Here is a 221619-nt window from a genome sequence, read left to right as displayed (position 1 = left end):
CCGTGCGCCTTCAGCCCCATTCGCTGCAGCGCTGGCTGGCGGGTCTCTGGCAGAGCCGCCGCATTCCGCTGGCGCTGATGCTGCTCACCCGTCAGCCGGTGCGTCTGGCTGTGGCCCTGGCCGGGATCAGCTTCGCCGGGATCCTGATGTTCATGCAGCTCGGATTTCGCGATGGCCTGTTCGATGCCAGCGTCACGATCCACCGGCTGTTTGATGCCGACCTGGTGTTGATCAGTCCCAGGTCGACCAGTTCCGTGAGCATGGCGGGCTTTCCAAAGCGACGCCTGGTGCAGGCCATGGCAGCCCCGGAAGTGGCAGGCATCACGCCGGTGCACTGGAATCTGCTGCTTTGGCGCAACCCTGAAACCAGGGGCACCCGCTCGATCCTCACCCTTGGGTTTGAACCGAACGATCCCCTGTTCACCGACCCCACGCTGGCGCCGAAGGCACGCCTGCTCACCCAGAAGGGTCGGGTGCTCTTCGATGAACAATCACGCCCGGAGTTCGGACCTGTGGCGCCTTGGTTCAAGGCTGGCCGCACGGTGGAGAGCGAGATCGCCGGTAAACGCGTGCGTGTGGCAGGCCTGGTGGGGCTGGGAACCTCCTTCGGCGCCGATGGCAACCTGCTCACCAGCTCAGAAACCTTCCTCGAGCTGCTGCCCAACACTCCCCCCGGCAGCATTGAAGTGGGCCTGATTCGCCTCAAACCGGGCAGTGATCCCGAGGCCGTGGCCCAGCGCCTCCAGGCTCAACTCCCCACCGACGTGAAGGTGCTCACGAAGCAGGGCTTCATTGATTTCGAGCAGAACTACTGGCGCACCAGCACCTCGATCGGCTTCATCTTCACCCTCGGTGCCGCCATGGGTTTTGTGGTGGGCTGCGTGATCGTGTATCAGGTGCTCTATTCGGATGTGAGTGATCACCTGCCGGAATACGCCACCTTGATGGCGATGGGCTACAAGCTTTTTAGCCTGTTGGGGGTGGTGGCCCGCGAAGGCTTGTTGCTGGCGGCGTTTGGCTATCTGCCGGCCTATGCCGCAGGCCAGGGCCTGTATTGGCTGGTGCGCAGCGCCACCCAACTGCCGGTGTACATGGACACCACCCGCGCCGTGACGGTGTTCACCATGATCCTGGTGATGTGCATGGCCTCCGCTGGCCTCGCCATGCGTCGCCTGGCGGACGCGGATCCTGCCGAGATCTTCTGAACACCATGGCTCAGACGGCTGCGATCGATCTTCACGACCTCTGCCATTGGTATGGCAGCGGTGACATGCGGCGCCAGGTGCTGCAGGGGGTGAACCTCCAGGTGGCCCCGGGTGAGGTGGTGTTGCTCACCGGGCCTTCCGGCTGCGGCAAAACCACGCTGCTCACCCTGGTGGGGGCCCTGCGCCAGGTGCAGCAGGGATCGGTGCGTGTGTTGGGTCAGGAGCTCAACGGAGCCGGCCGCCGCGAGCGGCAACTGCTGCGCCGCTCCATCGGGATGATCTTTCAGGGTCACAACCTGCTGCGTTGCCTCACGGCTGAGCAGAACGTGCAGATGGGCTCGGATCTGCTGCCTGCTCTGAGTTATCGCGCCCGCCGTGATCAGGCCCGTGAGTGGTTGCGCTCGGTCGGTCTTGGGGATGAGCTCAATAAATTGCCCCACGATTTGTCAGGCGGCCAGAAGCAACGGGTGGCGATTGCTCGTGCCCTGGCAGCGCATCCGCGGCTGCTGCTGGCGGATGAACCCACAGCCGCCCTGGATTCGAAAACCGGCCGTGAGGTGGTGGAACTGCTGCAGCGCCTGGCTCGGGAGCAGGGCTGTGCGGTGCTGATGGTCACCCACGATCCGCGCATCCTCGATATCGCTGATCGCCTGGTGCGCATGGAAGATGGTCAGCTCAGCGAGGCGGAACCTCCAAGATTGGTGACCAGCCACTGAACGTCATTCAGTAGTGTGGTGTTTACCCAAAAGTTCCAGCCGTCTCGATGGCCAAACGCCGCAACCTCAAGAAAGAAAAGCAGGAGCGCAACCGCGCCTACGCCCGCAAGTTCAAGAAGCGCAAGCTCCGCAACGACGGCCGCGGTGAAGGTGCTGGCAACGGCGTGACCGGAACAGCCAACAACGGTGGTGCGGCCGACTGATCGTCTGCCCTCCATGCCTCTGCTGGGGATCCCACGGGATCCCCTTTTTTGTCCCTGAGCCCATCGTCCTTCCGGTCTGCGCCACCCCCGCGCCATGTTTCTCAGCGTCGTCATCCCCACCTACAACCGGCTGCCGATCCTGGAGAAATGCCTGCGGGCCCTCGAGCAGCAGCGGCTCGAAGCGCCGATCAGCGCCTATGAGGTGGTGGTGGTCGACGACGGGTCGACCGACGACACCGTGGCTTGGCTGCTGCGCAACAGCGCTGAGTTTCCACACGTGCGCCTGGTGCAGCAGGACCATGGCGGCCCGGCCGAAGGACGAAACCGTGGGGTGGATCACGCCCGCGGCGATGTGATTGTGTTCATCGACAGTGACCTGGTGGTCACCGAAAGCTTCCTGATCAGCCACGCGCTCAAGTTGGAGCAGACCTGGCAGCAGCGTGGCGATCGGCTCTGCTTCACCTATGGCGCGGTGATCAACACCGCCAATTTCGATGAGCCCACGGCCGAACCCCACAAGCTCAGTGATCTCTCCTGGGCTTACTTCGCCACCGGCAATGTGGCGATTGATCGTGAGGTGCTGGAGCGCAGCGGGCTGTTTGACACCCGCTTCCGCCTCTATGGCTGGGAAGATCTCGAGCTCGGCGAGCGGTTGCGGCGGATGGGCGTGGTGCTGGTGCGCTGCCCTGAAGCGGTGGGATACCACTGGCATCCGCCCTTGAGCCTGGAGCAGGTGCCCCGCCTGATCGCCGTGGAGGGCGAGCGGGCCAAGATGGGCCTGGTGTTTTACCGGAAGCACCCCACGCGTCGGGTGCGCTTCATCATTCAGTTCACCCTGCTGCATCGGCTTCTGTGGGAGCTGCTCACCCTTGGGGGCCTGCTGAATGAGCGCAGCCTGCGGCCGATGCTGGCTTGGTTGATCCGCAGCGGGCGGCCCGGCCTCGCCATGGAGTTGCTGCGGCTCCCCCTGAATCGGATCGGTGTGCGTGCGCTCTACCGCGAAGCCAGGGCGGAAGGGCTGGCCTGAGGGAAGGGCCTCACTGCCATTTGGTAGGGTCGTCGGGTTCTTTCAAACCGCACACCTGCACGTTTCGGGTGACCCGCTCGCGGAGTCCCTGGCAGGTGGAGGCGAACCCGAAACCCTCAACTCATGGCTGTTGTCACTCTCGCCGAAATGATGGAGGCGGGTGCCCACTTTGGGCACCAAACCCGCCGCTGGAACCCCAAGATGTCGCGCTACATCTATTGCGCGCGCAATGGTGTTCACATCATCGACCTCGTGCAGACCGCTGTCTGCATGAACAACGCCTACAAGTGGGTGCGCAGTGCTGCACGCAGCGGCAAGCGCTTCCTGTTTGTGGGAACCAAGAAGCAAGCCTCCGAGGTGATTGCCATCGAGGCCACCCGTTGCGGCGCTGCTTACGTGAACCAGCGTTGGCTGGGCGGCATGCTCACCAACTGGACCACGATGCGCGCCCGCATCGATCGCCTCAAGGATCTGGAGCGCATGGAATCCTCCGGTGCCATCGCGATGCGCCCGAAGAAGGAAGCCGCTGTGCTGCGCCGTGAGCTTGAGCGCCTCCAGAAGTACCTGGGCGGCCTGAAGAACATGCGTCGTCTGCCCGACGTGGTGGTGCTGGTGGACCAGCGCCGTGAGACCAACGCTGTGCTCGAGGCCCGCAAGCTGGACATCCCCCTGGTGTCGATGCTCGACACCAACTGCGATCCGGATCTCTGCGACGTGCCCATCCCCTGCAACGACGACGCTGTGCGTTCGGTGCAACTGGTGCTCGGTCGTCTTGCCGATGCCATCAATGAAGGTCGCCACGGCGCTAACGACCAGCGCGGCGGTTACGACGACGAGGAAGGCTGAACACCAGCCCATCAGGCCTAAGAGCTGAGAAGCTCTCGCCTGATCACCTCACCCTTGCGGCGATGGAGCTTCCCTGAGGGGGAGCTCCTGCCTGTTTGAGCCCAGCATTTTTTCCCTCTTTCCACTTCAGATCCATGGCTGAGATCTCCGCCAAGCTCGTTAAAGAACTGCGCGACGTCACCGGCGCCGGCATGATGGACTGCAAGAAGGCGCTTGCAGAAACCAACGGCGACAAGGACAAGGCCGTTGAGTGGCTGCGCCAGAAGGGCATCGCTTCCGCCGAGAAGAAGTCGGGCCGTACCGCAGCTGAAGGTGCTATCGGCAGCTACATCCACACCGGCGCCCGCGTGGGTGTGCTGGTGGAAGTGAACTGCGAAACTGATTTCGTGGCCCGCGGCGAGATCTTCCAGGAGCTGATCCGTAACGTGGCGATGCAGATCGCCGCCTGCCCGAGCGTTGACTTCGTGAAGGTCGACGACATCCCTGCCGAAGTGGCTGAGCGCGAGAAGCAGATCGAAATGGGTCGCGACGACCTCGCCGGCAAGAAGGAGGAGATGAAGGAGAAGATCGTGGCGGGCCGGATCGGCAAGCGCCTCAAGGAGATGGCCCTGCTTGATCAGGCCTACATCAAGGACAGCACCATGACCGTTGAGGAGATGGTGAAGCAGGTGGCCGGCAAAGTGGGTGAAAACATCCAGGTGCGTCGCTTCGTGCGCTTCACCCTCGGCGAGGGCATCGAAGTGGAGAAGATGGACTTCGCGGCTGAAGTGGCTGCAATGCAGGCTGCCTGATGCGCGAAGAGGCCCAGCGCCAAATCAACCTCCTCCTGCAGCAGCAGGAGGAGCTGGCACCTGAGCTCTACCGCGATCTGGCCCTGTACCTACAGGTGCTTCGTGAAGGCCTGCTGCATGCCGTGCAGCAGGCCTGTTTTCATCTGGCCACCCAGGTGGTGCCAGAGCGCTACAACCAATTGCCCCCCGACCGTCGCCAGGCGTTTCAGCAACGGCTCCAGGAGCTGGTGCAGCGCACCAGCACGTTGCTCACCGTGGAGCAGGTGATGGGGCTGGCGGAGCAGCAGCGCCGGGAGCATCGCCGCCAACGGGCGCAGCAGCAGCGCGTGCTTGAAGCCTGCCTCAATGGTGAAGGTGGCGAGGCAGAACCAAGCTCCGAGGAGAGTTCGGCTCCGTTGCCTGCCGGCTCTGGTGAAGCCGCCACAGCTCAGGGTGCTTCGGTGCACCTGAGCCTCGATCTGCCGGTGTCGGCGGACCTGTTTGATCGGGGACTACCGGGATTACCCACGCCGCCTGCGGACCCTGAGCCCCCAACAGCGGCTTCGTCCGACCCTGAGCAGCCCACGGCTGATCAGCCCACTTCGGAGCAGGAGCTGTTGCAGTCGCTGTTTCAGATGGTGGCCGAGGGTTTGCAATTGGGCGCGTCTGAGGATCCATCGGAGCAAGCGCCGACTGCATCGGATGAGGCCACAACGCTCTTGGCAGCGCTGCCCGATCTCGATACCCGGGTGACCGCCTCCACCCTCCCGCGCGACCCCCTGTTGCAACTGCGCTGGTGGACCCATTTCGATCGCGCCCTGCGCCGCCGGCTACGAAACCTCTCCCATGCGGTGAATGTGGAGATGCTGCGGCTAGGGCTGGCCCAAGGCCTGTTGCCGATGAACTTGCTCGACGCGGTGCTGGATGGCCAGGTGGATGCCCTGCCAGCTCCCGCCAATTTGCTGCGCCTTCCGCTGCCCCTGGGTCAGGTGCTTGGACCGAATGCTCCCACCGAGGTGCTCACTCTGCTGCTGCGCAGCTCCGATCTGGAATATGAACAGCCCCGGCTTCGCACTTGCCGCAAGCGCCTCGAGCAGCGCCGCCGTGCATTGCGCACAATGGCCAAGCGCTACCGCAGTTGGCAGCGCCGCCTGAGCGCCCTTGAGGCTGAACACCAGTGGTTTCAGGACCATGCCCACAACCTGACTCCGGCGGCGGATCAGTCCTGAGCCTTCCAGCCTGGCTGCGGCCCCTCCAGCAGGGGTTGCAGCTGGAGGCCAATCGTGGCTTCGGCAACCTTCAGGGGCGGCGTGAGCCCTTTCAAGCCTTCCTCAGCCGCAGCTTGCGGGAGGCACCCGGGCCCTTGCCCCCCCATCAACAACAACTGCTGGAGCAATTGGCTCAGCAGTTTGAGACCTACACCGATCTCACGCAGGCCGGCAGGCAGTCGCTGGTGCGCCGTACCCGGCAGGCCCTGCATGAACTGCAGCGGGCCCATGAGCCGGTGCGGCCCGTTGCTCCCCCAAGGCTGCGCTTGGTGCCAGAGGCTGAGGCGCCTGCGGCATCGGGGCTCGCCAGCATTCGCCCCGACACCCCGCTCAGTGAGATCAAGGGGGTAGGACCGAAAAGTGCGACGCGGCTGGCGGCCCTCGATCTCTGGGTGGCGCGGGATTTGGTGCGCTACTACCCGCGCGATTACCTCGACTATTCCAACCTGGTGCGCATCGCGGCCCTCGAACCTGGACGCACCGCCACGATCGTGGCCACCGTGCGCCGCAGCCACAGTTTCACCAGCCCCCGCAACCCCAATCTTTCGATCCTGGAGTTGCAGCTGGCGGATATCACCGGTCGCATTCGCATCTCCAAGTTTTTTGCTGGCAAACGCTTCAGCTCGCCGGCCTGGCTGAAAGCGCAACAGCGGCAATACCCCACCGGCGCCACCGTTGCTGTGAGCGGTTTGGTGAAGGAAACCCCCTATGGCCCGGCGTTTCAAGATCCATTGATGGAGGTGCTGGCCAGCCCTCATGCGCCGGTGCAGAGCGAGCAGATCGGTCGCTTGTTGCCGGTGTACGGGCTCACGGAGGGCCTCAGCGCTGATCGCCTTCGGGCCTTGGTGCGGCCGTTGTTGGCGGCAGCGCAGGGTTGGCCCGATCCGCTACCGGCCTCGATTCAGCAGCAGGAGCAGTTGGTGAACCTCGGCACAGCCCTCACTCAGATTCACGCCCCCAGCGATCAGGCGTCTCTGGCCAAGGCCCGGCGCCGCTTGGTGTTCGATGAGTTTCTGTATCTGCAGCTGGGGCTGCTGCAGCGTCGCCGTCAGCTCACCAGCCGGCCGGCACCGGCGTTGAACAACCCCAGTGGCACGTTGTTGCCTGCGTTTCTGGAGCTGTTGCCGTTCCCGCTCACCGGAGCGCAACAACGGGTGCTGGCGGAAATTCGCGCTGACCTGGAGCGGCAGGAACCGATGGCCCGATTGGTGCAGGGCGATGTGGGCAGCGGCAAAACCGTGGTGGCCATCGCCGCCCTGCTCACCGCCATCGAAGCCGGTTGCCAGGGCGCCTTGATGGCCCCCACCGAGGTGTTGGCCGAGCAGCACTACCGCAAGCTCTGTGAGTGGCTTCCCCAGCTGCATGTGAGCTGCGCCCTGCTCACTGGCTCCACGCCAGCGCGGCGGCGCCGGGAACTGCTGGCGGATCTCGCCAATGGCACCCTCAAGATGCTGGTGGGCACCCACGCCCTCCTGGAAGACCCGGTTCAGTTCGCCCGCTTGGGCCTGGTGGTGGTGGATGAGCAGCACCGCTTCGGGGTGCATCAACGCAATCGCCTGCTGGATAAGGGCCTCCAGCCCCATCTGCTCACGATGACGGCCACGCCGATTCCACGCACCCTGGCGCTCTCGCTGCACGGTGATCTGGAGGTGAGTCAGATCGATGAGTTGCCCCCGGGCCGCACGCCGATTCGTACCGCTCTGTTATCTGCCGCCGAGCGTGAGCAGGCCTATCAACTGATTCGCGAGCAGGTGGCCCTGGGCCAGCGGGCCTATGTGGTGCTGCCGCTGGTGGAGGAATCGGAAAAACTGGATCTGCGCTCGGCAGTTGAGGTGCATCAGCAGCTCAGCGAGCAGATCTTTCCCGATCTGCAGGTGGGTTTGCTGCATGGCCGCATGGCCAGTGCCGACAAACAGGCCGCGATCGGTGCCTTCGCCGCGGGCGATACCCAGGTGCTGGTGAGCACCACGGTGGTGGAAGTGGGTGTGGATGTGCCGGAGGCCAGCGTGATGGTGATCGAACACGCTGATCGCTTTGGTTTAGCCCAGTTGCACCAGTTGCGTGGTCGTGTGGGGCGGGGTGCGGCAGCCTCGTTCTGTCAGCTGATCAATGACAGCCGGAACGCCCTCGCGCGTCAGCGCCTCGAGGTGCTGGTGCATTCCACCGATGGCTTCGAAATTGCCGAAATGGATCTGCGCCTGCGCGGGCCTGGACAAGTGCTCGGTACCCGCCAGAGCGGCCTGCCGGATTTAGCTCTGGCCAGCCTCACCGACGATGGCGATGTGCTCGAGCAGGCGCGCTTGGTGGCGCAGCAGATCATGGAGCGCGATCCCGGCCTCGAGGCCCATCCCTCCCTGGCCCAAGCCCTGGCAGAACAGCGGCAGCGCACGGCTGCCCCAGCCCGTTTGAACTGAACCGATGCGCCCTTGGAGCCCGATTCCGATTCATGAGTGCGGTGAGCCGTTGCTGCCGTTGCCCGCGGAGCTGCACCGCCTCGAGCCCCACCCCTATGCCCGTTTGGGGGCTCCCTATGGCGAGGGTGCTTCTCCATTTCGCCTGCGCCAGGGGGTGATCACGCGGCTGCTGGAGGCCCAGAGGCGGTTACAGCAGCACACCCCCGATTGCCGGCTGGCCATCTTTGATGCCTGGCGACCGATTGCGGTGCAGCGCTTCATGGTGGCCCATGCCACGGCGGAGGAATGCGCGGCGCGGGGGGTTGATCCCAGCCGTCCTAGCCCAGAGCTTCAGGCGGTGGAGCAGGAGGTGGGGCGCTTCTGGGCGCCACCCAGCGACAACCCGGCCACGCCGCCGCCCCATAGCACCGGTGCGGCGGTGGATCTCACCCTTGCTTCTCGTGACGGGGAGCCATGGGATCTGGGCTCTCCCATTGATGCCCTGGGCCCCGTCTCCCATCCCGAGCACTTCGCGGAACTGGCAAGGGATGCCAGCGATCCCACACGCCGACAGCAAGCGGCGCTCTTCCACGAGCGGCGTGCAACCCTGGCGGCGGTGATGCACCAGGCCGGATTCGCGCAGCACCCCAACGAGTGGTGGCATTTCAGCCACGGCGATCAGCTCTGGGCCTGGCGCACTGGCGTGCGCCAGGCCATCTACGGCCGATCAGGCGGTGGCAGCTAGGAGCGATTCCACCTGCTCGCGGCCGAGCTTGGCCACGTAATCGCCGAAGGAGCGGCGGCCGCCGGCTGCTTTCCAGCCCAGCAGCAACGGCTCGAGCGTGCTTTCGAGCTTCTCCAGCGGCATTTTTTCAACGTAGGGCTCGGCCAGACGCGTGAGGTTGGGCGTGCCACCCAGCCAAACCTGGTACTGGTTCACTCCGTCACCCACCAGCCCCAGTTCGGCCATGTAGGGCCGAGCGCAGCCATTGGGGCAGCCTGTCATCCGCACCAGCATGGGCTTTTCGATCTCCAGCCTGCGCAGCTGCGCATCAAGGCGATCGAGCACCTGGGGCAGGATTCGCTCAGCTTCCGTGACCGCGAGGCCGCACAACGGCAGAGCCGGGCAGGCGATGGCATGCCTTGCCAGCAGTGGCGGTGCCTCCGGTGTGGTGATGCCCATGGCCTCGAGAGCGGTGCGCACGCTGGCCCGCTGGGCTGTGCCGATGTTGCAGAGCAGGAGGTCTTGGTTCGGGGTGAGGCGCACCTCCAGTTGATAGGTCTCCACGAGCTCCCGCAGGCCGCGCTTCAGCTCACCGGCGAGTCGGCCGCACAGCAGCGGAATCCCCACAAACCATTTGCCGGTGCCTTGGCGATGCCAGCCCAGATAGTCCTGCAGTTTGGCCTTGGGCTCCAGGCGCATGCCTTTGATCGGATGCGCGAAGTACTTCGCCTTCAGTTCCTGCTTGAACCAGGCGATCCCTTGATCGTGAATCAGGTATTTCATCCGCGAATGGCGGCGGTTTTGCCGGTCGCCGTAGTCGCGTTGGAGGGCCAGGATCGCCTGAACCAGATCGAGCACATGCTCGGCGTCCACATAACCGAGCGCATCGGCCGTGCGGGCGAAGGTTTCTTCCTTGTTGTGGGTGCGGCCCATGCCGCCACCCACATACACGTTGCAACCCCGCAGCGCTCCATTGGCATCGGCAAAGGCCACCAAGCCGATGTCCTGGGTGAGCAGGTCCACGGAGTTGTCACCGGGCACCGTCACCGCGCACTTGAACTTGCGGGGTAAATAGGTGGTGCCGTAGAGCGGTTCCTCGGCATCGCCGCTGAACACGCCAGCGTCGTGCTGCCGCTCGCGCACCTTGTTCACCGCACGGGTGGGCTTGATGCGGTAGCTCAGTTCACCATCCACCCAGAGGTCGAGATACGCGCCTTCAGCAGCCACGGGACTGAGGGTGTCTGCAATGTCGTTGGCGAGCTGGCGGGCTGCCGGGTAGGCACCTTTGTCGAACGGTGCCGCCGGAGCCATCACATTGCGGTTGATATCGCCGCAGGCCGCGAGGGTGGAGCCCATGCCCCGCACGATCGTGCCGATCACCTCGCGCAGGTTGTGCTTGCGGATGCCATGCATCTGGAAGGCCTGGCGGGTGGTAACCCGCAGGGTTCCATTGCCAAGGCGATCGGCCAGATCGTCCATGGCGAGGAACAGCGAAGCCGGAATGCGGCCGGCGGGGCTGCGCAAGCGCAGCATCATCTGCCAATCGCGTTCTTGGCCTTTCTGGCGATTTTCGCGGTTGTCTTGTTGATAACTGCCGTGGAACTTCAGCAGTTGAACAGCGCCATCGCTGAAATTGGGTAGGTCGTTCTCGAGTTCGGCCGCCAAGGGGTCGCGCAGATAGGCGCTATCGGCCTTGAGCTGCTCGAATTTGCTGCGCTCGGCGCCGTTGGCAATGCAAGGCGAGAACGGGCGGCTGCCCTGCAGCTCAGAGCTGCGCTCTTCGGACCCTGCCGTCACGGTCACACGCTGCATCGAGATGGAGGTATGACCGTAGCGAAACGCCGTTCACCACTGAACAGACCTGGGGCTGAGCCTGAGCCCTTCAATACAGTGGGCGGCTGTTGTGGCCTGAACCTCGTGTCGACCTTTCTGCTGGAGATCGGGACCGAGGAACTGCCCGCCGATTTTGCCCGTCTCGCGTTGCCCCAGCTCGAGCAGATGGTGCGCCGTGACCTGAGCGAAGCCCGGTTGGGCCACGGTGCCATTCGCTGCACCAGTACGCCACGCCGCATCGCGCTGCAAGTGCACGACTTGCAATCCGCCGCACCTGATCTCGAGGAAGAGCGCAAAGGCCCGCCTGCCGCGCAGGCTTTCAAAGACGGCGTACCTACACCTGCCGCTGAAGGCTTTGCCAAGCGCTGCGGTATCGCCGCCGAGGCTCTCGAGGTTCGTGAAACCCCTAAAGGCCCTTTTGTGTTCGCCACCGTGCTCGAGCGGGGTCGCCCGGCACCTGAGCTGCTCAGCAGCTGGATCCCCCAATGGATCAGCAGCCTCCAGGGGCGCCGCTTCATGCGCTGGGGCTCCGGTGAGAGCCGCTTTTCCCGGCCGGTGCGTTGGCTGGTGGCGTTGCTGGATCGTGAGGTGGTGCCGGTTCGACTCGAGGGCAGTGACCCTGAGGTGGTGAGCGGCAACAGCAGCCGTAGCCACCGCCTCCACGGTGGTGCTGTCGCCATCAACAGTGCCTCCGCTTACGACGAGGCCTTGGCCGCAGCGGGCGTGCAGGTGGATCGCAGCCAACGGGCCGCCTGGATTCGCGACACGGTGGCCAAGGCCGCCGAATCACTCGAAGCCACCGCGGATCTGCCTAACGATCTGTTCGAGGAGCTCACCGATCTGGTGGAAGCGCCGCTGCTGATCGAAGGGAGCGTGGATGAGCACTACCTCGCCTTGCCGGCTGAGGTCCTGAGCACGGTGATGCGCGCGCACCAGCGCTATGTGCCGCTCTATCGCCGCGGTGCTGACCAGGATCCCCTGGCTCTCGATGCCCGCACCAGCCTGTTGCCGCGTTTTCTCTGCATCGGCAATGGCCTGCCTGAAGCCCTCGACACCGTGCGCCGCGGTAATGAACGGGTGCTCAAAGCCCGGCTGGCGGACGCCGAATTCTTTGTGAATGCCGATCGCGCCGTGCCGAGCATCGATCGGCGCGATCAGTTAGCCCGCGTGACCTTCGCCGCTGGCTTGGGCTCACTGCTGGATCGCGTCGAGCGGCTGGAGTGGATCACCGATGTTCTGCTCGAGCAGCTGGCGTTGCCTGAGGCCACGGCAGCCCACGCCCGTCATGCCGCTCACCTGTGCAAGCACGATCTCGTGAGCCAGATGGTGGGTGAATTCCCCGAGCTCCAGGGTGTGATGGGTGGCAAATACTTGTTGGCCGAAGGCGAGCCGCGCGAGGTAGCTCTCGCTGTTTTGGAGCACTACCTCCCCCGCGGTGCTGGCGATGATCTGCCCGCCTCGGATGCCGGTGCCGTGGTGGCGTTAGCTGAACGCCTTGAGCTTCTGCTGAGCATCTATGCCAAAGGCGAGCGCCCCAGCGGCTCTTCCGACCCCTATGCGCTGCGCCGCGCCGGCAACGGTGTGCTGCAGATCCTCTGGGCTAAAGGCTGGCGCCTGGATCTGCTGCAGCTCCTGCAGCGGGCCTGCGCTCACTGGGCTGTTCTGCTGCCTGACTTCAAGGTGGAAGCAGGTGCCTTGGCGGCTGATCTGGGCGATCTGCTGCGGCAGCGTGTTCAGAGCCTGCTGGAAGAGGTGGGTACGGATGCGGATCTGGTGCAGGCGGTCGCCGGCGACAGCGTGCCCCTCGAGCGGCTGCTCCGGGATCCCGCCGACGCTCGCGAGCGGGCAGATCTGTTGATGCAACTGCGGGCCAGCGGCGACCTGGCTGCTGTTCAGGCTGTGGTGACGCGTGCCGCGCGTTTGGCTGAGAAGGGCGACCTGTCCGCCACTGTGCTTTCTGCAGCCGGCGTTGTGAACGCAGCCCTGTTTGAGAAGAGCAGTGAAGCGGGCATGCTTCAGGTGATTGATCAGCTCGAGCCGGTGGCGACGGCCACTGGTGCTGATCGCTACAGCCAACTGGCTCAGGGCCTCATTGCAGGCACCGCTGCTCTGGCCGCCTTCTTTGATGGCGACCAGAGCGTGATGGTGATGGCCGACGATCCGGCGATTCGCACCAACCGCCTGAATCTCCTCGGTGTGCTGCGTAATCAGGCGTCGGTGCTGGCTGATTTCAGCCGCATCAGCGGCTGACGCGGCATCGGCGGATGCTGGCCACTAGGGTGTGGGTTGAGCAGGTGATTTGGCGCACCTGGTGATCAGGGCCAACATCCATCTTGCAAGCATCTCAGGTCAGGAAGCGCACCGACTTTTCGCTAGCGCCCTTTCGCCGTTCGGACAACCGTCTCGCGGTTTGGCAACTCCTCAGCACGCTGCTGCCAACGGCATTGCTGTGGGTATGTGTGCCTTGGGTCGTGCAGCCGCTGAGGCTCCAAAGCCTGCTCATCGTTCCGGTGCTGGCCTTGCTTGTGCTGTTTTCAGCGCGGTCCTTTTCGTTGATGCATGACTGCGGGCACGAGTCTTTATTCCACGGCAAGGCAGTTAACCGAGCTGTTGGTTTCCTGCTTGGTGTTGTCAATGCCATTCCGCAACATCCATGGTCGCGGGGTCATGCCTTTCATCATCTTCATAACGGCAATTGGGAACGCTACCGAGGCCCTTCTTCCTTGCTCACTGTTGAGCAATACCAACGGCTAACACCGCAGCAGAAGCAACGCTACGGATGGTCTCGTCATCCCTTCATGTTATTTCCGGGTGGTTTCTTTTATCTCGTTCTACGTCCACGCCTGCAGCTGTTGCTTGGCTTGGCTGAATGGGCTTCGGCTATGGCTGCCGCAATGCGCCGAGATGGCCCCAGTGCGCTCTTCGCTTTGGGTCGTCTCACCTTGGCGTTTGAGTCAAGCCACTGGTATACGAGCGGGGAATTCGTTGATTTGGCAGCAAACAATGCCTGCGTACTTGCTAGTTGGTGGTTGATGAGCCATTGGCTAGGGATTGGGTTGTTTTGGAGTTGCTACGCGATTGTGATGACTTGCTCCGCTGCAATTTTTATTTGCATCTTCTTTGTGCAGCACAATTTCCCAGGTTCGTATGCGCACCGCACGAATGACTGGAGCTATTTCAAGGGGGCTACCGAGGGAAGCAGTAACTTAATCCTTCCGCCCGTTCTCCACTGGTTTTCGGCTGATATCGCCTTCCACAGTATTCACCACCTTTGTGAGCGAATCCCGAATTACCGCTTGCGGGCATGTCATGAGGCCAATCAGCATCTGCTTGGTGATTGCACCTATCTGCGTCTGCAGGATTTGCCGAGATGTTTTAGTCTGATTCTCTGGGACAGCAACAAGCAGCAGCTTGTCTCGATGACTGAGGCTTAGGCATTTATCAGTCTTTTTCGCGCTGTATCAAGTCCCGTAGGTGCAATTTCAATAAAAAGCCGCCCCTCGCGGGACGGCTCTTGTGAATGAATCGCTTAGGCCTTCATCAGCCCTTGCCGGCCAAGACGGGTTCGCGCTCGTCGCTCGCTTCACCGGTTGCTTTCGCATCCTTGGCCTTGCCAACGCGAATGCCACCTTTGATGGTGCTCACGGCCAGCATGGCGTTCACTTCAGCTTCTTCACGCACGGCGCTCGGAACCGGCTTGTAGCCCTGAGGTGCCAGCGCATTGCCGCGCAGGACCGAGCCGAGGGTGAGCAGGGTGAGCTTGAGCTGCTGCCAGGGGTTCATCGCCACCACTCGCTTGTAGAGGTAGCTGTCGAAGGTGAGGCGCTGCACATCCTTGTCATCGCACATCTCCACGAAGGCTTCGCGGGCGGCGTCGTTGCGATAGAAGATGTTTTGCAGAATTTCAAGCACCTTGTAGGTGGCGCCGTACTGACGGTCCCACTTCTTCAGGTACTTCTTGAGGTCGGCCTCGCTGGGCACTTTTTTGCCGCCCTGGCTCGACTCCACGATCTGCTCGGCGCACATGCGACCGCTCTTCGCCGCGAAATAAATGCCTTCGCCGGAGCTCTTGGTCACATACCCCGCGGCATCGCCCACTAGGGCCATGCGGCCCACCACACGGCGCGGGCGCGGGTGCTCGGGGATCGGGTGGGCTTCCACCTTGATCACTTCACCGTTCACCAGGCGCTTCTTGGCGCGCTCGCGGATCCCTTCCTGCAGGCTCTTGATCAGGGCCTGGTTCTCCTGCATGGTGCCGGTACCCACGGCCACGTGGTCGTACTTGGGGAACACCCAGGCGTAGAAGTCGGGGGACACATCGGTGCCCACATACATCTCCGCCAGGCTCTCGTAGTACTTCATCTCCTCAGGCGGGAGCTTGATGCGCTCCTGGAAGGCGATGGCCACGTTGTAATCGCCGGCATCCATGGCTTTGGCCACGCGGCTGTTGGCGCCATCGGCGCCAATGATCAGATCCACCTCGAGGCTTTGGGTGGTGCCGGTGGCCTCGCCGTCGCTGTAATCGGAATAGGTGAGGGTGTAAGGACCCTGGCGGTTGGCACCGGTGTCGATCTTGGTGACCAGGCCGTTCACCAGGTGCGCACCCAACTCAGCGGCACGGTTGCGCAGGAACGCATCCATCACCTCACGCCGGCACATGCCGATGTATTCGTTGTCGTTCTCCAGATTGATGTCCACCTCACGGTTGGAGGGGGAAATCATCTTCATGTTGCGCACCTTCCGATCGATGATCGATTCGGGCAGGTCGAACTCAGCCACCATGCACAGCGGGATCGCCCCGCCACAGGGTTTGGCGTTATCCAGCTTGCGCTCGAAGATCCAGGTTTCGATGCCGGCCTTCGCCAGCACTTCAGCAGCACAGGAACCGCTCGGGCCGCCGCCCACCACCGCGACTCGCAACATCTTGAAACCCGCTCCGCCAGAAGGATGTTGGGTGGAAGCTAACACCGCTGAGCGGGCATCTGCTGGCGCTCCTGGGCCCCAGCCTTACCATCGGTCAACCCTGCTGCCATGGGAGTCGTCGCTTGCCCAGCGCCAGTCGGCAGTCCACAGCGCTGCGCAGCGCCAAGCGCCGCAGTACCGACGACATCCCCCTCGCACAGCGCACGATTTCGCCCGCGCTCCAGCGGCGCACCCCCTGGCGCGCAGCCCTCACCGCTGCCGGTGCTGCCTTGCTCGCTGCTGGAGCCCTGGCCGTGGTGTTTCCCCAACCCTTGCGGCGCTTGATCGCCCCGCCTCCGGTGCAAGGGTTGCCGGCACGGGTGGGATTGGATGGCCGGCTGCTCGGCCACTTTCCCTACAGCGAAGCTGCCGCAGGCGATCTGGTGGCGATTGCTCCCGGGGTGGAGCTTCATCGCGATGCCGCTGATGCCCTGGCTCGCTTGCTGGATGCCGCCGCGGCCGATGGCATTGATCTGCGGGTGCTGAGCGCCTATCGCTCCGTTGATCTGCAAAAGGAAATCTTTTTCGAGGTGAAGTCCGAGCGGAATCAGAGCGCCCTGGAGCGGGCTCAGGTGAGCGCCCCGCCTGGTTTTTCGGAACACAGCACCGGTTATGCCGTTGATTTGGGTGATGGCCGAGCGCCGGATACCAACCTCTCGGCTCGGTTTGAAAGCACTGCGGCCTTTGCCTGGCTGCAGGCCCATGCCAATCGTTATCACTTCACGCTCTCGTTCCCGGCTGGCAACGCCCAGGGCGTGAGTTACGAGCCCTGGCACTGGCGGTTTGAGGGCACAGCGGAGGCGTTGAAAACCTTCGAGGCCGCCCAGCGGCTCGGCCGTTAATGGCGCGCCTGCCTGAGCTACTCGCTCCCGCCGGTTGTTGGGAGTCGTTGAAGGCTGCCGTGGCCAATGGGGCCGATGCCGTTTATTTCGGCGTGGAGCAGTTCAACGCTCGTCTGCGTGCTGAAAACTTCCGCGTCGCCGATTTGCCGGAGGTGATGAATTGGCTGCACCGCCGCGGTGTGAAGGGATTCCTCACCGTGAACGTGTTGATCTTTCCCGCTGAACTGGAGCAGGCGGCCGAGCTGTTGCTGGCGGCGCAGGCGGCGCGGGTGGATGCCCTGATCGTGCAAGACGTCGGTCTGGCTTGGCTCGCTCAACAGATCACGCCTGAGCTGCCGATCCATGGCTCAACGCAAATGTCGATCACCAGTGCTGCCGGTGTGGCGATGGCGGCTGAGCTGGGCTGCACCCGTGTGGTGCTCGCCCGTGAGCTCAGCCTGCGCGATTTGCAACGCATCCAGCAGCAGCTCCAGCGCCGCGGACTGGCGATGCCGCTGGAGGTGTTTGTGCATGGGGCGCTCTGCGTGGCCTATTCGGGTCAGTGCCTCACTAGCGAGGCCCTCGGTCAGCGCAGCGCCAATCGCGGTGAATGTGCCCAGGCCTGCCGGCTTCCTTATCAATTGATCGTGGATGGCGAAGAGCGCGACCTCGGTGAGCAGCGCTATTTGATGTCACCGCAGGATCTGGCCGCCTGGGATCTGCTGCCTCAGCTCGCGGCCTGTGGCATCGCCAGCCTCAAGATCGAAGGACGACTCAAGGAATCCACCTACGTGGCGGCTGTCACCGATGCCTACCGCCAGGGCCTTGATCGCCTCGGGGCTGCGTCAACGGCAACGGAACCAGCAGCGGACACCAATGATCAGCTGCGCCGCCAGCTTGAGCTCAGTTTCTCCAGGGGCCTCAGCCACGGCTGGCTCGATGGGGTGAATCATCGTGAGCTGGTGCACGGCCGCTGGAGCAAAAAGCGAGGGCCGTGGCTGGGCCGTTTGCAGGCGGTGGAGCCTGATGGCCGCCTGCTGCTCCGCACCCGGCAGTCGCTCAAACCGGGCGATGGGGTGGTGTTGGAAGTGCCGAGCGCTGATCCCCTCCTGCCCCCCCGGGAAGTGGGTGGACGGTTGATGCAGGTCACGCCCCTGCCTCGCGGTCAGCTGGCGCTCAAGCTCGGCCCTGGCCGGGTGGATCTCCGTGGGTTGCAGCCGGGTAGTCCCTGCTGGCTCACGAGTGATCCTCAGCTGGAGCGCCAGCTGGAGCGCCTTGCAGCGGCTGACGTGCAGGAACAGCGCCATGGTCTGCACCTCAAGGTTTGGGGCCAGGCGGATCAACCCCTCACGCTGGAGGCGGCTTGCATTCCCGGTGTGCCGGGCGGTCCGTGGCGGGTGCTGTCGCAGCAGCCTCTGCAAGCGGCTCGCGGCGCCGGCCTCAACCCGGAACGCCTGGAGCAGCAGCTGGGCCGCTTGGGCGGAACCCCCTGGCAGTTGGCCTCGCTTGATGTCGACCTCAAAGGTGAGCTGTTTTTACCGGTGGCCCAGCTCAATGCGATGCGCCGTGCCCTCGTGGATGCGTTGGCCCAGGCCATGGCCGAGCGGGATGCAGCGCAGCCAAGCCGATCCCCGATTCCCGATGCCCAGGATCCGTTGCACCGGGTGATGGCCCAGGCCAGGGCTGGCGTGTCGCCTGCAGGCGCTGAAGCGGTTGAGCTGAGCGTGTTGGTGCGCAGCCTCGAGCAGCTCGAGGCCCTGCGCGACCAGCCGGTTCAACGCATGATCGTAGATCTCGAGCATCCCGCCCAATTGCGGGAGGCGGTGCGGAGCTACCGGGGCTGTTGGCCCGGCGGAATCTGGGCTGCGGGACCCCGCATCACAAGGCCTGACGAAGCCTGGACCCTGGAGCCGTTGCTGCGGGCGGAACCGGATGGCTTCCTGGTGCGCAATGCCGATCAGCTGGAGCGGCTGACGCCGGTGGCGCCCTGCGCGGGTGATTTTTCGTTGAATGTGGCCAACCCCCTCACGGCCCACTGGCTGCTTCAGCGATGGGGGCTGGAGTGGATCACCGCCAGCTACGACCTGGCCTTGGAGCAGCTGCTGGCGTTGGTGGAAGGAACCGCACCGGGCCGCGTGGAGATCACCCTGCACCAGCACATGCCGCTCTTTCATATGGAGCATTGCCTGTTCTGCGCCTTTCTCTCAGAGGGCCACGACCACACCGATTGCGGCCGGCCCTGTGAACAGCACACCGTGCTTCTGCGTGACCGCAGTGGTGCTGAGCATCCACTGCGCGCCGATCTCGGTTGCCGCAACACCCTCTTCAATGGCCGCGCCCAAACCGCAGCCGAAGCGATCCCGCAGTTTTTGGCGGCCGGGGTGCGGCGGCTACGACTGGAATTGCTCGATGATTCAGCTGCCGATACCCAGCGCCGGGTGGCGCTGTATCAGCAAGCCCTGGCCGGCGAGATCAGCGGCAAAACCGTTTGGCAACGGGAACAGCTCGATAGCCGCTTGGGCGTGACCCGTGGAACCCTGGCGGAGCGGCGCTAAGCAGGAGACTCAGGCGTCGGGCCCTGCGATAGATTTGCTTAACGCACCGTAGGGATTCTGCAGGCCACGCTGCAGGGGAGTCCAGAACCAATCGCTTTGCTTTAGGCCCGGCGATCGAGCTCAGGGGTTTCAGTCATCGTTCCCACGCCAACGCCTGCGGCGTGCGCCATTGAGATCACAACCAGCACCACCATTTATGAGCGGCGAGCATCCGGGAACACCGATCCGCAATATCGCAATCATTGCCCACGTTGACCACGGCAAAACCACCCTGGTGGATGCGCTGCTGGCTCAGTCGGGCATCTTCCGCGACAACGAGGCCGTCCCCACCTGCGTGATGGACTCCAACGATCTGGAGCGCGAGCGCGGCATCACCATCCTCTCCAAGAACACGGCGGTGGACTACGAGGGGATCCGGATCAACATCGTTGACACCCCCGGTCACGCCGACTTCGGCGGTGAGGTGGAGCGGGTGCTCGGCATGGTGGACGGCTGTCTGCTGATCGTGGACGCCAACGAGGGCCCGATGCCCCAGACCCGCTTCGTGCTGAAGAAGGCCCTAGAGAAGGGTCTGCGTCCGATCGTGTTCGTCAACAAGATCGACCGTGCCCGCGTCGATCCCGAGCAGGCCGTCGACAAGGTGCTCGATCTGTTCCTGGAGCTGGGCGCCGACGACGACCAGTGCGACTTCCCCTATCTGTTCGGCAGCGGCATGGGCGGTTACGCCAAGCCGGACATGAAGACCGACAGCGAGACCATGCGTCCGCTGTTTGACGCGATCCTGCGCCACGTTCCGCCGCCGGTGGGTGATCCCGAGAAGCCCCTGCAGCTGCAGGTGACCACCCTCGACTACAGCGATTTCCTTGGCCGGATCATGATCGGCCGCATCCACAACGGCACGATCCGCGCCAACCAGCCGGTGGCGCTGCTCCGCGACGACGGCAGCGTCAAGCGTGGCCGGATCAGCAAGCTGCTGGGCTTCCAGGGCCTGCAGCGGGTGGAGATCGAGGAGGCCCGAGCTGGCGACCTCGTGGCTGTGGCCGGCTTCGATGAAGTGAACATCGGCGAGACCATCGCCTGCCCGGATGAGCCCAAGGCTCTGCCGCTGATCAAGGTGGATGAGCCCACCCTGCAGATGACCTTCGTGGTCAACGATTCGCCCTTCGCCGGCAAAGAGGGCAAGTTCGTCACCAGCCGTCAGGTGCGCGACCGTCTGAACAAAGAGCTGCTCACCAACGTGGCGCTCCGCGTGGAAGACACCGATTCCCCCGACCGCTGGGCCGTGAGCGGCCGTGGTGAGCTGCACCTGGGCATCCTGATTGAAACGATGCGCCGTGAGGGCTACGAGTTCCAGGTGAGCCAGCCGCAGGTGATCTTCCGCACCATTGATGGCACCCCTTCGGAACCCTTCGAAACCCTGGTGCTGGATGTGCCCGAAGAAGCCGTGGGCGCCTGCATCGAGAAGCTCGGCATCCGCAAGGCTGAGATGCAGAACATGGAGAACACCAACGACGGCCGCACCCAGCTGGAGTTTGTGGTGCCCTCCCGCGGTCTGATCGGTTTCCGTGGCGAGTTCATCCGCGCCACCCGCGGTGAAGGGATCATGAGCCACTCCTTCCTCGATTACCGCCCGATGCAGGGCGAATTCGAGACCCGCCGCAACGGTGTGCTGATCGCCTTCGAAGAGGGCACTGCCACCTTCTATGCCCTGAAGAACGCCGAAGATCGCGGCCAGTTCTTCATTACCCCTGGCACCAAGGTGTACAAGGGCATGCTCGTGGGCGAGAACAACCGCCCTCAGGATCTCGAGATCAACGTCTGCAAAACCAAGCAGCTCACCAACATGCGCTCCGCCGGCGCTGAGGAACTCGACACCCTGCAGGCCCCGATGCAGATGACCCTCGAGCGGGCGCTCGAGTACATCGGCCCCGACGAGATGCTCGAGGTCACCCCCGAGTCGATCCGTCTGCGCAAACTGCCGGTGAAGAAGCCGGCCCGCCGTTGATCGGGCTCGTTTGAGCGACTCCCTCTCGGAAGAAGCCAGCCTGATGGTCGATCCCCGTTTCGGGGAGGCCGTCAGGCTTTTTAATGCCGGCGAGTGGTACGCCTGCCACGACGGCTTTGAGGAGCTCTGGCATGAAACCCAGGGCCCCTGCCGCAAGGTGCTGCAGGGGATCCTCCAGATCGCTGTGGCCCATCTGCATCTGGAACGGGGTAACCGGCGCGGAGCCACCGTGCTGTTGGGAGAAGGGTTGGGCCGTCTGCAGAACGCAGGGCCCGATCAACTGGGGCTGAACCTCGAACAGCTGCGGCAGCAGGCCCGGGCCCGTCTTCAGGCTCTGCAGCAGGATCAAGACCCCACGCCCCTGGCGATACCAAGGCTTGATGCCAATTGCGCAAATGCCTGATGGGCCGGGCGAACTGAGCGATACGATGACCGAAAGATCGCCAGAGGAGCGGGGTTTGGCCGCCGTGTGCAGCAGTCCCAGACACGCTTCCGCCCTGCTGGTTGCGCTGCTGTTGGGTACCGCAGGTGTGCCGCAGGTGGCAGCACAAACGCCTCCTGTTCAAGAAGCCTCCACGCCGGCGCTTGCGCCTGCCGCAGCGGAACCTGCCGCTGCTGCTTCACCTGCAGACGCGCAGCCCGCTCGGGTCAGCACCGGTTTGGTGACGATTGAATCGGATCAGCAGCGCGCCGATCAGCTCACCGGCGTGATCACGGCCACCGGCAATGTGCGCATCGTTTATCCCGACGAGCGCGTGGTGGCGACAGCCCGCCAGGCCCAGTACTTCAGCAAGGAAAACCGCGTGGTGCTGAGCGGGGATGTCGACATCGTTCAGGAGGGCGGCAACCTGATTCGGGCTGAGCGGGTTGTTTATCTGGTGGATGGTGAGCGGCTGATCGCGGTTCCCCCCAGCGGCCAACAGGTGTTTAGCCGGGTTCGCATTCAGCAGACTCCTCCACCCACTCCAGCAGCGCCCGCGGCCGCTCCGGCGACTCAGTCATGAGTTTGGTGTTGGATCACGTCGCCCTCACGATTGGAGGGCGGCCCCTGGTGAAGCAAGTGAGCCTCAACCTCAACCCTGGAGAGGTGGTGGGTTTGCTTGGACCGAACGGCGCCGGCAAAACCACCACGTTCAACTTGGTGACCGGCCTGCTGCGGCCCGATTCGGGAGCCGTGGTGATGGACGGGGAATCGGTTGCCGATCTGTCGATGCCCGAGCGGGCACGCCTGGGCATCGGCTATTTGCCCCAGGAAGCCAGCGTGTTTCGCAACCTCAGCGTGCGTGACAACCTGCTGCTGGCCCTGCAGGAAAGCGCCGCTCCACGTGGCCAGCGCAGCTTGCGGGTGGAGCAGTTGGTGGATGATTTCCATCTGCGCCCCTTCGTGGAGCGGCGTGGTTTTCAGTTGTCCGGCGGAGAACGGCGGCGCTGTGAGGTGGCCCGCGCCCTGGCGGTTGGCGAACAGGGCCCCCGCTATCTGTTACTTGATGAACCGTTTGCTGGGGTGGATCCCCTGGCTGTGGCGGATCTCCAGAGCCTGATTGCTCGCCTGCGCGATCGCGGCATGGGCATCCTGATCACCGATCACAACGTGCGCGAAACGTTGGCGATCACCGACCGCGCCTACATCCTTACGGAGGGGAGCATCCTCGCCAGTGGCCCATCCCGTGAGATGGCGAACGATCCGTTGGTGCGTCGTCACTACCTCGGGGAGGACTTTCGGCTGTGAGGACTCCGACGTTCCTGCGCCGCCCTGTGCAGCGCCTGCAGAGCCAATGGCAACGGGTGCCGCTGATGGATCGCTGGCTCTCTTCGGAGTTGCTGGGGCCTTTGCTGTTTGGCGTCGCCGCTTTCACCGCCGTTTCCCTTTCGGTGGGTGTGGTGTTCGAGCTGGTGCGCAAGGTGGCCGAAGCAGGCCTGCCGCCCTTGGTGGCGATGCAGGTGTTGGGGCTGCGCCTGCCCGGTTTCCTGGTGTTGTCGTTCCCCATGGCCACGCTGATGGCCACCTTGCTCGCCTTTAGCCGTCTCTCCAGTTCCAGCGAACTCACGGCCCTGCGCAGCATCGGGGTGCCCACGTGGCGGATGGTGGTGCCGGCGCTGGTGGTGGCAGCGCTGATGACCGTGCTCACCTTTGTGTTCAACGATGTGATCGTGCCCAGCGCCAACCTCGCTGCGGCCGACACCCTTGACGCCGCCTTGGGGCGCTCGGTGGCTGCAGAACGGGGCGACAACGTGGTGTATTCCCGCTATGCCCAGCTCACCAGCATCGATGAGAAGGGCCGTGAGCGCACCGGCAACGATCTGGCGCAGCTCTTCTATTCGCGGCGGTTCCGCGAAGGAAAGATGTACGAGGTCACGCTCCTGGACTTCACCAAGGCTGGTCACCAGCAGCTGCTGATCGCCAAAACGGGCATCTGGAACGATGCCCGCAGCATGTGGGAATTCCGTGCTGGCCGCATCGTGGATATTGACAGCGCCAATAACCGCACCACCTCGGCGGATTTCGATCGCTATTTCTATCCCTTCACCAAGGCGCCCCTTGATGTGGGCAAATTGCCCAGTGATGCCGCCCAGATGACGGTGGCTCAGGCCTGGCGGGCCGAGGCCCTGCTGGAGCAGGCCGGCGATCGCAAGGAAGCTCGGCGCCTGCGGGTGCGGATTCAGGAGAAGTTCGCCTTCCCTGCGATCTGCCTGGTCTTTGGCTTGATCGGCAGCAGCCTCGGGGTCCGCCCCAATGCCCGCACCAGCCGCAGCCAGGGCTTTGGCATCAGCGTGCTGCTGATTTTCGGCTACTACCTGATGTCATTCATTTTCAGTTCGCTGGGGATCAAAGGCACCCTTCTGCCTTTCTTCGCCGCCTGGATGCCTGTGTTCATCGGCCTGGGCGGTGGTCTTGTGTTGTTGAAACAAGCCAGTCGCTGACCCTGCTCTGCACGGCAGACTGGGCTCCACTCATTTGCATCGCTCCCCTTTTTCGTGACCGATCCGGTTTTGGCCCTTGGCCTCGGTGCCTTTGCCTTGCTGCTGCTGGCGCTTCCACTGGCCTTCTGGAGTGTGAGTGGCGGTGGCCAGGGCAGTCAGGCGGTGCGTTGGATGGTGGCGGCGGCCAACCTGGCCCTCACGGCCCAGCTGGTGCTGCGTTGGTGGCAGTCGGGGCATTTCCCGATCAGCAACCTCTACGAATCGCTCTGCTTCCTGGCCTGGGCCTGCACCCTCACCCAGCTGTTGGTGGAACGCAGCTATCCCTCGCCGATTGTGGCGGCTGCGGCCACGCCGATGGGCCTGGGGTGCGTCGCCTTCGCGAGCTTCGCACTACCGGATCAGCTGCAGCAGGCCGCTCCCCTGGTGCCCGCACTGCGCTCCAGCTGGTTGGTGATGCATGTGAGCGTGATCATGGTGAGCTACGCGGCGCTGCTGGTGGGCTCGCTGCTCTCGTTGGCGGTGCTGTTCACCGACCGCGGCCAGCAACTGGAGCTGCGCAGCAGTTCCATTGGTAGTGGTTCCTTCCGCCAGGCCAGCCTCGCCACCGAGGGTGGTGTGCCTGCTGGTCTTCAGCTCAGCAGCGCCACCATCTCCTTGAGCGAGCAGCTCGACAGCCTCAGCTACCGCACCATCACGGTGGGCTTCCTGCTCCTCTCGATTGGCATCGTGAGTGGGGCTGTTTGGGCCAATGAAGCCTGGGGGAGCTGGTGGAGCTGGGACCCCAAGGAAACCTGGGCTCTGATCTGTTGGCTGGTGTATGCCGCCTACCTTCACACCCGTTTGAGCCGCGGTTGGCAGGGGCGTCGCCCGGCGATGGTGGCGGTGGCAGGTCTGGTGGTGATCTGCGTTTGCTACATCGGCGTGAATCTGCTGGGCATCGGCCTGCACAGCTACGGCTGGTTCCTCAGCGCGTGAGTTGCCTGCTGCGTGCGCATCGTTGCCGTGTCCAGATGTTTTGCACGGTCTGCTCAAAGCTTGATTCCGTACAGGTTGTACAGATTCGGGCTTGTTCTCTTTCCCTTCTGCCTATGTCCTGTGAGCCGGAGCCCCGGCAGCGACAGGCAGTTCTCTAGCGCTCTTGTCGGTGCCCAAAAAAACGGGGCCTTCTGGCCCCGTGATTTTTCTGATTCGGCGGATGCCGCTGGCTGAGCGCAGCGCGTTAGCGAAGCTTGATCAGGCTGCTACGGCCACGGGGCGCTTGCTGTTGCGAATCCCGGTGATCGCATCGGCGTAGCTGGGCTGGTTGAACACGCCGGAGCCGCTCACGATGGCGTTGGCGCCAGCTTCGATCACCTTCCAGGCGTTTTCAGCTTTGATGCCGCCATCCACTTCGATCCAGGGATCAAGGCCCCGCTCATCGCACATGCGGCGCAGGTCGCGGATCTTCTGCACCTGGTTCTCGATGAAGCTCTGACCGCCGAAGCCGGGGTTCACGCTCATCACCAGCACCAGGTCACACAGCTCGAGGCAGTACTCGAGGGTGTCGATCGGGGTGCCGGGGTTCAGCACGGCGCCGGCCATCTTGCCCAGGTCTTTGATCTGAGCCAGGTTGCGGTGCAGATGGGTGCAGGCTTCCACTTGCACCGAAATGATGTCGGCGCCGGCCTTGGCGAAATCCGCCACGTATTTCTCGGGCTCCACGATCATCAGGTGCACATCCAGGGGCTTCTGGGTGACCGGACGCAGGGCCTCAACAATCAGGGGGCCGATGGTGATGTTGGGCACGAAGCGGCCGTCCATCACATCCACGTGAATCCAGTCGGCACCGGCCTGGTCCACAGCGCGCACATCGTCGCCGAGGCGGGAGAAGTCGGCCGAAAGAATCGACGGCGAGATCACCAGGGGTTTGGTGCTCATGGCAGCGCTGCTGGCAGGAAGAGGGCCGATTGTAGGAATGCACCTTCCAACACCCTTTTAAGGGTCGCCGGAACGGTTCGAAAGCGCCGTGGCAGCACTGATACAGTGAGCGGCGCTTCAAGCCTGAAAGGCCTTGGTGTTGCTGGCCGAACCGGCTGTTCACGCGGTTCCGGCGGTCACGATGCCAGGCACCTCCAGGTGTTGACCTCTCTTTCCCTTCGCTGCACCGCCTGTGGATCGCACCCTGATTCAAGAAATTCTCGAGGTTGTTGAGCAGGCAGGCATCGCTTCCGCCAAGCTCACCGGCATGGGCCTCAAGAACGAGGCTGACGCCGCCGCGGTGGAAGCCATGCGCGAGCGGATGTACAAGATCCAGATGCAGGGCCGCATCGTGATCGGTGAGGGCGAGCGCGATGAAGCGCCGATGCTCTACATCGGTGAAGAAGTGGGCAGCGGCACCGGCCCCGGCGTTGATTTCGCCGTGGATCCCTGCGAAGGCACCAACCTCTGCGCCAACAGCCAGCGCGGTTCGATGGCTGTGCTTGCGGCGTCCGACCGCGGCGGTCTGTTCAATGCGCCCGACTTCTACATGAAGAAGCTGGCCGCTCCCCCGGCTGCGAAGGGCAAGGTGGACATCCGCAAGTCGGCCACCGAGAACATCGAGATCCTCAGCCAGTGCCTCGGCATCCCCAAGGATGAGCTGGTGATCGTGGTGATGGACCGCGCCCGCCACAAGGATCTGATCAAGGAGATCCGCGCCACCGGCGCCCGCGTGCAGCCCATCTCTGATGGCGACGTGCAGGCCGCCATCGCCTGTGGTTTCGCAGGGACCGGCACCCACTGCCTGATGGGCATCGGCGCTGCTCCTGAAGGCGTGATCTCCGCCGCTGCCCTCCGCGCTCTGGGCGGTCACTTCCAGGGCCAGCTGGTGTATGACCCCGCCGTGGCTCAGACCTCCGAGTGGGAAGGTCTCACCAAGGAAGGCAACCTCGCCCGTCTGGCTGAGATGGGCATCAGCGATCCCGACCGCATCTATGAGGCCGACGAGCTGGCTTGCGGCGAAAACGTGGTGTTCGCGGCCACCGGCATTACCGACGGTCTGCTGTTTGACGGTGTGAAGTTCGAGAAGGACTGCACCCGCACCAGCTCCCTGGTGATCAGCACCCTGGACAACACCGCTCGTTTCACCACCACCGTGCACATCAAGGACGGCGCCCAGAGCATCGCTCTGCGCTGATCTGTCCCGCACAGGTTGGGGTGCTCTGAAACCTTCAGGGCACCCCGCCTTTGTGTTGGCACTCTGTTTCTGCCTTCCCTCGCACGCTTCGTTTCCGCTCCATGCACATCGCCGTCGTCGGCCTCAGTCACCGCACGGCCCCGGTGGAGATCCGGGAACGGCTCAGCATTGCCGAGCAGGCGATCGAGGATTCGCTGCAGCGTCTGCGCTCCAGCGACGACGTTCTAGAGGCCTCGATCCTCAGCACCTGCAACCGACTGGAGATCTACACGCTGCTGCGCCATCCCGAACAGGGCGTTTCGGCGGTTGGCAGCTTCTTAAGCGATCACTCGGGGCTAGAGCTCGATGAGCTCACCCCGCACCTGTTCACCTATCACCACGAAGAAGCCGTCGCCCACCTGATGCGGGTGGCCGCTGGACTGGACTCTCTGGTGCTGGGTGAGGGGCAGATCCTCTCCCAGGTGAAGAAGATGTATCGCCTGGGCCAGGAGCATCGCTCCATTGGGCCGATCCTCAATCGCCTGCTCAACCAGGCGGTGAGCACCGGCAAGCGGGTGCGCAGCGAAACCAACCTCGGTACCGGTGCTGTCTCGATCAGTTCGGCTGCTGTGGAACTGGCTCAGCTCAAGGTGGGCCAAGCCCGCGGCGTTGATGATCTGGTGCCCCTGGATCAAGAGCAGATCGCCGTGGTGGGTGCCGGCCGCATGGCACGGCTTCTGCTTCAGCACCTGCAGGCCAAGGGCGCCAAGGGCGTGGTGCTGCTGAATCGCACCGTTCAGCGCGCTGAAGCGATGGCCGCCGATTTCCCGGGGCTACCAGTGCAGTGCCGTCCCCTCGCTGATCTCGATCACTGCCTGAGCACTTGCTCGCTGGTGTTCACCAGCACCGGGGCCGATGAGCCGATCATCACCGTGGAGCGCCTCGAGAAGCTCAATCGCCGCTCTTCTCTGATGTTGGTGGACATTGGCGTTCCCCGCAACATCGCTGCTGGCGTTGGCGATCTGGGCGGCGTCGACTCCTATGACGTTGACGACCTGCAGGAAGTGGTGGCCCGCAACCAGGAAGCGCGCCGCGAGATTGCTGCAGAAGCCGAAGGGATGCTGCGCCAGGAGGGGCGCGATTTTCTCGATTGGTGGGATGGCCTGGAGGCCGTGCCGGTGGCCAACCGCCTGCGCACCCAGCTTGAGCTGATCCGTGAGCAGGAACTGCAGAAGGCCCTCAGCCGGATGGGTCCCGACCTGTCGGCCCGCGAGCGCAAGGTGGTGGAAGCGCTCACCAAGGGCATCATCAACAAGATCCTGCACACCCCGGTGACCAACCTGCGGGCACCCCAACCTCGTCCGCAGCGTCACCAGGCCATGAAGGTGCTCCAAGACCTGTTTGAGCTGCACGATAGCCAGGATTGAGCCCTGCTTCTGTGCTCCCGAAGACCTGCTGAGGCCGCGCTTGTGACGCGGCCTTTCCGTTTTCAGCCAATCTGCTCAGAAGGGTTCCGGTGAGGCCGTTGCTTCGCCTACCGTCTTGGCGCCCAAGGCACTAGGGATCAGGCATGAAGCGCGTTCTGGCGATCATTCTCGGCGGCGGAGCTGGCACGCGCCTCTATCCGCTCACCAAGATGCGCGCCAAGCCCGCCGTGCCGTTGGCGGGTAAATATCGCCTGATTGATATTCCGATCAGTAATTGCATCAACTCCGGCATCAACAAGATGTACGTGTTGACGCAGTTCAACAGCGCTTCGCTGAATCGTCACCTCACCCAGAGCTACAACCTCTCCTCCGGCTTTGGCCAGGGCTTCGTGGAGGTCCTTGCTGCTCAGCAGACCCCGGAGAGCCCCAGCTGGTTTGAGGGCACCGCCGATGCGGTTCGCAAATACCAGTGGCTGTTCCAGGAGTGGGACGTTGACCACTACTTGATCCTCTCCGGCGACCAGCTCTACCGGATGGACTACAGCACCTTCGTTGATCACCACATCGCCACAGGCGCTGACGTGAGCATTGGTGCATTGCCGGTGGACGCCGCCCAGGCCGAAGGCTTCGGGTTGATGCACACCAATGAGCACGGCCGCATCCGGGAATTCCGCGAAAAGCCCAAAGGTGAAGCGCTCAAGGAGATGTGGGTGGATACCTCCAAGCTCGGCCTCTCGGCTGATGAAGCGCTGAAGCGGCCTTACCTCGCCTCGATGGGCATCTATGTGTTCAGCCGCGAGACGCTGTTCGATCTCCTCGCGAAGAACCCCACCGCAACGGACTTCGGCAAGGAGATCATTCCTGAGGCCCTCAGCCGCGGCGACAACCTGCAGAGCTTCCTTTTCGATGACTACTGGGAGGACATCGGCACCATCGGTGCGTTCTACGAAGCCAACCTGGCGCTGACCGATCAGCCCAACCCGGCGTTCTCCTTCTACGACGAGCAGTTCCCGATCTACACCCGCCCTCGCTACTTGCCCCCGAGCAAGATGCTCGACGCGCAGGTGACCCAGTCGATCATCGGCGAGGGCTCGATGCTCAAGGCCTGCAGCATTCACCACTGCGTGCTCGGCGTGCGGACCCGGGTGGAAGACGAAGCCGTGCTTCAGGACACCCTGGTGATGGGCAGCGATTTCTTTGAATCCAGCGAAGAGCGAGCCGTGTTGCGTGAGCGCGGTGGAATCCCTCTGGGTGTGGGCCGGGGCACCACGGTGAAGCGCGCGATCCTCGACAAGAACGTGCGCATCGGCCGCGATGTGACGATCGTGAACAAGGACCGGGTGGAAGAAGCCGATCGCCCCGAGCTCGGCTTCTACATCCGCAACGGCATCGTGGTGGTGGTAAAGAACGCCACCATCGCCGACGGCACGGTGATCTAGACGCACGTTGCCAGTTGGCAACGATGGGGCTGCACCGAGCGTGCAGCCTCGCCACACTTGTGACAACTACTTCCAACCCTGCGATGGACAAGGCCCATTTCGGCCTGATTGGCCTTGGCGTGATGGGAGAGAACCTTGTGCTCAACGCTGAGCGCAACGGCTTCTCAAGCGTCGTCTACAACCGCACCTACGCCAAGACCGAGGAGTTCCTCAAGGGGCGCGGAGCTGGAAAACAGATCATCGGCGCCACGTCGCTCGAAGATTTCGTCGCCAAGCTGCAGCGTCCGCGCCGCATCTTGATGATGATCAAGGCCGGCGACCCGATCGACGCCATGATCGAGCAGATCTCTCCTCTGCTCGAGGAGGGTGATCTGCTGATTGACGGAGGTAACTCCCTCTACACCGACACCGAGCGCCGTGTGGCCACGCTGGAGAGCAAGAGCTTCGGCTACATCGGCATGGGTGTCTCCGGCGGCGCCAAGGGTGCCTTAGAGGGGCCGAGCATGATGCCGGGCGGCACCAAAGCCGCCTACGACGCGATCGAAAGCCTGGTGCGCAAGATGGCGGCCCAGGTCGACGACGGCCCCTGCGTCACCTACATCGGTCCTGGTGGTGCCGGCCACTTTGTTAAGACCGTGCACAACGGCATCGAATACGGGATCGAACAGATCCTCGCCGAGGCCTACGACCTGATGAAGCGCAGCGCCGGCATGAACGGCGACGCCATGGCCGACGTGCTCAAGCAATGGAACGCCACCGAGGAGTTGTCGTCATTCCTGGTGGAGATCACCGAGATCTGCCTGCGCACCAAGGATCCAGCCGATGGTGCTGATCTGGTGGAGAAGATCGTCGATGCGGCGGGCCAGAAAGGCACGGGCCTTTGGACCGTGGAGAGCGCCCTGCAGATGGGTGTGCCCGTTCCCACGATCTATGCCGCCCTCAATGCCCGCGTTCTCAGCTCGATGCGCAGCGAGCGCATGGCCGCTGATGGCCTGATTCAGGCACCGGCCTCTCGTGCCATCAACCTCGGCACTCCAGCCGATGCGATGGCACCGCTGATGGATGCCTGTGTGCTCGCCTGCATCGCCAGCTACGCCCAGGGCATGGCGCTGCTGCAGGAAGCCTCCAAGCTGCACAACTACAACCTCGACATGTCGGCCATCGGCCAGATCTGGAAAGGTGGCTGCATCATTCGCGCCCGGCTGTTGCAGCGCATCCAGAACGCCTACACCGCCAAGGCTGATCTCGCCAATTTGATGGTGGATCCCTGGTTCGCGGATCAAATCCAACGCCGCATCGCCGGCCTGCGCCAGGTGGTGGCTGGGGCTGCCGCTGCAGGAATCCCTGTTCCCTGCTTGAGCAGCTCGCTCGATTACATCGACAGCTACTTCACCGGTCGCCTGCCCCAGAACCTGGTTCAGGCGATGCGCGATTGCTTCGGCTCCCACACCTACGAGCGCGTCGATCAGCCCGGCACCTTCCACACCGAGTGGATGTGAGCCGATGACGGCCTCAGCGACCTACAAGCTGGAGGTGGCTGCGGATGCCACCCAGCTGGCACGTGTCTGCGCCGAGCGGATCGCCGCGTTACTCGACCTCGCCCTGGATGAGCGCGACCGCGCCCATGTGGCGCTCTCCGGCGGAACCACGCCGGCGGCTGCTTACCGCTTACTGAACCAGGAACATCTGCCCTGGAACCGGGTGGATGTGGTGCTCGGCGATGAACGCTGGGTGAGTGCCACAGATCCCGCGAGCAACGCCCGCATGTTGCGGGAAACGCTGCTCGCTGAGGGCGGCCCCGGTGCCCAGGCCCGCTTTCATCCTGTGCCCACGGAGCTCCCCACACCAGAGGCTTCGGTGGATGCCTTCGAGCGATACGTCCGCGATCTCTGCCCGGGAGATCCGCCTGTGTTTGATGTGATGCTGCTGGGCCTCGGCGACGATGGCCATACGGCTTCACTCTTCCCCGGCACCCCCGCCACCCAAGAGCGCACCCGTCTGGTGACGATCGGAGCTGGCAAAGGGATGGAGCGCATCAGCCTGACGGCACCGGTGCTCAGTGCGGCGCGTCAGGTGATGTTTCTGGTGAGCGGTGCTGGCAAGGGCGAGGCCCTGCGGCGCCTGCTTGATCCTGCGGAACAAGCGGAGCGCACACCCGCCAAGCTGGTGCAACCGCAGGCTCCCGTGTTGGTGCTCGCGGACGCCGAAGCGGCCCAAGCCCTGTCTGCCTGATCTCCTCGATGCTTGTTCCCCAGCCGATCGCCAGTGGTGATGGCTTTGCCGGCTGGCAGGCCCTGAACGACACGATCATGGGTGGCCGCAGCCAGGGGGCTGTGCAGACCACCAGCGAGGGGCTGTTGCTTCAGGCCTTTGTGGAGCCCGAAGGTGGTGGGTTCGTGAGCTGCCGTTCACCGGTGTTTGATCCGCCTCTGGATCTCTCCGCTTATGGAGCCCTCGAGCTCGCGGTTGATGGTGACGGCCGCCGCTACAAGCTCGCCATCGCTTGCCGCGATGGGTTGGCCGGTCTCACCGAGCTGATCCCTGGAGGCCTTCGCTGGGTCGCCGAATTTTCCACGCGTCCCAACGGCACTTCCGTTGTGGTGATTCCGTTCAATCGGCTCACCCCCAGCGTGCGTGCCACCCCGGTGGGTTTACCGGTGCGGTTTGATGCCGCAGGCGTCACGCGGCTGCAGATTCTCCATTCCAAATTCGGCGACATGGGCGGCCGTAACCCTGGATTCCGGCCTGGCGAGCTGCAGTTGTTGATCCGTTCCATCCGGGCTGTGGTGTGAGAGGCGAGCGCTGATGGATCTCTCCCCCTTTGATGCCGGCGAGCCAGTCGATCCCTTCGAGATCTTTCTCGTGGATCTGGCCAAGGCGGCCGATCTCTGCCTCAAGCCGTATCGCCATGCCCTGCGGTTCAGTGGCGAGGCTCCCACCACCATTGGTGAGTGCAGCGATTGCGCTTTATTGATCGAAGCGCGCGACTGCGACGGTGTGCGCGTGGAGCAGTGCGATCTGGAATTGGAGATCTACCGCAGCGGCGACGATCTCAACTTGATGCTCAGTCGCGTGCGCGACGAACAAGCCCCCATGCTCTGGCACGGGAGCCATCCAGTGTGGATGCATCCGGCTAGTGGCGAACGCTGCGAGCGGCCCGCCGATGGAGCGCCGCTGGAGGCGTTCTGCCGGCGGATACGTGCTTCGTTGATTTCTGTGGACATCTACTAGTATTTATAAGAGTGTGAGCCATCTTTTGGGTTCTATCCACAACTAGAGCGAAGTTTCTGGTCGATCGCGGATCGCTACCTGCCATGATGCAACCACCACCAGTCTTTATGCTCTTCTTGCATCGTCATATTTAAATTTACGGCTGTTGACTGCCAATTGCCTTTTGGACTTCCAGGGTTATCCGTTCGCTGATAATGCTTCGGTTGATCTTGTCTCGGAGCTGATCTGGTAACCCCTTGCTGAGTCCCAGGCTTTGTGGAAGCTTGAAACTTGCTTCACCGTCATCAAACGTTACCCTGCTTCTGTATATGGGTTTTCTTTCTATCTCTTTTGCGTGGTCTTCATCGATTAATCCATAATCGATCTCTCTGTTTGCAAGGGCATTGACGAGATCTTCCTCGCTGGAGAATCTGCGGAGATTTCCGAATGGCTCTTCCAGTGCGTCGCTGGTTGCGGTGAGCAGGCTAATTGCCGCACTTTCGTCAAATACTCCGATTCGGTCGCTTGTTGCGAACGTCGTTTCTTTTAAGGATGGAAGGGTTACGCGAGTTGATTCTTGATCGTTGATCAGACTTTTGGTCAGACTCGCGGTGAACAGCGTGATCACAATTGTGCGCATTAGGCCAATGGCCGTCCACATCACAACTGTTTTGGGCTTCTGGCCTAAGAGGTTCAAGCCCGTGCCGATCAGCACCATGCCTGTGTGCTGGAGAAATTCTCTCGAATTCCAGCGCTTACGTTCCAGTATCGGCTGTAGCGTGGCTGCTGTCAGTGCGAGTCCTATCAGTGCCGACAACGAGATCAGAAAGGCCTGATTGCGCGCTAACCAAGCTAAAAAGCTCAGTGGTCCTGCTGTTTTTCTCCGTTGCAGCAGCCTGAGCCCGCGCTCATTCATCGGTGCTGAGAAGTCAATCCGATCTGTTCGCTCTGGCGTCACCGTTAGGCAGGTGGCCAATACATCAATCTCTTGATTTGCCAGTTGGCGTATGCCCTCCCGCAACGATGGGATTGGCTTGATCTTTTGATCGATATCGAGGTCGGCGGACGCCTTGATCCAGAAGTCATAGGTCCAGCCGGACCAGCTCCCGCTTTCACGAAACGAGCAAGGTGCCAGTCCCACAGGCACGCCCACGGTGATGGGCTGCGCCCGCCCTGGGGCCGCCAAACCCAGGAGTATTAAACCCGCGACTGTTGGCAGAAACCGCTTTCTGTAGGCCAAGGGTTCAGCTCGGCACAGCGTTAATCATGGTTGGCGCTGAGTTCAGCCTGATCGGTGACGGCGCCCTTGCTGCTGGAGCTCACCAAACGGGCGTATTTGCCGAGCACACCGGTGCGGTAGCGGGGTTCGGGCCTGGTCCAGGCGGCGCGGCGCTTGGCCAACTCGGCCTCCTCCACGTTGAGCTGGATCAGCAGTTGGTTGGCATCCACCGTGATGCTGTCGCCCTCTTCCACCAGGCCGATCATGCCGCCCACGGCGGCTTCCGGTGCCACATGACCCACCACCAGACCGAAGGAGCCTCCGGAGAAGCGGCCATCGGTGATCAGCGCCACGGAATCCAGAAGGCCCTGGCCCACGATCGCGGCGGTGGGGCTGAGCATTTCACGCATGCCGGGGCCGCCAACGGGGCCTTCTTGGCGCACCACCACCACGTCGCCAGGGTTGATCTGCTTGTCGAGAATGGCGGCGAGGCAGGTTTCCTCGCTTTCAAACACGCGCGCGGGGCCGGTGATCACCGGGTTCTTCACACCGCTGATCTTGGCCACGGCGCCTTCTTCAGCGAGGTTGCCCTTGAGGATGGCCAGGTGGCCCTTGGCATAAAGCGGATTGCTCAGAGGGCGAATCACGTCTTGCCCAGCGGGGGGCACTGAGGGCACATCGGCGAGCACCTGCTTGAGGGTTTTGCCTTCGATCGTTTGGCAGTTGCCGTGGAGCAGGCCGGCATCCAGCAGGAGCTTCATCACCTGGGGGATGCCACCGGCCTGATGCAGGTCCACGGTCACGTAGCGGCCGCTGGGCTTGAGATCGCAGATCACAGGCACCCGCTGGCGAATGGTCTCGAAGTCATCGATCGAGAGGTCAACGCCGGCGGTGCGGGCCACGGCGAGCAGGTGCAGCACCGAGTTGGTGGAGCCCCCCACGGCCATGATCACGCTGATGGCGTTTTCAAAGGCCTCGCGGGTCATCAGGTCGCGGGGAAGGATGTTGGCCTTGATCGCCTCAGACAGCACCTCCGCGCTGCGGGCGGCGCTATCGGCTTTTTCGGGATCTTCGGCCGCCATCGTGGAGCTGTAGGGCAGGCTCAGGCCCATCGTTTCGAAGGCAGCACTCATCGTGTTGGCGGTGAACATGCCGCCGCAGCTGCCGGCGCCGGGGCAGGCGTTCTTTTCGATCGCGGTGAGCTCCTGCTCGTCGATCTTGCCGCCGCTGTACTGACCCACCGCCTCAAAGGCGCTCACCACCGTGAGATCGCAGGCGCCGAGCTTGCCCGGCTTGATCGTGCCCCCGTACACAAAGATCGAGGGGATGTTCATGCGGGCCATGGCGAGCATGGCGCCGGGCATGTTCTTGTCGCAGCCGCCGATGGCCAGCAGAGCATCCATGCTCTGGCCGTTGACGGCGGTTTCGATCGAATCGGCGATCACCTCACGGCTCACCAGGGAGTACTTCATCCCCTCGGTGCCCATCGAGATGCCATCACTCACCGTGATCGTGCCGAACATCTGGGGCATCGCGCCGGCCGCATGGGCGGCCTCCTCGGCGCGGCGGGCCAGGTCGTTCAGGCCCAGGTTGCACGGCGTGATCGTGCTGTAGCCGTTGGCGATGCCGATGATCGGCTTGCTGAAGTCGCCGTCACCGAAACCAACCGCCCGAAGCATGGCGCGGTTGGGGGAGCGCTGAATGCCCTGGGTGATCGCGGCGGAGCGAAGCATGGCTACGGCAGTGTCGTAGCAGCAACCTACCGAGCGGCCTGGCCAGAAACGGCTCAGCCCTGGGTGCTCATGCTCTCCAGCTGGCGGCGCACGTCTTCGATGGCCTGATTGAGCTCATGCACCTTGTCTTGCAGTTCGGTTTCTCGGAGGGGCCTCTGGCTGCTCTTGGGGTCCACGGCCTCGTCTTCTTTCCAGGAGAGGCGATTGATCCGCAGGCTGCGGGCCTGGCGATGCTGATCGCGGCGGCGCTCCGCTTCTGAGAGCAGCCACCACCCGAGGCCAGCTGCACCAATCAGGGCACCGGCCAGCAGGGTGCCCAGGGAGCCGGAACCGCTGTCTCGGTTGGCCATCGCGCCGTTGCCTAAATGCAGTGTGCTCAGCCTACGAACTTCGGCTAGCCCAGGCCATAGAGGCGTTGTTCCGCGTCACCGAAGCCCGGCAGGATCCGGCCGCTTTCATCGAGTTCCGCGTCGATGCAGGAGGTGTAGATGGTGAGGTCTTCGTAGCGCTCGCCCAGTTGCTTGAGGCCAGGGCTAGCGGTGAGAGCTGTGATCACTCTCAGTTGCACGCCGCTCACGCCTCGCTGCTCCAGGAGCTCGAGCACGCGTATTAAATCCTGGCCACCGGCCACTTGCGGGGCAAACACCAGAACCCCGGCTCGCGCTGGGATCGCCTCAGGCAGGGTGTTGCACCACAGTGCGGCTCCCTCGCCCTCGCTCACGCCCACATGGGCCACGGATGCACTGGGCACCACCGGCCGTGCTCCCTCCCAGAGCGACAGTCCGCCGCGAAGCAGAGGGATGGCCAACATCGGCACCGACCAATCCACCACCGTGCCCTCAGTGCTCGCCAGCGGCGTTTGCACCTGCACCCGTTGATAGGGAATCCAATCGCGCATCGCCTCGTAGGTGAGCCAACGCCCCAGTTCCGCCATGGCGGTGTTGAACAGCGCCTGCGGGGTTTCGCGATCGCGCAGCAGGGTGAGCCAGTGGCCGATTAGGGGATGGGGCGGCACCACCACTCGCAGGGTCTTGCTCATCGATCGCGCTGCGGCGGCTGCCTGCAATAACTTGGCTGCCCAACGTAGTGCTGCCGTGTTGCCGCTTCCACGCTTCCTGGCTGACGCGCTGCGGGCGGCATTTGTGCTGGTGCTCCCCCTGCTGTTGTGGTGCCAGAGCGCCGCTGCGATCACGGCGCCTGAATTGCGCGGGCAGCGCAGCGTTCAAGACCTCCAGCCCGACATGCATGGCCGGAACCTGCAGCAGCAGGAATTTCTCAAGGCCAACCTCGAAGGTTTTGATTTCAGCGAAAGCGACTTGCGCGGCGCCGTGTTCAACACCGCCAACCTGCAGGGCGCCAATTTGCATGCCGCAGACCTGGAAGACGCTGTGGCCTTCGCCAGCCGCTTTGACAACGCGGATCTCAGCGACGCGGTGCTTCGCAACGCGATGTTGATGAATAGCAAATTTGCGGGCTCGGTGATCGACGGCGCCGACTTCACTGATGCGGTGCTGGATCTGCCCCAACAAAAGGCGCTCTGCGAGCGAGCCGGCGGCACGAACGCACGCACGGGCGTGAACACTCGCGACAGCCTCAACTGCCGCTGATCACCCAACGAAAGCCCCACTTCACGGACCCACTACATTGATGGCGTCGGTTCTTCGGGGGATCAACCCGAAGAGGAAACGGGGAAAGACCGGTGTGAATCCGGCGCTGTCCCGCAGCTGTGATCGAGCCGGCTCCCTGGGTCTGGTTCGCAGTCAGAACGCCCGCCGGTTTTCGCTCCCTCAACCCTGACGCGGATCAGGTTCAGACATGTTTCACCGCCTCATGCCGGTTGCCGGCGCCCTGGCTCTTCTGGTGGCAGGGCCTGCCTTGGCTCACCATCCGATGGAGGGCATGCAGTTGGTGCCCAGTGCCTTCACCGGTTTGATCAGCGGTCTGGCCCACCCCCTGCTCGGCCCCGATCACCTGCTGTTTTTGGTGGCCCTCGCCCTGGTGGGTCTGCAGCGCTCCGGCCGCTGGATGATCACCCTGCTCGCCGTGGGGCTCGCAGGCAGTTCCCTGGGTCTGATCTGGCCCGGTTTGCCGGCGGCTGAGCTGTTGGTGTCGCTCACGTTGGTTGTGGAAGGCCTGGTGGTGCTGGGCCGCTTGCCCCAGGGCCTGCTGCTCCCGGCCTTTGCGCTGCATGGCTACGTGCTCAGCGGTTCTGTGATCGGTTGGGAGAGCACCCCCATCGCCACCTATCTCCTCGGCCTGTTGCTGAGCCAGGGAGCCCTGCTGCTGGCGCTGCTCAGCCTGCGAGGCGTTGCGCAACAGCTCAATGTTCAGACGCGCACTCTGCTGGCGGGAACCTTGATCGGCATCGGCGCCGCCTTCAGCTGGACCACTCTGGTCGCCTGAGATGCCTGCAACCCATCGGCGCTTGCCGGTCACCGTGGTGACGGGCTTTCTGGGCGCGGGTAAATCCACGCTGCTCCGCCAGCTGCTGCTGAACAGCGGATTGCGCCTCGCCGTTCTTGTCAACGAATTCGGCGAGGTGGGGATCGATGGCGATCTGATCCGCAGCTGCGGCTTCTGCCCGGAGGAGGAGCTCGATGGCCGCGTGGTGGAGCTCGCTAACGGCTGCCTTTGCTGCACGGTGCAGGACGAGTTTCTGCCCACGATGCAGGTGCTGCTGGAGCGCGCCGATCAACTCGATGGGATCGTTGTGGAAACCAGTGGTTTGGCCCTGCCGGTGCCGCTGGTGCAGGCCTTTGGTTGGCCTGAAATCCGCACCCGCACCCGTGTGAGCGGCGTGATCACGGTGGTGGATGGTGAGGCCCTTGCTGCCGGCAGCGTGGTGGGAGATCCCACGGCCCTCGAGGCGCAGCGCCTGGCCGATCCCAACCTCGATCACCTCAGCACCATCGAGGAGCTGTTTCACGATCAGCTGGATGCGGCTGATCTGGTGTTGGTGAGCCGCGCTGACCGGTTGCAGGCCGATCAAATCGAAGCGATTACGGCCCAGATCACAGCCCAGGCTCGCCCAGGGGTGTCGGTGCTGCCGATGCAACGCGGTGAGGTGCCGGCGGCGTTGTTGTTGGGGCTGGAGCGTGAAGACCATGGGGACCACGGCTCGCATGACCATGACGACCACGACCACGACCACGACCACCACGACCACAGCCATGTGGCGATGCAATCAGCGGTGATTCGGTTGGAGGGTGCCTTCGAGCGCAGCCAACTGGAGGCAGCTCTCGATGCGCAGATTCGATCGCAACAGCTGCTGCGCCTGAAGGGCCGTGCCTGGTTGCCCGGCAAGCGTCATCCCCTGCAGATCCAGGCCGTGGGTCCACGGATCGAATGTTGGTTTGACAGCCAGGCCCCGGCTGAGCGGCCTGCGGCGGATGGCCTCGAAGTGGTGGCGCTCGGGTTGTCGGTGGATGGTGCTGCCCTAAAGCAAGCCCTTCAGGCGTAACGCTGCGCCGGGGTGCTCAGTGGTTAATCCAGGGGGAAGTCGCCCTTGGTGCAGACCCCGTCCCAGCAGAGGGCCCGTTGGGCCGTCCACACCGGCTGCACTGTTTTCGTGATGCCCGCGGGATCGCGCAGGGTTATTTCACCGCGGCCATTGCTGCGGAACACCAGGGTCTGGGAGCCCACCTGCAGCCACCAGTGCTCACCCACCTGCTCAATCGTGAGGGTGCAGGGCTGCCACGGTCCCTGCGCGAGCTGGCACTCCACCGGCAGGCTCAGCTTGGGTTCGGCGTGGGCGGCTGTGAGTCCGAGCCAAGGCACGAGCAATCCCGCTGCCAACCAGCCTGGGCAGATGCGCTGGGTGAGGCGGCGATGCAGCACGGGCCGACCAGGCGGGAACTACCTCCACCGTGACCATGCACAAGGGGGTGTGGCAGTCGGCCTGCCAAGATTTAACAATCCTCGTGGAGCTCAGGTGCCGCTCTTCTCCGCTCGCGTGTTGGTGTCCCTCAGGCCGTCGGTGTTGGATCCCGCCGGAGAGGCCACTCGGGCTGCTGCAGCTCGCTTGGGCGTGGATGGCGTGAGCAAGCTGCGCATCGGTAAGGCCGTGGAGGTGGAGCTGGAGGCGCCGGATGCTCAGACCGCCCGCGCCCAGCTGGAGTTGCTGAGCGATCGCCTGCTGGCGAACCCGGTGATCGAGAACTGGACCCTCGAGCTCAAGGACGACCACAGCGCAGGAGCCTGACGATGAGCCTCGGTGTTGTGGTCTTCCCCGGTTCCAATTGCGACCGGGATGTGCAGTGGGCTGCCCAGGGGTGCCTGGGCATTCCCACGCGCTTCCTTTGGCATGAGGAGCGTGACCTGAGCGGGCTGGATGCGGTGGTGATCCCAGGCGGCTTCAGCTATGGCGATTACCTGCGTTGCGGGGCCATCGCTCGCTTTGCGCCGGTGCTGCAGGAAGTGGCAGCCTTCGCCGAGCGCGGCGGCCGGGTGCTGGGCATCTGCAATGGCTTTCAAGTGCTCACGGAAATGGGCCTGCTGCCTGGTGCACTGACGCGCAACCAAAAGCTCCACTTCCTCTGTGAGCCCACGGATCTGCGGGTGGAGCCCGGCCAGTGCGCATGTCTGCAGGGCTACAGCAGCGGCGAAGTGGTGAACTTCCCGATCGCCCACGGTGAGGGCCGCTACCAGGCCGATCCTGCACTGCTGCAGCAGTTGGAGGATGGGGGACAGGTGGTGCTGCGCTACTGCAGCAACCCCAACGGCTCGGTGGGTGATGTGGCGGGGCTCACCAATGCCAAGGGCAATGTGCTCGGGCTGATGCCCCACCCGGAGCGAGCTTGTGATCCCGCCACGGGCGGTGTGGATGGGCGTCGTCTGTTGGCCAGCCTGATCGGCTGAGCCTGGGATGCGGCGACGCCGGCTGCTGCAGGCGGGTCTTGCCCTGGCTGGTGGATCCCTGGCGAGCCGCTCCCTGTCTTGGGCCCGCAGCCCAGGATCGGCCGGCCCGTACCCCCCTGCCCTCCGGCCGGGTAGCCGCATTGCTGCCTTGGCACCGGGCACCTGGCTCGATCCCAACGATCCATGGCTGGATCAACTGAGTCGGCGCTGCACGGCCCAAGGCTGGGAGCTGGTGCGTTCACCGGCGCTCCAGCAGCGTTGGCGCTGGTTTGCCGGCTCTGATCGGCATCGCGACACCGCTTGGCGCAAGGCCTGGCTCGATCCACAGGTGGATGCCCTTTTTTATGTGGGGGCCGGCTGGGGCAGTGCCCGGGTGCTGGAGCAGGGCTGGGCAATTCCGCCTCAGTCCCGCTGGTGTGTGGGCTTCTCCGATTGCTCGGCCCTGTTGCTGGCCCAGTGGGCCGCGGGCAGTGCAGGAGGCATCCACGGCTGGTTTGGCGGTGAGGCGGCCCAATGGCAGCGGCTGGTGGATCTGTTGGAGCACCGCCCTGTGGCGCCGTTGCAGGGGGTGGGTGTGCAGGACGGTGTCGCCCAGGGGCCATTGGTGGTGAGCAATCTCACCATCGCCACCAGCCTGATTGGCACGCCTTGGTTGCCACCGCTCAAGGGCGCAATCCTTGTGCTGGAAGACACGGGCGAGGCGCCGTATCGGATCGATCGCCAGCTCACCCAGTGGCGCAGCAGTGGATTGCTGGAGGGTGTTGCGGGGATCGGCCTCGGGCGGTTCAGCTGGGCGGAAGACGATGTGCTGCCCGGTGATTTCTCGATGGACGAGATCCTTCTGGAGCGGTTGAAGCCGCTGGGGGTTCCCCTGGTGCATCAGCTGCCCGTGGGCCATGGCGTGCCCAACCTGGCTCTGCCGCTAGGCCGCCAGGCGGAACTGGATGGACGCACGGGCCGCCTCCGACTCCTCACCGCCTAAGGCTGCCCACAAAAAAAGGGCCCCGAAGGGCCCTGGCGACACGTTGCTCACAGGCGAGGGCGCGTGATCAGTTGACGGCAGCGAAGAACTCCTTGCTCTTCACGGGGTCGGGGTTCATGGTCTTCTCGCCGGGGGTCCAGTTGGCGGGGCACACCTCGTCGGGGTTGTTGCGGATGTGCTGGAAGGCCTGGAGCAGACGCAGGGTCTCGTCGACGCTGCGGCCCACGGGCAGGTTGTTGATGGTGCTCTGCATGATCACACCATCTGGATCGATGATGAACAGACCGCGCAGGGCCACGCCAGCTTCCTCGTCGAGCACCTCGTAGGCACGGGCGATGTCCTTCTTGAGGTCGGCCACCAGCGGGTAGGCGATGTCACCGATACCGCCGTTTTTGCGGTCAGTCTGGATCCAGGCCAGGTGGGAGAACTGGCTGTCCACCGACACGCCCAACACTTCGCAGTTGCGGCTGGAGAACTCGCTGTAACGATCAGAGAAGGCGGTGATCTCCGTCGGGCAGACGAAGGTGAAATCGAGGGGATAGAAGAACAGCACCACGTACTTGCCGCGGTAGGAGGAGAGGGTGACCTCCTTGAATTTCTGATCCACCACAGCGGTGGCGGTGAAATCGGGAGCCTGCAGACCGACGAGCCTGGACATAGGTACGCAAGAGTGTTTGGTGGGACGCTGGATGGTCAGCTCGAGAAAACCCGTAAGCGGACCGACTTCCAGTTGTCGCTGTGACAAGTTATCACGCTTTCTGGCGTGGCTGGGGCCGCCTAGGCTCGTCTTACGAACCGCACCATCCCCCTGATGAGCTGGGATCCCACGTTGTTGCGCAAATACAGCAGCACCAACCACTACAAGCTGCTCAATCAAGTGCGCAGCGACCTGAAAGAGCAGCCGATCACGCGGTCCGGTGGATCCTCTTCGCGGCGAGGCGGTAGTAGCGCAGCCAGCAGCCAAGAAGCAGCCGGCGATCGGCCCCGTGAGCGTGATCGAGATCGGGATCGCGACCGGGATCGTGGCCTGTCCCGTCGCCGCTCTGCGCCGGTACCGGCACCGGTTGCTGCTAGCCCCGCCAATAGCTTTGACCCCATCGTGACGGTGCCGGTGTTGATCGAGCCCTTTGAGTAAGGCGCTCAGCCCACGCTCACGCCACGCCAGAAGGCGATTCGCCCTTTGATCTCCGCGGCCGCGGATTTGGGTTCGGGGTAAAACCAGGCCGCGTTGCTGTTCACGTCCCCGTTCACCACCACGTCGTAATAGTGGGCTTCGCCTTTCCAGCCGCAGGTGGTGCGGTGGTCGGAGGGCTTGAAGTGCTCCATCACCAGGCTTTCAGCCGGGAAGTAGGCGTTGCCTTCCATCTTCACGATGTCCTCGCTGCTGGCGATCACCACTCCGTTCCAGCTGGCTTGCATGGCCGATCTGCAAAGGCCACATCATGCAGGCCTCAGGGCCGCAGTGGATTGTCCAGGCGATAGCTGCCGCTGCGCAGGCCTGCAGGTCCCTGGTCGCTAAAGCGCAATTTCAATTCGGTCAGCGCGGTGATTCCCTCAGCACTGGCCGGACGGCTGAGGCTCAGCGCTGCGGGGTAGCTCATGGTCTGTCCTTCCACGCAGCTGGGGCCACCTTTGTAGATGCAGCTGTTGACCACTAGGTTCCCCTGCCCTTTGGCGCCATTGGCATCCCAGCGAGTCCAGCGGATCTCGCTCACCATGATCCCGCCGTCGGCACAGGAGATCTGAATCGCGCTCGGCCGGATCACGCCCTGGCCGGCGCAATCGATCAGCACGCGTTGCGCTGGGCTGGGTTCCGCCGTGGCCGCTAGGGGCAGGGAGACAACAGCGCAAAGCAGAAGGGCACGCCGGGTGAACATCGATCGGGTACGGCTGAGCTCAGCATGCCGCGTTTGCTAGAGGCACGCAGTCGTAGTGCGACACGGCTGAGACGCACTCTGAACTGGACGGCTTGACGGTGCGGCTGGCGCTGTGAGCTGATGGGGTCAGCCCCTGTGGTGTGGATGTCTCCCTTGCGCGCTACCTCCCCTGCAGCTCCACTGGATCAGGCGGAGTGGAAAGTCGTGCGGTTGCCATCCGCGCTCGACTTAGCTCGATCCGGTGAGCGCAAGCGGCCCTGGCTGACGCGTTCCGAGGAGCAAGCCAAGCAAGAGGCTCGGATCGAGCGGGTGCGGCGTGAAAACGGCATCCCGTCACCTGACGAATGGATGTGGTGAGCGGCGGCTGGGCTCCCTCACCGCTGAAGATGGGAGCTTCATCGGCTTCACCCCCATGCGTCGCCTGTTTGCGGCCCTGGCTCTGATCTGCGCCTCCACCTTCAACCCGGCTCTGGCCCAGGGCAACCCCCCGCCCGAGGTGGTTGCCCAGCAGCAGCAATTGCAGAGCCTGCTCGATGACGCCATCGATGCGATTCGCGCGAACAACGAGCCTCAGGCCTGCTCCCTCCGCACTCAGGCCTTCAGCATCCTCAGCTCGAATCTCCAGGCGTTTGAAGCGGTCTTCCCGGCCAACGATTGGAGCGATTTGCAGACCTCGCTGCAAGGCAGTGTGGCCCGCTGCACGGCCAAGGGCTACTGATTTGGATGACGGTGCCATGGATCAGAAATAGAAGCCGCCGTCGGTGGGGTTTTGCCGCACGGCTCCGCACCGGGTGGCGACCCGCCACAGGGCTTGGTGAATGGGGGTGGGGTCGTAGCGCACCAGCAAGGGGTAGTGCTGCCGTAGCAGCGCTGTGCCGCGCCAGGCGTTGTAGTGGGGAATCCGTGAGTTCACGTGATGGCACACGTGCGTGGAGCCGATGCCGTGGTGGAGCAGATTGAGCAAAGCTCCGTAGGGCCGATCCACGGTTTGCAGGGCCCCTTTGGCCCAGGTCCATTCAGCTGAGCTGTAGTGAGGGATCGCTACATCGGTGTGTTGCAGCCAGGTGTAAATCACCAACCAGGCATTCACCACCACATACGGGAGCCCGTACACACACAACACACGCGCCGGCGACGTGAGCACGGCGGCATACACGAGCGCCATCAGCATCAGCACCAAGCCGATGTTGGAACGCACCATCCAGCCGCGAAAGTTGACCGGAAACAGCGGTTTGATCCCCTGTTGAAAGGCGGCGCCGTTCCAGAAATGGGAGGTGGGACGGCCGTAATCTTCACCACCGGTGGCACCAACAAAGAGGTAGAGGGGCCAGCCCAGAATCAGATGGGTGACCATCGAGAAACAACCAAACAGGGTGGTTCCCAGCTGCTGGCGAAGCTGTTCGGTGGCTCGACCGGAAGCCGACGTATGACGGGGCGGTACATGGGTTTCGCCGCCCTCGAGGTGGTTGCAGTGGGCGTGGTGCACGGCGTGGCTGCGGGCCCAGCTGTAGTACGGCACCAGCAGAGCGCTGTGCAGCACAAAGCCCACCACGCCTTCCACGCGGCGATTGGGATGGAACGCGTTGTGCCCGCATTCGTGAGCTAACACCCAACAGCCCATGGCCACGGTTCCGGTGACCAGTGCATAGAGCAGCCAAATGGGCGTTGCCGCCCAGCTGAGTGGCAGCTGGGTTCCGGCGGCATAGGCCAGCGTTGAGAGGCCAACGGATAGCGCCAAGCTGCCCCAGGCTTTCAGCGGATGGAAGCGGGTGAGCTCGGCCGGAAGGCAAGCCAGCAATTCCGTTTTGCTGGGATACCAAGGCCCACCTTGGGGATCGGCAACGCTCTGGGGGCGGGCTTCAAGAACAACAGGAGGCGTCAACCGCGCACCTGCTTCAACGTGACGTTCACACGGTCTTTATCTTTCCTTAAGACTCTATGAGAGCGGCGGTTCTGGCGTGGGCCGCAGGCCTGAGTGCTCAGGCCTGATCGAGCACGAACCGGTAACGCACATCGCCGCGGCGAAGACGGGCAATCGCTTCATTCACTTGATCCATCGGCAAGTGCTCAACGGCAGGTTGGATCTGATGGCGCACGCAGAAATCGACCATCTTGAGCAAGCTGGCGGGGGATGAGGTGGGGCTGCCAGTGATGGAGCGTCGAGCTGCGATCAGATCGAAAGCGCCCACCTGGATGGGCTCCAGCACAGCCCCTATCTGATGCAGCCGGCCCCGCGGCGCCAACGACCCCATCACCTCGGCCCATGGAAGGGCGTGGTTCACCGTGTTGATCACCAGATCGAAGCGGCCGGCTAGATCGCTCAGCGATCCCAGGGCGTGCACGTGATGGGCACCGAACCCACGGGCTTCCTCGGCTTTGGTCAGGTTGGTGGTGAGTGCAGTGACCTCACAACCCCAGGCGCGGGCGAATTGAAGCGCCAGATGCCCGAGCCCACCGATTCCGATCACGGCCACCCGAGCCGTGGGTGACACCGCTTCATCGATCAGGGGCGCGAAGACCGTGATGCCTCCGCAAAACAGTGGGCCCGCTACGGCTGGATCCATGCCCTGGGGCAGGGGAATCGCCCAGTCCTGACGGGCGGTGACATGACTGGCAAAACCACCCTGCCGGCCCACGATCGTGGCCTCCAGCGAGCTGCAGAGGTTGCCTGTGCCACCCAGGCATTGGCCGCAATGGCTGCAGCTACCGCTGATCCAGCCCAGTCCCCGTAACTCACCGATCACGCCGGGATCCACACCTGCTCCCACCTGCACCACCCGGCCCACCACCTCATGGCCAGGCACCAGTGGGTACGCGCTCATCCCCCAGTCGTTGTCGAGCATCGACAAATCGCTGTGGCAGAGACCGCAGTGGAGAACCTCCAGCACCAATTCGTCTTGGGCGGGCTCCAGCAACGGCCGGGTCGACGGCTCCAGACGACCACCGGCTTCTGTGGCCTGCCAAACGGTGATCGTCATGCGGAGGTCCAGCGCACTGGCCTCGTTTTAGGCACAGTCGGGTGGTGATGGAGCGGCAGCGGTCAAGGTGGTTCCGACACCGAGTGCAGCTCTGATCGCGAATCCTTGCTCCTCTGGTGCGACCGATCAGCAGGGCTGAAGAGCGAATCCACCAACACCCCTGAGCCTCTTTTCCCCAGGTTTTCCACACCTGTCTCTGGGGAGACTCTTGTCGGGGACAGGCCATCTCCACCGTCATCGGGAAAACAGTTCTCCCCTTGACAGGCGTCCATCGGGGGGTGCCCGGCTGCCCAGAGAGGAGGACTAGCTCACGCAGAACCACTGCGGTGCAACGCTTCTCAACTTGCATTGCGTTGGGAGCACCCTCCGCAGCCTGTTTTGACGGCAGGTGGCATCCCGTGCGCTGATGGTGCGGTCAAAGCGAGCGAGGTGCGATGCAGGCGATTCCCGACCACATGCCGGAACACGTGAGTGTGGAAAACCAATTCCCGGCGGATCTCTTCGATTCGATGGTCGGTTTCATTGAGCAGCACCCCCAGTGGGATCAGTACCGGCTGATGCAATCGGCATTGGCGGGCTTCTTGTTTCAGCAGGGCTGCCAGGACAAACCGGTCGTGCGCCACTACCTCGACGGGCTGTTCCGCAAGCCCGAAACCGCTCAGCGGTGAGCGCTGGGGCTCAGGCATGAAAAAGCAGGGTCACCAGCCCTGCCATCTGCTCCTTTGAGCCTGATCCCCAAGTTCAAGCTATGGAGCGCGCGGGGTGTTCCTGTGTTTCAGCCGAATCCCTTTCGCATCACGCAGAGATCATGAAGCGATCTGGAAAACAATGCTGGGATCAGGGTTTTTGCTCCGTTTTCGAGGAGACTGAAAGCACACAGAAGGGCGGTGCTGCAGATGGCCTATACCGCGCAGCCACTCGATCGCTATGAAGGGCATCGCATCATCCTTAAGGCGATTCATTATTTCTCTGAACATTACGCAGAGGCTTTAACGATTCCGAAGCTGAGTCGTGACTTAAGAATCTCGCTGATCCATTTAGAAGCAGCCTTTGATCTGTTGAAAGGAAAAACGGCCCATCAGGCGTTAATCGACTACAGGCTGAGTCGCCTTTGCGATCAGATGAGCCACGACCCATCAGCGCACATTGGTCAGCTGCTTGCCCGATGCGGACTGCAAGACGAAGGGCATTCCCTCTTCTCAGCCTTTCACCATGCCAATGAGGCTTTCATCAGCTGCTTTGGCATTGACCTGGTGGAGTTTCATCAGCAGTGTTGCCTCGCGGAACTGGCGCGCCTGCAGCGCCCTCAGGGCCCCTTTTCCGATGACTCGGCGCCCCTGCATGGGACCCCTAGCCATCAGACACGTTTGATGACCCGGTTTCATCGCCCGGTTTAGAGGGTCTTGAGCCGGGAACCAGAGTTGCTGCAACAGGTTCTCCAGGCACGGGCTTCAATCAGCTGGTTGGTCTAGCAGCGCATCGGTTGCACGCTTCAGTGCTGATGGGCCGATGGATGCTCTGCGCAGGGCATCCACAGATCACCCATCGCATGCACACCCTCGCAGCCAAGGGTGCGTGCCTTCTCAAGCGCCACCTCCTTACTGGGATAGGCCATCAGCTGCTCTTGAACAGCCGCACTGCGGTGGTGTTGATGCCCGTTTCCTGGGCTGATCGACCAGATCCCCATGGCATTGAGGCCTGCCACGACCACACCCATGCCCACCACGCAGGCGTTCACCACACCCATCCCCATAACGCCCAGGCTGAATACCCCCATCGGCACGACACCAATGCTCACCACACCCATCGGCACCACGCCGATCGAAATGATTCCCAGCGGGGCGATGCCAACGGCAATCAGTTTGGGCGGATCACCACAGCTGCTCATCGTTTTTCTCAGGGCTTCTGCTGGGTATGGCTGTTGGCATCACCATGGGTGGAGCAGGGCATCCATTGCTTGCCCATCTGGTGCGCTCCGGTGCAATTGAAGTGCTTTTTGGCGGCTGCTTCTGCGTCTGCTTTGGTGGCGTACAGGGCAGGTACGCCTGTTTCGGCACGGGCCGCGCCTGTTGAGCCAAGGCATGAGCCGATGGCCATCAAAGACAAGAGCTTGTGCAGCCCTCTTGCTTGAGAGATTGGCAACATCACATGGCTCACCCGCTGCGAACCCTAAGCCAACTCTCCAGTTGACCTGGGGAAGAGGAGTCTTCGGTCACTGGATCGTCACAGGGATCGTTGGACTCTCTGATAGATCTCTCACCAGGCCGTTGATCTGGTCAGGATGGGCTGGTCTGCACAGACTTCAGAGCCATGAGTGCACAACGGCGCACTCTGGTGCAGCTACTGAGCCAGGAACCAAGGGGTTCTGCCAATCGGCACCGACAGCAGGTTGGGCAATTGATCGAAGCGCTGGAGCAACAACAGCCAGCCAACCTCGCGGCTCCCGGTTCACTCGAGCTGCTTGAGGGTGTGTGGGAATTGCGGTGGAGCAGCAGCCAACAGCCTTATTTGGCTGTCGCGCCCTGGCTCGAGAACCTCCAGTGCTTGGCACCGTCGCAGGGGCGTGGAATGAACCTGCTGCGATTGGCGGGCCCTTTCACGTCTGTCAAGCGACATCCGCTTTTGGTCCTCCGGCGACACGAAATCTGGTCCAGCTGATGGTCTGCTGATGGGGGCCTTCCGTTGGCTTTTCGATCGTTGCCTCATCGGTGTGTGTCGTGACGTGGTTGTTGTGGGCTGCGGAACCTGTGCTGCCTGATTCGAGTTTTCCTTCAGGCCTCCTCACTGGGCGGCGGTGGCTGTAGGCCAGCGCTGTCCTGTGAGGAGGAACCGCCCGCCTGCGGGCGGATGAGACCGCTGCGACGTTTCCCTTTGAGCCGGTAGCTGTCGCCCCGGATCGTCAGCACGTGGCTGTGGTGCAGCAGCCGATCGAGGATTGCCGTGGCAACCACCTGATCACCAAACACCTCGCCCCACTCCATGACGGGGCGGTTGGAGGTGATCAACACGCTGCCGCGCTGGTAGCAGCGGGAGATCAGCTGGAAGAACAGATAGGCCGCGTTCGGCTCAAGCGGCAGGTAGCCGAGCTCATCGATGATCAGCAGCCGGGTTTTGGCGTACTGCGTCAGCCTTGCTTCCAGGGCGTGCTGCGCCTGGGCTTTGGCCAGGGCTGTGATCAGCTCCATCGCACCGACGTACTGGACGCTGTGACCGAGCCGCACCGCCTCCCGGCCCAGTGCCACGGCCAAGTGGGTCTTACCCACACCCGGCGGTCCGAGCAGTAGCAAGGTGTCGCCGTTGGCCACCCAACGGCAGGTGGCCAGCTCGCGGATTTGGGCCGGATCGATCGACGGCTGAGCCTCGAAATCAAATGCCTCCAGCGTCCGCACATACGGAAAGCGCGCCAGCCGCAGCGCCATTTCCATCCGCAGCTGGTCCTTGCGAGCCACCTCAGCTGTGCAGAGCCAGGTCAGCGCCTCACGCAGGTTCATCTCCCGCCTTGCCGCCTCCTCCAGGAGCGCATCGAGGCGATCGCGGATGGCCGGTAGCCGCAGGCGGGTAAGCATCGCCTCCAGCTCCTCGGTCGGCACCGGTGGCGTGATGGGTGTGGATCGGTTGCGCGGGTTGGTGCTCATGCCGCTACCTCACCGATCAGCTCGGCATAGACGGCCAGAGGCCGGGCCAGTTCAGAGCTGCGAACCATGCGCCGCTCCTGCTCTTGCTCCTGTTCTTGATCACAACGCTCGCTGGTGTCCCGCAGCGAACGCACCGCCTCGCGCCGCTGCCGTTGCGGCACCAGGCCATCCCAATGGCCGTCGATCACCTGGCGGCTACGGCTACCAGGCCGCTGACGCCTGTGCTCAGCCACGATCCTGCCGCCATGGCGGATCAGAACCTGTTGATCGCGCACCAGCACGCTCACCCGCTGGCGGATCAGCGCCTGCGGCGCCGAATACCAGTTCGCTTCCACTTCCACGCAGCAGTCGCTGTGCACAACGCGCACCAGCTCCCGCTCTGCCAAGAAGGACGGCTTGGCCTCCAGCGGCTGCAAGGCCTGGGCTTCTGCGCGCATAAACCGCTCCAGCGGCGCCTCACCCGTGGTGCCATGCACCCTCAGGTCAGCGACCTCACGGGTCCAGCGCACCAGATGGGCCTCCAGCTCCGCCCAGCTGCTGAACTCCCGCCCGGCCATGGCGTTGCGTTTGACGTACGCCACCCCACGTTCGTCTTTGCCTTTCGTCCTGGCCCGGTACGGCCGGCAGGCGCGGGGCTTGAACCCCCAGTAGCTGGCGAACTGCTCAAGCCGCTGGCAAACACCAGGATCTGTCGTTCCGGATCGTGCTGACTCACCAGGGCGCGAGCGTTATCCACGAGCACCTCCTGAGGCACACCGCCCCAGTGCCGGAACCCCTCCTCCAGGGTTGAGAGCCAGTGGTCCTGCTTCTCGCTGCGGAACGCCCGCACCAACAGTCGCCTGGAGTATCCCAAGGTGAGCACCGCCAGGTGCACCCGCACCCGCTCGCCGCCAATACGCACCACGCACTGGCCAAAGTCCGCCTGCAGCTGCCGGCCCGGTGGCGTCTCAAACCGCACCGTCGCCACAGCTGCGTTGCGCAGCTCACGCCGCCATGGCTCAACCGCACGCTCCACCGTGCGCAGGCTCACCTTGATTCCCTTCTCACTGGCCAACTCCTGCCGCAGCACGTCGGCATTGCCGCGGTGGGCCAGAAATCGCTGCCGCAGCCACTCCCGTTGACCATCGAGAACCGAGGTGCGGCAGGGCTTGCCATAGGGCTGCCAGCCACCCTGCCGTAGGTACTTGCGCACCGTCTCCGGCGAACAGCCCAGTTCCCGGGCAATCCGTCTACGGCCCCAGCCTGCTGCCGAAAGCCGCTGCATCGCCTCCACATCCTGAGGGGTCTGCACCGGCATCTCCGCAGCCATCGGCTCCAGAGATGACGCCCCTGCGCTCACCGTGTCGTCAGGCCTGGCTCGCTCCACAGGGTGGACCAGTTTTCGTGTCGCCGCCGGACCAGTTTTTGCTGTCGCCTGACACACGTCTTTGGCAGGCATTGCGGTGGAAGCCGCGATCAGCGTCACACCCACGGCAGAGGCCACCCCTCATCAGCGCGTTGAAGTGCGCTTTCAGCGTGGTGGTTGGTTAGGGCCGTCCTTGGCCCAACGGCGGCTGCAATGGCTCCGCAGTGTGAGCCAATCGTTCCCGGCCTGGCTCGACATCACAGTGCTTGATGCGGACCTGCGGATCTGCAGGGGGAACGCTGGCACGCTGTTCGCGCTACTGCGCCGCACTGATCTCATGCTGGATGAGTTGCTGTTGGCCTGAGACGCCAGACGTTAAAAACACCCCGAGCAGCGCCCGGGGGTCATGAAGCAATCAACATTCCAATGGCTTTCGTTGGTCTGGATCGAAGCTGCTGGCGTTGGCGCCTGGGGCCGAACGTTCCAGGTGTGGGCTGTTTTGATCTCCTGGGGCACCTGTGGCGGTGCAAACGGAGTGTCGATCAGTCAGGCGCACAGGTTGAGGACCTTCCTCTTGCCCGGCTGAACGACCTGCCCACGGTTGGGTGAAGACTGTTGGAGCAGGGGCCTGCAGTCAGCGTGCTTCTGGCTGGTAGCGCGGTGGCGTGTCGTCCATCCGGGCGCCTCCTTGGTTGATGCATCCAGATTCGCCCCGCCCATGGCGGCAGGCAATCGGGATTTACACGCATTGCCTCTGTGCTCGATCAGGAGCATGGTGGTTGATTGGCCGTGAGCAAACCCCACGCGTAGGTATTAAGGCTCGGTTGGCCAGCTCACGGGATCGAGGCGTAGATGGGAATGGTCGCCAGCGCTGAAACGGGGTTCTTCTCCAGCAAGCCGTTGCTGTTCATAGTCGTTCAACACACGCAGCCCTAGCGGCATCAGGAGCACCAGGGCCACGAGGTTCACCAGTGCCAGCAAACCCATGGTGAGATCGGCGAAACCAAACACGGTGGCGAGATCTTGGTTGGCTCCCCAGATGATCAGCACAAGGGTGGTGAACCGTAGTGCATTGAAGAGTTTCTGGTTGGAATCGCTGAAGTAGTTCAGCGCATTCTCTCCAAGATAATAGTTGTAGATGATGGATGTAAAAGCAAACAGCACGAGTGCCACGGTGATAAAGGCCTGCCCCCACCAGCCCAGGCTGTAACCCATTGATTGTTGGGTGAGTGTGACACCCATCGTGTTGCTTCCGGGTTGGTAGAGCGGGGTGACCAGGATCAAGAACGCCGTGCAGCTGCAGAGCACGATCGTGTCGATGAACACACTGAAGGCCTGAATGATTCCCTGCTCCACGGGGTGTTTCACATAGGCCACGGCTGCCACGTTGGGGGCACTGCCCAGGCCTGCTTCGTTGGAGAACAGGCCCCGCTTCACACCAAACACCACGGCCGCTCCAAGGCCACCTCCGATCGCCGGCTTCAAGCCGAAGGCACTGCTCATGATGTCGGCCAACACCCGCGGGAGCTCCGCGGCATGCATGGCCAACACCACCACGGCCAAGAGGAAGTAGCCGATGGCCATGAAGGGCACCACAACCTCAGCCACCTCGGCGATGCGTTTCACACCCCCGAAAATGATCACGCCCAGGATCACCATCAGCACAGCCCCGCTGATGGCTTCTGGGATCCCAAAGGTGTCGGCCACGGCGGTGGCCACTGTGAAGGATTGGAGTGCATTGAAACCAAGGCCGAAGGTGGCCAGCAGCAGGATGGAAAACAGCACTCCCATCCAGCGCAAGCCAATGCCGTGCTCGATGTAATACGCCGGCCCGCCGCGGTAGCTGCCGTCAACCTCAGCGGTTTTAAACACCTGGGCAATCGTGCATTCAAAGAAACTCGTGGCCATGCCGATCAGGCCTGTGACCCACATCCAAAACACAGCGCCAGGCCCCCCAAGGCTGATGGCCACTGCAACGCCTGCGATGTTTCCGGCACCGACCCTGCCTGCCACGCTGAGCACGAGGGCTTGAAACGAGCTCAGGTGATTGCCCTCTTGGTGAAAGGCGCTGCCGAGGAGGCCAAACATGGCTCCGAAATACCGAAGCTGCACCCAGCGGGTTCGGGCACTCAGCACCAGCCCGATGGCTAAGAGCGCCACGATCAGCACCCGCCCCCAAAGCAGCTCGTTCAGAACCTGCACGGCCCTCCGCACACACAATGCCTTCACCCTGGCGCCGCTTGGCTGGGGTGTCAGTGCCTGAGGCCACTGCTTGGCAGAGATTCGTAGCGTTGGGCGACCAGCAAAGCGCGTGCCAAGCGCAGCGCAAGCGAGAGAAGTGCCGCTGCGACTGTGACTCCCGCTGGCATGAACGCATCGCTTCCACCTTCAGCCTGTGAACAGCAGGCATGGATGGCGTGACACGGCGCCCATGTGAGGCGTTGTTGCATCCACCCATCAGCCCACTTCCGGTGCCCATCCCCGTTGACGCACCATGTCATCGGTCCAGCCCTGGCAGCGGCGGATCAGGTGCTCGCCCTGGGCGATCAGGCCATGGTGCAGCTGCAGGTGAGCACCGGGATGCACTCGGCTCCGGCGTGGTGGCGGAACCAATGGCAGGTCATGCAGACCTTGCGGCTGCGGCTGGGGCGCAGCACGGTTTGATCGAGATAAGGCCAGGCTTCGCAATCACTGCTTTCAGCCACTGCGCTGGACCGGTTTCGAGCCGCAACCATCAAACCACTCTCTGAGTACACCAGCACTAGCAGGACTCGGCTTGATCCGGGCGGTGGAAACAGCCGGAGATCTCTGTCTCTGGGCTTTCGTTCTCAGGCGGGATCCGTCGCAGCGCTCACCCACGCCCCAGACAGCAAAAAGCCCCACCGAAGCAGGGCAAAAGGCTATGGCTCGGGGGAGACTTGAACTCCCGACCTTGGGGTTATGAATCCCACGCTCTAACCAGCTGAGCTACCGAGCCGCGGTGACTGAATTGTAGAGGATCAAGGGGCTGGAACCCTGTAGCGCCAGGGCTTCAGGCCCGGGCCGGCAGGAATTGCAGGGGGTTCACTGCGCCACGGCCGGCGGGCAGGATCTCGAAGTGCAGGTGAGGGCCGGTGCTGCGGCCGGTGCTGCCCATCTGGGAGATCACGGTGCCTTGGCTCACCACTTGGCCGACACGCACCAGGATGCGGCTGTTGTGGGCGTAGCGGCTGCGGGATCCATCGGCGTGGCGCAGTTCCACCAGGTAGCCGTAGCCACCGTCATCCCAGCCAGCCACCACAACCTCCCCTGAGCGGGCCGCCACGATCGGCGTTCCCACGTTGTTGGCAACATCGATGCCTTTATGCATCCGGCCCCAACGCCATCCGTAGCCGGAGGTGAAGATGCCCTTGGTCGGCCAGATCCAGGCCGTGTCACCGAATTCAGCGGCCGGGTTGCCGCCAAAGCCGAAATCAGGCTGATCGGGCCAGCTCAGGCCACCAGAGGCCGTGGGCTTGAGACCAAGGATCATGCGGCTTCGGCCTGGCGTGGAATGAGCCACGCGGATCGGCGTGCCAGCCACGAGTCGGGCGGCCTGAAGACCAGGATTCAGACGCAACACCTCACTGATGCTGAGGTTGTAGCGGTTGGCGATTTTGGCGAGGCTGTCGCCGAGTTTCACCCTTGCTGGTTCCTGGGGTTCGGGGGGGGCGGCGAGAGGAGGGGTGCGGCGCAGCTCACTGGTGTCAATCGCTGCGAGCTGCTTGGCCTGCTTGCTGCTTTGGCTGGGAAGGACGAGCCAATCGCCACGGCCGAAGGAATGGTCTTCGTCGACGTCGTTGAGCTTGGCGAGCTTGCTCTCGTCTTGAGTGAGTTTCTCGGCCAGCTCTTCAATGCTGATGGGGCTGCGCACCTTCACCCAAAGGCGATCGGTGGTGGGCAGTGCGGCGAGGAGATGCTCAGCGGAGGGTGGTGCTGAGAGGGGGGCGGAATATTGAGGACGCGAATCTGCGATCGAGGGGCCGACAATGGTTCCGACGGCGCCGATCGCGCTCGTACTCGCCAGTGTGGTGAATAAGAATTGATAAGGCTTCATGCAGTTTTGGCCAGAGGTCAAAGCTCAACGGAGAAGCCAACATCCGTGAACCGCGCCGAGAGTAGCGGCTTGAACACACCTGCACAAGTCGTCGTGGTCACTCTTTTGGTTGACCAAACGAAAAAAAACCTGTGCTAGCAGGCGATCTGCCTGATTGGGTCTCAAGAGTCGCTCGCGCACTGCAGCTGCCGTAGCGCTTCGAACAGCACCACGCCGGCGGCGGTCGCCAAGTTGAGGCTGCGCACGCCACCGCCGTGATCCACCGACCCCGGCATCGGAATCGCTAGGCAGGCATCCGCGTCTGCCACCACCTCCAAGGGCAGGCCACTGGTCTCGCGGCCAAACAAGAGCCAGTCGTCGGGTTGATAGGTCAACTCGGTGTAAGGCTGGCTGCCGTGGCGGCTCAAGGCGAGCAGACGGCCGCCGCGGCGCTGCTGCTCCAGCCGAAAAGCAGCCCAATCCGCATGGCGGTGCAGGTTCACCCAGGGCCAGTAGTCCAAGCCTGCGCGCTTCAAGGTTCGATCGCTGATCTCAAATCCAAGCGGTTCGATCAAATGCAGTTCCGTGCAGGTGGCCGCACAGGTGCGCGCCACGTTGCCAGTGTTGGGCGGAATCTCCGGTTGAAACAGCACCAGACGGGGCATCAGACGCTCGGTGGCACGGGGTGGCCCAGGGTCATCAGATTGAGGGCTCGCCCCCCCACCACCAACCAAGCGGTGTGGCAGTGCTGCATCAGGGTTTGCTGCAGAGCGCCCAGTCGATCACGGAACAGCCCGCCGATGGCGGTGGATGGCACCACACCCCAGCCGGTTTCTTCCACCACCAACAACACGGGCCCGGGTTGCTGCTCCAGCGCCTCGAGCAACTGTTCACAACGGCTCTGCCACTGGGCCGCTGTGTCGTCGAGATGCCAAGCGAGCCAGGTGCCGAGGGAGTCGATCAACAGAAGCGGCGGCGTCTCGGCATCTGCTGCCGAGGCGTCGCGCGACAGCAGATGCTCCGCCAAGGCCCCACCCACCTCTGTGCAGCGCCACTGGCTGGGCCGGCGAAGTTGATGGGCTTCCACCCGCTGCGACCAATTGGGATCACTGCCTGCCGCGGGCCCTGTCGCCAGGTAATGCACCGCGGCCGGCCAGCCTGTTGCCAGATGTTCAGCCCAGCCGCTTTTGCCCCCACGGCTGGGCCCACTGATCAGGATCAAGCCACGCTCAGGCAGCGGCTCAACCACCATCCATACCCCGCAGGGTCGCCACCGCAGAGGGAGACACGCGGTTGAGGTAACGGAAGATCCAGTACTTGAAAATCGTGGCCAGCACCACCGGGAAGGTGGCGATGAACAAGAGGATGAAATTTTCCTCAGCCGGTAGCCCCAGGTGGTTGGCGATGCCGTCGAGCAACACAGTCCAGCCTTCGGGGCTGTGGAAGCCCACGAAGATGTCGGTGAAGAGGATGATCGCGAAGGCCTTGGCGCTATCGCTCAGGCCATAGACGGCTTCATCGAGGAAACCCCGCAGCACCTGCAGATCGCGGCGACCAAGCACACAAACCAGGGTGAAGCCAACGAGGGCGGCGAGGTCGGCCAGCACGTTTTTGGTGGCTTCCAGGCTTTCCTGGTCGGCGTCGTCCTTGAGCTGGTTGGCGCGGGCCATCAGCGCCGATTGGATCTCTTGCGGCGTTGGTGGTGTTTTGCCCTCCAGCAGTGCCTCAAACTCCAATTCCTGCTGGTAGATCCGCAGCTTGTTCACCGCCTTTTCTTGCAGGTGCGGTTTCGTGTAGTTGAGGAAGGGGATCTCCGGGGCGAAGCGATCGAGCAGCGGTGAGATCACCAGGGTGCGGCTGGTTTGTTGCACGATCAGCGGCACCAGGATCATCAGCAAAAAGATCCGCAGCGACACGAGCGTGGAACTACGCCGCCGCCGAAAGCCCTCGAGCAGGGCTGTTTCGGCTTCAGGATCGAGCTGGCGGCGCACGCCATCGAACACGCCCAGCAGGCTGCGGGGCAGCAGCTCCGGCGAGCGCGACAGGCTGGGCGAGCCGCTGCGGCGCTGATAGCGCGAGGTCACAGCTTGGATGAGCTGCAGTTGGCGCAGCTCCTGGCTGTCGAGCTCGCCGCGATGGTTCACCAGAGCGGGGAGCGTGTCTTGGCAGACCTCCAGCGCGGCCCGGAAGCGGCGCAGCATCTGCGCCTGGGCTTGCTTGGGAATGCTCAGCTGGAGCTCCGGCCGCACGGGGCGGTCGTTGTAGTACTCCAGCTCAAGGCTCTGAATCAGCAGAGCGGCCTCGTAGGCGCGCTCCAGATTCAGGCTCAGGTCGCTGTTGCTGGCGCGATCAAACGCGCCCATCCAGTCGGTCAACCCCATGGCTGGTTCAGCGGGAGAAGACCCACCAGGTGATCATCGGCACCAGTGTGCCGACCACCAGCAACACGACAACCCACAGGAAGGCATTGCTCGATTGCGTTTCCTCGCGGGTGGGGATGTTGGTTTCAATCGGCATCCGCTCCGCCAGCTGCGGAGGGCCCGGATCCTCACCACCGTTGAGCACCACGCCCAGACGATCAAGGGCATCGAGGCTGGCCTGCCGGTAGCGCGCCCCTTCCCGGAGCGGCAGTCCCATGGTGCTGATGGCTGTGCTGGACAGCAGATCGCTGGGCAGCTGCCCTTCCAGATCCGCAGAGGCCACCACAGCCGCGCTGTTGTTCTGCGACTCGATCAGCAACAGCAGCAGCGAGCGGTTCGGTTCATCAGCTCCCCAGGTCTGCAGCAACTGCTCACCCAAGGCATCGAGGCTGAGGCCGTAGTCGAGGCGGCGCAACGTCACCAGGCGTGCGTCGATCCGATCTCCGCCGAACTCCTGCAGGCGACGATCCAGCTCGGAATCAGCGGAACGGCTGAGCAGATCGGCCTGATCGAGCACGTGACTGGCTGGTGGCTGGGCCGGAAAGTCGGCCAGGCCGGTGGCCCAAGCGGAGCTAGGCCAAGCCAGAGCGGCAAACAGCAACGCAGCACTCAACAGTGCTGCCGACAGACGCGCGCGAATCAGGGGCCCCACGGATGCAGTCGGATGGATCGACACAGTCTGCCGTCAGCTCGCCAGGCTGTCGCGGTTCAGTACCGCCACCACCTCCACAATCTGGGCGGCTCGGGCTGGATCGAGGGCCAAGGCCTGGCTCAGGCTCGCCAGAAAGCTGTGCTCCTCGCTGGATTCCACGTGATCAGCTTGGGTGAGCGCCGCCGCCACGGCCAGTGCTGTTTCAGCGGCCGGGCCTTCTAACAAAGGCGCTGCCTGGCGCACCAGTTCCGGCCAGCCGTCCTCACGCAAGAGCTGCAGGAGGCGATCGAGCAAATCGCCCATCGCCGCGTCGCTCCAGTCGCGGTAGGGATGGCGAAATTCAAGTTGTTGCCGCAGGCTGCGGGCCTCGAGACTGGCGAGCTCGCCATCACAGGCCACGGCGGCTAAGGCCACGGCAGCAAAGGCCTCAGGGGCGGTGCTGATCGTGGAGTGGGTGGGCTGAGCCATGGCCAAAGGTGCAGAACAGGCGCCTTCTGCATTGCAGCGCGATCTCTGCGCACTGCCAGCGGCGCTGTCATCAGCTGTGAGAAGGTCGGGGCGTTGGTTGCCAGCGTTGCTGCGATGGGCCTCGCCGCTCGCCTCTGCCTCAGTGCCGGTGTGGCCGGCCTCGGCTTATGTGTGGCCAATCAGCTCACGGCTCCTGCCCTCACACCAGCTCTGGAGCGGGCCGGGGTGCTCGCCAGTTTTCTGGCGGTGGGCTTGATGTTGGTGTCGATTCTCTGGACCCGCGCCGTTCCCGTGGCACCGGAGCGGGTGGATCTGCAGGGGGAACAGGGCCTGCGCCTGGCCGATGACCTGCCAGAGCCGTTGCGCCAGGAGCTGGGCTGGGGCAGCCAGATGTTGCTCACCGCCACCCCAGGCTCCACGGTGCTGCTCTATTGGCAGGGGCGCACCTTGCTGCAACGGGGCGTGCTCGGCCCCGGCGGTTTCAAACCAGGTGTGATCACCGAGCGGGCTTGGAGCACAGGCAAGGCGATTGGTCTGGTGAACCTCAAGCTCTACCCCGGCCGCGATGAATTCCAGGCGCTGCCGGAGGGCATCCCTGCCCTGATCGTGCAACCGATCGGAGACGCGGGGGTTCTGCTGCTGGCGGGTTGGTCGCCGCGGTGCTTCAGCCGCAGCGATGAGGCCTGGGTGGAGGGCTGGAGCCTCAAGCTCAGAACTGCACTGCAGGAGTGGAGCGACTCTTCTGCTTCCCGCTCTTCTGCTGAGGCGGCAGGGTGAACTGGGAGTTCACCTTCGCCCCAGGTGAGCTGAACACAGCGGTGCCGTCTTTGCCGATTGTTCCCCGCAACTGAGCCGAGCGGGTGACCTGTTGGTAGGCGGCACGGCGCAGCTCCACATCTCCCTCGGCCTGGAACCGGCCGCTGGGCCAATTCCACTGACAACGCCGGGCGGTGAGCTGCTCACCCGGCTGCTGCAGGTTGCAGCCCTCAGGGATGAACACGGTGCTGCTGGCGAGGTTCACCTTGAAGCGCTCGCCTTGGCCCTGGAGTTTGTTGAAGGCCCCCTGGAAGGGCTGATCGCTGCTGAGCAGCTGATCGTTGATCAACCACCGGGTTTGCTGGGCATTGAGCCAGCCCTTGCGCTTGGGATCGCGCACGTGCACCGGTGCCATCAGATCCACATAGCCCTCGCGCAAATTGCCTTTGAGGGATGTCGCGGTGAGGTTTAGCTGGCCATCCTTGTCGCGGCGTAAACCCTGCACCTGTTGCGGCGCCTTGAGATCGCCCTGCTCCGGCCGCCAATCCACCAGGGCCGTTTGGACGCGCAACGGTGCGGGTTTGTTGGTGCTGGCGGCCTTGGAGGCTTTGCCGTCCCATTGCTCGAGCACCGGCTGACCGCGCAGCTCGATCAGATCGCGATCGAGGTAGTAGGTGGCCAGTTGCGCCGAGATGCGCGAGTGGCGATCCAGGGCCACCGGCTGGCGGTCGATGAGCATCAGTTCGCGTGAGGGGATCCAGCGGGCCTGTTGACCGGTGATGCGCACCGGGTTGTCACCCAACAGGGCGATCAACACATCCCCCTCCAGCTGAATCGCCTGGCCGTCGCCCAGCACCGTGCCGCTGCGGGCGCTCACGGTGATATTGGGTTTGCCGCGCTTGTAAATCACACCGCGCGGTTGCCGCGTCTGGGCCACCTGGCGTGTGATGTCGTAGCGGGCTTCGGGGCTGCGCAATTCCCAGGCGGGCCGGCCTTTGGAATCCTGCTGCTCAAGATCGAGCGCCTTGAACACAAAAGGTTCGGCCGGCGGTGGCGCTTTCGGCTTGCTGCTGACGCAGCCGCCGATCAGCAACGCGATGCCTACCCCAGCGAGACGTTTCACAGGGTTGGTCTCACAACGGGGTGTCGAGTTCGAGCCTGGCCATCACAGGCGAGGGCTCCGGCAAGGCTGCGCCGCTCTGCAGGCCGCCCCACTCCAGCTGCTGCAGCCAGCCGCTCTCGCCAGCTGCGCTGGCGCTGGAATCGGGCACGCTCTGGCCGAGCTGCACGAGCATGCGCTCACTGAGATCCGGCAACAGGGGCGCCATCAGCAGGGCGGTGATGCGAGCAGCCTCGAGCACGGCATAGAGATCGTCGGCCACCTGCTCGCGGGTGCCTTCCTGCTTCATCCGGCTCCAGGGGGCCTGCTCGTTGAGGAAGCCATTGGCCGCGATTGCCAGCTGCAGGGCAGCTTCAGCGGCACTGCGGAAGTCCAGTTGCTCCAGGGCCGTGAGCACAGTGGTTCGAGCGGTGGCCGCCGCCTGGGCCAGGGGATGGTCGCTGTTCGCAGCGCCGGTTGCCGGTGGCACACACTCCTCAAACCAACGACGCGCCATCGAGCTGGTGCGGTTGAGCAGGTTGCCGATCGTGTTGGCGAGGTCGTTGTTCACCAGATCGCTGAAGCGCTGCTGCTGGAAGTCGCCGTCGTCGCCGAAGGGGATATCGCGCAGCAAATACCAACGCACCGCATCGCGGCCGCAACGCTCGAGCAACTCCGCCGGATCGAGCACGTTGCCCAAAGACTTGCCCATCTTTTGCCCCTCGCGGGTGAGGAAGCCATGGCCAAACACCTTGGCGGGCAGCTCCAGACCCGCCGACAGCAACATCGCCGGCCAATACACGGCGTGGAACCGCAAGATGTCTTTGCCGATCACATGCACCGAAGCCGGCCAGCCGCGGCTGATGGCGGTGTCGAGGTCGGGAGCATCACCCTCCTCGAGTAGGGCCGTGATGTAGCCGAGCAGGGCATCGAACCACACATAGAAGGTGTGGCCCTCGTGCCCGGGAACCGGAATCCCCCAGGGCAGGTTCACCCGCGAGATCGAGAAATCGCGCAAGCCTTGCTTCACGAAGTTCTCCACTTCGTTGCGGCGGCTGGCGGGTTGGATGAAGCCCGGCTGGGCAATCAAGGCTTCAATCTGCTCTTGGTAGCGGGAGAGCCGGAAGAACAGATTCAGCTCATCGCGCCACTCCAGCGGCCGGCGATGGGTGGGGCATTCGGGGTCTTGGGCCTCGTGGGGGTCGTCTTTGAACTCCTCACAAGCCACGCAATACCAGCCCTGCTGGCGGCCCTCCACGATGTCGCCGTTGGCCTCCACACGGGCAAAAAACTGCTCCACGATCCGCTGATGGCGTGGATCGGTGGTGCGGATCAGGCGGTTGTGGCTGATCTGCCAGCGATCCCAGAGCTCGCGGTACTGGGCGCTCACCCCATCGCAGTGGGCCTGGGGGCTGAGGCCGGCCGCCTCCGCGGTGCGCTGGATCTTCTGGCCGTGCTCGTCGCAGCCGGTGATGAACACCACCCGCTCCCCCTTCAGCCGCTGAAACCGCGCCAAGGCATCACAGGCGAGCGTCGTGTAGGCGCTGCCCAAATGCGGCTTGTCGTTGACGTAGTAGAGGGGGGTGGTGAGGGTGTAAGTCATCGGGCGGATCCTACGGAGCTGGGCCCGGCTTGCATCAGGGAATCCGCTGAGCGATCGGCTGTTGGCCTCAGCGCTTGGAGATCAGCTCCACATCGGAGAGGCCCTGAAAATCCGCATCCATCGTGTAGAGGCGGGCCTGGTGGCAGCGCGCTGTCGCGAGAATGATGCTGCCTGCCAAGGGCAGGCGCAGCGCGTGACTGAGTTGCGCGGCCGCGATGGCCAGCTGCGTGTCGAGATCCACCACCAAACCTCGCTGCATCACCGCCACGGCCTGGATGGCCTGGGCCTCGCTGTGCTCCCGCAGAATCCACTTGAACACTTCGAGGATGGTGATCGCCGGGATCACCAGCGCCTCTTCTGCCTGAAGCACGGCGAGGAAGCGCTCGGCCTGCGGGCCATCGGTGAACAGTTCAATCCAGCCAGAGGAATCCACCACAGAGCGCTCCAGCGTCACAGGCGATCACCCTCCCGCTCAAAGGTGTTGTCACCCCCGAGGAAACCGCGCAGTGCTGCCGCGGGCTGGCTCGGAACCAACTCAATGCGGCCTGGCAAGGCGATCACCTGGAGCTGCTGGCCAGGGGAGAGGCCAAATTGCTCGCGAACCCGCTTGGGGATCACAACCTGATACTTCGGGGAAACAGTGGCTAGATCCATCCCCTCATCGTAAAACGAACTGCTCATCGATGGCAGTTGTGACCACCAAGGAATCGAAGCTTGGTCGCTTGTCCAGCACAGGACCTGCTGTCAGGCTGATTTGGCTGCGCACATCCCTCTCATGACCCCATCGATCGACGCGGTGGACGTGTTGGTGTGGGGAGGGGGCACCGGCGGCGTCGCCGCCGCGATTCAGGCGGCCCGTGGTGGCGTGAGCACCCTGCTGCTCACCCCTGGCAGCTGGCTCGGCGGGATGGTGAGCGCCGCAGGCGTGTGTTGCCCCGATGGCAACGAGCTCACCCCCTGGCAAACGGGTTTGTGGGGCGCCTTTTTGCGGGAGTTGGAGCGGCGTGAGCCAGAGGGGCTCGATCACAATTGGGTGAGCTGTTTCGGCTACCGGCCCACCACCGCGGAGCAGATCCTGCAGGACTGGGTGGCAGCTGAAGCCAAGCTGCTCTGGTGGCCCGGCTGCCGGCTGCTGGAGGTGGAACGCAAAGGATCACTCATCACCTCAGTGCAGGTGGAGGTTGGCGGTGAGCACCGGCGTGTGCGCTGCAAGGTGGCGATCGATGGCAGCGATCGTGGCGACCTACTGCCAATGGCGGAGGCCCCATTTCGCCTCGGTTGGGAACCCCAGGAGCAATGGGGCGAACCGAGTGCCCCAAGCGCCGAGCGGATCGGTTCAGACCCCTTTTTCAAGGAGCATCCGGTTCAATCACCCACCTGGGTGGTGATGGGGCAGTTGCGAAGCGATCGGCTCGAGCCTGATCCGAAGCTGGGCATCAACCCCAACGGCAAGCCCTGCTTACCGGAGCCGTTTCAACAGGCTTGTGAGGCCTTTGGGCTCGAGCGCACGATCACGTATGGCCGCTTGCCAGGTGGCCTGGTGATGCTGAATTGGCCACTCCATGGCAATGACTGGCATTGGGGGTTGGAGCGAGCCTTCAGCAACGATCCAACGCAGGAAGCAGAACTGTTCCACGACATGCAGGCCCACAGCCTTCGTTTTGCCGACGCCTTAGAGGAGGCAACGGGTGGATGGCTGCAACGCGGGGATGCATGTCCCGCTGAATCCGGCAGCCCATCACCCTGTCTGGCGGCCATGCCCTACTGGCGCGAAGGCCGGCGGATGATCGGCCGAGCCACGGTGATCGAACAGGAGCTGTTGCCGCTCGCTGAGGGTCCCTCGTTGGCTCCACTGCCCTTGGATCGGAACGGTGCTCTGCAATCGATCGCCGTGGGCAACTACGCCAACGACCATCACTACCCAGGTGCCGACTGGCCATTGACTCCCAAAAGTTGTCGCTGGGGTGGGCGCTGGACCGGTACCCCGTTCTGCATTCCCTTTGGCGCCCTGCTCAGCGAAGCGGTTGACAACCTGTTGGCCGCCGATAAAGGCTTCAGCACGAGCCACATGGCCAACGGTGCGACGCGGCTGCAACCGCTGATCCTGAATGTGGGGCAGGCAGCGGGGGCGGCTGCAGCGCTGGCGGTGCAGCTGAACGCCAACCCTCCCGCGCTGCAGGCATGCCAAGTTCAGGAGTTGCTGATTGGGGATCCGTTGGCGCCATCAGCCGTGCTGCCTCTCTGGGACACGCCCTGGCATCACCATCAGTGGCGTGAGCGTCAGCTCTCCGCACTTGCCGATCCCACCGGCTTGATCGACCAGGTTCAGGGTGCCGCTGACGCCGAATGCGATGGCATTCCACCCGAACGGCTGGCTTCGCACTGGCAAGGGCGCCTGGTGCCTGATGGCTCAGGGGGATACACCCTCCACCAGGCCCAAGGGGTCTCTTGGCCGCTGATCACGTTGGAACCGTCGATCCATCGCTGGCTGATGCAACAGGAGAAACCGATCGACACCCATCTCGTTGGGGTTGTGAATCGGTGGGGGCCTTGGCTGCGCGTGATTGGTGTGGCTTGAGGGCTAGTTCAATCCGGGATGATGCTCAGAACATCTGAGCTTCGGCCCGATTGAATGCCTCTTGCATTGACTCGTCTACTGGGTCCCTGGAAGCCCGGCGATCTGGATGGCTTCCTGGCTTTGGGTTTGAACAACCTGATTCAGATCCTGCTCATCATCAGCCTTTGCCGCGGAGTTCTCGGTTATCCCGATGCACTGCTGTTCGGGCAGATCCTTCCAGCTGCTGGCGTCAGCCTGTTGGTTGGCAATCTGGCCTACAGCTACTTAGCTCGGCGACTCGCTGCCCGTGAACAGCGCAGTGACTGCACAGCCCTGCCCTATGGGATCAACACGGTCAGTCTCTTCGCCTACATCTTTCTGGTGATGCTGCCAGTGAAGCTGGCGGCTTTGAACGGTGGCATGAGCGAGGCAGCCGCTGTCACACGCTCCTGGCATGCCGGGATGGTGGCTTGCATGGGTTCTGGCCTGATCGAAACGGCCGGTGCTTTTTGTGCCGATCGTCTGAGACGCTGGTTGCCCCGTGCTGCACTCCTCTCCACGCTCGCCGGAATTGCCCTGGGCTACATCGCTCTGGGTTTCCTCTTGCGCACGTATGCCAATCCGCTGGTCGGGCTGGCCAGTCTGGCTGTCATTTTGCTCGGCTACTACGCCAGGGTGAAGTGGCCATTGCCCACGGGGTTGATGGCCTTGCTGATCGGCATGGTGCTCGCCTGGAGTAGTGGACTGATTGATCCCTCTGCCAGTGCTTGGCAGCAAAGCCTCAGCACAGTCACCTGGCACACACCAACGCTCCAACTCACGACGCTGTGGCAGGCACGCGCCGACTTATTTCCCTGGCTTGGTGTGATCGTGCCAATGGGTCTCTTTAATGTGATCGGGTCTCTTCAGAATCTTGATAGCGCTGATGCCGCAGGAGACCACTACGGCACCCGCTCATGCCTTCTGATTGATGGCATCGGCACGTTGGCAGCCGCGGCCTTGGGATCCTGCTTTCCGACAACGATCTACATCGGTCATTCAGGCTTCAAAGACCTCGGGGCCCGTTCGGGTTATTCGTGGCTCAATGGTGTGGTGATGGGAGCAGCCTGCTTCCTTGGACTGTTCGGCCTGATCTCACTGCTGGTTCCCATCGATGCCGGTATGGCGATCGTGCTCTACATCGGAATAGCGATGACGTCACAAGCGTTTCAGGCCACACCCTCCAGGCATGCGCCGGCCGTGGTGTTGGGGATCCTGCCTGGCCTGGCGGGATGGGGAGCACAATTACTGAAAGCTGGCCTGCGAACAGGCGGGTTGGGGAGCGAGGCCAGACCTTTTAACGATGCGATGATCACCCAGTTGGCATCTGGTGATGTCTGGGCGGCGGGTGCCTTTGCACTTGAGCAAGGACAGATCATCACATCGATGCTGTTAGCCGCCCTGTTGGTCTTTGCCATTGAAAAGCGGTTTCTCGCTGCGGCGGTCTGTAGCGGCTCAGCAGCTGTTCTGGCCTGGTTCGGGGTGCTGCATGCCTGGAGATTCTCCACAGGAGATACTGTTTTAAATCTGGGCTGGGGGACTGGCCAGCCATGGGCGATTGCCTATGGCGTCATCACTGTGTTGATTCTGATTGCCCGGATACTTCCGCAAGATTCTCAAAACATTTGATCAACCCAGGACTGGGGGGAGGTCGTCTGCTTCATCTAAGCCGGCGGTGCAGCGACAAAGGCAAAGGTTGAGATGATGACGTCACGGTTTGCTCAGATTTCAGTGCTTGGCTCTCTACTGATCACCTTCAACATCCCCAGCCCTCATCTGGAAGGCACGCTGTTACCACGCGGTTTCTTCCTTGGCGTTGGCTTGATCTACCTGGCTGCCCTTGCCGTAGACCGACTGGCGGCGAGCTGGCGTTTGCCAGGGGCTGCCGCCGTGTTGCTCCTGGGCCTTCTCATTCCCACGGCATGGTTGAACCAGTCCCAGCTCCTCGATTCCGTTCACGAGGAATCCCTGCACCGGGTCAGCCTGGCGCTCCTGATGTTCTACGCCGGCCTCAGGACCGATTTCAGGCGGATTCGCGGCATGGCCATGGCTGGCCTGCGGCTTGGTTGTGCAGGCGTGGTGATCACGGTTGCGATCACGGCATTCGCACTGTTTCTATTGGCGCCTTGGCTTTTCAATCCCTTGCCTCCGGCCGCCGCATTGCTAGCTGTCTGCTGCCTGGGAGCAACGGACAGTGGGGCCATCGAAGATCTGCAGGTAGCCGTTGACCATCCGATCCGTGGGCGCTTGACGCATCTCTTGCAGTTTGAGGCGGCGGTGAGTTCGCTGGTCACATTGCTGGGGTTTGGGATGTTGGCTGGTCTTCTACAGGCCAACATTCATAGTGATCATCAAGCACTGCATGGACTATTGGCGATGCGGCTGGTCGACCAGCTCGCGGCTGTTGGTCTTCACCTGCTGGCAGGCGTCATTGCCGGCCTGATCGTGGGTGGCGTGGCACCGCGCTTGATTGATGCCCTGGTGCGATCTGAAGCGATGTTGTTGTTGGTCACAGTGGCGCTTGCGTTCGTGGCCTACGGGTTCGGCCAGATCCTTGGTGGTGGAGGTCTGCTGGCCGTTTTTGTGGCGGGCGTGTTGCTGTCGAATGGCCGTTACCGGATCGGTCGCTTTGAGCAGCAGGCCCTGTGCCGGGTTATGCATCCGCTCAACACGGCCGCAGAAATCACGGTCTTGCTGCTGCTTGGTTTGCTGGTAAAGCCCGTGGCATTGCTGTCGGTACTGGCGATAGGTCTGGCGCTGGCGGTCGTGGTTCCCGTGGCTCGCCTGCTGATGGTCATTGTGCTGTTGCCTGCAAAACGGTTTCCATGGCACGATCGCCTCGTGGTTGCCGGATTTGGATTGCGGGGGGCAGTGCCCTTGGCGTTGGCGGTGTCGATGACCGAAGAGCTACCGCATCTCAGTGGCGTTGCAGCACCGTTGGCCGAACCTTTGGGAGAGCAACTTTTGGCTTTGCTCTTTATTATTATACTAACGGATTTATTGCTCCAGCCGCTGCTGATTCGACATACAAAACTCTTCAACTCAAAAAACGTCAAAACCTGAATATCGATAAACCGGGCCTCTTTGATGGCCGACCCCAAGTTCAGGAAATGTTGTCAGCAGCGAAGTGAGCCATTTCTGGGATGAATTCATTATACTCAGAGCTGGTCAGATTATTGGAGTCTTAGGCAAGATCCTCAATGCCGATGGTGGTGACATCGGAGCTGATCTATTAGTTCAGATTGATCATCTGCACGGCTCCGTTGGGATTGGATGCCGAGAATGAGGAATAGAGTATGTTGGGATTGCCGTCCACAGCGATAATGAGTCCGTATTGATCATTCAAATTGAGGCTTAGATCAGTGAACGTGGCCGTACCAGCAGTACATTTACAGCAGAATTGGGAAGCCTGCGCAGCCGACCCACAGGATTATCACAGTGATCGGCAGCAATGGAATCCACCATCAGCAACAGGCAGCGCTGACTCTGGGAACTCACCAGACTTAAGACCTCCTCGGCGCTGATGCAGGTTCCCAGCACGTGTTGTTCGCCCATGCTCAGTGTGCCCCGTGCCATCAGGTGAGCTTCTAACCAGGAGCCGGAAGCACCCACCAGCGGCCACTGCTGGAGAAGCCGATTCACCGTTTGCATCCGGTGTCGAAAACCCGAATCGGTTGGAAGGAACCGTGCACTCCTGTCCGTCACGTGTCGGTTGCTCCTTGGTTCACGGCGCTGTGTAGGGAAAGTCGGCTCCCTCAGCCAGCCAGAAGGGCTGATGCGCTCGGTCGTAGATGAACCAAGGCTCAGAACGGTTGAACGTCTCTGTTGTGGTCTGGGTGAGCACCCAGTGGCAGAACCGAGCCGCCACAGTCGCTGGAATCAGATTGGCGCGATTGCCACGGAAGAACGAAGCGAGGGGGAAGTCCGCAGGATACGGTTCACGCAGGCTGGCTTGCATGCCGGTATCCACCTCACCGGGAATCAATTCAGCCACCTCGAGTTCTGGTCTTAGATCATGCCGTAGACTTTCTGTGACTGCATGCAAAGCGTGCTTGCTCATGCAGTAAGCGCCAAGACCTGGAAACGTGGCCTGGGCTGATCGACTCGACAGGTTGAGTATCCTGCCGCCTGATGGCATGTGGGGTGCGATCGCAGCGGCCAGCTGTGCCGGCGCCACGGCCATCAGGCACAGGGCTCGCAGCAGATCGGATGCGGACTGGTGGATCAGAGCTCCTAACGGCTCAACAGCTCCAGCCCCATTCACCAGCGCTGCCACCGGCCGGCCATCGAGGACATCCTTCAGCCTCTCGATAGCTTTGCCCAGCCCTGTTTCGTCACTAAGGTCGACGCCCAGTGGGGTGAGATTCTCGGCAGGGTTGCAAGCTTGTCGCGACAGAGTGACCACCTCGTATCCAGAGCTCAACAACAGAGTCACGAGCTCGCGACCGATGCCACGGCTGGCGCCGCTCACTACCACCAGCCCTTCCGGTACCTGATTAAGCTGATTCAAAGACAACAACGCGGGCCATGTCTTTCATTCTATCATGAAGATGATGTCTTGTCATTGTCAATCTTCAATGAGAACATCCTTGTCAATGATGGATGTCCCCACGCGATGCACGGTCTGATTGGAACGCTTTTGCAGCGGAAGCGATTCCCACAAAAACAGATTTTGGGCCTCTTGAGATCGTCTTGACTGATATCAAGACGACGTTCGGGGAGAAGCGGCCAGCCCTGATTCTCGACGCTGGCTGTGGAGTTGGAGTTATCAGCAGATACCTTTATTCGAAGGGGTTTTCCGTTGTCGGGGTCGATATCAATGAGTCAGCAATCAACAACGCTCGGAAATCCATAGTAGGATTGATCGAGCTCTCCGATGATCGCTCCGCCAGATCTCTCGACTTTCTCTGCGCAGATATTCTCAATGCGGCTCCCCCGGCGATACAAGCTGACGCATTCAGCGGAGCCATCTGTCAACTCGTCATCTCAATCATCGGAACAGAGCAAGATCGAGTCGCCCTGCTCGCAAACTTATTCAAGGCACTTCGCCCCGGCGGTTGTCTCTATCTTTCCGCCTCGGGTGTATCCGATGACATCAACCCTATGTATGCAGAGCTCTACAAATCAGACCTGCAAATCACCAAAGAGCCGTATACCTACCTATCACGCGACGATCAAGGCAAGGCTCTCTATGCCACGCACCATTTCTCAGAGGAGGAGCTGAAATGTCTCATGCAATCTGCTGGTTTTCGCGGCATACGCATTGACAAGAAGAGGGAAACAAGCAGCCGAAGAAACAGCCAATCTGCATATTTTTATTATTGCTACTGCCATAAACCAACAACCAAGCCTGCATCCAGGCCGTGAGTATTGTTGACACCAATGTGTTGAACCTTGCGAGCTTCGCAATGTGCTCAGCGATTATCTGCGCCGTGATCTCCTGCAGAAATCCGTCGCTGTTGCGCTGATGCAGGAAGCCGAAGACATCTTCTCCGCCCATGAGCATCGGTCAGCTCGGAGCACGTGTTGCAGCTCGTGAGCACCAGCCGCTGCAGTGCCTACGACTGTGAGTTCGTCGCCGTAGCCGAGCAATTGGCTGTTCCTCTGGTCACGGAGGATCGCACCATCCTGGCGTCGTTTGCGCTTCTGGCTCAGTCGTTGCACCACGCCACCAGCTTCAGCTGATCGCGCAGGTGATCCAACTGCCAGACCCGTGCCATGCTGGAACAGTCTGTGGGAATGCCATGCAGGCCTTTTCGGTGCGGCAACTCAAAAGCAACCCATCAACGGTGCTTCGCGCTGCAGAGGCGGATGCCATGGCCCTGGTGACGAGCCATCAGGAGCCCACGGCACTGGTGGTGGCACTGGATCGTCTTGGCTTGCCAGATACAGCAGCCGTCCGCTCAGGTCTTGCCCTGTCGCTGTTTCAGGCCGGATCGTTGTCTGTTGGATCAGCGGCGCGCATCGCTGGCTTACCCCTCACGCGTTTTCTTGAGATCCTTGCTTCGCTCCGGATCCCTGTGACGGATGCCACGGCTGCTGAATTGGATGATGACCTCGATCAGGCCAGACGCTGGCTCGCTCAAGAGGCTTGATCCATCCAGAGCATGCGGATTCTCCTTGCAGATGCTGGTCCATTGATCGCTCTGTCCAGGATCGAAAGTCTGCACCTTCTGCACGATCTGTTCACGACGGTCTGGATCACTGAGGTGATCGCCGCTGAGCTCGGTCTCAACGTTGCGTCCAGTGCCCGATCGTCATTCCTGGGTCTGTCTGTGTTGCAGGAGGCCTGCCAACAGAGGTGGCTCCAGGTGGTCAAGCCAGTGCCATTGCTCTAGCCCTCCAGCAGCGCGACGCAGGCCTCGAAGATCTGCTGTTGATCGACGACCGCTGCTGCCGAGGGGAAGCCCCCGCCGACAGGCACTGGCCATGATCGGAACAGCCGCTGTTCTGGTATTGGCCAAGGAGCGTCGCCTGCTCTCCACCTGTAAACCCCTACTGGTGGCCATGCGCGAGCAGGGATACTTCCTCAGCGACAGCCTGATCGCCTGTGTTCTTGAGCAGTGCGGCGAATCAACTGGCTAACGCCACCAGCTTCAACTGATCGCGCAGCGAATCCACCTGCTGCACCCGCAGCAGCAGCGCTTCGCCTGGCTGGGCGTTCTGGGGGCATTCGGCGGCCAGGTCTATGGCCAGGTCGTCGATGCGCACCAGGCCGAGCCGGTCCTGGGGCCGGAGCCAGCGCAGGAAATCGGCGCGCCATTGGCTGGTCTTATGGGCTTCAAACCACACCTGCTGCCAGTGGCGCTGGTCTTCGCGGGAGATGCCGATGCCTTCGCGCACGGCGCCATCGAAGCTGTTGAGTAACTCCTGCAGGTCGTCTTCACTCAGGGGTGATGCCCCGCTGAGCTGCGCCTGAATCTGGCGCTGCACCACCAGATCGCCGTAACGCCGGATCGGCGAGGTGGCCTGGGCATAGGCCGGCAGCCCGAGGCTGAAGTGGGGCGAAGCCTGGGTTCCCATCAACCCGCGGCTGAGGCAGCGCTTGATCGCGGCAAAGCGCACGGCGCCATCGGGAAGTGCGTCGAGCTCTGCTTTGGGTGGTAAGTCGGCTGGGAGTTGGCTGCGGAAGGGCAGCGCCAAGCCGTGCTCAACGCCAAAACGTGCCGCGACCGCACCAGCCAGGATCATCGCCTCAGCCACCATCGCGCGAGAGGGGCTGGGCTCGCTGATCTCGAGGGTCGGCTCGCCATCATGGCTGCGGATGCGCCCTTCCGGCAGGTCCATCAGCAGGGCGCCCTGGCGCACGCGCCACTGACGGCGGCGGTCCAGCAACTGATCCAGCTCAGCGAGATCCCGCTCTTCTGGCGGCGCCAGGTCGATCAAATCATCGGCATCGCTGTAGCTGAGCCGATAGGTGGGCTTCACCCAGCTGCGCTGAATGCCGTAGGCGGCAATGTCTCCCTCGTGATCAAGGTCAACCCAGGTGCTCCAGGCGGCGCTGCGCATCCCCGCCCGCAGGCTGAAGGGCCCCGTGGTGAGACAGAGCGGGAACATCGGCAGATTGCCGCTGGCCAAGTAGAGGCTGCTGCCGCGCCGGCGTGCCTCCAGATCGAGCGGTGAATCCACGGCCACCAGGCGGCCTGGATCAGCCACATGAATCCAGAGGCGCAGGCTGCCGTCGGCCCGGCGTTCCAAAGCCAGGCCGTCGTCGATGTCGCGGGTGTCGTCGTCGTCGATCGTCACGCAGCGCTGGGCTGTGAGATCGAGGCGTTCGCCATCACCGGGGAGGTCTTCGGTGTGCAGCGTCAGCAGGCGCTGGGCTTCGTCCTCCAACTCGGCGCTGAAGCCCAGGCTCCAGGTGGTGCCACCCATCGACACCAGGTGGTGACGGTCCCAAAGACCGAGATCCACCAACAGATGCCGCAGATCACCACGGTCGTGGCCGAGATGCAGGGCCGTGAGGCTTTGGCGCAGCTCAGGCTCGAGCTGATCCAGCTCCAGCGCACCGGCCGCCAGTTGTTTCAGCGATTCGAGCCGTTGTTGTTGCTCCAGCGGCAACACAGCCAGATCCACGGGCTGCCTGGCACGAAGCAACTGCTGCCATTCCTGTTGGCGCTGCTCCTGCAATTGCTTCAGCCGCCGCTCGCGCCGCATCGGCTTGAGCTCGGCGGCGCTTCGGGCCTCGATCTGCCCTTGCTTGAAGCGGAACCACGCCTGCGGACCCACCAGCTCCAGCCAACAGGCGGCTAACTGAGCTGCTGAGGTTCCACCGCAGACCAGATCCGCGAAATCACCGATCCCAAGCGTCTCGCCCGACTCGAGTAGTAAGAGCCAGGCTGCGCCCCAGCTGCGCCTCGTGAGACCGGCTTGCTCGAGTTGGTCGGGCGTGAGTGCCCAAGGCAAAGCCCCCAACCGCTGCGGTGCATCAACACCGGAGGGCAGGGGGCAGATCAACTCCAGCTGGCGCTGGGGCAAAACGGATGGCTTGGCGTCAAAGCCGATGCGCAGGCGCACTTTGCTGCCTTGCACGGCTTCAACCACCGCAAGCTGTGCTCCGCGGGACTCCTGTACTCCGACTAGATCGCCGGGATGGAAGGCCGCGGATGCCAGAGAATCAGCCCTCGGGATTCACGAAGGGCAGCAGAGCCACGATGCGAGCGCGCTTCACCGCATTGGTGAGATCACGCTGCTGCTTGGCGGTGAGGCCGGTGAGACGGCGGGGCAGGATCTTGCCGCGCTCGGTGATGAACTTCTTGAGCAGATCGACATCCTTGTAGTCGATCGGGTCACCGGGCTTAATCGGCGACAGACGCTTCTTGAAGAAGGAGCTAGCCATGGGGGAACGGAGGAGGAGAAAAGCAGAAGGCGCTGACTACACAGCAGGCGTGGGCTTCACAGCCGAGATCACTTGATCTCTTTGTGGACCGTCGACGAGTTGCAGTGCGGGCAGAACTTCTTCAGTTCGATCCGTTCAGTGGTGTTGCGGCGGTTCTTCTGGGTGGTGTAACGGGACACACCAGGAGACCGCTTGGCGGGGTTGGACCGGCATTCGGTGCACTCGAGAGTGATCACGATCCGGACGCCCTTGTTCTTAGCCATAAAGGACGTTGCCTCGCTTTGGCGATGCGTGTTGGACAGTGATCAACCTTACCTTGTCGCCTGACCTCTCCTTCCAGGCCCGGTCTTTAGAGTCGGCCGATTGCGCACGGTTCTGACATGCGGGTCTCGCTCCAATGGCTGCAGGAGCTGGTGGCCTGCACGTTGCCCGTGGATGAGCTCGCCGAACGCTTGTCGGTGGCTGGCTTTGAAGTGGAAGAGATCGAAGATCTAGCTGCCCGTGCTGCCGGCGTGGTGGTGGGCCACGTGAACAGCCGCGAGCAACATCCCAACGCAGACAAGTTGAGTGTCTGCACCGTGGCCATTGGCGCCGCTGAACCGCTGCAGATTGTCTGTGGTGCCAAGAATGTGCGCGCTGGCATTCATGTGGCCGTCGCCACGGTGGGGTCGTACCTGCCGGCGGTGGATCTCACGATCAAACCGGCTGAGCTGCGCGGCGTGGCCAGCAGCGGCATGATCTGCTCCCTCTCCGAGCTGGGCCTGGCCGACAGTTCCGATGGGATCGTGATCCTCGATGAGGCCCTGGACAGCGTGCCTGCCTTGGGCACTCCCGTTGGCCCCTTGTTTGGCCTCGACGATCAAGTGCTCGAGCTGGCGATCACCGCCAACCGCCCCGATGGCCTGTCGATGCAGGGCATCGCCCGTGAGGTGGCCGCCCTCAGCGGAGCGGCCCTGAGCCTTCCCGCTGCGGCTCCGGCCATTCCCATGCAACCGCTGCCGGTGAGCGCATCGGTGCAGGAACGCATCGAAGCCGGCGGGTTGTTCAGCCTTACGGCACTCAACAACCTGCAGGTGGGTCCCTCTCCCCAGTGGCTGCAAAGCCGCTTGGAGCGCGCGGGTCTGCGGCCCATCAACAACGTGGTGGACATCACCAATCTGGTGATGCTCGAGTTCGGTCAACCCCTGCATGCTTTCGATGCCGCCAAGCTGGCTGGCTTGAGCGGCGGCAGCGCTGATCCCGCCCGCCTGGATCTGCGCAGCGGCCGCACCGGTGAAGCGTTCAAGGCACTCGATGTCAGCGAGCACAGCCTTAGCGAGGAAGCCTGGGTGGTGAGTTACGCCGATCAGGCTGTGGCCCTGGCGGGCGTGATCGGTGGCGACAACAGCTGTGTCGACGCCTCCACCACCAGCATTTGGCTGGAGGCGGCGATGTTCGCCCCGCAAACGGTGCGCCGCAGCTCCCGCAGCGTGGGTCTACGCACCGATGCCAGCAGCCGCTTTGAAAAGGGCCTCCCCCGTGAGGTGACCCTCAGCGCCGCTGATCGGGCGGTGCAACTCCTTCAGGAGCTCTGCTGTGCCCAGGTGGAGGGCCGCTGGGGCCATGAGCGCAGCGAAGCACCACGCCCAGCCCTGCAGCTGCGCAGCGATGCCCTGCACAACCTGCTGGGTCCGGTGGTGGATGCCAGCGGCGAGGAAGCCGACCTCCCTGACGCCGAGATCGAGCAGATCCTCACCGCCCTGGGCTGCCAGCTCAGCGCCGATGACGAAGGCTGGCAGGTGCAGGTGCCGCCCTCCCGCGCCATGGACCTGCAGCGCGAAGTGGATCTGATTGAAGAGGTGGCACGCCTGGTGGGTTACGACCGCTTCGCGAGTCATTTGCCCGACCCGATCGAACCCGGCGGCCTGAGCGATGTGCAGCAAGCCGAGCGTCGTTTGCGACGGATGCTGGTGGATGCCGGCTTGCAGGAAACCTGCAGCCTCTCCCTCGGTCCGGCCGAATCAGAGCGTCCGGGGGCTGATCCGAAGCGCCGCGTCGCCCTGGCCAATCCCCTGCTGGCTGATTACAGCCATCTGCGCGATAGCCTTGTTGATGAGCTACTGCAGGCGGCGCAACGCAATCTCCAGGCTGGCCGCAGCGGCTTCTGGGCCTTCGAGCTGGGCAATGTTTTTGATGCCACAGCCGCCGATGGCGGCCAAACCCTCCAGTTGGCGGGTGTGATCTGCGGGGCACGCCAGGCAGAGCTCTGGAGCAGCAGCGGCAAACCCCAGGCCCTCGATTACTTCCAGGCTCGCGGTGTGTTGCAGCAGGCCCTGGACAGCCTCAAGTTGCCTGTGGAGGATCGCCGGCTCAGCGATGAACCGCTGCTGCACCCTGGCCGCGCCGCCCAGCTCGCGGTGGAAGGGCGCCCAGGCGGTTGGTTCGGCCAGGTGCATCCCGAACTCGCCGAGCGCTACGACCTCCCCGCCGCCACCTACCTGTTCCAACTGGATGTGGCTCAGCTGCTCAGCGCCGCCACACGACGCAATCGCTGGCAGCCGGCCTTCGCGGCCTACGCCACCGTGCCGGCCTCCGAGCGTGACCTTGCCCTGGTGGTGCCGGCAACCACCGCTAGCGGTCAGTTACTGCAGGCGATTCGCAAGGCCGGTAAGCCCCTGCTCGAGCAGGCTGAACTGGTCGACCGCTACGAGGGCGAGCAGGTGGCAGCGGGGAGGTGCAGCCAGGCCTTCCGTCTTCGCTATCGCGATGCCAAGCGCACCCTCACCGACACCGAGGTGGATGGAGCCCACGAGAAGATCCGGGCTGCGCTGGAGAAGCAGTTCGGTGCCCAGCTGCGGGCCTGAGCTCAGTCGCGCTCCAGCAGAGCCAGGCACTCCACGTGGCTCGTCTGGGGGAAGAAATCCACGGGCTGGATTGGTCTGATCCGGTATCCCGCTTCACTCAGCAAGCCAAGATCTCGGGCCAGGGTGGCTGGATTGCAGCTGATGTAAGCGATCCGTCTGGGCGGTGCCTGCAGGATCGCGTCCATCACTTCGGGGGCCAGACCCTTTCGCGGTGGATCCACCAGCAACGCCTCCGCCCAGACCAGGTGTTCAGCCAACGAAGCCGCCACATCGGCTATCTCAAAACGCGCTGTGGGCAACGCGTTGCGCTCGGCATTGGCGCGGGCCTGCGCCACAGATGCGTGGTGCAACTCCAGGCCGAGCACATCCAAGCCCGCTGCAGCGAGGGGCAAGGAGAAGGTGCCGATGCCGCAGTAAGCCTCGAGCACCTGGGTGTTGGGTTGCTCGGAGAAAAAGTCCACCAGCAGCGGCACCACGCGCTCCGCCTGGGCGGTGTTCACCTGGAAAAACGTATCGGCACCGATGTGCAGCTCATGGCCGGCGAACCGCTCGAGAAGCCAGGAGCGGCCCGACACCTGATACGTGTCAGGCCCCAACACCACATTGGTGGCCTTCGGTTGGATGTTGAGGTTCACCCCCACCACCTCCGGCCAACGCTCCTGCCATTGCTGCGCCAACGCCTCCAGGCCAGGGAGATTGTTGTGGCTGCTGACGACCGTGATCAACACTTCACCGCTGTGGTGCCCCACCCGCAGCGACAGGTGACGAAGACCGCCGCCCTGACTCAAATTCACATCGACCGGCCAACGGGTGGCTTCCAGGTCGGCCTTGATCGGTTGAATCAGGCCATCGATGCGGGGATCGAGCACCGGGCAGCGATTCATGTTCACGATCTTGTGGCTGCCGCGCCGGTAGTAGCCAGCGCGCAGTTGCCCCTCCGGCGTGCGCTCCAATGGGATCAAGGCTCGGTTGCGGTACCCAAGCGGGCTAGCGGCCTGCAGGATCGGCAAGACCTCCACCTTCAATTGCGCCAGTCGTTTCAGGGCCTGGCGCACGAGGTCTGTTTTCAGGTCGGCCTGGGCCGGGTCACTGCAGTGCTGGAGCGAACAGCCCCCGCAGCGCTCCACCAGGATGCAAGGGGGCTTGCGCCGATCAGGCGATGGGTCTTCGACCCCTACCAACTCGGCCTCCAGGTGCCGCTTGGCCTGACGCCGCAGCCGGGCCACGACCCGTTCACCGGGGAGCGCGCCAGGCACAAAGACGGCCAGCTCGTCCAATCGACCCACACCCTGGCCTTCATGGCCGAGCCCGTGGATCGTGACCTCAAAGGTTTGTCCCAGCCGCAGTGCTGTTGTGGTTGCCATGGCACGCGCCGGTTCCTGTCTTCGACCCTATCGGTGCGTAAACACCTGGGCTCTCAACGGCAGATGGGGTCTTCAGTCTCGATAAGATCGGCGGGCACCAGGTGGTTTCGATGAGCGTCGTACGCGATCTGATCCTGCAGGCAGACGATCAGCTCCGCTATCCCACCGGCGGTGAGCTTCGCTCGATGGTGGATTTCCTCTCCACCGGCGCCAGCCGCATGGCGGTGGTACGGGCCCTCACCGAGAACGAGAAAAAGATCGTTGACGAGGCCGCCAAGCAGCTGTTCAGCCGCAAGCCCGAATATGTGGCCCCCGGCGGCAATGCCTATGGCCAGAAGCAGCGCGCCCAGTGCCTGCGTGATTTCGGCTGGTATCTGCGCCTGGTGACCTACGGCGTCCTCGCCGGCAGCACCGAAATGATCCAGAAGATCGGCCTGGAAGGTGCCCGCGAGATGTACAACAGCCTCGGCGTCCCCATGCCCGGCATGGTGGAGTCGATGCGCTGCCTGAAGGAGGCCTCCCTAGTTCTCCTCAACAACGACGACGCAGCCCTGGCCGCGCCCTACTTCGATTTCCTGATCCAGGGCATGCAGACCCCCTGCTGATCCATCGGCTTCATTTCAATTGGCCCATCGCCGGCACAGAGTTGCCGGCTTTTTTGCGACCAATGACTCTCTAGGGTCCTAGATCTGTCTCGCCATGCGTCCCATTCAAAGTCCTGAATGGGATATGTGTGGATATTCGTTTGTGGACGCCTCGTCTCGGGAATGCAACCCCCTCCTCGATCCGCCATCCCAGCGCAACGTCGGCGCAAAAACCCTTGACACACAGTCCACATCCAGGCTGCGCTGCGCAGGCGTCATGTGATGTGTCGGTGCGATTCGATGCGCGAGTCTGCCGATGTCCGATTGCACATGGAATGGTGGAGCGACTCACAAGCGCGTCCTATATTTCCAATATGTGACCCAATGCCGGTCTTGCAGCTAGACAGGGACGGGACCCATGTGTGTATCCCGGTCGATCTGCGCAAGCCGGGCAAGTCTCGCGACGTGGCGTGAAACTTCCGTCAGCTTCGATCGCCACCTACCTGCCAAGGTCATCTGCTCAGGCGATCCAATAAAGAGGCCCGAGGCCCTCGTCCAATCCGCGTACCTGTGTCTACAGCAGGTGCGCAGCTTTTCTGATCTTGATATCGCAATGGCTCTCGGCTGGTCCACCGATCGTGGACAAGGTCAATCGAACGATGGACACCGTCGGTCGTGAGCCTGCGTCCTGCGGGTGGGTCGCCAGTACGGACGGATGACGAACGTCCTCCATCAGGCCGATGAGCACCAAGGCCTGCATGAATGCCGTTCTCCTTTTGCTGACCCGATGGGGCAATGACCAATGCCCGCGATTCTGCAGATAGAAATCACGAAAAAGTGCGGAGTGAAGAGAATGGCTGGCACGCTCGAATGGGATGTGAAAATCAGGCGATTCGCCGACGATGTGCGACAGGTGTGTCTCGCCATGTTGATGGTGCTGATCTCGAATGGCTCGGGTCAGCGATGCACCCCTGCGGCGAGCCCAAGCGTGTCCTGCGGGTCCCAATCCGATCTTGTCACTGGACCTGGTATCGGACTGGGATGAGACCAGTGGAGCAAGACAGCTAAAGCCGCACAAAGCATCGGCTATCGATCCGGTGCGAACTCGCATGGTCCAGTCAAACGTCTTCTTGGCCGGCGTCGGTTATCCCAACCTGGAGGCAGCACGCGACCGAGGCCTGGACTCAAGCGGGACAGGTGCTACGCAGCTTGCCGATAGCGTTCTTTGAGGAATTGATAGGCCTCGTTGAGGCGGCGCATTGCATCAGCGGAACCACCTGCATCCGGATGGTGGCTCTGGGCTTGTTCCCGGTAGGCCTCACGAATTTCTTTGAGGGTGTAGGGCCGATCAGCAATGGTGGGCAACTGCAGCAAGCGCAGGGCGCCGTGCACGGTCATCGATTGGTCGATGGCATCGAACGAGGGGTGTCGCTTTTGGCGGCTGCGCTGCCGTTGCACAAAGCGCGTAATCAAGGTGGGGACCCGCATGGCCAAGCTGTTGGCCCCGAAGGGGTCTTCCAGGATCCCGGCAGCGGTGATCACACGCTCAAGGCTTGGATCGCCAACAACCCACCCCGGCGCGAACGACAGCAGTACCTGTTGTGCCAATCCCCAGCTAAAGGGGCGCCCATCACTGTGGTCGGACTGGGGCCAAATGTCTCGCGCCAACCAGGTCAGGGCGGCGTCCTGAGCGGCTTCGCTGGGCGGCGTTCCGTAGATCTCAAGCCAATGCTGCTGAGCGCGGTCAAGCGCCTCATGCAAGGCATCGGCTGGGATCAGGGCGAGGGTGCTCGGGCGTTCTTCTGCTGGGGGCTTCGCTTGCTCGGCGAGGCTTCGCTTCACCGCCTGGGCCTGACGCCGGACAAAGCCGGGTAACTGAATGCCAATGGCAGGCGTTGGCGAGCTCGACCTACTAGTCGCAGCTGTTCCTGATGAGACCCGGCCCGCGTCTCGCACTGCGACAGAGCTGGATCCGATGAGAACAATGGCCGTGTTCTCGTCGAGCTCGCCATAGCCGTTGGGATGGATCGCTCCTGGCTCTGCCTCGAGCACGGCCGAGTCCTTGGCGCTGGCGGTCGAGGGATCCAGCTCGGGATTGGCGGTCTCAAGGGGAGACGTGGAACGTTGTTCCAGCTCGGCTGCCCGATCCTCTGCAGACGCTGTCGACTCGGATGCCAATTCCTCAACGGCACCGCTGTCGTCGTCGAGGTCTGGAACCAGCTCCCTGAGCAACTGTTCCACGATGAGCCCGCGATTGCGGAAACCCATCTGCGACTTCAGTCCATCGATCCAGCCCAGCAGATCGGCGCTGAGTTCCAGGGTGATGCGCCGCTTATCGGATCCGCTCTCCCCCACGCCCAGGTGCTGATGCCCCTAGAGGTTATCGGCCCATCAGGGAATTCATCAGTTGCTGCTGAGCCTGAACCGCCTGCTGGTAGCGCTCCATCAAGCTCTGGCTCATTCGGGTTGGTGTGATCACCGCTGGTGGCAGCCCCTGCATGCTCGGTACGGGCGGGAGCGGTTGCATCCAACCAGGGGTTGCTACCACAGCGGGAGCCTGAGGTTTCGCCTTCGCAGCGACACGTGCTGGTGCCGGTTTGGCTGGCGGTTTGGCTGCGGCGACTGGTTTCGCTGGCGCTGGGGCGTTGGCTACAGGTGGGGCCGCTGGCGCAGGCTTGGGCTTGTTCGCCTGGGCGGCCGAGATCATTTGCTCCCGCTGTCGCAGCTGCGCGAGCTGTTGATCCGGCACCACGCTGAGGAGGTGGCCAGGTGTGGCGTCAGCCGGATAGACCAGGCTCACTTTCACCGGGTTGTTCTGCCCCGGTTTGAGATTCAGCGATGCAATGGGCAGACTCTGGCCGGAGCGCATCCCCACGTGAACCTCGCGGTAGCCCTCATCGGTTTTGATACCGATCGAGCCACGGAACGCGGTGAACGGTTTGCCGTTAGGTGTGGGATGGCTGAACACCAACTGATGGGGGCCCGCTCCTTGCAGATTCAGCTGCACGTCGAAGCGAACGCCATAGGTCCCCACGTTGTCGAGAGATGAATCGACCATCCGCGACGCCAGCTGATTCACCTGCACTTCGCGGGTGCCGAAGTGGTGGCGATTGGTACTGGTCAGCGGCACGTGCAGCGCGCCTTGGCTGAGGTCGTGGCTGAGGCTGGCCGTGTAGGCGTCGCCAAGGGCAACGCCTCCCACCCGCGAGAACACGGTGCCGTCTTGGATCTGGCGAATGCGGCTGAGGTAAATCCGGCCTGGTGCGAGCCGTCTGCTGTCGAGCACCGCGAGGATGTCGGCGTCGCTCTGCGGATCACGGGCGGCGACCACGGCCATCTGGAACGGACCATCACTGCGACCGCGCAGCAATCCATTGGCGATGCCCAGGGCCGGTAAGGCTGTGCTGAACAGCACGATCCGGCTATGGGGCGGAATCGTGATCTCGTCCTCGAGCTTTCGGTCGAGTTGACCGCGCAACATCTGCACGGCGGTGGCATCACCGGGGCCCGTGTTCCAGGGACGCGGGCCGAGTGGCTTCACCCCCATCAGGTTGTTGGCCAGATAGGGCGCCTCGAAGCTGTTACGCACCGCACCCTTCTTGAATCGGATGTGGACGGGCCGAGAGCCTGGATTGATCAGGATCGTGGCCAGAGTGAGCTCACCGCGGCGGCCGTTGCTGCCCCGAATGCGGCTGCGATCCTCGGGGTAATACTTGTGGTGGACGTGCAGGCCGAACTCACCATTGAAGGTGTAGGCGGCGTTGGCCAAAGGCTGGTTTGTTTCGGCCGCAATCGCTGAACCGGGGCGGGTGTCCACCAGGATTCCGGGGCCGAGAACCTCTTCGGGCTGGTTGGAGTGCAGCACAGGCACGTTGTTGAACGTGCCGCCCAAGGGGCGCGCTGTTTGACCGGCCATCAGAGCCACGTAGGCCTGAGAGGGCACGGGCGCCACGATCACGCTGCCCAGCAGCGCCAGAAACAGAACCTTCATCGGAGCTCTGGGACCCACTGCTCTCACCCTGCGATCAGAACGGCCAGAGGTGGCCAAGGGTTCCGAATTGCTTTAGCTCTGTCGGCATGAAAATCAGTCAAAGCAAGGGGTTCTGGCCTCTGAGATGAGGCAATGCAGCCCTGTCGATCCATTCCCGCGGTCGGACCTGTCGACCGCTAGAACAACAACTGGTCCCTATTTTCCCATGTTCCCGCCATTCTTTGGCTGCGGAGACAGCACCGACCCCAAGCAGTGCCGCCGCCGTCACCAGGAGCGCAAGCTTCACACCCTCACCTTCTGGCGGGACGGACTGGAGCGCCAGCTGGCGGCGATCAATGCCGCCATCAGCACCCTGGAGCGCCAGATGCAGGACTCAGCTGACGCCTGAGTTCAGCCAACCCCTGATGCAACACCCGGTGCACGGTGGCTGCGCTGATCCCGAGGCGCTCGGCCACCGTGCGCAGGGTCTGGCCCTGCAGCACCACCGCTTCCACCACCTGTCGCTGGCGCCGTTCCAGCTGGCTCAGAGCGGCCAGCACCGTTTCAGACTCAATCTCTTGGTTTGCATCCTCGATCCGATCGACCGGCGGATTGGCCCAGCAGTTCGTTGAGTTGGCCTGCACCTCCTGCAACCGCCAAGGGGGCAATAACTGAACCGATTGCAAACAGCGCAAGCTCTCGAGCTCACCCTGCCGAGAGTCATGGCTCGCCTGCTGGCTCACGGCCGCCGATCCGCACTGGCGGCTCAGCTGAAACGCCCGCTCCTGCAACCGCCTCGAGAGGCGAAGCAATGGCGCCACGTCGCGCAGGTAATGCAGCACCGCCCCGCGGATGTGGGGCCTGGCAAAGGCGGCGAAGGGCACGGCGCTCCGATCGTCGTAGCGCTCGGCAGCGCGGATCAAACCCAGTGCTCCCACCTGTTGCAGGTCATCGCGGCGCTCCGCCGTGCAGGCGGCGTAATGGTTGGCGACCCGGCGCACCAGAAACAGATGCTCAGCAACCTGCCGGTTGCGGGTGGCGATCGGGTCAGCTCGACGGCGGGCCATGGTGTGGTGGCTGTGGCTCTCTCAGCCAAAGAGCGGTCGCCCGGCGCGCGCATCCGGGAAACCACGCAATCAGCGGCTACTTCCAGCCACGGCCGCGAGCAACGCCATTGGGCCGTGCTGCTGCAGCCAGGCCGTATCGGATTCCGGCGTGATTAACAAACAGCCGGCAAAGCCCAGGGCATTGATGCTCATCCCAGCCCAGTGCTCCCGGGTGCGAACCACGGTCATGAACCAGTTGGGCTCGAGGATCAAGTTGTAAGGGTGTTGCGGCTGCGGCTGCTGGTGAGGAGCACCGAGCCCTAACTCCGATTGGTGGCGGTGGTAAAGCTCCAGTAACTCCGCAGCGGCGTCCCCCGTACCGGCATGGAGGCGTGGGCTGAGGCGGTAGTTCCAGGGCCACGCTTGCTGTTGGCCCTGCAGTTGCTCGACGCAGGCGGCAGCTAAGGGGCAACTCGGCTCCGAAGCCTGGCGCGGTAACAGCTGCAGGTGGCGGTGCGGTTGGCTGGCGCCGGCGGCGGCGCAGCTGTTGAAAAACCACAGCCCGGGCGTATCCGCCTCCACCGCTGCTAGGGCCTGCCAGTCCAACGGCGAGAGCCAACCCGATTGGGGTTGCCAGCGCTGGGGGATCAGCAGCACATGGCCGCGTTGCACGGGGAATTTGTTGAGGATCAGCACATGCTCACGGCTCAGACACGCCACCTCCAACGCCGGATCCCAGGGCAAAAAGGGATTCGGCTTCGGCCCTGCACTGCGCAGATGTTTGGGTGTCTCGGAGAGCAGCCGCCGCAACACAAACGGCTCACAGCCAGCCAGCGGCACCACTTCGGTCTCGAGGGGCACCAGGGCACCGCAACGCTCCGCCTGCAGCGACCGCTCCAGGGCTGCGTCCAGGAACTGGCCCATCAGCCCGTGCCCTGACGCAAGCGGGCCAGGGAAGCCCCTCGGTAGTAGTGGCCAAGGATTTGGTTGTAGCGCTGGCCGCTGCTCGCCAGCTCCTGGGCACCGTGCTGGCTCATCGAAGCTCCCAGGTGGCCATGGGCCTCGAGGCTGATGGCGCTGGTGGCGGCGTACAGGCTTTCCACAATCCCGCCTTGATAACTGAGGATCAAGCCGCGCGTGTCCGCCGCTGCCTGACGCGTGCGTGCATGGCTGCTGGCGAGGCCGCGATAGGCCTGCCAGCGGGTGGTGTTGCCCAGATGCCAATGGCGGCTCGCCGGACGGGCCATGTGGGCCAAGGCATAAGAGCGAGCCGCCACGGCCTGGGCCTTGAGCGCTTCCAGATTCCAGGAACTTGGCATCTCCCCCCCCACCACTGAAGCCACATAGGCCTCCAGAGGCAGGTGGTTCACCGCTAGCAAGCCTCCGGTGTCTCGCAACAGCCGTAAGCGCCCGTCGTAGGCCTGCCCGTTCACCTGAACGGCATGGCCGGCACTGGTTTCGAGCCAAAGCTCGGCTGGCAGGAGATCACCGGAACGCAGGCCTGTGCTCTCGCCTGCAGTGCCCTGTCGCAGCACACTGCCGTCGGCACGTCTCAACCACCAGGGGCCTGTGGCCGATAGCTGCAGCTGATCGGCCTCACGCACAACGGCCACGCGGATCTCGAGTTCGAGGGGTGTGCCCTGGGCGGGTTCTGCCAAGGCCAAGCTCCCCTGTGCTGCCCCCATCCGCTCAGCCGCCACGCCTTGCAGGTCTTCTCCGGCGGAGGCCTTCGGTACAGCGTGCGGCGGAGGGCTGGCCAACATCGCCTCCAGCAAGGGCCCATTCACCCCTGAACTGCCTGGCAGCACCGCCTGGGCCCAAAACCCCAGGCCCATCGCCCCGAGACCCACGGGGGCTCCCACGATCCAGCGGCGCCAATTCACAGCCGCACGGCCCGCTGCCAGTCGTCCGGATCGCAGCCAGCACCGGAGCTGTTGATCTGTCCGTCCCATAGAAGCTGAGCGGCGCCTGTCAACCGAACCCAACCGGGGCCGGCGGCCTCGCAGAGCATTCCACCATGGCGCTCAGAGGGTTGCCAGCCGCGCACCTGGTTTCGTTGCAGCTGCTCCATCCACCAAGGCGCCACCAGGGCATGGGCTGAACCCGTGACCGAGTCTTCCTCAATCCCCAGCCCTGGAGCAAAAAACCGCAACTGGTAGTCGCATGGGGCACCCATCAGCGCAGGCCCTTCGTTGGGGAGCGGCTGCATCAGCACCAGCCCCATTCGATCCTGACCCTCCAGCCCCGCTGAAGGGCAAGCCAGCGTCGCCAAGGGAGCCGTGGGTTGCAGCAACGCCACGCGATAGCCGAGCGATGAGCCCCAGTAGTGCTCGATGCGTTGCCCGAGCAGCGTCTCCAGCGCCTGGGGTACCGGCAAGGGCTCGAGCCCAGCACTGGGCAATGTCAGGTGGGCGGCACCAGGCCGTTGGCCATCCAAGCCAACCTGCAGCGCTCCACTGCGGCTGGCCAGGGGGATGGTGTCACCAGGTTGGAGGCAGCCCCAGTGGGCCAACGCCAGGGTGGCGGCCAAGGTGGCGTGGCCGCAGAGGGGCACTTCACAGCTGGGAGTGAACCAGCGCAACTGCCAGCCGCCGGTTGCCTCGCGGTGCAGAAACGCCGTTTCCGATTGTTTGAAGCTGCCCGCAAGCCGTTGCATCCACGTCGCCGTGGCCGGTTGATCCAGCCAGACCACTGCAGCGCCATTGCCCTGCAGCGGCTCATCGGTGAACGCCTCAACAAGGAGTGCGGGGCGGGTGCTCATCAGGAGAAGGCCAAGTGTTCTTGGCGAAGACCACGCCCCATCAGTTGTCGCACGGCCGCCTCAGGCGGAAGTGCACCCGCCATCAAGGCACCCACCTGCTCACAGATCGGCAAATGCCAGCCATGGCGCTCCGCCAGGGCCAGCACTGCGCGGGTGGTTTGCGCCCCCTCCACCGTGGCGCCGACGCGGGCCAGGGCCGCATCGCGATCGAGCCCCTCCGCCAGGGCCAGGCCAAAGCGGTAGTTGCGGCTCAGCGCACTGTTGGCAGTGGCCAGCAGATCCCCCAAGCCCGCTAGGCCGTAGAGGCTGGGGGCCTCGCCGCCCAACCCCTGAATCACGACGCCCATCTCCACCAGACCGCGGCACAGCAGGGAGGCCTTGGCATTGGCACCCAGAGCCAGGCCATCACAAATGCCTGCCGCGATCGCCATCACGTTCTTAAGGGCGCCGGCCACCTCGGTTCCCACCGGATCGCCATTGGTATAGAGCCGGAGCCGATCCGAGCTGAGGGATTGCTGCAATTGCGCCACCAAGGCCTGGTCACGGCTGGCGAGCACGCTGGCGGCAGGCAGGCCAGCGGCCAGCTCCGTGGCCAGGTTGGGGCCGCTGAGCACCACCAGAGGCACATCAGGGATCTGCTGCTGCCACAGCTGGCTGGGGGTGCATTGCTGATCGAGATCGATTCCTTTGCTGCAGCTGAGCAGGGGGACACCAGCGGGCCAATCGGGGGCCAGTTGAGCCGCCAGCTGCCGCACACCCTGGAGGGCGGTGGCCATCACCACCAACTCGGCATCGTCCAGGAGGCCGCGAGGATCACCACCCTCACGCCGGCTCCAGCCCTTCACCCGATGGCCCTGCTCCTCGAACAGGCCAGCCAGGGTGGAGCCCCAGGCCCCCAGACCGATCACCGCGATGCGCAGGCTCATCGCGCCATCATGCGGCAGGGCTGGCGTGCTGTTGCAAGACCTCCAGGGGGATCACCTCGAGAGCGCTCTGCTCACAGGCTTCCAGCCGCACCGGAGGGGCCATGCCGTCTTCATAGGCCTCCAACCAACGGCCGGCGCAAACGCACCAGTGATCTCCCGGCTTGAGCCCGGGGAAGCCGTACTGGGGCATCGGGGTGCTGAGGTCGTTGCCCTGAGCTCGTGTGTAGGAGAGGAAGCGTTCATCCACCACGCAACACACCGTGTGGCGGCCCAGATCGGCGCCATCGGTGCGGCAGAAGCCATCGCGATACCAACCGGTCATGGGCTGGCAACCGCAAACCTCCAACGGTTGCCCCAACACGTTCAAGGCCACTGAATCGGCGGTGGTCACAGGGGTGAACAACACTCTGGGGAGCCGCAGTCTGACGACGGAGTGGCACAAATCGCGATCAGACAGTTGACGGACCCTGGGGGGCAGGCGTTAAAGGTCATTCAGCAGACCCCCCTATATGAGCTGGGACTTCACCGAAGACGGCGCCTTCCTGGCCCTGTGCGATGCCTTCAAGGAAAGCGGCGAGAGCTCGGCGATCGAGTTCCTGGCCAATGGGGAAGGTGCGTTCCACTTCCAGGAGCTGGCTCAGAATGCCGCCGGAGAAGGCATCGATCTCTCCGACTCCACTGATCTGGAGGAGTTCCAGCAGGAAGTGATCGAAACCATGGAAGATCTCTGCAGCTGAGCGCCTGCGGCGCGGGGACTGGTCTGATCCCCAGCCGCCGCAGCGCTACGCCGGATCAGGCGCCGTAGAAAAAGGCGATTTCCTTGTCCTTCAAACCTTCCCAGCCGGCGGCCTTGAGGCGCGCATCGAGGGTTTGCTGGTCGAAATGCTTGGAGCCGGTCTTCACGATGCGATTGCGCATCGACTTCTTCACGCCGCTGCGGGCGCGCTGGCTTTCCAGGTCCATCACCTCGTTGTAGAGGCTGAGCATCTCGGTGGGGATGGGGGTGCCATCGAGATCGAGGCCTGCAGCGATCGCGTCATCAACGCCGCCGGGTCCGGCAATGGCCATGCAGAGAGAAAGGTCTAGGCCCGCCGAGGCTAGGCGGACCCTGATTCAGGCCGAGAAGTAGCGGGCCTGGCTGTGCAGGGCCACCAGGGCCGTGGTGCTCTGTTCCGGCTCCAGCTGATCGCTTTCATCCATCGACAAGCCGATGCGCTCACTCCCCAGCCAGGCGAGCTGCTGGCGTGAATCAGCCACGTTGGGGCAGGCCGGGTAGCCGAAGGAATAACGGCTGCCGCGGTAACGCTGCGCCAACACGTCGCGCAGGGGCATGCCTTCGGGGTCGGTGAAGCCGAGTTCGGAGCGAATGCGTGCGTGGGTCCATTCCGCAAGGGCCTCGGCCATCTGCACACCCAGGCCATGGAAGTAGAGGTAATCGCTGTACTGATCGCCCTTGAACAGCTCCTGGGCAAAGGCCGTGGCCTTCTCACCCATGGTGACGGCCTGCATCGGCAGCACGTCAGTGGGTTCACCGCCAGCGAGATCGGTGTAGAAGTCAGCGATGCAGTAGCGGTTGCCAGCGCGTTGGCGGGGCAGGGCGAAGCGGCCAAGCTCCCGCGAGCGCTGCTCGGGATCAAACACCACCACGCTGTTGCCCTCGCGGCCACAGGGGAAGTAGCCATAGGCCACGCGCGGGGTGAGTAGCTGGTCCTCAAGGCAGCGCGCCATCCACTGCTGCAGCACCGGCTCGGCCTTCTCGGCCAGCATCGCTTCGTAGTCGTCGCGGGATTGCCCCTGCGCCTTGCGCAATTGCCATTGGCCGGCAAAGAGGGCATTGCGATCGAGATAGGCGAACACCGCCTCCAAGGGGATGTCGGCCTCCGTGAGCACTCGGCTGCCCCAGAAGGGTGGGGTGAGCGCCGGTTCTTCCGGCACCGCATCCGAGCGGTGATCGTTGGGTGTGGCCGGAGCGCTGGCTGTTGCGGAGCTCGCTTCGCTGTCGGGAGCCGCTTCGGCTCCCGTTCCGGCCGGTTTATCACCAGCCTTGGCGTCCGAAGCGGCCTCGAGTCCGAGGCCCTCGGGAGCACCGGCGAGGAAGCCCTGCTGGTTTTCCCACTGATCCGCCTGCTTCGCGGCCACGTAGGCATCCATGAAGCGCAGGTCGGCAAAGGCATCGCGGCCGTAGATCACCTGACCGCGGTACACCTCGCGGCAGTCCTTGTTCACGAAGCGCGGGGTGAGCGCGGCGCCGCCGAGGATCACCGGTACATCGATCCCGGCCTCGTTGAAGGCGGCAAGGTTGTCCTTCATGAAAGCGGTCGACTTCACCAGCAGCCCGCTCATGGCGATGCAGTCGGCGTGATGGGTGCGCTGGGCCTCGATGATCGCCTCCACCGGCTGCTTGATGCCGAGGTTGATCACCTCGTAGCCGTTGTTGGTGAGGATGATGTCGACCAGGTTTTTGCCGATGTCGTGCACATCGCCCTTCACCGTGGCGATCAGGAACTTGGCCTTGGCGGAGCTTTCGCCTTCCACCTTGTCCATCAACGGCTCGAGGAAAGCCACGGCCGACTTCATCGTTTCGGCGCTCTGGAGCACGAAGGGCAGCTGCATCTGACCGGAGCCAAACAGCTCGCCCACCACCTTCATGCCATCCAGCAGGAAGGTGTTGATGATCTCCAGTGGCTTGTAGGTGTCGAGCGCGATCTTGAGGGCGTCTTCCAGGCCGATCCGCTCGCCATCAATGATGTGCTGCTTGAGCCGCTCCTCGATCGGCAGATCGCTCAGCTGAGGCCCTGAGGCGCGGGCCTCCTTTGCACTCACCCCCTCAAACAGCTTGGTGAGCTCTGTGAGCGGGTCGTAGATGCACACGCCGTTATCGAAACGGCGGTTGTCGTTGATCAGGTCACGGCACACCTGCTGGTGTTCCTCGCTGATCTTCACCAGCGGCAGGATCTTGGCCGGGCTCACGATCGCCGCATCCATGCCGGCTTCGCAGCAGTCGTGCAGGAACACGGAATTGAGCACGATCCGTGCCGCCGGCGACAGGCCGAAGCTCACGTTGCTCACGCCAAGCACCACGTGGACGCCGGGCAGGTTCTGGCGGATCATCCGGATCGCCTCCACCGTGGCCAGGCCGTTCTCCCGGTCTTCCTCGATGCCGGTTGAGATCGGCAGCGCTAGGGGGTCGTAGAAGATCTCATGGGCCGGGATGCCGAATTCCAGGGCATCGCGGTAGGCGCGCTGGGCAATGGCGAATTTGCGCTCCGCCGTGCGGGCCATGCCCTCTTCGTCGATCGTGCCCACCACCACAGCGGCGCCGTAATCACGGGCCAGCTCCAGCACCTTGAAGAAGCGCTCATCGCCGTCTTCGTAGTTGGTGGAGTTGAGGATGCACTTGCCGCCGGCCACTTTCAGGCCGGATTCCATCTTTTGCCACTCGGTGGAATCGAGCATCAGCGGCAGGTTCACGTTGGTGACCAAACGACTCACCAACTCGCGCATGTCGCGCTCGCCATCGCGACCCACATAGTCGACGTTCACATCGAGCACGTGGGCGTTCTCCTTCACCTGGCCCCGGGCCACGGCTACCAGGCCATCCCAGTCTTCTTCGGCCAGCAGCTCGCGCACCTTCTTGGAGCCGCTGGCATTCAGCCGCTCACCAATGATCAGAAACGAGTTGTCCTGCAGATAGGGCGTGGTGCCATAGATCGAGCTGGCGCTGGGCTCATAGGCCAGGGCCGGGCGGGGATCCTGCTTGCTCGCACGCAGCTCAGGTGTGCGCACCTGGCGCGCTGCGGGCTTGAGTTCTGCCGCCAGTTCCGCCAACGCACCGATGTGGGCGGGTGTGGTGCCGCAGCAGCCGCCGATCACCTGCACGCCGAGGTCCTCGACGAAGTGCATCAGCTGCATCTTCATCTCAACCGGCGTCAACCGGTAGTGGGCCACACCGCCGATGTTCTCCGGTAGGCCTGCGTTGGGGATGCAGCTGACCACGAAGGGGCTGTGTTCGCTGAGGTAGCGCACGTGCTCCTTCATCTGCTCCGGGCCCGTGGCGCAGTTCAGACCAAGCACGTCAATCGGGAACGGCTCGAGAATTGCCACCACAGCGGCAATATCCGAGCCCACCAGCATCGTGCCGGTGGTTTCCATCGTCACGCTCACCATCAGCGGCCGCCGTTGGCCGGTTTTGCTGAAGGCCTGCTCGATCCCCTGCAGGGCTGCCTTGATCTGCAGCACGTCTTGGCAGGTTTCGACGATAAACAGATCCACATCGCCGGCGATCAGGCCCTCGGCCTGCTCAGCGAAGGCATCGCGAAGCTCATCGAAGCCGATGTGCCCCAAGGTGGGCAGCTTGGTGGTGGGCCCCATCGAGCCGGCCACAAAGCGGGGTTTGTCGGGGGTGCTGTAAGCGTCGGCCATTTCCCGGGCCAGTTCCGCGGCGCGCTTGTTGATGGCGAAGGCCTGGTCCTGCAGGTCGTATTCCGCCAACACCGTTGAAGCGGCTCCAAACGTGTCGGTTTCGATCACATCGCAGCCCACCTCGAGGAACTGACGGTGCACGTCCTGCACCGCATCCGGGCGGGTAAACACCAGGTTCTCGTTGCAGCCCTCCAGGGCCGCGCCGCCGAAATCCTCGGCGGTGAGATTCATCTGTTGCAGCGAGGTGCCCGTGGCACCGTCGAACACAAGCACCGGGTGGTCGGGGCTGTGGAGGCGTTCGAGGAAACCGATCCGTTGGGTGGCCAGCATCAACCGTTCAGACGCACGCGGGTGACCCAGTGATCGAAGGCGGGATCGCGGCCTTCGGTAATAGCGGTGATGCGATCGCGGATGGCGTTCATCACGGGCCGCTCACTGCTGAGGTCGGTGTTTTCCACCCGGCGCACCGGGGTGACCTTGGCGGCGGTGCCGCTGAGGAACACCTCATCGGCGATGAACAGCTCGCTCTTGTCCACCGGGCGCTCCAGGGTGGGAATGCCCATGGTCTTAGCCAGTTCGAGCACACTGGCGCGGGTGATGCCCTCGAGGATGTCTTGATCGACGCCGGGGGTGATCAGCACGCCATCGCGCACGATGAACAGGTTCATGCCGCTGGCTTCACTCACCTTGCCGCGGCTGTTGAGCAGCAACGCTTCATCGAAGCCGCTCTTCACCGCTTCCGTCTTGGCCAGGGAGCTGGTGATATACGCGCCGCTGATCTTGCCGCGCAGGGGCAGGGAGCGATCTTCCTGGCGGGTCCAGGAGCTGATGCGGCAGCTCACGCCCTCCGGGGAGAGGTAGTCACCGAGCTCGAGGCCATAGATCAGAAAGTCGGTCTCGATGTTGTGCAGGCGTGGCGCAATGCCCAGGTCGCTCGTGTACACGAACGGCCGCAGATACACCGGACAGGTGGGTTTGTTGGCCTGCAGGAATTGGTGGATCGCGCTGTGAATCGTGTCTTCACTCAGCTCGGTGAGCAGCAACCGTGCGCTCTGGCTGAGCCTCCGCGCGTGGCGATCAGCCCGAAAGAGCAGGATCTCGTTCGGATCGGAAGGGTTGGGCAGGGCCCGCATTCCACCAAACGCACCCGTGCCGTAATGCAGGGCGTGGGTAGCCACCGACAGCGTTGCTTCAGCGAAGGGAACGCACTTGCCACCGAACCAGGCGTAGGGCAAAAACTGATGCATGGGTCGGTGGGGCGGCGCGGCCACTGCTGACGGTGATCTTCTCATCGGCAGGGTCCTGACTGTGGACGACCCGCGCCCGACAAGATGGGTCCATGCATCGCCTCGCCGCCGTTCCGGGCAGCAGCAGCCCCTCCGACGGGGTGCTGTTCATCGAACAACCAGCCGCAACGGCGGTGCTGCTCACCAGCGCCGACACCGATCTCACCGCCTTAGCAGCGCAACTCGATCGCTGCCCTGACGTGATCGGAGCTGGCCGCAGCCTGCGCGCCCTGAACCTGGCGGCCCTGCAACATCCGGCCGTGCTGGATCACTACATCCGCACCAGCCTCCAGAGCACCGACTTGGTGGTGGTGCGCCTGCTGGGAGGCCGCGGGCACTGGAGCTACGGCCTTGAGCAATTGCGGCAATGGGCTGAGGAGCAACCGGCTCGCCAATTGATGGTGCTCTCGGGCACGGCCGAGGAGGAGGCCACCCTCGTGGAGCTGAGCAGCGTTTCCACGCCGTTGGCCCTGGCCTGCAGCCGTTGCCTCCGGGAAGGCGGCCCAGCCAACTGGCTGGCGGTGCTCACCAGCTGGAAGGCTCTGCTCGATGGGGCTCAGATCACGCCACCAGTGCCCGAAGCACTGGCAGATCCTGAGGTCTACGACTGGCGCGACGACCCAGGCCCACGGGTTGGCGTGGTGCTCTACCGGGCCCTGCTTCAGGCCGGTGACCTGGCCCTCGCCGATGCACTGCTCTCAGCCCTGCGCACGGCCGGGCTGGCTCCTCGGGCCCTGTGGCTCAGCAGCCTTCGCGATGGGGCAGTGCAGCAGGGGGTGGCCGATCTTCTGGGCCGCGAGCGCGTGGATGCAGTGCTGTGCACCACGTCATTCGCTTCGGTGCAGATGAGTGAAGCGGGGCTGGGGGCTCCGCTCTGGGATCAGCTGGCGGTGCCGGTGCTGCAGCTTCTCTGCAGCACCCAGAACGAATCCAGCTGGCGTGAGAGCAGCGTGGGGCTGGCCCCTCTGGATCTCACCCTTCAGATCGCCCTTCCGGAACTCGACGGCCGCATCACCACCCGGGTGGGAGCGTTCAAGGAGGTTGCAACGGCTGATGCGCGCTTGGCCACAGCGCTGCCTCGCTATCAACCACAGCCAGAACGCCTGGCCTGGGTGGCAGAGCTGGTGGGGCGTTGGTGTCAGTTGCGCCATACCTCTGCAGCGGAGCGGCGGTTGGCCCTGGTGCTGGCGAACTACCCCACCCGCAACAGCCGGCTCGCGAATGGCGTGGGGCTCGATACGCCAGCCAGTACCGCAGCCATGCTCCATTGGTTGGCTGAGGCGGGTTACAGCCTTGGGGATCAACCGTTGCCTGGCGATGGCGACGCGCTGATCCAGCTTCTTCTGGCCGGCCGCAGCAACGATCCGGAGAGCCTGCACCGGCCAGCCAGCGCTCACCTTTCCTTGGCCAGCTACGAGGCCTGGTATGGCCAGCTGCCCGCCGAAGGCCGTGAGCGGCTTGAGCAACGCTGGGGTCCCCCTGCCGATGATCCGCAGCTGGAACCAGCTGGCTTTCCCATCCAGGCGTTGCGTTTTGGCCACGTCACGCTGCTGATCCAACCCGAACGTGGCTACGACCGCGATCCGAGCCTCAGCTACCACTGCCCGGATCTGCCACCACCGCACCACTACCTGGCCCAATACCTCTGGCTGCGCCAGGAGGCCGGCGTGCAGCTGATCTGCCATGTGGGCAAACACGGCAATCTCGAATGGCTGCCCGGCAAGGGTCTGGGGCTCTCGAGCAGCTGTTATCCCGAGTGGGCGCTGGGGCCCATGCCCCACATCTATCCCTTCATCGTGAATGATCCCGGTGAGGGATCACAGGCCAAACGCCGGGCCCAGGCTGTGATCCTGGACCACCTCACACCGCCACTGGGCCGCGCCGGCCTCCACGGCGATTTGCGGGAGCTGGAGGCATTGATCGATGAGTACTGGGAGGCGGTGCAACTCGGTAGCGCCCGCAGTGATCAGTTGCGGGCCACCGTGCTGGAGCGCTTGGCGGAGCTGCAGTTGCCCGATCTCCTCGGTGCGGCTGCCAACGGCGATCCCCTGGATGCGGCCGATGGTTACCTGTGCGAGCTCAAAGAAGCGCAAGTGCGCACCGGCCTGCACCGCTTTGGCAGCCTGCCTGCGGAGCCCGCCCTGGCGGAGCTGCTCGCCTGTCTCGCTCGCCCTCCGCAACAGCAGGGGCTCGGCCTCACCCAAGCGCTGGCCCGCGATCTGCAGCTGGAGCTCGACCCTTGGTCGGATCCGGAAGAGCAGGCACTCAGCGCTGCCGACCAGCAGCGCCTGGTTGAATTCGGACTCCCCCAGCCGCGGTTGGTGGGCGATGCCGTGGCCTGGCTGGAAGCCATCGCTGCCGACCACTGCACGGCGTTGCTCAGTGGAGGCGAGGGGACTCCCAAATCGGCGCAACACACCAGTGCCGTGTTGCAACGCCTGGCATCAGGTCTGGTGCCTGATCTCTTGCAGTGCGGAACAGCCGAGCGGCAGGCCTTCTTGACTGCCATTGCCGGAGGCCGAATCGCAGCGGGGCCTTCGGGGGCTCCCACCCGCGGCCGGCCCGACCTCTTGCCCACCGGCCGGAACTTCTACAGCGTGGATTTGCGGGCCCTGCCGACGGAGGCTGCCTGGGATCTCGGCCGCCGCAGCGCAGAGCTGCTGCTCGATCAACACCTGATGCAGGAGGGTGAGCCGCTCCTGCAGCTCGCTCTGTCGGTGTGGGGCACCAGCACCATGCGCAATGGCGGTGAAGATATTGCCCAGGCGTTGGCGCTGCTTGGGGTGCGCCCGGTCTGGGATGGTCCGAGCCGCCGGCTGGTGGATCTCGAGCTGATTCCACTGCGGGAGCTGGGCCGTCCGCGGGTGGATGTGACCCTGCGCATTTCCGGCCTGTTCCGGGATGCCTTTCCGCAACTAGTGGCCTGGGTGAACCGGGCCACGGCATTGGTCGCTGCTGCTGAGGAGCCCGAGGCAGACAATCCGCTGGCGGCGGCAGCACGCCGTGATGGCCATGCCTGGCGCGTCTACGGCTCGGCGCCTGGGGCCTATGGCGCTGGATTGCAAGGGTTGATCGACAGCGGCGAGTGGGAGGAGCGGAGTGACCTGGCGGCCGCTTATCTCAACTGGAGCAGTTGGCGCTACGAAGGCCTGGGGGGCAGCGAAGGTAACGGTGGCCGGCTTGCGATCCAGGCGGATCGGCAGGGCTTCGAACAGCGCCTCAAGGGTGTGCAGGTGGTGCTGCACAACCAGGACAACCGCGAGCACGACCTGTTCGATTCCGATGACTACTACCAGTTCCAGGGGGGTCTGGCTGCTGCCGTGGAGGCGGTGTCGGGACGCGCACCGCAATTGTGGTTTGGCGACCACTCCCGCCAGCAGCGGCCACGGGTGCATCGGCTTGAACGGGAATTCGACAAGGTGCTGCGCTCACGGGTGCTCAACCCGCGCTGGATTGAAGGGATGCAGCAGCACGGCTACAAGGGCGGCTTCGAGATGGCTGCCAGCCTCGATTACCTGTTTGCCTACGACGCCAGCACCGACCGTGTGCCCGACTGGAGCTACGGCGCGATCAGTGACCAGTGGCTCAACGACGATGGCGTGCTCGCCTTCCTCAAACGCGATAACCCCTGGGCGCTTCGGGATATGGCGGAGCGGCTGCTGGAGGCCCACCACCGTGGCCTGTGGGAGGGCGCACAAAAAAACCAGCTGGAGCGGCTGCGCCAGCTGGTGCTTGAGGCCGAAACGTTGGTGGAGGGCTGAGCCTCCACCGTTGTGGATCAGAGATCCTTCACCCAGCCCTTGAAGGCGCCGATGTCGCCCGGCTTGCTGTCTTGCTGCTGCGTGGCGATTTGAGGCTGCGCTTCTGCGGGGGCCTGCAGCTTGGGGTTGGCCTGGCCAGGGGTGTTCACACCAACGGCCGAGCCCTTCATGCGCTGGTCGAGCTCGGCGCGGCTCATTTGCTCGGCGAAGGTCTTCTTCACCGGCTTGGGAATGCCACCGGTGAGATTGATCTCCTCCTGCTTCTCTTCCACACCGCCAAGGCCTGGGGTGGCCATTTCGCGGCGCATCTCCATCGAGGCCACTTCCTCCACGAGCTCCTTGTCTCCGGGGCTGCTGGCTGTGCCCGGGAAGGTGTGGCGAATGGTGTTGGAGCGGCGCATGAAGTTCACGTCGCCCATGCTGCTGGAGGCGTCGGCATCGAGGAAGAAGGCTTCCTCTTTCTTGGCGGGCTTGGCCTCGCCGCTGACGCTCACCGACTTGTTGCCACCGAGCAGACGATCAAACAGGCCCATCGGCAGGGATGAATGCTGCGGGAACCCTAGCGGCCACTGAGCTCCAGGCCATGGGTATCGGTCCCGCAACTTCGCAGAAGTGCGTGTTTGTCGAGCAGCCGTGCAATCGCCTCGCACACATGCGGCGTGGGCTGCCATTGCGGCTGCATGGCGTAGTCGTAGTAGGCCTCAGCGCCATCAAAGCCAAGGGCTGCCGCAGCTGGAATCAAGCGCTGAAAGCTGAGGCGATAACGCCCGGGGTGGGCCAACAGGGCCAGCCCACCCGCGTCATGGATGCGCCGCACCACCGTGGACGCCTGCAGCGCCTCCCCAACGGGAGCCTGGCCTTGGCGGTAGGGCTCCAGGGCCGGATCGCCAGGCGTAAAGCCAAGAGCCAACACATGCACGAGACAGCTCTCCAGCAGGCAGCTGATCTCGACCCCCGACCACAACGTCGGCACGGCCTCGCCTTGATCTGCCTGCTGCTGCAACCAGCTCTGCAGAGGTGCAAAGGCTGCCGTGCTGTGGTGGTCCGTCACGGCCAAATGCTCGAGGCCGATCGCCAGAGCCTGTTGGCCCAGCTGTTCCGGGCGCAGGCTGCCGTCACTGTGGATCGTGTGGCAGTGGAAATTGAGGCGGCCTGGGCAGCTGTTGGCATCCACCTGCTCGAGCACCGGTTGCAGCGGGTGGAGGGCCATGGGCTCAGACAGCGCTGGCGGCTTCCCGCTCAGCGCGCAAGCGGCGCCAGCGGGCATAGAACTGAATCGAGGCGGCCATGAACACCACCAAGGCCACGATGAACCAGGTGGCCGCTCCGGTGGGGAACTGGTTTTTGAAGACCACCAACATCACCACAATCACCAGCAGCAGCGTGGGCAGCTCGTTCAAGGCGCGCAGCTGTTTCGGGCTCCAGGTGCAGGCACCCTTCTGCAGCTGCCCCATCAGGCGGTAGCAAAAAACGTGATACGCCAAGAGCGCTGCCACAAAGGCCAGCTTGGCGTGCATCCAACCCTGCTGCAGCCAGGCGGGATTGCTCACCAGCAGACCCACCGCCATGGTCACGGCCACCACCATGCCGGGGGTCGTGATGATGTTGGCCAGCCGCTTCTCCATCAGGCCGTACTGGGCCTGGAAGGGCTCCCGCAGCGCCGGTTCCAGCTCCTCGGCTTCGCGGTGATAGATGAACAGGCGCACCAAATAAAAGAGACCGGCGAACCAAACCACCACCCCGACGATGTGGAGGGTTTTGAACCAGAGGTAGGCCTCAGGCGGAAGGGCGGCCAGGGGTGCGATCACAAACCGGTGCCAAACAGGCCATCAAGGTAGAGCTCGCGCACTTCTGGCCGGGCACCACCCTGTTGCACCAAAAACTGGGCCAGCGCGGTCTGCAGTAGACGGGCTGGATCAAGGCCCGGCCGCTGGGCGACATAGCCCTCAACGGCCTGCGCTAGGTCCACCGGCAGCTCCACATCCAGGGCATGCAGCTCCACCTGACTTGCACTAGTGGTGGTGGAGCGCTCGGTCATGGACCCATATCTGGTGGGAGCCCAGGATCCGCTGCAGGGCCGCCCCTGTCAAGCAGCTGTTGTAACCATTGCGCTGCGGTGCTGTTCAGCCGCGGCTCGAATCAGCTCCAGCTCTGCATCCGGCAACTTCTCCAGTTGCTTCATCACCAGCGCCATGCGTGGATTCCGGCGCAACTCCTCCCGATTGCGATCCAGGAAGTCCCAGTAGAGACTGTTGAACGGACAGGCCTTCGCACCATGCCGCTGCTTCACGTCGTAACGGCAGCCCTGGCAGTACGTGCTCATCCGCTTGATGTAGTTGCCACTGGCGGCATAGGGCTTGCTGGCCAGACGGCCGCCATCGGCAAACAGCCCCATGCCAATCACGTTGGTCTGCATCACCCAGTCATGGCCATCGATGAACATGCGATGGAACCAGGCGGTGAGGGCCTGGGGATCCAGACCTGCGATCAGGCCGTAATTGGCCAGCACCATTAACCGCTGAATGTGGTGGGCATAACCCGATCGCCGCAGCTCAGTGAAAACGGTGTCGAGGCAGCGCAAGCCACTTCCGCCCAGCTGGTCAAACCAGACCGGCAACGGCACAGCCGCGTGGAAGTGATTCAGCCTGGGGTAGTCGCTGCCGAACCAGTGGTAGAGGCCATGGGTGTATTCGCGCCACCCGAGGATTTGCCGGATCACACCTTCCAGTCCAGCCAGGGGCACCTGCTGCTCCAGCCCCGCCTGCTCCAAACGGCGAATCACCTCAAGCGGATGCAGCAGGCCGAGGTTGAGGTACGGGGAGAGCAGCGCATGCCAGAGGGTGGGCTCACCGCTCACCATGGCGTCTTGGTACGGCCCAAAACCCGCCAGACGTGTGGCAATGAAGTGCTCGAGCACGGCCAGAGCCTGCTGGCGCGTCACCGCCCAACCGAACGGCTCTAGATCCCCAGGGAGTGGGGCAAGGCCGGCCTCTCGACGCTGCTGATCGAGCTGCTCCACCTTGTCGATCACCGCCTGGGTGATCCCATCGGGTTCAAACCACAGGGGCGCCGGGCCCTGCAGACCCTTCGGCGGGGCCTTGCGGTTATCGGCATCAAAATTCCATTGCCCGCCCAGGGGTTGAGCCGCTTTGCCCTCCCCCTCCATCAGCACGCCGAAGCGGCGGCGGCCCTCCCGATAGAAAAACTCCAGGCGTAGCTGTTTGTAGCCCTCAGCCCAGGCGGCAAAGGCTTCACGGCTCCAGAGAAAGGCATTGCTCTCGATCCACTGCACGGGAATCGGAAGATCCAGTGCATCAATCGCCTGGCGGAAGCCCCGGTCAGCGGGCTCCATCACCTGGAGCAGCGTGATCCCGTGCTCAGCAACCCAAGCAGCGACGGCTGTGCTGAAACGATCCGTTTCGAGGAGATCCACTTGCCAGCCGAGCTCGCGGAGCTCCGCGGCGAAGTGGCGCATGGCACTCCACACCAATACCAATTTCTGGCGGTGATAAGCGCGCCGTTCCAACACCGAGGTGCTCTCCACCAGGAGCACGCGGGCGGTGCTGGGGTCACAACCAGCCAGCGCTGCCTGGGCGCTGTTGAGTTGATCACCCAGCACCCAGATCCCAACACTCATGCCGGTGCTTCTCCCGCCAGGCGGCATGCCTTGCGGGCCACGGCGGCGGCGTAGCCACGCTCCACCAGACCAGCGGCAGGGCTGAGACCGCCGGTGCGGCAATCCACGGTGAGCCGTTCGCGATGCCCCTGCTGATCGCTCACGCGCATGCGCAGCTGGAAATGATGCTTGGCGCTGCGGGTGATCTCATCACCGCAGATCGGGCCCACGCACAACCCCGGCGCGGCAACGGCGAGCGCGGGCCAGCTCCCCAGAGCCATCAGCAGCAGCAAGACCACTGCACACACGCGGGAGCGGATTCCCTTCAACCAGCCAGCTCCAACGGTTGTTCATTCTCCTGCTCAGCTGGAGCCGGTAGGTCCTGGGGATGGAAGTAATCCCAAACCACGCGGGCCAAACCGGGGCCCATCCCAGGGGCGGCAGCCAGGCTCTCCACACTGGCCAGCTGGATGGCATCGATGGAGCGGAAGTGGGCCAGGAGCTCCTTGATTCGCTTCGGGCCCAGGCCGGGAATATCCGAGAGACGGGAGCGCTTCATTCGTTCACCCCGTTGCTGGCGGTGGAAGCTCACCGCAAAGCGGTGGGCTTCATCCCGTAGGCGGCACAAGAGCTGCACGCCGAGTTGGTCCGGCTCGCTCTCCAGCGGTTGTTTGGCGCCCGGAACAAACACCTCCTCGCGCTGCTTGGCGAGGGAACACACCACCAGCTCTTCATCGAGGTTCAGCTCCCGCAACGCTTCCATCACGGCCGAGAGCTGGCCCTTGCCGCCGTCGATCATCACCACATCGGGCCAATCGTTGAGCCCGCCGGTGTGCAGCGCCGTCCCTGCAGCACGGCGCAGCTCACGGAGATCTGCACCCTCTGCTTTGGCCTGGGCCCAGCGGCGAAAACGGCGCCGCATGATTTCAGCCATGGCCATGAAGTCGTCGGAGTGGCCCGCGCGGATCGAGCTGCTCTGGATCTTGTATTTGCGGTAGTGCTGTTTGGCCGGCAGGCCATCGATGAACACCACCTGAGAGGCCACCGCATCGCTCCCCTGGATGTGGCTGATGTCGTAGCCCTCGATCCGCCGCGGTGGAGTCGGCAGCTCCAGCAATTGGGCCAAATCCTCTGTTGCCAGCAGGTTCTGCTCGCTGGCGCGGCGGGCCCGCTCCAGTTCATAGGCGGCGTTGCGGGTGACCAGTTCGATCAGGTCAGCCTTCTGGGAGCGCTGCGGCACGGCGAGGCGCACCTTGCGACCGCGCAATTCGGTCAGCCACTCCTCGATCAGCTCCTGTTGCGGTAAGGGCACCTGAAGCAACAGCTCCGGCGGAATCTCCACCGGCTCCACCTGGCTGTAATGCTCCTCAATCACGGTCTGCAGGATCCGCCCCAACGCCTCAGGTCGCTCCTCCTCGGTGGGCAGACCGATGGCATCAGCGGTGAAGCCCAGACGACCCACGAGCTTGCCCGCACGCATCTGGAACAGCTGCACGGCGGCCACCCGTTCATCCGCCGCCAGGGCAAGCACATCCCGGCTCACCGAGCTGTCGCCCAGGCTCATCTTTTGATCGGCCGTGAGGGTGTCGATCCCCTGCAGCTGATCGCGCACCCGCGCGGCACTTTCGAAATCAAGCCGCTCGGCATAGCGCTCCATCTGCTCCTGCAGCAGCTGCAGCAACTCCTCATTGCGCCCTTGGAACACCATCGCCACCTGGCGCAGGGTGCGGTGGTAGTCCTCCGAGCTGATTTTTTCCTGGCAGACCCCTGGGCAGCGCCCGATGTCGTAATTGAGGCAGGTGCGGTCTTTATGCAATGGCTGCGGTCGCTGCCGCAGCGGGAACACCCGTTTCACCAGGCCGAGGGTGCGGCGCAACAGGCCCACATCCACATAGGGGCCGTAGAACCGATCCAATGGGGAACGAAAGCGCCGCCGCCGCGTGATGAAGATGCGGGGATAGGCCTCGCTCCAGGTGATGCAGAGATAGGGATATTTCTTGTCGTCCTTCAGCAGCACGTTGAAGTGCGGTTGATGGTTCTTGATCAGATTCGCCTCGAGGGCGAGCGCTTCCGCCTCGCTGTCGGTGACGATGAACTCGATCTCGCAGACCTGCCGCACCATCAAGGCAATGCGCGGCGAGTGGCCGTGACCACTACCGCTCTGGAAGTAGCTGCGCACGCGATTGCGCAGCACCTTCGCTTTGCCGATGTAGAGGATGCGGTCCTCTGCGTCGCGCATCAGATAGCAACCCGGCTCGGCGGGCACCTCCTTCAGGCGCGCCTTCAGCCGAGGCGGGTCTTGAAGGAGTGGCTGGATCGTGCTCAAGCGGCGCGACTCAGCCGCCGTACTGCCAGCCGGTGCTGCTCAGCTCGAGGGCTGCCTCATCGCGATGCAGCACAGCACTTTTCACCTCACCTACAAACACGGTGTGATCGCCGTGGGCCACTTGCCCCACCAGCTCGCACTCCACGGCACCGAGGGCGTCATTCAGCACCGGCAGGCCCAGCTCGCCCAATTGATAGGGGGCGGCATCAAAACGACCACCCACGCCCTTCTGGGGCTTGAAGAACACCGCCGCCAGATCCTTCTGGTCGGCCGCCAGCACGTTCAGTGAGAAGCGGCCGGTGCGCTGGATCATGCCGTTGCTGGTGCTGTCGGCGCGCACAGCCATCACCACCAAGGGAGGCTCAAAGGAGCCCTGCGTCACCCAGCTGGCGGTGAAACCGTTCACCTCATCGCCTTCAGCCACACCGCAGATGAACACCCCATGGGGGATCTTGCGCAGCAGGGTTTTCTTGGCGTCGGCGTTGAGGGCCATGGGCGACGAGCTCGGAGAACTGGATCCTGGTCGAACTCTAGAAACCCTTGCAGGACGCGGGCTGGCCGGATGACCGCCCGAGCGGATGCCGCTCCATAGGATCGGGCCATGCAGGCCCTCTATCCCGGCAGTTTCGATCCCCTCACCCTGGGGCACCTCGACGTCATCGAGCGGGGCTCTCACCTGTTCAGCTCGCTCACCGTGGCGGTGTTGCGCAACCCCAGCAAAAACCCCTGCTTCAGCGTGGAGCAGCGCTTGGAGCAGATCCGCCAGGCCACGCAACACCTCAGCACTGTTCAGGTGGCGGCCTTCGATGGGCTAACCGTTGACTTTGCTCAGACCTGCGGGGCCGGGGTGATCCTGCGGGGGTTACGCGCGCTCAGCGATTTCGAATACGAACTGCAGATCGCCCACACCAACAAGAGCCTGGCGCCTCAGTTGGAAACACTGTTTCTCGCCACGGCCACCACCCACAGCTTTCTCAGCAGCTCCGTGGTGAAAGAAGTCGCACGCTTCGGCGGCAGTGTCGGTCACATGGTGCCCATAGGAGTGGCCAACGACCTAGCGAGGCTTTTTAATCAGTCATCCCCTTGATCGCATCTGATGGCTGAGGCACAGCTCACTTCCGTGCTCGACCAGCTCGATCAACTGGAGGACATCGTTCTCGACGGCACCCGGGTGCCGTTCAGCGGTGGGCGCTTGGTGAATGAACAGGACGCCATCGAGTTGATAGATGCGCTGCGCGAAGCCCTGCCGCCGCAGCTGGCCCAGGCCGAGGAGCTTGTGGCCAAGAAGGATGAATTCATCGGGCAAGCCCGTCAGCAGGCTGAGGAACTGCTGCAGCAGGCCAAGGCACAGCGCGAACAACTGATCAACAGCCAGGCGATTCGTCAGGAAGCTGAGCGCCAGGGCGCTGAGCTCCGCGAGCAGGGTCGTCAGCAGGGGGAACAGCTGCTCACCCAAGCCCGCCAACAACTGGCGAAGGCCGAGCAGGAGCACCAGGCCCGCATGGCCCAAATGGAGCAACAGTTCAGCCAGCGCCGTCAGCAATTGGAGCAGGAAGCGCTGCAGCGGCGCCAGCAACTGGATCAGGAGGCGCTCGAGCTGAAGCGCCAACTGGCTGAGCAACACGAGCAATCGCGCCAGCAAAGCCTCACGGAGCTGGAAAAAATCCGCCAGGAGGCGATGCGGCTGCAGCAGAGCAGCCAGGCCGAGGCCGAACGCGTGCAGAACGATGCCCTGCAGTTCCGCCAACAAACCCAACAGCAGTGCGAAGCCCTGATCAGCCGCAGCCGCCAGGAGGCCGCCACGATTCAGGAGGGCGCCAACCGCTACGCCGAACAGGTCCTGACGGAGTTGGAAGGCCGCCTCAAGGACATGGGGCAGGTCGTGGTGGCCGGCCGCCGCGAATTGGTGCGACTGCAGGCCGTCGATCCCACCACCTTGGTGCAGCAGGCCCGCTCGAATGAGGAGCAGGCCGTGCCGATCAGCCGCGCCCGCCGCGCCGCCGAACGCATCAAGCGCGCAGCAGGCCAGCGCTAAAGCGCTTGGGGCGTTGGTGCTTGCGGCGGGCAGAGTCCCGCCAGCCGGCTCTGGCGCAGGATCTCACCGATGGTGCTGTTGGGTGAGCCGGCACCATTCGACACCATGCTCACGTACCGCACACCATCGGGTGTCTCCAGCACGCCGCTGATCGATCTCACACCCGTGATCGTGCCGGTCTTGCCGCGGAAGCGACCGTCGAGTTCACTGCCGCGCCAGAGGCTGCGCAGGGTGCCCCGCTGGCCTGCGATCGCCATGGAGGCCCAATAGTTGTTGGCGTAGGGGTGCTGCGCCATGCGCAACAACAGCGCCGCCAGCAAGCGGCTGGTGACGCGATTGCCGCGATCCAGCCCACTGCCATCGACCACCGTCACACCAGCCATCGGCAGACCCTGAGCCGACAGCCACTGCATGGCCTGCTGGCGTGCCTGCGGCAGATCCCAGCTGCCGGTGCCCTGGCGCAGCAGCACTTCGGAGGTGAAGTTATGGCTATCGGTATTGGCAAGGCTGAGGAGCCCGTGCATGCCCACCGAGCGTTCCTCGTGCAGCAGCGTGGCCGTATCGGTGTTGGCACTGGTGACCGGCACCAGCCGGATCGCCGCGCTACCACCCTGGCGTTTGATTTCCTGCCCCAACAGCTTCTGCATGCGGCTGGGCGGATTCGCTACCGCCATGTCGAGCGCATTGCTGGTGAGGGCTAGCCGGGTGATCGGCGCGCCGTAGGCCTCGGCTCGGTCGGCCCACTCCCAGCCCTGGGGCCACCAACGTTGCTTCGGTTCTTCCACCAATTGGATGGTGAGTGGAGCACTGGTTTGACCACTGCTGCCCCCGGAGCCCATCGCCAACTTGGCGAAGCGTTGCAACTGAGCGAGATCCAGATCGGGATCGCCTTCTCCGGTGATCTGGAACGTGCCATCGGGCTGACGCCAGAGCCGGGTGGTGAGCCGGTAGTCGGGCCCGAGGCGATCGAGGGCGATGGCAGTGCTGATCAGCTTCTGATTGGACGCTGGGATGCGCGGTCGTGTGCCATTCACATCCGCCAGAAGACGGCCCTGGGCATCCGCCACCGTGACGCTCCACACCGAAGCTTCCCCACCCACCACCGAAGCGATGCGTTGCTGCAGGGCCGGGCAGCTCACCTGCCGTTGCAGCTGCGGCAGACCGACAGGCGGTGGCGCGGCCGGAAGACTGCTGGCGGCCACCGTGGGCACATCCGCCGGCAGCTCAAGCGCGACAACGGGAAGGCTGAGGCCGAGGGGGAGCAGCGCCGTCAGCAGCAGTCGTGCGCTCATCTCAGGAGCCCACCTGCAGGCCGGTCACCGAGCCGGTGACCCGGAAATCACGACCCTCCAATTCAACGGGGGCGCCGATTTTCAGATTCTGGTTGCCGAACACCACCCCATCGGCGCCTTTACGGCCCTCACCCTTGAGCACAAAGCGAGCATCCAGGCTCGGGAACTGATCCTGATTGGGATCGGGTGCGCTCACGACCTTGCCATCCGGCATCACGGCGGCCAGGCGGCGCTGCAGCGGGATCACCTGTTCCACCGGCACGCTGCCGTGGGGTTGGTTTCGAATCACGATCGCCACCTTGCCGGCACTGCGGGCCCCCTCGATCAGGGCTGCCGGGTTAGCGACGGGAACGCCACGCACATCCACCATCACCGTTACGGGCACCAAGCCACCGGTGGCCCTGGCTACGGCGCCGCTGAGTTTGGGGCTCCAGATCACACCTGCCGCAGCCATCAACACAGCCGCAGCTGCTCCCGCATCCACCAGGGAGAAACGACGGGTGGATTCAGCCATGGCGCAACAGCAGACACCGAACTGTAAGGAGCGTGTCCGGTGGGCACAAGCTCAGCGGGCAGCCTCTTCCAGTGCCTCCAATTGCTGCTCGCGGTCGGGCCGCTGCTCAAAGCTGCAAACGCTCCGGTAACCATCGGGATCGCGGCGATAGAACTGCCAGTCGGCCGGATAGGCCCGCCGCAGTGCACCCTCGGAGGTGGGCAAGAGGCCATAGGCCGCCTGCCATTCCGAGAGGAAGCCTTTACGGCGCTCACGGGCGACGGTGCCGATGCCCACTGCGGCATCCTCGAGGCGGCCGTTGATCATCACCAGCGATCCGCGGTGCTGAGCGCAGAGCGATTCCACCTCCTCGTAATCGGCAGGGGTCGGAGCCGCCAGCAGCACCAGGCCCTCGCTGCCGCCATCGGCCTGTTGGAGGCGAAGCAGATCTCCTAGCCCCAGCAACTGCTGGGCCTGATCAAGGGCGTCACGCTTGGCCAGCGCCGTGGCTCCGGCATCAGGGAAGAGCAAGCGCGCCTCCGGATGTTGCGGGGTGAGGGCGGCCAGCAACCGCAGGGCCACCGGCAGGATACGCAACCCTTCAAAGCGAAACTCCACGGTCCACAGTCCCCGGCTCTGGCTGGCCAGGGCCGCCTGAACGGCCGCCAAGGCCTCCTCTTCGGCTTGGCGCAGGTCAGCGGGAAGCATGGGAGTGGATCGGGTCGGCCGACCCTAAAGCGTGGCTCGAGCGCGATCGAGGGCAGCTGGGAGCAGCTCGAGCAGCTCAGGCTCATGCCACGGCCCCAGGCTGATCCGCAGACCGGCGGCTGCCGGCTCCGGTGCATGACCCATGGCCAGGAGCACTGAGCTGGCGGCGGAGCCGCTGCTGCTGCAGGCCGAGCCGCTGCTGCAGGCCCAACCTTCTCGCCAGAGGGCTTGCACCAATTGCCGACCGTTCAGCCACGATCCAAATCGGCTGCGCACCAGCAGGCTGAGGTGATGGGGTAGGCGGCCTGGATGGTCAGAAGCCAAGGGGTCCGGGCCGCTGCGCTCTACCCCGGGCAGCTGGAGCAGGGCCTCGAACAAGCGATTGCGAAGCCGGCCGCTGGGATCCACCCCGCCATGGTCGGTGAGCCGATCACAGGCCAGCTTGAGCGCGGTTTCGAAACCGGCGATCAACGCCACAGGCTCCGTGCCAGCCCGTAGGCCCCCTTCCTGCCCACCGCCGGCCAGGCAGGGTTGCAGATCGAGTCCCGCACGCACCAGAAGGGCACCAATCCCTCGGGGGCCCTGGAGTTTGTGGGCGGCCAGGCTGAGCAGATCCACCGGTAGATCGGCCATGGCCACGGGCTGGTGTCCGACCACCTGCACCGCATCCACATGCAGGAACACCCCGGCCGCACGGCAGAGCGCTCCGATCTGTCGCAGGGGCTGAATTGTGCCCACCTCGCTCTGACCCCAGATCAGCGACACCAGCCGCGTGGGAGGGGCAAGCAAGCGTTCCAGCGCTTGGAGATCCACTACTCCAACGCCATCCACAGGCACTTCGGCCACCTGCCATCCCCGTTGCTTGAGAGCCGCCGCCGCTGCACGCGTCGCGGGGTGCTCCACGGCGGAGATCACGAGTCGGGGTTGGTGCCCAGCTGGGGTTTGGGTCTCCAGTGCCGGAGCGCAGCCCAACAGGGCCAGATGGATGGATTCGGTGCCGCCGGATGTAAACACCACGCGCTCATCGCGGCAGCCGAGCAACGCGGCCACCCCGTGGCGGGAACGCTCCATCTGCTCCGCCGCTGCCAGACCGAAGCCATGCAGGCTGGAGGGGTTCGCCCAGGCCTGAGCCTGCACCGAGGCCATCCGCTCAGCCACCTCAGGCGCCAGCGGAGTGGTGGCGCAACAATCGAGGTAGTGGCTGAGGGGCTGGGGCTCCATCGCCTCAGCCGCTCAGGCCGCTGTCGCGCTCAAAGCGGGCGCGGGTGCGGGATTCGAGCGTGTTGGTGGCGAGGGTCACCAGGTCGTCGAGGGAACGGCCACTGAGCAGCGCTTCCACCCGGGCGCGGGCCTCGGCGCTGGGGCAGTTGTCCGGGCGAATGCAGCCATTGGTGCAAACCGTGGCGCAGTCGATCTCAGGGGGGGCTTGCTGAGGCTGGCTGGCAACGGGGGCAGTGATGGCCTCTTCAAGGTTGGGTGCCTGACGTGTTGCTTGGCTGCGAGCTTCAGCAACGGCGCGGGGATCGGGGATCACGGCGTCAAAGACATGCTCGGCTGGGCCATCCATGAACACCTTGCCGCTGCTGGCGTCCCAGTGGATCTGCAGCGGACCACCGGGTAGATCCAGGCGCGCGCGGCGGTCACACAGACCGAGGCTGTGGCAAGACACCAAGGTGGCGCAGGCACCGGTGCCGCAGGCCAGGGTGGGGCCTGCACCCCGCTCCCACACCCGCATCACCAAATGATCCGGGCTCAAAACCTGCACGAAGTGCACGTTGGTTTTGGCGGGGAAAGCTGGATGCACCTCCAGCAGGGCCCCGAAGCGCTCCAGATCGATTTCCTCCACCAGCGGCACCGGAATCACCACATGGGGATTGCCCATGCCGGCGGCCGCCACAGCAAACACTTCGCCATCGACATCCAGCTCGCCCTGGGGCAGACCCGCCGCTCCTACCGGGAGAGTGGTGGGCACCTGATCGGAGTGGAGGAAGGGAGCGCCCATATCCACGCGGATGGTGCCGTCGGGAAGGAGCTCCGGAACGATCCGGCCCGCCAGAGTGTCGATCTGCCAGGTGCGGCCGGCACCGTCGCCATCGCGGTCCGCCAGGAAGCGCGCCAGGCAGCGGATGCCGTTGCCGCACATCTCCGGTTCGGTGCCATCGGCGTTGAAGATGCGCATCCGCAACTCGCCGCCGTTGTTGGCCGGAAGCGCCAGGATCACGCCGTCGCCACCCACGCCGAAGCGGCGGTCACACAGTTCGATCACCAGCTCGGGCGTCAACCCGAACACGAAGTCGGGATCGCTGGCGCTGCGGCCATCGAGCATCAGGAAGTCGTTACCCAGCCCCTGGTATTTGCTGAAGCTCAGTTCAGCCTGCAGCGAACTGAACGGGGTCTTGCTGGGGGACGACACGCGCGGCAGCCTGCCTGGGCAGGCATGAGGTTGAGGCAAATCCTATGGGGAGCAGCATGGAGAACCGGGCTGCGCTGTTCGACACCTCCCAGCCTGGGATCCGTCAGCTGCAGAGCTGGATTCGCAGCCGCACCAACCTGGCTGTTCAGCTTCTCGATGGCACAACTCTCACGGGCGTGCCCCGCTGGGTGGATGCCGATTACCTCGCCCTCGAGCCCAGCAGCGGGGGTGAGCTAGTGCTGGTGAATCGCGTCGCCATTGCCCTGTTGCGAGCTCTCATGTAAGGGCCCCTTGAAGGGCTGTGGGAGCATCGGCCTCACGCCCCCACTCGTCCCCAGCCCGTCCGTGAGCGAGAGCAGCCGCTACCAACCCCAGTCGATCGAAACCGGCTGGCAGCAGGCCTGGCGAGAGAACGGTCTGCATGACACGCCGGAGCTCGCAGCCGGCGACGAAGCGTTTTACGCGCTCTCGATGTTCCCCTATCCCTCGGGGAACCTGCACATGGGCCATGTGCGCAACTACGTGATCACCGATGTGGTGGCACGAGTGCAACGGCTGCGCGGCAAAAAAGTGCTCCATCCCATGGGCTGGGATGCCTTCGGCCTACCCGCTGAAAACGCCGCCATCGAACGGGGTGTGGATCCCGGCGGCTGGACCGACCAGAACATCGCCTCGATGCGCGAGCAGCTCAACCAACTCGGGCTCTCGATCGATTGGGATCGCGAGGTGGCCACCTGCCACGCCGATTACTACCGCTGGACCCAGTGGCTGTTCCTGCAATTCCTGGAGGCGGGCCTCGCCTATCAAAAGGACGCCACGGTCAACTGGGATCCGATCGATCAGACCGTGCTCGCCAACGAGCAGGTGGACAGCGAGGGCCGCTCCTGGCGCTCCGGTGCCTTGGTGGAAAAGCGCAAGCTGCGCCAGTGGTTCCTGAAGATCACCGACTACGCCCAGCAACTGCTCGACGACCTCAACCAGCTCGAGGGTTGGCCGGAGCGGGTGCGCACGATGCAGGCCAACTGGATCGGCCGCAGCACCGGTGCTGAATTGCAGTTCACGGTGGTGGATGCCGCCGGCAACGACACGGCCGAACGCATCACCGTGTTCACCACCCGGCCCGACACGATCTTCGGGGCGTCGTACGTGGTGCTGGCCCCGGAGCACCCGCTGGTGGCTGAGCTCACCACGGCCGAACAGCAGATTGCGGTGGAAGCGTTCTGCGATCTGGTCTCCCGCCAGAGCGAGCAGGAACGCACCGCCGAAGACAAGCCCAAGCGCGGTGTGCCCATCGGCGCCCAGGTGCGCAACCCTGCCAATGGTGAGCTGATCCCGATCTGGATCGCCGATTACGTCCTCGCCGAGTACGGCACTGGCGCGGTGATGGGTGTGCCCGCCCACGATCAACGCGATTTCCTGTTCGCCCGCCAGTACGAACTGCCGGTGCAGCAAGTCATCGTTCCCGAAGGCAGCGATGAGCACGCCTTTGAAGGCAGCGCCTGGACCGAAGGGGGAGTGCTGATCCACTCCGGCCGCTTCGACGGTCTGCCGAACGGCCAAGCCAAGCAGGCGATCACGGCGGCCGCAGCAGCGGAAGGCTGGGGCCAGGAAAAAGTGCAGTTCCGCCTGCGCGACTGGTTGATCTCACGCCAGCGCTACTGGGGTTGCCCGATTCCGGTGATCCACTGCGACAGCTGCGGTGTGGTGCCCGTGCCCGCTGAGCAACTGCCGGTGGAATTGCCCCGAGATGTGGCCTTCAGCGGCAAAGGCGGTTCACCCCTGGCGCAACTGGAGAGCTGGGTGAACGTGAGTTGCCCCTGCTGCGGCAAGCCCGCCAAGCGGGAGACCGACACCATGGACACGTTCATGTGCTCCAGCTGGTATTTCCTGCGCTACAGCGATGCCAAGAACAGCCAGCTCCCCTTCCGCAAAGACGCCGTCGACAGCTGGCTGCCGGTGGACCAGTACGTGGGCGGCATCGAGCACGCGATCCTGCACCTGCTCTACTCGCGCTTCTTCACCAAAGTGTTGCGCGATCGCGGCCTGCTGAGCTTCGACGAGCCCTTCACCCGCCTGCTCACCCAGGGCATGGTGCAGGGCATCACCTACAAGAACCCGCACACCGGCAAATACATCGCTCCGGCAGATGTCGCCGATCCCACCGATCCGCGCGATCCAGTCAGCGGCGAGGTGCTGGAGACGTTCTTCGAGAAGATGTCGAAGTCGAAGTACAACGGCGTGGATCCAGCCGTGGTGATCGACAAATACGGCGCCGACACGGCCCGCATGTTCATCCTGTTCAAGGCGCCGCCGGAAAAGGACCTCGAGTGGGATGACGCCGACGTTGAAGGCCAGTTCCGCTTCCTGCAACGCCTTTGGCGTCTCGTGGATTCGGCCTGCGAGCGCGGCCTCAGCCTTGCGGCAGGTGCCGGCAATGCAGACGCCGTGGCCCAAGCTCTCGCGGAGGCAAGTGCTTCGGCTGGCCTCAAGCCCGATGAACAGGAGTTGCGCCGCGCCGTGCACACGGCGATCACCGAAATCAGCGACGACCTCGATGGCGATTACCAGTTCAACACCGCCGTGTCGGAGCTGATGAAGCTCAGCAATGCCATGGGCAGCCATCTCGAGGGCAGCGGCGAGGTGTTCGCCTGCGAGGCCCTGCGCAACCTGCTGATCCTGTTGGCGCCCTTCGCGCCCCATCTGGCCGAGGAACTCTGGCTCAAGCTCGGCGGCCGCAACAGCGGCGATGCCCTCGCCGGCAGCAGCATCCACGCGCAACGTTGGCCAGTGGCCGACGCCTCAGCCCTGGTGCGCGACACCGTACCCCTGGTGATTCAGATCAAGGGCAAGGTGCGCGGCAACCTGGAGGTGCCTGCTGATGCCGACAAAGCCACCCTCGAGAAGCTCGCCCTCGAGAGCGAGATCGCGGCGAAATGGCTGGAGGGCAAAGCCCCCAGCCGCGTGATCGTGGTGCCGGGCAAGCTGGTGAACCTGGTGCCTTGAGGCGTCTGAGCCTCAGTCGTGGGTAAACACCAACGACTCAGGCTGACCCCAGTCGCCGCGCGCATCAATGTGGCGGCGATTGGCACAGAGGTGGCGCAGGATCCAATACAGAGGCTCGGGTGAGGGCAGGCCCATCAGCGTTTGCAACTCAGCGAGGGTGTGCTCGCGCTTGTCGGCCATGGCCTGCTCGAGACGCGCCTGGAGATCCAGCAGAGCGGCTGCAGCTTTCTTGCCTGCTTCCACGCCGGGCTGGTGGTAGGCGTTGATGTTCACCAACTCGCCGTAGTAGCCCACGGCACGCTCGAAGAGAGCAATCAAGGCACCGAGGCTGCGGGCATCAAGCTTCTGCATCGTGATGCTGAGGTTGAAGCGCCCCTCCTCCGTGAGGGCTGAACGGGTGCCCTGCAGGAAGCCATCGAGGAAATCACCGGGGTTTTCGCCCTCCAGCGGCGGAATGTCGCCGGGATCCTCGAGCACCTCAATGAACGTCACGAAATAGTTGTCGACGCCATCGCGCAGCTGCTGCACATAGGCGTGCTGGTCCGTTGAGCCCTTATTGCCGTAGACGGCAATGCCTTGGTGCACCACATTCCCCTGACGATCAAGCTTCTTGCCGAGGCTCTCCATCACCAGCTGCTGCAGGTAGCGGCTGAACACCTCCAGCCGGTCGCGGTAGGGAAGCACCACCATGTCGCGCTGACCACGGCCACCACCGGCGTGGAACCAAGCAGCTGCGAGCAGGGCGGCGGGGTTGCTGTCGAGGCTGGTGGCTGCACGGGTCACAGCATCCATCTCGGCCGCTCCTGCCAGGAAGGCTCGGATGTCGGAGCCGATCAACGCTCCGGGCAGCAGGCCAACAGCGCTGGTGATGCTGGTGCGACCGCCCACCCAATCGAACATGTCGAAGCGGGCCAGCCAATCGCCTTGCTCCGCCTCCTGATCCAGGCGGCTGCCGAGCATGGTCACAGCCACGGCCTGGCGAATCCAGGTGCCACCGGCTGCTTCGACAGCACGGCGGGCCTGGAGCATGCCGATGTGGGGCTCAGGCGTTCCGCCGGATTTGCTCACCACGATCACCAGCGTGGTCTTGAGCCGATCCCCCAGGGAAGCCAGGGTGCGGCGCATGCCGTCGGGATCGACGTTGTCGAAGAAGTGGAACGGCAGACCAGCACCGGGATCCTGCAGCGCACGGATCATCAGCAAAGGGCCCAGGCCCGAGCCGCCGATGCCGATCCACAGAACATCGGTAAAGCGATCACCAGCCGCCGGTTGGATGGCGCAGCTCAGCACATCGCGGCCGAAGGCCTCGATGCGATCGATCTCCTCTTGGATGTGCTGGCCGCTGGCGGGATCAGGAGCGAGCTGCGGGTTGCGTAGCCAGTAGTGGCCAACCTGACGTTGCTCATCGGCATTGGCGATGGCGCCACCCTCGAGCGCGTGCATGGCCTGGAAGGCCTCCTTGAAGCGGGGCCTCAGGCTGCTGAGCACGGCTTCATCGAGGCCCATCCGGCTCACGTCCAGCCAGAAACCGAGGCTGGGGTTGTGCCAGAGCTGACTGCAGAACCGCTGCCACTGGCTGTTGGCATCAACGCCGGGAGCGGAAGCGGTGGGTGTCATCTAGCCGGTTGAAGCAGGCGCCCCTGGAACCTATCGGCGAAATCTCCGTGGGAGAACCCTTTTGAGGCGCAAAATCAAGGAAAACCCAAGACTGAAACGCGACTGTGTGGACAAGCACACAACCGAACCACCACCGGCTGGAGACCTGTGGACAGGCTTCGTAAGCTTTGGTTAATACCCACACAGTCCTGGGCCAGCCTCTTCGCTACCGCAGCACCCGCACCGCGCTCTGCGCTGGGGCGCTTGGCTTGGCCATGCTGAGCCTTGGCAGTGTTGTGACCAACGGCTGGCTCCGTAACAGCTCAACCCCGATCCGCGAGCGTTCGAGCCTCGCCGAGCAGCCCGAAGCCGACCCCACCACCTTCACCGCTGAAGAGCTCAAGGAGCTGCAACGTCGTTTTGGCGTGCACGGCCCCCAGCCCAAGCTGGCCCAGCTGTTCACCCGTGGTGTCGACCAGCTCACGCCCCTGCGCAGCCACACCGTGAGCCGCCTGGAGTCGCTCCGGCCTGTGGTGTTGCGCGAGAGCAACCGCACGGGCATCAACCCGATGTTGCTGGCGGCGATCCTGTTCGACGAAATGCAGCACGCCAAGCCAGGGGAAGATCTGCCCTTGGCAGCCCACTCCGGCTTGTTCAGCACCCACGGGCCTGCCCAGCTCGGCCTTAGTGAAATGGTCAAGCAAGGCTTGCTGCGCGAGGACGCCACCCCAGCCGAAGTGGCAGAAGCCCGCAACCAGCTGCTCGATCCCGAACGCAACGTGGAATTGCTCGCCGGCAAGATGGCCCGCTTGCTGTCGGTGCTAGAGCAGCCGGCAGCCTCCACATTCCATGTGAGCCAGCACCGCAGTCGCGCCAAGACCGTGGCCACCCTGGCCTATCTGCACAACGGCAAGCTCGATTACCCGGCGCGAATCCTTCGCTACATGCAGGATCCCGAGCTACACGGGCTGATCTTCGGTGAACGGCGTAAACCCGCCCCCTCCCTCATCTGAGCCTGAAGCGGTTCAGCAGAGGGCTCCAATCGCCGCCAGGCGGCTCTGCAACGCCGACCAATCAAAGCTGCGGGGATCGGCCCGTTCGGCACCCAGATCCACATGGCGGTGGGTGGTGATGTGATCAAACGGGATCCGGTAGCGCCGCATCCAATCCGCCAAAACAACGGCCAGAGCGTCGTATTGACGGCTGGTGTAGCCGCTATGGCTGGCGTCTGCGTCTTCGCCATCCAGTGGAGTTTCCAAGCTCAGGTGCAACGCGAAGTTGTTCACCGATCCCGCCATCGATGGGTTGGTCACATCCCAGCGGCCCTTGAATGCGGAGTAGCCGGCACCAAAAGCTCGTTTGCCAGGGTCGAGCGTTTGCACCACCTGGCCGTCTTCCCCGATCAGCACGTGGTAGCTGACCTGGTCGTGATCGTGCGGGTGGTGGGTCGTGAAGGTGTTGATGGCTGAGCCGATCCCATACACGGTTTCGTGCAACACCACCAGCGATGGCGTGGTGTCTACGGCGTTGCCATAAGCGTCGGTGCCCGTGCGCTCGCCGTAATTGCTCGGATCGATGCTGATTCGGCGCGTGCTGCCGGGCAGATCGCGTTGCAAGGCCAGCAAACGGCTGCGTAAGGCCCGGTCGGGGCTGGCGCACTGGCGGGCCAAGGGGCTCACCCAGGCTGCCTGAGCAGGTGGCGAGGGTGCCTTCACACGCTGCACAGCCTCGGGGATGGACACCACCACAGGCTCCCGCACCCAATGAAGGGCAGCGGCGGCTAGAGCGAGCACGGCTGTGGCTGCTGCCACCGCTGCAGGCCAGCCCATGGGCCGCGGGGGCTTGATACCGGGGAAGGGGCGCACCATTTAGGCCACCGCAGGGTGGTCGCCGCAGGGTTGCTGAAGCAGCCAACGGCGCTGCGCATCCTGTTGTTCTGCGCTGGGCTCGAGCACCTGCTTCAGCACGTAACGCTCCACCCGAGGGGCCAGGGGGCTGAAGCTGAGGCTGCGGATCTGAGAGCGCCTGGAGATCAGCAGAGTTTGGCTCTGACCGCTTTGGAGTGAGCGTGACCAATCCTCCGCATTCCTGAGGCGCTGCTGATCCAGGGCCACCAGCTCATCGCCCACCATCACGCCGGCCTGCTCCGCTGGCCCACCACGCAGCACCCGTGCTGCCGTGAGGCAGCCACCCTCCTGACGTGTTGTCAGCCCGGCCCATGGCGCGCTGGCCATTTCTGCCTCCAGATGCAACCCCACACTCGATAGGTAGCCATCGAGATCCGGATCGTCGAGCTCCTGCAGCCATCTCGGCAGCTGTGTGTTCAGATCCGGGGCCTGACTGGCGAAGGCCGCGATCAGATCCGCTTCGTTGTAGCCGCGCCCCCAGCGACCGTGGCTAAGCCAAAGCTGGCGCAACACCTGCAGCAACGACCCGCCGCAGCGGCGCAGGTGCAGATCAAGGCAAAGGGCGATCACCGCTCCCTTGAGGTAATAGCTGACTTGGGAATCACCGGAATAGGCATCCGCTTTGTAGAGCTTCACCCAGGCTTCCTGGCTGCTCTCCCGCAGGCTTTGCACAAAGCGGCCTGGGGTGAGGCGATAGCGGCTGAGATCTTCACCAAGATCGATGAGCAGCTCGTCGGGCTGGGTGAGACCAGCACTGAGCGGCAGGAACTGATCCAGGTAGCTGGTCACACCCTCGGCAAACCAGAGGCTGGGCACCACAGGAGCGCGGTGGTAGTCGATCGGGGTGAGTTCGGTGGGCCGTAAGCGCCGCACATTCCATTGGTGCAGGTACTCATGGGCCACCAATTGAAGGAAGCGGCGGTAGCCGTTGGGCTTCTCCAGATTGCGCCGTCCATAGACGAGCACGGTGCTGTCGTCATGCTCAAGACCGCCATAACCCTCATCCACCAAGTGGAGGATCACGAGGTAACCGGCTGAGGCAGGCCGGTCCACCCCCATCAGCCGGCAACAGGCTTCGCAAACGCGGCGTAGATCCTCGAGAAGCTCTGGGTGCTGCTGCAGCAGCCAGGCCTCCTCCCCCGGAGCCCCAGCCCAACACACCAGCCGATGGGGCACCCCATGCACCGCAAAGTCGAGCGGGCGGTGGGGCCCCGCTTCCAGCGGGCTATCGAGCAGTTGATCGAAACTGCGCGCCTGCCAACAGCCCTGATCAAGGGGAAGTGGAACAAAGGCCTCCCACCCCTCCGGCACGGTGCACGACAACGCATGCGGGCTCCAGCGCTCTCCCTCCAGCTCGAGCACCACAGCAGCGAGGGCCAGGAAACCGTGTTCGTGATCAAGGTGACACGTGCGCACGGTGAGTTCCGTTGCGAGCACGCGGTAGCGGATGGTGAGCGCTCCTGCCTCGGGATCACAGTCCAGCAACCAGGCGGCTGGCTCCAAGCGCTGCAGGGGTAACCGCTGCCCGCCTTGCTCCACCTGCAACCCCTCGAGCAGGCGCACGTAATCGCGAATCAGATACGAACCCGGGGTCCAGCCGGGCAAGGCAAGACGCATCCGCCGCAGGCGGGGCTGCAGTTGCATCTGCACCGACACCAGATGCTGCTGGGGTTCGCTCAGATCGAGATGGACCTGAACCACGGTGTGTGTCAGCGGGTCAGACCGTGGGCGAGATCAGCCGTTGCATGGGGCACAGCCGTTGCGTGAAGCACCGCCTTTGCATCGGGCAGATCGGTGGCCAGGTTGCGCAGGGCCTGATGGGCTGCGTAGCGGCGTGTGATCGAACCGATCAAGTGTTGAAGAGAGCGGGAGCGGCCGAGCTGCTGGAGATCACCAACAAGGGCCAACTGGCCCGAAGCCTCAAGGCGCCACCCCAGCCAAATGCCCTCAGGCAGCTTCACGCGCAGAGCCACAGCCTCCCGTTGATTGGCGAAGCCGCGTAGGTGACCACCACGGATCACCGTGAGATCCAGATCCTCAAGCGCCTGAATCAACACATCCTCATCACGAAGGACGGTTGGCAGGATGGAGAGATGGGACATGGCCCGACACCCGATCCTTTGAACCCTAGCGAGCCCAACGGGTCCATCCAGTGGCCGTTGCCACCGGATCGCCAGCCAGATTCCACCCGGCCGATTCGCCTTGGGGTGATGGCCTCAGGGTCGGGCAGCAACTTTGAAGCGCTGGTGCAGGCTTGCCGGAGTGGGCAGCTGGCTGCATCGGTGTGCCAGTTGGTGGTGAACAATCCGGGTTGCGGCGCTGAACAGCGCGCCGCCCGCCTCGGTGTGCCCTGCACGCTCCATGACCACCGTCTCTTCCCCAACCGCGAGGCCCTGGACCAGGCCCTGATCACCAGCTTCCAGGCCGCTGCGGTGGATCTGGTGGTGATGGCCGGTTGGATGCGGATTGTCACCCAGGCGCTGATCGATGCCTACCCGCAACGCCTGGTGAACATCCATCCATCGCTGCTGCCGAGCTTCAGGGGCGCCCGGGCGATCGAACAGGCCCTCGAGGCTGGCGTGCAGCTCAGTGGCTGCACGGCCCATTTGGTGAGCCTTGAGGTGGACACCGGCCCGATTCTTGTTCAGGCGGCTGTGCCGGTGCTCAAAGGCGACTCAGCAGCCAGCCTGGCGGCCCGGATCCACACCCAGGAGCATCAGATCCTGCCGCTGGCGGTGCAGCTGGCAGCGGAGCGACTCGGCTTAACCGCGCTCGATCAGGGATAGAAGGGCAGGAGGGGCAGACCGGTTTCAGCCGGCAGGCCCGCCATCAAGTTCAGACACTGAACGCCCTGGCCGGCCTGGCCCTTCACCATGTTGTCGATGGCGCTCATCACGATCACCTGCCCGGTGCGGCCATCGACTTGAACGGACAGCAGGGCACGGTTGGTCTGCCGGACCCACTTGGTGGAGGGGTAGGTGCTAACGGGAAGCACCTGCACGCAGGGGGCGTGGCGGTAGGCCGCCTCGAGCAGGGTGGTGAGATCGTCAGCCGTCAAACCGGGATCCCGAAGGCGGCCGTAAACCGTGGCGAGCAGACCGCGCACCATCGGGATCAGGTGGGGCGTGAACTGCAGGGCAATCGCATGGCCGGAGGCGCGGCTGCATAGCTGTTCAATCTCACTGGTGTGGCGATGGCCCACCACGCCATAGGGGGCAACACCCTCCGAAGCTTCCGCGAGCAGCAGGTGTTCCTTGGCGGCGCGGCCACCGCCACTGGTGCCGGTCTTGGCATCGATCACGATGCCGCTCGTTTCAATCAAGCCCTGCTTCAGCAATGGCATGAGCGCCAGCAAGCTGGCCGTGGGGAAACAACCCGGTGCCGCCACCAGCCGGGTTGCGGCGATCCGCTCTGCATCCCACTCCACAAGGCCGTACACCGCCTCAGCGCAGAGATCGTGATCGCTGCGGGGGAAGGAGCGCGCCTCCGAGGCGTACACCTCGTTCCACTGCTCGAGGGAGCTGTAGCGATAGTCGGCGGAGAGGTCCACCACCTTCACGCCCCGCTCCAGCAGCGGTGGCACCAGGGTGGAGGCCAAACCATTGGGCAGGCTCAGCACCGCAAAGTCTGCGGCTGCAGCGATCGCATCCGGATCCGGTGACTGCACCACGGGATCGCCCGGCAGGGGCAGAAATGGGGTGAGCTCACTCCAGCGTTTGCCGCTGCTGCGCTCGCCACCGAGGAAGCTCACCTCCAGCTCTGGATGCCCCTGAAGCAGGCGCAGGGTCTGCAGCCCGCCATAACCGGAGGCGCCGATCACCGCAACGCGCTTGCTGGCCATGCCGGGAGGTCAAGAACGCCAGATCGTACCGGGCTCTATAAAAGTGTCTGCAAGTCGGGCCCGGCGGGCCCTCCACTCCTGAACCAGAGCACATTCCAGTTCGACACCATCGCCGATGGCCTGGCGGCGATCCGCAATGGCGAAATGGTGGTGGTGGTGGATGACGAAAATCGAGAAAACGAAGGGGATCTGATCTGCGCGGCGCAATTCGCCACGCCTGAGCAGATCAACTTCATGGCCACCGAGGCCCGCGGCTTGATCTGCCTCGCCATGGAGGGGGAGCGCCTCGATGCGCTCGATCTGCCCCTGATGGTGGATCGCAACACCGACAGCAATCAGACGGCCTTCACGGTGAGCGTGGATGCGGGACCTGAGAACGGCGTCAGCACAGGCATTTCGGCTGAAGACCGAGCCCGCACGATTCAGGTGGCCATCCACCCCGACACGCGTCCAGCCGACCTGCGGCGCCCCGGCCACATCTTTCCGCTGCGTGCCAAACAGGGCGGTGTGCTGAAGCGAGCGGGCCACACCGAAGCGGCCGTTGATCTAGCGCGGTTGTCGGGCCTCTATCCGGCTGGGGTGATCTGTGAGATCCAGAACGCCGACGGCTCCATGGCTCGCCTCCAGCAGCTGGTGGAGTACGCGCGGCTTCATGGATTGCGGCTGATCAACATTGCTGACCTGATCCGCTACCGGCTCGACACCGAGCGCTTCGTGCGCCGGCAGGCCGAGGCCACGTTGCCCAGCGCCTTTGGTCAATTCCGCGCGATCGGCTTCCGCAATGAGCTCGATGGCAGCGAACACGTGGCGATCGTGAAAGGCCATCCCGAGCAGGTTGAAGGCCCTGTGCTGGTACGGGTGCACAGCGAATGCCTAACCGGTGATGCTTTCGGCTCCCTGCGCTGTGATTGCCGCCCGCAGCTCGAGGCGGCGCTGCGGATGATCGAAGCGGCTGGTGAAGGGGTGGTGGTGTATCTGCGCCAGGAGGGTCGCGGCATCGGCCTGATCAACAAGCTGCGGGCCTATTCCCTCCAGGACGGCGGCCTCGACACCGTGGAAGCCAATGAACGTCTGGGCTTTCCCGCCGACCTCCGCAACTACGGCGTCGGGGCCCAGATCCTCAGCGATCTCGGCGTGCACCGCCTGCGCCTGATCACCAACAACCCGCGCAAAATCGCCGGTCTGGGTGGCTATGGGCTGCAGGTGGAAGATCGCGTGCCGCTGGTGATGGATCCAAGCCAGCACAATGCCGCCTACCTGCAGACCAAGCAGGCCAAACTCGGCCACCTGATGGACGCACCGGCTGTGCAGGGTCCCGCAGCCGTGTTGGCCTGGACCTGCAGCGGCGAGCTGAGCACCGATATCAAAGCCGCGCAGTTCCAGCACCTGCGCGAGTGGTGCCAAGACCACAAGCTCGAACTCGAGCTCGAAGAGCACTCGCGGGTCCTGGCTCTGCTCAATCAGCCGGATCTTGCCGTTCTGGTGACCAACGGCGATTCCGGCCAACTGGCCCAGGTACTGCACACCATGGCGACCTGGCCGGACACGGGCAGCGTCAGCCTGCTGCTAGGACCAGACACCCAGCGCACAGCACACCCCAGCAACACCCTGGAAGCGCAACGGCGGCCGCTACAGGAACTTCAGGCGGTCCAGCCGCAACTGCGGCTGGACGCTGGAACGTTGATGCGCTGGGGCTGATCCAGGCCGGACTGATCAGTCCTGGATGGTGACGCTGTTGATGCGGCTGCCGTTCTTGAGCGCCATCACCACATCCATGTTGCCGGTGTGGCCGAACACGGTGTGCACGCCATCGAGGTGAGGCTGTGCCTCATGGCAGATGTAGAACTGCGAGCCACCGGTGTTGCGACCGGCATGGGCCATGGCGAGCGTGCCGGCCTGGTGCTTCTGGCTGTTGATCTCGCAATCGATCTGGTAGCCAGGGCCGCCGGTGCCGGCCATGCCGCGAGCACCTTCACGGCTGTTGGGGCAACCGCCCTGGGCCATGAAGCCAGGGATCACACGGTGGAAGGCCAGTCCGTCATAGAAGCCGTCCTTGGCCAGCTTCACGAAGTTGGCCACGGTGTTGGGCGCATCGGCTTCGAACAGCTCCAGTTCGATCGTGCCGGCGTCGGTCACCATCACGGCTTTGGTCACAGCGGAGTCGCTCAAATCAAGGGTCAGTATGGGCGCTCCGGTAAAAGGGTGACAGGCACACCCGACCCATGGCGCACTCCACCGGTTTGAACCTCGCTGAGGCCCGTCTTGGCGTGCTCGGCGGCAGCGGTCTCTACGCCATGGAAGGGCTGGAGAACGTGCAGGAACTCACGATCGACACGCCTTTTGGTCAGCCCTCCGACAGCCTGCGGCTGGGCACCCTCGGTGGCATGGAGGTGGTGTTCCTCGCCCGCCATGGCCGTCACCACACCTATCTCCCCACCGAAGTTCCCTATCGCGCCAACATCTGGGCGATGCGATCCCTGGGGGTGCGCTGGATCCTCTCCCCCTCGGCGGTGGGCTCCCTGCAGGAAGCCGTGAAACCGCTCGACATGGTGGTACCGGATCAATTCATTGACCGCACCCATCAGCGGCCCATCAGCTTTTTCGGTAACGGTGCCGTGGCCCACGTCGCCCTGGCGGATCCCTTCTGCCCCAGCCTGAGCCGCCTGTTGGCCGATGTGGCCGACAGCCTGATGCCGCAGGGGCGGAACTTGCATCGGGGCGGAACCTATCTCTGCATGGAGGGACCGGCCTTTTCCACCCGCGCCGAATCCAACCTCTATCGCAGTTGGGGTTGCTCGGTGATCGGCATGACCAATCACACCGAAGCCCGCCTCGCCCGTGAGGCCGAGATCGCCTACGCGACGCTCGCGATGGCCACCGACTACGACTGCTGGTACGCCGATCACGACAGCGTGACGGTGGAGATGGTGATCGGCAATCTGCGCGCCAACGCCGCTCTGGCCACCGAGATCGTGCGCACCACCGCTGAGCGCATCGGCGTGCAGCGGCCCGCCAGCCCAGCTCACAACGCCCTGCGCGATGCGCTGATGACCCCGGCTGATCAGGTGCCGGCCGCCACGCGCCGCAACCTCAATTTGTTCACTGAACCCTATTGGGGTTCATTCGAGGGCTGATCGGAGCTGTCCGTCGCTGCGCTCCAGCAGCTCACGGGCTGCTGAAGCACTGATGCCCTGACGGGCCATCAACAGCGCCAGCTTCACCGAGCCCTGGCTCTGCTCCAGCAGCTGACGGCCCTGGACGCGCTCCACTCCAGCCAGATCGGAGAGGATCCGCAGAGCCCTGTCCTCGAGTTTGCTGTTGGTCACAGCCACATCAACCATGCGGTTGCCGTAGACCTTGCCCAGGCGCACCATCACGCCGGTGCTCAAGATGTTGAGCGCCATCTTGGTGGCGGTGCCCGCCTTCAGGCGGGTGGAGCCGGTCAGCACTTCGGGGCCCGTGAGCAAGCGGATGTCGATGTCGCAGGGCATTGGCACCTGCTCAGCCGGCACGCACGCCATGGCAATCGCCAGCGCACCGATGCTCCGGGCATGGCTCAGGCCACCATGCACGTAGGGCGTTGTGCCGCCCGCTGCAATCCCCACGAGCGCATCGCCGGCCTGGAACTCCCGAGCAATCAGGTCGTCACGCCCTGCATCGAACAGATCCTCCAGGCCTTCGGAACTACGCAGCAAGGCTGGTGCGCCCCCAGCCAGAACGCCCTGCACCAACTCCGGCGGACTGCAGAACGTGGGCGGGCACTCCGCTGCATCCAGCACCCCCAGGCGACCTGAGGTGCCGGCACCCAAATAGAAGAGACGTCCACCCGTGCGCAGACGTTCAGCGATCGCATCGATGGCGGTGGTAAGCGCCGGGGCTGCAGCCGCCACGGCCTCCTGGGGCCGGCGATCCTCCTCCACAAACACGGCCACTAGATCACGGGTGCTCAGGGCATCGAGATCGGAGCTCAGCGGGTTGGCCTGCTCTGTCAGCAGATGGCCCCGTTGTACATCGGCAAAGGCGCCGCTCACAGCAGCCCCTCAAGCCGGCGGCGGAAGTCTTCGAGTTCGGCATTGCCGGTGCTGATCGGTTCCTCCGCGGCCGCAACGGCTGGTTCAGCAGTGGGATCCTCCTGCTCGCGCCAGGTGGTCACATCCATATTTTTCTCGGGCGGCGCGATCAGCAGCCGGTCTTCAGCGGTTTGCGGCAGGAATCCAGCCGGCACAAAACGCGCTTCGTAACCCGCACTGCTGCAGAACTCCTCCATCTCCCGCCGCTCGATCGCCTCAACGGTCGGGGCAGGGAAGTCTTGTGCTTCCAAAAGGCCGGCGTAGCGCTCGGCGTCGTCGCGATCCTCAAACAGCAGAACCACGGTGGTGCCATTGAGCTCAAGGGAATGAATGCCCTCGTTGTCGCTGCCGGCATCGAACAGCAGGACGTGAACCGACATCGTGGAGCGAACGCTGGGTTCAGTGTCTCACTGATGGGCGGAGTCGGCTCAGCTCCGTTCACCATCGAGTTCCGCCGCCAGCTGCTGCAAACGGGCATACAGAGCCTCCTCGGCTTCGGTAAGGGCCGAGGGCACCACCAAACGCACTTCCACCAGCTGATCGCCGCGCTGCTCACCCTGTTGCAATCCACGGCCCCGCAGGCGCAACAAGCGGCCGCTGGAGGAGCCCGGCGGGATCCGCAGCTGCACGGGACCATCCAGGGTGGGGACCACCACCGAACAACCCAAGGCCCCTTCAGCGGGGGAGAGATCGAGCTGATACAGCACGCGCAGACCATCAACCCTGAGGCCCTCCGGCGTCCGCACGCGGAGTTGCAGGAAGTGGTCAGCCCCACCCGGGGCCACGCCCGCCAGTCGCAAGCGCCAGCCATCTCCCGCCATCGCCGGGGTCCACACCTCCACAGCCGTGCCGTCCGGCAGGTCGATTTCGACCCGCTCCCCTTGCAGCGCTTGCTCTGGGGTGAGCTCCACCAGCGACTCACAATCACTGCTGGCCACCACCGGCGGCGGCGGCGGTGGGGCTGTGGTCACTTCACTGCGGCCACGGGGAGCCTGATCGGGCTCGTCATGCGGGTCGCTGTCGCGATGCGGAGCGGAACGGCGCTGAGGGATGCCGAACAGCTCCTCGATGTAGTCGTGAAAGTCCGGGAATCCGTGAGCGAAGGGATCGAGGCCAGCTGCCGCCGCATCAGCGGTATCGAGCCCTTGCTCCCATTGCTGCCGCCGCTGCGGATCACTCAGAACGGCATAGGCCTCGTTAACGGCCTTGAACTGCTCCTCGGCGTGGGGGTCATTGCCATTGAGATCCGGGTGCCAACGCCGTGCCTGTTGGCGGAAGGCCCGTTTCAGCGCCTGTGAATCGGCGCCAGGATCCAACCCCAACACCGACCAATGGTTCACGGTCGTCCGCGAGGGGGCACTGCTCACCGAGCTCAATCCTCAGCCCAGGGATCCCCCTCAAACGGGGCCGGGCGAGCGGAACGGCGTTCCTGCTGTCCAGAACGCTCCGCAAAACGCTCCTCTCGACCGTCGTCTCGCTCATCAGGAGCCTGGTCGTAAGAGTCCCGGTCGTTGGTGGCGGGCTCGTAGCGATCTCTGTCGTAACGATCGTTGTCATAGCGATCGCTGGCGTAGCGATCGTTGTCGAATGGGTCTCGCGCGTAGCGGTCGGGTTCGTAAAAAGCGCTGCGGCTTGGGATCGACTCCTGGCCGTAGCCATTGCGCTCACGCAGATCGTCGTAACGAGGCGTTGGCACAGGGGCAGGGCGGTTCCAGTCGTCAGCCCCCCAACCACTTCTGCCGGCTCCCCAGCTGGGTTCGGCCCAGGGATCACGCCCACGGCTGCGGGAATCCCAGTCATCCCAGTCGTCGTCGGCGAACAGTTCGTCCTTGAGGGATCCCAGGGTGTTCTTGAGGCCCTGCAAGGGGCTGCTCTCCTGCTTGCGCTCGCTCGCCAAGCGGCGGTTGAGCCCGTAGAGCGCCTCCTGCAGCTGGCTCACCGCCAGATCGAGATCACCCAGATCGCCGGACGACAACTGATCCTGCACGTCGCGCACCGCAATTTCCACAGCCCGTTGCTGGCGTTCAGCGCCATAGGGGCCCAGCTCCAGGGCTGCATCACGGAGGCGGCGCTCCGCTTGGGCCACCAGGGTCTGCGCCCGGTTGCGGCGATCGATCTCCGCCTTGCGGCGACGGTCTTCGCTGGCCTTCTGTTCCGCCTCTTCGATCAGGGTCTTGATCTCGTCCTCACTGAGATTCGAGCCCCCCTGAATGCTCACGCTCTGCTGGCGGCCCGTGGTGCGGTCTGTGGCTGAGACCTGGAGCAGTCCATTGGCATCGATGTCGAACGACACCTGCACCTGAGGAACCCCACGCGGTGCCGGCGGAATGCCGGATAGGCGGAAACGGCCAAGGCTTTTGTTGCCCTCGGCCATCTGGCGCTCCCCCTGGAGCACATGGATCTCCACGGAGCTCTGATTCGCTTCTGAGGTGCTGAAGACATCGCTCTTGCGCACCGGAATCGAGGTGTTGCGCGGAATCAACACCTTCATCACGCCACCGATGGTCTCCAGACCCAGTGAGAGGGGCGTGACGTCGTTGAGCATCAGGTCGCGCAGTTCACCCGTGAGGATCCCGGCTTGAACAGCCGCTCCGATCGCCACCACCTCATCGGGATTCACCGATTGACAAGGCTCGAGCGGAATCAGGGTCCGCACCATTTCCTGCACCATCGGCATGCGGGTGGAGCCACCAACCAGCACCACGTCGTCGATGTCTTCAGCGGCCAGGCCGGAATCGCGCAGGGCCCGCTGCACCGGGCGCAGCAAGCGGTCGAGCAGGTCGGGGCACAGGCCTTCGAAGGTGCGCCGCTCGAGACTGGTTTCGATATGAAGCGGACCGGCTTCAGCGGTCGCAATGAAGGGCAGCGAGATCGGCGTGCTCTGCACACCACTCAGCTCGATCTTGGCTTTTTCCGCGGCTTCGGTGAGCCGCTGCAGGGCCTGGCGATCGCGGCGGAGGTCAACGCCGTGCTCGCTCTGGAATTGATCAGCCAGCCAATCAACGATGCGCCGGTCCCAATCGTTGCCGCCTAATTGGGTGTCGCCGCTGGTGGCCTTCACATCGAACACCCCCTGGGCGATGCGCAGCACCGACACATCAAAGGTGCCGCCGCCAAGGTCGAACACCAGCACGCGCTTGACCGTGCTGCGATCAAAGCCGTAAGCGAGGGCCGCCGCTGTGGGCTCGTTGAGAATCCGCTCCACGCTGATACCAGCCAGGCGGCCCGCATCGCGGGTGGCCTGGCGCTGGGCGTCGTTGAAATAGGCCGGCACGGTGATCACCGCCGCTTCCACCGGCTCTCCCAGATAGGTGCTGGCGTCATCCACGAGCTTGCGGAGGATGCTGGCCACCAGCTCCTCAGGCGCGTACTCCCGTTCCGTCGCGGGACAGACCACGCGCACATTGCCCTGGTCGTTGGCCCGCACCGTGTAGGGAACCGAGAGGCTGCTCTCCTCCAGTTCGTCCCACTGCCGCCCCACGAAGCGCTTGAGGTTCGCGAAGGTATTGCGGGGGTTGAGCACCAGTTGGCGGCGCGCCAATTGCCCCACCAGCAGTTCAGAGTCTTTGCTGAAGCCCACCACCGATGGCGTGGTGCGTCCGCCTTCGGCGCTGGCAATCACCTGAGGGCGGCCGCCCTCCAGCACCGCCACCACCGAGTTGGTGGTGCCCAGGTCGATGCCAACGATCCGTGCCAACTGACTGACTGCGCCCCAGGGATTGTTGCCTAAGCCCTAACGCTAACGGCCCTGCGCCAGAGCTTTAGATTTGGGCCAGGTAAAGATCCCCATGGCCGCGGGTGCCCGCCCTGAACTCTTCTCGCAGCGGCGGCGTCCCCCCTGGGAACTGCTGATCGATCGGGGCTTCCAGAAACTGGCCGTGGTGCTCGCCTCGGTGGTGGGCCTTGTGCTGATCGGCATTTTGTTCACGGTGCTCGGAGGGGCCCGAGAAGCAATCGGCCGCTTCGGGCTTGCCTTCCTCACCACCTCCAACTGGGACCCGATCGGGGAGCACTACGGCGCCTTCACGGCCATCTATGGCACGGTCGTGAGTTCGCTGCTGGCCCTGGCGATCGCCGTGCCGCTCGGGGTGGGCACCGCCATCTTTCTCACTGAAAACATCATTCCCCTGGCGATTCGGCAGGTGCTTGGGGTGATGGTGGAGCTGCTGGCGGCCATTCCCTCCGTGGTGCTTGGTCTCTGGGGCATTTTTGTGATGGAGCCCTTCCTCCGGCCCGGGCTCACGAGCCTCCATCAATGGTTGGGCTGGCTGCCCTTCTTCTCCACAACCCCGCTTGGGCCGGGGATGGCCCCGGCCGTTTTGATCCTGGTGGTGATGATCCTGCCGATCATCACGGCCATCTCCCGCGATTCCCTGCAGCAGGTGCCGCTCACGCTGCGCCAGGCCGCCTATGGCGTGGGTACCACCCGCTGGGGAGCGATCGTGCATGTGATCCTGCCGGCGGCGATTTCTGGCATCACCGGCGGTGTGATGCTCGCCTTGGGCCGCGCCATGGGCGAAACCATGGCGGTGACGATGCTGATCGGTAACTCCAACAACTTCAGCTTCAGCCTGCTGGCACCGGCCAACACGATCTCGTCGATGTTGGCCAATCAGTTCGGTGAAGCCGATGGCCTGCAGGTCTCGGCCCTGATGTACGCCGCGCTGGTGCTGATGGTGCTCACCCTGGTGGTCAACCTGCTCGCCCAGGTGATCGTGCGCCGGTTGAGCCTCAAATACTGAGCGCCGATGACCTCCTTTAACCGCGGCTCCCTCACCCTGCAGCCCTCCCTGGCGCGCAACCGCTGGAATCAGCTGCTCACGATCACGGCGGGTCTGTTCACCGCCCTGGCCGTTCTGCCCCTGATCGTGGTGATCGCCTATGTGTTGTTCAAGGGTGGCTCCCTGATCAGCCTGAAGCTGCTCACCGAGTTGCCTCCGCCGCCAGGGCTGGATGGTGGTGGCATCGGCAATGCCATCCTCGGCACCTTGATCGTCACTCTGGTGGCGGCGCTGATTGCGGTACCAGTGGGTGTCGGTGCCGGTATGTATTTGGCGGAATTCGCCTCTGCCGGCTGGTTTGCCCGCTTCGTGCGCTTTGGCACGAATGTGCTGGCCGGTGTGCCCTCCATCATCTGCGGCGTGTTCGTGTACGGCCTGATCGTGAGCACACGCCTGTTCTTCAATCAGAGCTACAGCGCCCTCGCCGGCGGCATCGCCCTTGCGGTGTTGATGCTGCCCACGGTGATCAAAACCACCGATGAGGCACTCAAGCTCGTGCCTCAGGAACTGCGCTGGGGAGCGATGGGCGTCGGTGCTTCGCGCTTCATCACGATCACCCGCGTGACGTTGCCGGCCGCCTTCTCCTCGATCGCCACAGGCGTGGTGTTGGCGGTGGCGCGGGCAGCCGGTGAAACGGCTCCCTTGATCTTCACGGCGCTGTTTTCACCGTTTTGGCCTGAAGGCTTGTTCAACCCGATCGCGTCGATGTCGGTGTTGATCTACAACTTCGCGATCATGCCCTACGACGCTCAGATCGCTCTGGCCTGGGCGTCGTCGTTTGTGTTGGTGGTGATGATCCTTCTGGCCAATCTGTTGGCCCGCTGGCTGGGCCGTTTCAGCAACACCTGAGCTCACCGCTTCGTTTCTCTTCCCAGCCTTGATCACCATGTCGCCTGCCTCCACCACCGCCTGCTTCAACCTCGAGAACGTGAGCATCAGCTACGGCAGCAACGTGGCTGTGCGTGGTGTGTACATGGAGGTCCCCCGCGGCAAAGTCACCGCCTTCATCGGCCCATCGGGTTGTGGCAAGAGCACGGTGCTGCGTTCCCTCAACCGCATGAACGATTTGATCGAGGGTTGCAGCCTCAAGGGCCGGGTGCTGTTCGACAACCAAGACCTCTACGCCCGCGATGTGGATCCGGTGGAGGTGAGACGCCGTATCGGCATGGTGTTCCAGAAACCCAACCCCTTCCCGAAGAGCATCTACGAAAACATCGCCTTCGGCGCCCGCATCAACGGGTTTCGTGGGGATATGGATGAGTTAGTGGAGCGCTCCCTGCGCAAAGCGGCCCTCTGGGATGAAACCAAAGACAAGCTCAAGGTGAGCGGTTATTCGCTCTCCGGCGGGCAACAGCAGCGCCTGTGCATCGCCAGGGCAATCGCGATCGAGCCGGAGGTGATCCTGATGGATGAGCCCTGTTCAGCGCTCGACCCCATCTCCACCTTGAAAATCGAAGAGATGATGCATGAGCTCAAGAAGAGCTACACGATCGTGATCGTGACCCACAACATGCAACAGGCCGTGCGCGTCAGCGACATGACCGGGTTCTTCAACGTCACCGCCAACCCTGACAGTGACGGCAAGGTGGGCTGCCTGGAGGAATTCGCCGAGACCGAACAGATCTTCAATGCCCCCAAGCAAAAGGCAACCCAGGATTACGTCACCGGACGCTTCGGCTGAGTTGCTAACAGCGCCATCGGCAGGGCGGTGTTGCATCCCTAGCGATCCGCAATCTGAATCACTTGAGGCACAAAAAAACCGCCCAGAGGGCGGCTGGTCCGAAGACCTTAGAAACGGAGAGGGAGGGATTCGAACCCTCGATAGAGTTGCCCCTATACAGCATTTCCAGTGCTGCGCCTTCGACCACTCGGCCACCTCTCCGCGGGAGGGGGGCTTTTGCTGCGTCAACAAGTGACGCGGCTGCGCGGGGCAACGATGAGAATGTAGCAGTCACCACGTCCTTCGCTGGTTGCGGCTATGCGCACCTATCCGATCACGGTCCATTGGCGGCAGGAAAACCGCACCATCGCCCTGGACGTGCCGGAAGGGGAATACATCCTGCGCAGCTTCGAGCAGCAGGGTGAGCCGCTGCCCTTCAGTTGCCGCAATGGCTGCTGCACCGCCTGCGCCGTGCGCGTGCTGGAGGGTTCGATTGATCAGCGCGAGGCACTGGGCCTCTCCCGCGAGATCCGCGCCCAGGGATATGGCCTCCTTTGTGTGGCGCGAGCCACCGGGCCGCTGGAGGTGGAAACCCAAGATGAAGACGAGGTTTACGAGATGCAGTTCGGCAGGCACTTCGGCCGTGGCAAGGTGCGTGCCGGCCTGCCCCTCGATGAGGAATGAGCACACCTGACCAGCAGCGGCTCTCGGATCAGAGCGCCGAGGCCAGTGGCCTGAAGCTGGCGGAGCTGGAGCAGCTCGCCGATGTGGCGCAACGCGCGGCCGAGGCCGGAGCGGCGCAGCTGTTGAACCACTTCGGACGCTTGGAATCCATCCGGGAAAAGGGACGCGCCGGAGACCTGGTTACCGAGGCGGATGTGGCCGCTGAGCAGGCGGTGTTGGCTGTGCTCGAGCACGGCACCCCGGATCTCGGTGTTCTGGCCGAGGAGAGCGGGCGGCGCCCCGGCAAGGGCTCGGCGCTGGAGTGGTGCGTGGATCCGCTCGATGGCACCACCAACTACGCCCATCGGTACCCCTTTTTCGGCACATCAATCGGCCTCACCTGGAACGGCCAGCCGCTGCTGGGGGCCCTGGCGGTGCCGGCACTGCAACAGTTGTATTGGGCCGCTCCTGGGCTGGGAGCCTGGTGCAACGGCAGCCGCATCCAGGTGAGCCAGTGCACAAGCCTCGCGAGCTCCCTGCTGGTGACCGGATTTGCCTACGACCGGCACGAGCGGCTCGACAACAACTACGCCGAATTCGCCTGGTTTACACACCGCACCCGGGGGGTGCGCCGTGGTGGGGCGGCGGCCGTGGATCTGGCCTTTGTGGCCGATGGCCGTCTCGATGGCTATTGGGAGCGGGGCCTCTCGCCGTGGGATCTGGCGGCCGGCGTTGCCCTGGTGGAGCAGGCCGGTGGTGTGGTCTGCGCCTATGACGGCAGCCCAGCGCACCTGGCGGAAGGGCGCCTGATCGCCTGCAGCCCCGGTTTGCGCCAAGCCTTGATCGAGGGGCTGGCTGATTGCCAGCCCCTCAGCGGTGCCAGCTTCGGCGCCCCGGAACTCGATAAGGCCGCTCCATAGGATCAGCCCCAGTTCGAGCGCTCAGATCCGATGGCCCTGCAACCCGCTGCCGGCGCCAGGGATCTCAACCCGCGCGAAGTGGATGGCAATCGCTGGCTGTGCGATCAGCTGGCCGAGGTGTATCGGCGCTGGGGCTATGCCGAAGTAGCCCCGCCGCTGGTGGAGCGCTTGGAAACCCTCGAAGCCGGTGGCGGCATTCGCGATCGCGAGTTGGTGCGACTGGCCTCCGATGAACCTCTGGGCTTACGGCCTGAGATGACGGCCTCCATCGCTCGGGCTGCTTGCACCCGGCTCGCGAGCCGGCCCCGCCCCCTGCGCTTGTGGAGCAGCGGGGCCGTTTTCCGCAGCGCCCTCAGCGATGTGGGCCAACCCCGGCTGGAGGAGCGACTCCAGAGCGGTGTGGAACTGCTTGGTGCCGACGCCACTCAGGCACTGGTTGCGGACGCGGAGCTGCTGCGGTTGTTGCTCGCCTGTCTGCGCCAGCTGCAGATCACCGCAGACCACCAACCCACACTGCTGCTGGGCCACCACGGCATTCTCAGTGCACTGCTCGATCAGGTGCCGGCGCAGCAACGCCTGGCCACGCGCCAGGCCCTGATCAACTTCGATCCACTCGCTCTGGCCGATCTGGAACTGCCGGGCCACCAACGCCAGGGATTGCAGCAGCTGCTGCGGCTGCGGGGTGACACCAAGGCCGTGCTCTACCAACTGGAGCAATTACTGGGCCCCTCGAGCCTGCTGGAGCAATTAGCGGGCACCCTCAACAGCGTGGCCGCCGTGGCTGCTGGGCAGGGCGTCAGACTCCAGCTCGATCCGAGTTTTCAGCCCCACTTCGACCTCTACGACGGTCTGGTGCTGAAGTTGGTCTGCCAGGGCCCGGTGGCTCCAGTGCCCCTGGCCAGCGGAGGTCGTTACGACGCGCTGGTGGCGCGCTTCGGTGGAGCGGCTGGTGGCATGGGTTTCAGCTTTGATGTGGAAGCGATTCGCGAGCTGATCGGCACCGAAGCCAGCGCACCCGAGCGCCCCGCCGCCACACTCGTGGCCTACGGCACAGAGGGTCAACTGGGCGAGGCGCTCGATTTACTGGAAGCACTGCACCGCGACGGTGCACGGGCTGAATTGCTGCAGAGCCCCTGCGCTAGTCGAGCCGATGCGGAGGCGGTGGCTGCAGAACGCGGCTGCGCCGCCTGCCACTGGATCGGTTCCTAGGATCCCGGCACCCGCAGTCCTGACCGATGGCCCACACGATCGTCACCGACGTCTGCGAAGGGGTGGCTGATTGCGTGGATGCCTGCCCGGTGGCCTGCATCAACCCCGGCAGTGGCGCCAACGCCAAAGGAACCGGCTTCTATTGGATCGACTTCGACACCTGCATTGACTGCGGCATCTGCCTGCAGGTGTGCCCGGTGGAAGGGGCGATTGTTCCTGAAGAGAAACCCGATCTGCAGCGCGCCAGCTGAGACCGAGGCAGCTCATGTCGAGTCAATGGGACAACTTCCTGCGCAACCTGGGTGCGTTGCGCGGCAGCTTCGCCAGCCTCGATGCCACGGGCGCCGTGGTGGAGGAGACGCCCTCGATCCTCACGTTGGAGCGGGGAGAGGAAGAGCGGCTGGTGCACTTTCGGCTACGCCGCTTCGCCGATGGTGATCTGAACGGCGAACCCAGCCGCGACATGAGCGAGGACTACCGCAACCTCGGGCGGCAGGTGGTGTTCTTCGAAAGCGGCACGTTCTGCAAAGGACGCTTGCAGGTGGCACCGGGTACGCCCTTCGGCGGCGAATTCGGATTCATCGATGGCGACCGCCGCCACCGCCTGGTGCAGCTGCATAACGACGACGGAACCTTCGCCAACCTGGTGCTGATCCGCGAATGTCGCGCTGGCAGCGACGCCCAGGAACGGCCTGCGCTCACGCTCGATCAACTGCAAGGAAGCTGGAGCGGCAACGCCGCCACGATCACAGCGGATTGGCCCGAACCCGACCAGGCCTGCTGCCGCTTTGAAGTAACTGGAGGCGATGAGGGCACCCTGCGCATCCAAACCAGCACCGGTGCCAGCAACGACAGCGTTGAGGCCGGCAGGTCAGACCCGCTGCTCCAACTCACCTGGATGGCGGATGGCGGTTATCACCTCACCCCGCGCCGCGTGGATCACCGCACTGCGTTTTCGGTGGAGGCCGGATGGCTCACCGCTCCGGATCGACTGGAGCGGCTGATCCGCCGCTATGACGCCAGCGGCGCCTGGACATCAGCTACCCAGATCATCGCCACGCGTGACTGAAGCCTCCGGCCAAGACCGGCTGCAGCAGCTTGGACGCTTTGGGCTGCGAGCCCTGCGCATTGCCGCCAGCACGGTGTCGCTGATCGAGCTGCTCCGCTCCGAGTGGACCGGTGGCATCGCCGCCGGCGTGGCCTGGCTGGTGTTCGTTCAGGTGGAACGCCGCTGGCCACCCCAGCAAGAGAAGCCCACACCAGGGCCTTAATGGATCCCCATTGGGAGCTGAGACGCCCTCTCGTTCAGCTGCGCCTGCTGTTGAGCAGCCAGCTCAAGTCCGCTGGCTGAGCCACATCAACTGAACATGGCCCGCTGAGGGGGCGGTTTCCTGCCCATGGCGGCCCCTTGGCGGGCTGGCCTGCCCCGGGTGAGTCTGGAGCCACGTTGCTTTTTCACGCTGTGGTGCTGCAGGCGGAACAGGGCCAGATCCAGATCCACACCGAGAACATCTTCCCGATCATCAAAAAGGCCGTCTACAGCGGTCACGAGGTGTTCCTGCGGGAGCTGGTGAGCAATGGCGTGGATGCCATCAGCAAACGCCGCATGGCGGCCATGGCCGGCGACTGCAGCGAAGGAGCTGAAGGCAAGATCTCGATCTGCATCGATCGCGACGCCAAGACCCTCACCATTTCCGACAACGGCATCGGCATGAGCGCCGATGAGGTGAAGCGCTACATCAACCAGGTGGCCTTCTCCAGCGCTGAAGACTTCCTCGAGAAATACAAACAGGAAGACGACGCCATCATTGGCCACTTCGGCCTGGGCTTCTACTCCAGCTTCATGGTGGCCAAGCAGGTGGAGCTGGTCACGCTGTCGGCCCGCGATGGCAGTGAAGCCGTGCGCTGGAGCTGTGATGGCTCCCCTAACTTCAGCCTGGAAGCCGCTGAGCGCAGTGAGCCCGGCACCGACGTGATTCTGCATCTGATGGAGGAGGAGCTCGAATACATCGAGCCGGCCCGCATCCGCACGCTGATCACCACCTACTGCGACTTCATGCCAGTGGAGGTGCAGCTTGAGGGTGAAACCGTGAACAAGCGGGAAGCCCCCTGGCGCAAGAGCCCCCGCGACCTGAGCGACGACGACTACATCGAGCTCTACCGCTACCTCTACCCCTTCCAGGGCGACCCGTTGCTCTGGGTGCACCTCAACACCGACTACCCCTACAACCTGCAGGGCATCCTCTACTTCCCCAAATTCAGCGGCCGCGCCGACTGGGAGAAGGGCGAGATCAAGCTCTACTGCAACAACGTGTTCGTCAGCGACTCGATCAAGGAGGTGGTGCCCCGCTACCTGCTGCCCCTGCGCGGCGTGATCGATTCTCCCGACATCCCGCTGAATGTGAGCCGTTCAGCCCTGCAAACCGACCGCCGCGTGCGCTCCATCGGCGGCTTCGTGGCCAAGAAGGTGGCGGATCGGCTCAAGCAGCTGCACCGCGATGAGCCCAAGCGCTACGCCGAGATCTGGGAATCCCTGGCCCCCTTCATCAAGATCGGCGCCATGGAGGACGACAAGTTTGCCGAGCAGGTGGCCGATCTCGTGCTGTTCGGCACGACCGCCGCTGCCGGTGAGGGCGACAGCCCTGATCCGATCCCCGGCGACAACAACAAAACCTTCACCACCCTGGCGGGCTACCGCTCACGCCTGAGCGCCGACAACGACAAGCGCATCCTCTACTGCACCGATGAGGCCGGTCAGGCCGGTGCACTCGCTCTCTGGAAGGGCCAGGGCGCTGAGGTGCTCCTGGCCGACACCTTCATCGATACCCAGTTCATTCCCTGGCTGGAGTACCGCCACGAGGAGCTGAAGTTCCAGCGGGTCGACAGCGAGCTCGACGACTCCCTGCAAGAGAAGGAGAGCGAACTGGCCGATGCCGATGGCAAAGACAGCTCCGAAAAGGTGCGAGACCTGTTCAAGAACGCCTTGAACAACGACAAGGTGACCATCCAGGTGCAGGCCCTCAAGGGCGACAACGCTCCCGCCGCTCTCATCCTGCTGCCGGAGCAAATGCGCCGCATCAATGACATGGGCGCCCTGATGGAGCAACGCCTGCCCGGCCTGCCGGATCACCATGTGCTGCTCGTGAACCGCAAGCACCGGCTGGTGGAGGGCCTGCTCAAGCTCTCGGCTGGCTCGGTGATCACCGGCGCCAGCGGCAGCTCTCCCAGCCAGCAGTTGGCCGATGAGCTCAGCCGCCATGTGTACGAAATGGCACGGCTGGCCGTGGGCGGCCTGGAGCCCAACCAACTCGCCGGCTTCCAGCAACGCAGCTGCGATCTGATGGGCCAGCTGATGGATCGGGGCCTCTGAGGCCGCGTGCCGATTTGACATCCCAGGAGCTTCAGGGGATGGTGGAAACAGCCCGTGTAGGCCACCTTTCCCTGTTTTGCCGGTGAACACCGGCACGGTGGCCAGGGCCGTTCCATGGTGTCAATTCGGCATCCGGCGGCCCCGAAGTTGGTGTCCCTTGAGTGCGCAGCATGCCGAGTTCCTTCGTGTTGGTCTATCACCGCTCACCCTTTGATGAGGTGGTCGACTCCGAAGGGCAACGTCAGTGGCAGGACCAGAAGAGTCCGAACGGCATCATCCCAACCCTGCGCAACCTGTTCCGCTCCCAGCCCTCCGGCACCTGGATTGCCTGGCGCGAGGACGACACCACGGAAGCCGAGGACCAGACCCTCACCGTTGACGCCTCTGTTGATGGGGTCCCGCCCATCCGTCTGCGCCGGATTCCGCTGCGCAAGGAGCAGATCGGCAGCTTCTATCACGTGACCTCGAAGGAAGCCATCTGGCCGGTTCTGCACAGCTTCCCCGGTTTCTTTGAGGTGAATAACGCCGACTGGGCCACATTCCAGGAGGTGAACCGACGCTTCGCTGAGGCAGCTTGCAAAGAAGCGGCTCCAGAAGCCTCAATCTGGATTCACGATTACAACCTCTGGCTCACACCCGGGTACATCCGGGAGTTGCGGCCCGACGTGAAGATCAGTCTCTTTCACCACACACCTTTTCCAAGCAGTGATGTCTTCAGCATCCTGCCCTGGCGAGAGGAAATCCTGGAAAGTCTGTTGTGCTGTGATGCCGTGGGCTTTCACATTCCGCGCTACGCCGAAAATTTTGCGCGAGCTGCCAGCAGCCTCCTGGCGGTGGAGAAGGCTCCGAAAACGGCCGTCGCGCCTCACTTCCTGCCCTGCGGCAGCGCCCTAGCCCAGCCGGATGCCACACCCTGGATCGAGTACCGCGGCCGGCGGGTGCAACTGGTGTCGACACCGGTGGGTACCAGCCCAGCAGTGATCGCGGCGCTCCGCAACAGTACGGGCGTGCAGCAACTCATCGATGAGATCGAAGAGGGCAGTAAGCGCGGCCGTCGCCTGATCCTCTCCGCCAGCCGGGTGGACTACACCAAAGGGAACCAGGAATTACTGCTCGCCTACGAACGCTTGCTGGAACGGCGCCCCGACCTGCACGCAGAGGTGGTGCTGGTGCTGGCCTGTGTGGCAGCCAATTCCGGGATGAAGGTTTATGCCGACACGCAGCGGAGCATCGAAGAAATGGTGGGCCGGATCAATGGCCGTTTCAGCCGCATCGACTGGGTCCCAATCCACCTCACCACCCAGCGCATTCCCTACGAGGAAATGGTGGCCTGGTTCGCCTCCGCCGATATCTGCTGGATCACACCGCTGCGCGACGGTCTGAATCTGGTGGCCAAGGAATACGCCGCGGCGCGCAAAGGCAAGGGGGGAACACTGGTGCTCTCCGAATTCACCGGAGCTTCGGTGGTGATGAAAGGTGCCGTGCTCACCAATCCCTACTCCCATCGCCGCATGGATGAGGCGATCGAAGCGGCCCTGGCCATGCCGGCCGATCAGCAGTCGAGCCGGATGACCTCGATGGTGCAGGCAGTGGAACGACTCAGCGTGGACAACTGGGCGGAGGAACAGCTCCGCGCCATCCAACCCACCGCACCGGACCCCATCGCCTGATGACTCGCCGCTGGCCGCTGTTGCTGCTGGTGCTGATGACCAGTGTGGTGCTGGGGCTGTGGAGCCTGGCGGCCAATGCTGTCGAGCGGGTGAATGTGCTGATGCCGGCACCCTTCGCCGACGCCACCGCTGAACTGGTGGCGGCATTCAACCGCGACCATCCCGGCATTGAACTGAGCGTGAGCCGAGGACCGCTGGAAACCGAGGCGATGTCGGATTTGGCGATCAGCAGCCTGCTGCTGGGCAGCAGTCCCTACGACCTGCTGCTGATGGACGTCACCTGGACACCGAAATATGCCGCTGCAGGATGGCTGGAGCCACTTGAGCCATGGCTGGGCGATGACGCCCTGGCCGATCTGGCCCCCGGCGCTGAATTGGGCAATGCCTTCGCTGGTCATCTCTGGCGCTTCCCGTTGGTGGCGGACATGGGCCTGCTGTTCTGGCGCACAGATCTGATGGAGGCTCCACCGCGCACACCGGCGGAACTGGAAACCATCAGCCGGCGCCTGCAAGCCGAAGGCAAGGTGCCGTGGGGGTACGTGTGGGAGGGGAAGCAATACGAAGGGCTGAGCTGCGTGATGGTGGAGATGCTTCGCGGCTTCGGTGGGCGCTGGCTGGATCAGAACCAACCGGAGCTGAGCAGCCCGGCTGCGATCGAGGCGACGGCCTGGCTGAACCATCTGGTGGAGGCCGGCATCACGCCACCCACGGTCACCAACATGGCCGAACCCGAAGCACTGCAGGCCTTTCAAGCCGGTGATGCCGCGTTCATGCGCAACTGGCCCTATGCCTGGGCCGAGCTCAATCGTGCTGAGTCGCCCCTGCGCGGCAAGGTGGGCATCACCACGATGGTGAGCCAGCCGGGGGAAGCCCACGCCGCCACGCAAGGCAGCTGGGGGCTGGCCCTGCTGGCGAGCTCACGCCATCAACAAGCCGCGATTGAAGCCCTGCGTTTTCTCACCAGCGAGGAGGCACAGAAGCAGCTGAACCTGCGTTGGGGATATACCCCCACAAGGCTGAGTGTCTTTGAAGACCCAGAGCTGCTGGCGGCCAATCCAGTGCTGACTGAGTTAGAGCAGGCCCTCAGCGATGCCGTGCTGCGACCGCTCACACCGATCTATGCCCAGCTGAGTGATCTGCTCTATCGAGAGGTGAACGCCGTGTTCACAGGCGAGGTTCAGCCGGCACCAGCGATGCAGCAACTGCAATCCAACAGCGAACGACTGCTGCTCACGGCAGGGGGCGCAGGCTGATGCGCTGGCGTCTCTGGCTGCTGATGGCGCCGGCACTGCTCTGGCTGGTGGCGATCTTCGCGGCGCCGTTGCTCCACTACGCCTGGCTCAGCACCCAGGCCCAAAGTGTGCTCACCGGCCTGGAGCTCAGGCCGGTCGGTGCCGAGCAATGGCTACGGCTCTGGAACGACGCCCGCTTTTGGCAAGACACCTGGCAGACGCTGCGCTTCGGGGCGGCTTCGGTGGGCTTGGAAATGGTGTTGGGGCTGGCGATGGCACTGCTATTGCATCAGCCGCTGAAGGGCCGGGGGCCGCTGCGCACCATCAGCCTGTTGCCCTGGGCGCTCCCCACCACCGTGATGGCCCTGGGCTGGCGCTGGATCTTCAACGACCCGTACGGGCCCATCAATCAGCTCGCCACCCGGCTTGGACTCGGGGGAATCCCGTTTCTCTCCGATCCAGCGATCACCTGGATGGCGTCGGTGTGGGCTGACACCTGGAAAACCACGCCGTTTGTGGCGCTGCTGCTGTTGGCCGGGCTGCAGACGATTCCAGCGGATCTCTATGAGGCGGCGGCGCTAGAGGGAGCTAGCGCCTGGCAAAGCCTGCGGCGCATCACCTTGCCGCTGCTCACTCCGTATCTGCTGATTGCCGTGTTGTTCAGGTTGGCGCAGGCGCTCGGGGTATTCGATCTGATTCAGGTGCTCACCGGTGGCGGACCGGCCGGCAGCACTGAAAGCCTGGCCCTCTACGCCTACCTCAACGCGATGCGCTTCCTGGATTTCGGCTACAGCGCCACGGTGATGCTCGGTTCGTTCGCCGTGCTGGTGGTGGTTGCGGCCATCGCCGCGCTGGCCTTTCGCGTTGGGCGAGCAACGCCCGGGGAGGTGCGCTGATGGCGCGCCTAGCCCTGTTGGTCTGGAGCCTCGGGCCGATGCTCTGGCAGCTCTACACCTCCCTGCGGCCCACAGAGTCGCTCACCGGTGAACTCCATGGAGCAGCCAGCTGGACATTGAGCCACTACCAGCAACTGCTGCAGGGTGATCCGCCCTTTCTGCTCTACCTGTTCAACAGTGCAGTGGTAGGTGCCACCAGCACCGCCCTCACCCTGGCTCTGGCGGTGCCCTGCGCCTATGGCCTGAGCCGGATCGGCCGTACGGCCTCCCGCGGCCTGTCGCTGCTGGTGGCAGCAGCGGCTGCATTTCCGGCGGTGCTGTTGTTCCTGGCCATGCTTGAGGCGGCACGCGACTGGCATCTGGCCAACAACCTGTTGGCCTTGAGCCTTCCCTACGCAGGCCTCTGTCTCCCGCTGGCGATCTTGCTCCTGCAGGCCTCATTCCGGGATCTGCCCCTGGAACTCGAGGAGGCTGCGGTGATGGAGGGCATGGGTTTATGGCAGCGCCTGCGCTGGGTGCTGCTACCGCTGATGGCACCGGCAATCGCCAGCGCCTCCCTGCTGATCTTCATCTTTTGCTGGAACGAATACCCGATCGCCCTCACCTGGCTGAGCCGCAGCGATCTGCTCACGCTGGCGCCGGCCATGGCCCGCATCGCCGGCTCGTCGGTGTACACGATTCCCTATGGAGCTTTCGCGGCGGCCACCGTGCTGGGCAGCACCCCTCTGATCCTGCTGATGCTGGTGTTCCAGCGCCAAATCATCAGCGGCCTCACCCAGGGAGCCATCAAAGGATGACCACAACCCTCACCACCCAAGGTGCAGGCCTGGAGCTGCACAGGCTCAGCCGCCGCGTGCAGCAACAAACGTTGCTCGACCAGCTCACGCTGGAGGTGCCGCCGGGCGAGATCCTGGCTCTGCTCGGACCTAGCGGCTGTGGCAAGAGCACCACCCTGCGCCTGATCGCCGGCCTCGATCCGGCGAGCTCCGGTGAGATTCGCCTCGGTGGAGCAGTGATCACCCACTTGCCGCCAGCGCAGCGCCAGGTGGCCATGGTGTTCCAGAGCTATGCCCTCTTCCCGCATCTGAGCGTGGAGCGCAATCTCAGCCTGGGCATGGAACTGCGAGGGGTACCGAAAAGCGAGATCGCTCGGGATCTCGATCAGGTGTTGGCTCTCTTGCAACTCGAGGAGCTGCGCACCCGCCGGCCGGCGGCCCTCTCCGGCGGGCAACGTCAGCGTGTGGCCCTGGCCCGGGCGCTGTTGCGCAAGCCGGCGTTGTTTTTGCTGGATGAGCCGATGAGCAACCTCGATGCTCAGCTACGGGAAGACCTGCGCGGCGAACTGCGCACCCTGCTGCGCAGCACGGGCGTACCCGTTGTGTATGTGACCCACGATCAACATGAAGCGATGGGCTTGGCTGATCGCATTGCCGTGCTGCGGGAGGGGCAATTGCAACAGATCGGCACCGCAGAAGAGCTTTACAACACCCCCACAAACCGCTTCGTGGCGAGCTTCCTTGGGAATCCAACGATCAATCTGATCGACACGGCCAAGCTGCAACTGGGCCTACGGCCGGAACGGCTGGAACTGGCACCGGCAGAGACGCCCATCGCCCGCGGCTGGTCGGCGCTGGAGGGGCGGCTCAGCCATCGAGAGTGGCTAGGGGATCGCGTGATCTCCCACGTTCACTGCCCCGGTTACGGAACACTGAAGGTGATCGGCGAGGCCGGCCCAATCGCCGATGCAGTTCAGGTGCGCTGGAGGCAAGACGCAGAACTGCGCTTCGAGCGGGAAAGCGGGGTTCTGCTGCCGCTCACCACACGTTCTCAATAACGTTCATCGCCTGCAAATAGGCCGGCAGATCGTCGCTATTCACAGATTCATCGTCAATGAAGCTGTCGCCGCCGCCAGAGCGACGGGCCAGATCAGCCACCACCGCACTCACCATCAAATCCAGGGCGGCTGGATTATCGAGATTCTGCAGGGCTTCGGCATAGCGACGGCTGTGGGTGGGTCGCACCGATTCCTGGCAGTAATTGCTCAGCTCACGGCTTTCCGTCATCACCGCGAAGGCCGTCTGTTTGGAACTCTGGCGACCAAAAATCGCCATATAGAGCAGGTTGCCCAAGGAGGCATCGTGGATCGGAATGGAATATTGGCGAAGGATCTGGGGCCAATAACGCAGCGAGCGCAAGCCCTCTAGACCACCTTTCGCCAGCCCGGCCTGCTCACACCACTGCTCGAATTCCTCCAAGCTGGCCGGGCAGCGCCCCAGATCGCGCATGCGTTCGGCCAGCACGGCCCCGGCCTGGAAGTTGCGGGTGGGGCTGCCGGTGCTGGGCAGCATCATGCTGCCGCGCACATCGGCCACCATGGCGGTGAGTTGCGAGAAGGTGTGGTCGCGCACCTTTTCCATGTCACCATCGCGCACCAAGGCCGCTTCGATCCGCTGCACGCCGTAGCCGAGTTCCGTGAGCGCGATCGGTTGCCGGTGGTAGAGGCGCTGGCGGTCGGTGCGCGCCATCGACACCGTGGCGGCCTGATCGAGGCACTGCTCCAGCAACAGCGTAAGCAGTGTGGGCAAAACACCGGGATTTTCTCGGTGATAGGTGTAACCAAAACCCGCAAAGATCGAGGCCATATTCTTGGCCGCCTTGATGTATTGCCCCTCGATGTTGTGAACACCCGCTGACACTTGAATATTGGGTGACAGGCGATCCAGCAATCGCGCCCCCAGCAAAGCGGTTAGGGCATTGGGATGACAGAAATTGGCCGTGAAGCTATCGAGGGGGTTACGCAGAGCGCCATGGCGGTGAAAGCCACTGAAAAAGGCAAGATTGGGCTGCTTCTGGCACAGCACGTAGGCCTCGTTACTGATCGGGTCGTGGCAGAAGGATCCAGCCAAACAGGCCAGCACCACATGCTCACGCCGTAGAACCTGGCGCAGCTCAAGCGCCTCCTGAAGGTCCTCTTCCACGTGGTTGCTGTTGGCGCTCAGCACCACCACATCGCAGCGTTCGATCAGATCGCTCAGGGTGTTGGGCACGCGGCTCGTGCCCTGCAGATGGCTGCCCATCTGCTCCATCGTGGCGATGTGATCGGGATCCATCCCCGCCAGATCCTTCTCGGAGAAGGCCCCCAGCAAACGGCGACCGGGCCGCGGAGCCAGCAGCAGGCGCGAGCCATCGGTTTGCATGGCGCAGTTGTAAGCCAGGGCAGCCGGATACAGACCAACGCTGTAGAAGCCAACCTTTCCCTGCTCCAGCGCCAGGAGCCGCTCGCGGATCAGTGTGGGATCGAGGTTGGGTTCAAAGAATCCGTTCTGCAAAACCAGTCTGTTGGAGGCACACCACCTCTCCATCTTGCGGGCTCAACCGCAATGCATGGGAGGGTGGGCCAGTCCTGAGCCCCCAGGTGCCGCTCACGCATGCAGCGTCTTGCCCTGCCTGAACTCCTGGAGGAACTCTCAGCTGAGAGCGATCTCCTGATCGTGCAGGACCTCGACGGGGTGTGCATGCCGCTGGTGCGCGACCCGCTCACCCGCAGGCTGCAACCGCAAACGATTCGAGCCGCTGCACAGCTGGGCGATTGCTTTCGGGTGCTCACCAACGGCGAGCACGGCGGACGGCGCGGCGTGAACCGGCTGGTGGAGCAGGCGATGCAACCCTCTGCCGATCCTGCAGTGGAGGGGCTGTATCTGCCGGGGCTGGCAGCCGGTGGCGTGCAACTGCAAACGCGGCATGGCGAGCTGAGCCATCCGGGCGTGAGTCAGGCCGAACTGAAGTTTCTCAAGAGCGTGCCGCTGCGTCTCCGGGATGGGTTGGTACCTCTGCTGGAGCGGGCGTTGCCCCACACAGACAACCAGGAACGGGAGCATCTGCTCGATCGGATCGTGCTCGACAACGCCGTTTCGCCGACGGCCAACATCAACCTTGTGATCGAGCAACTGGAGGGCAATCTCAAGCTGCAGCGGCAGCTCCAGGACGCGTGCCACGCGCTTCTGAAGGAGCTGCTCCATCAGGCGGAGCACGAAGATCTCAAGGACAGCTTCTTCGTGCACCTAGCCCCCAACCTGGGGCTCGATGGTCGCCAAGAACGCCTGCGGCCGGCCAGCCCCGATCGAGCCGGCACCACCGATTTCCAATTCATGTTGCAGGGCGCGGTGAAGGAAGCGGGCCTGTTGGTGCTGATCAATGAACACATCCGGCGCCGCACCGGATCGGCACCGCTCGGCGATGGCTTAAATGTGCGCACGGCACCGCGGGATCTTGAGGCCCTGACCGACCTCTGTGTTACGCAGATCCCGGCGAAGCTGATGCCGACCTTGGTGGGGGTGGGCGACACGATCACGTCAGAACCCTCAGCGGATGGGATGAGTTGGCAGCGCGGGGGCAGTGATCGCGGGTTTTTGACGCTGGTGCAGAAGCTCGGCCAGGCCTACCAACGCAACAACCGTGTGGTGCTGGTGGACAGCAGCGGTGGCGAGTTGGAGCGCCCCAGCCATCGAGATCCGCTGCTGCGCGGCCTGACTGATCCTGAGGACCCACTCCATCTGGATGTGCTGGTGCCTGGTGGGCCTGCGGCCTACTGCAACTGGTTTGAGCAACTCAGCCAACGACGCAGCCAATGAGCTGAGCCCGCTCAGGGGCTGACAGCCACGCCGAGCCGCTTTATGCCTGAAGAAGGCGCAGCACAGGCCGATGGCGGTTCAAGCGGAAGCCGGGTCACCCACCGCCCAGCCCTGGTGGGACGGAGCGGTGATCTACCAGCTGATGCCACGCAGCTTCAGCGATGCCAACGGCGATGGCATCGGCGATTTGCAGGGTCTCCAGAACCGCTTGCGCTATTTGCGCTGGCTGGGGGTCGATGCCATCTGGCTCACACCGATCTACCCATCACCGCTGCGTGATGGCGGGTATGACATCACCGATTTCACCGATGTGCATCCAGAACTCGGTGATCTGGCCGGACTGCATCGCTTGATTGAGGCCGCCCATGGTCAAGGCCTCAAGGTGATTCTCGATCTGGTGCTGAATCACACCAGCAACCTGCATCCCTGGTTCCAGCGGGCCCGCTTCGCAGCGCCTGGCAGCGCCGAGCGCAACTATTACGTGTGGAGCGATAGCGAAGAGCGCTACGGCACGGCGCCGGTGCTGTTCCGCCATTTCGAAGATTCCAACTGGCAATGGGATGAGCTGGCTGGGCAGTTCTATCTGCATCGCTTCCTTCATCACCAACCCGATCTCAACTACGACAACCCCGCCGTGCAGGAGGCGATGTTGCAAGTGGTGGAGTTCTGGCTCGAGCGGGGCGTCGATGGCTTCCGCCTCGATGCGATTCCCTTCCTGTTCGAGCGAGAGGACACCCGTTGCGAAGGGCTCCCCGAGACCCATGCGTTTCTGAAACGCCTGCGGAGCCGCGTGCAAGAGAGCAGCCGTCGCCGCGGACGGCCGGAGGTGCTGCTGCTGGCAGAAGCGATTCAGCCCATGGATGAGGCGATGCCTTACCTCGATGAGGGAGAACTAAACGCCGCCTTCAATTTCGGCCTCACCGCCCATCTGTTCGCGGCTGTGGCCTACGGCCAAGCTGCCGATCTGGTGCAGTTCCTCACCGAGCTGAGCGAGCGTGATGTGGGCCGGGGCTGGGCCCTGCCGCTCCGCAACCACGATGAACTCTGGTTGGGCGATGGGCACCTGGTGCCGCAGGAGGTGATCCATCGCATCCGCGATGGCCTGCCCGCCGCCCGCGGCCACTGGCTCAACTGGGGCATTAACCGACGCCTGGCCCCGCTGCTCAATGGTGATCCCAGGCCAAACATGGCGCTCCACGCCCTGCTGTACAGCCTTCCCGGCATGCCTTGCATCTACTACGGCGATGAACTGGGGATGGGCGACTGGCCAGGGCTGCGCGATCGCGACGCCAATCGCACGCCGATGGCCTGGACACCGGAGCGCAACGGAGGATTTTCCTCCGCGCCGGATCCTTTGCTGGTGCTGCCACCGATCACGGCGCCGGGGTACGACTACCGCGTCGTGAACGTGGAGGTGCAGAAGTCGCTGAACGGCTCCCTCCTGAATTGGCATCGCCGCATGTTGATGAGTCGCAAGCTGCTGTCGGCCCTGCGGCACGGCGATTTCCGCGTGCTCCCGAGCGGTCACCCCAGCATGGTCAGCTACGTGCGTCAGAGCCTGGAAATGACGGTGCTGGTGGCCGTGAACCTGAGCGGCACCGGTGCCTCCACCCAGCTGAACCTGACGCCCTGGCAGGGGCAGCGGGTGCGAGAACTGCTCTGGGGTTGCGACTTTCCCGAGGCCACAGAGGAGTGGTTTGTGTATCTGCCGGCCTATGGGTTCGGATGGTGGCTGCTCGGCGATGCGGAATTGAGTACCTCCAGCAAATCCGCCGCCGGAGTCGCGAGCCGCTCCGCCTCGACCTGATCCAGAAAGCCAATACGAGAGCGACGCTGCAGCAGGTCATCACTGCTGCGGGCCAGCTCATGGCGATGGTTGAAGCGCCATTCCGCCCGGCTCACGGGCACCACGGCGCTGAGGGGCTCGAGATCACGGCGATCCGGAGCCTCATCCACCAGTTGGCGGGCCCGCAGGCCGTAACTACCGATGAGGTGATCCGCCTGATTGGCCCCACCGGGGATCTCTGCAGCCAACTGCTCTCGAAGCTGCTGAAGAGCAGGGCGGGTCTGCGCGGCCGTAGCCGCTGCACCCAGCAGGGGTAGCGGCTGAGCACTGGGCTGGTGGCCTCCGATCACGCGCAGCGCATCAAGAGCCAGGCTGCGGCACGTTGTCCACTTCCCACCCAGCAGGCTGATCAGGCCGCAGGGAAGCGTCTCCACCTCGTGTTCGCGCACTACACGGCTGCTGCTGGCGCCTCCGGCCGGTTGGATCAAGGGGCGTCCGCCGGCCCAGCTGGCGCTGACCGCTTCAGCGCTTAAGCCAGGGAACCAATGCTGAAGATGCTCTATCAGATAGCTGGTGTCCGCCGGGGTCACGGCGGTGGCCTCGTCCACCGCACAGACCTGATCGGTGGTGCCCACGAGCGTGCGGCCCTGGAAGGGCAGCACGAACAGCACGCGGCCATCGCGGGTTCGCGGAATCAACAGGCCAACGCCGCCTGGGCAGAGCGAATCCCGCAACACCAGGTGCATCCCACGGCTCACCAATAACCGGGGGGGAGCATCGGGCTGGGCCCATTGGCGCAGCCGATCGGCGGCGATGCCCGTGGCATTGACGACCCTCTTTGCCTCCCAGCGCTGCTGCTGGCCATCGGGTGTCTGGCTGATAGCAGCCTGAACATGCCCATCGCGCTGCTCGAAGCCGACCACAGCGCAATCACGCTGCACCGTGACTCCAGCACGTTGGGCTGTGAGCACCAGCAGCAGGTTGAGGCGAGCGTCATCGAACTGACCATCGCTGTAGAGCAGCCCGGCCCGAACCTTCGGAGTGAGCGAGGGCAACAGTTCCCGCAATTGCGCTGGCTGAATGGCCTCGGTGGGCTGCAGCCCCTCAGCCCCGGCCAGGAGGTCGTACATCCCGAGACCAACCCGGTAGTAGAGCTGCTCGAAGGTGTTGTGGGTGGGCAGCGCGATGCGCAGCTCGCGGGCCAGAAAGGGCGCCTGATCGATCCAGTGGCGGCGCTCGGCCAGAGCTTCCCGCACCAACTTGAGCTGGGCCGGATCAGCGCGGCGAAAGGCCAACTCCAGATAGCGAACACCGCCATGCAGCAGCTTGGTGCTGCGGGAGCTGGTGCCGATCGCCGGATCGTGGGCTTCGAGCAAGGCCACGCGCATGCCGCGGCGAGCGACCTCATAGGCCAGGCAGGCGCCGCTGCTGCCGGCACCAATGATCACGAGATCAAACATGGTCATCTCCCTGCCAGTGCAAACAGCGCCGAACGGCCTCCTGCCAGCGGCAACGCCAGGCCCGGCGTGCGTGATCTGACAACTGCGGGCTGAAGCGACTGGCGCCGGAAAGGAGTTGCTGGCGCAGCGGCTCGAGGTCCGCCACAACGCCGGCTTCCTGACCAGCCATCAACGCCACGCCACGGGCGGTGGACTCGAGATGGGGCGGACGGCGCACCGACAACCCACTGCAATCGGCCTGGGCCTGCATCAACACATCGGAGGCGGCGGCTCCCCCATCAACAGCCAGTTCCAAGAGGGGTGTGGCCAGCGCCGCCTCGGCGGTTTCCACCAGGGTGCTCACAGCTAAAGCAATCCCTTCCAATGCGGCGCGAGCGACGTGAGCGGCGCTGGTGTCGCGGGTGAGGCCGATCAGCAAGCCACGGGCCGATGGGTCCCAATGAGGTGTGCCCCAGCCCGTGAAGGCCGGAACCAGCATCAGCTCACCAGACGAGGGCACCGATGCCGCCAGGGCATCGACATCTGAGGCGGTGCTGATCAAGCCCAGGCCATCGCGCAGCCACTGCACCACCGTGCCAGCGTTGAAGAGGCTTCCCTCCAGGCAATAGCTGGCGCTGCCGCTGGCATCGCTCCAGCCCACGGTGCTGAGCAGTCCGCCCTCGGCCCGCACCGGCTTCTCTCCCACGTTGACCACCAGAAACGCTCCCGTGCCATAGGTGCACTTCGCCTGCCCCGCCGCCAGGCACAACTGCCCGTAGGTGGCGGCCTGCTGGTCACCGAGCACGGCGGTGATCGGCACACCGGCGAAGGGGAGGCCGGCGGCAATCCTGCCGAAGCCTCCGCGGCTAGGCCGCAACTGCGGCAGCTCCTCACCCGACAGGCCCACCGCAGCGAGCGCCTGCGGCAGCCAGGTGCGCTGCTCCAGATCCAACAGCAGCGTGCGACTGGCATTGCTGTGGTCGCTGGCATGCAGCTCGCCTCCGCTGAGCTGCCAGAGCAACCAGCTGTCCACGGTGCCGATGCAGAGGTCTCCGGACCGCTGGGCATCGGCCGCCGCCGGCGTGTGGTCGAGCAGCCAACGGACCTTGCTGGCACTGAAATAGGGATCGAGCACCAGGCCGGTGCGCTGCTGCCACTCGGCGGCATCAGGACGCTGCTGCCAACGACGGCAGAGATCAGTGGTGCGGCGGTCCTGCCACACCAGCGCCGGGCCTATGGCAGCGCCATCGCTGCGCCGCCATAGCACCGTGGTTTCGCGCTGGTTGGTAACGCCACAGGCGCAGACAGCTCGGCGTTGGCTGGGCGTGAGCGCACGCTCGAGCTCGTGCATCGCCTGAAACTGGCTTTCCCAGATCGCTCGCGCCTGCTGCTCCACCCAGCCATCGGCCGGATAGTGAATGGCGAGCGGCACCTGGGCAGAAGCCAAGGGCTCCCCCTGCGGGTTGAACAGGACGGCGCGCGAACTGCTGGTGCCCTGATCCAGTGCGAGCAGCAGAGGTTCTGTCATGGGGCAGATCCCTTTCCCCACACACTTAGGTCGATCAACCGGAACTGTCAGGCGACAGTGGGCCCAACAGAAACAACACGCGCCTGATGCCTCTGGACCCGGCCACCTTTCTGCCCGCGCTGCTCACCCTCGTCGGTGGAGGATTCCTTTCGATCCTGCTGGCACGGGTCATCACGGTGCTGGCGGGCCGGGTGGTGCGGCGAACCCGATCCGGCACCGACGACTTCATCGTGCAGGTGTTGGGCGAGACCATTGCTCCCGCCGGCTGGGTGCTGAGCGCCGCTCTGGCCTGGCAGATCATTCCCAGCACCGCTGCCGGGGATCGGCTGGCCTTTGGTCTGGCGAAGTTAATCCTGGTGGTCCTGCTGGTGCGGTTGGTGAACCGCATCGGCATCCGGCTCCTGAAGAGCTGGGCCACCCGGCAAAGCGAAGAGGCCGTCGCCACGATGATCCGGTCGCTGGCACCTCTGCTGCGAGCGCTGGTGTGGACCATCGGCGCCGTGTTCTACCTGCAGAACATCGGCGTCCAGATGGCGGCGATCTGGGCCCTGCTCAGCGCCGGTGGCATCGGTGCCGGCCTGGCCCTGCGGGAGCCGGTGGCGGAATTCTTTGAATACATCACGATCCTGTTGGACAAGCCCTTTGTGAGCGGGCAGTTCATCAATGTCGGCAGCGTTTGGGCCACGGTGGAGCGCGTGGGTGTGCGCAGCACCAGGCTGCGCAGCATCAATGGTGAAGCGATCGTGATGAGCAACAGCTCCCTCACCACATCGGTGGTGGCGAACTACGGGGAAATGCAACGCCGGCGCTTGATCTACCGGCTTGGCGTGACTTACGACACCGATCACGACACGCTGGCGCGTATCCCGGGGTTGCTGCAAACCATCGTGGAGTGCGGTGGCGATGCCCAGTTCGACCGCTGCCATTTCGTTGCCTTCAACGACAGCAGCCTCGATTTCGAACTGGTGTATTTCGTGCCCACCAACGACTTTGTGCAGGCGATGAACGTGCAACAGCGCATCAACCTGGAGATCGTGCGGCGTTTTGCTGAAGAAGGCATCGACTTCGCCTTCCCCACCCGCACTGTGCAACTGATCCAGCCATCCACCGACTGATAAGGTGGCTGCTTGGCTCCGTCGGGGCCACGTCGTCAACATTTCCCCAGAAGGTCGGTCATGTCCCGGGTCTGCCAACTCACCGGCAAGCGCGCCAACAACGGCATGGCCGTGTCCCACTCCCACGTGCGGACCAAAAAGCTCCAGCAGGTGAACCTCCAGGAGCGTCGTCTGTGGTGGGCTGAGGGCAACCGCTTCGTGAAGCTGCGTGTGTCCACCCGGGCCCTCAAGACCATCCAGAAGAAGGGTCTGGGTGCCTACGCCAAGGAGCTGGGCATCAACCTGGCCAAGATCTGAGTTCCAATCGACCTGAGATCTGAGATGCAGCGCCGCCAGGTTCTGAGCGGGCTTGCCATCACCTCCTTGAGCCTGCTGGGTTGGTCCCGGCAGGCTTTTGCTTTGGGTGGTGTGCTGCCAACTGAGGGGGAACCAGCCCCTGACTTCACACTCCATGGGGTGGTGCCGGGACCCGATGGAAGCGCGACCGAAGCAGACCGCAGCCTGGATGGCTTTGCCGGTCGCTGGCTGGTGCTCTATTTCTATCCGCGCGATTTCACCGAGGGCTGCACGATCGAGGCCCGCGGCTTTCAGCGTGATCTCGAGGCATTCCACCAGGCCGGGGCTGACGTGGTGGGCGTCAGTGCCGACAGCGCGGAATCCCATGCTGAGTTTTGCGGCAGCGAGGCCCTGGCCTATCCGCTGCTCTCTGATCCCGGCGGGCAGGTGAGCAAGGCCTATGGCAGTTGGATCCCTCCGTTTTCACAGCGCCACACGTTCTTGATCGATCCAGATGGGGTGCTGCGCCAGATCTGGGTGGCGGTGCGGCCCAGTGGCCACAGCCAGGAGGTGCTGACGAGCCTCAAGAACCTGGCGGCAACCCATCCGTCCGCCTGAAGGTCATGCACCAGCCGCTTCCGGGGCCCTCCACCTCCCAGCGGGGCAGCCAGTGGCGCCAGCTATAGGCCACGTTGTGCCCGCCTGAACCCACGCGCACATAGCCACCGCTGACGTTGTCGAGTTCGCCGTAGGGATCGTTGAAAATCCCGGCACCGGGCTCAAAACCCACGGCAAGAATCCAGTGACCGCCGCCTCGTGGTGCAGACGACGGGCCGTGGTGGAGAAAACCAGTTCCGACGGGATAGCCGGCTTTCAACTCAGCCTCCAGCAGGTGCCGATCACCGCTGGTGCGGTAGCTGGCCAACACGCCGTAATCAGCGCAGGCATGGATCTGAGCCTGCGCTGAGGTGGTGTCGCCATAGCGGCGCAGAGTGTGCAGATAGGTGTCGTCGGCATTAGAGCCTTTCAACGCCTCCGGCCTCAGATATTTCACGGCCATGGCGCAGGTGCTGGAAAAACACATGCGGTAGGCCTGGCCAGGTATCCGGCTGTCGGTCTGCACGTAGTACTGACGCACGGGCAGCAACAGACGCTGCCCGGTGGAGAGAGTCATGGCCTCTAGGCCGCTTCCCTCCTGGTAGCACGCTCCATGCGATTGAGGTGCGCCATGCCCACGTGCAAGCTGTCGCAGTAGAGGCAGGTGCCTTCAAAGCACACCTGAAACAGCTCCCCAGTGCTGGCATGGAGCTGATGGATCGTGCCACCACGGGCACCAATCAACACGGGTTGAGAGGTCATCCTGAACACCCAGCCATCAACGGCCAGAGGGTCGCTAGGCCTTTCGGCCTACACCATCGGTAGAAATACCTCCCTCGAGCACGATCTTGCCGATGCTGCGGCCGCTCTCCAGTAGACGATGGGCCCGTTGCACGTTGGCGGCATGGATCGGTCTAAAGGTTTGCCGCAACGTGCTGCGGATCAGACCTTGATCCACCAAGGAAGCCAGTTCCGCCAGCACAGCACCCTGGCGAGCCATGTCTGGGGTGTTGTACAGCGATCGGGTGAACATCAACTCCCAATGCAGGGAGAGGCTCTTGCGTTTCATCGCCAGCACATCGATCGATTGAGGCGCTGGATCATCGATTAAGGCCAGAGCGCCCTGGGGCTCAAGGAGATCCACCAGCTGTTGAAAGTGATCATCCGTGTGGGTGAGGGAGATCACTGTGCGCAGAGGCGGCAGGGATAGGGATGCCAGCTGATCCGCCAGCGGCGCCTGGTGATTGACCACGTGCTTCACACCCAACTGCTGCAGCCACGCTTGCGTTTCGGCCCGTGATGCAGTGCCCACCACCTCCAGGTCGGTGAGCTGCAGCGCCAGTTGCACCAGGATCGAGCCCACACCGCCAGCAGCTCCCACCACAAGCAGCGTTTGAGGGTCGTTGCCTGGGCCACGGCGTGGCAGACGCAGCCTGTCAAACAACAGCTCCCAGGCGGTGAGGGCGGTGAGGGGTAAGGCAGCGGCCTCAGCCGCACTGATGCTGCGGGGAGAGTGCGCCGCAAGCCGGTAATCCACGCAATGCAAGGCGCTGTTGCAGCCCGGACGCTGCAACGCACCGGCATACCAAACGCGATCACCGATCGCAAAACCGGAAACCGCCGCACCACAAGCCACCACAGTGCCGACCGCGTCCCAACCCAACACGCGCCAGGCACCACTGGCGGGCTGTTCACGGCGGCGCACCTTCGTTTCCACGGGATTCACACTCACGGCCTCGACGGCCACCAGCAAGTCGTGCTCCTGCGGAGAGGGATCGGGCAGGGTGATGTCGAGCAGGCAGTCGGCATCCGTTCCGGAACGCTCACTGCCGTAGCCAATGGCGCGCACAGCTCAAGCCTCCAAGCGCTGCAGCAGGTCGCGATGCAGTGCGGTGGCATGGCCCATCGCCTGCAGCGAGGCGGAGGACGGCGGCTGCTCAAAGGCCTCCAACCAGCCAGCGAACAGGCTTGCCGGGTCGAGATCACGCTCGGCCAGATCAAGGCAATCGCAACCGAGCTCACTGGCGCAGGCCTGCACCTTGGGGTCGTAACTCAAGGCGCACACAGGACTCCCCGACAAGGCCGCAAGGATCAGCGCATGCAGGCGCATGGCCAGCACCAGCGAGGCACTGCGGAACAGCGCCATGGCCTCAACAGGCGTGGTGGCATGCACCACCCGGCTGCGCTGATACAACGCCTCACTGATGAGTCGCTGTTGGTGCAAGTGACCGAGCAGCTGCTGATCCTGATCGCGATGGAAGGGCAGCCAGATCACCTCGCGCTGAGTGTGCTCAGCCAGCTGCTCTAGGGCCTTGAGATAAGGGCTCCATTCCTGCCCCTGAAGGTGGTCGGTGGGACGCCAGCACACCACGATGGGGCCACCAAGGCCGAGCCAGTGCTGGCGCGGAAGACTCCAGACCGCGTCCGTGCCATGGGGGGCTGCCACCCCCAGCTGCCGGGCCAAATGGGCCGAAGCTGCGTCGCGCCAGGTGATTCCTGTCGCCATCGGTAGCAGTAGCCGCACCAGGGCCCGGCTACGGCGGCGGCGCAGAGGGCCAAGCCCTTGCGCCCAGAGCAGCACCGGCTTGCCCTGTAGTCGTGCCGCGCTGATCAAGGCGGCGTAATAAATCAGGCTGCGAAAACTGGTGGAATCCTGCAGCAAGCTGCCGCCTCCGAGCACCAGAGCTCGGCAACGGCGAAGGGCCGATAAAACGCTGCCGAGGCTGCGTCGATTAACGCTGTCCACACCATGCCGGCGGCTGATCTCCTCCTGATCGAAGGCCGTCACCAACGGAACCGCTGTGGGAGGAAGCTGCGCCAGCAGCGCCTCAAGCAGCGCATCGTCCCCCAGGTTGTGCTCGCCGTAATAACCGCACAGGAGCACGGGTGTCGTCACGCGGAGCCGCTCAGATCCGGTCCAGCTTGGCATCAGCCCACCGTTTCAGGCCGCTGCAGCCAACCGTTGCCTCAGGAGTGAGATCTGCTCGTCGATCAACAACCGCGCGGCCGTGAGGCTGGCGGTGCGGCCCAGCACAGCGCCACTGGAGTGCTGGATCAGATAGGCGCCCTCGCAGCGGGGGTAGCCGATCAACTGAATGCGGCAACCGCGGTGGAGCCAGCAGGGAGGAGGCGCTGTGGCAGACATGAGCGGATGCAGCTGCATTCGCACTGCAACGCAGCCCGTGCAGAACACAATCGTGCCTGTGCCCGTTGGGCAGCTGGCTTCAGCGTTGACCCAAGAGCTCGAGCCAGGTGGGAACAAGCGCTTCATCGGCCCGCGCTTCAGGGCTGGTGCAAGGAATGGTGATCACCGCCTCTGCGTGCTGCAACAGGGTGCTGGAGTGCAACGGCTCAGCCGTCACAACCACGGGCCAGGGTGTTGCGGGAGTCATGGAACTGCGCTCACCGTCCCATGCTCAGCGGAGCCATCAAAAGGTGAGAGCTGCCTGCACTGCAGAGTCCAGTGACTTGGCGCACAGCTGAGGCTCCAGCCCGCACTAAGCGATTGGGGCTCCGGCGTGCAAACGCTCGGCCAACGCCAGCGCTTCTTGAGCCAGCCGTTGCTCATGCGCCACGCGATCGCTCACATCCCGCTGCACCGATACCCAATGGGTGTGCCATCCATTGGGGTCTGCCAGTGGAGCCACCTTGAGATCAATCCAGCAGGTGGAGCCATCTCGGCGGTAGTTGAGCACCTGCATGCGCGAGGGCTCCCACTGATCCATGGCCCGGCGTAAGCGCCCCGTCGTCTCACGACAGGTGTCGGGCCCCTGAAAGAGCCTGGGACTGCGGCCCAGCACTTCGTTCAGCGCGTAACCGGTCTGATCCAGGAGCGACTGGTTGGCAAACACAATCAATGGGCCCGGCGCGTTCAACGGTTCCGCCAGCGTCACGAGCACCGCATCCTGGGCGGTGTCGAGCACAGCCTCGAGCAACAGGCGATAGGTGTCTTCAGGCGCTTCCGGGTCGGCATCGTGCAAGCGCTGGGAGCGTCGCCGCAGGATGCCCACCCCAAAACCGGCATCGGTGCGAAACAGACGAATGCGCGTCGCCAACTCGAACTGGGTGGGCTGGGCCAGAGCGACCACATGGTCCCGGGGGCCGGCCTCAAGCCGATCCCGCTCCTGAATGATCAGTTCCGCCAGGGCAGGCCAACACTGCTTGAGCGGTTGACCACACCAATGCTCCGCCTTGATCCCGAGGCGAACGGCGGCCGTGCGATCCACATGGCTGATCGAACCGTCGGGAGCGCATAACAGCAGACCATCACCCGGTTCAAGCAGGAAATACGGGCGCACACTGCAGCCAAATCAGGCATGACGCTAGGAAGAAGCCACGCACTGGCGCTGGGATCCACATAAAAAACAGCCCTGACGGGCTGTGTGAGGAGGCTTCGGCGCCAGCAAAGCGAGCACGGCGGCTCAGGGCCATGGGGATGGATACCTACCCACAACTCAGCGGCGCTGAAGCTGGTCGCTCACATCGGCCATCGGCTTGCCGCTGCTCCCCCAGGATCCCTGGGGCAACAGCGGCGGTGCACCCGGTGCCGGCTTCACCGCTGCCCCGGCAGCAAAGGAGCGATCGGTCCACTCCACCAGCAGAGGCGCCAGAGGACCGCCATCAGCCGAAGCGCCCGGACGCAGGTTGAAGTGATCGCCACCCTGAACCAGCACCAGCTGATTGCCGCGTGGATTGGCGTTCGAAAAGGGCTCGACCGCTTCGGGGTCAGGAGGAACGACCCAATCGTGGGTTCCGCTCACCAGCAAGACACGGCCGGTGATGTGTTGCGACGCTCCTTTGGGAAAGAGCAACGACACCGGAGGGCTCACCGCCGCAACGGCGATCACACGGGGATCATCAACGGCCGCTTGGCTCACCGCCGAGAGCCAACTGCACTGGAGCGTCCAACTCAGGTTGCGCTCCGGATCAGCGATGTTGTCGCAACGTGCGCGCAGAGCCTCATCTTCAGGCTTGAGCCCGGCCAACTGCAGGGCTGTGGTGGCCCCCCAGGAATGACCGATCACCACCACCCGATCAGCCTTCACACCTGCCAACGCGCTCAACTGCCCTTGAGCAACGGCATCGTTGACGGCGGTGATGTCTTGAGCGCGTAGGGCCAGCTCCTGGGGAGAGGGCGGCGGAGCCTGGCCAGTGAGCACCTCGTGTTGTTGGTGTTTGTCACTCCCGGGGTGGCGGGGCAACACCACGCTGTAGCCCTGGCCGGCCAAGCGTTGGCCCCAACCCTCGAAATTCGTGGGGCTGTCCCAGAGGCCATGTGAAATCACCACCAGGCGACCATTGCCACCCGTGGTGGGCTGCATCAGCACCAATTCCAAGGGTGCCGGTCGGTGAGGCACCGCCAGCTTGGTGCGGCTCACGGTGACGGCTGCGTCTGCGGAGCTGTCGCTGGCCGTAGGCGCAGGAAGAGCTGTGGCCATCAGCCGTTCAGCGCGCCGGCGGTGCCGCAACATTCGCGCCAGCACGACCTGGGCTTGCGAGAGGTTGAGACGAACCCGCTCCCCCGGAATCGCCTCCATCAGCTGCAACAGCGTGGGCTGACCGTCAGGGGATTCAGCGGTGGCTTGCTCGAGGGCCTGCTTCAGGGTCTCACCACTGAGATCCGGGCTGCGCCCCTCCACCGTGCCGAAGGAGGACACCAACAGCAGAGCCTGCTCAAGCAGTGGGGAGCCGGCCGAGCTGTCCACGAGCTGGCGAAAACTCACCGGCACCGGATGGTTGAGCAACTTCAGCAATTTGCGGCCCAGCTCACCGTCGCTGGCGCGATCCAACTCAGCCAGATCGCTGCTCCCCTGCATCAGAGCCTCAGGGCTCTTCAACTCACTGAGCTTCACCCGCAGGGTGTTCTCGAGCAGGGGCAGCTCCACCACCACTTCATCGAGCGCCAGGGCCGGCCCACAGCTGGCAGCCAGGCACACCAGCCCCACAGCGGAACGGAACAGACAGTGCATCCCAAAGCCAGCGCGGGCCAGCAGGCTAAGGGGACTCAATCGGCTCAATCCGGTAGTACTCCCGATCGTCGGAGCAGCACAGGTCGGCGTAATAGCGCTCGAGCACGGCGTAGGCCTCGTCGTAGGAGGCGAAACACCGACCCGCAATCGCATCGCTGATGCCATCGTCGCGCGTGATCCGAAATCCAGCGTTCAGGGTCATGGACTGACGAGCGCGCGGAAGGCAGATGGCAACTGGTCGCAGCGAAGGCCCGCACCATGGGCGCGGATCAAGGGTGCGACACCGATGGTCTGCCGCTCCGGATGCAACTGGTGGAACGGCACCAGCCAGTAGCACCACTGATCCGGATCCAGGGGATCCGGATCGGCGGCGTCACCAGAGGGTTGCGACGGATCGAGCAGGCAAAAGAGTTGGGCTTGCAAGGAACGACTCCCCAGCCGGAAGACAGCAGGCCGCTGCTGATCGGCCTTGGCCGAGCCGACAGCCAAGCCAAGGCCGAACCAGGACACTTCACTGACGGGCCAGCTGGTGGGAGCTGGCGTGGCTTCGGAGGGAAGCCCCAACGCCGTGATCACCTGCCAGAGGGCGCAACCATGCAGAAGACGATCCTCCAGGAGATCCGGATGGAACCAGCTCAGAAAGGCAGAGCGGGTCATCGGAGCAGCAGCCATACCAACAGCACCACCAACAGGGCGACCACGGCGCTCGCTCCCGCCAAGAGCACAACGATCACCCGACGTGTTGTGACCGGCCACCAAAGCAAACCCATCCAGATGGGCAGCAACGGCCACAACGGAGGAATCAACAGCGAGGCCACGGCCAGCAACAGCAGGGTGCGTCGCCGCTGAGCACGGCGCTGGTCTTGGATCAGCAGCTCAGCCCGTTCGTCATCGCTGAGCCAGCGGCCCTGCTGACGCGCCAACTCGAGCTCACGCTCGAGTTGGGCTGACTGGCCTTGGGCCGCCGAGAGCTCAGACACCGCATCCCGCACACCAGCGCCTGCATCCCGCAGCAGGGAGGCCCCCACCAGAACAGTGCGGCGCATGCCATGACGCAAACGACTCATCAGCTGTGGCGGCAGGACCTAAAAAAAGCCCCGGCAAAGCCGGAGCTTGAGATGGTGGCAGAGACGAGATCCGTCTTGCGGGGTGAACTCACCAGAGACCGCGAACCGGCGCGGCAGGAGCAGCGGATTCGCTGACCTGGGTGTAGGCAGCGATGCAAGCGGGGGTGTTCACATACCAGCTGAGCAGCGATGTCTTGCGCTGGGTATTGGATGCATCCACGTTGCAGACGTTCATCGCACCCTGCAGACGCTCATCCACGGGGAGCACATTCATCATCCCGAAGCCGGACAGCTGCCCATCGACGGAGTCAAGGATGATGGCGCTGCGCACAGCTTCCAGCGCCTTCTGCTGGCTGTAATAAGGGGTGTAGTTGTTCTGGCCGATGCTGTCGCCGAGGAACTGAACACCCTTGTCGCTGTAGAGGAAGTCAGCAACAGCAACCACGTCCACGGAGTAGGACTTGGTGAGCCCGGCCTGGAGCTCATCACGGGTATAGCCGGAGCCTGCGATCAGGCCATTGGGCACCGGGGTGTCATTGGTGCCTTCGAGAGGGTTGAGCACATCAGAGCGTGGTCCCAGGCAATTCACACACACCGTGCGAGCTGTGAGCGGAATGGCCTGAGCTGCGCCGGCGAACACGATGCCAGTGGCGGCAACAACAGCAATGGGTTTCAGCATGGGAAAGCTCCTCGCACCCGATTCATAGACACTGTTCAAAGAGTCGTCATCCCGCTTGCAGCATTCGGGTGCGAACGCGATGCACAGGAGGCCATCCCGCAACTGCTGTGACAGCCTGGTGGTCGTCCACTGGCAACGGTTGTGGCCTTCCTCTGCCAGCTCCATGTGCACACCGGCGCAGGGGTGACCACGATGGTGATGCACGCCCAAAGCCACGCCCAGGCCCAACTGGCAGCACAGGAGCTGTTTCCCGCCTGCCGCGTGGTCGTGATTGCCCTGGAGCCGCCGCTGCGCGGCACCAATAGCCGTCCCCCACAGTCGGCTGTGCTCAACAACACGGCATCAACCGAAGCAGCAATGCTGGAGTGATGGCTCTCCAGCGGGGGCTGAGCCGTGATTCCAAGCGGATTTCTGGTGCTGGCCAAAGCGCTCCCCAGAATTGCGGTCGCCGGCGCCGTGGCGGCCGCTGCAGCGCTCAGCCTGGAATTGCTTTGGCCGCACTAGGGGCAAGCGATCCAGAACGCTGCCGCATCAAGAGCGTGAAGAGATCAAGCGCCACAGCAGCGCTGAGACGCAAGACGAGACAAAACAGGATCAACCGTCTTAAGATTTTCTCAAGCTCTGACAGGTTCCGTTGAACGAGAACAACCCCGTACTGCATGCCATGCGCCAGGAGCTGCAGGAGCTGAAGGGCCGCTATCACCGTCAACCCAGCGACTTCAACCGCTACCAGCTGGTGAGGCACGAACAGCGCCTGGCTCAGTGGGTACCCTCGGAGCTTCTCAGCGCCTGAACGGCCATGCGGGCACTGCCCCTTCACCTCGAGGCCGGCGCTGATCTTCGGGCCAGCCTGGAGCAGCTGGCGGCATCGGAGCAGGCCTCGGGTTTCGTGCTGAGCGTGGTGGGCAATCTCAGCCAGGCTTGCTTTGCCTGCCCAGGCCAGGAGGAACCAACTCTTGTGAGAGGCGAGCTTGAAATCATCACCCTGCAGGGCACGCTCTCTCCTCAGGGCGTTCATCTGCATCTGAGCCTGTCGGATCCGGGCTGTCAGGTGTGGGGAGGCCACCTCGAGCACGGAAGCGTGGTTCTCAAGGGCGCCGATTTGCTGGTGGCGTTCTTGGGTCAAGCCGCCCCAACGATCCAACCCGCAGCGCCCGAAGCTGTACGGGTGCAGGTCGCCCTGGCTGATGGGTGCGCCTGGTCGCGCCGCACCGAACGCCTCCTGCAGGGGCTGGGCATCCAATACGAGCTGATTGCACCCAGTTCAGGATCCCTGCCTCAGATCTGGATCGATGGACAGGCCATCGGTGGTTACCCCGAACTGGCCGCGCTCCAGAGCCAAGGCGCACTCCAGGACCTCCGCCATGGCTGACTGTCGGCTCACAACCCTCCCAGGCTGTGAGCTCGTGATCGGCGGCTACCCGCGCTTCCACTACAACGCTTGTGGCGGCCAGGCCAATGGCCGAAGCCAGGCCGGCATAGACGAAGAGCACGTCCTGGAGTTCTCGGCGCAGAGCACGAGCATTCCCGCCCTCAATTGGCGCACCACGCGCTTTCTGGGCTTGCCCTTGCCACCGGGGCTGTCTGTCGCCATCCATCCCGTGGCCTTGGGCGGTCGTTACGTGCCCGCATCAGGAGAGCTGGAGCTGGACTTCCAGGCGTGCTTTCGCTTTCGAGCTGGACTGGCACGCGGACTGAGCATCACCGCGCCGGATCTTGTGGTGAAGACGCGACTCACCACAGAAGCCATGCAGAGCCAGCGGCACCAACGCCAAGGGCGGCGGCTCATGGGCTCACAACCCGGAGTGCTTGTGGGTGCTGCCCTGATCGAGCCCACTGGTGAAGCCTGGTTCGATCGGTTTCTGGGATTGCCCGATGAGGCCCTGGCGGTGTTGCACTGCCAGCTCAGCCTGGAGGGGCGCAACTGTGGCTGAACGGCTCACCGGGCTGCGCACCAACTTGCTGATCCCGCCGCTGATCCTTGTCATCCCCTGGACCCAGGAGCTGATCGATCAGCTGCTGTTCGGCGGCTCCTGGAACCTACCCATGACACCGCGAGGGCCATGGCTGGGGGTGCTCACAGCTCCCTTCAGCCACGGCGGCTTTGGCCACCTCCTGGCCAACAGCCTGATGTTTCTGCCGCTGTCGTGGCTGGTACTGGCCAAAAGCCGCCGCGACTACCTCGCCGTTTGGGTGGGTGTGATGCTCAGCGCCCTGCCGGTGTGGTGGTTCTGGCCGACAGCCAGCCATGGCCTCTCAGGAGTGGTGTACGGGCTACTGGGCTATCTACTGGTGATCGGCTGGCTGGAGAAACGGCCGTTGTCGTTGATGCTATCTGTGCTTGCCCTGGTGAGCTACGGGGGGGTGCTTCCCAGCTTGATCCCGCTGTTTTCACCAGCCGGTGTCAGCTGGATCGGCCATGCGAGTGGTTTTACAGGCGGGGTACTCGCCGCTTGGGCCGTTCAGCGACAAAGCGAACCAGCCAGTGCCAAGCGCCGGTAAAACTCAGCCAAGCCATCGCACCCGGCATGTTCCGCCTCCGCCGCCATTGCTTGACGGCCCTTCTGCTGACACTCGTTAGCAGCCAGAACTCCGCAGTCGGCCAGCCCTGGGCGCCAGGTCAGGGACCACCACCAGGGTTAACGCTTCCCACCCAGGCGGAGGCGCAGCAACTCGAGCAGTTGCGCCGAACCGGTGGGCCCAAGCAGCTGCGCGAGCGATACCTGCGGCAAGGCCACAACCTGCTGCATCGCTTCTGGGCCAGCAAGCAGCAGCCCACATTGCTGTTTTCTGGGGATCGCGCCGAAGGATGTGGGGTGCGGCGCGTGGCCCACCCGATGGCCTACTACTGCCCCCCCAGCCAGGAACTGGCGATGGCGCTCAATCTGCGCCGCAGCGTACGCAGCGCCAAGGGCAAAACCGATCGTGAACTGCTGCTGCTGGATCTGGCCGTCTTGGCCCATGAATGGGGTCACCATGTGAACCGCGAGCAGGGTCGGGGCCCCTTCCAAGGCGGGCTTGGGCTAACGGTGAAACAGGAAGAGCTGGCGGCTGACTGGCGCACAGGCGTGTTTCTCGGCTGGATGCTCAGCCAGGGGGCCATCAGCGTGGATGAGTTCACACAGACCGCGAATCTGCTGTTTGAGATGGGGGATTACGAGCGGCTGGCGGCCCAGCACCACGGCTATCCCAAAGATCGCTTTCAGGCCCTCACTCGCGGCCTCACCAGTCAGCTGCGACCCGGCCAGAAGCTGGGGGAGTGGACGGTGGACACCAGCGAAACCTTCAGCCGAGCGCTCAAGGTTTCAGGTGAAGATCGCCAGTTGGGGCGGCGCCGCTACGACGTGCGCCGCTTTGAGATTGAACGCGGCCAACAGATCGCCACCAACCTGATCGGAGGGTTGCTGGGGGCGGCCAGCTGCGTGTGGGGCAACCAGCAGCAATGCATCGGTATGGCGGCACAGCAGGGCAAAGGCCGCGCCGATGGGAGCTACACCCAGCGTCGGCTCACGCTCCATTGCGACAACGGCAGCTTCGATGTGAGCGACGATGACTTTGATCCCCAACCCGTCAGCCGCGATGGCAAGGGGCAGGCGCCGGTACTGCTGCAGCGCGATTGCACCCAATCAGCCGGGATCAGGGGTTAAAGCGGGTGTGGCGTGGTGTGGCTGCAACATGTCCGTTCAGATGAGGTGCAGCAGCAACTCCAGCTGCAGTTTGTCGGCCAGGCCTGAATCGATGGCCCTGAACTGATCCAAGGCGCGGCGACGTTGTTGCGGGTGCAGCTCGAGCAGATCGGCCAGGGCCAGTTCGAGGCAGCGTTGATCCAGCTCTCGGTTCACAGGATGGGCTCAGCGACCGGATCACATCAGGCGGCGAGAGGAGCGGCCACGGGCCAGGGCCAGATCAACAGCCTGCCCGGCAACACTTGCCGTCTGTTTGCTACGAGCTGTGTCCACATCCACCGCTGGGGGGCGCTGATCTCCTATCAACAACCTTGCCGCAGTCCGGCGGATGGGCTTCTTCGTTCAACTCACTGAAGCCATCGCCGAGCGCCAGTCGCTCCTGATGACGGGTCTCGACCCGAATCCGGAGATGTTGCAGAACTGGGCCTTACGGCACGGCATGGGCAATCGATCCTTTCTCAGCCAAGCCCGGCATTGGATCAAAGCGGTGGTGGAAGCCACCAGCCCCCATGTGTGTGCCATCAAGGCGAGCCTGGGCTTCTACCAGGCCTTGGGGCCACTCGGATTGGAGCTCCTGCTGGAAGTTCGGGATCTCGTACCCCGTGATCTGCCCCTGATCATTGACGCCAAACACGGCGACCTGAATTCCTCCACCGCCCTCGCGCACTATCTGTTCCGAGATCTGGGTGTGGATGCGGTCACGCTCTCGCCGATGGCCGGGCAGGACATCGCCGCGCCGTTTCTGCTCTATGCGGATAAGGCCGTGGTGATCACCTGCCGCAGCTCCAATCCAGCCGCCAAACGCATTCAGTACCACCCCAACGACAGCGATCCACTGTTTCTGCAGATCGTGCGCGAAAGCCAGCTCTGGGGCACGCCCGATCAGCTGCTCCTGGAAGTGGGGACCAGCGATCCTGCTGTGTTGGCCCAGGTGCGCCAGGCGGCTCCAGAGCGGGTGCTGATGTTGCGCAGCATCTGGAGCGAGGAAGAGCGGCTTGATGGCCTACTGGAGGCCGGCCTCAATCAAGCCGCCGATGGCCTGTTGCTTCCCTTGCCCCAGAACCTGCTGGTGGAAGACGACCTGAGTGAACAGGCCGAAGCCCTCAAGGGTTTGATCAATCGCCGCCGCCAACGGTGGCTGGATCAGCAACCGGAGCAATCCGCCAACAGTTGCGAACTCTGGCTGGCGGATGCCACGCCCGATGCTGAGGGAGCATCCGCTCCGGGTGATGCAATGGAAGAGCTGATCGTGGATCTCTTTGACATCGGCTGCCTGCTCTTTGGAGAGTATGTGCAGGCTTCTGGTGCAGTGTTCAACTACTACATTGATCTGCGCCAGATCATTTCAGATCCCAATCTCTTCCATCGGGTGCTGCATGGCTACAGCGGTCTGCTCGAACACTTGAACTTCGATCGCATTGCGGGCATTCCCTATGGATCACTGCCCACCGCCACCGGGTTATCCCTCGCCCTGCATAAGCCCCTGATCTATCCCCGCAAGGAAGTGAAGGCCCATGGGGCACGGCGCCTCATCGAGGGCGACTTCAACGAAGGCGATCAAGTTGTGGTGGTGGACGACATCTTGATCACCGGCGGCAGCGTGCTGGAAGGCATCGCCAAGCTCGAAAGCTCCGGGTTGGTGGTGAAGGATGTGGTGGTGTTCATCGACCATGGTGGCGAACGGGACCGCCATGCCCGTGAGCGGTTGGAAAGCCAGGGCTACCGGGTGCACGCCGTGCTGGATATTCCGCGGATCACGCAGGTGCTACTTAAAGCCGGTCGCCTGGATCCAACCCAGGCGGCGCTGCTGGGCTGACAACGCACCACAATGGTTGGTATGGCTGACTGTTCCAAGCGATCCCGTTGGCGTGATCGGCTGATCCCTACATCCGCCCTCGTGTTGGGCTCACTGACATTGGCGCTGGTGGGATGCAGCCCCCGGCAACCCAGCCCAGAGCCAGGCTCGTCACCAGCCCAACAACCAGCGACCAAGCCCAAGGCGCCAGACAGCCCCGATGCGAACGCCGAAGTAACACGCGCACTGGCGTCAGCAACAGACTTGTTCAACCGTGGGGAAAATGATCTGGCCTGCGAGCAGGTGGCCAGCGCTGAGCGATGGCAACGCACGGCAATGGCTGCGGCACCGAGCGAACTGGAGCGCTTCCGCCAGGCCTGCCAGACACCGTGAGCGCCATCATTCAGGCGAAAGGGTTATCCAAAACCTTTCACGTTGCTGATAAACAGCCAGGGCTAGCCGGCACTCTGCGGCACCTGTTCAAGCGCCAGGTGCGGCCCGTGGAGGCCGTACGGGAGCTCAGTTTTGCCATTGAACCGGGCGAGATGGTGGGGTTCCTCGGTGCCAACGGGGCAGGTAAAACCACCACCTTGAAGATGCTGAGCGGCCTGATTCATCCCAGCGCAGGTCATCTGGAGGTGGCCGGTTATCGCCCCCAGCAACGCCGTGAGCGATTTCTGCAGCAGGTCACCTTGGTGATGGGCAACCGGCAGCAGCTGATGTGGGATCTGCCACCAATCGATTCGCTGCGCGTGAATGCAGCGGTGTATGGAATCGACGCGATGGAGACGAAGCGGCGCATCCATACCCTGGCGGAGATGCTGGAGCTGGGGGAGGAACTGCACCGGCCTGTGCGCAAGTTATCGCTCGGGCAACGCATGAAAGCCGAGCTGCTAGCGGCTCTCTTGCATCGCCCGGCGGTGCTGTTTCTCGATGAACCCACCCTGGGGCTGGATGTGAACGCTCAAGCGCGGGTGCGGGAATTTCTGGCTGATTACAACCAGCGCTATGGCGCCACGGTGCTGCTCACCAGCCATTACATGGGAGACATCACCGCCCTTTGCGAGCGCGTGCTGTTGATTCATCAGGGGCGCCTCTTTCATGACGGACCCCTCGACGCACTCACCACTCGCCTGGCCCCCTGCAGGCAAGTGCGACTGGAGCTGCGTCACCCCCAGGAACACGGTGCGCTCGATCGCTTCGGAACGGTGGAGTTCCATCAAGGCCATCACCTGCGGCTGCTGGTGCCGCGCGATCAACTCACCCAGCAAGTCAGCCAACTCCTGCAACAGTTCGAGGTGGTGGATTTGGAAGTGAGTGACCCACCGATTGAGGAGTTGATCGGGGCGCTGTTCAACGCTCAACCCAGCTGAGATGGTCAGGCGCATCCATCGCATTGCCGTGGCCCTGCTCTCGAGTCAGGTGGCCCTGATGCTCGAATATCGCGCTGAGATCGCACTGTGGGCACTCTCCGGTGTGCTGCCTCTGATCATGCTGGCCGTGTGGCAAGGATCCGATGGTGCGGCAGCCGCCGGGTTAAACGCCACGGGCCTGTCGCACTATTTCCTGGCGGCCTTTGTGGTGCGGCAATTCAGTGTGGTGTGGATGATCCACGTCTTTGAAGAAGACACGCTCCAGGGCAAACTCTCCCCCCAATTGCTCCAACCACTGCAGCCGCTGTGGCGCTATCTGGCCGCCCATATCGCCGAACAATTCACCCGGTTGCCATTCGTGGCACTGATGCTGGGAGGCATCGCCCTGGTGCAGCCAGAGCTGCTGTGGTGGCCCAATCCCGGTGCGCTGATCCTTGGCATCGCAGCGATCCAGGCCGCCTTCATCTTGCGCTTTCTGCTGCAGAGCGTGATCGCGATGTTGTGTTTCTGGAGTGAACGGGCTGCAGCGCTGGATCGCCTTCTGCTCATTCCGTATCTGTTTCTCTCAGGCCTTGTGGCACCGCTGCAGACCTATCCAGCCGCGATCCAGAAACTGGCCTGGCTCACACCCTTTCCCTCGATGGTGGCCTTTCCGGCAGCGCTCTTAGCCGGTGAACCCGTGGCAATCGGCGAGGGATTTCTACAGCTGGGGCTCTGGTGTCTGCTCTTCTATCCGCTGTTGATGCTGCTGTGGAGGGCGGGGATTCGCCGTTATGGAGCTATGGGTGCATGATCAACCCACGCTGGATTCGTTACGCCCGCAGCCTGCGCCGTTTCTGGGCCACATCCCTGGAAGCTGAGCTCGAATACCAACTCAACCTGGTGGTGGAACTGCTGGCCGTTCTCGGCAACCTGGCCGGCAGCCTGTTTGTTCTGAGCTTGTTGGCAGGCCCCTCTCGGCAATTAGGGGGCTGGACGTGGAACAGCGCCTTGGTGGTGGTGGGGATGTACACCCTGCTGGATGGTTTCACCAGCGCGGTGTTGCAACCCAACCTGAGCCGGATCGTGAACCATGTACAAAACGGAACGCTCGATTTCGTCTTGCTGAAACCGATCGACAGTCAATTCTGGCTCTCCACCCGTAGCTTTTCCCCCTGGGGATTGCCGGGCATCGCAGCAGGTTTGGTGTTGATCGGCTGGGCGGTATCGCAGAGCGATCATCTGATCAAGCCTGAGGACATGATCCTGGCGTCAAGCCTGATGCTCGCCGCTGCACTCATTCTTTACAGCCTCTGGTTTCTGTTAGCTGGGCTCTCGATCTGGTTCGTCAAGGTCTGGAATGCCACCGAGGTGCTGCGCTACACACTTGTGGCTGGTCGTTATCCGATCAGCGCTTACCCACCGGCCCTGCGACTGGTGTTCACCTTCCTGCTACCTGTCGCCTTTCTCACCACAGTGCCTGCAAAGGCCGTACTGGGTCAGGGGTCATGGCCGTGGGCCTTCGGATCATTGATCGCAGCAACAGTCAGCCTGATCGGCACACGGCTGTTCTGGAAGCTTGCTCTCCGGCACTACACATCGGCCTCCAGCTAAAGCAGACTTCGCCCGAACATACCCCTGGAGAGATAATCAGATAAAGCCTAACTATCAGTACAACAGGAAACCTAACAACAGCGATCCGATCTCATCCAATACAAACCTCATGGCGTCAGCGGAGTTGGGCTATGAATCGAACCCCTGCAAGACTCCCAGAGCATCATCATGACTGACCATTTCACCGCGTTGGCGATATCAAGTCGCAACCATCACAGACAACAAGATCACGAACAGCTCCTATACAGATCGCATCTACGCCAATGCGTAACAGAATCAGTGGTTCACTATTGTTCAATTCGAACAAACACAAACGCCTCGCTATCTATCGCGTTAACCATGTCCAGAAAGAGACTTCGCCAACAGCTTGCTCTTCTTTTACCTTGGCCTGAATCCTTGTATTCAAAGCCATTGATGATGATCCGTCAGTCGAGCTGTGCAGCGATCGCGCTGCCATGAATCAACCCACGCTTTGATCTAGCTCTCAGATCTCAGATCTCAGATGCATCTCGATGCACTGCTGAATCTTCAACGCAAGGTCACGTGCGTGGCAAAACACTCCCTGACAACTCACCAAAAACCCTCTGAATCCTCACAAGACATTACTCAAGCTCCGCCGTGATCATGAAGGCACTACGACACGGCACCCGTGAACACGCAACACAGTGAACTGTCCTCCCTAATCATTGACCTAGTGACGCATCAATCCCGCACCTCTACTGAGGAGGCCACACGGCATGGTGATCCCATCCTTCAAGGCGCTACGACTCGGCTCATTGGAGCTGGGTTGGCCGGTCTGTTGGTTTGGATGCCTTTGATGACCCGCCTCACCAATGCCACCGACACAATCTTCTACGCCGGGCCCTCGCTCGAGTTGCCGCGCTCTTTCGGGAGCGCCCGCAACCCGCAGCCGCCTGAGGGCATTGAAACCTGATGGCGGCGCCAAATTGGCGTAAAGGGGCGGTGTAAATGGAGATGAACGCCCCTTGCGGCCGTTGAAGGGTGGGTCGAACCTGCAAACAGCGATCCGCTGAGGTCCAAACCCATGCATAGCCCCGAAGCACTGCGCGATCGATACCTGCAGGGCCTTAGTAGCCCTGGCGAGATCAATGCGATTGCTCGCACCTACGCCAGCCTGCGTGAGATGCCGTTTGAGCAAGCCCTTCAGGATGTGCATGAGGGGCTCGGCTATGACCTGCGTTGCTGCGATCAGGACCCCGCCGAGCCGTTTCCATGGCACGAAGTCAGTCGTTCGCTGGTGCCGCTCGGGCGGCAGTGGATCAACGGAGTGTGAGATCCGCTCAGCGCTGGGGATGGCTGCTGAAGGGCCCAGCGCTGCTGGCCATCGCCTTGAACCACAACCCCGTACGGGCCCAGATCACCCCCAGCCAGGCTCTGCAACAGCGGCTGCAGGAGGATCAACTCAGGCTGCGCTTGCTGGAATTCGACGACGAGCAACGCAGTGATCAACCCCTGATTGAGGCTGCACCCCGTCGAGAGACGGCCTGGAGCGGCTCGCTGCAGCTCCACAAGCTGACGCTGAGCACAACCCTTCCCAAAGCGGAGGACCTCCAACAACAACTGCAGCGCTGGGTGGGGCAAACGATCAGCGATGAACAGCTGCGCGAGATCCGGCTGGAGATCGAAACCTGGTACTGGGACCTCGATCGCGCGGTGAGCGTGACGGTTGCCCAGGTCAACACCGACCAGGGGTCGTTGCTGGTGCAGGTGTCGCCGCTGGTGCTCGATGCCGTGCAGGTCGCCCCAAATCCATCACACCACCTGAGCGATCAACAGGCGATCAACACGGTGACCCGTGCTGTGCCACTTGGATCAGAGCTCCGGCCCGGGAAGATCGAATCCGCCCTGCTGAAACTCAATGATCTCTGGGGTGTGGATGTTCGGGCGCGCCTGGAATCCGGGACCGGAGCAGCGGGCCGAATCCTGGTGTTGCTGGTCAGTGATCGCAACCGCACCGGTGCGCTGCTGGAGGTGGATAACTACCTCAACCGCTACGTCGGCACCCTGCGAACCCTCGCCACGGTGAATGCTGCCAATCACTGGGGCCGCGGTGAACGGTTCTGGGTGAATCCCTCCTGGTGGGGCAGCGGCCAGGGCACAGGCACAGCGCCGTTGCAGCTTGGATTCGACTGGCCACTGGGTGACAACGGCTTGATCCTGAGCGGCAGCGCCAACGCCGGGCGCTATCGCCTGGTTAACACCGGCAGCAAGCTCTACACCGGCGATACCGCCGGGATCTCCCTCAGCCTGCTGCAACCGCTCTGGCGCAGAGACGAACGCAGCCTGTGGGTGCGCTTCAGCGGTGAAGGCCTGCGGTTCCGCGATGCCAGGCAGGAGCTGAACGTGGATGACAAACGCGGCGGCGTGTTCCGCGCTGCTGTGATCGGGAGCAGCAGCGATCGTTGGCTCGGGCAGGGCTTCACCAGCTGGGTCCTGGGGGGATCGGTCGGCAGCCTCAATCTCGATGGCAATCCCGCATTCAAAAGATTTGATGCATTCACCACCCAATTGCAGGGCACTTACGGGGCGCTCAATCTCAATCTGGTGCGCGAACAAAGCTTCAACCGCGCCTGGAGCGCCCGCTGGTTGCTGCTGGGCCAGTGGGCCCTCACCAACCTCTCGGGTTACGAGCAGTGCGGCTTGGGCTGGCCGAACGGCGTGCGGGCCTATCCGCCAGGGGAAAACTCCTCCAGCAGCTGCCTGGTGAGCCAAGTGGATCTGAACTGGCGGCTACGCCCCTGGTTGAAGCTGATTGGCTTCGCCGATCTGGCCTGGGGGGAACGCTGGCGCCAGCCCTTCCCCGGATCCCTGCAACCGAACAGCTACGGCCTGGCTGGAGCTGGGCTCGGCTTCGATCTCGGGCGCACTGGCAGCTGGTTGGTGTCGCTGCGGGCTGCATTCCCGATCGGGGGCAATCCAGCCGACAACAGCTTCATCGATCTGGAAGCCGGCGATCCCACCCCTCAGCTCTGGGCAGGGCTGCAGCTCTGGCTCTAACCGGGGGGATGCACCCGCGGTGCTCAGTGCTACAGCCCACACGCATTTGGCCTGGATGGTGCCTCAGCTCGCGTACGGTGAGATCACTGCAACCTCCGGGCAGGCCTGCGATGAGCGACAGCCAAGGACTCACCATCGCTGAACTGGAGGCCAAATACTTCCTGTACCGCAAAGCCCTCAAACAACTGCTGCTGGAGGGTCGACCCACGGCCAATATTGAAAAAACCCTGTGTTGGAGCCGTCTGGAGACCCTGCATAACTGCTTGCCACGCCAATACAAATCACCGGATCACATCCGTCACCAATTGCGCCGGGAGATCGAACGGGAGCAAGGAGAAAATCTCGAACGCAGTGCCGTCAGCCGCTGATCGCGCCATTGGCCTCCGGTCGGATGACTGACCCTGCAGCTCAGTTCTGGTGATGGTGCGCTGCCAGGTTGACCCAAGACCTTGCATCGTTCCTTGCCTGTAGCGAGCCAGCAAACCCTGATCTCCATTGCCGAAGCCTTCCAAGGCAAGGGCTGCGTGCAGGCAGTGGAGCCGCTGGGCAACGGCAATGTGAATGACACCTACCTGGTGCAGGCCGACAGCGGACCGAGCGTGCTGCAGCGGCTGAACACCCACGTGTTCCATCAGCCCGAGCTAGTGCTGCAGAACCTGCAGGTACTTGGAACACACATCGAGCAGAAGCTCAGCCGTGGGTCGGCGCATCCGCTGCTGGAACAACGCCGCTGGCAGCTGCCCACGTTGCTGCGCACGAAGACAACCAACCAGACCTGGCATGGCTGCGCTGCCGGGCATGTGTGGCGTTCCATCAGTTATGTGCCCGATTGCACCTGCGTGGATGTGGTGGAAGGAGCCGAGCAGGCACGGGAATTGGGGATTGGCCTTGGGCTGTTTCATCTGCTGATCAGCGACCTTCCCCCCACCGCCTTGGCGGACACGTTGGAAGGCTTTCACATCACGCCGTCCTATCTCGAGGCCTACCACCGCGCCCTGGTGCAAAGCGATCGGCAGCCGAGTGCAGGCAGCGATCGCTGCATGGCCTTCATTCGTGAACGCGAGGCCAGCTGCGATGTGCTGGAGCGCGCCAAACAGCGGGGCGATCTGCCGCTGCGCCCGATCCATGGCGACCCCAAGATCAACAACGTGTTGCTCGATCGCGTCACCGGCAAGGCGGTGGCCCTAATCGACCTCGATACGGTGAAACCGGGCCTGGTGCACTACGACATCGGCGACTGCCTGCGCTCGTGCTGCAATCGCCTCGGGGAGGAAACCGATCAGGTGGACGCCGTCCAGTTTGATTTGGATCTGGCCGATGCCCTGCTCGAGGGCTACCTAGCGGTGGCAGGCAGCTTCCTCAGCGAGGTGGAGCGGCGCTACATCCCCGATGCCGCGCGGTTGATCAGTTTTGAACTGGGCCTGCGCTTTTTTTGCGATCACCTGCAGGGCGATACCTACTTCAAGGCAGCTCACCCGGATCACAATCTGCAGAGGGCCCTGGTGCAATTCCAGCTCAGCGCCAGCATTGAAGCCCAGTTACCGCAGCTCAGAGAACTGGTGGAGCGTCATGCAGCCCCTGCAGCCGTTTGAACCAAGCCCCGAACTGCAATCGATCCAGCTGAACGGTGAGGCCATCTGGCAAGCCGGGATGCTGAGTCTGCGGTTCACGCTCGCGTGCCCAGACGATTGGCTGCGGCTACCACCGGCCACGGCTGCGCCGGCAAGGCGGCACAACCTCTGGCAGAGCACCTGTTTTGAAGCGTTCATCGGCCGGCCCGGTGACCCTGCCTACCAGGAATTGAACCTGGCGCCGAATGGAAACTGGAATCTGTATGCCTTAACGGGGTACCGAGAAAACCTGAAGGAGTGGCCGGAGATCCGGGAGCTTCCCTACAGCCTGCGGCGCTCCAGCCAGCGCCTGGAGCTGGCCTGTCAGCTGGATCTGCGTGAGTTGATCGCAGCGGATCAGCCGCTGGAGCTCTCGCTCACGGCCGTGCTGGATCACAGCGATCTCGGCTGCAGCTACTGGGCCTGGCAGCACCGAGGCGAACAAGCCGACTTCCATCTCCGCCAAAGCTTTCAACGACTGGAAGCCAGCGGCGGCTGAGTTCAAAGCGGAAAGGAACCTGCAATTTTCGGCAAGCCGCTCCACACTCCGTAGCGTGCGATACATCCACACCCGGTTCCTTGCGCGTTACCCACTGCGGCGATGAGCATCTGATCCAGCTCAGCAGCGATGAAGCGGCGCAGCTGGTGGATGCCTGCGCCCTGCTGCTGTTGGCGTCCAACAACGCACCTGGCTGCAGCTTGAACAACAAGATGAGCCGCCTGCTGCAGACGGTGTTTGAACAGTTCAGCAGCCACAGCGTCTAGGTCGGGCCTGTAGAAGAAGGGCATGCACGCCCTCTCCCTGCCCACCTGGTGGATCCACGTGGCCTCCGTTCTGGAGTGGGGGCTCGCGATGCTGGCCATCCAGCGCTGGGGGGAACGGCGCCAGGAACCGGAATGGAACTGGTTGGCCTTAGCCATGACCCCTGCCCTGGTCAGTGCCATGGCGGCCTGCACCTGGCATCTCTTTGACAACGCCAGCGAGCTGCAGGGGCTGGTGGTGCTCCAGGCCGCCTGTACAGCCCTTGGCAATACAGCGATGGCCGGCGCCGCTTGGAATCTTGTGAGGCGAGCCCGATGAGCACACTCTCAGCCTCCGCCCTGCTGGATGCCCTGGGGGGAATCGATCCCGCTCCGTTCTTTGGCCTCTCGCTGCTCCCCTATCTCGCCTTCCTGTGGTGGAGCTGGCGTTCGGGCCGGATGCCAAAGCTGGCGTTTTGGGGCTTCTGCCTCACCCTGCTGTTCGTGTTGGTCACGATTGCGGCTGCGATCCTGGCGGAACGCAACTACGGCCAGCAATTGGCCGATGTGGATCCGCTCCATGGCGGGGCAGAGCTGTTCCTCACCCTCAGCAATGTGTTGGTGCTGCTGGGCTTCAGCCGGCAACCTGCCTCCGATGAACCGTGAGCAAGGCGGTGAACAAGTCTTAAGCGAGGCGTGCAGCCGGGCAGTGCCGCTCAGAAGATGAAGCGTCGCCCGTGAATCCGATGCTCGCTCCCCTGCTGGCCATCGCCCCCGCATCCTTGTCCTGGTCCCCCAAGGTGGGCCTGGTGATGATCGCTGCCAACGTGATCGCCATCGGCATCGGCAAGGCCACCATCAAGTACCCCAACGAAGGTGCTCAGCTGCCCAACCCCGCCATGTTTGGCGGCATGAGCCACGCCTCCCTGCTGGCCACCACCTCCTTCGGCCACGTGCTCGGCATGGGCGCCATCCTTGGCCTGGCCGCACGCGGCGTGCTCTGAACCCCTGAGCAGCACCGATCAGCGCCAGCCCAACACATAGGGCAGCGCCTTCAAGCCATAGCGCTCGAAGCGATAGTCGAACAGCAGTGCCGAAAGCTCTTCGGCACTGCTTTTTTGTTGGAGCCCCTCGAGCAACCGCTGCAGCCGCTGATCTGCGGCTGAGTTGTGCAGGCCGATCCAGGTGCGCCGCGCCAGCCGGCCGCTCAGCGACCAGCGCCAACCGAGACGCCGGCGCAGCCTCGGGGCATAGCCACGCAACGCCTCCAGCTTCCCGCCCAGGGCTTCGAGCAGCAGCGGTGCCAGCACATCACTACTGGCCATCGCATGGCGAATGCCTTCGCCGCCCAGCAGATTGCCGGTGCTCACCGCATCACCCAGCCCCAGCAAGGGGCCGCGTTGGTGGGGCTCACGGCGGCGGATCGTGCTGCGGATCAGGCCGCCATGGCGATCGAGCACCGGCGCAGCAGCGAGATCGAGGCGATGCTGCAGCTGGCGCAACAGCTGATGGAGCGGCGGTTGCTCGCGCCTGGCGTCGTGCAGGCGACACACACCAATCTTGAGCTGACCGGGCTGCATCGGAAACACCCAGCCATAGCCCTGGGGCACCCACTGGCTGCCCAACATGAAACTGAGGCGTTGGGCCCACGGCTGCCACTGCGCTTGAGGCACCTGAATCAACCACTCCACACCGGCGCCAGCCACGAGGGCGCCGGCCGCCGCTGGTGGTTCTCCCAGCAGGGCACGCCGTTGCCCGGTGGCATCCACCAACCAACGGCACTCCACAGCCTGCTCCTGCCCGCCTGCCCCCCGCAGGCTGGCGATGGCGCCACCAGAGGCGGTGTGCCATCCGCGCACGGCCCAGCCGAGCTGCAAACGAGCACCGGCCGCCACGGCCTGCTCCGCCAACCACTGGCGCAACGCACCGAAATCGAGCACGGCACCCAGGTCGTGGTCCGCCATCCAATGGCGCTGCGCGTCGTCAGGCCCATGCAGCTGCCAACCTCGCCAGCGTGCCGCCTGCACGTGGGCTGGCAGCTTAAATGCCGTTACCGCCGAGAGAGGCAGCGCGGCACTGGAGAAGGCTGCCTGGCGCAGATCCTGCAAGGGATCCACCACCACCACGCTCACACCCGCCTGGGCGAGACGGCGGGCCAACTGCAGGCCCGCCGGCCCAGCGCCGGCGATCAACACCTCACACGTTTGAGGTTCAGACACCCACCGTCTGGCGGCGCAGGGAACCGAAGCGCTTGAGGATGCTGTCGGCCATCTGAGCTGGGGTGAGCCCCAGCGCTTGCTTGCTTTGATCCGGGGTGGCGTGATCCACCAGCTGATCGGGAATGCCGATCCGGTGCACCGGCACCAGCACGTCGTGATCGTTGAGGGTTTCCACCACAGCTGCCCCGAAGCCACCGGCCAGGCAGCCTTCCTCCATGGTCACCACCCGTCCGATGCGGCGAGCCATCGGCAGGATCAGAGCCTCATCCATGGGACGCAGGAAGCGGGCATTGATCACGGCCGCACGCACGCCCTGCTCCTGCAGCAAGCCAGCGGTGGCCATCGCGGGATACACCATGGCGCCGTAGGCCACGATCAACAGGTCGTCGCCATCGGCCAGCAGTTCACCGCGGCCGATCTCCAGAGGCTCCCAGCCTTCTTCCATCAGGGCCGCACCTTCGCCTTCGCCGCGGGGAATGCGGAGGGCCGTGGGGCCGTTGTGCTGCAGGCAGGTGACCATCATCCGCTGCAGCTCAGCCTCGTCTTTCGGTGCCATCACCGTGAAGTTGGGTACGCAACGCAGATAGCTGATGTCGTATTGGCCCTGGTGGGTTGGGCCGTCGGCGCCAACGATGCCGGCCCGGTCCATCACGAAGGTCACGGGCAGATTCTGGATGCCCACGTCGTGAATCAGTTGGTCGTAAGCGCGTTGCAGGAACGTGCTGTAGATCGCGCAGATCGGGCGAAGGCCTTCACAGGCCATGCCGGCCGCCATGGTCACAGCGTGCTGCTCGGCAATGCCCACGTCGAAATACTGATGGGGGCGCGCCTTTTCAAGCAGATCAAGGCCGGTGCCCGTGGCCATGGCCGCCGTGATGCCCACCACACGCGGATCCTGCTCACACAGCTTCACCAGCGTCTGGCCGAACACCTTGCTGTAGCTCGGGGGCTTGGGCTTGCTGGAGGGGTAGGCCTTGCCGGTCGCCAGATCAAAGGCGCTCTGGGCGTGATAGCCCACCTGGTCTTCCTCGGCGTAGGCATAGCCCTTGCCCTTGGTGGTGGCCACATGCACGAGCACAGGCCCCTCGTGGGCGTGGGCCTGCTGGAACACCTGAATCATTCCTGCGATGTCATGACCATCGACAGGGCCCATGTAGGTGAAGCCAAGCTCTTCAAAAACCGCGCCAAGCTTGGGCACCGCCAGGCGCTTCATGCTCTCTTTGAGGTTCTTGAGCTCAGGCGGCAGCTCACCGTGGAGGAAGGGGAGGTGCTTGATCGCCTCCTCAGCGTTGTCCTGCAGGAACTGCAGCGGTTTGCTGTGCCGCATGCGATTGAGGTGGGTGCTCAGCGCGCCAACCGGCGGGCTGATCGACATGTCGTTGTCGTTGAGCACCACCAGCAGGCGTGTCTTGGGCAGGTGGCCGGCGTGGTTGATCGCCTCGAGGGCCATCCCGCCGGTGAGGGATCCATCCCCGATCACCGCGACGCATTTGAAATCTTCTCCCCGCTGATCGCGGGCCAGCGCCATCCCGAGGGCCGCTGAAATCGAGGTACTGGCATGGCCAGCACCGAAATGGTCGAACGAGCTTTCGCAGCGCTTCAGGTAGCCCGCCACACCATCCTTCTGGCGGAGGGTGTGGAACTGGTTGTAGCGGCCGGTGATGAGCTTGTGGGGGTAGGCCTGGTGACCCACATCCCAGACCACGCGGTCGCGGTCGAGATCGAGGGTTTGATACAGCGCCAGGGTGAGTTCCACCACGCCCAGGCCCGGGCCGAGGTGGCCGCCGCTGGTGCTCACCACCTCGAGGTGGCGTTCGCGGATTTGGCGAGCGATTGCCTCGAGCTCTGCAGTGCTCAGTCCATGAAGCTGATTCGGATGCGTCAGCTCGCTGAGATGCATGCCCTGGGCCTTGATTGCGGTTCAGCCTACGGTCTGCACTCAGGGCTTTGGTGGCGGCAAGCACGAATCCGAAGCCGTTGTCAGAGGCTTGTCACACTGGTGCAACGGTCAGGCAGCGATGAGCACCACCACCAGCCAGGACAGTTCCCTGCCGATGTTGCTGCGGATCCTGCGGGCCCGCGTGTACGACGTGGCGATCGAATCACCGCTCGATCCGGCCCCCAATCTCTCGCGGCGTCTCAACAACACGGTGCTGCTCAAGCGGGAAGACCTGCAGCCGGTCTTCAGCTTCAAGCTGCGGGGTGCTTACAACAAGATGGCTGGCCTCAGCCGGGCTGAGCTGGAGCGCGGAGTGATAGCCGCCAGTGCCGGCAACCATGCGCAGGGTGTGGCGCTTGGTGCGCAACAGCTGGGCTGCCGCGCCGTGATTGTGATGCCGGTGACCACACCGGAGATGAAGGTGCGCGCCGTCGCCGCCCGGGGCGCCGAGGTGGTGCTGCATGGCGACAACTACGACGCGGCCTGCAGCGAGGCCTACCGACTGGGCGATGAGCGCGGCCTCACCTTCATTCACCCCTTCGACGATCCCGACGTCATCGCCGGGCAGGGCACGATCGGCCTGGAAATCCTGCGGCAGTGCTCAGCGCCGCCGGATGTGATCTATGTGGCCGTGGGCGGCGGCGGGCTGATCGCCGGGATCGCTGCCTATGTGAAAGCGCTCTGGCCCCAGGTGGAGGTGATCGGTGTGGAACCGGAAGATGCCGACGCCATGACCCGCTCCCTGGCCCTTGGGGAACGGGTGAAGCTGGAGCAGGTGGGGTTGTTCGCCGACGGCGTCGCCGTGCGCGAAGTGGGTGAGCAGACCTTCGCTCTGGCCCGGCGCCATGTCGACGCCATGTTGACGGTGGACACCGATGCCATCTGCGCCGCCATCAAGGACGTGTTCGAGGACACCCGCTCGATCCTGGAGCCGGCAGGCGCCCTGGCTGTGGCGGGCATGAAGGCGGATGTGGCCCGGCGCGGCCTGCAGGGGCGCACGTTGGTGGCGGTGGCCTGCGGGGCCAACATGAATTTCGATCGCTTGCGCTTTGTGGCTGAGCGCACCGAGATCAGCGAAGACCGCGAGGCGATGCTCGCTGTGGAAATCCCGGAACGGGCCGGCAGCCTGCGGGAGTTCTGCACGTTGCTGGGCAACCGCAATCTCACTGAATTCAGTTATCGCCTGGCAGATCCCAGCCGCGCTCACATCTTTGTGGGCGTGCAGACCAGCGGCAGCCGTGATGAGCAGGATCTGATCCACACGCTCAATGCAGCCGGGTTCCCCTGCTTAGACCTCTCCAATGACGAGCTCTCGAAGCTGCATCTGCGCCACATGGTGGGCGGACGCATGCCCGCAGCCGCCACCGAAGCCTGCAGCCACACCCGGGAATTGCTCTATCGCTTCGAATTCCCAGAGCGGCCCGGCGCGCTGATGCGCTTCCTCACGAGCCTTCATCCCAACTGGAATATCAGCATCTTTCACTACCGCAACCACGGTGCCGACGTGGGGCGCATCGTGGTGGGTGTGCAGGTGCCGCCCGAGGAAGCCGGTGATTGGCAGACCTTCCTCGATGGTCTCGGCTACCAACACGTGGATGAAACGGAGAACCCCGCCTATCGCCTGTTCCTGGGAGAAGTGGCCGGCACGGTGGGCGTGGGATAACTTGCGAGCACAGCTGGGGGCGTGATGGACGACACAACCCAGGACGCTCCGGCCGCTGCGCCCCCCTCCGCCGAGCTGTCACTGCCAGCACGGCTGGAGGCGATCCTCTACCTGAAGGGCCGCTCCATGACCCTCGGCGAGTTGGCCGAGATCAGTGGCGTCGCCAGGGATGCCGTGGAAATGGGCCTGATCACCTTGATGGCTGATTACGCCCATCGCGACACCGCGCTGGAGATCCGGCAGGAGGGCCAGCGCTACAGCCTGCAGCTGCGCGATGGCCTCGGAGAACTGGTGCAGAACCTGTTGCCGGTGGATCTCTCCACCGCCGCCTTGCGCACCCTGGCCACCATCGCGCTGAAGAAACGAATCCTGCAATCGGATCTGGTGGAACTGCGCGGTTCCGGGGCCTACGACCACATCAAAGAGCTGCTCGCCCAGAACTTCATCGAACGCAAACGCCAGAGCGAAGGGCGGTCCTACTGGCTCACCCTCAGTGAGAAGTTCCACCGCACGTTTGCGATCAAAACCGATGAACTCAGGCCCAAGCGGGCTGAGCCTGTCGCAGAAGCTCCAGCTGACGATGAGACCTGGGAGCAAGCGGCCTGATCGGCCATGAGCCAAGCCGGCAGCCCGTGGCCCAGCTCCATACACTCGGTCTACGGCGCACCCTTCCCATGTCTGCACTGGTCGGCGATCTGATCGGCGTTCTCGCCCAGACCATCTCGATCTACACGCTGATCCTGCTGGTGCGGGTGCTGCTCAGCTGGTTCCCCAACCTCGATTGGGGCAACCCGGTGCTCTCCACGGTGAGTGCCGTCACCGACCCGTATCTGAATGCCTTCCGCGGGCTGATCCCCCCCCTGGGCGGCCTTGATCTCTCGGCGATCCTGGCGTTTCTGGCTCTGCAGCTGATCCAGACGCTGCTGGAGCAAAGCCGCGGCTTCTTCTATCCCAGCTTCTACTGAGCGTCAGCAACGGCCTGCTCAAGAGGCAGCAGGTCGTCGAACTCGCCGGCGCGGGTGCGCACCGGTGCCGCAAAGCCCCGTGCCTTCACGTTTGAAAAGGTGAACGGCCCCGGAGTGCCAGCCGGCACCGCCAGCCGCAACGCAAAGCTCGAGTCACCGGGGGGCACATCGCCGATCGAACCCACGCGGGAGCGGTTCTGGAGCACGGGCTCACCGCTGGCATCCAAGATCTGGGCGAACACATCGGTGTCGACCACCGGCTTGCGGCCCGGATTGGTCACCGTGCCCCGCAGCACAAAACAACTGGCCCCACTGGGCCGGCGCAGCTGGGGTTGAGCACCGATATCAGCGGTGGGGCAGGGTTCGAGGCTCACCTCGCTCACACTGAGGTTGGCAGCCCAGGCCGGCTCCACCCAGGCCACAGCCACCACCAGCCAAAGCACGGCAGCAACACCAAGCAGGGAGCGGAGCGGCCGAAGAAGCACGGGCATCAGGGCAAACGATCCGGCAGCGCACCGCGCGATCAGCGATGGTCGCCGCTGCCTGAGATCACGTTACGGGCGGCGCGGCTGGCCAGCTTGTTGAGATTCGCCTCGGCGATCTCGCCGAGCTCGAAGCCCAGTTCACTGGAGAGCTGGGCCACGTACCAGAGCACATCGCCCAGCTCGAGCTTCAGCGCCTCACGCACCTCCGGAGAGAACTGCCCGCCCTGATCCCGCAGCACTTTCTTCACCTTGTCGGCCACCTCGCCGGCTTCGCCGCAGAGGCCAAGGGTGGGGTAGATCGGATTCGAGCCCACGTCGGGATAGCGGGCTGTGCTGCGGGCACCCTGCTGATAGGCATTCAGATCCATTGGCAGAACAGGGCTGGCGGCAGCCGATGATAGGGTCGCTGGCATCTTTGGCTCCGCCGAATGGCCCTGCCCGATCTCACGCGTCGCACCAAGATCGTGGCCACCATCGGCCCTGCCACCGAATCTCCGGAACAACTGCGCCGCCTGATTGAAGCGGGGGCCACCACGTTCCGCCTCAATTTTTCCCACGGCGACCACAGCGAGCACGCCGCCAGGATCCGCACCATCCGTCAGGTCGCGGCAGAGATGCAGGCCCACATCGGCATCCTCCAAGACCTTCAGGGCCCGAAAATTCGTCTAGGCCGGTTCAAGGATGGACCGATCACCGTGGCCAAGGGTGATGCCTTCACCCTCACCTCCCGCGATGTGGCCTGCACGCAGGAGATCGCCACCGTGACCTACGACAAGCTCGCGGATGAGGTGGTCTCCGGCAGCCGCATCTTGCTGGACGACGGCCGTGTGGAAATGGTCGTCGATCGTGTCGACAAAAGCGATCAGACCCTCTATTGCACCGTCACCGTGGGTGGCGTGCTGTCGAACAACAAAGGGGTGAACTTCCCCGATGTGCAGCTCTCGATTCGAGCCCTGACCGACAAAGACCGGACTGACCTGGCCTTTGGCCTCCAGCAGGACGTGGATTGGGTGGCCCTCAGCTTTGTGCGCAATCCCTCCGATATGGAGGAGATCAAGGCCCTGATCGCCTCCCACGGCCACAACACCCCAGTGGTGGCGAAGATCGAAAAGTTTGAGGCCATCGACCAGATCGACGCGATCCTGCCCCTCTGCGATGGGGTGATGGTGGCCCGCGGCGACCTTGGCGTGGAGATGCCTGCCGAGGAGGTTCCTCTGCTGCAGAAGGAACTGATCCGCAAGTGCAACGGCCTTGGCATCCCGGTGATCACCGCCACCCAGATGTTGGATTCGATGGTGAGCTGCCCCCGCCCCACCCGCGCGGAAGTGAGCGATGTGGCGAACGCCATCCTCGATGGCACCGATGCCGTGATGCTCTCGAATGAGAGCGCCGTGGGTGATTACCCGGTGGAAGCGGTCGCCACCATGAGCCAGATCGCCCGCCGCATCGAGCGCGACTACCCCCGCCGCGAAAACGATGGCCAGTTGGCCTCCACCATCCCCAACGCCATCAGCCACGCGGTGAGCTCGATTGCGCGTCAGCTGGAAGCGGCAGCGATCCTGCCGCTCACCAAGAGCGGTGCCACAGCCCGCAACGTGAGCAAGTTCCGGCCCAGCACTCCGATCCTCGCCATCACCAGCGAATCCAAGGTGGCCTCCCAGCTGCAATTGGTGTGGGGCGTGCACCCTCTGCTGGTGGATGACGCCGAGAACGCCACCGCAAGCTTCAACCGCGCCATGGAAATGGCCAGCGATCAAGCGCTGCTGCGCGATGGCGACCTGGTGATCCAAACCGCGGGCACCGTGGCCGATGTGAGCGGTTCCACCGATCTGGTGAAGGTGAGCATCGTGGGCAAAGGCACCGTACTCGACCCCGCAATTCTCTGAGCAGCCCTGCAGGATGGTGATCCTGCAGCGTCTCGCTGAGCACCATGGCCGCCAAACTCGCTGTCGGTGAAACCGTGGGGATGGCCTTGGCCACCCTGAAGTCGAACCGCCTGCGCTCCCTGCTCACGATGCTCGGCATCGTGATTGGCAACGCCTCGGTGATCACCTTGGTGGGCGTGGGCCGCGGTGCGCAGAATCTGGCGGAGGGTCAGCTCAACACCCTCGGTGCCAACGTGTTGTTTGTGGTGCCTGGCAACAACGACAGCCGCCGCCAGGGCATCGACTTCCCCAAAACCCTCGTGCTGGAGGATGCCGAGGCGATCGCTGAGCAGGTGCCTTCGGTGAAGCGGGTGGTCCCGCAAATCACCCTCAGCGCCGTGCTTCAGGCAGGGGCCAAGAGCTCAAGCGCCACGGTCTCGGGCATCACACCCGACTTCCTCACGGTGCGCCGTTTCGAAGTGGCCCAAGGCCGCTTCATCGACCAGCGCGACCTTGATGGGGCCCGCAACGTGGTGGTGATCGGTCCGGATCTGCGCGACAAACTGCTGCCGGTGGGGTCTGCCATCGGCAAGCAACTGCGCATCCGCGACCAGAGCTTTGAGGTGATCGGTGTGATGGCCCCAAAGGGGGCCGTCTTCGGCCAAAACCAAGACGAGGCGGCCTACATCCCGCTCTCCACCATGGTGAGCAAGCTCTCCGGCCGTGATCCCACCTACGGCGTCAGTCTGAATTTCATCAGCGTGGAGGCCCGGGATGAAGCGAGCACCGGCGCGGCGAAATTTCAGATCACCAACTTGCTGCGCCAGCGCCACAACATCCTGCGGGAAGACGACTTCGCCGTGCGCTCCCAGAAAGATGCCCTGTCAATCGTGGGCACCATCACCGGCGGCCTCACCTTGATGCTGGGTGCGATTGGCGCGATCTCGCTGCTGGTGGGGGGCATCGGGATCATGAACATCATGTTGGTGTCGGTCAGTGAGCGCACCTCCGAAATCGGTCTGCGCAAAGCGATCGGTGCCCGCAGCAGCGATGTGCTCGCTCAGTTCCTGGTGGAGGCCCTGGTGCTGTCCAGCCTCGGCGGGGTCATCGGCAGCGCCCTCGGCCTTTCAGCCGTGGCGGCGGTGGCCGCGATCACGCCCCTGCCCGCTGCCATCGGCGGCACCAGCGTGCTGATCACCGTGGGGCTCTCCGGCTCCATCGGCCTGGTGTTTGGGGTGCTCCCGGCCCGGCGGGCCGCACGGCTCGATCCGATCACGGCCCTGCGCAGCCTTTAGGACGAGCAGAAAAGAAAGAAATTCCGTAGAAGCCTGAGATCGCGCCAAACGGTCTCAACTGCGACCATCGCTCTGGTCAGGGAATGGCTTCATAAGGTTCCCTTTCGGCAAGCTTTCCCTTGGCGCAGCTCACCTGTGGCTACCGCAACAGCAGCGATCGCATGGTGATCGTGCGCTGCATCGGCCCGGATGAGTTCTTTCTCGAACGGGTGGTGTTCCCCTTTGAGCTGCTCAGTTTTCTGGCGCCACCCGAATCGATTGTTCAGATCTGGACCCACAGCCTGGGTGGAGCTGAATTGCGAGAAAGCATTGCGGTCGAGGATCTATGCGTGGATCTCTCTGGGCTTGAGAGCACACCCGAACCGGCAGCGCCCGCGTCGATGGCGGAGAGCGTTGGCATGGCCCTTGACTGGCAGCAAGCCTCCTGAATGAGAAGGGATTGGGGCTGAGAATCCCGATCCAGGCAGGAGCCGCTTTACACTTGTAAACATCTCCACCTGCTTCTGAGGCGGCCATGAATCAGCGCTGGCGCACCATTGCCCTATGGGTGCTGCCCATCGGGGTAGCCCTGTTTCTGGGCTGGCAAGTGCTCGGCAACGGTGCCGGTCGCCTCAGCGCTCCCAACGGCCCCACCGTGGCTCCCAGCAACGCTGCGGTGGCTCGGATGAGCTACGGCCGCTTCCTGGATTACGTGGAAGCAGGTCGTGTCACCGCCGTCGACATTTTTGATGGTGGCCGCACCGCCGTAGTGGAAGCGGTCGACCCCGATCTCGACAACCGCGTGCAGCGCCTGCGCGTGGACCTGCCCGGGCTGGCTCCTGAGTTGGTGAACAACCTCAAGGAGCAGGGCATCAGCTTCGACATTCACCCGCCCCGCCAAGCACCGCCGGCCCTCGGCCTGTTGGGGAACCTCCTGTTCCCGCTGCTGCTGATCGGCGTACTGGTGTTCCTGGCTCGCCGTGGGAACGGCATGCCCGGCGGCCCCGGACAAGCGATGCAGTTCGGCAAAACCAAGGCGCGCTTTGCAATGGAAGCCGAAACCGGCGTGAAGTTTGACGATGTGGCCGGTGTGGAAGAGGCCAAGCAGGACCTTCAGGAAGTGGTGACCTTCCTCAAGACCCCTGAACGCTTCACCTCCGTGGGCGCCAAAATCCCCAAAGGTGTGCTGCTGGTGGGTCCTCCCGGCACCGGTAAAACCCTCCTGGCCAAAGCCATTGCCGGTGAGGCCGGCGTGCCCTTCTTCTCCCTCTCCGGCTCGGAGTTCGTGGAGATGTTTGTGGGTGTGGGTGCCAGCCGCGTGCGCGATCTGTTCAAGCGCGCCAAGGAAAACAGCCCTTGCCTGATCTTCATCGACGAGATCGATGCCGTGGGCCGTCAGCGCGGCGCCGGTGTGGGCGGTGGCAACGACGAGCGTGAGCAGACCCTCAACCAGCTCCTCACGGAGATGGATGGCTTTGAGGGCAACAGCGGCATCATCATCATTGCCGCCACCAACCGCGCTGATGTGTTGGATTCGGCGCTGCTGCGCCCCGGCCGTTTCGACCGTCAGGTGCAGGTGGATGTGCCCGACATCAAGGGCCGCCTGTCGGTGCTCAAGGTGCACTCCCGCGATAAGAAGCTCGCCGATGACGTGAGCCTCGAAGCCATTGCCCGCCGCACCCCTGGATTCTCCGGTGCTGACCTGGCCAACCTGCTCAATGAGGCCGCCATTCTCACGGCACGTCGCCGCAAAGACGCCACCAGCCTCGCCGAGATCGACGACGCGGTGGACCGGATCATTGCCGGCATGGAGGGCAAACCCCTCACCGATGGCCGCAGCAAGCGTCTGATCGCGTATCACGAAGTGGGCCACGCCTTGGTGGGCACCCTGGTGAAAGCCCACGACCCAGTGCAGAAGGTCACCCTGATTCCGCGTGGCCAGGCCCAAGGTCTCACCTGGTTCTCCCCCGACGAGGAGCAGATGCTGGTGAGCCGCGCGCAGCTCCGGGCCCGGATCATGGGAGCCCTGGGCGGCCGCGCTGCTGAAGATGTGGTGTTCGGCCACGCTGAAGTGACCACCGGCGCCGGCGGCGACATCCAACAGGTGGCGTCCATCGCCCGCCAGATGGTGACCCGTTTTGGCATGAGCGAAGTGGGCCAGCTCTCCCTCGAGGCTGGCAACCAGGAAGTGTTCCTGGGCCGCGACCTGATGACCCGCAGCGACGGCTCTGATGCCACTGCAGCTCGTGTGGATCTGGCTGTGCGCCAGATCGTGCAGAACTGCTATGAGGAAACCGTGAAGCTCGTGGCCGAGAACCGCGCCTGCATGGACCGGGTGGTGGATGTGCTGATCGAGAAGGAAAGCCTCGATGGTGATGAATTCCGTGCACTCGTGGGTGAATTCACAGCCATCCCTGAGAAAGAGCGCTTTTCTCCCTTCATCAGTGATGGTGAGGTGGTGAGCGAAGCCAAGGCTGAGCCTGAAGCTGCCCAGGCCTAAGCCCTTCTCTCAGCCCAACCAACGGCCCGTGCTTTGACGCACGGGCTTTTTTTGTGCACCATCAAGGGTACAAAAACCAACCGAGAGGAGCCAGCATCCACCATGGGATTCCGCTACCTCAATCAGATTGCATCCAAAGAGCACATCGCTGAATTTCTCGAACTGGCCGACCTGGCGGCTGGAGGCGGCGAGAGTGCCAGCAATGTGTTTGAGCTGTCGCGGCGGATCACCGGCAATCCAATGGTGGTGTGTGAGCGCAAACTCAAACAGGATCCAGCTGCGGCTGCCTTGATCAAGCAACGCCGCTTAAGTGGGCCCTACAACGTGGAGGCGATGAAGCAACTCCCGAAGGGAAGCCTCGGGCACACCTACGCCAAGGTGATGGAAGCGATGGGATACGACATCGATTTCTTCCCTGATCCGGCGTTCTACAACAACCTTGAAAGTGATGCTGATTACATCAACTACAGGGTCTACGCCACCCATGACTTACACCATATTCTGAGCGGCTTCAGTCTCGACAACTTTGGCGAGATCGGTGTAGTGAGTATCAGTGTGAGCCAGTTCAGCTTTCCCGGTTTCCTCTTTCTCGACCTGGTGAGTCTGATGCTGAGCTTTTTCCAGACCGACAAGCTTGACGAGGAGTTCACCAATGATCTGGAGCGTGCAGGCAGCATCGGCTACAGCTTCGACCTGATCACCCAGGGCATGAACATGGGGATCAAAGCCAAACCCCTCTTCCCGATCATTTGGGAAGAGCGCATGGCCGACAACCTCGATGATCTGCGCATTGAACTCGGCATCGAGCCGGTTCGCGAAGGCCCCTACAGCTGGTACAGCAATGCTGTCATTCAGGACGCCCTGAGCTAGGGCGCCCCCCATCATGACCAGCCGATACAGGGAGATGATTCCGCATGCGCTGGTGATGGTGATCGATGCCCTCTGGGGATGGACGCTCTCTTCCTTCGGACAGCCCCTGTTGATCGAACTGCTGGATCACCGTCAGTGGAAGGCCGTTGAGGTGTTCGACGGCTTGATTGTTCCCAGGCTGTGGGTGTCGTATGTGGTGATCCTTAGTGCTCAGTTGTTGTGGGTGCTGCTGGTCTCACCGCGTGAGCTGCCATCCAGGACGCTTCGACAACTCTGGTGGATCGGCTGTGGCATGAGCTTGACCACCGCACTGACGGTGCCGGTTCAACTCAATCTGCCTGCATCTGCCTCATTTCTTTTGCTGAGCGCACAGCTGATCGAGATCACCTTGCTCTATTGGCTCTCCACAGCTCTGCTGACCCCATCAGCCAAACGCAGGAACGTGATTCCTGGATGGAGGTAACAGTGGTTCGGCGTGGCAAGCCGAAGCGTGACGCATGTCGATTTTCGACAACACCCCCACAGCCTTCCAGAAGTGGTAGCCAAACTTTTAAGCGATTAACACAAACGCTGTTGTGACCCTCACTCGCCGCAACGCCCTGCAGATGCTTGGAGCCACTGCAGGCTTCGGAATGGCTGGAGCCCTTGGATTGGCCCCTTCCAGGGGGGTGAGGGCCGCTGGTGCTGCTCCAACGGAGGCCCGCGATCTCGAACTCGCTTATATGACGGCGACGAAGCAGCTCCAGCTGTTCCGCCAGAAAAAGCTCTCACCGGTGGAGGTGCTGAAGGCGCAGCTTCGGCTCACCGAGCAGCGCGGCAAGGTGGTGAACTGCTTCACCTACCTCCATCCCAAGGAGGCGATGGCGCAGGCCCAGGAATCGGAGCGGCGCTGGCAGCAGGGCAATCCGCGCGCGCTTGAGGGCATCACGGTGGCCCTCAAAGATGAGATGGCGGTGAAGGGCTGGACCATGACCGCCGGCTCGAAGGTGTTTCGGGATCGGGTGATGACCACGAACGACCCGATCGTGGTGAAACTTCTCGATGCCGGAGCGGTGCTGCATGCGCAGACCACCGTGCCCGAGATGTATTTCCTTGGGGTCACCTGGAGCGATCTCTGGGGCGTCACGCGCAATCCATGGAATCTTCAGTACGCCGTGGGCGGCTCCTCAGGCGGTAGCGGTGCTGCACTGGCTGCTGGTCTCACCACCCTGGCCACCGGCTCAGATATGGGCGGATCGATCCGGATTCCTGCGGCCTTCAACGGCCTTTGGGGCTTCAAACCGCCCTATGGACGGGTGCCGGTGGAGCCGACCTACGTGAGCCTGCTTCCTTCTGTGCTGGGGCCCTTGGCCCGCACCCTGCCGGACATGATCCGCCTGGAGAACGTGATCTCCGGCCCAGCGCCCGGCGTGATGAACTCCCTGCGCCCGAAGCTGGACCTCCCTCTCACCTACGCCGGGGTGAAGGGCATGCGGATTGCCTACTCACCAAATCAGGGCTGGGCCAAGGTGAGTGAGAACGTGCGGCGCAACACCGAGGCCGCCCTTGCGGCCCTGGAGCGCCAGGGCGCTGTGATCACCAAGGTGGACCTGGACCTTGGGGTGAGCGGCAGCGACATCCGCAAGGTGCTGATGGAATCCTTGCTCACCGGCATTCAGGGGGCCGACATGGCCGATCTGGTGAGCCAGAAGGATCAGCTGACGAGCTATGGCCGTCACTTCGCCGAACTGGCATCCACCTCGATGGGACCGCAACAGGCGCGGCATGCAGCACAGGTCTCGGCCGAGATCTATCGCCGAGTCGACGCTCAGGTGTTCCAGAGCGGGTATCAGGCGCTGATCATGCCCACGCTCACCACCAGCGAAATACCCGCCGATATCGACCCCTTCCGCGACACATTGCTCGTGGATGGTGTGGAGGTGGATCCCCTCGCCGGCTGGGTGCTCACCCCCCTCTGGAACCTGCTCAATTGGAACCCCGTACTGGCTGCACCCACAGGACTGGATCCCGACAACATGCCCACCAGCATCCAGATCATTGCGCCCACCTATGAGGACGCCACCTGCATGCGTGTGGGATCAGCCCTGGCCTCGGCGATGCCGCAGCTCTACACCGGAAACCGCTTCCCCACCCTCACCCGCAGCTGATCCTCAGCGGCGTTTGCGGCAACGGTCGGAGCAGTAGATCACCTCCTCCCATACCGTTGCCCATTTCTTACGCCATGAAAAAGGCCTGCCGCACACGGGGCAGACCTTGCTGGGCCGCTCCGAAGGAGGGCGGCCCTTGCCCATCGGGCGCTGCTTAGACGGCACGCACCGGACGCTTGTCGATCACCTTGTCGATCAAGCCGTACTCAGCGGCTTCGGCAGGTGACATGAAGAAGTCGCGGTCGGTGTCTTCTTCGATGCGGCTCAGGGGTTGGCCGGTGCGATCGGCGAGCTCCTGGTTGAGCTTCTTCTTGAGGTAGAGGATCTCGTCAGCCTGGATGCGGATGTCGCTGGCCTGGCCGCGGGCACCACCGAGGGGCTGGTGGATCATGATCCGCGAGTGAGTGAGGCTGCTGCGCTTGCCCTTGGCGCCGGCGCAGAGGAGGAAAGCACCCATCGAAGCGGCCAGACCCACGCACACCGTGTGCACATCCGGCTTGATGTGCTGCATGGTGTCGAAGATGCCGAGACCGTCGTAGACGGAGCCTCCGGGGGAATTGATATAGAGGTAGATGTCCTTCTCAGGGTCTTCGGCCTCCAGGAAGAGCAGCTGGGCCACGATCCGATTCGCCGACTCGGAGGTGACGGGCTCGCCGAGGAAAATGATGCGCTCGCGCAGCAGGCGCGAATAGATATCGAATGCCCGCTCGCCCCGGCCCGACTCTTCGATCACGATCGGGATCATCGACACAGGGGGCTCAGCAGCTGGCGGGATCCTACTGAGCTTCTGCCGAGTTCAGCGATCCTCGCGAGCTAGGGTCCCAGCACCTCAAGCGATGAGAGCGTGGGCGTGAGCCTCACTGTTGCCGATAGCAAGCGTGCCTTCCATAGCGCTTTTTCCTATGTGATCGCACCGATCTACCGGCGCCTGGTGGATGAGCTGCTGGTGGAGCTGCATCTCCTCAGCCATCAAAAGGGTTTTCGGGCCGATGGCCTGTTCGCCGTGGGCCTCACCCAGGTGTTCGACAGCTTCTCCACCGGCTACCGCCCCGAGGCCCAGCGGGAGCCGCTGTTCCAGGCGCTCTGCAGCGCCAACGGCTTTGACGGCGCCGCCCTGAGGGCCCAGGCTGAGCAGGCCCGTCAGCAGGTGGGGCACCACAGCCTGGAGGAGGTGAAGGGTTGGCTCTCGAACCAGGGTCAGGGTGCCCCTGAGCTGATCGCTTCACTTCTGCAAGGCGTGCAGCGCGATGACTTCCACTACTCACGGCTGGTGGCCGTTGGTCTGCTGAGCCTGCTGCAGAGCGCCCAGGGTGCTGATGCCCTCGATCCTCAGGCCTTGCGGAGCGCCGCGCACGAGATCGGTGAATCGATGGGCTTGATCAAAGATCGCGTGGACAAAGATCTCAGCCTCTATGCCGGCAACATCGAAAAGATGAGCCAGGCGGTGGAGCTGATGGAGGAAACCGTGGCAGCGGAGCGGCGCCGCCGTGAACGCGCCGCGGAAGGCAGCGCTACCTGAGCTCGAGCCTTCCGCTCAGAGCTGTGGATCCTGAACCGCGCCCCTGCAGCACCAGCTGCGAGGCGCGCTTCACCACCAACGGCAGCCCAGGCGGCAGCAACTCCAGTTGATCGAGTGCCTGGGGTTGCAGCAACAGCTGCCAGTCGGCAGCCACAGGATCCGCAAGGGAGGGTGCCTTCAGCGGATTGGGACCAAGGAACAGCAACAGTTCATCCCCGTTCAGCCAACGCCACCCGCCCACGACGGCCGCATCTTCGCGGCTCCACAAACTGAGACCCGACGCTGGCTGCGAGCGGGTCAATCCCTGTTGCTCCAGGGCCGCACTCAGATCGCGAAGCCAGCGATCCCACAGCGAACGCTCGCCGGGCAAGCGCACCAGCAGCTGCAGGCCGGCGCGATACGGGCCCTCAGGCTGAGCCTGAAGCTGCAGGCTGAAGGGTGCGCTCTGAAGCCGCCGCACCTGTTCTGGACCGAGGCCGTAGCGCTCCGCCAGGGCATTGCGCAGCAGCGCTGTACTGAGCAGGCCACGCAGGAGCAGATCCAGCCGCTGACCTCGAAGCTCAAGGGGTTGGGCCGCATCCTGTGACTTGCCCAAGGAAGGAATGGACAGCCTGGCGGGAGCAGCCGCCATCGCATCAGGACTGGCTTCCGCTTCCCCTTCCCACAGCAGCGCGCGGCTTTCGCTGCGAAGCGTGATGCATCCCAATTGCAGCGTCATCGCCAAGGGCGCCAGGGGGCCCAGCATCTGGGCCAGCGCTGCAGGATTCCAGTGCACAGCTTCCTGCTGCAGCAGAGCCTGACTGCAGCGCTGATCAAGGCCCCGAGGCGGACGGCGCCGCAGCTTGAGCTGTTGCTCGAGCAGCTGCCTGGCCAGGGGACTGGGGGCCACCACGATCAGATCATCGACGCGCAGACCATCCGGTGGGAGTGGGTCAGTGGGGCTGGCGGAGAAGACCAGATAGGCACCGGCATCACCGTGCGGCCCCCAGAACTGCCACCAAAGCCGCCGCTGGGCGCGCCAGTAGCGCTGCGCCAGCTCAGGGCCGAGTCGTTGTTGCCAAAGGGCTGGAGCGGGCTGCGCCGGCCGCGCCACAAAGCTCTGCAGCAATGCTGCGTCGGGCATGAGCCGGTCGAGGCCGCTGGCCAGACGCCGGGGCACCAACAGCACCAGCGCAGCCGGAATCACCAACAGGGCCACGCTGGTGAGCGCGGTGACCCGCAGGGGCAGATCCCGCAGAGACAGCTCTGGCAAAGACAGGTTCTTGAGAGAGAGCGGCTTCAGACGCACGCCGGTACCGCCCCATAGAGCGTGGTGCGCTGACGCACAGGGCGTTGAAGCGCACCGGCCGCTGCCCGCAGAGCCTCAACCGATTGGGCCGTACCACCGAGGGCTCCGGCAGCGCTGGTGATGCTCTCCTCCATCAAGGTGCCACCCAGGTCGTTGGCGCCCCATCGCAGCGCTTCGGTGGCACCCGCCAGGGTGAGCTTCACCCAACTGGGCTGGTGGTTCACGATCCAGCGATCCAACAGCAACCGGGCCTGGGCCGTGAGGGCGAGCATCGCCGCAAGCTCGGGCTGATCGCGGCCCACGCGCTGCCGGAGGGGCGCTGGAGCCTGCGCACCGATGAAGGGGAGCAACACGAACTCGCTGAACCCAGCCTGCTGATGCTGCCAGGCCATCTGCTGCAGAGCCACCAGCGTGAGCAGATGGGTGGCGCGCTGACGGTTGGATTCGATGTGACCGGCCATCAGCGTGGCCGTGCTGCGCAAGCCACTGCGATGCACCTGGAGCACCACGGCACACCACTGCCGAGCCGTGAGCTTTTCGGGGCATAGCCGCGCGCGCACCGATTCATCCAGCACCTCCGCTGCGGTACCAGGAATCGAGCCGAGGCCAGCGTCGAGCAGTCCATCGATCACCGCCTGAAGCGGCAGGGCATCCTGCTCGGCAATGAACAGCAGCTCCTGCGGCGAAAACGCATGCAGGTGCAAACCAGGGGCGGCGGCTTGGAGGGCTTCCAGCAGCGCCTGGTAATAGCGCAATGCAGACCCCTCCTGCCGGGCATCCGGATTGAGCCCCCCCTGGATGCACAGCTCTGAAGCGCCCAGCTGGGCAGCTTCAGCGGCTCGCTCCTGCAAGGTGTCGAAGCTGTGCCAGTAAGCCCCGTCCGCCCCGGGATCACGGCGAAAGGCGCAAAAGCTGCAGTGCTGCAGGCAATGGTTGGTGAAATTGAGGTTGCGGTTCACCACATAGGTGACCGTCTCCCCCACGAGCTGCTCTCGCAAGCGATCGGCATGCCCTCGCAGGGCTTCCGATGCAGGCATGGCGAGCAGCTGATCCGCCAGGCTCACACTGCTGGCACTGGTTGGATCAGCGCTGAGCTGGGCCACGAGCTCCCGCTGGAGATCGTCACTCCAGATCGGAGGCAGGCTTGCCACAGCTGGTGGAGCCAGCGCAGGAGCGCAAACCACTTGCTCCGAAAGGCGCCAGGCCCAGGGGTCAAACGACTCCTGCTGAGCAATCACCGCAGGGCCTTGGCTTTGGTGCGGGGTTTGGCAGTGGGGACCACAGGCTGCTGACGGCGGCGACGATCACGCCACTCGACAGTGGAGAGGTAGATCACCCCTCCACTGACAAACACCAACAGAGAGGCCGCCAGGATGGCCAGCACGTTGTTGAGCGTGAGGCCAGCAACAACAACGTCGCTCACGTTCAGAAGTTGATGGAGCCGTCGCCGTTACGGCCCCACACCACCATGGCGATCGAGAAGGTGAATACGGCGCACAGAGAGGCCCAACCCACGGTGATCAGCATGGAGCTGTTGCGAATGTGGTTGGAGTGTAACCAGCGCCAGGCGCCAAACTGAGGGCGCAGAACGGCTTGTGATCAGATGGCACAGCAGGCGGTACGGGACAAGCAGCGGGTTGACGCCCCCTATCCCACTGGCCGCGTGATCGTGCTCGACGACGACCACAACACCTTTCAGCACGTGGTGGAGGTGTTGGTGCGTTACATCCCGGCCATGACATCCGATCGGGCCTGGGAGCTGGCCCATCAGATCGACGGCCAGGGATCAGCGCTCGTGTGGAGCGGTCCGCTCGAGCAGGCGGAGCTGTATCACCAGCAGCTCGGGGCCGAAGGACTCACGATGGCGCCGCTGGAACGGGGCTAAGCCCGGCTGCGCAACAGCAGATCAAACAAGGGCCGGGTGCGCAGCCGCTGTGACTGGGCATCGAGCACAAAACTGAGCACCCGCCCCGAGCACACCGCAAGCCCCTTGAGATGGCGATCGCCGCGCTGCTCAAGGCTGATCACCTGGGATGGAGAACCCAGCTCCCGCAGCAGTTCTCGCCGCAGCAACTCGCGCATCTCAGGCTGAGCCCGCACGGCCATGGCGACCCAAAAGGGGACACATGGTTTAGCAGGAATCCCTAGGGTTGACGACCACATGCGGCAGCGATGGGCCGGCTGGTGATCACCCACAGCACCTACCTGGAGGGGCTGATCCCACTGCTGAAGCGGCTGGTGCGCGATCCAGCGATCGACACCATCACACCCGCCGTGATCGCTCGGGTGAAGGGCCGTTCGCCAGAGCTGCGTCTGCGGGTGTCCACGCCGATCACGGGGGGCTGGAAGCTGGTGGCCCGGCGGGGCAGCAGCGCCCAGGAGGTGTTCGTGGTCACGGCCCTGAATGCCGAAGCCCTGGAAGAGCGAATCGGTCAGGCGCTCAGCCGCTGAATCCTGCTCCAGTGTGAGGGGAGTCCCATAGGGGGAACTCAGGCAAAAGCGCCTGCAGGCGTTGGTTGGGCTCGCGGTAAAAGTCATGGAGGTGAGCCCGCACCTCCGGTGCGATCTCCGTCTTAGCCCGGCCCACATTTTCCGGAGCCGAGAGGGGCGGCAACGGCTGGAGATCCAGGTCGAGAAAACGCTGCACCGTGGCGTAGGAAGTGGCCGGTTCCGCGAAAAAGTCTTCGCTGCGCAACACCAGCAACTGCTCGCGGGGGTAGAGCTGCAGCACCTGCTCCAGCTGCTCGGCATACAGCCCACGCCGCTTGTAGTGGTTGGGCTTGCCCTTGCCAGAGGGATCGGCTCCCATCAAGGCATCAGCGGCTGATCGCTGCTCCACGCCGCGCTGCAGCTGATGGCCGTAATGGGAAATGGCCCGGGCCACCGGATTGCGCAGCAGCACGATCAAGCGCGCCTCGGGCAACAGGGCATGCATACGGGGGATCACCACCGATGCCCGATAGAGGTAGGCAGGGGTGGCTTCCAGGCTGCAGCGGCCACCCAGCCACTGCTCCCAGAGGGGGAAATAGGTGCGATACCAGCGTTCGCCGCGCTCAAAGCACTCATCGAAATAGTGCACCTCCTTGATCGCGGAAAACATCACCTGCGGGTGATGGCGCAACCAGGCATTGAGGGTGCTGGTGCCCCCCTTCATCGTGCCGATGATCAGGGCCGAGGGCAGAGGGCGCAGCGGCGCAGTAAGCCAGTAATAGGGATAGGCCCCCTTGCGCAGTGCGCCACGCAGCCATCGGGGGCGCACCAGCACCGAGCGATCCATCCAGCAAAGCCCTGCTACAGGGAGATTGGCACGGGGATTCGGCGCTTCTAGCTTGAGCTCAAAGCCATCGAGCCATGCAGCGATACGCGATCAACGGCGATTGGGAACGCCTGGGCACATCCAAGCAGTGGCTCGAATGGTCGAGCGGTGATCAGGATGAGATCACGGGTTGGTTCAAAGTGAGCCGCCGGCGGATTCGCATGTTCAGCAGTGATGCTGACGGTGAGCCGGGTGCACGGCTTGCAGCAGGCCGAGTGACCCAGCCATCACTGTTGCGCTCATTGAACGATGGGACGTGGGGCAGCAACCCGGGGCTTTCAGGTGCTGATGCCGGCGAGGTGGATGTGTGGGGCAACGGGATCAACAAGCTGGCCAGCTTGATGGTCACCAATGAGCGCCTCTATGACGCGCTGTTCGGTGTCGTGCCGATGCAATGAAGAGGGTGAACCGCTGTGCCGTTCTGCCCCAGATTCCGACCTGGATAAACCAGAAGGGGAGTCAAAGCGAAGATTCGTTTCCGGCTACGAGGCCGGTTTACGGCACTGTCGCGACAGACGCCCCAAGTCGAAAAGGGAGTCAGATCAGAAAACTGTAGAAGGCAGTCACCAACACAGCAGTCCGAGCAAATCTTAAGCCGACTGATCGGCCTCAGAACCTGGCGGAAGGGGCCAGATCTGCCGCACCTGCTCCAATCGCTCCATCGCTTCCTGACGCCGGGCCGCAGGATCCCTCTGCTGAAGCAGCAGGGTCACATGGCCGAGTTTGCGGCCCAGCGAAGCACCCGCTTTGCCGTACCAATGCAGATGGGCATCAGGCAAGGCCGCAAGCGCCTGACGCTGCCCCTCGTAGGCCGCCGCGGGATCCTCGGCGCCGCGGGCTTCAAAGCCCAGCAGGTTCACCATCAGCGCACCGGGGCTCTGGAGGGCTGGTTCGCTGAGCTGCTGCCCTGAGACCGCCAGCAGCTGCAGATCGAACTGGCTGAGGTCGCAGGCCTCAATCGAGTAATGGCCTGAGTTGTGCGTGCGTGGGGCCAGCTCGTTGATCATCAGCCCGCGGGGGCCATAGAACAATTCGATCGACAGCACGCCCACGTAGTTGAGTGCCGTGAGCAGCGAGGCCGCCATGTTGCGCACGGCCTGCTGCAAGGCATGGGGGGCTTCGTAGGGAGCCAAGACCCAATCGCACACCTGCTGGTGCTGGTGGGTTTGCACAACGGGCAGGCACACCACATCGCCGAACTGGTCGCGGGCAGCCACCACGGCCAGCTCCAGCTCGAAACTCACAAACTCCTCAACGATCCAGTTGCTGGCATCCACACGCGCCAGCAGACCATCGAGATCGGCATCACTGCGGAGCACAGCGGTGCCCTTGCCGTCGTAACCGCCGCTGGCGGCCTTGGCCATCAACGGATAGGCAAAGCCAGGCGGAAGCTGGGGTGATGCCGCAGCCGGGGCCGGATTCGGTATTGCCGCTGCATTGGAGCCACCATCCGCGGGCTCGGCGGGCTCCGGCGGTTCATGCACGCGCTCCAGCGGGAACCAGGCCGGCGAGGGCAGGTTGAAGCGATTAAGCAGCTCCCGCTGGCTGCGCTTGCAGACCAGGGGGCGCAGGGCCTCGAGATTCGGGAAAAAACGCACACCATCGGCGGCCAGGGGTGCCAGGCCGTCGAGATCAACCCATTCGTTTTCAAAGCTCACCGCGCTGCAACGCGACGCCAACTCACGGGTGGCGGCCACATCCCGCACGTCGGCCTGAATCACCGACGTGGCCAGGCTCACCGCCGGATCCTGAGCGCCTGGGGTCTGCACATGCAGCTCCACACCGCGGCGGCGGGCCGCTTCAGCCAGCATCCAGGCCAACTGCCCGCCGCCCACGATTCCGATCGATGGGGCTGCGCCCATGCGCGCGATTGATCAATGGATCAATGTCGCATCCACGCGGCCGTGAGCGTGGCTGGCGGTCCTCAGCTGAAACCTTTATCGCCGGCGAAGGCAAAGCGCACCAGGCTGAGCAGCAGCACGATCACGAAGAGGGCCAGACCCACCGTGCAGGCGTAGCTGATTTCCAGCTCCGCGAATGCCTGGTCGTACACGTAATACACGAGGGTTTTGGTGGCATCGGCCGGACCGCCCTGGGTCATCAAATAAACCTCCTCGAACACCTTGGTGGCGGCGATGGCGGAGATCACCGCCACCAGGGTCACGTAGGGGCGCAGCAGCGGCAGGGTGATGTCGAGGTGCTTGCGCCAGCCTTCGCTGCCATCGAGCTCGGCAGCCTCGTAGAGATCAGCACTGATGCCCTGGAGCCCCGCCAGGAAGATCACCATGTAGTAGCCGAGGCCTTTCCAGAGGGTCACCACCATCACCGAGGGCAAGGCCAACAGCGGATTGGTGAGAAAGCCGATCGGTTGAAAACCGCCCGGCCATAGGGCACTCAGCCAGCCGTTGATCAGGCCGGTTTCGGCGTACAGCCAGCGGAAGGCGATCGCGGCCACCACGATCGACACCAACACCGGCGTGTAGAACGCGGCCCGAAACCAGTGAATCCCTGGCAACTGCCGATTCACCAACACCGCCAGGGCGAGGGAACCGAGCACCACCGGCGGCACCACACCCACCAGATAGAGCAGGGTTGTGCCGAGCACCTTGAAGAACATCGGGTCGCTCAGCAGGCGGCGAATGTTCGCCAGCCCCACGAACTGCAACGGCTCACTCACATCCAGACCGCTCTGGGTGAAGCTCATCACCAGGGCCATGGCCGCTGGGATCAACACCGACAGCCCAATCAGCACAAGGCCCGGGGCCAGGAAGCCCCAGGCGGTTGCGGAGGACGCACCGATGCGGGGGGAACGCTCAGCCATGCAGCCAGCCGTGATCGCGCCATTGTGGGAGATCTCGTCCGATCAGCCACTCGCCCATGCTGAGCAGCCCGGCCCCGCGGACCAGCGATCCGCTGGAGGTGCTGCAACGGGTGTTCGGTTACGCCAGCTTCCGCGGGCCGCAAGAGGCGATCGTGCGCCACGTGATCGGCGGCGGATCCGGCCTGGTGCTGATGCCCACCGGCGGCGGAAAATCGCTCTGCTACCAAGTGCCGGCGCTGTGCCGGCCGGGGCTGGCTGTGGTGATCTCGCCGCTGATCGCCCTGATGCAAGACCAGGTGGAAGCCTTGCAGCAGCTTGGGATTGCGGCCGCCGCCCTGCATTCCGGCCTGGAGGCTGATGAAAGCCAACGGGTGTGGCGGCAGCTGAGCGATGAACAGCTGGATCTGATTTATGTGTCGCCCGAGCGGCTGCTGAGCGGTGATCTGCTGGAGCGGCTCGGATCGGCGCCGCTGGCCCTGTTCGCCATCGATGAAGCCCATTGCGTGTCGCAGTGGGGGCACGACTTCCGCCCTGAATATCGCCAGTTGGATCAACTGGCGCAGCGCTTTCCGAAGGTGCCGCGGCTGGCCCTCACCGCCACCGCCGATCCGCGCACCCAGATCGACATCCGCGAGCGGCTGCAGCTGCAGCAGGGCGAGGTGTTCCTGGCCAGCTTCGATCGGCCCAACATCCGCTATCTGCTGCGCCACAAACAAAGCGGCAACACGCAGCTGCTGCAGTTCCTGGCGGAGCATCGGGGCGAATCCGGGATCGTGTATGCCCGCTCGCGCAGCCGGGTGGATCGGGTGGCCGCGGAACTCAAGGCCGCGGGCTACGACGCGATCGGCTACCACGCCGGCATGGACGCCGAGGCGCGGCGCCAGGCGCTGCAGCGCTTCCGTTTGGGCAGCGGCGTGGTGGTGGTGGCCACGATCGCCTTCGGCATGGGCATCGACAAACCCGACGTGCGCTTCGTGGCCCACGTGGATCTGCCCAAGAGCCTCGAGGCCTACTACCAGGAAACAGGCCGGGCGGGCCGCGATGGTTTGCCGGCGGTGGCCTGGATGGCCCATGGCGCCGGCGATATCCCTCAGCTGCGCCGCTTCATCGACGACTCGGGCGCCAGTGAGGAGCAGAAGCGGATCGAGCACGGCAAGCTCGAGGCGCTGATCGCCTACAGCGAAGCCAGCGGATGCCGGCGCCAGGTGCTGCTGCGCCACTTCGGCGAAGGGCTGGCCGAGCCGTGCAACAACTGCGATGGCTGTCTGGAGCCCCAGGAGCGCAGCGACTGCCGTGTGGCCGCGCAGAAAGCGCTGTCTGCCGTGTATCGCACCGGGCAGCGCTTCGGGGCAGCCCACGTGGTGGATGTGCTGCTCGGCGGCAACACCGAGCGGATCCGCACGCTGGGGCACGACCAACTGAGTGTGTACGGCATCGGCAAGGAGCTGGACCGGGGGCAGTGGCGGGCGCTGCTGCGTCAGCTGGTGAGCCTCGGAGCGCTCGTATCGCCGGCGGACGCCAAAGGGGGCCTGTGTTTTGGTCCACCCGAGCTGGTGCAACCGCTGTTGAAAGGGGAGCGGGATCTGGAGCTGGTGCTGCCGCCACCAGCGAAGGAACAGCGCCGCCGCAGCGCCGGCAGCGCAGGGGGCGCAAGCGCGGCCGTGGATGCCGACGATCCGCTGCTGGCCGCCTTGAAAACCTGGCGGCGCGAGCAGGCCCGCGATCAGGGGGTGCCGCCCTATGTGGTGTTCCACGACCGCACCCTGGTGGAGCTGGCGGCAGTGCGTCCCGGATCCCTGAGCGAGCTCGGACGCGTGAGCGGCATCGGCACAGCCAAGCTCGAGCGCTACGGCACTGCACTGCTGGAGGTGCTGGCAGCAGCAGGCGACCGATAGCCTCAGGTGACAGCAGCGTTGTTCCATGAGCGCCACGGCCACCGCGATCCGCACCATCGAGGTGGCGCTCAGCGCCAATCCCTATCCGGTGGTGATCGGGCGGGGTGCGCTCTCGGCCCTCGGCGAACAGATCCAGGCCCAGGGCATCAAAACGGGCACCAAGGTGCTGGTGGTGACCAACCCGGTGGTGCATGAGCACTACGGGGCCAAGGCGCTGGCGAGCCTGGAAGCGGCAGGCTTCAACGCCAGCATGCTGGTGATCGAGGCCGGGGAAGACCAGAAAACCCCTGCAACCGTGGGGCTGATCCACGACGCCGCCTTTGCGCGCAAGCTGGAGCGCGGTTCGCTGATCGTGGCCCTCGGTGGCGGCGTGGTGGGCGACATGGCGGGATTTGCGGCGGCCAGCTGGCTGCGGGGCATCGCCGTGGTGCAGGTACCCACCACCCTGCTGGCGATGGTGGATGCCTCCATCGGCGGCAAAACCGGGGTGAACCATCCCGGCGGCAAGAACCTGATCGGTGCCTTCCATCAGCCGCGCCTGGTGCTGATCGATCCCGACACACTCGCCACCCTGCCGGAGCGGGAATTCCGCGCTGGCATGGCGGAAGTGATCAAGTACGGGGTGATCGGCGATCCCGAGCTATTCCGTGAGCTGGAAGCAGCCGGGGAGCGGCTGGCCTCGATGGACACCCTCCCGGCCGCCTTACTGCAGAGCGTGCTGGAGCGCTCAGCCGCAGCCAAGGCCAAGGTGGTGGCGGCGGATGAAAAGGAAGGGGGCCTGCGGGCGATCCTCAATTACGGCCACACCCTCGGGCATGTAGTGGAAGCCCTTTGCGGCTATGGCACCTATTTGCACGGGGAAGCCGTAGCCATCGGCATGGTGGCCGCCGGCGAGTTGGCGCTGGAGCTGGGACTGTGGAGCCCCGATGATCAAGCCCGTCAGCGGGCGGTGATCGCCGCCGCCGGCCTACCGGGTCGCTGGCCGGAGCTGGAGAGCTCAGCCGTGCTGCAGTGCCTACAGGGCGATAAGAAGGTGCGCGATGGCTGCGTGCGCTTCGTGCTGCCCACCAGCCTCGGCAGCGTGGAGATCCGCAGTGACGTGAGCGGCGAGCAGGTGTTGGCTGCACTGGCGCGCTGCAGCTGAGCAAGCCCTGACCTGTGGCCGAGGCGGTTCGTTCAGGCCAGCGGGGGATCCTGCAGAAACAAGGCATCGCTCCGGCCCTGATCACCGGAGGCTGCTGAGCGAGAAAACGCGGCCCAGCGGAAATCGCCGAGGGTGTGGGGATCCACCAGACGCAGCAGTGCCTCGCGGCGCGCCAGCAAGGCATCGAGGCCAGCGCCACTCTGGTGCTGCAGCCCATGCAGGCGCTGCGCCAACCCCAACGCCAACAGGGCCTCGCCCTGACTACGCTGGCCCAGGGGCTGCCAGCCTGTGGCTAGCGCCGCCTGCTCGAGGGTTTCCAGGCAGAGGTGGGCGGTGAGGTCCCAATGGCCAGGCTCCTGCAGCGGATCAGGGCTGGCCTGCTGCTGCCGGTAGGCCATCAAGGTGCCATTGCTGCGCTGGGGGGCGTAATAGCGCCAGGCCTCATGGGCGTAATCGATCACCAACAGCACACCGGAGCCCAGCGCTGCGGCAGCCGCTTGAAGCCAGGGGGCCTGCTCGGGATGCAACTCCGTGCACCAGCCGGGCGGGCGCTGGGAGCCGGGCTGCAACAGCCCAAGGGTTTCCAGTTGAGCGAGCTCCTGCGGCTCCAAGGGTTCGCCAGGCTCAAGCCGTAGCGAGGGCTGCGCGTCCGGCGCCTCGTGCAGAGCCAGCTGCTGGCGGCGCCAGAGGGTGCCGTCCCACACGATCCGCTCCACCGCGAGCGCATCGAGCACTTCGTGGGCCAGCAACACACCCCGCACGGGCTGAGCAGCCAGCTCCGAAATGCTCTTCCAGCGGCAGGGAAGTGGGCACTCGCGCAGACGGGCGCGCTGCCGCTCGGCCATGCCGGCGTTGGGTTCGATCAACACCAGCGCTGTGCGCGCTGCCAGCTCAGGCCAGCCGGCCGCCAGTTCCTGGGCGAGTTGCAGGGCCAGATCACCTTCGCCGGGACCGGCTTCCACCAAAGCCAACGGCTGATCGGCGGGTTGCTGCTCCAGCCACTGGGCGATCTGGGGCGCCAGGAGAGCCGCGAAATCCGGGCCGAGGGAGGGCGAGGTGGCGAAATCGCCGCGGGGGCCCACCTGCAAACGGCCACTGCCGTAGGCGCCGTGCTCGGGATCATGCAGGGCCCACTGCATATAGGTGCGGAACGGCACGGCGCCGCCGGCCTCCCGCAGGCGCTCCGCCAGCCAGGCGGTAGCGGGATGGAAGCTGGCAGGAGCGGAACTCACGCGGAGGCAGCGGGCTCAGGGAGAATGCTCGCCACTGAAGCAGGCGCGATGGATCGAGTGTGGAGCTGGCTCACGGGCGCGATCCTCAGCCTGATGCTGGTGCTGGGCCTGGGGGCCGGCCCCGCCCTGGCCTACGACAACCCCGATCTACTGCCCGATCACCCCACACCGGTGATCGATCTGGCGAAGATCCTCACCGACAACCAGCGCGCTGCGCTGGAGGCTGAGCTGAACAACTTCGAAGCGGTGAGCGGCTGGAAGTTACGGGTGCTCACCCAGTACGACCGCACCCCGGGCCTGGCGGTGAAGGATTTCTGGGGCCTCGATGAGCGCAGCCTGCTGCTGATCGCCGATGAGCGCGGCGGCAACCTGCTCAACTTCAACGTGGGCGATGCGCTGTTTGCCCTGATGCCGCGCACCTACTGGGTGGAGCTGCAAACCCGCTTCGGCAACGTGTACTACGTGCGCGATCACGGCCAGGACGCCGCGATCCTCGATTCCCTCCACACCGTGGAAGGCTGCCTGGAGATCGGCGGCTGCCAGGTGGTGCCCGGCCTGCCTCAGGAGCAATGGCTCCTCACCCTCGCCACGTCAATCCTGGGCGGTGTGATCGTGGGTTTCGCCGCCTACCCCCGCAAGCCTGAGCACACGGTGGAGTGGGCTTGGGTGCTGCTGCTCTCACCCCTGTGGGTGATCCTCTTCGGCGTGTTCGGGATTGCCCCGATCGTGACCCGCACGCCCGATCTGCTGCCGTTGCTGCGCAACGCCCTCGGGTTTGTGGGGGCGATCGTGGCCTCGTACTTGATCGCTCAGAACACGGTGGGCAAGCAGCGCCTCAAAGACAGCGAGGGCTGATCAAACGCCCTGGGCGACGCTGCGGGGGCCGACGCGATCGAGCCGTTCCAGACGGCACCGCAGCGAATCCACCGGCTCACAGGCCAGCTCTTCAGCCACAGGAGCAGTTGCTCCAGCCAGCGTGCGCAATTCAGCCAGGTTGGCTTCGTAGAACGCCTTCAACGCGGCATAACGCTTCACCGGCTGGCCGTAGTAGCTCTGGCCCGCGAGGGTGGGGAACGAGGCCCACTCAGGGGCAAGCTTGGCCGCCAGGTGGGGGGTGAACTCACCCTGATCCGCCAGGTGCAGCGCCCCGCGGCGCTGAATCAGAAACAGGGCCGCCTGATCCTGCACCTCCGGGCCAAAACCCTGCAGCCGGAGGCTGCGGCTGGCGAGCGCCCAGGTGAACGGCATGAACTGATAAGCGCCTGCCGCTGCACTGGCGTAGCGACCGGTGGAGATCACGCGATCGGGATGGCGATCGAGGCCAGGCATGAGGCCGCCGCCAAACATGATTCGATAGCCCACATCGTGGCCGCGGGCCCAGGTGCCTTCGGCATAACGGATCGTGTTGAGCAGGGCACGCCGCTCAGGGGTGAGGGCGTAGCGGAAGAAGCGATCGAGCGCTGAGGGGCCATCGCTGACGTTGAGCATCGCCAACTGGGAGCGCGGGCGCCCAAGCTCGAGGGCGGGAGCTGGCCGGGCCGCCACCAAGGCATGAACCTGAGATTCAGCGCGCGCCGGAGAGCACATCGCTGCTCCAAGCAAGCCAAAACCAAGACCAACCAGCGCAGTGCGCTTGGCGCGGAACAACGATGTTGACAACAAACGAATCAAGTGATGAACAACAGGCCCCGCAGGCGATCAACACCCACAAAGCAGCGACCGTTGCGCAGCCCTTGATCTGCTATCAAGCAAATAACGATTCAACTGAATCGCAAAAGAGCTACAAACAACCAGTCAGGCAGAAGCTTTCTAAAAAGAAGTTGCTGGTGCGACTAGCATTTGATGCGTATAGATTGCCTCACTAACCGAACCAAAGGAAGTTGATTCGTGCCAGCGCAAAAACCGTCTACCGCGATCAAGAACCCGTAAAACACATTCAGATCAGTGTGTGCCACTGAGTTTTGTACGGCAACTCAACGCAGAGTTGCTAATGGCTGCCCGCTGCATGTGCGAGGCGTGCTGTAGCCAAAATCACAGCAGCGGCCTGATCAGCACCATCAGCCGGCAAAGCCTCTCCCTGCGGCGGGAGTAATGGCTGATCCAGTTGCCAGTCACCCTGCTCCAGCTGCTCGCGGCTGAGCAGCCGGTGCCAGCCATGGCGCTGCAAAGCCTCCTCTAGAACAGGCGCCTCGGCGAACCCCTCACGCCGCACCAGGTGCACACCGATGCCGGCTGCGAGCGCCTCACAAAACGTGCTGTAGCCGGGTTTGGTGAGCAGGCGGCTGCAGAGCGGCATCAGCTCGAGAGGCCGGAGATCCGGCGGGATCAGCGTGGCGTTCGGCGCGGCCGCCAGGGCCGCATCACTCACCAAAAAGTGGTGCTTCGGCCAGCGTTGCAGCAACTGAGGCTCCAGGGCCAGACCCAAGCCACCAAAGCCCACCAGCACCAGCTGCTCACGAGCAGCCGTGAGCTGCAAACGCGAGCGCATGGCCTCAGGCGCATGGCGAGCCCGCCCTGGCGTGAGTCCCACATCCGTGGTGGGCACATCCCAGTCCATCGGCATCGAGAAGGGACAGCGAATCAGGGCATCGCCTCGGCGGTAGGCAGCCAGGGCCCGATCGGCCCAGCCGCTGAAGGCGCCGCCCATCGGCCGGTAGATAGCGTCCCAGCCAAAGTTCGCCATCCAAACGAGGGGTGCACCCAGGGCGGAGGCCAACGATGCCGCCGCTGGAGCCACATCCCCGAGCACCAGCACCGGTTCCCGTTGGGCCCGCAGCCAGGCCAGCTCCGCTTCGATCTGGGCTGAGAGCCGTTGCTCGAGCTGGTCGAGGGCGGAGAGGGTGGCCGCGGCATCAGCGCCGAGGGCATCGGCCTGAATCACGCCAACATCCCAGCGGCAAGGGCGCTGTTCAAAGGGCACGGGCCCGAAGGCCAGTTGCAAAAACGCAGGCGCCAACGGGGTGGACAGCACCAAGCGCCAATGAGGTCGATGGTGGTGCAGGGCGGTGAGCACGGCAGCCACCCGCGATCCATGGCCAAAACCATGGCCACTCACGCAGGCGTAGATCAGCACGGCTGCAGCTCCGCAGCGCGCATCAGGGTCTGGCGGTAGCGCAGGCCGCCATCCGGGCCATACCAGCGATGGCTGATCTCCTGCAGTTGGCCATCACGCAGCTCCACCCAACTGAAATGGCGCAGGGGCTGACCTTGCTCATCGTGGCTGTGGCGCGGCACAAAGGCGGTGTTGAGATAAGCAGTGCCCGCCCGGTCGACGCAGTAGCTGAGGCGCTCCCCCTGGCCGCGTTTGAGCCGGTGATGCATATGGCCGAACACAACAAGCGGCAGTGGCCGGTGGCGGCGAATCTGATCGATGGCCAGAGCAAGATCCTGATCCCCCCAGTCGCAGGCGGGGGCTTTCCAATCCCGGCCGCAGGGGTCCGCCGCGGCACTGCCCAGCCCACTGGGACCGCAGTGGGCCAGGAGGATCAGCGGCAGGCTGGGGTCAGCCCGCAGAGCAGCGGCGCTGATCCGCGCGGCCGAGTCTTGAAGGGTCACCGGGCCGAACACGGCCTGGGCGGCTTGGTTGAGATGAAAGCCCCCACCGGCACTGGCGGGGCGGCCACCCACAACGGCCAGCCCTGGGGGGCGGAGCTCACGCAGATCCCAGCCGCAGTGGCGGTCTCCCAAGGCGTCGATCTGGCGTTGCAGGGTGCGGCCGCTGGCATCACGACCCGTGTCGTGGTTGCCAAGGATGCAGGCCAGGGGCAGCGGAAGTTGGGCCAAGCGCCCCGGGATCCGCGCCTGGCCATCGCTGAGGTCGCCCACCACCAGCAACGCATCGGGGGCGAGCTGCTCGAGGAGCTGCTCATCCACCGCATCCCACTGCCCGTGCAGATCTCCGGCGATGGCGATGCGGAGCTCTGCCAAACGGATGCCTAGGCTCACGCCATCCTGCATCAGGTAGGGCCTGGTCCTTGGTTTTCGCGGCTGCCCAGAACACCACCGGCGGTTGCCCGCCCCACGCCGAGCTGCCAGCAGCGATTGCTGAGCTGAAGCGGCAGCGCAAGGCTGTGATCCTGGCGCACTACTACCAGGAACCCGACATCCAGGACATCGCTGATTTCATCGGCGATTCGCTCGAACTCTCCCGCAAGGCCGCCGCCACCGACGCCGAGGTGATCGTGTTCTGCGGCGTGCATTTCATGGCGGAGGTGGCGAAGATCCTCAGCCCTGACAAAACGGTGCTGTTACCGGATCTCGAGGCCGGCTGCACCCTGGCGGATGCCTGCCCCGCCGATGCCTTTGCGTCGTTTCGCGCTGAGCACCCCGATCACCTAGTGGTGAGCTACATCAACTGCTCAGCAGCGGTGAAGGCCCAGAGCGACCTGATCTGCACCAGCAGCAACGCTGTGGATCTGGTGAAGCAGCTCCCCGCCGATCGCCCAATCCTGTTCGCACCCGATCAGAACCTGGGGCGCTGGGTGCAGAGCCAGAGCGGGCGGGAGCTCACCCTCTGGCCCGGGAGCTGCATCGTGCATGAAACCTTCAGCGAGCAGGCGTTACTGCAGCTGAAGCTTGAGCACCCCGGCGCCGAGGTGCTCGCCCACCCGGAGTGCCAGCAACACCTGCTGGATCACGCCGATTTCATCGGCTCCACCAGCGCCCTGCTGCGCCGCTCAGAGGCCAGTGAGGCCAGCAGCTTCATCGTGCTCACCGAGCCCGGGATCCTGCACCAGATGCGCAAGGCCGTGCCCGACAAACAATTCTTCGAGGTGCCCGGCGCCGACGGCTGCAGCTGCAATGCCTGCCCCTACATGCGCCTGAACACGCTCGAGAAGCTGTGGCAGTGCCTCACCGACATGGCACCGGCGATCGAGCTCGATGAGGCGATGCGCCAGCGGGCGCTGGAGCCGATCCAGAAGATGCTGGAGATGAGCCGCTAGTAGCTGTAGTTGGCCACAAACAGGCTGGCGTCATCCGACGGCTCCGAGCCGGGCTCGTAACGCCCCTCACTGGCGGCGCCGTTGGCACGGGCCCGAGCCAGAAGAGCCGCCTGCCCCGCCGCCACGTCGTTGCCGCCCCAGTGCTTGATGCAGGAGTGCTGCAGGGCGCGGCCATAGGAGAAGCCCAGATGCCAGGGGGCAGCACCGTGGGCAGCGGCCTGGTTGATGGCGTTGAGGCAAAGGCTGGCGTCTTCCTCACTGAGGCCACCGCTTAGGAAAAGGATGGCGGGCACCGCAGCCGGCACGGTGCGGCTGAGGGTGCGCACGGTGAAGGCCCCCACCTCTTCGGCGGAGGGCTGCTGAGGACAATCGGCACCGGCGCAGGTCATCGAGGGTTTGAGCAGGCTGCCCTCGAGAAACACGCCGTTCATCGCCAACGCCTCATAGGTGGTGCGCAGCACCCATTCCTGCACCGAGGCGGTGGTGGTGATGTCGTGCTCGCCATCCATCAGGATCTCGGGCTCCACGATGGGCACGAGGCCCTGGTCCTGCACGGTGCGGGCATAGCGGGCCAGGCCCCAGGCGTTCTCGCGCACCGCCAGCTCCGATGGCGCTCCGTTGCCGCTGATCTGCAACACCGCGCGCCATTTGGCGAAGCGGGCACCGCGGGCGTAGTAGCGGGCGGCCCGCTCCGCCAAGCCCTTGAGGCCGGTGCACCAGCTCTCACCGGCCACACCACCGGCCAGGGGCTCCACCCCCTGATCCACCTTGATGCCGGGAACGATGCCCTGCTTCTGAAACAGCTCCACGATCGGCCCGCCGCCGGCTTCTGCCGTGCTGTCCTGAAACAGGGTTTCCTCGTAGAGGATCACGCCGGAGATGTGCTCACTGAGGCCTTCGGTGGTGGCCAGCAGGCTGCGGTAAGCGCGGCGATGCTCCTCGGTGTTCTCCAGGCCGATGGCATCGAAACGCTTGCCGATGGTGCCGGTGGATTCATCCGCGGCGAGCAGGCCAGTGCCCGGCGCCGCCAGGGCTGCAGCCGTGGCAGCGAGCTCATCGCGGAAATCGTGGAGGGCCATGGCGGCGGGCCGGCGGGATCACCCCTTGGCTAGGGACGGCAGGGGGCGGCGTCAACCCGGCGACGCACTGGCGCGGCATGGCTGGTGATACTTGGGCGCTGACGCTCTGCGCCCGCCGCCGATGCCCCTTGCCCCCGGCGGCCTGCTGCAGCTCAGCCCTGAGGGGCTCTACTGCCCGGCAGCACGGGCCTGGATTGATCCCTGGAGGCCAGTGCCCCGCGCACTGATCACCCACGCCCATGCCGATCACGCGCGGCCGGGTTGCGGGGAGTATTGGGCGGTGGGAAGCAGCGAAGGGATCCTGCGGGAGCGGCTCGGAGCGGACATTCAGCTTCTGCCGGTGGACTACGGCCAACTGCACCGGATCGGCGATGCACGCGTGTCGTTTCATTCCGCCGGTCATGTGCTCGGCAGCGCCCAGATCCGCCTGGAGGCGGGCGGCGAAAGCTGGCTGGTGAGCGGCGACTACAAACGTTGCGCTGATCCCAGTTGCGCCGCGTATGAGCCGGTGCAGGCCAACGTGATGATCAGCGAGGCCACCTTCGGGTTGCCGATCTACCGCTGGCAGAGCGGCGCCAATGTGGCTACCGAGATCCTGCAGTGGTGGCGCAGCGCCCCGGATCGCCCCTCGGTGCTGTTCTGCTACGCCTTCGGTAAAGCGCAGCGGGTGTTGGCGGAGCTGCATCGACTCGGCGTGAGCGATGAGGTGCTGCTGCATGGCGCCGTGGAGCGATTGATGGCGCCCTACCTGGAGGCTGGCGTCGCGATGCCGCCCACCCGGCCCCTGGCCCAGCTGGAGAGGGGCGCTGATCTGGCAGGCCGGTTGCTGATCGCACCACCGGCGGCGCACCGCAGCCGCGGGCTCGGCCGGTTTGCCAAAGCCCAGAACGGCTTCGTGAGCGGCTGGATGGCGGTGCGCGGCGCCCGGCGGCGGCGCGGATATGGCAAAGGATTTGTGATGAGCGACCACGCCGACTGGGCCGGTTTGCTGCAGAGCGTGCGGGAGAGCCAGGCGCAGCAGGTGTATGTGACCCATGGCCAGAGCTCAGTGTTGGCGCGCTACCTCCGTGAAGTGGAGGGGATCAGCGCCGAACCACTCGAGGGACATTTCGAAGCCGAACGCTTCGACGATGACGACACCACCCCGGCGACGGCAGCGCCTGAGGAGCGCACCTGATGGAGGCCTTCGCCGCCCTGTTCCGGCAGCTGGATGGCACCGGCAGCACCAGCGCCAAACTCGAGGCGCTGGAGGCCTACTTCCGCAGCGCCGACCCCGCCGATGCTGCGTGGGCCTTGGCGCTGCTGTTGGGGAAGCGGCGGCGGCGACTGATCACCGGCCGGCGCTTGCGGGAGATCTGCCTGGCGGCCACACAGCTGCCCGAGTGGTTGTTCGAGGCCTGCCACGCCCAGGTGGGCGATTCAGCGGAAACCGTGGCCTTGCTCTGGCAACAACAGCCGTCGCCAGCGCTGGCGCGTTGGCCCGAAGCGCATCAGCCGCTCAGCCACTGGATGGGGAGCACCCTGCCCGCCCTGGCGTCGTTACAAGGCGAGGAGCAGGACGCCGCGGTGGAGACCTGTTGGCGCGAGCTCGAGGGGGATCACCTGCTGCTCGTGAACAAATTGCTGAGTGGTGGCTTCCGGGTGGGCGTATCCACGGGTCTGGTGACCCGAGCCCTGGCCCGCAGCGCCGGGCTCGAGGAAGCGCTGGTGGCCCATCGGCTGATGGGTGGCTTTGAGCCCAGTGCCACCAGCTACACCAGCCTCATCGCTCCTGCTGAGCATGGCGACGACCTGGCCGCCCGGCCCTATCCGTTTTTTCTGGCCAGCCCACTGGAAGCGGGTCAGCTGGAGGGCAGTGCACCCGAGAGCTGGCAACTGGAATGGAAATGGGATGGCATCCGCGGCCAGCTGATCCACCGTGCCGCTGGCTGCAGCCTGTGGAGCCGAGGCGAAGAGCTGATCAATGAGGCCTTCCCCGAACTGATCGCCCTGGCGGAGCAGTTACCGGTGGGAACGGCTCTCGATGGGGAGGTGATCGTGTGGCAAGACGACAGCGACCAACCGGAACCCTTCGCCAGCCTGCAGCGGCGGCTGGGGCGCAAGGCCCCCAGCCGTTCGCTTCAAAAAGAATGCCCAGCTGCGTTCATGGCCTACGACCTGCTGGAGCACCAGGGGAGCGACCAACGTCAGCAGCCACTGCAACAACGGCGGCTGGTGCTCGAGCAGCTCGTGGAGCATGTGCAGCACCTCAGCGATGCCAACGGCAGGCAGCGGCTCAGGCTGTCGCCAACCCACCACCTCGGCAGCTGGAGCGAGCTGGAACCGTTACGGGAGCAGGCGCGAGCCCATCGGGCCGAGGGGTTGATGCTCAAGGCGCTCGACTCGCCCTATCTGGTGGGACGCAAACGGGGCAGCTGGTGGAAGCACAAACTCGAGCCACTGCGGCTGGATGCGGTTTTGCTCTACGCCCAGGCCGGTAGCGGTAAGCGCGCCAACCTCTACACCGACTACAGCTTTGGCCTCTGGAACGACGACGGCACCTTGGTGACCTTCGCCAAGGCCTACTCCGGGCTCGACAATGCCGAGATCAAAGAGCTGGATCGCTGGATCCGATCCCACACCACCGAGCGGTTCGGGCCGGTGCGGGCGGTGGAACCGCTGCAGGTGTTTGAACTCGCCTTTGAAGGCATCCAACCGTCGAAGCGCCATAAGTGCGGCTTTGCCGTGCGCTTCCCGCGGATCAGCCGCTGGCGCACCGATAAACCGGCCAGCGAAGCCGACAGCCTGGCCAGTGCCCGGGCCCTGATGGAGCAGCAGGCATGAGCGAGCGGCTGGCCCCGATCGAAGCCTGGTTTACCCAGCAGGGCTGGACACCGATGGCCTTCCAGCGGCAGTGCTGGCAGGCGCACCTCAACGGGGACAGCGGCCTGCTGCAAGTGCCGACGGGCTCGGGCAAGACCTACGCCGCCGTGATGGGCCCGATCGCCGAAATGCTGGCAGCGCCAGGGGGCCTGCAGTTGCTGGTGATCACCCCGCTGCGGGCGCTGAGCCGCGATCTAGCCCTGGCGATCGAGCAACCAATCAGCGCCATGGGCTGGCCCCTGCGGGTGGCGATCCGCAACGGCGACACCAGCACCCATGAACGCAGCAAGCAACTGCGCAAACCGCCCGAAATCCTGATCACAACGCCGGAATCGCTGAGTGTGCTGCTGGCCAATGCCAAGGCACCGGAGTTGTTTGCGCACCTGCAGGCCGTGGTGCTCGACGAATGGCACGAGCTGATGGGCAGCAAACGCGGCACCCAAACCGAGCTCTGCCTGAGCTGGTTGCGGCGGCTTCGACCGCAACTGCGCACCTGGGCGATCAGCGCCACCATCGGCAACCTCGAGGAGGCGGCCCAGGCGGCCGTGGGCGTTGGCGCGGCGCCGCCGCAGATCATCACCGCCGACATCCAGCGGGCCACTGAGATCCGTTCGCTGCTCCCCGACACGATCGATGGCTTCCCCTGGGGCGGGCACTTGGGCCTGCGCATGTATGAGGAACTGGTGGCTGGCCTCGAGCCGGGGGTGAGCACCCTGCTGTTCACCAACACCCGCAACCAAGCGGAACGTTGGCATCAGTGCCTGCGCTTTGCTTGCCCGGAAATGGACGGAGCCCTGGCGCTGCACCACAGCGCCATCGACCGGGCCGAGCGCGAAGCGATCGAAGCGCAGGTGAAGGCCGGAGAACTGCGCTGGGTGGTGTGCACCAGCTCCCTGGATCTAGGGGTGGATTTTCAGCCCGTGGAACGGGTGGTGCAGATCGGCAGCGCCAAAAACCTGGCCCGGCTGCTGCAACGGGCCGGCCGCAGCGCCCACTGCCCCGGCGGCACCTCCCAGGTGCTGTTCATGCCAACCAATGCCCTCGAATTGCTGGAGGTGAGCGCGATGCGCCGGGGCCTTGAGAACGGACTCGTGGAGCACCGCCGCCCGCCCCAGCTACCGCTCGATGTGCTGTTGCAGCACCTCACCAGCCTGGCCTGTGGAGCGGGGTTGATCCCGGAGCAGGAGTTGGCCACGGTGCGCCAGAGCTGGAGCTTCCGCCAGCTCAGCGACGCGCAATGGCGGTGGTGCCTGGCCTTTCTCGAGCACGGCGGTGACTGCCTGGCGGCCTATCCCCGCTACCGCAAACTCGTGCGCTGCCGACTCGACAGCGACGAAGCGCCCGCCGAGGGTGAGCCCTGGCGCTACCGGGTGCTCGACAAAACGATCGCGCGCTTGCATCGCTTCAACATCGGCACGATCACAGCCGATCGCTCCGTCACGGTGCGCTTCGTGCGCGGGGCCGTGATCGGCCATGTGGAAGAAGCGTTCATCGGGCGGCTGAAACCCGGGGATGTGTTCTTCTTCGCCGGCCGGCAGCTGGAGTTTGTGCGGCTGCGGGAGATGACGGCCCAGGTGAAAGCCACCACCAAAAAGAGCGCCACGGTGCCCGCCTGGGCTGGGGGCCAGATGGCCCTCTCCGATCTCCTCAGCCGCCATCTGCGGCACGAAGTGGATCGGTGTGCCCAAGCACTAGCCGGCGAAGCCCGGCTCGACACACCGGAACTGCAGGCGCTCGAACCGCTGCTGGAGCGGCAGGCCAACCTCTCCGGCTTGCCCCGCAGCGATCAACTGCTGGTGGAGCTGTGCAAAAGCCGCGAAGGCAGCCATCTGTTTGTGTATCCCTTCGAAGGCAGGTTTGTGCACGAGGGGATCGGCTTCCTCTGGGCCTGGCGCCTCGCCAGACACAAAGCCAGCACGATCACCGTGTCGGTGAACGACTACGGCTTTGAACTGCTGGCGCCGAAGACCTATCCCTTTGAGGACTTGCTCGATCTCCACGGCGACGACCTGCTGGATCTCGAGCACCTCGAATCCGATCTCGAGCAGGCGCTGAACTTCTCTGAGCTCTGCCGGCGCCGCTTCAGGGCCATTGCCCAGGTGAGCGGACTGATCAGCCAGGCGATGCCCGGCCAGAACAAAACCGGTGGCCAATTGCAGATCAGCGCCGCTCTTCTCTTTGACGTGTTTCAGAAACATGAGCCGGGGAGCCTGCTGCTGGAACAGGCGCGGCGTGAAGTGCTCGACGAACAACTCGAGCAGCACCGCCTGCGTTCAGCCCTCGAGCGCCTGGCGGGCAGTACTTGGCGAGTGGAACGAATCGCCCGCCCAGGGCCCCTGGCCTTCCCGTTGCTGGTGGAACGACTCAACAGCCGCCTCAGCAATGAATCACTGCTGGATCGGGTGCAGCGACTGATTCAGGAAGCCACCCGTGCCGAGGCCTGAGGCCCGCGTCAGCAGGTGGACACAAATCCTTACAAAGCGTTCCATCGCCTGATTGGATGCATGAGTCCAGGGGAAAGGAGATGGCGATCCAACCCGGCAGCTTCGTGAGCCTGCGCTCCAAGCCCAACGGCACGTATCAAGTGCTGAATGTGGATCCAGCCAGCGATCACGTATGGCTGCGCCGCTGGCCCCTGCGCCGCTCGAGCAACCCCACCTTCACCGCCCCCCTCGCCGACCTGGAACACTGCGAGGCGGCCTGATACCCCCATTCGGGGGCAGCGGAACAACGCCATTGAGCAGCAGATTGAGCCCAATCGGCGGACGAAGAGATGGGCCATCAACACGCCCCCCCATGGCCACCTGTCTGGGACGAACCTGCCTCAAATGGCAAAGCAACGGTGAACTCAGCGATCAAGATCTGAATCTTGTGCTCGAACGGCTGCAGGAAGCGGAGACAATGACGGCATCCCAGATCGGTCTGGAGCCTCTCCACTCCGGCGCCTGACGCTTCAAACGCCCGTTCCAGTGATCAGCGCTCTGCTCAATCTGCTGTGGGTGCTGCTGGGAGGGCTGGTGATGGCACTTGGTTGGTGGCTCGCTGGCCTGCTGTGCGCGCTCACCATCGTGGGTCTGCCATGGGCCCGCAGCTGTTTTGTGATCGGCTCCTTTTCGCTCTGGCCCTTTGGCCAGGAAGCTGTGAACCGCCGGGAGCTGAGCGGGCGCGGTGATCTGGGCACGGGCCCCTTGGGCTTGCTCGGCAATGTGTTGTGGTTCGTGGTAGCCGGCTGGTGGCTGGCCATCGGCCATCTCGCTTCAGCCCTGGCCTGCTTCATCACGATCATTGGCATCCCCTTCGGGATTCAGCACATCAAGTTGGCCCTGATCGCCCTCGCTCCCGTGGGAATGACCGTGGTGCCAACGCGCCGCTGAGCGAGCGATTGGGCACGGATGCGAATGAAGTTTCCGCAGGATTCCCGCCAAGAGCGGGCGTCTCGTCAATGCTGGCCGCATGAGTGTTCTGCACTGCCCGCTTTGCATCGGTCTGGCCGTGTTGTCGGTTGGCCGCGCCTTTGCCCATCTCAGCCTGGTGGCGCTCACCTCACGGATCCGGCTGAGCTAGAGGTGGACTAGGAGGTGCCGCGATGGGCGAGGCCAAGGAACAACGACTGGTGGTGCGCACACCGCGCGGATCCACGATTGAGCATCTGGAAAGCGGTGACTACAGGGTGTGCATGGCCAGCGGCGAATGCCAGACGGTGACAGGACTACACCGAGCGAATGACGTGATGTATTGGAAGGAGAGCCAGCGGGCCTCGGGTGCTGCACCACCACAACACCACGGCTGAACACAGGCGTGGATTAGGAGGGAGAGCTTCTCGGCGCAGCTCGCGATGCGGCAGCTCAGTTGGTTCGATTTCGAACAGGCGGTGGACACGATCGTGGAACGCTGCCGCGAGCAATGCTTCAGCGGCATCCATGGCATTCCCCGTGGCGGATTGGTGCTGGCGGTTGTGCTCAGCCATCGGCTCGAGCAGCCGCTGCTGGCCTCACCCGAACCCGGCTGCCTGATCGTGGACGATGTGTATGAAACCGGGCTGACTCTCGCTCCCTATCGAGAGCTTGAAGGCTGCACAACGATGGTGTGGGTGAGCAAAGCTGAGCCGCAGTGGTGGCAGGCCGTGGAGATCACCGACTCGCGCGAATGGATTGTGTTTCCGTGGGAGAACGCTGCCGCAGCGGCAGCGGATGAACAGCTGTATCGCGCCTCTCGCTGATGGCTCGCCCCAGCCTCTACCTCGCATCGCCCTATGGCTTTTCGCCCCATTGGCGGGCGCGCCTGTTGCCGGATTTCATCACGGCCCTGGAAGAGATCGGCCTGGACGTGTGGGAACCGTTCAGTCGCAATGGCCAGGTGGATCTGGCGGAGCCTGGTTGGGCCTGGAGGGTGGCCCAGGCGGATCTGCAGGATGTACGCGATGCGGATGCACTGCTGGCCATCGTGAATGGCACTCCGCCGGATGAAGGGGTGATGCTGGAGTTGGGAGCAGCGATTGCCCTCGGAAAACCGGTGTTTCTCTACCGCGACGACTTCCGCCGCTGCAGTGATTCCGAGGACTATCCCCTCAACCTGATGGTGTTCAGTGGCCTCCCGCAACAGGGATGGCAGGACTGGCTCTATGGATCGATCGACGAGTTGCGTGATCCTTCTAAAGCGCTGATGCGCTGGATCGGCAGCCGCTAGACGGTCAATCGTCGAAGTCTTCGTCGTGCTTGTTCATGGCTTCCACCACCATGTCCTGAATCATGTGGCGGGTTTCCTGGCGGCTGTGATGGCCCACGGTGCGCTGAATCGTGTAGTACACGATCAAGAGCAGGGGCAGGATCGAGAGGCAGGCGATCAGAAACATGACAAAAGTCGGGGCAGAAGGGATGGCGCTGAACCGGCTGAGCGTTATTGTTGGATTGATTCAATTTTGATCCATGCTCACCGGCTCTGATCTGCTGGCCAAGGTTAAAGAACTTGGCGACGTGTCCAAATCCGACCTGGTGCGCAGCTGCGGCTATGTGAGCACCAAGAAGGATGGTGGCGAGCGTCTGAACTTCACCGCCTTCTACGAAGCTCTGCTGGAAGCCAAAGGCCTGAGCCTCGGTAACGATGGCGTCGGCCGCGGCAAAGGTGGTCGCAAGCTGAGCTACACCGCCACTGTGCAGGGCAACGGCAACCTGCTGATCGGCAAGGCTTACACCGCGATGCTCGACCTCAAGCCCGGCGACGAATTTGAAATCAAGTTGGGTCGCAAGCAGATCAAACTGATCCCTGCTGGCGCCACCGAAGAAGAGTGATTGCCGTCTTGGCCATTCACCTCAAGCACAGCCCCGGCAGTTGCCGGGGCTTTTTTGTTGGCACGCCTTAAGCCGCCAGGGGAGCCGGCTGGCGCAGGGTGCGCCACTCACCTGAACGCGTACACACCTCCACCCCGATCGCAGCCTGGGCCGACGACGTATGCGACGCCAACCAGGCCGCCGCATCCGTAAGCGCATCCTCAAGGGAGTCGTATATGGCATCGAGGTGAGGATGAACCTCGAAGCTGGCGTTGATCAGGCGATAACGCTTGGCGATGGGCTGTCCGAATTGAGCCAGTAATGAGTGGGATGGCATCAGCGACCCTCCTTCAACGGCTCAAAGCTCCCAGATTCAGGTGGCAGAGATCTGTGTCATGAGGCACGCAGGAGCGGATCGGTTCGTAGTGACGGTGACCATCGCCCCAGGAGCGATCCCCTTGAGTGCCCGAAACGGTTCGCACCATGGTGCTGCTCTCCGCTGAAACAGCTCTGGTTGGGAAGGCACCACGACAAACCGAACTGCGTGGCCTTGAGCTGCTGCGCCAACCAGCCCTCAACAAAGGCACAGCCTTCAGCGCGGAAGAACGCCGGATCTTTGCCTTGGAAGGGTTGCTCCCGGCCCAGTGTGAAGGTCTGGATCAGCAAGTGGAGCGCTGCTGGCAAGCGTTTCAATCGATCAACCAGCCGCTTGAGCAATTCAGCTTTGTGGATGGATTGCGGCGCAGCAACGTGGTGCTGTTCCACGCCTTCCTGCGCACGCACCTCGAGGCCGTGCTGCCGGTGGTCTACACACCAACGGTTGGAGCTGTGATCCAGCGCTTCAGCCAGACCTACCGAACACCCCAGGATGGACTGTTTCTGAATGCGAGTCAGGCTGGACGCCTGGAGCAAGTGCTGCGCACTGGATCCAACGCTGGAATCGGCCTGGTGCTGGTGACCGATGCGGAGGGCATTCTCGGAATTGGCGATCAGGGCGTTGGCGGCATTCATATCTGTCAAGGCAAGCTCGCGGTGTACACGCTGTGCGCTGGCCTGAACCCGGAATCTGTGCTCCCCGTGGTGCTGGATGTGGGCACCAACCGGGAGAGTCTGCTCAACGATCCTCTGTATCCAGGCCTGCGGCAACCGCGATTGCAGGGTGCTGCTTACGCAGCCTTCATTGATGAGTTCGTGGAGGCAGTGGCCACGGTGTTGCCAGGTGCCTGCCTGCACTGGGAAGACTTCGGCCGCAACACCGCAAAAACGATCCTGGATCGCTATCGCAACAGGCTTCCAAGCTTCAACGACGACATTCAGGGCACCAGTGGCGTGGCGAGTGCGGCCGTGCTTGCCGGATGCCAAGGGCTGGGCCAACAGCTCAGAGATCAGCGGATTGTGATCTTCGGTGCGGGCACAGCAGGCTGCGGAATTGCCGAAGGTCTGCTCCGGTTGCTGCAAGCCGAGGGGCTGAGCGCAAGCGAAGCAAAGCAGCGGATCTGGGCGGTCGATCGATGCGGGCTGGTCACCCGGGAGAGCGTGGATGTGAGCCCAGCAGCTCTGGAACTCGGGCGGGATCCAGCGGAAACGGAGGGATGGCCGCGCAGCAGCAGCGGGGTGATGGATCTGCAGACCGTGGTGGATCAGGTGAAGCCAACGGTGCTGATCGGAACATCCACCGTGGCTGGAGCCTTCAGCCAGCCTGTGGTGGAAAGCATGCTGAGCGCATGCGAGCACCCGATCATCCTGCCGCTCTCCAATCCAACCCACCTGGCCGAAGCAGCGCCGGCCGATGTGTGGCGTTGGACAGACGGTCGCGCACTGGTGGCGACCGGCAGCCCGTTCAAACCGGTGAATGGACGAGTCGTTGGGCAGTGCAACAACTGTTTCCTCTTCCCAGGGCTGGGATTTGCAGCTGTGGCCCTCGGCATCACGCGCATTACCGATGCGTTGATTGATGCGGGTCTGCATGCCCTGGCGCAGCAGATTCCCGCCAGCCGAAATCCATCCGAGGCCCTGATGCCAGCCTTGTGCGATGCCCCCCGCATCGGCCGGGTGGTGGCTGATGCGGTGGCCATGGAAGCCGTAGAGGCGGGGCTGGCCAGGTTTGCCCGCACACCCGACGAGGCGATGCAATGCCTGGATGCAGCTGAATGGACGCCGACTTACCAACCCTTGATCGAGAAGGTGTAGTGGCAAACACACCACAGCCCAGACAAGAACAACAGCATTGAATCAAGATCTGAATTCAGGATCGTCATGGCCACCTTCACAATCACGCTCGAAAGCGGCGAAACCTTCAGCTGCGCTGACGATGCGTACATCCTCGATGCCGCTGAAGAGCAAGGCATTGACCTCCCTTACTCCTGCAGGGCTGGAGCCTGCAGCACGTGCGCCGGCAAGCTCCTGGTGGGCAGCGTGGATCAACAGGATCAGTCGTATCTCGATGATGAGCAGATGAGCCAGGGTTACGCCCTTCTCTGCGTGAGCTACCCCACCAGCGACTGCACAATCCGCCCGAATGCAGAAGAAGAACTGATCTGACAAGGCCCAAGCAAGGCCATTTCTGTAGCGGTTAGCACCAGGGAGGGGGCAGACCGATCCATAGGGTCAAGGCCGTGAAGAACAGCCATGGTTCAGCCCCGCTCCACCAACCAGGAACCCACCCCAGGCCTTGAACGGGAACCCTGGCAGCAGCCTGCGCCGATGGCCCAGTTCAGCCAGGCCACGGCGGAAGGGGAACGGGCGGCTGCGATCCGAGGCCGTCGCCCCCTGGGCGCAGACCTCGTGCACTACATCACCACCTCCTGGTGAAGGCGGGCTCAGAGATCGGAATGCAGAGCATCCATCACCCGCATCACTTCAAAGGTGAAGTCGTCGCTGAGGTGAAGCACACCGGCGAGGTGACTGAGGATATTGAGTTCATCCTGTTCATAACGGCCATCTGAGCGCATGATCTCAGCGGCAACAGCAAAGGCCGTCATCCGCTGTTCAGGCTTCAGCACTTCGGCCGATTCCACCATCATGTGCTGAGCTCCTTTTTGACGGAGCTCAGCCACTAAGGAATCCATCAGCGCAACCATGGTGGTGTCGTCGTAGCTCTTGAACGGCTGGCGATAGTCGAGGGCATGCCGCAGGGCCCGGGAGCCCGCCATGGTGAGGCGGCCATCCCAGAACACAGCGGCCAAAGCGATCGCAGCAAAGGCGGTGGAGGGTTCCATCGGCATCACAAGAACACGACGACAAACAACGATCAGCGCTGGAAGAGCAACTCCTGGTAGGTGGGCAAGGGCCAAAGGGCGTCATCGACCAGCTGCTCGAGACCATCAACCGCTGCGCGAACGGCTCCCATGCGAGGCATCAGCACATCGGCACAGTGGCGCAGGTGCGCATCCACGCCATCAGCTGAAGCGTCTAGATCAGATTGGAGCTGCTGACAGGTGTGCAGCAACTGCTGACTGAGTTGCGCGATCTGTTCCACTTGGCTGCGGTCAACCGCCAAACCCAACGACTCCTGCGCCACAACGGATTGGACCAGCTGCTCCAGGGAGGCCATCACCGCTGGATAGATCTGGGTTCTGGCCATGCGCAACACCAATTTGGCTTCCACCTCAATCGCGAGGATGTACTGCTCGGCGTACACCTCGAAGCGGCTCTCCAATTCAACGGGCGACAACACGCCAGTGCGCTCGAACAACGCACGAATCTCAGGCCTCTTCAGAACCGGCAGGGCATCGGCACTGGTGCGCAGATTCTCCAGACCCCGCTCCTCCACAGCGATGCGATGCCACTCGGCTGAGTAGCCATCACCACCGAAGACCACAGCACCGTGAGCCTCCATGGTTTGCTTCAACACCGCAAAGGCAGCTTCTTCAAGCGGCAAACCGGAGTGCAGCCGCTGCTCAAGCTGATCCGCGATCCACTCAATGGAATCCGCGAGGATCGTGTTCAACACCACCAGCGGTCCCGCCACCGACTGACCGGAACCCACGGCGCGGAATTCAAAACGATTGCCCGTGAACGCAAACGGCGATGTGCGGTTGCGGTCGCCGGGGTCTTTGTTGAGTTCAGGCAGGGTGTCGACCCCAAGTGACATCAAGGCCGCCTTGGCGGAACCCTGAAGGCTGCCGCTGCGAATCTGCTCGAACACATCCTCCAGCTGACTGCCGAGATACACCGAGATGATGGCG

The 221619-nt window shown here is 63.9% G+C and carries 239 protein-coding genes, 2 tRNA genes, 1 other RNA gene and 1 riboswitch (1 of these 243 cut by a window edge); of the genes, 129 read left to right on the top strand and 113 right to left on the bottom strand.

Going from position 1 to position 221619, the window contains the following annotated elements; genetic code table 11:
- Positions 1-2: 2 nt before the first annotated feature.
- From devC to CB0101_RS03245, 9 genes are all read left to right on the top strand, one after another.
- Entirely contained in the window at positions 3-1205 is a 1203-nt protein-coding gene (gene devC / locus CB0101_RS03285) for an ABC transporter permease DevC (protein WP_010308129.1), read from the top strand.
- A 5-nt stretch (positions 1206-1210) separates the two neighbouring features.
- Positions 1211-1921 carry a DevA family ABC transporter ATP-binding protein gene (locus CB0101_RS03280; protein ID WP_010308132.1) on the top strand — a complete coding sequence of 237 codons (711 nt, stop codon included), beginning with the start codon at positions 1211-1213 and terminating at the stop codon, positions 1919-1921.
- A gap of 47 nt (positions 1922-1968) precedes the next feature.
- On the top strand, positions 1969-2124 hold the full coding sequence (locus tag CB0101_RS03275) for a hypothetical protein (protein WP_006171625.1): 156 nt from the start codon (positions 1969-1971) through the stop codon (positions 2122-2124).
- Positions 2125-2218: 94 nt separating this feature from the next.
- Positions 2219-3151, top strand: coding sequence for a glycosyltransferase family 2 protein (locus CB0101_RS03270; RefSeq protein ID WP_010308173.1), 933 nt, complete (start codon positions 2219-2221; stop codon positions 3149-3151).
- Between the two features lie 123 nt (positions 3152-3274).
- Positions 3275-3997 carry a 30S ribosomal protein S2 gene (rpsB, locus tag CB0101_RS03265; protein ID WP_010308176.1) on the top strand — a complete coding sequence of 241 codons (723 nt, stop codon included), beginning with the start codon at positions 3275-3277 and terminating at the stop codon, positions 3995-3997.
- A gap of 134 nt (positions 3998-4131) precedes the next feature.
- On the top strand, positions 4132-4788 hold the full coding sequence (tsf, locus tag CB0101_RS03260) for a translation elongation factor Ts (protein ID WP_010308178.1): 657 nt from the start codon (positions 4132-4134) through the stop codon (positions 4786-4788).
- Positions 4788-5996, top strand: a complete 1209-nt coding sequence (locus CB0101_RS03255) for a hypothetical protein (RefSeq protein ID WP_010308181.1) — start codon at positions 4788-4790, stop codon at positions 5994-5996. Before tsf ends, CB0101_RS03255 begins: the two co-directional genes overlap by 1 nt.
- Positions 5997-6010: 14 nt before the next feature.
- Positions 6011-8449, top strand: a complete 2439-nt coding sequence (recG, locus tag CB0101_RS03250) for an ATP-dependent DNA helicase RecG (protein WP_050778772.1) — start codon at positions 6011-6013, stop codon at positions 8447-8449.
- 4 nt (positions 8450-8453) lie between these two features.
- Positions 8454-9173, top strand: coding sequence for a M15 family metallopeptidase (locus CB0101_RS03245; RefSeq protein WP_010308188.1), 720 nt, complete (start codon positions 8454-8456; stop codon positions 9171-9173).
- Here the strand turns inward: CB0101_RS03245 and sir are convergent.
- Positions 9156-10964, bottom strand: coding sequence for a sulfite reductase, ferredoxin dependent (gene sir / locus CB0101_RS03240; RefSeq protein WP_010308191.1), 1809 nt, complete (start codon positions 10962-10964; stop codon positions 9156-9158). The two genes, CB0101_RS03245 and sir, sit on opposite strands and share 18 nt — an antisense overlap.
- Before the next feature lie 105 nt (positions 10965-11069).
- On the opposite strand from sir, the gene glyS reads away from it, so the two are divergent.
- Positions 11070-13235: a glycine--tRNA ligase subunit beta gene (gene glyS, locus CB0101_RS03235; RefSeq protein WP_010308195.1), complete on the top strand. Its 2166-nt coding sequence runs from the start codon at positions 11070-11072 to the stop codon at positions 13233-13235.
- A gap of 83 nt (positions 13236-13318) precedes the next feature.
- Positions 13319-14419, top strand: a complete 1101-nt coding sequence (locus CB0101_RS03230; protein WP_029552938.1) for a fatty acid desaturase — start codon at positions 13319-13321, stop codon at positions 14417-14419.
- Positions 14420-14525: 106 nt separating this feature from the next.
- Here CB0101_RS03230 and chlP read toward each other — a convergent pair whose 3' ends face one another.
- Positions 14526-15908, bottom strand: a complete 1383-nt coding sequence (gene chlP, locus CB0101_RS03225; RefSeq protein WP_043717445.1) for a geranylgeranyl reductase — start codon at positions 15906-15908, stop codon at positions 14526-14528.
- Between the two features lie 122 nt (positions 15909-16030).
- Here chlP and CB0101_RS03220 point away from each other — a divergent pair, with 122 nt between their 5' ends.
- The 8 genes from CB0101_RS03220 (at position 16031) to ccsB (ending at position 25225) form a co-directional block, all read left to right on the top strand.
- Positions 16031-16789: a D-alanyl-D-alanine carboxypeptidase family protein gene (locus CB0101_RS03220; protein WP_010308210.1), complete on the top strand. Its 759-nt coding sequence runs from the start codon at positions 16031-16033 to the stop codon at positions 16787-16789.
- A complete protein-coding gene (locus CB0101_RS03215) occupies positions 16789-19323 on the top strand; it encodes a U32 family peptidase (protein ID WP_010308213.1) in 2535 nt (844 codons plus the stop codon). Before CB0101_RS03220 ends, CB0101_RS03215 begins: the two co-directional genes overlap by 1 nt.
- 196 nt (positions 19324-19519) lie before the next feature.
- Positions 19520-21328, top strand: a complete 1809-nt coding sequence (typA, locus tag CB0101_RS03210) for a translational GTPase TypA (protein WP_010308216.1) — start codon at positions 19520-19522, stop codon at positions 21326-21328.
- Positions 21329-21338: 10 nt separating this feature from the next.
- A complete protein-coding gene (locus tag CB0101_RS03205; protein WP_010308218.1) occupies positions 21339-21731 on the top strand; it encodes a DUF309 domain-containing protein in 393 nt (130 codons plus the stop codon).
- Positions 21732-21756: 25 nt separating this feature from the next.
- Positions 21757-22332 (top strand): hypothetical protein, encoded by a 576-nt coding sequence (locus tag CB0101_RS03200; RefSeq protein WP_246833816.1) that lies wholly within the window; start codon positions 21757-21759, stop codon positions 22330-22332.
- Entirely contained in the window at positions 22329-23057 is a 729-nt protein-coding gene (gene lptB / locus CB0101_RS03195) for an LPS export ABC transporter ATP-binding protein (RefSeq protein ID WP_010308224.1), read from the top strand. The genes CB0101_RS03200 and lptB overlap by 4 nt, the downstream gene beginning before the upstream one ends.
- A 26-nt stretch (positions 23058-23083) precedes the next feature.
- Complete coding sequence (locus CB0101_RS03190; RefSeq protein ID WP_010308227.1) at positions 23084-24250, top strand: LptF/LptG family permease; 1167 nt, start codon at positions 23084-23086, stop codon at positions 24248-24250.
- Positions 24251-24304: 54 nt separating this feature from the next.
- Positions 24305-25225, top strand: a complete 921-nt coding sequence (ccsB, locus tag CB0101_RS03185; RefSeq protein WP_010308229.1) for a c-type cytochrome biogenesis protein CcsB — start codon at positions 24305-24307, stop codon at positions 25223-25225.
- A gap of 258 nt (positions 25226-25483) precedes the next feature.
- On the opposite strand, the gene rpe is transcribed toward ccsB, so the two are convergent.
- A complete protein-coding gene (gene rpe, locus CB0101_RS03180) occupies positions 25484-26167 on the bottom strand; it encodes a ribulose-phosphate 3-epimerase (RefSeq protein WP_010308233.1) in 684 nt (227 codons plus the stop codon).
- Between the two features lie 232 nt (positions 26168-26399).
- Here rpe and glpX point away from each other — a divergent pair, with 232 nt between their 5' ends.
- The 7 genes from glpX (at position 26400) to CB0101_RS03145 (ending at position 33480) form a co-directional block, all read left to right on the top strand.
- Entirely contained in the window at positions 26400-27404 is a 1005-nt protein-coding gene (gene glpX, locus CB0101_RS03175) for a class II fructose-bisphosphatase (RefSeq protein WP_010308236.1), read from the top strand.
- A gap of 101 nt (positions 27405-27505) precedes the next feature.
- Positions 27506-28810: a glutamyl-tRNA reductase gene (locus CB0101_RS03170; RefSeq protein ID WP_010308240.1), complete on the top strand. Its 1305-nt coding sequence runs from the start codon at positions 27506-27508 to the stop codon at positions 28808-28810.
- Between the two features lie 143 nt (positions 28811-28953).
- Positions 28954-30249: a glucose-1-phosphate adenylyltransferase gene (locus tag CB0101_RS03165; protein ID WP_010308242.1), complete on the top strand. Its 1296-nt coding sequence runs from the start codon at positions 28954-28956 to the stop codon at positions 30247-30249.
- Positions 30250-30332: 83 nt separating this feature from the next.
- Positions 30333-31748, top strand: a complete 1416-nt coding sequence (gene gndA, locus CB0101_RS03160) for an NADP-dependent phosphogluconate dehydrogenase (RefSeq protein WP_010308246.1) — start codon at positions 30333-30335, stop codon at positions 31746-31748.
- A gap of 4 nt (positions 31749-31752) precedes the next feature.
- The gene (gene pgl, locus CB0101_RS03155) at positions 31753-32481 is read left to right on the top strand and encodes a 6-phosphogluconolactonase (protein WP_010308249.1); all 729 of its coding nucleotides are present in this window, start codon (positions 31753-31755) and stop codon (positions 32479-32481) included.
- Positions 32482-32489: 8 nt separating this feature from the next.
- Positions 32490-33041 carry a CIA30 family protein gene (locus CB0101_RS03150; protein ID WP_010308252.1) on the top strand — a complete coding sequence of 184 codons (552 nt, stop codon included), beginning with the start codon at positions 32490-32492 and terminating at the stop codon, positions 33039-33041.
- A gap of 13 nt (positions 33042-33054) precedes the next feature.
- The gene (locus CB0101_RS03145) at positions 33055-33480 is read left to right on the top strand and encodes a hypothetical protein (protein ID WP_010308255.1); all 426 of its coding nucleotides are present in this window, start codon (positions 33055-33057) and stop codon (positions 33478-33480) included.
- Between the two features lie 136 nt (positions 33481-33616).
- On the opposite strand, the gene CB0101_RS03140 is transcribed toward CB0101_RS03145, so the two are convergent.
- The 4 genes from CB0101_RS03140 to upp form a co-directional block, all read right to left on the bottom strand.
- A complete protein-coding gene (locus tag CB0101_RS03140; RefSeq protein WP_168187932.1) occupies positions 33617-34612 on the bottom strand; it encodes a transporter substrate-binding domain-containing protein in 996 nt (331 codons plus the stop codon).
- A 107-nt stretch (positions 34613-34719) separates the two neighbouring features.
- Positions 34720-36411, bottom strand: coding sequence for a dihydroxy-acid dehydratase (gene ilvD / locus CB0101_RS03135; protein WP_010308261.1), 1692 nt, complete (start codon positions 36409-36411; stop codon positions 34720-34722).
- A gap of 53 nt (positions 36412-36464) precedes the next feature.
- On the bottom strand, positions 36465-36761 hold the full coding sequence (locus CB0101_RS03130; RefSeq protein ID WP_010308264.1) for a hypothetical protein: 297 nt from the start codon (positions 36759-36761) through the stop codon (positions 36465-36467).
- Positions 36762-36805: 44 nt separating this feature from the next.
- Complete coding sequence (gene upp, locus CB0101_RS03125; protein WP_010308268.1) at positions 36806-37450, bottom strand: uracil phosphoribosyltransferase; 645 nt, start codon at positions 37448-37450, stop codon at positions 36806-36808.
- 31 nt (positions 37451-37481) lie between these two features.
- On the opposite strand from upp, the gene CB0101_RS03120 reads away from it, so the two are divergent.
- From CB0101_RS03120 to cobW, 3 genes are all read left to right on the top strand, one after another.
- Positions 37482-38018, top strand: a complete 537-nt coding sequence (locus tag CB0101_RS03120; RefSeq protein WP_043717485.1) for a pentapeptide repeat-containing protein — start codon at positions 37482-37484, stop codon at positions 38016-38018.
- Between the two features lie 30 nt (positions 38019-38048).
- Positions 38049-38203: riboswitch (cobalamin riboswitch) on the top strand.
- A gap of 23 nt (positions 38204-38226) precedes the next feature.
- On the top strand, positions 38227-38814 hold the full coding sequence (locus CB0101_RS03115) for a HupE/UreJ family protein (protein WP_010308278.1): 588 nt from the start codon (positions 38227-38229) through the stop codon (positions 38812-38814).
- 1 nt (position 38815) lies between these two features.
- Positions 38816-39871 (top strand): cobalamin biosynthesis protein CobW, encoded by a 1056-nt coding sequence (cobW, locus tag CB0101_RS03110; RefSeq protein ID WP_029552940.1) that lies wholly within the window; start codon positions 38816-38818, stop codon positions 39869-39871.
- 23 nt (positions 39872-39894) lie between these two features.
- On the opposite strand, the gene CB0101_RS03105 is transcribed toward cobW, so the two are convergent.
- Positions 39895-40248 carry a hypothetical protein gene (locus CB0101_RS03105; protein WP_010308285.1) on the bottom strand — a complete coding sequence of 118 codons (354 nt, stop codon included), beginning with the start codon at positions 40246-40248 and terminating at the stop codon, positions 39895-39897.
- A gap of 94 nt (positions 40249-40342) precedes the next feature.
- Between CB0101_RS03105 and purS the strand changes: the two genes are divergently transcribed.
- From purS to CB0101_RS03090, 3 genes are read left to right on the top strand one after another with little or no spacing between them, the layout of a single operon-like run.
- Positions 40343-40612: a phosphoribosylformylglycinamidine synthase subunit PurS gene (gene purS, locus CB0101_RS03100; RefSeq protein WP_010308288.1), complete on the top strand. Its 270-nt coding sequence runs from the start codon at positions 40343-40345 to the stop codon at positions 40610-40612.
- A 2-nt stretch (positions 40613-40614) separates the two neighbouring features.
- The gene (purQ, locus tag CB0101_RS03095) at positions 40615-41268 is read left to right on the top strand and encodes a phosphoribosylformylglycinamidine synthase subunit PurQ (RefSeq protein ID WP_010308292.1); all 654 of its coding nucleotides are present in this window, start codon (positions 40615-40617) and stop codon (positions 41266-41268) included.
- Between the two features lie 7 nt (positions 41269-41275).
- Positions 41276-42250, top strand: coding sequence for an LD-carboxypeptidase (locus CB0101_RS03090; protein ID WP_010308296.1), 975 nt, complete (start codon positions 41276-41278; stop codon positions 42248-42250).
- A 67-nt stretch (positions 42251-42317) separates the two neighbouring features.
- Here the strand turns inward: CB0101_RS03090 and CB0101_RS03085 are convergent, their stop codons facing one another.
- On the bottom strand, positions 42318-42908 hold the full coding sequence (locus CB0101_RS03085; RefSeq protein ID WP_010308299.1) for a peroxiredoxin: 591 nt from the start codon (positions 42906-42908) through the stop codon (positions 42318-42320).
- Positions 42909-43061: 153 nt separating this feature from the next.
- Here CB0101_RS03085 and CB0101_RS03080 point away from each other — a divergent pair, with 153 nt between their 5' ends.
- A complete protein-coding gene (locus CB0101_RS03080; RefSeq protein WP_010308302.1) occupies positions 43062-43385 on the top strand; it encodes a hypothetical protein in 324 nt (107 codons plus the stop codon).
- 5 nt (positions 43386-43390) lie between these two features.
- On the opposite strand, the gene CB0101_RS03075 is transcribed toward CB0101_RS03080, so the two are convergent.
- Together CB0101_RS03075 and CB0101_RS03070 are read right to left on the bottom strand one after the other, a co-directional pair.
- On the bottom strand, positions 43391-43669 hold the full coding sequence (locus tag CB0101_RS03075; RefSeq protein ID WP_010308305.1) for a DUF427 domain-containing protein: 279 nt from the start codon (positions 43667-43669) through the stop codon (positions 43391-43393).
- Positions 43670-43701: 32 nt separating this feature from the next.
- On the bottom strand, positions 43702-44127 hold the full coding sequence (locus CB0101_RS03070) for a hypothetical protein (RefSeq protein ID WP_010308309.1): 426 nt from the start codon (positions 44125-44127) through the stop codon (positions 43702-43704).
- Positions 44128-44443: 316 nt separating this feature from the next.
- Here CB0101_RS03070 and CB0101_RS03065 point away from each other — a divergent pair, with 316 nt between their 5' ends.
- The gene (locus tag CB0101_RS03065) at positions 44444-44845 is read left to right on the top strand and encodes a hypothetical protein (RefSeq protein WP_010308313.1); all 402 of its coding nucleotides are present in this window, start codon (positions 44444-44446) and stop codon (positions 44843-44845) included.
- A 21-nt stretch (positions 44846-44866) separates the two neighbouring features.
- On the opposite strand, the gene CB0101_RS03060 is transcribed toward CB0101_RS03065, so the two are convergent.
- Together CB0101_RS03060 and CB0101_RS03055 are read right to left on the bottom strand one after the other, a co-directional pair.
- The gene (locus CB0101_RS03060) at positions 44867-46009 is read right to left on the bottom strand and encodes a fatty acid desaturase (RefSeq protein ID WP_010308317.1); all 1143 of its coding nucleotides are present in this window, start codon (positions 46007-46009) and stop codon (positions 44867-44869) included.
- A 97-nt stretch (positions 46010-46106) separates the two neighbouring features.
- Complete coding sequence (locus CB0101_RS03055) at positions 46107-47105, bottom strand: NAD(P)-dependent alcohol dehydrogenase (RefSeq protein WP_010308320.1); 999 nt, start codon at positions 47103-47105, stop codon at positions 46107-46109.
- Between the two features lie 434 nt (positions 47106-47539).
- Here CB0101_RS03055 and CB0101_RS03050 point away from each other — a divergent pair, with 434 nt between their 5' ends.
- On the top strand, positions 47540-47773 hold the full coding sequence (locus CB0101_RS03050; protein ID WP_010308325.1) for a DUF2811 domain-containing protein: 234 nt from the start codon (positions 47540-47542) through the stop codon (positions 47771-47773).
- A gap of 228 nt (positions 47774-48001) precedes the next feature.
- Positions 48002-48502 carry a helix-turn-helix transcriptional regulator gene (locus CB0101_RS03045; protein ID WP_010308330.1) on the top strand — a complete coding sequence of 167 codons (501 nt, stop codon included), beginning with the start codon at positions 48002-48004 and terminating at the stop codon, positions 48500-48502.
- Between the two features lie 95 nt (positions 48503-48597).
- Here the strand turns inward: CB0101_RS03045 and CB0101_RS03040 are convergent, their stop codons facing one another.
- Positions 48598-48993: a hypothetical protein gene (locus CB0101_RS03040; protein ID WP_010308334.1), complete on the bottom strand. Its 396-nt coding sequence runs from the start codon at positions 48991-48993 to the stop codon at positions 48598-48600.
- An 8-nt stretch (positions 48994-49001) separates the two neighbouring features.
- A complete protein-coding gene (locus tag CB0101_RS03035; protein WP_246833815.1) occupies positions 49002-49250 on the bottom strand; it encodes a DUF3721 domain-containing protein in 249 nt (82 codons plus the stop codon).
- Positions 49251-49415: 165 nt separating this feature from the next.
- On the opposite strand from CB0101_RS03035, the gene CB0101_RS03030 reads away from it, so the two are divergent.
- Positions 49416-49763: a PAP/fibrillin family protein gene (locus CB0101_RS03030; RefSeq protein ID WP_210409961.1), complete on the top strand. Its 348-nt coding sequence runs from the start codon at positions 49416-49418 to the stop codon at positions 49761-49763.
- A 113-nt stretch (positions 49764-49876) separates the two neighbouring features.
- Here CB0101_RS03030 and istB read toward each other — a convergent pair whose 3' ends face one another.
- From istB to istA, 3 genes are read right to left on the bottom strand one after another with little or no spacing between them, the layout of a single operon-like run.
- A complete protein-coding gene (gene istB, locus CB0101_RS03025; RefSeq protein WP_136643950.1) occupies positions 49877-50740 on the bottom strand; it encodes an IS21-like element helper ATPase IstB in 864 nt (287 codons plus the stop codon).
- Positions 50737-51297 carry a hypothetical protein gene (locus tag CB0101_RS03020; RefSeq protein ID WP_136643949.1) on the bottom strand — a complete coding sequence of 187 codons (561 nt, stop codon included), beginning with the start codon at positions 51295-51297 and terminating at the stop codon, positions 50737-50739. Before CB0101_RS03020 ends, istB begins: the two co-directional genes overlap by 4 nt.
- Positions 51219-52049, bottom strand: coding sequence for an IS21 family transposase (gene istA / locus CB0101_RS03015; protein WP_168187931.1), 831 nt, complete (start codon positions 52047-52049; stop codon positions 51219-51221). The genes CB0101_RS03020 and istA overlap by 79 nt, the downstream gene beginning before the upstream one ends.
- A 118-nt stretch (positions 52050-52167) precedes the next feature.
- Here istA and CB0101_RS03010 point away from each other — a divergent pair, with 118 nt between their 5' ends.
- Positions 52168-52449: a PAP/fibrillin family protein gene (locus tag CB0101_RS03010; RefSeq protein ID WP_136643947.1), complete on the top strand. Its 282-nt coding sequence runs from the start codon at positions 52168-52170 to the stop codon at positions 52447-52449.
- 449 nt (positions 52450-52898) lie between these two features.
- Here the strand turns inward: CB0101_RS03010 and CB0101_RS03005 are convergent, their stop codons facing one another.
- From CB0101_RS03005 to CB0101_RS02965, 9 genes are all read right to left on the bottom strand, one after another.
- Positions 52899-54287, bottom strand: a complete 1389-nt coding sequence (locus tag CB0101_RS03005; RefSeq protein WP_010308363.1) for a sodium:alanine symporter family protein — start codon at positions 54285-54287, stop codon at positions 52899-52901.
- Between the two features lie 344 nt (positions 54288-54631).
- Positions 54632-54790, bottom strand: coding sequence for a hypothetical protein (locus CB0101_RS15595; RefSeq protein ID WP_246833814.1), 159 nt, complete (start codon positions 54788-54790; stop codon positions 54632-54634).
- Positions 54791-54988: 198 nt separating this feature from the next.
- Positions 54989-55062: transfer RNA gene (locus CB0101_RS02995), tRNA-Met, on the bottom strand.
- A gap of 54 nt (positions 55063-55116) precedes the next feature.
- Entirely contained in the window at positions 55117-56160 is a 1044-nt protein-coding gene (locus CB0101_RS02990; RefSeq protein WP_010308369.1) for a peptidoglycan DD-metalloendopeptidase family protein, read from the bottom strand.
- A gap of 161 nt (positions 56161-56321) precedes the next feature.
- Positions 56322-56804: a tRNA (cytidine(34)-2'-O)-methyltransferase gene (locus CB0101_RS02985; RefSeq protein WP_010308371.1), complete on the bottom strand. Its 483-nt coding sequence runs from the start codon at positions 56802-56804 to the stop codon at positions 56322-56324.
- Positions 56804-57391, bottom strand: coding sequence for a bifunctional adenosylcobinamide kinase/adenosylcobinamide-phosphate guanylyltransferase (locus tag CB0101_RS02980; protein WP_010308372.1), 588 nt, complete (start codon positions 57389-57391; stop codon positions 56804-56806). Before CB0101_RS02980 ends, CB0101_RS02985 begins: the two co-directional genes overlap by 1 nt.
- Positions 57381-58520 (bottom strand): proton extrusion protein PcxA, encoded by a 1140-nt coding sequence (gene pxcA, locus CB0101_RS02975; protein WP_010308373.1) that lies wholly within the window; start codon positions 58518-58520, stop codon positions 57381-57383. The genes CB0101_RS02980 and pxcA overlap by 11 nt, the downstream gene beginning before the upstream one ends.
- Before the next feature lie 7 nt (positions 58521-58527).
- A complete protein-coding gene (gene psb32 / locus CB0101_RS02970) occupies positions 58528-59235 on the bottom strand; it encodes a photosystem II repair protein Psb32 (protein ID WP_246833813.1) in 708 nt (235 codons plus the stop codon).
- 9 nt (positions 59236-59244) lie between these two features.
- Positions 59245-59679 (bottom strand): hypothetical protein, encoded by a 435-nt coding sequence (locus CB0101_RS02965; RefSeq protein WP_010308378.1) that lies wholly within the window; start codon positions 59677-59679, stop codon positions 59245-59247.
- Between the two features lie 114 nt (positions 59680-59793).
- Here CB0101_RS02965 and CB0101_RS02960 point away from each other — a divergent pair, with 114 nt between their 5' ends.
- On the top strand, positions 59794-60456 hold the full coding sequence (locus tag CB0101_RS02960) for a cofactor assembly of complex C subunit B (protein ID WP_010308384.1): 663 nt from the start codon (positions 59794-59796) through the stop codon (positions 60454-60456).
- On the opposite strand, the gene lptC is transcribed toward CB0101_RS02960, so the two are convergent.
- From lptC to CB0101_RS02940, 4 genes are all read right to left on the bottom strand, one after another.
- Positions 60389-61558 carry an LPS export ABC transporter periplasmic protein LptC gene (gene lptC / locus CB0101_RS02955; protein WP_029552946.1) on the bottom strand — a complete coding sequence of 390 codons (1170 nt, stop codon included), beginning with the start codon at positions 61556-61558 and terminating at the stop codon, positions 60389-60391. The genes CB0101_RS02960 and lptC overlap by 68 nt on opposite strands.
- 10 nt (positions 61559-61568) lie before the next feature.
- Positions 61569-63137: a methionine--tRNA ligase gene (gene metG / locus CB0101_RS02950; protein WP_010308392.1), complete on the bottom strand. Its 1569-nt coding sequence runs from the start codon at positions 63135-63137 to the stop codon at positions 61569-61571.
- Positions 63138-63204: 67 nt separating this feature from the next.
- Positions 63205-63591, bottom strand: coding sequence for a type II toxin-antitoxin system VapC family toxin (locus CB0101_RS02945; RefSeq protein ID WP_010308395.1), 387 nt, complete (start codon positions 63589-63591; stop codon positions 63205-63207).
- Complete coding sequence (locus CB0101_RS02940) at positions 63588-63818, bottom strand: AbrB/MazE/SpoVT family DNA-binding domain-containing protein (RefSeq protein ID WP_010308400.1); 231 nt, start codon at positions 63816-63818, stop codon at positions 63588-63590. Before CB0101_RS02940 ends, CB0101_RS02945 begins: the two co-directional genes overlap by 4 nt.
- Before the next feature lie 94 nt (positions 63819-63912).
- Between CB0101_RS02940 and CB0101_RS02935 the strand changes: the two genes are divergently transcribed.
- The 3 genes from CB0101_RS02935 to CB0101_RS02925 all read left to right on the top strand — a co-directional run bounded on the left by CB0101_RS02935 (position 63913) and on the right by CB0101_RS02925 (position 68796).
- Positions 63913-65715, top strand: coding sequence for an FAD-dependent oxidoreductase (locus CB0101_RS02935; protein ID WP_010308403.1), 1803 nt, complete (start codon positions 63913-63915; stop codon positions 65713-65715).
- A 54-nt stretch (positions 65716-65769) separates the two neighbouring features.
- Positions 65770-67362 carry a permease gene (locus CB0101_RS02930; protein ID WP_029552949.1) on the top strand — a complete coding sequence of 531 codons (1593 nt, stop codon included), beginning with the start codon at positions 65770-65772 and terminating at the stop codon, positions 67360-67362.
- 75 nt (positions 67363-67437) lie between these two features.
- Positions 67438-68796: a cation:proton antiporter gene (locus tag CB0101_RS02925; protein ID WP_029552950.1), complete on the top strand. Its 1359-nt coding sequence runs from the start codon at positions 67438-67440 to the stop codon at positions 68794-68796.
- A gap of 291 nt (positions 68797-69087) precedes the next feature.
- On the opposite strand, the gene CB0101_RS02920 is transcribed toward CB0101_RS02925, so the two are convergent.
- The gene (locus CB0101_RS02920; RefSeq protein ID WP_136643946.1) at positions 69088-69375 is read right to left on the bottom strand and encodes a hypothetical protein; all 288 of its coding nucleotides are present in this window, start codon (positions 69373-69375) and stop codon (positions 69088-69090) included.
- Between the two features lie 82 nt (positions 69376-69457).
- Positions 69458-70243, bottom strand: a complete 786-nt coding sequence (locus CB0101_RS02915; RefSeq protein ID WP_010308415.1) for an SDR family oxidoreductase — start codon at positions 70241-70243, stop codon at positions 69458-69460.
- A 92-nt stretch (positions 70244-70335) separates the two neighbouring features.
- On the opposite strand from CB0101_RS02915, the gene CB0101_RS02910 reads away from it, so the two are divergent.
- The 5 genes from CB0101_RS02910 (at position 70336) to CB0101_RS02895 (ending at position 72318) form a co-directional block, all read left to right on the top strand.
- Positions 70336-71100: a bifunctional 2-polyprenyl-6-hydroxyphenol methylase/3-demethylubiquinol 3-O-methyltransferase UbiG gene (locus CB0101_RS02910; RefSeq protein WP_083798597.1), complete on the top strand. Its 765-nt coding sequence runs from the start codon at positions 70336-70338 to the stop codon at positions 71098-71100.
- Positions 71101-71256: 156 nt separating this feature from the next.
- Positions 71257-71418, top strand: coding sequence for a type II toxin-antitoxin system VapC family toxin (locus CB0101_RS02905; protein WP_136643945.1), 162 nt, complete (start codon positions 71257-71259; stop codon positions 71416-71418).
- A gap of 59 nt (positions 71419-71477) precedes the next feature.
- Positions 71478-71828, top strand: a complete 351-nt coding sequence (locus CB0101_RS02900; RefSeq protein ID WP_010308424.1) for a UPF0175 family protein — start codon at positions 71478-71480, stop codon at positions 71826-71828.
- A gap of 206 nt (positions 71829-72034) precedes the next feature.
- Complete coding sequence (locus CB0101_RS15740) at positions 72035-72166, top strand: hypothetical protein (RefSeq protein WP_256360106.1); 132 nt, start codon at positions 72035-72037, stop codon at positions 72164-72166.
- Positions 72163-72318, top strand: a complete 156-nt coding sequence (locus CB0101_RS02895; RefSeq protein ID WP_010308430.1) for a DUF3368 domain-containing protein — start codon at positions 72163-72165, stop codon at positions 72316-72318. The genes CB0101_RS15740 and CB0101_RS02895 overlap by 4 nt, the downstream gene beginning before the upstream one ends.
- Here the strand turns inward: CB0101_RS02895 and CB0101_RS02890 are convergent.
- The 3 genes from CB0101_RS02890 to rpmG all read right to left on the bottom strand — a co-directional run bounded on the left by CB0101_RS02890 (position 72307) and on the right by rpmG (position 74835).
- On the bottom strand, positions 72307-74265 hold the full coding sequence (locus tag CB0101_RS02890) for a ribonuclease catalytic domain-containing protein (RefSeq protein WP_010308432.1): 1959 nt from the start codon (positions 74263-74265) through the stop codon (positions 72307-72309). The genes CB0101_RS02895 and CB0101_RS02890 overlap by 12 nt on opposite strands.
- A gap of 85 nt (positions 74266-74350) precedes the next feature.
- A complete protein-coding gene (rpsR, locus tag CB0101_RS02885; protein WP_010308434.1) occupies positions 74351-74572 on the bottom strand; it encodes a 30S ribosomal protein S18 in 222 nt (73 codons plus the stop codon).
- A 68-nt stretch (positions 74573-74640) separates the two neighbouring features.
- Entirely contained in the window at positions 74641-74835 is a 195-nt protein-coding gene (rpmG, locus tag CB0101_RS02880) for a 50S ribosomal protein L33 (RefSeq protein ID WP_010308437.1), read from the bottom strand.
- A gap of 117 nt (positions 74836-74952) precedes the next feature.
- Here rpmG and pheT point away from each other — a divergent pair, with 117 nt between their 5' ends.
- On the top strand, positions 74953-77415 hold the full coding sequence (gene pheT, locus CB0101_RS02875) for a phenylalanine--tRNA ligase subunit beta (RefSeq protein ID WP_010308441.1): 2463 nt from the start codon (positions 74953-74955) through the stop codon (positions 77413-77415).
- A 2-nt stretch (positions 77416-77417) separates the two neighbouring features.
- Here the strand turns inward: pheT and rlmD are convergent, their stop codons facing one another.
- Positions 77418-78779: a 23S rRNA (uracil(1939)-C(5))-methyltransferase RlmD gene (gene rlmD, locus CB0101_RS02870; protein ID WP_010308445.1), complete on the bottom strand. Its 1362-nt coding sequence runs from the start codon at positions 78777-78779 to the stop codon at positions 77418-77420.
- 110 nt (positions 78780-78889) lie between these two features.
- On the opposite strand from rlmD, the gene CB0101_RS02865 reads away from it, so the two are divergent.
- A complete protein-coding gene (locus tag CB0101_RS02865; protein ID WP_010308448.1) occupies positions 78890-79384 on the top strand; it encodes an allophycocyanin subunit alpha-B in 495 nt (164 codons plus the stop codon).
- A gap of 553 nt (positions 79385-79937) precedes the next feature.
- Here the strand turns inward: CB0101_RS02865 and CB0101_RS02860 are convergent.
- The 3 genes from CB0101_RS02860 to CB0101_RS02850 form a co-directional block, all read right to left on the bottom strand.
- Positions 79938-80474 carry a hypothetical protein gene (locus tag CB0101_RS02860; RefSeq protein WP_136643944.1) on the bottom strand — a complete coding sequence of 179 codons (537 nt, stop codon included), beginning with the start codon at positions 80472-80474 and terminating at the stop codon, positions 79938-79940.
- 89 nt (positions 80475-80563) lie between these two features.
- On the bottom strand, positions 80564-81718 hold the full coding sequence (locus CB0101_RS02855) for a J domain-containing protein (protein ID WP_010308456.1): 1155 nt from the start codon (positions 81716-81718) through the stop codon (positions 80564-80566).
- A 25-nt stretch (positions 81719-81743) separates the two neighbouring features.
- A complete protein-coding gene (locus CB0101_RS02850; protein ID WP_010308460.1) occupies positions 81744-83354 on the bottom strand; it encodes a DUF3370 family protein in 1611 nt (536 codons plus the stop codon).
- Between the two features lie 205 nt (positions 83355-83559).
- Here CB0101_RS02850 and CB0101_RS02845 point away from each other — a divergent pair, with 205 nt between their 5' ends.
- On the top strand, positions 83560-83742 hold the full coding sequence (locus CB0101_RS02845; protein ID WP_010308462.1) for a hypothetical protein: 183 nt from the start codon (positions 83560-83562) through the stop codon (positions 83740-83742).
- Here the strand turns inward: CB0101_RS02845 and CB0101_RS02840 are convergent.
- From CB0101_RS02840 to CB0101_RS02815, 6 genes are all read right to left on the bottom strand, one after another.
- Positions 83699-84400 (bottom strand): sigma-70 family RNA polymerase sigma factor, encoded by a 702-nt coding sequence (locus CB0101_RS02840; protein ID WP_010308465.1) that lies wholly within the window; start codon positions 84398-84400, stop codon positions 83699-83701. The two genes, CB0101_RS02845 and CB0101_RS02840, sit on opposite strands and share 44 nt — an antisense overlap.
- A gap of 69 nt (positions 84401-84469) precedes the next feature.
- Positions 84470-85303, bottom strand: a complete 834-nt coding sequence (locus CB0101_RS02835; RefSeq protein ID WP_010308473.1) for an ATP adenylyltransferase — start codon at positions 85301-85303, stop codon at positions 84470-84472.
- Complete coding sequence (locus CB0101_RS02830; protein WP_136643943.1) at positions 85303-86331, bottom strand: SpoIID/LytB domain-containing protein; 1029 nt, start codon at positions 86329-86331, stop codon at positions 85303-85305. The genes CB0101_RS02835 and CB0101_RS02830 overlap by 1 nt, the downstream gene beginning before the upstream one ends.
- Complete coding sequence (locus CB0101_RS02825; protein WP_010308478.1) at positions 86259-87140, bottom strand: PhzF family phenazine biosynthesis protein; 882 nt, start codon at positions 87138-87140, stop codon at positions 86259-86261. The genes CB0101_RS02830 and CB0101_RS02825 overlap by 73 nt, the downstream gene beginning before the upstream one ends.
- Entirely contained in the window at positions 87140-88066 is a 927-nt protein-coding gene (locus CB0101_RS02820) for an NAD(P)H-dependent glycerol-3-phosphate dehydrogenase (RefSeq protein WP_010308481.1), read from the bottom strand. Before CB0101_RS02820 ends, CB0101_RS02825 begins: the two co-directional genes overlap by 1 nt.
- Positions 88067-88073: 7 nt before the next feature.
- Positions 88074-88457 (bottom strand): DUF2237 family protein, encoded by a 384-nt coding sequence (locus CB0101_RS02815; RefSeq protein WP_029552952.1) that lies wholly within the window; start codon positions 88455-88457, stop codon positions 88074-88076.
- A 118-nt stretch (positions 88458-88575) separates the two neighbouring features.
- Between CB0101_RS02815 and CB0101_RS02810 the strand changes: the two genes are divergently transcribed.
- A complete protein-coding gene (locus CB0101_RS02810) occupies positions 88576-88803 on the top strand; it encodes a hypothetical protein (protein WP_010308489.1) in 228 nt (75 codons plus the stop codon).
- Positions 88804-88858: 55 nt separating this feature from the next.
- Here the strand turns inward: CB0101_RS02810 and CB0101_RS02805 are convergent, their stop codons facing one another.
- From CB0101_RS02805 to CB0101_RS02795, 3 genes are read right to left on the bottom strand one after another with little or no spacing between them, the layout of a single operon-like run.
- Positions 88859-89134, bottom strand: coding sequence for a DUF4090 family protein (locus CB0101_RS02805; protein ID WP_010308493.1), 276 nt, complete (start codon positions 89132-89134; stop codon positions 88859-88861).
- 45 nt (positions 89135-89179) lie between these two features.
- Positions 89180-92818, bottom strand: coding sequence for a methionine synthase (gene metH, locus CB0101_RS02800; RefSeq protein WP_010308496.1), 3639 nt, complete (start codon positions 92816-92818; stop codon positions 89180-89182).
- Entirely contained in the window at positions 92818-93735 is a 918-nt protein-coding gene (locus tag CB0101_RS02795; protein WP_010308501.1) for a branched-chain amino acid transaminase, read from the bottom strand. Before CB0101_RS02795 ends, metH begins: the two co-directional genes overlap by 1 nt.
- A gap of 92 nt (positions 93736-93827) precedes the next feature.
- Between CB0101_RS02795 and cobN the strand changes: the two genes are divergently transcribed.
- Positions 93828-97535, top strand: a complete 3708-nt coding sequence (cobN, locus tag CB0101_RS02790) for a cobaltochelatase subunit CobN (protein WP_010308504.1) — start codon at positions 93828-93830, stop codon at positions 97533-97535.
- Between the two features lie 17 nt (positions 97536-97552).
- On the opposite strand, the gene CB0101_RS02785 is transcribed toward cobN, so the two are convergent.
- The 8 genes from CB0101_RS02785 to CB0101_RS02750 are packed head-to-tail and all read right to left on the bottom strand — an operon-like array spanning position 97553 to position 103970.
- Complete coding sequence (locus tag CB0101_RS02785) at positions 97553-98068, bottom strand: hypothetical protein (RefSeq protein WP_010308509.1); 516 nt, start codon at positions 98066-98068, stop codon at positions 97553-97555.
- A gap of 26 nt (positions 98069-98094) precedes the next feature.
- A complete protein-coding gene (locus CB0101_RS02780; protein WP_010308510.1) occupies positions 98095-98745 on the bottom strand; it encodes a PHP domain-containing protein in 651 nt (216 codons plus the stop codon).
- Positions 98746-98749: 4 nt separating this feature from the next.
- Complete coding sequence (gene hemJ / locus CB0101_RS02775) at positions 98750-99343, bottom strand: protoporphyrinogen oxidase HemJ (protein ID WP_010308513.1); 594 nt, start codon at positions 99341-99343, stop codon at positions 98750-98752.
- A complete protein-coding gene (locus CB0101_RS02770) occupies positions 99340-99573 on the bottom strand; it encodes a DUF2811 domain-containing protein (protein WP_010308516.1) in 234 nt (77 codons plus the stop codon). The genes hemJ and CB0101_RS02770 overlap by 4 nt, the downstream gene beginning before the upstream one ends.
- Before the next feature lie 48 nt (positions 99574-99621).
- Positions 99622-101172, bottom strand: coding sequence for a cryptochrome/photolyase family protein (locus CB0101_RS02765; protein ID WP_010308518.1), 1551 nt, complete (start codon positions 101170-101172; stop codon positions 99622-99624).
- A complete protein-coding gene (locus CB0101_RS02760; protein ID WP_050778774.1) occupies positions 101169-101432 on the bottom strand; it encodes a hypothetical protein in 264 nt (87 codons plus the stop codon). The genes CB0101_RS02765 and CB0101_RS02760 overlap by 4 nt, the downstream gene beginning before the upstream one ends.
- A gap of 44 nt (positions 101433-101476) precedes the next feature.
- The gene (uvrC, locus tag CB0101_RS02755; RefSeq protein WP_010308524.1) at positions 101477-103477 is read right to left on the bottom strand and encodes an excinuclease ABC subunit UvrC; all 2001 of its coding nucleotides are present in this window, start codon (positions 103475-103477) and stop codon (positions 101477-101479) included.
- A 10-nt stretch (positions 103478-103487) separates the two neighbouring features.
- Positions 103488-103970, bottom strand: a complete 483-nt coding sequence (locus CB0101_RS02750) for a flavin reductase family protein (RefSeq protein WP_010308527.1) — start codon at positions 103968-103970, stop codon at positions 103488-103490.
- A gap of 108 nt (positions 103971-104078) precedes the next feature.
- Here CB0101_RS02750 and coaD point away from each other — a divergent pair, with 108 nt between their 5' ends.
- Positions 104079-104564, top strand: a complete 486-nt coding sequence (coaD, locus tag CB0101_RS02745; RefSeq protein ID WP_010308531.1) for a pantetheine-phosphate adenylyltransferase — start codon at positions 104079-104081, stop codon at positions 104562-104564.
- Positions 104565-104573: 9 nt separating this feature from the next.
- Positions 104574-105512, top strand: coding sequence for a hypothetical protein (locus CB0101_RS02740; RefSeq protein ID WP_010308534.1), 939 nt, complete (start codon positions 104574-104576; stop codon positions 105510-105512).
- Here the strand turns inward: CB0101_RS02740 and CB0101_RS02735 are convergent.
- Genes CB0101_RS02735 through dapF form a run of 5 tightly spaced genes read right to left on the bottom strand, consistent with a single transcriptional unit; the run spans position 105509 to position 110418 of the window.
- Complete coding sequence (locus CB0101_RS02735; protein WP_010308538.1) at positions 105509-106804, bottom strand: D-alanyl-D-alanine carboxypeptidase; 1296 nt, start codon at positions 106802-106804, stop codon at positions 105509-105511. The genes CB0101_RS02740 and CB0101_RS02735 overlap by 4 nt on opposite strands.
- Position 106805: 1 nt before the next feature.
- Positions 106806-107318 (bottom strand): DUF4330 domain-containing protein, encoded by a 513-nt coding sequence (locus CB0101_RS02730; protein ID WP_010308541.1) that lies wholly within the window; start codon positions 107316-107318, stop codon positions 106806-106808.
- Positions 107319-107369: 51 nt separating this feature from the next.
- Positions 107370-108005 carry a DUF1995 family protein gene (locus tag CB0101_RS02725; RefSeq protein ID WP_010308545.1) on the bottom strand — a complete coding sequence of 212 codons (636 nt, stop codon included), beginning with the start codon at positions 108003-108005 and terminating at the stop codon, positions 107370-107372.
- Positions 108006-108029: 24 nt separating this feature from the next.
- Positions 108030-109226 (bottom strand): cysteine desulfurase family protein, encoded by a 1197-nt coding sequence (locus tag CB0101_RS02720; RefSeq protein ID WP_010308550.1) that lies wholly within the window; start codon positions 109224-109226, stop codon positions 108030-108032.
- A 4-nt stretch (positions 109227-109230) separates the two neighbouring features.
- A complete protein-coding gene (dapF, locus tag CB0101_RS02715) occupies positions 109231-110418 on the bottom strand; it encodes a diaminopimelate epimerase (protein ID WP_010308554.1) in 1188 nt (395 codons plus the stop codon).
- 56 nt (positions 110419-110474) lie between these two features.
- Between dapF and CB0101_RS02710 the strand changes: the two genes are divergently transcribed.
- Both CB0101_RS02710 and leuS read left to right on the top strand, forming a co-directional pair.
- Positions 110475-110702: a hypothetical protein gene (locus CB0101_RS02710; RefSeq protein WP_043717565.1), complete on the top strand. Its 228-nt coding sequence runs from the start codon at positions 110475-110477 to the stop codon at positions 110700-110702.
- Positions 110703-110727: 25 nt separating this feature from the next.
- Positions 110728-113421, top strand: a complete 2694-nt coding sequence (leuS, locus tag CB0101_RS02705) for a leucine--tRNA ligase (protein WP_050778776.1) — start codon at positions 110728-110730, stop codon at positions 113419-113421.
- A gap of 12 nt (positions 113422-113433) precedes the next feature.
- Here the strand turns inward: leuS and CB0101_RS02700 are convergent, their stop codons facing one another.
- Positions 113434-115038: a glucose-6-phosphate isomerase gene (locus CB0101_RS02700; RefSeq protein ID WP_136643942.1), complete on the bottom strand. Its 1605-nt coding sequence runs from the start codon at positions 115036-115038 to the stop codon at positions 113434-113436.
- 254 nt (positions 115039-115292) lie between these two features.
- Between CB0101_RS02700 and CB0101_RS02695 the strand changes: the two genes are divergently transcribed.
- Positions 115293-116030: a hypothetical protein gene (locus CB0101_RS02695; protein WP_010308593.1), complete on the top strand. Its 738-nt coding sequence runs from the start codon at positions 115293-115295 to the stop codon at positions 116028-116030.
- A 12-nt stretch (positions 116031-116042) separates the two neighbouring features.
- On the opposite strand, the gene CB0101_RS02690 is transcribed toward CB0101_RS02695, so the two are convergent.
- Genes CB0101_RS02690 through CB0101_RS02680 form a run of 3 tightly spaced genes read right to left on the bottom strand, consistent with a single transcriptional unit; the run spans position 116043 to position 119026 of the window.
- Positions 116043-116885, bottom strand: a complete 843-nt coding sequence (locus CB0101_RS02690) for an N-acetylmuramoyl-L-alanine amidase (RefSeq protein ID WP_043717575.1) — start codon at positions 116883-116885, stop codon at positions 116043-116045.
- The gene (locus tag CB0101_RS02685; RefSeq protein WP_010308601.1) at positions 116886-118625 is read right to left on the bottom strand and encodes a M61 family metallopeptidase; all 1740 of its coding nucleotides are present in this window, start codon (positions 118623-118625) and stop codon (positions 116886-116888) included. It lies immediately after the preceding gene.
- Positions 118626-118633: 8 nt separating this feature from the next.
- Entirely contained in the window at positions 118634-119026 is a 393-nt protein-coding gene (locus CB0101_RS02680) for a DUF1257 domain-containing protein (protein WP_010308606.1), read from the bottom strand.
- 108 nt (positions 119027-119134) lie between these two features.
- Here CB0101_RS02680 and purN point away from each other — a divergent pair, with 108 nt between their 5' ends.
- The gene (gene purN, locus CB0101_RS02675) at positions 119135-119710 is read left to right on the top strand and encodes a phosphoribosylglycinamide formyltransferase (RefSeq protein WP_246833811.1); all 576 of its coding nucleotides are present in this window, start codon (positions 119135-119137) and stop codon (positions 119708-119710) included.
- Here the strand turns inward: purN and argC are convergent.
- Positions 119701-120765: an N-acetyl-gamma-glutamyl-phosphate reductase gene (argC, locus tag CB0101_RS02670; protein ID WP_010308613.1), complete on the bottom strand. Its 1065-nt coding sequence runs from the start codon at positions 120763-120765 to the stop codon at positions 119701-119703. The genes purN and argC overlap by 10 nt on opposite strands.
- Before the next feature lie 144 nt (positions 120766-120909).
- On the opposite strand from argC, the gene ribBA reads away from it, so the two are divergent.
- A complete protein-coding gene (gene ribBA / locus CB0101_RS02665; protein WP_010308616.1) occupies positions 120910-122463 on the top strand; it encodes a bifunctional 3,4-dihydroxy-2-butanone-4-phosphate synthase/GTP cyclohydrolase II in 1554 nt (517 codons plus the stop codon).
- 15 nt (positions 122464-122478) lie between these two features.
- On the opposite strand, the gene CB0101_RS02660 is transcribed toward ribBA, so the two are convergent.
- A complete protein-coding gene (locus CB0101_RS02660; RefSeq protein WP_010308618.1) occupies positions 122479-122919 on the bottom strand; it encodes a peptidylprolyl isomerase in 441 nt (146 codons plus the stop codon).
- Positions 122920-122987: 68 nt separating this feature from the next.
- Between CB0101_RS02660 and CB0101_RS02655 the strand changes: the two genes are divergently transcribed.
- Entirely contained in the window at positions 122988-123899 is a 912-nt protein-coding gene (locus CB0101_RS02655) for an S-methyl-5'-thioadenosine phosphorylase (RefSeq protein ID WP_010308621.1), read from the top strand.
- Here the strand turns inward: CB0101_RS02655 and murQ are convergent.
- Genes murQ through dnaK form a run of 4 tightly spaced genes read right to left on the bottom strand, consistent with a single transcriptional unit; the run spans position 123885 to position 128532 of the window.
- Positions 123885-124796 (bottom strand): N-acetylmuramic acid 6-phosphate etherase, encoded by a 912-nt coding sequence (gene murQ / locus CB0101_RS02650; RefSeq protein WP_010308624.1) that lies wholly within the window; start codon positions 124794-124796, stop codon positions 123885-123887. The two genes, CB0101_RS02655 and murQ, sit on opposite strands and share 15 nt — an antisense overlap.
- Complete coding sequence (locus CB0101_RS02645; protein ID WP_010308627.1) at positions 124793-125215, bottom strand: DUF3110 domain-containing protein; 423 nt, start codon at positions 125213-125215, stop codon at positions 124793-124795. Before CB0101_RS02645 ends, murQ begins: the two co-directional genes overlap by 4 nt.
- A 48-nt stretch (positions 125216-125263) precedes the next feature.
- Positions 125264-126211: a DnaJ domain-containing protein gene (locus tag CB0101_RS02640; RefSeq protein ID WP_371413615.1), complete on the bottom strand. Its 948-nt coding sequence runs from the start codon at positions 126209-126211 to the stop codon at positions 125264-125266.
- Positions 126208-128532, bottom strand: a complete 2325-nt coding sequence (gene dnaK / locus CB0101_RS02635) for a molecular chaperone DnaK (RefSeq protein WP_010308634.1) — start codon at positions 128530-128532, stop codon at positions 126208-126210. Before dnaK ends, CB0101_RS02640 begins: the two co-directional genes overlap by 4 nt.
- A gap of 91 nt (positions 128533-128623) precedes the next feature.
- Here dnaK and pstC point away from each other — a divergent pair, with 91 nt between their 5' ends.
- Genes pstC through pstB form a run of 3 tightly spaced genes read left to right on the top strand, consistent with a single transcriptional unit; the run spans position 128624 to position 131297 of the window.
- Positions 128624-129577: a phosphate ABC transporter permease subunit PstC gene (pstC, locus tag CB0101_RS02630; protein ID WP_010308637.1), complete on the top strand. Its 954-nt coding sequence runs from the start codon at positions 128624-128626 to the stop codon at positions 129575-129577.
- Positions 129578-129583: 6 nt separating this feature from the next.
- Positions 129584-130465, top strand: a complete 882-nt coding sequence (gene pstA, locus CB0101_RS02625) for a phosphate ABC transporter permease PstA (RefSeq protein WP_010308640.1) — start codon at positions 129584-129586, stop codon at positions 130463-130465.
- A 37-nt stretch (positions 130466-130502) separates the two neighbouring features.
- Positions 130503-131297 carry a phosphate ABC transporter ATP-binding protein PstB gene (pstB, locus tag CB0101_RS02620; protein WP_010308645.1) on the top strand — a complete coding sequence of 265 codons (795 nt, stop codon included), beginning with the start codon at positions 130503-130505 and terminating at the stop codon, positions 131295-131297.
- Positions 131298-131411: 114 nt separating this feature from the next.
- Here the strand turns inward: pstB and CB0101_RS02615 are convergent.
- A tRNA-Ser gene (locus CB0101_RS02615) sits at positions 131412-131498 on the bottom strand.
- A gap of 96 nt (positions 131499-131594) precedes the next feature.
- Between CB0101_RS02615 and CB0101_RS02610 the strand changes: the two genes are divergently transcribed.
- The 12 genes from CB0101_RS02610 to CB0101_RS02555 all read left to right on the top strand — a co-directional run bounded on the left by CB0101_RS02610 (position 131595) and on the right by CB0101_RS02555 (position 143070).
- The gene (locus tag CB0101_RS02610; RefSeq protein WP_010308646.1) at positions 131595-131960 is read left to right on the top strand and encodes a 2Fe-2S iron-sulfur cluster-binding protein; all 366 of its coding nucleotides are present in this window, start codon (positions 131595-131597) and stop codon (positions 131958-131960) included.
- Positions 131957-132859: an inositol monophosphatase family protein gene (locus CB0101_RS02605; protein WP_010308648.1), complete on the top strand. Its 903-nt coding sequence runs from the start codon at positions 131957-131959 to the stop codon at positions 132857-132859. The genes CB0101_RS02610 and CB0101_RS02605 overlap by 4 nt, the downstream gene beginning before the upstream one ends.
- A gap of 30 nt (positions 132860-132889) precedes the next feature.
- Positions 132890-134068, top strand: a complete 1179-nt coding sequence (locus tag CB0101_RS02600) for an ATP phosphoribosyltransferase regulatory subunit (protein WP_010308650.1) — start codon at positions 132890-132892, stop codon at positions 134066-134068.
- Between the two features lie 26 nt (positions 134069-134094).
- Positions 134095-134319: a ferredoxin family protein gene (locus tag CB0101_RS02595; protein WP_010308652.1), complete on the top strand. Its 225-nt coding sequence runs from the start codon at positions 134095-134097 to the stop codon at positions 134317-134319.
- A gap of 14 nt (positions 134320-134333) precedes the next feature.
- On the top strand, positions 134334-135137 hold the full coding sequence (locus CB0101_RS02590; protein WP_010308654.1) for a DUF3598 family protein: 804 nt from the start codon (positions 134334-134336) through the stop codon (positions 135135-135137).
- Positions 135130-135339 (top strand): hypothetical protein, encoded by a 210-nt coding sequence (locus CB0101_RS02585; protein ID WP_010308659.1) that lies wholly within the window; start codon positions 135130-135132, stop codon positions 135337-135339. The genes CB0101_RS02590 and CB0101_RS02585 overlap by 8 nt, the downstream gene beginning before the upstream one ends.
- Before the next feature lie 194 nt (positions 135340-135533).
- Positions 135534-137438 carry a molecular chaperone HtpG gene (gene htpG / locus CB0101_RS02580; protein WP_371413625.1) on the top strand — a complete coding sequence of 635 codons (1905 nt, stop codon included), beginning with the start codon at positions 135534-135536 and terminating at the stop codon, positions 137436-137438.
- A 170-nt stretch (positions 137439-137608) separates the two neighbouring features.
- Positions 137609-139108 carry a glucosylglycerol-phosphate synthase gene (ggpS, locus tag CB0101_RS02575; protein WP_010308668.1) on the top strand — a complete coding sequence of 500 codons (1500 nt, stop codon included), beginning with the start codon at positions 137609-137611 and terminating at the stop codon, positions 139106-139108.
- Positions 139108-140361: an ABC transporter substrate-binding protein gene (locus CB0101_RS02570; protein WP_010308672.1), complete on the top strand. Its 1254-nt coding sequence runs from the start codon at positions 139108-139110 to the stop codon at positions 140359-140361. Before ggpS ends, CB0101_RS02570 begins: the two co-directional genes overlap by 1 nt.
- On the top strand, positions 140361-141236 hold the full coding sequence (locus CB0101_RS02565) for a carbohydrate ABC transporter permease (protein ID WP_010308676.1): 876 nt from the start codon (positions 140361-140363) through the stop codon (positions 141234-141236). Before CB0101_RS02570 ends, CB0101_RS02565 begins: the two co-directional genes overlap by 1 nt.
- A complete protein-coding gene (locus tag CB0101_RS02560) occupies positions 141236-142033 on the top strand; it encodes a carbohydrate ABC transporter permease (RefSeq protein ID WP_010308680.1) in 798 nt (265 codons plus the stop codon). Before CB0101_RS02565 ends, CB0101_RS02560 begins: the two co-directional genes overlap by 1 nt.
- Positions 142030-143070: an ABC transporter ATP-binding protein gene (locus CB0101_RS02555; RefSeq protein WP_010308683.1), complete on the top strand. Its 1041-nt coding sequence runs from the start codon at positions 142030-142032 to the stop codon at positions 143068-143070. The genes CB0101_RS02560 and CB0101_RS02555 overlap by 4 nt, the downstream gene beginning before the upstream one ends.
- On the opposite strand, the gene CB0101_RS02550 is transcribed toward CB0101_RS02555, so the two are convergent.
- Positions 143051-144565: a hypothetical protein gene (locus CB0101_RS02550; RefSeq protein ID WP_010308686.1), complete on the bottom strand. Its 1515-nt coding sequence runs from the start codon at positions 144563-144565 to the stop codon at positions 143051-143053. The genes CB0101_RS02555 and CB0101_RS02550 overlap by 20 nt on opposite strands.
- 99 nt (positions 144566-144664) lie before the next feature.
- On the opposite strand from CB0101_RS02550, the gene stpA reads away from it, so the two are divergent.
- Both stpA and CB0101_RS02540 read left to right on the top strand, forming a co-directional pair.
- Positions 144665-145867 (top strand): glucosylglycerol 3-phosphatase, encoded by a 1203-nt coding sequence (gene stpA, locus CB0101_RS02545; protein ID WP_010308690.1) that lies wholly within the window; start codon positions 144665-144667, stop codon positions 145865-145867.
- A gap of 70 nt (positions 145868-145937) precedes the next feature.
- On the top strand, positions 145938-147674 hold the full coding sequence (locus tag CB0101_RS02540) for an alpha-amylase family protein (RefSeq protein WP_010308695.1): 1737 nt from the start codon (positions 145938-145940) through the stop codon (positions 147672-147674).
- Here CB0101_RS02540 and CB0101_RS02535 read toward each other — a convergent pair.
- Together CB0101_RS02535 and CB0101_RS02530 are read right to left on the bottom strand one after the other, a co-directional pair.
- The gene (locus CB0101_RS02535) at positions 147581-149119 is read right to left on the bottom strand and encodes a glycerol-3-phosphate dehydrogenase/oxidase (RefSeq protein ID WP_029552958.1); all 1539 of its coding nucleotides are present in this window, start codon (positions 149117-149119) and stop codon (positions 147581-147583) included. The two genes, CB0101_RS02540 and CB0101_RS02535, sit on opposite strands and share 94 nt — an antisense overlap.
- Positions 149106-150620 carry a glycerol kinase GlpK gene (locus CB0101_RS02530; RefSeq protein ID WP_010308701.1) on the bottom strand — a complete coding sequence of 505 codons (1515 nt, stop codon included), beginning with the start codon at positions 150618-150620 and terminating at the stop codon, positions 149106-149108. Before CB0101_RS02530 ends, CB0101_RS02535 begins: the two co-directional genes overlap by 14 nt.
- An 86-nt stretch (positions 150621-150706) precedes the next feature.
- Between CB0101_RS02530 and CB0101_RS02525 the strand changes: the two genes are divergently transcribed.
- The 3 genes from CB0101_RS02525 to CB0101_RS02515 are packed head-to-tail and all read left to right on the top strand — an operon-like array spanning position 150707 to position 152629.
- The gene (locus CB0101_RS02525) at positions 150707-151735 is read left to right on the top strand and encodes a mechanosensitive ion channel family protein (RefSeq protein ID WP_010308703.1); all 1029 of its coding nucleotides are present in this window, start codon (positions 150707-150709) and stop codon (positions 151733-151735) included.
- 60 nt (positions 151736-151795) lie between these two features.
- Entirely contained in the window at positions 151796-152032 is a 237-nt protein-coding gene (gene rpmB / locus CB0101_RS02520) for a 50S ribosomal protein L28 (RefSeq protein ID WP_010308706.1), read from the top strand.
- A gap of 24 nt (positions 152033-152056) precedes the next feature.
- Positions 152057-152629 (top strand): peroxiredoxin, encoded by a 573-nt coding sequence (locus tag CB0101_RS02515; protein ID WP_010308709.1) that lies wholly within the window; start codon positions 152057-152059, stop codon positions 152627-152629.
- On the opposite strand, the gene CB0101_RS02510 is transcribed toward CB0101_RS02515, so the two are convergent.
- The 12 genes from CB0101_RS02510 to CB0101_RS02465 all read right to left on the bottom strand — a co-directional run bounded on the left by CB0101_RS02510 (position 152595) and on the right by CB0101_RS02465 (position 160323).
- Positions 152595-153185, bottom strand: a complete 591-nt coding sequence (locus tag CB0101_RS02510; RefSeq protein WP_010308712.1) for a hypothetical protein — start codon at positions 153183-153185, stop codon at positions 152595-152597. The genes CB0101_RS02515 and CB0101_RS02510 overlap by 35 nt on opposite strands.
- A gap of 5 nt (positions 153186-153190) precedes the next feature.
- Positions 153191-153370, bottom strand: coding sequence for a hypothetical protein (locus CB0101_RS02505; protein WP_010308716.1), 180 nt, complete (start codon positions 153368-153370; stop codon positions 153191-153193).
- A gap of 34 nt (positions 153371-153404) precedes the next feature.
- Positions 153405-154457: a zinc-binding alcohol dehydrogenase family protein gene (locus tag CB0101_RS02500; RefSeq protein ID WP_010308719.1), complete on the bottom strand. Its 1053-nt coding sequence runs from the start codon at positions 154455-154457 to the stop codon at positions 153405-153407.
- A 3-nt stretch (positions 154458-154460) separates the two neighbouring features.
- Positions 154461-155504, bottom strand: a complete 1044-nt coding sequence (gene csaB, locus CB0101_RS02495) for a polysaccharide pyruvyl transferase CsaB (protein WP_043717606.1) — start codon at positions 155502-155504, stop codon at positions 154461-154463.
- A 45-nt stretch (positions 155505-155549) separates the two neighbouring features.
- Positions 155550-155753, bottom strand: a complete 204-nt coding sequence (locus CB0101_RS02490) for a hypothetical protein (protein WP_136643939.1) — start codon at positions 155751-155753, stop codon at positions 155550-155552.
- A gap of 79 nt (positions 155754-155832) precedes the next feature.
- The gene (locus tag CB0101_RS15245; protein ID WP_168187930.1) at positions 155833-156000 is read right to left on the bottom strand and encodes a hypothetical protein; all 168 of its coding nucleotides are present in this window, start codon (positions 155998-156000) and stop codon (positions 155833-155835) included.
- 105 nt (positions 156001-156105) lie between these two features.
- Entirely contained in the window at positions 156106-156906 is an 801-nt protein-coding gene (locus CB0101_RS02485) for a PAS domain S-box protein (RefSeq protein WP_010308736.1), read from the bottom strand.
- 156 nt (positions 156907-157062) lie between these two features.
- Positions 157063-158577: an alpha/beta fold hydrolase gene (locus CB0101_RS02480; RefSeq protein ID WP_071778131.1), complete on the bottom strand. Its 1515-nt coding sequence runs from the start codon at positions 158575-158577 to the stop codon at positions 157063-157065.
- A gap of 25 nt (positions 158578-158602) precedes the next feature.
- Positions 158603-158779, bottom strand: a complete 177-nt coding sequence (locus tag CB0101_RS15240) for a hypothetical protein (RefSeq protein WP_010308743.1) — start codon at positions 158777-158779, stop codon at positions 158603-158605.
- Positions 158776-159234, bottom strand: a complete 459-nt coding sequence (locus CB0101_RS02475) for a hypothetical protein (protein WP_010308746.1) — start codon at positions 159232-159234, stop codon at positions 158776-158778. Before CB0101_RS02475 ends, CB0101_RS15240 begins: the two co-directional genes overlap by 4 nt.
- On the bottom strand, positions 159231-159644 hold the full coding sequence (locus tag CB0101_RS02470) for a hypothetical protein (RefSeq protein WP_246833810.1): 414 nt from the start codon (positions 159642-159644) through the stop codon (positions 159231-159233). Before CB0101_RS02470 ends, CB0101_RS02475 begins: the two co-directional genes overlap by 4 nt.
- 88 nt (positions 159645-159732) lie before the next feature.
- A complete protein-coding gene (locus tag CB0101_RS02465) occupies positions 159733-160323 on the bottom strand; it encodes an alpha/beta hydrolase (protein WP_010308752.1) in 591 nt (196 codons plus the stop codon).
- 141 nt (positions 160324-160464) lie between these two features.
- Here CB0101_RS02465 and CB0101_RS02460 point away from each other — a divergent pair, with 141 nt between their 5' ends.
- From CB0101_RS02460 to CB0101_RS02440, 6 genes are all read left to right on the top strand, one after another.
- Positions 160465-160692: a hypothetical protein gene (locus tag CB0101_RS02460; RefSeq protein WP_010308755.1), complete on the top strand. Its 228-nt coding sequence runs from the start codon at positions 160465-160467 to the stop codon at positions 160690-160692.
- 265 nt (positions 160693-160957) lie between these two features.
- Positions 160958-161116, top strand: coding sequence for a hypothetical protein (locus CB0101_RS15235; protein WP_010308763.1), 159 nt, complete (start codon positions 160958-160960; stop codon positions 161114-161116).
- A gap of 6 nt (positions 161117-161122) precedes the next feature.
- Complete coding sequence (locus CB0101_RS02455) at positions 161123-161695, top strand: PCC domain-containing protein (RefSeq protein WP_010308767.1); 573 nt, start codon at positions 161123-161125, stop codon at positions 161693-161695.
- On the top strand, positions 161688-162257 hold the full coding sequence (locus tag CB0101_RS02450) for a hypothetical protein (RefSeq protein WP_010308768.1): 570 nt from the start codon (positions 161688-161690) through the stop codon (positions 162255-162257). The genes CB0101_RS02455 and CB0101_RS02450 overlap by 8 nt, the downstream gene beginning before the upstream one ends.
- Positions 162250-162825, top strand: a complete 576-nt coding sequence (locus CB0101_RS02445; RefSeq protein ID WP_010308771.1) for a rhomboid family intramembrane serine protease — start codon at positions 162250-162252, stop codon at positions 162823-162825. Before CB0101_RS02450 ends, CB0101_RS02445 begins: the two co-directional genes overlap by 8 nt.
- 26 nt (positions 162826-162851) lie before the next feature.
- Positions 162852-163970 carry a hypothetical protein gene (locus CB0101_RS02440; RefSeq protein WP_029552962.1) on the top strand — a complete coding sequence of 373 codons (1119 nt, stop codon included), beginning with the start codon at positions 162852-162854 and terminating at the stop codon, positions 163968-163970.
- A 36-nt stretch (positions 163971-164006) separates the two neighbouring features.
- Here CB0101_RS02440 and CB0101_RS15230 read toward each other — a convergent pair whose 3' ends face one another.
- On the bottom strand, positions 164007-164165 hold the full coding sequence (locus tag CB0101_RS15230; protein ID WP_010308777.1) for a hypothetical protein: 159 nt from the start codon (positions 164163-164165) through the stop codon (positions 164007-164009).
- 172 nt (positions 164166-164337) lie between these two features.
- Between CB0101_RS15230 and CB0101_RS02435 the strand changes: the two genes are divergently transcribed.
- The 13 genes from CB0101_RS02435 to psaK all read left to right on the top strand — a co-directional run bounded on the left by CB0101_RS02435 (position 164338) and on the right by psaK (position 175143).
- Positions 164338-165825: a bifunctional orotidine-5'-phosphate decarboxylase/orotate phosphoribosyltransferase gene (locus CB0101_RS02435; RefSeq protein WP_010308780.1), complete on the top strand. Its 1488-nt coding sequence runs from the start codon at positions 164338-164340 to the stop codon at positions 165823-165825.
- Positions 165826-166202: 377 nt separating this feature from the next.
- Positions 166203-167177: an ATP-binding cassette domain-containing protein gene (locus CB0101_RS02430; protein WP_029552963.1), complete on the top strand. Its 975-nt coding sequence runs from the start codon at positions 166203-166205 to the stop codon at positions 167175-167177.
- A gap of 1 nt (position 167178) precedes the next feature.
- Complete coding sequence (locus CB0101_RS02425) at positions 167179-167970, top strand: ABC-2 family transporter protein (RefSeq protein ID WP_010308788.1); 792 nt, start codon at positions 167179-167181, stop codon at positions 167968-167970.
- On the top strand, positions 167967-168770 hold the full coding sequence (locus CB0101_RS02420) for an ABC transporter permease (protein WP_010308791.1): 804 nt from the start codon (positions 167967-167969) through the stop codon (positions 168768-168770). Before CB0101_RS02425 ends, CB0101_RS02420 begins: the two co-directional genes overlap by 4 nt.
- A 1045-nt stretch (positions 168771-169815) precedes the next feature.
- On the top strand, positions 169816-170064 hold the full coding sequence (locus CB0101_RS02415; protein ID WP_010308799.1) for a hypothetical protein: 249 nt from the start codon (positions 169816-169818) through the stop codon (positions 170062-170064).
- Positions 170061-171788, top strand: a complete 1728-nt coding sequence (locus CB0101_RS02410) for a ShlB/FhaC/HecB family hemolysin secretion/activation protein (protein WP_010308802.1) — start codon at positions 170061-170063, stop codon at positions 171786-171788. The genes CB0101_RS02415 and CB0101_RS02410 overlap by 4 nt, the downstream gene beginning before the upstream one ends.
- A 110-nt stretch (positions 171789-171898) precedes the next feature.
- Positions 171899-172156, top strand: coding sequence for a DUF3136 domain-containing protein (locus CB0101_RS02405; RefSeq protein ID WP_010308805.1), 258 nt, complete (start codon positions 171899-171901; stop codon positions 172154-172156).
- 81 nt (positions 172157-172237) lie between these two features.
- Positions 172238-173380 carry a phosphotransferase enzyme family protein gene (locus CB0101_RS02400; RefSeq protein ID WP_246833809.1) on the top strand — a complete coding sequence of 381 codons (1143 nt, stop codon included), beginning with the start codon at positions 172238-172240 and terminating at the stop codon, positions 173378-173380.
- Positions 173358-173897, top strand: a complete 540-nt coding sequence (locus CB0101_RS02395) for a DOMON-like domain-containing protein (protein WP_010308810.1) — start codon at positions 173358-173360, stop codon at positions 173895-173897. The genes CB0101_RS02400 and CB0101_RS02395 overlap by 23 nt, the downstream gene beginning before the upstream one ends.
- 80 nt (positions 173898-173977) lie before the next feature.
- Entirely contained in the window at positions 173978-174163 is a 186-nt protein-coding gene (locus CB0101_RS02390; RefSeq protein ID WP_010308813.1) for a hypothetical protein, read from the top strand.
- Positions 174164-174185: 22 nt separating this feature from the next.
- Entirely contained in the window at positions 174186-174479 is a 294-nt protein-coding gene (locus CB0101_RS02385) for a DUF2499 domain-containing protein (protein ID WP_010308816.1), read from the top strand.
- A complete protein-coding gene (locus CB0101_RS02380; RefSeq protein ID WP_010308819.1) occupies positions 174476-174805 on the top strand; it encodes a DUF3593 domain-containing protein in 330 nt (109 codons plus the stop codon). Before CB0101_RS02385 ends, CB0101_RS02380 begins: the two co-directional genes overlap by 4 nt.
- An 80-nt stretch (positions 174806-174885) precedes the next feature.
- Positions 174886-175143: a photosystem I reaction center subunit PsaK gene (gene psaK / locus CB0101_RS02375; RefSeq protein ID WP_029552967.1), complete on the top strand. Its 258-nt coding sequence runs from the start codon at positions 174886-174888 to the stop codon at positions 175141-175143.
- Between the two features lie 18 nt (positions 175144-175161).
- Here psaK and CB0101_RS02370 read toward each other — a convergent pair whose 3' ends face one another.
- Together CB0101_RS02370 and dxs are read right to left on the bottom strand one after the other, a co-directional pair.
- A complete protein-coding gene (locus CB0101_RS02370) occupies positions 175162-176358 on the bottom strand; it encodes an NAD(P)/FAD-dependent oxidoreductase (RefSeq protein ID WP_246833808.1) in 1197 nt (398 codons plus the stop codon).
- Entirely contained in the window at positions 176351-178258 is a 1908-nt protein-coding gene (gene dxs / locus CB0101_RS02365) for a 1-deoxy-D-xylulose-5-phosphate synthase (protein ID WP_010308831.1), read from the bottom strand. Before dxs ends, CB0101_RS02370 begins: the two co-directional genes overlap by 8 nt.
- A gap of 118 nt (positions 178259-178376) precedes the next feature.
- Here dxs and ilvA point away from each other — a divergent pair, with 118 nt between their 5' ends.
- The 3 genes from ilvA to CB0101_RS02350 all read left to right on the top strand — a co-directional run bounded on the left by ilvA (position 178377) and on the right by CB0101_RS02350 (position 180925).
- Positions 178377-179960 (top strand): threonine ammonia-lyase, biosynthetic, encoded by a 1584-nt coding sequence (gene ilvA, locus CB0101_RS02360; RefSeq protein WP_010308835.1) that lies wholly within the window; start codon positions 178377-178379, stop codon positions 179958-179960.
- Positions 179961-179984: 24 nt separating this feature from the next.
- Positions 179985-180566: an SMC-Scp complex subunit ScpB gene (gene scpB, locus CB0101_RS02355; RefSeq protein ID WP_010308837.1), complete on the top strand. Its 582-nt coding sequence runs from the start codon at positions 179985-179987 to the stop codon at positions 180564-180566.
- Between the two features lie 68 nt (positions 180567-180634).
- Positions 180635-180925 carry a YggT family protein gene (locus CB0101_RS02350; RefSeq protein WP_010308839.1) on the top strand — a complete coding sequence of 97 codons (291 nt, stop codon included), beginning with the start codon at positions 180635-180637 and terminating at the stop codon, positions 180923-180925.
- Here the strand turns inward: CB0101_RS02350 and CB0101_RS02345 are convergent.
- Both CB0101_RS02345 and CB0101_RS02340 read right to left on the bottom strand, forming a co-directional pair.
- Entirely contained in the window at positions 180919-181416 is a 498-nt protein-coding gene (locus CB0101_RS02345; RefSeq protein ID WP_043717586.1) for a hypothetical protein, read from the bottom strand. The two genes, CB0101_RS02350 and CB0101_RS02345, sit on opposite strands and share 7 nt — an antisense overlap.
- 32 nt (positions 181417-181448) lie before the next feature.
- Entirely contained in the window at positions 181449-181778 is a 330-nt protein-coding gene (locus CB0101_RS02340) for a nucleoside triphosphate pyrophosphohydrolase family protein (RefSeq protein WP_010308843.1), read from the bottom strand.
- Between the two features lie 60 nt (positions 181779-181838).
- Here CB0101_RS02340 and pyk point away from each other — a divergent pair, with 60 nt between their 5' ends.
- The 7 genes from pyk (at position 181839) to CB0101_RS02305 (ending at position 190066) form a co-directional block, all read left to right on the top strand.
- Positions 181839-183296 (top strand): pyruvate kinase, encoded by a 1458-nt coding sequence (gene pyk / locus CB0101_RS02335; protein WP_010308845.1) that lies wholly within the window; start codon positions 181839-181841, stop codon positions 183294-183296.
- 44 nt (positions 183297-183340) lie between these two features.
- Positions 183341-184570 (top strand): ABC transporter permease, encoded by a 1230-nt coding sequence (locus CB0101_RS02330; protein ID WP_010308850.1) that lies wholly within the window; start codon positions 183341-183343, stop codon positions 184568-184570.
- Between the two features lie 119 nt (positions 184571-184689).
- Positions 184690-184998 (top strand): DUF1830 domain-containing protein, encoded by a 309-nt coding sequence (locus CB0101_RS02325; protein WP_010308853.1) that lies wholly within the window; start codon positions 184690-184692, stop codon positions 184996-184998.
- Between the two features lie 86 nt (positions 184999-185084).
- Entirely contained in the window at positions 185085-187049 is a 1965-nt protein-coding gene (gene ftsH, locus CB0101_RS02320; protein WP_010308856.1) for an ATP-dependent zinc metalloprotease FtsH, read from the top strand.
- Positions 187050-187151: 102 nt separating this feature from the next.
- Positions 187152-187919, top strand: a complete 768-nt coding sequence (locus CB0101_RS02315; protein WP_010308860.1) for a Coq4 family protein — start codon at positions 187152-187154, stop codon at positions 187917-187919.
- 13 nt (positions 187920-187932) lie between these two features.
- Entirely contained in the window at positions 187933-188382 is a 450-nt protein-coding gene (locus CB0101_RS02310) for a hypothetical protein (protein ID WP_136643937.1), read from the top strand.
- Positions 188383-188494: 112 nt separating this feature from the next.
- The gene (locus CB0101_RS02305) at positions 188495-190066 is read left to right on the top strand and encodes an amidase (RefSeq protein ID WP_010308867.1); all 1572 of its coding nucleotides are present in this window, start codon (positions 188495-188497) and stop codon (positions 190064-190066) included.
- 3 nt (positions 190067-190069) lie between these two features.
- On the opposite strand, the gene CB0101_RS02300 is transcribed toward CB0101_RS02305, so the two are convergent.
- Both CB0101_RS02300 and clpP read right to left on the bottom strand, forming a co-directional pair.
- The gene (locus tag CB0101_RS02300) at positions 190070-190210 is read right to left on the bottom strand and encodes a DUF2256 domain-containing protein (RefSeq protein WP_010308870.1); all 141 of its coding nucleotides are present in this window, start codon (positions 190208-190210) and stop codon (positions 190070-190072) included.
- A gap of 10 nt (positions 190211-190220) precedes the next feature.
- Positions 190221-190811 carry an ATP-dependent Clp endopeptidase proteolytic subunit ClpP gene (gene clpP, locus CB0101_RS02295; protein WP_010308873.1) on the bottom strand — a complete coding sequence of 197 codons (591 nt, stop codon included), beginning with the start codon at positions 190809-190811 and terminating at the stop codon, positions 190221-190223.
- Between the two features lie 99 nt (positions 190812-190910).
- Here clpP and psb29 point away from each other — a divergent pair, with 99 nt between their 5' ends.
- The gene (psb29, locus tag CB0101_RS02290; RefSeq protein ID WP_010308876.1) at positions 190911-191585 is read left to right on the top strand and encodes a photosystem II biogenesis protein Psp29; all 675 of its coding nucleotides are present in this window, start codon (positions 190911-190913) and stop codon (positions 191583-191585) included.
- Here the strand turns inward: psb29 and CB0101_RS02285 are convergent.
- From CB0101_RS02285 to petN, 4 genes are all read right to left on the bottom strand, one after another.
- Positions 191578-192837: a hypothetical protein gene (locus CB0101_RS02285; RefSeq protein ID WP_010308878.1), complete on the bottom strand. Its 1260-nt coding sequence runs from the start codon at positions 192835-192837 to the stop codon at positions 191578-191580. The two genes, psb29 and CB0101_RS02285, sit on opposite strands and share 8 nt — an antisense overlap.
- A gap of 26 nt (positions 192838-192863) precedes the next feature.
- Positions 192864-194015: a CofH family radical SAM protein gene (locus CB0101_RS02280; protein WP_371413624.1), complete on the bottom strand. Its 1152-nt coding sequence runs from the start codon at positions 194013-194015 to the stop codon at positions 192864-192866.
- Between the two features lie 92 nt (positions 194016-194107).
- Entirely contained in the window at positions 194108-194296 is a 189-nt protein-coding gene (locus CB0101_RS02275; protein ID WP_010308885.1) for a hypothetical protein, read from the bottom strand.
- 2 nt (positions 194297-194298) lie between these two features.
- On the bottom strand, positions 194299-194400 hold the full coding sequence (petN, locus tag CB0101_RS02270) for a cytochrome b6-f complex subunit PetN (RefSeq protein ID WP_010308888.1): 102 nt from the start codon (positions 194398-194400) through the stop codon (positions 194299-194301).
- 76 nt (positions 194401-194476) lie between these two features.
- Between petN and clpS the strand changes: the two genes are divergently transcribed.
- Positions 194477-194758 carry an ATP-dependent Clp protease adapter ClpS gene (gene clpS, locus CB0101_RS02265; protein ID WP_010308891.1) on the top strand — a complete coding sequence of 94 codons (282 nt, stop codon included), beginning with the start codon at positions 194477-194479 and terminating at the stop codon, positions 194756-194758.
- Here the strand turns inward: clpS and CB0101_RS02260 are convergent.
- Positions 194755-194955, bottom strand: coding sequence for a hypothetical protein (locus CB0101_RS02260; RefSeq protein WP_246833806.1), 201 nt, complete (start codon positions 194953-194955; stop codon positions 194755-194757). The genes clpS and CB0101_RS02260 overlap by 4 nt on opposite strands.
- Before the next feature lie 90 nt (positions 194956-195045).
- On the opposite strand from CB0101_RS02260, the gene CB0101_RS02255 reads away from it, so the two are divergent.
- Positions 195046-195324, top strand: a complete 279-nt coding sequence (locus CB0101_RS02255) for a DUF2103 domain-containing protein (protein WP_010308897.1) — start codon at positions 195046-195048, stop codon at positions 195322-195324.
- Here the strand turns inward: CB0101_RS02255 and CB0101_RS02250 are convergent.
- On the bottom strand, positions 195314-196150 hold the full coding sequence (locus CB0101_RS02250) for a sulfotransferase domain-containing protein (RefSeq protein ID WP_010308900.1): 837 nt from the start codon (positions 196148-196150) through the stop codon (positions 195314-195316). The genes CB0101_RS02255 and CB0101_RS02250 overlap by 11 nt on opposite strands.
- Positions 196151-196224: 74 nt before the next feature.
- Here CB0101_RS02250 and CB0101_RS02245 point away from each other — a divergent pair, with 74 nt between their 5' ends.
- Positions 196225-196587, top strand: a complete 363-nt coding sequence (locus CB0101_RS02245; protein WP_010308901.1) for a hypothetical protein — start codon at positions 196225-196227, stop codon at positions 196585-196587.
- A gap of 3 nt (positions 196588-196590) precedes the next feature.
- Here CB0101_RS02245 and ssrS read toward each other — a convergent pair.
- The 3 genes from ssrS to CB0101_RS02230 form a co-directional block, all read right to left on the bottom strand.
- Positions 196591-196773: non-coding RNA, 6S RNA (gene ssrS, locus CB0101_RS02240), on the bottom strand.
- Positions 196774-196779: 6 nt separating this feature from the next.
- Complete coding sequence (locus CB0101_RS02235) at positions 196780-198051, bottom strand: 5-(carboxyamino)imidazole ribonucleotide synthase (RefSeq protein ID WP_010308905.1); 1272 nt, start codon at positions 198049-198051, stop codon at positions 196780-196782.
- Positions 198052-198113: 62 nt separating this feature from the next.
- Positions 198114-199010 (bottom strand): carbohydrate ABC transporter permease, encoded by an 897-nt coding sequence (locus CB0101_RS02230; protein WP_010308908.1) that lies wholly within the window; start codon positions 199008-199010, stop codon positions 198114-198116.
- 56 nt (positions 199011-199066) lie between these two features.
- Here CB0101_RS02230 and recQ point away from each other — a divergent pair, with 56 nt between their 5' ends.
- Both recQ and aroB read left to right on the top strand, forming a co-directional pair.
- Entirely contained in the window at positions 199067-200905 is a 1839-nt protein-coding gene (gene recQ / locus CB0101_RS02225; protein WP_010308910.1) for a DNA helicase RecQ, read from the top strand.
- 25 nt (positions 200906-200930) lie between these two features.
- Positions 200931-202049, top strand: a complete 1119-nt coding sequence (aroB, locus tag CB0101_RS02220) for a 3-dehydroquinate synthase (RefSeq protein ID WP_010308913.1) — start codon at positions 200931-200933, stop codon at positions 202047-202049.
- A gap of 32 nt (positions 202050-202081) precedes the next feature.
- On the opposite strand, the gene CB0101_RS02215 is transcribed toward aroB, so the two are convergent.
- Positions 202082-203281: a class I SAM-dependent methyltransferase gene (locus CB0101_RS02215; protein WP_010308917.1), complete on the bottom strand. Its 1200-nt coding sequence runs from the start codon at positions 203279-203281 to the stop codon at positions 202082-202084.
- Between the two features lie 48 nt (positions 203282-203329).
- Here CB0101_RS02215 and CB0101_RS02210 point away from each other — a divergent pair, with 48 nt between their 5' ends.
- On the top strand, positions 203330-204136 hold the full coding sequence (locus CB0101_RS02210) for a TPM domain-containing protein (protein ID WP_010308920.1): 807 nt from the start codon (positions 203330-203332) through the stop codon (positions 204134-204136).
- Here the strand turns inward: CB0101_RS02210 and CB0101_RS02205 are convergent, their stop codons facing one another.
- The 3 genes from CB0101_RS02205 to CB0101_RS02195 form a co-directional block, all read right to left on the bottom strand.
- The gene (locus CB0101_RS02205; RefSeq protein WP_371413614.1) at positions 204137-204868 is read right to left on the bottom strand and encodes an endolysin; all 732 of its coding nucleotides are present in this window, start codon (positions 204866-204868) and stop codon (positions 204137-204139) included.
- A gap of 400 nt (positions 204869-205268) precedes the next feature.
- The gene (locus tag CB0101_RS02200; protein WP_010308926.1) at positions 205269-206354 is read right to left on the bottom strand and encodes a hypothetical protein; all 1086 of its coding nucleotides are present in this window, start codon (positions 206352-206354) and stop codon (positions 205269-205271) included.
- A complete protein-coding gene (locus CB0101_RS02195) occupies positions 206348-207238 on the bottom strand; it encodes a TIGR04168 family protein (protein WP_010308929.1) in 891 nt (296 codons plus the stop codon). The genes CB0101_RS02200 and CB0101_RS02195 overlap by 7 nt, the downstream gene beginning before the upstream one ends.
- A 17-nt stretch (positions 207239-207255) precedes the next feature.
- Here CB0101_RS02195 and nadA point away from each other — a divergent pair, with 17 nt between their 5' ends.
- Positions 207256-208224: a quinolinate synthase NadA gene (gene nadA / locus CB0101_RS02190; RefSeq protein WP_010308931.1), complete on the top strand. Its 969-nt coding sequence runs from the start codon at positions 207256-207258 to the stop codon at positions 208222-208224.
- Here the strand turns inward: nadA and CB0101_RS02185 are convergent.
- Positions 208221-209303 (bottom strand): class I fructose-bisphosphate aldolase, encoded by a 1083-nt coding sequence (locus tag CB0101_RS02185; protein ID WP_010308933.1) that lies wholly within the window; start codon positions 209301-209303, stop codon positions 208221-208223. The genes nadA and CB0101_RS02185 overlap by 4 nt on opposite strands.
- 121 nt (positions 209304-209424) lie before the next feature.
- Between CB0101_RS02185 and CB0101_RS02180 the strand changes: the two genes are divergently transcribed.
- The 8 genes from CB0101_RS02180 (at position 209425) to CB0101_RS02145 (ending at position 216851) form a co-directional block, all read left to right on the top strand.
- Positions 209425-210480: a ligase-associated DNA damage response exonuclease gene (locus CB0101_RS02180; protein WP_010308936.1), complete on the top strand. Its 1056-nt coding sequence runs from the start codon at positions 209425-209427 to the stop codon at positions 210478-210480.
- Complete coding sequence (locus CB0101_RS02175; RefSeq protein ID WP_010308940.1) at positions 210480-212126, top strand: ATP-dependent DNA ligase; 1647 nt, start codon at positions 210480-210482, stop codon at positions 212124-212126. Before CB0101_RS02180 ends, CB0101_RS02175 begins: the two co-directional genes overlap by 1 nt.
- Complete coding sequence (locus tag CB0101_RS02170; protein WP_010308944.1) at positions 212123-214609, top strand: ligase-associated DNA damage response DEXH box helicase; 2487 nt, start codon at positions 212123-212125, stop codon at positions 214607-214609. Before CB0101_RS02175 ends, CB0101_RS02170 begins: the two co-directional genes overlap by 4 nt.
- A gap of 80 nt (positions 214610-214689) precedes the next feature.
- Entirely contained in the window at positions 214690-214869 is a 180-nt protein-coding gene (locus CB0101_RS02165) for a hypothetical protein (RefSeq protein ID WP_010308948.1), read from the top strand.
- Between the two features lie 265 nt (positions 214870-215134).
- Positions 215135-215539, top strand: a complete 405-nt coding sequence (locus CB0101_RS02160) for a YccF domain-containing protein (protein ID WP_010308954.1) — start codon at positions 215135-215137, stop codon at positions 215537-215539.
- A gap of 212 nt (positions 215540-215751) precedes the next feature.
- Entirely contained in the window at positions 215752-215955 is a 204-nt protein-coding gene (locus CB0101_RS02155; protein ID WP_136643935.1) for a hypothetical protein, read from the top strand.
- 45 nt (positions 215956-216000) lie between these two features.
- Positions 216001-216384, top strand: coding sequence for a phosphoribosyltransferase (locus CB0101_RS02150; RefSeq protein WP_010308958.1), 384 nt, complete (start codon positions 216001-216003; stop codon positions 216382-216384).
- Positions 216384-216851 (top strand): nucleoside 2-deoxyribosyltransferase, encoded by a 468-nt coding sequence (locus CB0101_RS02145; RefSeq protein ID WP_010308961.1) that lies wholly within the window; start codon positions 216384-216386, stop codon positions 216849-216851. The genes CB0101_RS02150 and CB0101_RS02145 overlap by 1 nt, the downstream gene beginning before the upstream one ends.
- Before the next feature lie 4 nt (positions 216852-216855).
- On the opposite strand, the gene CB0101_RS15225 is transcribed toward CB0101_RS02145, so the two are convergent.
- The gene (locus tag CB0101_RS15225; protein WP_010308964.1) at positions 216856-217017 is read right to left on the bottom strand and encodes a hypothetical protein; all 162 of its coding nucleotides are present in this window, start codon (positions 217015-217017) and stop codon (positions 216856-216858) included.
- Between the two features lie 73 nt (positions 217018-217090).
- On the opposite strand from CB0101_RS15225, the gene CB0101_RS02140 reads away from it, so the two are divergent.
- A complete protein-coding gene (locus CB0101_RS02140; RefSeq protein ID WP_010308967.1) occupies positions 217091-217453 on the top strand; it encodes an AbrB family transcriptional regulator in 363 nt (120 codons plus the stop codon).
- Between the two features lie 67 nt (positions 217454-217520).
- On the opposite strand, the gene CB0101_RS02135 is transcribed toward CB0101_RS02140, so the two are convergent.
- The gene (locus CB0101_RS02135; RefSeq protein ID WP_010308970.1) at positions 217521-217769 is read right to left on the bottom strand and encodes a hypothetical protein; all 249 of its coding nucleotides are present in this window, start codon (positions 217767-217769) and stop codon (positions 217521-217523) included.
- A gap of 125 nt (positions 217770-217894) precedes the next feature.
- On the opposite strand from CB0101_RS02135, the gene CB0101_RS02130 reads away from it, so the two are divergent.
- The 3 genes from CB0101_RS02130 to CB0101_RS02120 all read left to right on the top strand — a co-directional run bounded on the left by CB0101_RS02130 (position 217895) and on the right by CB0101_RS02120 (position 220243).
- Entirely contained in the window at positions 217895-219622 is a 1728-nt protein-coding gene (locus CB0101_RS02130; protein ID WP_010308974.1) for an NAD-dependent malic enzyme, read from the top strand.
- A 66-nt stretch (positions 219623-219688) separates the two neighbouring features.
- A complete protein-coding gene (locus tag CB0101_RS02125) occupies positions 219689-219973 on the top strand; it encodes a 2Fe-2S iron-sulfur cluster-binding protein (RefSeq protein ID WP_010308977.1) in 285 nt (94 codons plus the stop codon).
- 87 nt (positions 219974-220060) lie between these two features.
- A complete protein-coding gene (locus CB0101_RS02120) occupies positions 220061-220243 on the top strand; it encodes a hypothetical protein (RefSeq protein ID WP_010308980.1) in 183 nt (60 codons plus the stop codon).
- Between the two features lie 8 nt (positions 220244-220251).
- Here CB0101_RS02120 and CB0101_RS02115 read toward each other — a convergent pair whose 3' ends face one another.
- Positions 220252-220650 carry a tellurite resistance TerB family protein gene (locus CB0101_RS02115; protein ID WP_010308983.1) on the bottom strand — a complete coding sequence of 133 codons (399 nt, stop codon included), beginning with the start codon at positions 220648-220650 and terminating at the stop codon, positions 220252-220254.
- Between the two features lie 32 nt (positions 220651-220682).
- Positions 220683-221619 carry the 3' end of a glutamine synthetase III gene (locus tag CB0101_RS02110; RefSeq protein ID WP_029552973.1) on the bottom strand. The gene runs 1232 nt beyond the window's last position, so the window shows 937 of its 2169 coding nt (coding positions 1233-2169); the start codon falls outside the window, past its right edge; its stop codon occupies positions 220683-220685.

It is taken from the genome of Synechococcus sp. CB0101, assembly GCF_000179235.2.
In the GTDB taxonomy this organism is placed as follows: Bacteria; Cyanobacteriota; Cyanobacteriia; order PCC-6307; family Cyanobiaceae; genus Vulcanococcus.
This window is presented reverse-complemented; position numbering and strand designations above follow the sequence as displayed.

Bases quoted from the DNA above. Each gene is read 5' to 3' on its own strand.
- CB0101_RS02900 (WP_010308424.1), top strand. From the start codon at position 71,478: ATGCAGGCCTTTTCGGTGCGGCAACTCAAAAGCAACCCATCAACGGTG.
- CB0101_RS02935 (WP_010308403.1), top strand. From the start codon at position 63,913: ATGACCCCATCGATCGACGCGGTGGACGTGTTGGTGTGGGGAGGGGGC.
- rpmG (WP_010308437.1), bottom strand. From the start codon at position 74,835: ATGGCTAAGAACAAGGGCGTCCGGATCGTGATCACTCTCGAGTGCACC.
- CB0101_RS02420 (WP_010308791.1), top strand. From the start codon at position 167,967: ATGATCAACCCACGCTGGATTCGTTACGCCCGCAGCCTGCGCCGTTTC.
- CB0101_RS02690 (WP_043717575.1), bottom strand. From the start codon at position 116,885: ATGGTGCGCCCCTTCCCCGGTATCAAGCCCCCGCGGCCCATGGGCTGG.
- CB0101_RS02765 (WP_010308518.1), bottom strand. From the start codon at position 101,172: ATGAGTGTTGGGATCTGGGTGCTGGGTGATCAACTCAACAGCGCCCAG.
- CB0101_RS03055 (WP_010308320.1), bottom strand. From the start codon at position 47,105: ATGACGATCACCGTTTGGCAGGCCACAGAAGCCGGTGGTCGTCTGGAG.
- CB0101_RS02850 (WP_010308460.1), bottom strand. From the start codon at position 83,354: ATGAAGGTTCTGTTTCTGGCGCTGCTGGGCAGCGTGATCGTGGCGCCC.
- CB0101_RS03130 (WP_010308264.1), bottom strand. From the start codon at position 36,761: ATGGCCAACCGAGACAGCGGTTCCGGCTCCCTGGGCACCCTGCTGGCC.
- scpB (WP_010308837.1), top strand. From the start codon at position 179,985: ATGGACGACACAACCCAGGACGCTCCGGCCGCTGCGCCCCCCTCCGCC.
- CB0101_RS03045 (WP_010308330.1), top strand. From the start codon at position 48,002: ATGGCCTATACCGCGCAGCCACTCGATCGCTATGAAGGGCATCGCATC.
- CB0101_RS02315 (WP_010308860.1), top strand. From the start codon at position 187,152: ATGGGATTCCGCTACCTCAATCAGATTGCATCCAAAGAGCACATCGCT.
- CB0101_RS02600 (WP_010308650.1), top strand. From the start codon at position 132,890: ATGGCCCTGCAACCCGCTGCCGGCGCCAGGGATCTCAACCCGCGCGAA.
- rlmD (WP_010308445.1), bottom strand. From the start codon at position 78,779: ATGGCAACCACAACAGCACTGCGGCTGGGACAAACCTTTGAGGTCACG.
- lptB (WP_010308224.1), top strand. From the start codon at position 22,329: ATGAGTTTGGTGTTGGATCACGTCGCCCTCACGATTGGAGGGCGGCCC.
- ilvA (WP_010308835.1), top strand. From the start codon at position 178,377: ATGAGCACCACCACCAGCCAGGACAGTTCCCTGCCGATGTTGCTGCGG.
- istA (WP_168187931.1), bottom strand. From the start codon at position 52,049: ATGGCTGCGGAGATGCCGGTGCAGACCCCTCAGGATGTGGAGGCGATG.
- CB0101_RS02175 (WP_010308940.1), top strand. From the start codon at position 210,480: ATGGAGGCCTTCGCCGCCCTGTTCCGGCAGCTGGATGGCACCGGCAGC.
- CB0101_RS03255 (WP_010308181.1), top strand. From the start codon at position 4,788: ATGCGCGAAGAGGCCCAGCGCCAAATCAACCTCCTCCTGCAGCAGCAG.
- CB0101_RS02560 (WP_010308680.1), top strand. From the start codon at position 141,236: ATGGCGCGCCTAGCCCTGTTGGTCTGGAGCCTCGGGCCGATGCTCTGG.
- CB0101_RS02415 (WP_010308799.1), top strand. From the start codon at position 169,816: ATGCATAGCCCCGAAGCACTGCGCGATCGATACCTGCAGGGCCTTAGT.
- CB0101_RS02475 (WP_010308746.1), bottom strand. From the start codon at position 159,234: ATGACCCGCTCTGCCTTTCTGAGCTGGTTCCATCCGGATCTCCTGGAG.
- CB0101_RS03035 (WP_246833815.1), bottom strand. From the start codon at position 49,250: ATGTTGCCAATCTCTCAAGCAAGAGGGCTGCACAAGCTCTTGTCTTTG.
- CB0101_RS02455 (WP_010308767.1), top strand. From the start codon at position 161,123: ATGCGGGCACTGCCCCTTCACCTCGAGGCCGGCGCTGATCTTCGGGCC.
- petN (WP_010308888.1), bottom strand. From the start codon at position 194,400: ATGCTGATCACCGTGGGTTGGGCCTCTCTGTGCGCCGTATTCACCTTC.
- CB0101_RS02450 (WP_010308768.1), top strand. From the start codon at position 161,688: ATGGCTGACTGTCGGCTCACAACCCTCCCAGGCTGTGAGCTCGTGATC.
- CB0101_RS03270 (WP_010308173.1), top strand. From the start codon at position 2,219: ATGTTTCTCAGCGTCGTCATCCCCACCTACAACCGGCTGCCGATCCTG.
- CB0101_RS03200 (WP_246833816.1), top strand. From the start codon at position 21,757: ATGACCGAAAGATCGCCAGAGGAGCGGGGTTTGGCCGCCGTGTGCAGC.
- CB0101_RS02300 (WP_010308870.1), bottom strand. From the start codon at position 190,210: ATGGGCAAGGGCCGCCCTCCTTCGGAGCGGCCCAGCAAGGTCTGCCCC.
- CB0101_RS02330 (WP_010308850.1), top strand. From the start codon at position 183,341: ATGGCCGCCAAACTCGCTGTCGGTGAAACCGTGGGGATGGCCTTGGCC.
- upp (WP_010308268.1), bottom strand. From the start codon at position 37,450: ATGAGCAAGACCCTGCGAGTGGTGGTGCCGCCCCATCCCCTAATCGGC.
- CB0101_RS02865 (WP_010308448.1), top strand. From the start codon at position 78,890: ATGAGCGTCGTACGCGATCTGATCCTGCAGGCAGACGATCAGCTCCGC.
- CB0101_RS02700 (WP_136643942.1), bottom strand. From the start codon at position 115,038: ATGACACCCACCGCTTCCGCTCCCGGCGTTGATGCCAACAGCCAGTGG.
- CB0101_RS02150 (WP_010308958.1), top strand. From the start codon at position 216,001: ATGCGGCAGCTCAGTTGGTTCGATTTCGAACAGGCGGTGGACACGATC.
- purN (WP_246833811.1), top strand. From the start codon at position 119,135: ATGGCCTCAGGGTCGGGCAGCAACTTTGAAGCGCTGGTGCAGGCTTGC.
- sir (WP_010308191.1), bottom strand. From the start codon at position 10,964: ATGCAGCGTGTGACCGTGACGGCAGGGTCCGAAGAGCGCAGCTCTGAG.
- argC (WP_010308613.1), bottom strand. From the start codon at position 120,765: ATGGCCAGCAAGCGCGTTGCGGTGATCGGCGCCTCCGGTTATGGCGGG.
- pyk (WP_010308845.1), top strand. From the start codon at position 181,839: ATGGCCCTGCCCGATCTCACGCGTCGCACCAAGATCGTGGCCACCATC.
- CB0101_RS02510 (WP_010308712.1), bottom strand. From the start codon at position 153,185: ATGACTCTCTCCACCGGGCAGCGTCTGTTGCTGCCCGTGCGTCAGTAC.
- CB0101_RS03075 (WP_010308305.1), bottom strand. From the start codon at position 43,669: ATGCAAGCCAGCTGGAACGGAGTGGTGATCGCCAGCAGCGAGGACATC.
- CB0101_RS02845 (WP_010308462.1), top strand. From the start codon at position 83,560: ATGTTCCCGCCATTCTTTGGCTGCGGAGACAGCACCGACCCCAAGCAG.
- istB (WP_136643950.1), bottom strand. From the start codon at position 50,740: ATGAGCACCAACCCGCGCAACCGATCCACACCCATCACGCCACCGGTG.
- pstA (WP_010308640.1), top strand. From the start codon at position 129,584: ATGACCTCCTTTAACCGCGGCTCCCTCACCCTGCAGCCCTCCCTGGCG.
- pstB (WP_010308645.1), top strand. From the start codon at position 130,503: ATGTCGCCTGCCTCCACCACCGCCTGCTTCAACCTCGAGAACGTGAGC.
- CB0101_RS02250 (WP_010308900.1), bottom strand. From the start codon at position 196,150: ATGGATCGCTCGGTGCTGGTGCGCCCCCGATGGCTGCGTGGCGCACTG.
- CB0101_RS02425 (WP_010308788.1), top strand. From the start codon at position 167,179: ATGGTCAGGCGCATCCATCGCATTGCCGTGGCCCTGCTCTCGAGTCAG.
- CB0101_RS02170 (WP_010308944.1), top strand. From the start codon at position 212,123: ATGAGCGAGCGGCTGGCCCCGATCGAAGCCTGGTTTACCCAGCAGGGC.
- CB0101_RS02860 (WP_136643944.1), bottom strand. From the start codon at position 80,474: ATGCGAGTTCGCACCGGATCGATAGCCGATGCTTTGTGCGGCTTTAGC.
- CB0101_RS02990 (WP_010308369.1), bottom strand. From the start codon at position 56,160: ATGAAGCCTTATCAATTCTTATTCACCACACTGGCGAGTACGAGCGCG.
- CB0101_RS02405 (WP_010308805.1), top strand. From the start codon at position 171,899: ATGAGCGACAGCCAAGGACTCACCATCGCTGAACTGGAGGCCAAATAC.
- CB0101_RS02180 (WP_010308936.1), top strand. From the start codon at position 209,425: ATGCCCCTTGCCCCCGGCGGCCTGCTGCAGCTCAGCCCTGAGGGGCTC.
- ribBA (WP_010308616.1), top strand. From the start codon at position 120,910: ATGGTGGTGGTGGTGGATGACGAAAATCGAGAAAACGAAGGGGATCTG.
- CB0101_RS02980 (WP_010308372.1), bottom strand. From the start codon at position 57,391: ATGGTGGTTGAGCCGCTGCCTGAGCGTGGCTTGATCCTGATCAGTGGG.
- tsf (WP_010308178.1), top strand. From the start codon at position 4,132: ATGGCTGAGATCTCCGCCAAGCTCGTTAAAGAACTGCGCGACGTCACC.
- CB0101_RS03070 (WP_010308309.1), bottom strand. From the start codon at position 44,127: ATGTTCACCCGGCGTGCCCTTCTGCTTTGCGCTGTTGTCTCCCTGCCC.
- CB0101_RS15245 (WP_168187930.1), bottom strand. From the start codon at position 156,000: ATGACTCCCGCAACACCCTGGCCCGTGGTTGTGACGGCTGAGCCGTTG.
- metG (WP_010308392.1), bottom strand. From the start codon at position 63,137: ATGACTTACACCCTCACCACCCCCCTCTACTACGTCAACGACAAGCCG.
- CB0101_RS02195 (WP_010308929.1), bottom strand. From the start codon at position 207,238: ATGCAGGATGGCGTGAGCCTAGGCATCCGTTTGGCAGAGCTCCGCATC.
- CB0101_RS02730 (WP_010308541.1), bottom strand. From the start codon at position 107,318: ATGGCTGAATCCACCCGTCGTTTCTCCCTGGTGGATGCGGGAGCAGCT.
- CB0101_RS02895 (WP_010308430.1), top strand. From the start codon at position 72,163: ATGATCGGAACAGCCGCTGTTCTGGTATTGGCCAAGGAGCGTCGCCTG.
- cobN (WP_010308504.1), top strand. From the start codon at position 93,828: ATGCATCGCCTCGCCGCCGTTCCGGGCAGCAGCAGCCCCTCCGACGGG.
- dxs (WP_010308831.1), bottom strand. From the start codon at position 178,258: ATGCATCTCAGCGAGCTGACGCATCCGAATCAGCTTCATGGACTGAGC.
- CB0101_RS02570 (WP_010308672.1), top strand. From the start codon at position 139,108: ATGACTCGCCGCTGGCCGCTGTTGCTGCTGGTGCTGATGACCAGTGTG.
- CB0101_RS02140 (WP_010308967.1), top strand. From the start codon at position 217,091: ATGCTCACCGGCTCTGATCTGCTGGCCAAGGTTAAAGAACTTGGCGAC.
- CB0101_RS02125 (WP_010308977.1), top strand. From the start codon at position 219,689: ATGGCCACCTTCACAATCACGCTCGAAAGCGGCGAAACCTTCAGCTGC.
- pxcA (WP_010308373.1), bottom strand. From the start codon at position 58,520: ATGGGGTTGACCGACTGGATGGGCGCGTTTGATCGCGCCAGCAACAGC.
- pstC (WP_010308637.1), top strand. From the start codon at position 128,624: ATGGCCGCGGGTGCCCGCCCTGAACTCTTCTCGCAGCGGCGGCGTCCC.
- CB0101_RS03150 (WP_010308252.1), top strand. From the start codon at position 32,490: ATGCTTGTTCCCCAGCCGATCGCCAGTGGTGATGGCTTTGCCGGCTGG.
- CB0101_RS02185 (WP_010308933.1), bottom strand. From the start codon at position 209,303: ATGGCCCTCCACGATTTCCGCGATGAGCTCGCTGCCACGGCTGCAGCC.
- CB0101_RS02725 (WP_010308545.1), bottom strand. From the start codon at position 108,005: ATGCTTCCCGCTGACCTGCGCCAAGCCGAAGAGGAGGCCTTGGCGGCC.
- CB0101_RS02655 (WP_010308621.1), top strand. From the start codon at position 122,988: ATGGCGCACTCCACCGGTTTGAACCTCGCTGAGGCCCGTCTTGGCGTG.
- ftsH (WP_010308856.1), top strand. From the start codon at position 185,085: ATGAATCAGCGCTGGCGCACCATTGCCCTATGGGTGCTGCCCATCGGG.
- psaK (WP_029552967.1), top strand. From the start codon at position 174,886: ATGCTCGCTCCCCTGCTGGCCATCGCCCCCGCATCCTTGTCCTGGTCC.
- CB0101_RS02245 (WP_010308901.1), top strand. From the start codon at position 196,225: ATGCAGCGATACGCGATCAACGGCGATTGGGAACGCCTGGGCACATCC.
- CB0101_RS02145 (WP_010308961.1), top strand. From the start codon at position 216,384: ATGGCTCGCCCCAGCCTCTACCTCGCATCGCCCTATGGCTTTTCGCCC.
- CB0101_RS02785 (WP_010308509.1), bottom strand. From the start codon at position 98,068: ATGGGCCTGTTTGATCGTCTGCTCGGTGGCAACAAGTCGGTGAGCGTC.
- CB0101_RS03165 (WP_010308242.1), top strand. From the start codon at position 28,954: ATGAAGCGCGTTCTGGCGATCATTCTCGGCGGCGGAGCTGGCACGCGC.
- CB0101_RS02740 (WP_010308534.1), top strand. From the start codon at position 104,574: ATGGCTGAGGCACAGCTCACTTCCGTGCTCGACCAGCTCGATCAACTG.
- CB0101_RS02770 (WP_010308516.1), bottom strand. From the start codon at position 99,573: ATGACCGAGCGCTCCACCACCACTAGTGCAAGTCAGGTGGAGCTGCAT.
- CB0101_RS02165 (WP_010308948.1), top strand. From the start codon at position 214,690: ATGGCGATCCAACCCGGCAGCTTCGTGAGCCTGCGCTCCAAGCCCAAC.
- CB0101_RS02925 (WP_029552950.1), top strand. From the start codon at position 67,438: ATGACGTCACGGTTTGCTCAGATTTCAGTGCTTGGCTCTCTACTGATC.
- CB0101_RS02205 (WP_371413614.1), bottom strand. From the start codon at position 204,868: ATGTGCTCTCCGGCGCGCGCTGAATCTCAGGTTCATGCCTTGGTGGCG.
- CB0101_RS02555 (WP_010308683.1), top strand. From the start codon at position 142,030: ATGACCACAACCCTCACCACCCAAGGTGCAGGCCTGGAGCTGCACAGG.
- CB0101_RS02760 (WP_050778774.1), bottom strand. From the start codon at position 101,432: ATGGCTCTGGGGAGCTGGCCCGCGCTCGCCGTTGCCGCGCCGGGGTTG.
- CB0101_RS02940 (WP_010308400.1), bottom strand. From the start codon at position 63,818: ATGAGCAGTTCGTTTTACGATGAGGGGATGGATCTAGCCACTGTTTCC.
- metH (WP_010308496.1), bottom strand. From the start codon at position 92,818: ATGCTGGCCACCCAACGGATCGGTTTCCTCGAACGCCTCCACAGCCCC.
- CB0101_RS02490 (WP_136643939.1), bottom strand. From the start codon at position 155,753: ATGTCTGCCACAGCGCCTCCTCCCTGCTGGCTCCACCGCGGTTGCCGC.
- CB0101_RS03050 (WP_010308325.1), top strand. From the start codon at position 47,540: ATGCAGGCGATTCCCGACCACATGCCGGAACACGTGAGTGTGGAAAAC.
- CB0101_RS02505 (WP_010308716.1), bottom strand. From the start codon at position 153,370: ATGACCTCTCAACCCGTGTTGATTGGTGCCCGTGGTGGCACGATCCAT.
- CB0101_RS02340 (WP_010308843.1), bottom strand. From the start codon at position 181,778: ATGGATCTGAATGCCTATCAGCAGGGTGCCCGCAGCACAGCCCGCTAT.
- CB0101_RS02310 (WP_136643937.1), top strand. From the start codon at position 187,933: ATGACCAGCCGATACAGGGAGATGATTCCGCATGCGCTGGTGATGGTG.
- CB0101_RS02395 (WP_010308810.1), top strand. From the start codon at position 173,358: ATGCAGCCCCTGCAGCCGTTTGAACCAAGCCCCGAACTGCAATCGATC.
- typA (WP_010308216.1), top strand. From the start codon at position 19,520: ATGAGCGGCGAGCATCCGGGAACACCGATCCGCAATATCGCAATCATT.
- CB0101_RS02795 (WP_010308501.1), bottom strand. From the start codon at position 93,735: ATGCATCAGTTTTTGCCCTACGCCTGGTTCGGTGGCAAGTGCGTTCCC.
- CB0101_RS02350 (WP_010308839.1), top strand. From the start codon at position 180,635: ATGTCTGCACTGGTCGGCGATCTGATCGGCGTTCTCGCCCAGACCATC.
- CB0101_RS02565 (WP_010308676.1), top strand. From the start codon at position 140,361: ATGCGCTGGCGTCTCTGGCTGCTGATGGCGCCGGCACTGCTCTGGCTG.
- CB0101_RS02805 (WP_010308493.1), bottom strand. From the start codon at position 89,134: ATGGCCATTGCCGGACCCGGCGGCGTTGATGACGCGATCGCTGCAGGC.
- CB0101_RS03090 (WP_010308296.1), top strand. From the start codon at position 41,276: ATGCGGCGACGCCGGCTGCTGCAGGCGGGTCTTGCCCTGGCTGGTGGA.
- CB0101_RS02835 (WP_010308473.1), bottom strand. From the start codon at position 85,303: ATGGGCCAGTTCCTGGACGCAGCCCTGGAGCGGTCGCTGCAGGCGGAG.
- CB0101_RS03080 (WP_010308302.1), top strand. From the start codon at position 43,062: ATGAGCTGGGATCCCACGTTGTTGCGCAAATACAGCAGCACCAACCAC.
- CB0101_RS02115 (WP_010308983.1), bottom strand. From the start codon at position 220,650: ATGGAACCCTCCACCGCCTTTGCTGCGATCGCTTTGGCCGCTGTGTTC.
- CB0101_RS02255 (WP_010308897.1), top strand. From the start codon at position 195,046: ATGGGCCGGCTGGTGATCACCCACAGCACCTACCTGGAGGGGCTGATC.
- CB0101_RS02540 (WP_010308695.1), top strand. From the start codon at position 145,938: ATGGCGGTTCAAGCGGAAGCCGGGTCACCCACCGCCCAGCCCTGGTGG.
- CB0101_RS02710 (WP_043717565.1), top strand. From the start codon at position 110,475: ATGGAGAACCGGGCTGCGCTGTTCGACACCTCCCAGCCTGGGATCCGT.
- CB0101_RS02380 (WP_010308819.1), top strand. From the start codon at position 174,476: ATGAGCACACTCTCAGCCTCCGCCCTGCTGGATGCCCTGGGGGGAATC.
- recQ (WP_010308910.1), top strand. From the start codon at position 199,067: ATGCTGAGCAGCCCGGCCCCGCGGACCAGCGATCCGCTGGAGGTGCTG.
- cobW (WP_029552940.1), top strand. From the start codon at position 38,816: ATGCCTGCAACCCATCGGCGCTTGCCGGTCACCGTGGTGACGGGCTTT.
- rpsB (WP_010308176.1), top strand. From the start codon at position 3,275: ATGGCTGTTGTCACTCTCGCCGAAATGATGGAGGCGGGTGCCCACTTT.
- pheT (WP_010308441.1), top strand. From the start codon at position 74,953: ATGCGGGTCTCGCTCCAATGGCTGCAGGAGCTGGTGGCCTGCACGTTG.
- clpP (WP_010308873.1), bottom strand. From the start codon at position 190,811: ATGATCCCGATCGTGATCGAAGAGTCGGGCCGGGGCGAGCGGGCATTC.
- CB0101_RS03145 (WP_010308255.1), top strand. From the start codon at position 33,055: ATGGATCTCTCCCCCTTTGATGCCGGCGAGCCAGTCGATCCCTTCGAG.
- CB0101_RS02645 (WP_010308627.1), bottom strand. From the start codon at position 125,215: ATGTCGGTTCACGTCCTGCTGTTCGATGCCGGCAGCGACAACGAGGGC.
- CB0101_RS15240 (WP_010308743.1), bottom strand. From the start codon at position 158,779: ATGACCCTGAACGCTGGATTTCGGATCACGCGCGACGATGGCATCAGC.
- CB0101_RS02480 (WP_071778131.1), bottom strand. From the start codon at position 158,577: ATGCACTGTCTGTTCCGTTCCGCTGTGGGGCTGGTGTGCCTGGCTGCC.
- CB0101_RS03215 (WP_010308213.1), top strand. From the start codon at position 16,789: ATGGCGCGCCTGCCTGAGCTACTCGCTCCCGCCGGTTGTTGGGAGTCG.
- CB0101_RS02530 (WP_010308701.1), bottom strand. From the start codon at position 150,620: ATGACAGAACCTCTGCTGCTCGCACTGGATCAGGGCACCAGCAGTTCG.
- CB0101_RS02210 (WP_010308920.1), top strand. From the start codon at position 203,330: ATGGATCGAGTGTGGAGCTGGCTCACGGGCGCGATCCTCAGCCTGATG.
- CB0101_RS02735 (WP_010308538.1), bottom strand. From the start codon at position 106,804: ATGAGCGCACGACTGCTGCTGACGGCGCTGCTCCCCCTCGGCCTCAGC.
- CB0101_RS02260 (WP_246833806.1), bottom strand. From the start codon at position 194,955: ATGCGCGAGTTGCTGCGGCGAGAACTGCTGCGGGAGCTGGGTTCTCCA.
- CB0101_RS03020 (WP_136643949.1), bottom strand. From the start codon at position 51,297: ATGGCCGGGCGGGAGTTCAGCAGCTGGGCGGAGCTGGAGGCCCATCTG.
- CB0101_RS02695 (WP_010308593.1), top strand. From the start codon at position 115,293: ATGCTGAGCCTTGGCAGTGTTGTGACCAACGGCTGGCTCCGTAACAGC.
- CB0101_RS02595 (WP_010308652.1), top strand. From the start codon at position 134,095: ATGGCCCACACGATCGTCACCGACGTCTGCGAAGGGGTGGCTGATTGC.
- coaD (WP_010308531.1), top strand. From the start codon at position 104,079: ATGCAGGCCCTCTATCCCGGCAGTTTCGATCCCCTCACCCTGGGGCAC.
- aroB (WP_010308913.1), top strand. From the start codon at position 200,931: ATGAGCGCCACGGCCACCGCGATCCGCACCATCGAGGTGGCGCTCAGC.
- gndA (WP_010308246.1), top strand. From the start codon at position 30,333: ATGGACAAGGCCCATTTCGGCCTGATTGGCCTTGGCGTGATGGGAGAG.
- purQ (WP_010308292.1), top strand. From the start codon at position 40,615: ATGAGCCTCGGTGTTGTGGTCTTCCCCGGTTCCAATTGCGACCGGGAT.
- CB0101_RS02680 (WP_010308606.1), bottom strand. From the start codon at position 119,026: ATGTCCCATCTCTCCATCCTGCCAACCGTCCTTCGTGATGAGGATGTG.
- CB0101_RS02825 (WP_010308478.1), bottom strand. From the start codon at position 87,140: ATGAGCACCCGCCCCGCACTCCTTGTTGAGGCGTTCACCGATGAGCCG.
- CB0101_RS02230 (WP_010308908.1), bottom strand. From the start codon at position 199,010: ATGGCTGAGCGTTCCCCCCGCATCGGTGCGTCCTCCGCAACCGCCTGG.
- CB0101_RS02610 (WP_010308646.1), top strand. From the start codon at position 131,595: ATGCGCACCTATCCGATCACGGTCCATTGGCGGCAGGAAAACCGCACC.
- CB0101_RS02590 (WP_010308654.1), top strand. From the start codon at position 134,334: ATGTCGAGTCAATGGGACAACTTCCTGCGCAACCTGGGTGCGTTGCGC.
- CB0101_RS03040 (WP_010308334.1), bottom strand. From the start codon at position 48,993: ATGAGCAGCTGTGGTGATCCGCCCAAACTGATTGCCGTTGGCATCGCC.
- CB0101_RS02750 (WP_010308527.1), bottom strand. From the start codon at position 103,970: ATGGCCCTCAACGCCGACGCCAAGAAAACCCTGCTGCGCAAGATCCCC.
- CB0101_RS02515 (WP_010308709.1), top strand. From the start codon at position 152,057: ATGCAGCGCCGCCAGGTTCTGAGCGGGCTTGCCATCACCTCCTTGAGC.
- CB0101_RS02235 (WP_010308905.1), bottom strand. From the start codon at position 198,051: ATGGGCGCAGCCCCATCGATCGGAATCGTGGGCGGCGGGCAGTTGGCC.
- CB0101_RS02120 (WP_010308980.1), top strand. From the start codon at position 220,061: ATGGTTCAGCCCCGCTCCACCAACCAGGAACCCACCCCAGGCCTTGAA.
- CB0101_RS03085 (WP_010308299.1), bottom strand. From the start codon at position 42,908: ATGTCCAGGCTCGTCGGTCTGCAGGCTCCCGATTTCACCGCCACCGCT.
- CB0101_RS03275 (WP_006171625.1), top strand. From the start codon at position 1,969: ATGGCCAAACGCCGCAACCTCAAGAAAGAAAAGCAGGAGCGCAACCGC.
- clpS (WP_010308891.1), top strand. From the start codon at position 194,477: ATGGCACAGCAGGCGGTACGGGACAAGCAGCGGGTTGACGCCCCCTAT.
- ggpS (WP_010308668.1), top strand. From the start codon at position 137,609: ATGCCGAGTTCCTTCGTGTTGGTCTATCACCGCTCACCCTTTGATGAG.
- CB0101_RS02605 (WP_010308648.1), top strand. From the start codon at position 131,957: ATGAGCACACCTGACCAGCAGCGGCTCTCGGATCAGAGCGCCGAGGCC.
- ilvD (WP_010308261.1), bottom strand. From the start codon at position 36,411: ATGCTTCGCTCCGCCGCGATCACCCAGGGCATTCAGCGCTCCCCCAAC.
- CB0101_RS02440 (WP_029552962.1), top strand. From the start codon at position 162,852: ATGTTCCGCCTCCGCCGCCATTGCTTGACGGCCCTTCTGCTGACACTC.
- CB0101_RS02155 (WP_136643935.1), top strand. From the start codon at position 215,752: ATGGGCGAGGCCAAGGAACAACGACTGGTGGTGCGCACACCGCGCGGA.
- CB0101_RS02135 (WP_010308970.1), bottom strand. From the start codon at position 217,769: ATGCCATCCCACTCATTACTGGCTCAATTCGGACAGCCCATCGCCAAG.
- CB0101_RS02535 (WP_029552958.1), bottom strand. From the start codon at position 149,119: ATGACCATGTTTGATCTCGTGATCATTGGTGCCGGCAGCAGCGGCGCC.
- CB0101_RS03115 (WP_010308278.1), top strand. From the start codon at position 38,227: ATGTTTCACCGCCTCATGCCGGTTGCCGGCGCCCTGGCTCTTCTGGTG.
- CB0101_RS02525 (WP_010308703.1), top strand. From the start codon at position 150,707: ATGCCTCTGGACCCGGCCACCTTTCTGCCCGCGCTGCTCACCCTCGTC.
- CB0101_RS02435 (WP_010308780.1), top strand. From the start codon at position 164,338: ATGGGCTTCTTCGTTCAACTCACTGAAGCCATCGCCGAGCGCCAGTCG.
- CB0101_RS02910 (WP_083798597.1), top strand. From the start codon at position 70,336: ATGTCCCCACGCGATGCACGGTCTGATTGGAACGCTTTTGCAGCGGAA.
- CB0101_RS02810 (WP_010308489.1), top strand. From the start codon at position 88,576: ATGAGCTGGGACTTCACCGAAGACGGCGCCTTCCTGGCCCTGTGCGAT.
- stpA (WP_010308690.1), top strand. From the start codon at position 144,665: ATGCAGCGTCTTGCCCTGCCTGAACTCCTGGAGGAACTCTCAGCTGAG.
- CB0101_RS02470 (WP_246833810.1), bottom strand. From the start codon at position 159,644: ATGAGTCGTTTGCGTCATGGCATGCGCCGCACTGTTCTGGTGGGGGCC.
- CB0101_RS03170 (WP_010308240.1), top strand. From the start codon at position 27,506: ATGCACATCGCCGTCGTCGGCCTCAGTCACCGCACGGCCCCGGTGGAG.
- CB0101_RS02720 (WP_010308550.1), bottom strand. From the start codon at position 109,226: ATGGAGCCCCAGCCCCTCAGCCACTACCTCGATTGTTGCGCCACCACT.
- CB0101_RS02780 (WP_010308510.1), bottom strand. From the start codon at position 98,745: ATGGCCCTCCACCCGCTGCAACCGGTGCTCGAGCAGGTGGATGCCAAC.
- CB0101_RS02465 (WP_010308752.1), bottom strand. From the start codon at position 160,323: ATGCTGAAACCCATTGCTGTTGTTGCCGCCACTGGCATCGTGTTCGCC.
- CB0101_RS03245 (WP_010308188.1), top strand. From the start codon at position 8,454: ATGCGCCCTTGGAGCCCGATTCCGATTCATGAGTGCGGTGAGCCGTTG.
- CB0101_RS02345 (WP_043717586.1), bottom strand. From the start codon at position 181,416: ATGCCCGTGCTTCTTCGGCCGCTCCGCTCCCTGCTTGGTGTTGCTGCC.
- CB0101_RS02930 (WP_029552949.1), top strand. From the start codon at position 65,770: ATGCCTCTTGCATTGACTCGTCTACTGGGTCCCTGGAAGCCCGGCGAT.
- rpmB (WP_010308706.1), top strand. From the start codon at position 151,796: ATGTCCCGGGTCTGCCAACTCACCGGCAAGCGCGCCAACAACGGCATG.
- CB0101_RS02960 (WP_010308384.1), top strand. From the start codon at position 59,794: ATGGGCCTCGCCGCTCGCCTCTGCCTCAGTGCCGGTGTGGCCGGCCTC.
- CB0101_RS03030 (WP_210409961.1), top strand. From the start codon at position 49,416: ATGAGTGCACAACGGCGCACTCTGGTGCAGCTACTGAGCCAGGAACCA.
- CB0101_RS02985 (WP_010308371.1), bottom strand. From the start codon at position 56,804: ATGCCCCGTCTGGTGCTGTTTCAACCGGAGATTCCGCCCAACACTGGC.
- rpsR (WP_010308434.1), bottom strand. From the start codon at position 74,572: ATGGCTAGCTCCTTCTTCAAGAAGCGTCTGTCGCCGATTAAGCCCGGT.
- CB0101_RS03280 (WP_010308132.1), top strand. From the start codon at position 1,211: ATGGCTCAGACGGCTGCGATCGATCTTCACGACCTCTGCCATTGGTAT.
- CB0101_RS02385 (WP_010308816.1), top strand. From the start codon at position 174,186: ATGCACGCCCTCTCCCTGCCCACCTGGTGGATCCACGTGGCCTCCGTT.
- CB0101_RS02830 (WP_136643943.1), bottom strand. From the start codon at position 86,331: ATGGGACGGACAGATCAACAGCTCCGGTGCTGGCTGCGATCCGGACGA.
- CB0101_RS02820 (WP_010308481.1), bottom strand. From the start codon at position 88,066: ATGAGCCTGCGCATCGCGGTGATCGGTCTGGGGGCCTGGGGCTCCACC.
- chlP (WP_043717445.1), bottom strand. From the start codon at position 15,908: ATGTTGCGAGTCGCGGTGGTGGGCGGCGGCCCGAGCGGTTCCTGTGCT.
- rpe (WP_010308233.1), bottom strand. From the start codon at position 26,167: ATGAGCACCAAACCCCTGGTGATCTCGCCGTCGATTCTTTCGGCCGAC.
- CB0101_RS02965 (WP_010308378.1), bottom strand. From the start codon at position 59,679: ATGGCTCAGCCCACCCACTCCACGATCAGCACCGCCCCTGAGGCCTTT.
- pgl (WP_010308249.1), top strand. From the start codon at position 31,753: ATGACGGCCTCAGCGACCTACAAGCTGGAGGTGGCTGCGGATGCCACC.
- CB0101_RS02840 (WP_010308465.1), bottom strand. From the start codon at position 84,400: ATGGCCCGCCGTCGAGCTGACCCGATCGCCACCCGCAACCGGCAGGTT.
- CB0101_RS15225 (WP_010308964.1), bottom strand. From the start codon at position 217,017: ATGTTTCTGATCGCCTGCCTCTCGATCCTGCCCCTGCTCTTGATCGTG.